209 protein-coding genes and 3 pseudogenes (1 of these 212 running past the window's edge) are annotated in these 228,386 nt (G+C 72.3%); 96 read left to right on the plus strand and 116 right to left on the minus strand.

Annotated elements, in window-relative coordinates:
• Together MB828_RS31615 and MB828_RS31620 are read right to left on the minus strand one after the other, a co-directional pair.
• A partial coding sequence (locus MB828_RS31615) for an alpha-1,4-glucan--maltose-1-phosphate maltosyltransferase (protein ID WP_301651167.1) occupies positions 1-1,682 on the minus strand: 1,682 nt, incomplete at its 3' end.
• A gap of 103 nt (positions 1,683-1,785) precedes the next feature.
• Positions 1,786-2,079: a DUF5133 domain-containing protein gene (locus MB828_RS31620; protein WP_046732541.1), complete on the minus strand. Its 294-nt coding sequence runs from the start codon at positions 2,077-2,079 to the stop codon at positions 1,786-1,788.
• 317 nt (positions 2,080-2,396) lie between these two features.
• Between MB828_RS31620 and MB828_RS31625 the strand changes: the two genes are divergently transcribed.
• Together MB828_RS31625 and glgX are read left to right on the plus strand one after the other, a co-directional pair.
• Positions 2,397-2,900, plus strand: a complete 504-nt coding sequence (locus MB828_RS31625; RefSeq protein WP_133023978.1) for a pep a2 — start codon at positions 2,397-2,399, stop codon at positions 2,898-2,900.
• 23 nt (positions 2,901-2,923) lie between these two features.
• A complete protein-coding gene (gene glgX / locus MB828_RS31630; protein ID WP_301651377.1) occupies positions 2,924-5,215 on the plus strand; it encodes a glycogen debranching protein GlgX in 2,292 nt (763 codons plus the stop codon).
• 6 nt (positions 5,216-5,221) lie between these two features.
• Here the strand turns inward: glgX and MB828_RS31635 are convergent, their stop codons facing one another.
• On the minus strand, positions 5,222-6,037 hold the full coding sequence (locus tag MB828_RS31635) for a VOC family protein (protein WP_165941499.1): 816 nt from the start codon (positions 6,035-6,037) through the stop codon (positions 5,222-5,224).
• 130 nt (positions 6,038-6,167) lie between these two features.
• Here MB828_RS31635 and MB828_RS31640 point away from each other — a divergent pair, with 130 nt between their 5' ends.
• A complete protein-coding gene (locus tag MB828_RS31640; protein WP_301651168.1) occupies positions 6,168-6,485 on the plus strand; it encodes an ANTAR domain-containing protein in 318 nt (105 codons plus the stop codon).
• Between the two features lie 7 nt (positions 6,486-6,492).
• Here MB828_RS31640 and MB828_RS31645 read toward each other — a convergent pair whose 3' ends face one another.
• A complete protein-coding gene (locus MB828_RS31645; RefSeq protein WP_301651169.1) occupies positions 6,493-7,284 on the minus strand; it encodes an RNA polymerase sigma factor SigF in 792 nt (263 codons plus the stop codon).
• A 282-nt stretch (positions 7,285-7,566) separates the two neighbouring features.
• Here MB828_RS31645 and MB828_RS31650 point away from each other — a divergent pair, with 282 nt between their 5' ends.
• From MB828_RS31650 to MB828_RS31665, 4 genes are all read left to right on the plus strand, one after another.
• The gene (locus tag MB828_RS31650) at positions 7,567-8,031 is read left to right on the plus strand and encodes a MarR family winged helix-turn-helix transcriptional regulator (RefSeq protein WP_430381454.1); all 465 of its coding nucleotides are present in this window, start codon (positions 7,567-7,569) and stop codon (positions 8,029-8,031) included.
• Positions 8,028-8,855, plus strand: coding sequence for an ABC transporter ATP-binding protein (locus MB828_RS31655; protein WP_301651170.1), 828 nt, complete (start codon positions 8,028-8,030; stop codon positions 8,853-8,855). The genes MB828_RS31650 and MB828_RS31655 overlap by 4 nt, the downstream gene beginning before the upstream one ends.
• A complete protein-coding gene (locus MB828_RS31660) occupies positions 8,815-9,669 on the plus strand; it encodes an ABC transporter permease (protein WP_133023982.1) in 855 nt (284 codons plus the stop codon). The genes MB828_RS31655 and MB828_RS31660 overlap by 41 nt, the downstream gene beginning before the upstream one ends.
• A gap of 194 nt (positions 9,670-9,863) precedes the next feature.
• A complete protein-coding gene (locus MB828_RS31665; protein ID WP_301651171.1) occupies positions 9,864-10,391 on the plus strand; it encodes a hypothetical protein in 528 nt (175 codons plus the stop codon).
• A gap of 26 nt (positions 10,392-10,417) precedes the next feature.
• Here the strand turns inward: MB828_RS31665 and hemC are convergent, their stop codons facing one another.
• From hemC to MB828_RS31685, 4 genes and pseudogenes are all read right to left on the minus strand, one after another.
• The gene (gene hemC, locus MB828_RS31670; RefSeq protein ID WP_301651172.1) at positions 10,418-11,353 is read right to left on the minus strand and encodes a hydroxymethylbilane synthase; all 936 of its coding nucleotides are present in this window, start codon (positions 11,351-11,353) and stop codon (positions 10,418-10,420) included.
• A gap of 161 nt (positions 11,354-11,514) precedes the next feature.
• Positions 11,515-12,471, minus strand: coding sequence for an ATP-dependent DNA ligase (locus tag MB828_RS31675; protein ID WP_301651379.1), 957 nt, complete (start codon positions 12,469-12,471; stop codon positions 11,515-11,517).
• A 239-nt stretch (positions 12,472-12,710) separates the two neighbouring features.
• Positions 12,711-13,088: pseudogene (locus MB828_RS31680) on the minus strand (LuxR C-terminal-related transcriptional regulator); the annotation flags it as partial.
• A 42-nt stretch (positions 13,089-13,130) separates the two neighbouring features.
• The gene (locus MB828_RS31685) at positions 13,131-14,603 is read right to left on the minus strand and encodes an MFS transporter (protein WP_301651174.1); all 1,473 of its coding nucleotides are present in this window, start codon (positions 14,601-14,603) and stop codon (positions 13,131-13,133) included.
• A gap of 214 nt (positions 14,604-14,817) precedes the next feature.
• On the opposite strand from MB828_RS31685, the gene MB828_RS31690 reads away from it, so the two are divergent.
• Positions 14,818-15,495, plus strand: coding sequence for a TetR/AcrR family transcriptional regulator (locus MB828_RS31690; RefSeq protein ID WP_301651175.1), 678 nt, complete (start codon positions 14,818-14,820; stop codon positions 15,493-15,495).
• On the opposite strand, the gene MB828_RS31695 is transcribed toward MB828_RS31690, so the two are convergent.
• Together MB828_RS31695 and MB828_RS31700 are read right to left on the minus strand one after the other, a co-directional pair.
• Positions 15,479-16,519 carry a zinc-dependent alcohol dehydrogenase gene (locus MB828_RS31695; protein ID WP_301651176.1) on the minus strand — a complete coding sequence of 347 codons (1,041 nt, stop codon included), beginning with the start codon at positions 16,517-16,519 and terminating at the stop codon, positions 15,479-15,481. The two genes, MB828_RS31690 and MB828_RS31695, sit on opposite strands and share 17 nt — an antisense overlap.
• Before the next feature lie 218 nt (positions 16,520-16,737).
• Positions 16,738-17,544 (minus strand): EamA family transporter, encoded by an 807-nt coding sequence (locus tag MB828_RS31700; RefSeq protein WP_301651380.1) that lies wholly within the window; start codon positions 17,542-17,544, stop codon positions 16,738-16,740.
• A 146-nt stretch (positions 17,545-17,690) separates the two neighbouring features.
• Between MB828_RS31700 and MB828_RS31705 the strand changes: the two genes are divergently transcribed.
• From MB828_RS31705 to MB828_RS31735, 7 genes are all read left to right on the plus strand, one after another.
• A complete protein-coding gene (locus tag MB828_RS31705) occupies positions 17,691-18,548 on the plus strand; it encodes a LysR family transcriptional regulator (protein ID WP_301651177.1) in 858 nt (285 codons plus the stop codon).
• 115 nt (positions 18,549-18,663) lie between these two features.
• Positions 18,664-19,314 (plus strand): GntR family transcriptional regulator, encoded by a 651-nt coding sequence (locus MB828_RS31710; RefSeq protein ID WP_301651178.1) that lies wholly within the window; start codon positions 18,664-18,666, stop codon positions 19,312-19,314.
• 51 nt (positions 19,315-19,365) lie between these two features.
• Positions 19,366-20,121: a PIG-L deacetylase family protein gene (locus MB828_RS31715; protein WP_133023991.1), complete on the plus strand. Its 756-nt coding sequence runs from the start codon at positions 19,366-19,368 to the stop codon at positions 20,119-20,121.
• The gene (locus tag MB828_RS31720) at positions 20,118-20,822 is read left to right on the plus strand and encodes a 4-carboxy-4-hydroxy-2-oxoadipate aldolase/oxaloacetate decarboxylase (RefSeq protein WP_133023992.1); all 705 of its coding nucleotides are present in this window, start codon (positions 20,118-20,120) and stop codon (positions 20,820-20,822) included. Before MB828_RS31715 ends, MB828_RS31720 begins: the two co-directional genes overlap by 4 nt.
• Entirely contained in the window at positions 20,819-21,937 is a 1,119-nt protein-coding gene (locus MB828_RS31725) for a 4-oxalomesaconate tautomerase (protein WP_301651179.1), read from the plus strand. Before MB828_RS31720 ends, MB828_RS31725 begins: the two co-directional genes overlap by 4 nt.
• Entirely contained in the window at positions 21,918-22,868 is a 951-nt protein-coding gene (locus MB828_RS31730) for a VOC family protein (protein WP_301651180.1), read from the plus strand. The genes MB828_RS31725 and MB828_RS31730 overlap by 20 nt, the downstream gene beginning before the upstream one ends.
• A 206-nt stretch (positions 22,869-23,074) precedes the next feature.
• Positions 23,075-24,400 (plus strand): MFS transporter, encoded by a 1,326-nt coding sequence (locus MB828_RS31735; RefSeq protein ID WP_133023994.1) that lies wholly within the window; start codon positions 23,075-23,077, stop codon positions 24,398-24,400.
• 58 nt (positions 24,401-24,458) lie between these two features.
• Here the strand turns inward: MB828_RS31735 and MB828_RS31740 are convergent, their stop codons facing one another.
• Together MB828_RS31740 and MB828_RS31745 are read right to left on the minus strand one after the other, a co-directional pair.
• Entirely contained in the window at positions 24,459-25,229 is a 771-nt protein-coding gene (locus MB828_RS31740; RefSeq protein WP_301651181.1) for a helix-turn-helix domain-containing protein, read from the minus strand.
• A gap of 211 nt (positions 25,230-25,440) precedes the next feature.
• The gene (locus MB828_RS31745; protein WP_133023996.1) at positions 25,441-25,860 is read right to left on the minus strand and encodes an SH3 domain-containing protein; all 420 of its coding nucleotides are present in this window, start codon (positions 25,858-25,860) and stop codon (positions 25,441-25,443) included.
• A gap of 226 nt (positions 25,861-26,086) precedes the next feature.
• Between MB828_RS31745 and MB828_RS31750 the strand changes: the two genes are divergently transcribed.
• The 3 genes from MB828_RS31750 (at position 26,087) to MB828_RS31760 (ending at position 27,613) form a co-directional block, all read left to right on the plus strand.
• Complete coding sequence (locus MB828_RS31750) at positions 26,087-26,587, plus strand: MarR family winged helix-turn-helix transcriptional regulator (RefSeq protein ID WP_301651182.1); 501 nt, start codon at positions 26,087-26,089, stop codon at positions 26,585-26,587.
• A gap of 177 nt (positions 26,588-26,764) precedes the next feature.
• Positions 26,765-27,142, plus strand: a complete 378-nt coding sequence (locus MB828_RS31755) for a DoxX family protein (protein ID WP_133023998.1) — start codon at positions 26,765-26,767, stop codon at positions 27,140-27,142.
• Positions 27,143-27,613: a peroxiredoxin gene (locus MB828_RS31760; RefSeq protein ID WP_301651183.1), complete on the plus strand. Its 471-nt coding sequence runs from the start codon at positions 27,143-27,145 to the stop codon at positions 27,611-27,613. It abuts the gene before it with no gap.
• A gap of 6 nt (positions 27,614-27,619) precedes the next feature.
• Here MB828_RS31760 and MB828_RS31765 read toward each other — a convergent pair whose 3' ends face one another.
• Both MB828_RS31765 and MB828_RS31770 read right to left on the minus strand, forming a co-directional pair.
• Positions 27,620-28,054, minus strand: coding sequence for a cupin domain-containing protein (locus tag MB828_RS31765; protein WP_301651184.1), 435 nt, complete (start codon positions 28,052-28,054; stop codon positions 27,620-27,622).
• A gap of 135 nt (positions 28,055-28,189) precedes the next feature.
• Entirely contained in the window at positions 28,190-29,065 is an 876-nt protein-coding gene (locus MB828_RS31770) for an oxidoreductase (RefSeq protein ID WP_301651185.1), read from the minus strand.
• A gap of 162 nt (positions 29,066-29,227) precedes the next feature.
• On the opposite strand from MB828_RS31770, the gene MB828_RS31775 reads away from it, so the two are divergent.
• Positions 29,228-30,100 (plus strand): helix-turn-helix domain-containing protein, encoded by an 873-nt coding sequence (locus MB828_RS31775; RefSeq protein WP_301651186.1) that lies wholly within the window; start codon positions 29,228-29,230, stop codon positions 30,098-30,100.
• 4 nt (positions 30,101-30,104) lie between these two features.
• Here the strand turns inward: MB828_RS31775 and MB828_RS31780 are convergent, their stop codons facing one another.
• A complete protein-coding gene (locus tag MB828_RS31780) occupies positions 30,105-30,932 on the minus strand; it encodes an aldo/keto reductase (RefSeq protein ID WP_301651187.1) in 828 nt (275 codons plus the stop codon).
• A 100-nt stretch (positions 30,933-31,032) separates the two neighbouring features.
• Between MB828_RS31780 and MB828_RS31785 the strand changes: the two genes are divergently transcribed.
• On the plus strand, positions 31,033-32,097 hold the full coding sequence (locus MB828_RS31785; protein ID WP_301651381.1) for a LacI family DNA-binding transcriptional regulator: 1,065 nt from the start codon (positions 31,033-31,035) through the stop codon (positions 32,095-32,097).
• Here the strand turns inward: MB828_RS31785 and MB828_RS31790 are convergent.
• The 4 genes from MB828_RS31790 to MB828_RS31805 all read right to left on the minus strand — a co-directional run bounded on the left by MB828_RS31790 (position 32,060) and on the right by MB828_RS31805 (position 36,693).
• On the minus strand, positions 32,060-33,424 hold the full coding sequence (locus MB828_RS31790; RefSeq protein ID WP_301651188.1) for a glycoside hydrolase family 32 protein: 1,365 nt from the start codon (positions 33,422-33,424) through the stop codon (positions 32,060-32,062). The genes MB828_RS31785 and MB828_RS31790 overlap by 38 nt on opposite strands.
• A complete protein-coding gene (locus MB828_RS31795; protein ID WP_301651382.1) occupies positions 33,421-34,233 on the minus strand; it encodes a carbohydrate ABC transporter permease in 813 nt (270 codons plus the stop codon). The genes MB828_RS31790 and MB828_RS31795 overlap by 4 nt, the downstream gene beginning before the upstream one ends.
• Before the next feature lie 100 nt (positions 34,234-34,333).
• The gene (locus MB828_RS31800) at positions 34,334-35,287 is read right to left on the minus strand and encodes a carbohydrate ABC transporter permease (protein ID WP_301651189.1); all 954 of its coding nucleotides are present in this window, start codon (positions 35,285-35,287) and stop codon (positions 34,334-34,336) included.
• The gene (locus MB828_RS31805; protein ID WP_301651190.1) at positions 35,284-36,693 is read right to left on the minus strand and encodes an extracellular solute-binding protein; all 1,410 of its coding nucleotides are present in this window, start codon (positions 36,691-36,693) and stop codon (positions 35,284-35,286) included. Before MB828_RS31805 ends, MB828_RS31800 begins: the two co-directional genes overlap by 4 nt.
• Before the next feature lie 177 nt (positions 36,694-36,870).
• Between MB828_RS31805 and MB828_RS31810 the strand changes: the two are divergent.
• Positions 36,871-38,418: pseudogene (locus MB828_RS31810) on the plus strand (glycoside hydrolase family 32 protein).
• Here MB828_RS31810 and MB828_RS31815 read toward each other — a convergent pair.
• Entirely contained in the window at positions 38,408-39,385 is a 978-nt protein-coding gene (locus MB828_RS31815; protein ID WP_301651191.1) for an aminoglycoside phosphotransferase family protein, read from the minus strand. The pseudogene MB828_RS31810 and the gene MB828_RS31815 sit on opposite strands and share 11 nt — an antisense overlap.
• A gap of 133 nt (positions 39,386-39,518) precedes the next feature.
• On the opposite strand from MB828_RS31815, the gene MB828_RS31820 reads away from it, so the two are divergent.
• The gene (locus tag MB828_RS31820) at positions 39,519-40,484 is read left to right on the plus strand and encodes a TauD/TfdA dioxygenase family protein (RefSeq protein ID WP_133024010.1); all 966 of its coding nucleotides are present in this window, start codon (positions 39,519-39,521) and stop codon (positions 40,482-40,484) included.
• 1 nt (position 40,485) lies between these two features.
• On the opposite strand, the gene MB828_RS31825 is transcribed toward MB828_RS31820, so the two are convergent.
• The 4 genes from MB828_RS31825 to MB828_RS31840 all read right to left on the minus strand — a co-directional run bounded on the left by MB828_RS31825 (position 40,486) and on the right by MB828_RS31840 (position 45,353).
• A complete protein-coding gene (locus tag MB828_RS31825) occupies positions 40,486-41,529 on the minus strand; it encodes an LLM class flavin-dependent oxidoreductase (RefSeq protein WP_301651192.1) in 1,044 nt (347 codons plus the stop codon).
• A gap of 66 nt (positions 41,530-41,595) precedes the next feature.
• Positions 41,596-43,098: a metallophosphoesterase family protein gene (locus tag MB828_RS31830; RefSeq protein ID WP_301651193.1), complete on the minus strand. Its 1,503-nt coding sequence runs from the start codon at positions 43,096-43,098 to the stop codon at positions 41,596-41,598.
• Between the two features lie 64 nt (positions 43,099-43,162).
• On the minus strand, positions 43,163-44,080 hold the full coding sequence (locus MB828_RS31835; protein ID WP_301651194.1) for an MHYT domain-containing protein: 918 nt from the start codon (positions 44,078-44,080) through the stop codon (positions 43,163-43,165).
• A gap of 622 nt (positions 44,081-44,702) precedes the next feature.
• Positions 44,703-45,353, minus strand: a complete 651-nt coding sequence (locus MB828_RS31840; protein WP_301651195.1) for an NADPH-dependent F420 reductase — start codon at positions 45,351-45,353, stop codon at positions 44,703-44,705.
• A gap of 196 nt (positions 45,354-45,549) precedes the next feature.
• Here MB828_RS31840 and MB828_RS31845 point away from each other — a divergent pair, with 196 nt between their 5' ends.
• On the plus strand, positions 45,550-45,993 hold the full coding sequence (locus MB828_RS31845; RefSeq protein WP_301651196.1) for a GNAT family N-acetyltransferase: 444 nt from the start codon (positions 45,550-45,552) through the stop codon (positions 45,991-45,993).
• A 257-nt stretch (positions 45,994-46,250) separates the two neighbouring features.
• On the plus strand, positions 46,251-48,650 hold the full coding sequence (locus MB828_RS31850; RefSeq protein WP_301651197.1) for a M4 family metallopeptidase: 2,400 nt from the start codon (positions 46,251-46,253) through the stop codon (positions 48,648-48,650).
• A 67-nt stretch (positions 48,651-48,717) separates the two neighbouring features.
• On the opposite strand, the gene MB828_RS31855 is transcribed toward MB828_RS31850, so the two are convergent.
• The 3 genes from MB828_RS31855 to MB828_RS31865 form a co-directional block, all read right to left on the minus strand.
• Complete coding sequence (locus MB828_RS31855; protein ID WP_430381461.1) at positions 48,718-49,884, minus strand: glycoside hydrolase family 64 protein; 1,167 nt, start codon at positions 49,882-49,884, stop codon at positions 48,718-48,720.
• Positions 49,885-50,079: 195 nt separating this feature from the next.
• Entirely contained in the window at positions 50,080-50,835 is a 756-nt protein-coding gene (locus MB828_RS31860; protein WP_301651198.1) for a dienelactone hydrolase family protein, read from the minus strand.
• A 115-nt stretch (positions 50,836-50,950) separates the two neighbouring features.
• Complete coding sequence (locus MB828_RS31865; protein WP_046728929.1) at positions 50,951-51,571, minus strand: L-threonylcarbamoyladenylate synthase; 621 nt, start codon at positions 51,569-51,571, stop codon at positions 50,951-50,953.
• Positions 51,572-52,005: 434 nt separating this feature from the next.
• Here MB828_RS31865 and MB828_RS31870 point away from each other — a divergent pair, with 434 nt between their 5' ends.
• A complete protein-coding gene (locus MB828_RS31870) occupies positions 52,006-53,499 on the plus strand; it encodes a helix-turn-helix domain-containing protein (RefSeq protein WP_301651199.1) in 1,494 nt (497 codons plus the stop codon).
• Positions 53,500-53,662: 163 nt separating this feature from the next.
• Here MB828_RS31870 and MB828_RS31875 read toward each other — a convergent pair whose 3' ends face one another.
• From MB828_RS31875 to MB828_RS31910, 8 genes are all read right to left on the minus strand, one after another.
• Positions 53,663-54,895 carry a cytochrome P450 family protein gene (locus MB828_RS31875; RefSeq protein ID WP_301651200.1) on the minus strand — a complete coding sequence of 411 codons (1,233 nt, stop codon included), beginning with the start codon at positions 54,893-54,895 and terminating at the stop codon, positions 53,663-53,665.
• Entirely contained in the window at positions 54,892-56,118 is a 1,227-nt protein-coding gene (locus tag MB828_RS31880) for a cytochrome P450 (protein WP_133024021.1), read from the minus strand. The genes MB828_RS31875 and MB828_RS31880 overlap by 4 nt, the downstream gene beginning before the upstream one ends.
• Positions 56,115-56,738: a GTP-binding protein gene (locus tag MB828_RS31885; protein ID WP_301651201.1), complete on the minus strand. Its 624-nt coding sequence runs from the start codon at positions 56,736-56,738 to the stop codon at positions 56,115-56,117. The genes MB828_RS31880 and MB828_RS31885 overlap by 4 nt, the downstream gene beginning before the upstream one ends.
• Positions 56,710-57,072, minus strand: coding sequence for a DUF742 domain-containing protein (locus MB828_RS31890; protein WP_301651202.1), 363 nt, complete (start codon positions 57,070-57,072; stop codon positions 56,710-56,712). Before MB828_RS31890 ends, MB828_RS31885 begins: the two co-directional genes overlap by 29 nt.
• Positions 57,069-57,491, minus strand: coding sequence for a roadblock/LC7 domain-containing protein (locus MB828_RS31895; protein WP_046728923.1), 423 nt, complete (start codon positions 57,489-57,491; stop codon positions 57,069-57,071). Before MB828_RS31895 ends, MB828_RS31890 begins: the two co-directional genes overlap by 4 nt.
• Complete coding sequence (locus tag MB828_RS31900) at positions 57,488-59,095, minus strand: ATP-binding protein (protein ID WP_301651203.1); 1,608 nt, start codon at positions 59,093-59,095, stop codon at positions 57,488-57,490. The genes MB828_RS31895 and MB828_RS31900 overlap by 4 nt, the downstream gene beginning before the upstream one ends.
• 218 nt (positions 59,096-59,313) lie before the next feature.
• Positions 59,314-60,630 (minus strand): serine hydrolase domain-containing protein, encoded by a 1,317-nt coding sequence (locus tag MB828_RS31905; RefSeq protein WP_301651204.1) that lies wholly within the window; start codon positions 60,628-60,630, stop codon positions 59,314-59,316.
• Between the two features lie 108 nt (positions 60,631-60,738).
• Positions 60,739-61,206 (minus strand): hypothetical protein, encoded by a 468-nt coding sequence (locus MB828_RS31910; RefSeq protein ID WP_133024025.1) that lies wholly within the window; start codon positions 61,204-61,206, stop codon positions 60,739-60,741.
• 287 nt (positions 61,207-61,493) lie between these two features.
• On the opposite strand from MB828_RS31910, the gene MB828_RS31915 reads away from it, so the two are divergent.
• Together MB828_RS31915 and MB828_RS31920 are read left to right on the plus strand one after the other, a co-directional pair.
• Positions 61,494-62,843, plus strand: coding sequence for a transaminase (locus MB828_RS31915; RefSeq protein WP_301651205.1), 1,350 nt, complete (start codon positions 61,494-61,496; stop codon positions 62,841-62,843).
• 56 nt (positions 62,844-62,899) lie between these two features.
• Positions 62,900-63,340 (plus strand): Lrp/AsnC family transcriptional regulator, encoded by a 441-nt coding sequence (locus tag MB828_RS31920; RefSeq protein ID WP_046728919.1) that lies wholly within the window; start codon positions 62,900-62,902, stop codon positions 63,338-63,340.
• Positions 63,341-63,343: 3 nt separating this feature from the next.
• Here the strand turns inward: MB828_RS31920 and MB828_RS31925 are convergent, their stop codons facing one another.
• Entirely contained in the window at positions 63,344-64,441 is a 1,098-nt protein-coding gene (locus MB828_RS31925) for a PP2C family protein-serine/threonine phosphatase (RefSeq protein WP_301651206.1), read from the minus strand.
• Positions 64,442-64,675: 234 nt separating this feature from the next.
• Here MB828_RS31925 and MB828_RS31930 point away from each other — a divergent pair, with 234 nt between their 5' ends.
• Complete coding sequence (locus MB828_RS31930) at positions 64,676-65,578, plus strand: GNAT family N-acetyltransferase (protein ID WP_301651207.1); 903 nt, start codon at positions 64,676-64,678, stop codon at positions 65,576-65,578.
• Positions 65,579-65,638: 60 nt separating this feature from the next.
• Here the strand turns inward: MB828_RS31930 and MB828_RS31935 are convergent, their stop codons facing one another.
• The 5 genes from MB828_RS31935 to MB828_RS31955 form a co-directional block, all read right to left on the minus strand.
• On the minus strand, positions 65,639-66,526 hold the full coding sequence (locus tag MB828_RS31935; protein WP_133024029.1) for a Gfo/Idh/MocA family protein: 888 nt from the start codon (positions 66,524-66,526) through the stop codon (positions 65,639-65,641).
• 47 nt (positions 66,527-66,573) lie between these two features.
• The gene (tgmB, locus tag MB828_RS31940; RefSeq protein WP_301651208.1) at positions 66,574-67,557 is read right to left on the minus strand and encodes an ATP-grasp ribosomal peptide maturase; all 984 of its coding nucleotides are present in this window, start codon (positions 67,555-67,557) and stop codon (positions 66,574-66,576) included.
• 15 nt (positions 67,558-67,572) lie between these two features.
• Positions 67,573-67,764: a putative ATP-grasp-modified RiPP gene (gene tgmA, locus MB828_RS31945; RefSeq protein ID WP_133024031.1), complete on the minus strand. Its 192-nt coding sequence runs from the start codon at positions 67,762-67,764 to the stop codon at positions 67,573-67,575.
• Between the two features lie 165 nt (positions 67,765-67,929).
• Positions 67,930-68,796, minus strand: a complete 867-nt coding sequence (locus MB828_RS31950) for a fructosamine kinase family protein (protein WP_301651209.1) — start codon at positions 68,794-68,796, stop codon at positions 67,930-67,932.
• A 22-nt stretch (positions 68,797-68,818) separates the two neighbouring features.
• Positions 68,819-69,286: a hypothetical protein gene (locus MB828_RS31955; protein WP_301651210.1), complete on the minus strand. Its 468-nt coding sequence runs from the start codon at positions 69,284-69,286 to the stop codon at positions 68,819-68,821.
• A gap of 247 nt (positions 69,287-69,533) precedes the next feature.
• Here MB828_RS31955 and MB828_RS31960 point away from each other — a divergent pair, with 247 nt between their 5' ends.
• The 4 genes from MB828_RS31960 (at position 69,534) to MB828_RS31975 (ending at position 73,850) form a co-directional block, all read left to right on the plus strand.
• Entirely contained in the window at positions 69,534-70,922 is a 1,389-nt protein-coding gene (locus MB828_RS31960; RefSeq protein ID WP_301651211.1) for a glycoside hydrolase family 43 protein, read from the plus strand.
• Between the two features lie 234 nt (positions 70,923-71,156).
• Positions 71,157-71,576, plus strand: a complete 420-nt coding sequence (locus tag MB828_RS31965; protein ID WP_046728911.1) for a hypothetical protein — start codon at positions 71,157-71,159, stop codon at positions 71,574-71,576.
• A 111-nt stretch (positions 71,577-71,687) separates the two neighbouring features.
• Positions 71,688-72,392, plus strand: coding sequence for a class F sortase (locus MB828_RS31970; protein WP_301651212.1), 705 nt, complete (start codon positions 71,688-71,690; stop codon positions 72,390-72,392).
• 102 nt (positions 72,393-72,494) lie between these two features.
• The gene (locus MB828_RS31975) at positions 72,495-73,850 is read left to right on the plus strand and encodes a cytochrome P450 (RefSeq protein WP_301651213.1); all 1,356 of its coding nucleotides are present in this window, start codon (positions 72,495-72,497) and stop codon (positions 73,848-73,850) included.
• Between the two features lie 9 nt (positions 73,851-73,859).
• Here MB828_RS31975 and MB828_RS31980 read toward each other — a convergent pair whose 3' ends face one another.
• From MB828_RS31980 to MB828_RS31995, 4 genes are all read right to left on the minus strand, one after another.
• Complete coding sequence (locus MB828_RS31980) at positions 73,860-74,867, minus strand: LacI family DNA-binding transcriptional regulator (protein ID WP_301651214.1); 1,008 nt, start codon at positions 74,865-74,867, stop codon at positions 73,860-73,862.
• 2 nt (positions 74,868-74,869) lie between these two features.
• Complete coding sequence (locus tag MB828_RS31985; RefSeq protein WP_301651215.1) at positions 74,870-76,171, minus strand: glycoside hydrolase family 27 protein; 1,302 nt, start codon at positions 76,169-76,171, stop codon at positions 74,870-74,872.
• A 17-nt stretch (positions 76,172-76,188) separates the two neighbouring features.
• A complete protein-coding gene (locus MB828_RS31990) occupies positions 76,189-77,712 on the minus strand; it encodes an alpha-N-arabinofuranosidase (RefSeq protein ID WP_301651216.1) in 1,524 nt (507 codons plus the stop codon).
• A gap of 159 nt (positions 77,713-77,871) precedes the next feature.
• Complete coding sequence (locus MB828_RS31995; RefSeq protein ID WP_301651217.1) at positions 77,872-79,317, minus strand: glyceraldehyde-3-phosphate dehydrogenase; 1,446 nt, start codon at positions 79,315-79,317, stop codon at positions 77,872-77,874.
• A gap of 176 nt (positions 79,318-79,493) precedes the next feature.
• Here MB828_RS31995 and MB828_RS32000 point away from each other — a divergent pair, with 176 nt between their 5' ends.
• Positions 79,494-80,687: a hypothetical protein gene (locus MB828_RS32000; protein WP_301651218.1), complete on the plus strand. Its 1,194-nt coding sequence runs from the start codon at positions 79,494-79,496 to the stop codon at positions 80,685-80,687.
• Between the two features lie 28 nt (positions 80,688-80,715).
• Here MB828_RS32000 and MB828_RS32005 read toward each other — a convergent pair whose 3' ends face one another.
• On the minus strand, positions 80,716-80,934 hold the full coding sequence (locus MB828_RS32005; protein WP_301651219.1) for a LysR substrate-binding domain-containing protein: 219 nt from the start codon (positions 80,932-80,934) through the stop codon (positions 80,716-80,718).
• A 163-nt stretch (positions 80,935-81,097) separates the two neighbouring features.
• On the minus strand, positions 81,098-81,412 hold the full coding sequence (locus tag MB828_RS32010) for a hypothetical protein (RefSeq protein ID WP_301651220.1): 315 nt from the start codon (positions 81,410-81,412) through the stop codon (positions 81,098-81,100).
• A gap of 445 nt (positions 81,413-81,857) precedes the next feature.
• On the opposite strand from MB828_RS32010, the gene MB828_RS32015 reads away from it, so the two are divergent.
• The 5 genes from MB828_RS32015 to MB828_RS32035 are packed head-to-tail and all read left to right on the plus strand — an operon-like array spanning position 81,858 to position 87,298.
• On the plus strand, positions 81,858-83,168 hold the full coding sequence (locus tag MB828_RS32015; RefSeq protein WP_301651221.1) for an exo-beta-N-acetylmuramidase NamZ family protein: 1,311 nt from the start codon (positions 81,858-81,860) through the stop codon (positions 83,166-83,168).
• Positions 83,169-83,197: 29 nt separating this feature from the next.
• Positions 83,198-84,181 carry a GNAT family N-acetyltransferase gene (locus MB828_RS32020; protein WP_301651222.1) on the plus strand — a complete coding sequence of 328 codons (984 nt, stop codon included), beginning with the start codon at positions 83,198-83,200 and terminating at the stop codon, positions 84,179-84,181.
• Positions 84,178-85,479: an ABC transporter substrate-binding protein gene (locus MB828_RS32025; protein WP_301651223.1), complete on the plus strand. Its 1,302-nt coding sequence runs from the start codon at positions 84,178-84,180 to the stop codon at positions 85,477-85,479. The genes MB828_RS32020 and MB828_RS32025 overlap by 4 nt, the downstream gene beginning before the upstream one ends.
• Positions 85,473-86,432, plus strand: coding sequence for a carbohydrate ABC transporter permease (locus tag MB828_RS32030; protein WP_301651224.1), 960 nt, complete (start codon positions 85,473-85,475; stop codon positions 86,430-86,432). The genes MB828_RS32025 and MB828_RS32030 overlap by 7 nt, the downstream gene beginning before the upstream one ends.
• Complete coding sequence (locus MB828_RS32035; RefSeq protein ID WP_301651225.1) at positions 86,429-87,298, plus strand: carbohydrate ABC transporter permease; 870 nt, start codon at positions 86,429-86,431, stop codon at positions 87,296-87,298. Before MB828_RS32030 ends, MB828_RS32035 begins: the two co-directional genes overlap by 4 nt.
• Before the next feature lie 70 nt (positions 87,299-87,368).
• Here the strand turns inward: MB828_RS32035 and MB828_RS32040 are convergent, their stop codons facing one another.
• Complete coding sequence (locus tag MB828_RS32040) at positions 87,369-87,980, minus strand: GOLPH3/VPS74 family protein (RefSeq protein ID WP_133024047.1); 612 nt, start codon at positions 87,978-87,980, stop codon at positions 87,369-87,371.
• 250 nt (positions 87,981-88,230) lie between these two features.
• On the opposite strand from MB828_RS32040, the gene MB828_RS32045 reads away from it, so the two are divergent.
• Positions 88,231-89,094 carry a PaaX family transcriptional regulator gene (locus MB828_RS32045; RefSeq protein ID WP_301651226.1) on the plus strand — a complete coding sequence of 288 codons (864 nt, stop codon included), beginning with the start codon at positions 88,231-88,233 and terminating at the stop codon, positions 89,092-89,094.
• A 42-nt stretch (positions 89,095-89,136) separates the two neighbouring features.
• On the opposite strand, the gene MB828_RS32050 is transcribed toward MB828_RS32045, so the two are convergent.
• The gene (locus MB828_RS32050) at positions 89,137-89,550 is read right to left on the minus strand and encodes a RidA family protein (RefSeq protein ID WP_046728898.1); all 414 of its coding nucleotides are present in this window, start codon (positions 89,548-89,550) and stop codon (positions 89,137-89,139) included.
• A 137-nt stretch (positions 89,551-89,687) separates the two neighbouring features.
• Here MB828_RS32050 and MB828_RS32055 point away from each other — a divergent pair, with 137 nt between their 5' ends.
• The 4 genes from MB828_RS32055 to MB828_RS32070 are packed head-to-tail and all read left to right on the plus strand — an operon-like array spanning position 89,688 to position 95,197.
• Positions 89,688-90,197: a cupin domain-containing protein gene (locus MB828_RS32055; protein WP_301651227.1), complete on the plus strand. Its 510-nt coding sequence runs from the start codon at positions 89,688-89,690 to the stop codon at positions 90,195-90,197.
• Positions 90,194-91,102, plus strand: a complete 909-nt coding sequence (locus MB828_RS32060) for an acyl-CoA thioesterase (RefSeq protein ID WP_301651228.1) — start codon at positions 90,194-90,196, stop codon at positions 91,100-91,102. Before MB828_RS32055 ends, MB828_RS32060 begins: the two co-directional genes overlap by 4 nt.
• 46 nt (positions 91,103-91,148) lie before the next feature.
• Positions 91,149-92,801 (plus strand): AMP-binding protein, encoded by a 1,653-nt coding sequence (locus tag MB828_RS32065; RefSeq protein WP_301651229.1) that lies wholly within the window; start codon positions 91,149-91,151, stop codon positions 92,799-92,801.
• An 11-nt stretch (positions 92,802-92,812) separates the two neighbouring features.
• On the plus strand, positions 92,813-95,197 hold the full coding sequence (locus MB828_RS32070; protein ID WP_301651230.1) for a bifunctional salicylyl-CoA 5-hydroxylase/oxidoreductase: 2,385 nt from the start codon (positions 92,813-92,815) through the stop codon (positions 95,195-95,197).
• Here the strand turns inward: MB828_RS32070 and MB828_RS32075 are convergent.
• From MB828_RS32075 to MB828_RS32085, 3 genes are all read right to left on the minus strand, one after another.
• Positions 95,180-96,502, minus strand: coding sequence for a DUF3500 domain-containing protein (locus MB828_RS32075; protein WP_301651231.1), 1,323 nt, complete (start codon positions 96,500-96,502; stop codon positions 95,180-95,182). The genes MB828_RS32070 and MB828_RS32075 overlap by 18 nt on opposite strands.
• Positions 96,503-96,649: 147 nt before the next feature.
• Positions 96,650-98,140, minus strand: a complete 1,491-nt coding sequence (locus tag MB828_RS32080) for a sensor histidine kinase (protein ID WP_301651232.1) — start codon at positions 98,138-98,140, stop codon at positions 96,650-96,652.
• Positions 98,137-98,859, minus strand: coding sequence for a response regulator transcription factor (locus tag MB828_RS32085; protein WP_301651233.1), 723 nt, complete (start codon positions 98,857-98,859; stop codon positions 98,137-98,139). The genes MB828_RS32080 and MB828_RS32085 overlap by 4 nt, the downstream gene beginning before the upstream one ends.
• A 360-nt stretch (positions 98,860-99,219) precedes the next feature.
• On the opposite strand from MB828_RS32085, the gene MB828_RS32090 reads away from it, so the two are divergent.
• Positions 99,220-99,726, plus strand: coding sequence for a transglycosylase SLT domain-containing protein (locus MB828_RS32090; protein ID WP_301651234.1), 507 nt, complete (start codon positions 99,220-99,222; stop codon positions 99,724-99,726).
• 28 nt (positions 99,727-99,754) lie between these two features.
• Here MB828_RS32090 and MB828_RS32095 read toward each other — a convergent pair whose 3' ends face one another.
• The gene (locus tag MB828_RS32095; RefSeq protein WP_207920654.1) at positions 99,755-101,206 is read right to left on the minus strand and encodes a purine-cytosine permease family protein; all 1,452 of its coding nucleotides are present in this window, start codon (positions 101,204-101,206) and stop codon (positions 99,755-99,757) included.
• Between the two features lie 231 nt (positions 101,207-101,437).
• On the opposite strand from MB828_RS32095, the gene MB828_RS32100 reads away from it, so the two are divergent.
• Both MB828_RS32100 and MB828_RS32105 read left to right on the plus strand, forming a co-directional pair.
• A complete protein-coding gene (locus tag MB828_RS32100) occupies positions 101,438-102,253 on the plus strand; it encodes a serine hydrolase (RefSeq protein ID WP_301651235.1) in 816 nt (271 codons plus the stop codon).
• 194 nt (positions 102,254-102,447) lie between these two features.
• Positions 102,448-103,629 carry an AI-2E family transporter gene (locus MB828_RS32105; RefSeq protein WP_430381455.1) on the plus strand — a complete coding sequence of 394 codons (1,182 nt, stop codon included), beginning with the start codon at positions 102,448-102,450 and terminating at the stop codon, positions 103,627-103,629.
• A gap of 33 nt (positions 103,630-103,662) precedes the next feature.
• On the opposite strand, the gene MB828_RS32110 is transcribed toward MB828_RS32105, so the two are convergent.
• Positions 103,663-105,981 carry a nitrate- and nitrite sensing domain-containing protein gene (locus MB828_RS32110; RefSeq protein ID WP_301651237.1) on the minus strand — a complete coding sequence of 773 codons (2,319 nt, stop codon included), beginning with the start codon at positions 105,979-105,981 and terminating at the stop codon, positions 103,663-103,665.
• Between the two features lie 414 nt (positions 105,982-106,395).
• Between MB828_RS32110 and MB828_RS32115 the strand changes: the two genes are divergently transcribed.
• Positions 106,396-107,580: a type III polyketide synthase gene (locus MB828_RS32115; protein ID WP_301651238.1), complete on the plus strand. Its 1,185-nt coding sequence runs from the start codon at positions 106,396-106,398 to the stop codon at positions 107,578-107,580.
• A 33-nt stretch (positions 107,581-107,613) separates the two neighbouring features.
• On the opposite strand, the gene MB828_RS32120 is transcribed toward MB828_RS32115, so the two are convergent.
• The 3 genes from MB828_RS32120 to MB828_RS32130 form a co-directional block, all read right to left on the minus strand.
• Positions 107,614-109,752 carry an ATP-binding SpoIIE family protein phosphatase gene (locus MB828_RS32120; RefSeq protein WP_301651239.1) on the minus strand — a complete coding sequence of 713 codons (2,139 nt, stop codon included), beginning with the start codon at positions 109,750-109,752 and terminating at the stop codon, positions 107,614-107,616.
• Between the two features lie 209 nt (positions 109,753-109,961).
• Complete coding sequence (locus MB828_RS32125; RefSeq protein WP_133024062.1) at positions 109,962-110,876, minus strand: YceI family protein; 915 nt, start codon at positions 110,874-110,876, stop codon at positions 109,962-109,964.
• 5 nt (positions 110,877-110,881) lie between these two features.
• Positions 110,882-112,651, minus strand: coding sequence for an FAD-dependent oxidoreductase (locus MB828_RS32130; RefSeq protein WP_301651240.1), 1,770 nt, complete (start codon positions 112,649-112,651; stop codon positions 110,882-110,884).
• A gap of 167 nt (positions 112,652-112,818) precedes the next feature.
• On the opposite strand from MB828_RS32130, the gene MB828_RS32135 reads away from it, so the two are divergent.
• Positions 112,819-114,537, plus strand: a complete 1,719-nt coding sequence (locus tag MB828_RS32135) for a helix-turn-helix domain-containing protein (RefSeq protein WP_301651241.1) — start codon at positions 112,819-112,821, stop codon at positions 114,535-114,537.
• Positions 114,538-114,616: 79 nt separating this feature from the next.
• Here MB828_RS32135 and MB828_RS32140 read toward each other — a convergent pair whose 3' ends face one another.
• Complete coding sequence (locus tag MB828_RS32140; RefSeq protein WP_301651242.1) at positions 114,617-115,954, minus strand: jacalin-like lectin; 1,338 nt, start codon at positions 115,952-115,954, stop codon at positions 114,617-114,619.
• A gap of 497 nt (positions 115,955-116,451) precedes the next feature.
• Between MB828_RS32140 and MB828_RS32145 the strand changes: the two genes are divergently transcribed.
• Complete coding sequence (locus tag MB828_RS32145) at positions 116,452-117,105, plus strand: lamin tail domain-containing protein (protein ID WP_301651243.1); 654 nt, start codon at positions 116,452-116,454, stop codon at positions 117,103-117,105.
• A gap of 89 nt (positions 117,106-117,194) precedes the next feature.
• Here the strand turns inward: MB828_RS32145 and MB828_RS32150 are convergent, their stop codons facing one another.
• Positions 117,195-118,145: a ScbA/BarX family gamma-butyrolactone biosynthesis protein gene (locus MB828_RS32150; protein ID WP_133024066.1), complete on the minus strand. Its 951-nt coding sequence runs from the start codon at positions 118,143-118,145 to the stop codon at positions 117,195-117,197.
• Positions 118,146-118,526: 381 nt separating this feature from the next.
• Here MB828_RS32150 and MB828_RS32155 point away from each other — a divergent pair, with 381 nt between their 5' ends.
• From MB828_RS32155 to MB828_RS32175, 5 genes are all read left to right on the plus strand, one after another.
• Positions 118,527-119,249, plus strand: a complete 723-nt coding sequence (locus tag MB828_RS32155; protein ID WP_301651244.1) for an HAD family phosphatase — start codon at positions 118,527-118,529, stop codon at positions 119,247-119,249.
• Positions 119,246-120,019: an SDR family NAD(P)-dependent oxidoreductase gene (locus MB828_RS32160; protein WP_301651245.1), complete on the plus strand. Its 774-nt coding sequence runs from the start codon at positions 119,246-119,248 to the stop codon at positions 120,017-120,019. Before MB828_RS32155 ends, MB828_RS32160 begins: the two co-directional genes overlap by 4 nt.
• A 141-nt stretch (positions 120,020-120,160) precedes the next feature.
• On the plus strand, positions 120,161-120,826 hold the full coding sequence (locus tag MB828_RS32165; protein WP_133024069.1) for a ScbR family autoregulator-binding transcription factor: 666 nt from the start codon (positions 120,161-120,163) through the stop codon (positions 120,824-120,826).
• A 211-nt stretch (positions 120,827-121,037) separates the two neighbouring features.
• Complete coding sequence (locus MB828_RS32170) at positions 121,038-121,646, plus strand: ScbR family autoregulator-binding transcription factor (protein ID WP_301651246.1); 609 nt, start codon at positions 121,038-121,040, stop codon at positions 121,644-121,646.
• 102 nt (positions 121,647-121,748) lie between these two features.
• Positions 121,749-121,901 (plus strand): hypothetical protein, encoded by a 153-nt coding sequence (locus MB828_RS32175; RefSeq protein ID WP_301651247.1) that lies wholly within the window; start codon positions 121,749-121,751, stop codon positions 121,899-121,901.
• 7 nt (positions 121,902-121,908) lie between these two features.
• Here MB828_RS32175 and MB828_RS32180 read toward each other — a convergent pair whose 3' ends face one another.
• Entirely contained in the window at positions 121,909-123,180 is a 1,272-nt protein-coding gene (locus MB828_RS32180) for an FAD-dependent oxidoreductase (RefSeq protein WP_301651248.1), read from the minus strand.
• Between the two features lie 577 nt (positions 123,181-123,757).
• Here MB828_RS32180 and MB828_RS32185 point away from each other — a divergent pair.
• Positions 123,758-124,624: an AfsR/SARP family transcriptional regulator gene (locus MB828_RS32185; protein WP_301651249.1), complete on the plus strand. Its 867-nt coding sequence runs from the start codon at positions 123,758-123,760 to the stop codon at positions 124,622-124,624.
• A gap of 22 nt (positions 124,625-124,646) precedes the next feature.
• Here MB828_RS32185 and MB828_RS32190 read toward each other — a convergent pair whose 3' ends face one another.
• Positions 124,647-126,527 (minus strand): glycoside hydrolase family 5 protein, encoded by a 1,881-nt coding sequence (locus MB828_RS32190; RefSeq protein WP_430381456.1) that lies wholly within the window; start codon positions 126,525-126,527, stop codon positions 124,647-124,649.
• Between the two features lie 68 nt (positions 126,528-126,595).
• A complete protein-coding gene (locus tag MB828_RS32195) occupies positions 126,596-127,345 on the minus strand; it encodes an alpha/beta fold hydrolase (RefSeq protein ID WP_301651250.1) in 750 nt (249 codons plus the stop codon).
• A 134-nt stretch (positions 127,346-127,479) separates the two neighbouring features.
• Between MB828_RS32195 and MB828_RS32200 the strand changes: the two genes are divergently transcribed.
• The gene (locus tag MB828_RS32200) at positions 127,480-128,169 is read left to right on the plus strand and encodes a DUF6215 domain-containing protein (protein WP_301651251.1); all 690 of its coding nucleotides are present in this window, start codon (positions 127,480-127,482) and stop codon (positions 128,167-128,169) included.
• Between the two features lie 44 nt (positions 128,170-128,213).
• On the opposite strand, the gene MB828_RS32205 is transcribed toward MB828_RS32200, so the two are convergent.
• The 8 genes from MB828_RS32205 to MB828_RS32240 all read right to left on the minus strand — a co-directional run bounded on the left by MB828_RS32205 (position 128,214) and on the right by MB828_RS32240 (position 137,214).
• On the minus strand, positions 128,214-128,795 hold the full coding sequence (locus MB828_RS32205; RefSeq protein ID WP_301651252.1) for a hypothetical protein: 582 nt from the start codon (positions 128,793-128,795) through the stop codon (positions 128,214-128,216).
• A gap of 433 nt (positions 128,796-129,228) precedes the next feature.
• Complete coding sequence (locus tag MB828_RS32210) at positions 129,229-131,262, minus strand: NAD(+) synthase (protein WP_301651253.1); 2,034 nt, start codon at positions 131,260-131,262, stop codon at positions 129,229-129,231.
• A 116-nt stretch (positions 131,263-131,378) separates the two neighbouring features.
• A complete protein-coding gene (locus tag MB828_RS32215; protein ID WP_301651254.1) occupies positions 131,379-132,215 on the minus strand; it encodes a PaaX family transcriptional regulator in 837 nt (278 codons plus the stop codon).
• Positions 132,216-132,225: 10 nt separating this feature from the next.
• Positions 132,226-133,656 (minus strand): alpha/beta hydrolase family protein, encoded by a 1,431-nt coding sequence (locus MB828_RS32220; protein ID WP_301651255.1) that lies wholly within the window; start codon positions 133,654-133,656, stop codon positions 132,226-132,228.
• Positions 133,657-133,802: 146 nt separating this feature from the next.
• Entirely contained in the window at positions 133,803-134,360 is a 558-nt protein-coding gene (locus MB828_RS32225; protein WP_301651256.1) for a CGNR zinc finger domain-containing protein, read from the minus strand.
• 110 nt (positions 134,361-134,470) lie between these two features.
• Positions 134,471-135,463: a phospholipase D-like domain-containing protein gene (locus MB828_RS32230; RefSeq protein ID WP_301651257.1), complete on the minus strand. Its 993-nt coding sequence runs from the start codon at positions 135,461-135,463 to the stop codon at positions 134,471-134,473.
• Positions 135,464-136,296: 833 nt separating this feature from the next.
• The gene (locus MB828_RS32235) at positions 136,297-136,707 is read right to left on the minus strand and encodes an ester cyclase (protein WP_301651258.1); all 411 of its coding nucleotides are present in this window, start codon (positions 136,705-136,707) and stop codon (positions 136,297-136,299) included.
• A gap of 102 nt (positions 136,708-136,809) precedes the next feature.
• Complete coding sequence (locus tag MB828_RS32240; RefSeq protein WP_301651259.1) at positions 136,810-137,214, minus strand: nuclear transport factor 2 family protein; 405 nt, start codon at positions 137,212-137,214, stop codon at positions 136,810-136,812.
• Positions 137,215-137,380: 166 nt separating this feature from the next.
• Here MB828_RS32240 and MB828_RS32245 point away from each other — a divergent pair, with 166 nt between their 5' ends.
• Both MB828_RS32245 and MB828_RS32250 read left to right on the plus strand, forming a co-directional pair.
• Complete coding sequence (locus tag MB828_RS32245; protein WP_301651260.1) at positions 137,381-139,765, plus strand: excinuclease ABC subunit UvrA; 2,385 nt, start codon at positions 137,381-137,383, stop codon at positions 139,763-139,765.
• A gap of 130 nt (positions 139,766-139,895) precedes the next feature.
• Positions 139,896-140,309: a DUF6069 family protein gene (locus MB828_RS32250; RefSeq protein WP_301651261.1), complete on the plus strand. Its 414-nt coding sequence runs from the start codon at positions 139,896-139,898 to the stop codon at positions 140,307-140,309.
• Between the two features lie 26 nt (positions 140,310-140,335).
• Here the strand turns inward: MB828_RS32250 and MB828_RS32255 are convergent, their stop codons facing one another.
• The 8 genes from MB828_RS32255 to MB828_RS32290 all read right to left on the minus strand — a co-directional run bounded on the left by MB828_RS32255 (position 140,336) and on the right by MB828_RS32290 (position 147,908).
• The gene (locus MB828_RS32255) at positions 140,336-140,962 is read right to left on the minus strand and encodes a 3-oxoacid CoA-transferase subunit B (protein WP_301651262.1); all 627 of its coding nucleotides are present in this window, start codon (positions 140,960-140,962) and stop codon (positions 140,336-140,338) included.
• Positions 140,959-141,714 (minus strand): CoA transferase subunit A, encoded by a 756-nt coding sequence (locus MB828_RS32260; protein WP_301651263.1) that lies wholly within the window; start codon positions 141,712-141,714, stop codon positions 140,959-140,961. The genes MB828_RS32255 and MB828_RS32260 overlap by 4 nt, the downstream gene beginning before the upstream one ends.
• 50 nt (positions 141,715-141,764) lie before the next feature.
• On the minus strand, positions 141,765-142,736 hold the full coding sequence (locus MB828_RS32265) for a fumarylacetoacetate hydrolase family protein (protein ID WP_301651264.1): 972 nt from the start codon (positions 142,734-142,736) through the stop codon (positions 141,765-141,767).
• 37 nt (positions 142,737-142,773) lie between these two features.
• The gene (locus MB828_RS32270) at positions 142,774-143,712 is read right to left on the minus strand and encodes a VOC family protein (protein ID WP_301651265.1); all 939 of its coding nucleotides are present in this window, start codon (positions 143,710-143,712) and stop codon (positions 142,774-142,776) included.
• A gap of 13 nt (positions 143,713-143,725) precedes the next feature.
• Positions 143,726-144,733, minus strand: a complete 1,008-nt coding sequence (locus MB828_RS32275) for an amidohydrolase family protein (RefSeq protein WP_301651266.1) — start codon at positions 144,731-144,733, stop codon at positions 143,726-143,728.
• A complete protein-coding gene (locus tag MB828_RS32280; protein WP_301651267.1) occupies positions 144,730-145,881 on the minus strand; it encodes an FAD-dependent oxidoreductase in 1,152 nt (383 codons plus the stop codon). The genes MB828_RS32275 and MB828_RS32280 overlap by 4 nt, the downstream gene beginning before the upstream one ends.
• Positions 145,882-145,974: 93 nt before the next feature.
• A complete protein-coding gene (locus MB828_RS32285; RefSeq protein ID WP_301651268.1) occupies positions 145,975-146,931 on the minus strand; it encodes a cyclase family protein in 957 nt (318 codons plus the stop codon).
• Positions 146,928-147,908: a fumarylacetoacetate hydrolase family protein gene (locus tag MB828_RS32290; RefSeq protein ID WP_301651269.1), complete on the minus strand. Its 981-nt coding sequence runs from the start codon at positions 147,906-147,908 to the stop codon at positions 146,928-146,930. The genes MB828_RS32285 and MB828_RS32290 overlap by 4 nt, the downstream gene beginning before the upstream one ends.
• A 138-nt stretch (positions 147,909-148,046) precedes the next feature.
• On the opposite strand from MB828_RS32290, the gene MB828_RS32295 reads away from it, so the two are divergent.
• Positions 148,047-148,967 carry a LysR family transcriptional regulator gene (locus MB828_RS32295; RefSeq protein WP_301651270.1) on the plus strand — a complete coding sequence of 307 codons (921 nt, stop codon included), beginning with the start codon at positions 148,047-148,049 and terminating at the stop codon, positions 148,965-148,967.
• On the opposite strand, the gene MB828_RS32300 is transcribed toward MB828_RS32295, so the two are convergent.
• On the minus strand, positions 148,951-150,231 hold the full coding sequence (locus MB828_RS32300; RefSeq protein ID WP_301651271.1) for an MFS transporter: 1,281 nt from the start codon (positions 150,229-150,231) through the stop codon (positions 148,951-148,953). The genes MB828_RS32295 and MB828_RS32300 overlap by 17 nt on opposite strands.
• Positions 150,232-150,494: 263 nt before the next feature.
• Between MB828_RS32300 and MB828_RS32305 the strand changes: the two genes are divergently transcribed.
• On the plus strand, positions 150,495-151,001 hold the full coding sequence (locus MB828_RS32305; protein WP_301651272.1) for a MarR family winged helix-turn-helix transcriptional regulator: 507 nt from the start codon (positions 150,495-150,497) through the stop codon (positions 150,999-151,001).
• A gap of 67 nt (positions 151,002-151,068) precedes the next feature.
• Here MB828_RS32305 and MB828_RS32310 read toward each other — a convergent pair whose 3' ends face one another.
• From MB828_RS32310 to MB828_RS32350, 9 genes and pseudogenes are all read right to left on the minus strand, one after another.
• On the minus strand, positions 151,069-151,500 hold the full coding sequence (locus tag MB828_RS32310; protein WP_301651384.1) for a universal stress protein: 432 nt from the start codon (positions 151,498-151,500) through the stop codon (positions 151,069-151,071).
• Positions 151,501-151,715: 215 nt separating this feature from the next.
• Positions 151,716-152,573: a DMT family transporter gene (locus MB828_RS32315; protein WP_301651273.1), complete on the minus strand. Its 858-nt coding sequence runs from the start codon at positions 152,571-152,573 to the stop codon at positions 151,716-151,718.
• Positions 152,574-152,618: 45 nt separating this feature from the next.
• Positions 152,619-153,536, minus strand: a complete 918-nt coding sequence (locus MB828_RS32320) for an NADP-dependent oxidoreductase (RefSeq protein ID WP_301651274.1) — start codon at positions 153,534-153,536, stop codon at positions 152,619-152,621.
• A 92-nt stretch (positions 153,537-153,628) separates the two neighbouring features.
• A complete protein-coding gene (locus MB828_RS32325) occupies positions 153,629-155,056 on the minus strand; it encodes an alkaline phosphatase family protein (protein ID WP_301651275.1) in 1,428 nt (475 codons plus the stop codon).
• A 122-nt stretch (positions 155,057-155,178) separates the two neighbouring features.
• Entirely contained in the window at positions 155,179-156,534 is a 1,356-nt protein-coding gene (locus MB828_RS32330) for an RICIN domain-containing protein (protein WP_430381462.1), read from the minus strand.
• 196 nt (positions 156,535-156,730) lie between these two features.
• Positions 156,731-157,699, minus strand: coding sequence for a PfkB family carbohydrate kinase (locus MB828_RS32335; protein ID WP_301651277.1), 969 nt, complete (start codon positions 157,697-157,699; stop codon positions 156,731-156,733).
• Positions 157,662-159,170: pseudogene (locus tag MB828_RS32340) on the minus strand (purine-cytosine permease family protein); the annotation flags it as partial. The pseudogene MB828_RS32340 and the gene MB828_RS32335, both read right to left, overlap by 38 nt.
• A 318-nt stretch (positions 159,171-159,488) precedes the next feature.
• Positions 159,489-160,481, minus strand: a complete 993-nt coding sequence (locus tag MB828_RS32345; RefSeq protein WP_301651278.1) for an ADP-ribosylglycohydrolase family protein — start codon at positions 160,479-160,481, stop codon at positions 159,489-159,491.
• Complete coding sequence (locus tag MB828_RS32350; RefSeq protein WP_133024102.1) at positions 160,478-161,197, minus strand: GntR family transcriptional regulator; 720 nt, start codon at positions 161,195-161,197, stop codon at positions 160,478-160,480. The genes MB828_RS32345 and MB828_RS32350 overlap by 4 nt, the downstream gene beginning before the upstream one ends.
• 144 nt (positions 161,198-161,341) lie before the next feature.
• On the opposite strand from MB828_RS32350, the gene MB828_RS32355 reads away from it, so the two are divergent.
• Complete coding sequence (locus tag MB828_RS32355; RefSeq protein ID WP_301651279.1) at positions 161,342-161,548, plus strand: DUF2180 family protein; 207 nt, start codon at positions 161,342-161,344, stop codon at positions 161,546-161,548.
• 79 nt (positions 161,549-161,627) lie between these two features.
• Positions 161,628-162,050: a Fur family transcriptional regulator gene (locus tag MB828_RS32360; protein WP_133024104.1), complete on the plus strand. Its 423-nt coding sequence runs from the start codon at positions 161,628-161,630 to the stop codon at positions 162,048-162,050.
• A gap of 36 nt (positions 162,051-162,086) precedes the next feature.
• Here MB828_RS32360 and MB828_RS32365 read toward each other — a convergent pair whose 3' ends face one another.
• The 11 genes from MB828_RS32365 to MB828_RS32415 form a co-directional block, all read right to left on the minus strand.
• The gene (locus tag MB828_RS32365; protein WP_301651280.1) at positions 162,087-163,604 is read right to left on the minus strand and encodes a catalase; all 1,518 of its coding nucleotides are present in this window, start codon (positions 163,602-163,604) and stop codon (positions 162,087-162,089) included.
• A gap of 230 nt (positions 163,605-163,834) precedes the next feature.
• Positions 163,835-164,389, minus strand: coding sequence for an NADPH-dependent FMN reductase (gene ssuE, locus MB828_RS32370; protein WP_301651281.1), 555 nt, complete (start codon positions 164,387-164,389; stop codon positions 163,835-163,837).
• Between the two features lie 83 nt (positions 164,390-164,472).
• On the minus strand, positions 164,473-165,309 hold the full coding sequence (locus tag MB828_RS32375; protein WP_301651282.1) for an alpha/beta hydrolase: 837 nt from the start codon (positions 165,307-165,309) through the stop codon (positions 164,473-164,475).
• 30 nt (positions 165,310-165,339) lie between these two features.
• A complete protein-coding gene (locus MB828_RS32380) occupies positions 165,340-166,683 on the minus strand; it encodes an LLM class flavin-dependent oxidoreductase (protein WP_301651283.1) in 1,344 nt (447 codons plus the stop codon).
• A gap of 84 nt (positions 166,684-166,767) precedes the next feature.
• Positions 166,768-167,619, minus strand: coding sequence for an ABC transporter ATP-binding protein (locus MB828_RS32385; protein ID WP_301651284.1), 852 nt, complete (start codon positions 167,617-167,619; stop codon positions 166,768-166,770).
• On the minus strand, positions 167,616-168,530 hold the full coding sequence (locus tag MB828_RS32390; RefSeq protein ID WP_301651285.1) for an ABC transporter ATP-binding protein: 915 nt from the start codon (positions 168,528-168,530) through the stop codon (positions 167,616-167,618). The genes MB828_RS32385 and MB828_RS32390 overlap by 4 nt, the downstream gene beginning before the upstream one ends.
• Complete coding sequence (locus tag MB828_RS32395) at positions 168,527-169,417, minus strand: ABC transporter permease (RefSeq protein WP_301651286.1); 891 nt, start codon at positions 169,415-169,417, stop codon at positions 168,527-168,529. The genes MB828_RS32390 and MB828_RS32395 overlap by 4 nt, the downstream gene beginning before the upstream one ends.
• 3 nt (positions 169,418-169,420) lie before the next feature.
• Positions 169,421-170,449 carry an ABC transporter permease gene (locus MB828_RS32400; RefSeq protein WP_301651287.1) on the minus strand — a complete coding sequence of 343 codons (1,029 nt, stop codon included), beginning with the start codon at positions 170,447-170,449 and terminating at the stop codon, positions 169,421-169,423.
• Positions 170,450-170,483: 34 nt separating this feature from the next.
• Complete coding sequence (locus MB828_RS32405) at positions 170,484-172,040, minus strand: ABC transporter substrate-binding protein (protein WP_301651288.1); 1,557 nt, start codon at positions 172,038-172,040, stop codon at positions 170,484-170,486.
• Positions 172,041-172,503: 463 nt separating this feature from the next.
• Entirely contained in the window at positions 172,504-173,421 is a 918-nt protein-coding gene (locus MB828_RS32410) for a DsbA family oxidoreductase (RefSeq protein WP_301651289.1), read from the minus strand.
• Positions 173,418-173,852: an RrF2 family transcriptional regulator gene (locus MB828_RS32415; protein WP_301651290.1), complete on the minus strand. Its 435-nt coding sequence runs from the start codon at positions 173,850-173,852 to the stop codon at positions 173,418-173,420. Before MB828_RS32415 ends, MB828_RS32410 begins: the two co-directional genes overlap by 4 nt.
• 138 nt (positions 173,853-173,990) lie before the next feature.
• Between MB828_RS32415 and MB828_RS32420 the strand changes: the two genes are divergently transcribed.
• Positions 173,991-174,497, plus strand: coding sequence for a cupin domain-containing protein (locus tag MB828_RS32420; RefSeq protein WP_301651291.1), 507 nt, complete (start codon positions 173,991-173,993; stop codon positions 174,495-174,497).
• Positions 174,498-174,522: 25 nt separating this feature from the next.
• Here the strand turns inward: MB828_RS32420 and MB828_RS32425 are convergent, their stop codons facing one another.
• Positions 174,523-175,980 carry an amidase gene (locus MB828_RS32425; RefSeq protein WP_301651292.1) on the minus strand — a complete coding sequence of 486 codons (1,458 nt, stop codon included), beginning with the start codon at positions 175,978-175,980 and terminating at the stop codon, positions 174,523-174,525.
• A gap of 215 nt (positions 175,981-176,195) precedes the next feature.
• Positions 176,196-176,786 carry a TetR/AcrR family transcriptional regulator gene (locus tag MB828_RS32430; RefSeq protein ID WP_301651293.1) on the minus strand — a complete coding sequence of 197 codons (591 nt, stop codon included), beginning with the start codon at positions 176,784-176,786 and terminating at the stop codon, positions 176,196-176,198.
• A 155-nt stretch (positions 176,787-176,941) separates the two neighbouring features.
• Here MB828_RS32430 and MB828_RS32435 point away from each other — a divergent pair, with 155 nt between their 5' ends.
• The 14 genes from MB828_RS32435 to MB828_RS32500 all read left to right on the plus strand — a co-directional run bounded on the left by MB828_RS32435 (position 176,942) and on the right by MB828_RS32500 (position 192,014).
• The gene (locus MB828_RS32435) at positions 176,942-178,630 is read left to right on the plus strand and encodes a CocE/NonD family hydrolase (RefSeq protein ID WP_301651294.1); all 1,689 of its coding nucleotides are present in this window, start codon (positions 176,942-176,944) and stop codon (positions 178,628-178,630) included.
• Positions 178,631-178,695: 65 nt separating this feature from the next.
• Positions 178,696-180,354 carry an ABC transporter substrate-binding protein gene (locus MB828_RS32440; RefSeq protein WP_301651295.1) on the plus strand — a complete coding sequence of 553 codons (1,659 nt, stop codon included), beginning with the start codon at positions 178,696-178,698 and terminating at the stop codon, positions 180,352-180,354.
• Entirely contained in the window at positions 180,351-181,301 is a 951-nt protein-coding gene (locus tag MB828_RS32445) for an ABC transporter permease (RefSeq protein WP_301651296.1), read from the plus strand. The genes MB828_RS32440 and MB828_RS32445 overlap by 4 nt, the downstream gene beginning before the upstream one ends.
• A complete protein-coding gene (locus MB828_RS32450; protein ID WP_301651297.1) occupies positions 181,298-182,173 on the plus strand; it encodes an ABC transporter permease in 876 nt (291 codons plus the stop codon). The genes MB828_RS32445 and MB828_RS32450 overlap by 4 nt, the downstream gene beginning before the upstream one ends.
• Entirely contained in the window at positions 182,170-183,177 is a 1,008-nt protein-coding gene (locus tag MB828_RS32455; protein WP_301651298.1) for an ABC transporter ATP-binding protein, read from the plus strand. Before MB828_RS32450 ends, MB828_RS32455 begins: the two co-directional genes overlap by 4 nt.
• Complete coding sequence (locus tag MB828_RS32460) at positions 183,170-183,988, plus strand: ABC transporter ATP-binding protein (protein ID WP_301651299.1); 819 nt, start codon at positions 183,170-183,172, stop codon at positions 183,986-183,988. Before MB828_RS32455 ends, MB828_RS32460 begins: the two co-directional genes overlap by 8 nt.
• Positions 183,985-184,443, plus strand: a complete 459-nt coding sequence (locus tag MB828_RS32465) for a DUF3237 domain-containing protein (protein ID WP_301651300.1) — start codon at positions 183,985-183,987, stop codon at positions 184,441-184,443. The genes MB828_RS32460 and MB828_RS32465 overlap by 4 nt, the downstream gene beginning before the upstream one ends.
• Before the next feature lie 463 nt (positions 184,444-184,906).
• A complete protein-coding gene (locus MB828_RS32470; RefSeq protein ID WP_301651301.1) occupies positions 184,907-186,130 on the plus strand; it encodes an MFS transporter in 1,224 nt (407 codons plus the stop codon).
• A 199-nt stretch (positions 186,131-186,329) separates the two neighbouring features.
• A complete protein-coding gene (locus MB828_RS32475) occupies positions 186,330-187,058 on the plus strand; it encodes a DUF1684 domain-containing protein (RefSeq protein ID WP_301651302.1) in 729 nt (242 codons plus the stop codon).
• Between the two features lie 49 nt (positions 187,059-187,107).
• The gene (locus MB828_RS32480) at positions 187,108-188,622 is read left to right on the plus strand and encodes an ABC transporter substrate-binding protein (protein ID WP_301651303.1); all 1,515 of its coding nucleotides are present in this window, start codon (positions 187,108-187,110) and stop codon (positions 188,620-188,622) included.
• A complete protein-coding gene (locus MB828_RS32485; RefSeq protein WP_301651304.1) occupies positions 188,622-189,587 on the plus strand; it encodes an ABC transporter permease in 966 nt (321 codons plus the stop codon). The genes MB828_RS32480 and MB828_RS32485 overlap by 1 nt, the downstream gene beginning before the upstream one ends.
• Positions 189,584-190,456, plus strand: coding sequence for an ABC transporter permease (locus MB828_RS32490; RefSeq protein ID WP_301651305.1), 873 nt, complete (start codon positions 189,584-189,586; stop codon positions 190,454-190,456). Before MB828_RS32485 ends, MB828_RS32490 begins: the two co-directional genes overlap by 4 nt.
• Entirely contained in the window at positions 190,453-191,253 is an 801-nt protein-coding gene (locus MB828_RS32495) for an ATP-binding cassette domain-containing protein (protein ID WP_301651306.1), read from the plus strand. Before MB828_RS32490 ends, MB828_RS32495 begins: the two co-directional genes overlap by 4 nt.
• Positions 191,250-192,014 carry an ABC transporter ATP-binding protein gene (locus tag MB828_RS32500; protein ID WP_133024122.1) on the plus strand — a complete coding sequence of 255 codons (765 nt, stop codon included), beginning with the start codon at positions 191,250-191,252 and terminating at the stop codon, positions 192,012-192,014. Before MB828_RS32495 ends, MB828_RS32500 begins: the two co-directional genes overlap by 4 nt.
• A gap of 1 nt (position 192,015) precedes the next feature.
• On the opposite strand, the gene MB828_RS32505 is transcribed toward MB828_RS32500, so the two are convergent.
• Positions 192,016-192,930 (minus strand): SDR family oxidoreductase, encoded by a 915-nt coding sequence (locus MB828_RS32505; protein WP_301651307.1) that lies wholly within the window; start codon positions 192,928-192,930, stop codon positions 192,016-192,018.
• 85 nt (positions 192,931-193,015) lie between these two features.
• Between MB828_RS32505 and MB828_RS32510 the strand changes: the two genes are divergently transcribed.
• Positions 193,016-193,579: a TetR/AcrR family transcriptional regulator gene (locus MB828_RS32510; RefSeq protein WP_301651308.1), complete on the plus strand. Its 564-nt coding sequence runs from the start codon at positions 193,016-193,018 to the stop codon at positions 193,577-193,579.
• 61 nt (positions 193,580-193,640) lie between these two features.
• Here the strand turns inward: MB828_RS32510 and MB828_RS32515 are convergent, their stop codons facing one another.
• The 3 genes from MB828_RS32515 to MB828_RS32525 form a co-directional block, all read right to left on the minus strand.
• On the minus strand, positions 193,641-195,362 hold the full coding sequence (locus MB828_RS32515; RefSeq protein WP_301651309.1) for an MFS transporter: 1,722 nt from the start codon (positions 195,360-195,362) through the stop codon (positions 193,641-193,643).
• Between the two features lie 138 nt (positions 195,363-195,500).
• A complete protein-coding gene (locus tag MB828_RS32520) occupies positions 195,501-196,001 on the minus strand; it encodes a MarR family winged helix-turn-helix transcriptional regulator (RefSeq protein WP_430381457.1) in 501 nt (166 codons plus the stop codon).
• Between the two features lie 62 nt (positions 196,002-196,063).
• Positions 196,064-196,348 carry a hypothetical protein gene (locus MB828_RS32525; protein ID WP_343236221.1) on the minus strand — a complete coding sequence of 95 codons (285 nt, stop codon included), beginning with the start codon at positions 196,346-196,348 and terminating at the stop codon, positions 196,064-196,066.
• Between MB828_RS32525 and MB828_RS32530 the strand changes: the two genes are divergently transcribed.
• Positions 196,230-196,892 carry an amidohydrolase family protein gene (locus MB828_RS32530; RefSeq protein ID WP_301651310.1) on the plus strand — a complete coding sequence of 221 codons (663 nt, stop codon included), beginning with the start codon at positions 196,230-196,232 and terminating at the stop codon, positions 196,890-196,892. The two genes, MB828_RS32525 and MB828_RS32530, sit on opposite strands and share 119 nt — an antisense overlap.
• A 171-nt stretch (positions 196,893-197,063) precedes the next feature.
• Here the strand turns inward: MB828_RS32530 and MB828_RS32535 are convergent, their stop codons facing one another.
• On the minus strand, positions 197,064-198,260 hold the full coding sequence (locus tag MB828_RS32535; protein ID WP_301651311.1) for an MFS transporter: 1,197 nt from the start codon (positions 198,258-198,260) through the stop codon (positions 197,064-197,066).
• Positions 198,261-198,386: 126 nt separating this feature from the next.
• Between MB828_RS32535 and MB828_RS32540 the strand changes: the two genes are divergently transcribed.
• Both MB828_RS32540 and MB828_RS32545 read left to right on the plus strand, forming a co-directional pair.
• Positions 198,387-198,968: a TetR/AcrR family transcriptional regulator gene (locus MB828_RS32540; RefSeq protein WP_133024129.1), complete on the plus strand. Its 582-nt coding sequence runs from the start codon at positions 198,387-198,389 to the stop codon at positions 198,966-198,968.
• A gap of 138 nt (positions 198,969-199,106) precedes the next feature.
• Positions 199,107-201,164, plus strand: a complete 2,058-nt coding sequence (locus tag MB828_RS32545) for a CASTOR/POLLUX-related putative ion channel (protein WP_301651312.1) — start codon at positions 199,107-199,109, stop codon at positions 201,162-201,164.
• A gap of 235 nt (positions 201,165-201,399) precedes the next feature.
• On the opposite strand, the gene MB828_RS32550 is transcribed toward MB828_RS32545, so the two are convergent.
• On the minus strand, positions 201,400-201,918 hold the full coding sequence (locus tag MB828_RS32550) for an adenylate kinase (protein WP_301651313.1): 519 nt from the start codon (positions 201,916-201,918) through the stop codon (positions 201,400-201,402).
• 21 nt (positions 201,919-201,939) lie between these two features.
• Positions 201,940-204,960 (minus strand): glycosyl hydrolase, encoded by a 3,021-nt coding sequence (locus MB828_RS32555; protein WP_301651314.1) that lies wholly within the window; start codon positions 204,958-204,960, stop codon positions 201,940-201,942.
• A gap of 343 nt (positions 204,961-205,303) precedes the next feature.
• On the opposite strand from MB828_RS32555, the gene MB828_RS32560 reads away from it, so the two are divergent.
• Together MB828_RS32560 and MB828_RS32565 are read left to right on the plus strand one after the other, a co-directional pair.
• Entirely contained in the window at positions 205,304-205,699 is a 396-nt protein-coding gene (locus MB828_RS32560; RefSeq protein ID WP_301651315.1) for a hypothetical protein, read from the plus strand.
• A 157-nt stretch (positions 205,700-205,856) separates the two neighbouring features.
• Entirely contained in the window at positions 205,857-207,284 is a 1,428-nt protein-coding gene (locus tag MB828_RS32565; RefSeq protein WP_301651316.1) for an MFS transporter, read from the plus strand.
• Between the two features lie 7 nt (positions 207,285-207,291).
• Here the strand turns inward: MB828_RS32565 and MB828_RS32570 are convergent, their stop codons facing one another.
• The gene (locus MB828_RS32570) at positions 207,292-209,064 is read right to left on the minus strand and encodes an ABC transporter ATP-binding protein (protein ID WP_301651317.1); all 1,773 of its coding nucleotides are present in this window, start codon (positions 209,062-209,064) and stop codon (positions 207,292-207,294) included.
• 196 nt (positions 209,065-209,260) lie between these two features.
• Here MB828_RS32570 and MB828_RS32575 point away from each other — a divergent pair, with 196 nt between their 5' ends.
• Both MB828_RS32575 and MB828_RS32580 read left to right on the plus strand, forming a co-directional pair.
• Positions 209,261-209,524: a DUF2630 family protein gene (locus tag MB828_RS32575; protein WP_301651318.1), complete on the plus strand. Its 264-nt coding sequence runs from the start codon at positions 209,261-209,263 to the stop codon at positions 209,522-209,524.
• A gap of 61 nt (positions 209,525-209,585) precedes the next feature.
• Positions 209,586-210,527, plus strand: a complete 942-nt coding sequence (locus MB828_RS32580) for an amidohydrolase family protein (protein WP_133024136.1) — start codon at positions 209,586-209,588, stop codon at positions 210,525-210,527.
• Positions 210,528-210,548: 21 nt separating this feature from the next.
• Here MB828_RS32580 and MB828_RS32585 read toward each other — a convergent pair whose 3' ends face one another.
• Genes MB828_RS32585 through MB828_RS32595 form a run of 3 tightly spaced genes read right to left on the minus strand, consistent with a single transcriptional unit; the run spans position 210,549 to position 212,438 of the window.
• Positions 210,549-211,070, minus strand: coding sequence for a hypothetical protein (locus MB828_RS32585; RefSeq protein ID WP_301651319.1), 522 nt, complete (start codon positions 211,068-211,070; stop codon positions 210,549-210,551).
• Positions 211,071-211,108: 38 nt separating this feature from the next.
• Positions 211,109-211,774 (minus strand): nitroreductase, encoded by a 666-nt coding sequence (locus MB828_RS32590; RefSeq protein ID WP_301651320.1) that lies wholly within the window; start codon positions 211,772-211,774, stop codon positions 211,109-211,111.
• A gap of 34 nt (positions 211,775-211,808) precedes the next feature.
• On the minus strand, positions 211,809-212,438 hold the full coding sequence (locus MB828_RS32595; RefSeq protein WP_301651321.1) for a TetR/AcrR family transcriptional regulator: 630 nt from the start codon (positions 212,436-212,438) through the stop codon (positions 211,809-211,811).
• Positions 212,439-212,520: 82 nt separating this feature from the next.
• Between MB828_RS32595 and MB828_RS32600 the strand changes: the two genes are divergently transcribed.
• From MB828_RS32600 to MB828_RS32615, 4 genes are read left to right on the plus strand one after another with little or no spacing between them, the layout of a single operon-like run.
• Entirely contained in the window at positions 212,521-213,318 is a 798-nt protein-coding gene (locus MB828_RS32600; RefSeq protein WP_301651322.1) for a sugar phosphate isomerase/epimerase family protein, read from the plus strand.
• Complete coding sequence (locus tag MB828_RS32605) at positions 213,318-214,436, plus strand: Gfo/Idh/MocA family protein (protein ID WP_301651323.1); 1,119 nt, start codon at positions 213,318-213,320, stop codon at positions 214,434-214,436. Before MB828_RS32600 ends, MB828_RS32605 begins: the two co-directional genes overlap by 1 nt.
• Positions 214,433-215,701 (plus strand): Gfo/Idh/MocA family protein, encoded by a 1,269-nt coding sequence (locus tag MB828_RS32610; RefSeq protein WP_301651324.1) that lies wholly within the window; start codon positions 214,433-214,435, stop codon positions 215,699-215,701. The genes MB828_RS32605 and MB828_RS32610 overlap by 4 nt, the downstream gene beginning before the upstream one ends.
• Entirely contained in the window at positions 215,698-216,720 is a 1,023-nt protein-coding gene (locus tag MB828_RS32615; RefSeq protein WP_301651325.1) for a sugar phosphate isomerase/epimerase family protein, read from the plus strand. Before MB828_RS32610 ends, MB828_RS32615 begins: the two co-directional genes overlap by 4 nt.
• Positions 216,721-216,745: 25 nt before the next feature.
• On the opposite strand, the gene MB828_RS32620 is transcribed toward MB828_RS32615, so the two are convergent.
• Positions 216,746-218,353, minus strand: coding sequence for a cation acetate symporter (locus MB828_RS32620; protein ID WP_301651326.1), 1,608 nt, complete (start codon positions 218,351-218,353; stop codon positions 216,746-216,748).
• Positions 218,350-218,769 (minus strand): DUF485 domain-containing protein, encoded by a 420-nt coding sequence (locus MB828_RS32625; RefSeq protein WP_133024144.1) that lies wholly within the window; start codon positions 218,767-218,769, stop codon positions 218,350-218,352. The genes MB828_RS32620 and MB828_RS32625 overlap by 4 nt, the downstream gene beginning before the upstream one ends.
• A 554-nt stretch (positions 218,770-219,323) precedes the next feature.
• Between MB828_RS32625 and MB828_RS32630 the strand changes: the two genes are divergently transcribed.
• Together MB828_RS32630 and MB828_RS32635 are read left to right on the plus strand one after the other, a co-directional pair.
• Entirely contained in the window at positions 219,324-220,265 is a 942-nt protein-coding gene (locus MB828_RS32630; protein WP_133024595.1) for a L,D-transpeptidase, read from the plus strand.
• Between the two features lie 268 nt (positions 220,266-220,533).
• Complete coding sequence (locus MB828_RS32635) at positions 220,534-221,781, plus strand: glycoside hydrolase family 3 N-terminal domain-containing protein (protein ID WP_301651327.1); 1,248 nt, start codon at positions 220,534-220,536, stop codon at positions 221,779-221,781.
• Positions 221,782-221,819: 38 nt separating this feature from the next.
• Here the strand turns inward: MB828_RS32635 and MB828_RS32640 are convergent, their stop codons facing one another.
• The gene (locus MB828_RS32640; protein ID WP_165941503.1) at positions 221,820-221,993 is read right to left on the minus strand and encodes a hypothetical protein; all 174 of its coding nucleotides are present in this window, start codon (positions 221,991-221,993) and stop codon (positions 221,820-221,822) included.
• 162 nt (positions 221,994-222,155) lie between these two features.
• On the opposite strand from MB828_RS32640, the gene MB828_RS32645 reads away from it, so the two are divergent.
• Positions 222,156-222,977 carry an oxygenase MpaB family protein gene (locus MB828_RS32645; RefSeq protein WP_301651387.1) on the plus strand — a complete coding sequence of 274 codons (822 nt, stop codon included), beginning with the start codon at positions 222,156-222,158 and terminating at the stop codon, positions 222,975-222,977.
• 61 nt (positions 222,978-223,038) lie between these two features.
• Here the strand turns inward: MB828_RS32645 and MB828_RS32650 are convergent, their stop codons facing one another.
• On the minus strand, positions 223,039-223,812 hold the full coding sequence (locus tag MB828_RS32650) for a beta-glucanase (protein WP_301651328.1): 774 nt from the start codon (positions 223,810-223,812) through the stop codon (positions 223,039-223,041).
• 322 nt (positions 223,813-224,134) lie between these two features.
• Here MB828_RS32650 and MB828_RS32655 point away from each other — a divergent pair, with 322 nt between their 5' ends.
• The 4 genes from MB828_RS32655 to MB828_RS32670 form a co-directional block, all read left to right on the plus strand.
• The gene (locus MB828_RS32655) at positions 224,135-226,771 is read left to right on the plus strand and encodes a WD40/YVTN/BNR-like repeat-containing protein (protein WP_301651329.1); all 2,637 of its coding nucleotides are present in this window, start codon (positions 224,135-224,137) and stop codon (positions 226,769-226,771) included.
• A gap of 25 nt (positions 226,772-226,796) precedes the next feature.
• Positions 226,797-227,453: a hypothetical protein gene (locus MB828_RS32660; protein WP_301651330.1), complete on the plus strand. Its 657-nt coding sequence runs from the start codon at positions 226,797-226,799 to the stop codon at positions 227,451-227,453.
• A 151-nt stretch (positions 227,454-227,604) separates the two neighbouring features.
• Positions 227,605-227,811 carry a hypothetical protein gene (locus MB828_RS32665; protein ID WP_301651331.1) on the plus strand — a complete coding sequence of 69 codons (207 nt, stop codon included), beginning with the start codon at positions 227,605-227,607 and terminating at the stop codon, positions 227,809-227,811.
• A gap of 91 nt (positions 227,812-227,902) precedes the next feature.
• Positions 227,903-228,386, plus strand: partial view of a DUF1203 domain-containing protein gene (locus MB828_RS32670; protein ID WP_301651332.1) — the 5' portion only. The gene runs 20 nt beyond the window's last position; 484 of the gene's 504 nt are visible here — the first part of the coding sequence; the start codon lies at positions 227,903-227,905; the stop codon falls past the right edge of the window.

Below are 228,386 nucleotides of genomic sequence, written 5' to 3' on the forward strand. Positions count from 1 at the left end.
CGCTCTTCAGATCTAAGCGCGGGGTGGGCGCGCCGGGCGGTGTTGAGGCGGGTGATGAGGGGGGCGATGCCGTCGGTGTCGGCGCGGTCCCAGTCGCGGGGTTTGAGCTGGTACTTCTCGGAGTCGAGGTATTCCTCGCTGCCCTCTTTGAGGGGGGTGTTCTCGCAGAGTTCGTAGCCGCTGTAGATGCCCCAGGTGGGGGAGAGGGTGGCGGCGAGCACGGCGCGGACCTCGAAGGCGGGGCGGTGGCCGTGCTGGAGGTAGGCGTGCAGGATGTCGGGGGTGTTGGCGAAGAAGTTGGGCCGCATGTAGGCGGCGCTCTCGGTCGCCAGTTCGGTGGCGTACTCGGTGAGTTCCTCTTTGGTGGTGCGCCAGGTGAAGTACGTGTAGGACTGCTGGAAGCCGATCTGGGCGAGGGTGCGCATCATCGCGGGGCGGGTGAAGGCCTCGGCGAGGAAGAGGACGTCGGGGTCGGCCGCGTTGATCTCGGCGATGACCCGTTCCCAGAACACGACGGGTTTGGTGTGCGGGTTGTCGACGCGGAAGATCCGTACCCCGCAGTCCATCCAGTGCCGCAGCACCCGCACGGTCTCGGTGATGAGGCCGTCCATGTCGGCGTCGAAGGCGATCGGGTAGATGTCCTGGTACTTCTTCGGCGGGTTCTCGGCGTAGGCGATGGTGCCGTCGGGGCGGTGGTGGAACCACTCGGGGTGTTTCTCCACCCAGGGGTGGTCCGGGGAGCACTGCAACGCGAAGTCCAGGGCGATCTCCAGGCCGTGGCGGGCGGCCTCGGCCACGAACCACCGGAAGTCCTCCAGCGTCCCGAGGTCCGGGTGGACGGCGTCGTGGCCGCCCTCGGACGAGCCGATCGCCCACGGCACCCCCACGTCCTGCGGATCCGCACTCAGCGTGTTGTTGCGGCCCTTGCGGAAGGTGGTGCCGATCGGGTGGATCGGGGGCAGGTAGACGACGTCGAAGCCCATCGCGGCGATCGCGGGCAGCCGGCGCGCGGCGGTGCGGAAGGTGCCGTGCGGCCGCTCGGGCGTGCCCTCCGAGCGCGGGAAGAACTCGTACCAGGAGCCGTACAGGGCGCGTTCACGCTCGACCAGCAGCGGCAACGGCTCCGAAGCGGTCACCAGCTCCCGCAGCGGGAACCGCTCGAGGATCTCGTCCACCTCGGGCGCCAGCGCGTTCGCCAGCCGGTTGTGCAGCGGGAGCGAGTCGTCGCCCAGGGCCCGGGCCGCCGCCAGGACCCGCTCGCGCTCCGGCCCCTCGGGGACCTGGGCGGCCGCGCGCTCGTAGAGCTCCGCGCCCTCCTCCAGGACCAGACCGGTGTCGATGCCCGCCGGGATCTTCACCCGGGCGTGCTGCCGCCAGGTGCGGAGCGGGGCGCTCCAGGCCTCCACGTGGTACGTCCAGCGGCCCGTCGCGTCCGGGGTGACCTCGGCGCCCCAGCGGTCGGTGCCGGGAACCAGTTCGCGCATCGGCGTCCAGGGGCCGCGGCGGCCCTCGGGATCGCACAGCACCACATTGGCGCCGACCGCGTCATGGCCCTCCCGGAACACCGTGGCGGTGACCGGGAAGGTCTCGCCGAGAACCGCCTTCGCCGGACGTCCGCCGCACTCCAGGGCCGGCCGGACGTCACGCACCGGAACACGGCCGATGGTCTCGCTCGCCTTCATGGGTCTCACCTCCGCCGTGCGCGGGAGCCGGGCCTGGGGCCCGGCTCCGCGATCCGTAGTGCGCCGGAGGACAGGTGTCCTCCCGCGGGGTCCGTCCGTGCGGTCACTGCCTCGCGGAACGCCGGTCCGACGGCGGCCCGCGCCGGACCCGCCCGGTCAGCTGGGTCCGCCCGCCCTGTTCCCGCACGTAGGTGACGAGGCTGGTGCGCAGATAGCGCTCGGCCGCGTCCACCGCCTCCCGGGCGCAGCGCTTGCCCATCAGCACGCACAGCGTGTAGCCCGAGTCCTCGAAGGTGGACCGCACCTCACGGTCCTGCGGCGAGGCGAGCATCACTCGCTCCCACGCCCGGTAGCGCCGCAGCTGCCGGGCCACCTCGGCCTTCGCGGGTAGCAGCATGGCCGTGTCTTTCCTTCCGACGCTCTCGAATGGGCACGTGTCCCCGACGATCGGGGGAGCGTCCGGGCACGGAGAGGCACGGAGCCGTTACGGCGAATCGAGGCTTTCACTCATGGTGCACGCATGATGACGCACCGTCTTGTTGGATCTTCAACCACTCCTCACCCGCCCCGTGCGCTCCTCGTGTTGCACGAATGGCGTAGCGGCCGCAATGTGGTGGGTGACTCAGAAGCGATCAGTGCTCACGCTGTGCGTCCGGAACCGATTTCCGGACGGGGAGGGGGACGTGAGCCGCGCCGGTGAGGAGCGAAGCGACAATGAAGACCGCAGTGCCCTGCTACTACCACCTCGACGTCGAGGTCAGCCAGGAACGGGTGGGACAGGTCGGCCGCATCCTGGCCGCCCATCTCCGCTACTGGGACCTCGACAACCTCGTGGAGCCCGTCCGCCGCGGTGTCGAACTGCTGCTGACCGCCATCGACCAGCACGCGACGGACAAGCACACGTCCATCGAGATGTGGTGGAACGGGCAGCACCTCATCACCGCCATCGGTGACGACGACCGTGACCTGCGCCCCGACCAGGACCTGCGGTCGTGTCTGGCGCACCTCGCCGCCACCAGCGACGGCTGGGGCTGCTGCGCCTCGGAGACCGGCAGCAAGATCATCTGGTTCTCGCAGCGCGCCCGGTCCGGCGAGCGGGTGCCGCTGGTCCCGACCGCGCCGGCGCCCAGTCTGCGCCGCACCCTCCGTGTCCCCCGCCGGCAGCCGGTCGCCCAGTTGGCCGAACCCGCCGGCGGCGTCCTGGAGGGCGCCCGGTGACGGCGAGCAAGTCCCGGAAAGGGGTGCCCGTGTGGAGCGGGCACCCCTACCCGTTGGGCGCCTCCTTCGACGGCCAGGGGACCAACTTCGCCCTGTTCAGCGAGGTCGCCGAGCGGGTCGAGCTGGTCCTCGTGAACGACGCCGGCACCCGTACCCCGGTCCCGATGACCGAGGTCGACGGCTTCGTCTGGCACGCCTGTCTGCCCGGGGTCGGCCCCGGCCAGCGCTACGGCTACCGGGTGACCGGGCCCTGGGACCCGGGCGTCGGCCACCGCTGCAACCCGGCGAAGCTGCTCCTGGACCCGTACGCCAGGGCGGTCGACGGCCAGATCGACAACCACGCGTCCCTGTACGAGCGCACGCCCGGTGGGCCGTCCCCGGCCGACAGCGCCGGGCACTCCATGCTCGGGGTGGTCACCGATCCCTACTTCGACTGGGGCGACGACCGTCCGCCGCGGCGGACGTACTCCGACTCGGTGATCTACGAGGCCCATGTCCGTGGCCTCACCGCCACCCATCCGGAGGTGCCCGAACGGCTCAGGGGCACCTACGCCGGTCTGGCGCACCCGGCGGTCATCGAGCACCTGACCTCGCTCGGCGTCACCGCGGTCGAGCTGATGCCGGTCCACCAGTTCGTGCAGGACGGCGTCCTCCAGGACCGGGGCCTGTCCAACTACTGGGGTTACAACACCATCGGCTTCTTCGCCCCGCACAACGCCTACGCCGCGTTCGGCAGTCGGGGCCAGCAGGTCAACGAGTTCAAGGCGATGGTGAAGGCGCTGCACGCGGCCGGCCTCGAAGTGATCCTCGACGTGGTCTACAACCACACCGCCGAGGGCAACGAGATGGGCCCCACGCTGTCCTTCCGGGGCATCGACAACGCCTCCTACTACCGGCTGGTCGACGGCGACTGGGCGCACTACTACGACACCACCGGCACCGGGAACAGCCTGCTGATGCGGCACCCCTACGTCCTCCAGCTGATCATGGACTCGCTGCGGTACTGGGTGACCGAGATGCACGTGGACGGCTTCCGGTTCGACCTCGCGGCCACCCTGGCACGCCAGTTCCACGAGGTGGACCGGCTCTCGGCGTTCTTCGACCTGATCCAGCAGGACCCGGTGATCAGCAGGGTCAAGCTCATCGCCGAACCCTGGGACGTGGGGGAGGGCGGCTACCAGGTCGGCAACTTCCCGCCGCTGTGGTCCGAGTGGAACGGCCGCTACCGGGACGCCGTACGGGACTTCTGGCGGGCCGAACCCGGTTCGCTCGGCGAGTTCGCCTCCCGGCTCACCGGCTCCTCCGACCTGTACCAGCACAGCAGGCGCAGGCCGCGGGCGAGCGTCAACTTCGTCACCGCGCACGACGGTTTCACCCTGCGCGACCTGGTGTCGTACAACGACAAGCACAACCAGGCCAACGGCGAGGGCAACCGGGACGGCGAGAGCCACAACCGGTCCTGGAACTGCGGAGCCGAGGGCGAGACCGCCGACCCCGCCGTCCTCGAACTGCGGGCCCGCCAGCAGCGCAACCTCCTCGCCACCCTGCTGCTCTCGCAGGGCATCCCGATGATCGGTCACGGCGACGAACTCGGCCGTACCCAGCGCGGCAACAACAACGCCTACTGCCAGGACAACGAGGTCTCCTGGATCGACTGGGACCTGACCGAGGAACAGCGCACCCTCACCGACTTCACCCGGTACGTCATCGCCCTGCGCGCCGCCCACCCGGTACTGCGCCGCCGCCGCTTCTTCCGGGGCGAGACCGCCGTGCACCCCGGGCAGCCGCTGCCGGACCTGGTGTGGCTGCTGCCCGACGCCCGCGAGATGACCGACCGGGACTGGCAGCGCCCCGACGCGCACACGCTCGGGGTCTTCCTCAACGGCGACGCCATCGCCGAACGCGACCCCTACGGGCGGCGTCTGGTCGACGACTCGTTCCTGCTGCTTCTCAACGGCCACTGGGAACCGGCCGACTTCCGGCTGCCCGACGAGTCCTTCGGTGAGCGCTGGACGACCCTCATCGACACCGCCGATCCCGAGGGCATCCCCGACGAACGCGAACGCAAGGCCGGTACCAGGCTGCGCGTCGAGGCCCGCAGCCTGGTCCTGCTGTCCCGGCCCTCCCGCGCCAAGGACGGCAAGGGCGGCAAGGGCAGCGGGGACAGGAGGAGGACCAGCGGGACCAGCGGGACCGACAGAAACGGCAGGACCAGCAGGAACGGCAGAAGCGGCAGGACCAGCAGAAGCGGCAGGAACGGCGAAGGCGGCCCGGACGTGCCGGGTGGCCGGGGTGGCCGGAACCGCGGGGGCTGAGGGGCGTCAGGGGAGCAGCGGGCGGACCGTCACGGTGAACTGCGCCCCGTCCGGGTCACGCAGGACCGCCTCGGTGTCCAGCTCCCGCAGGACGCTGCCGCCGTGCTTCTCGGCCGCCCGCGCGCACTCGCCGACGTCCGCGACCGCGAAGTGCACCTGCCAGTGCGGCCGCACCGAAGGATCGGGCGCCGCCTCCACCGCCCCCGAGTCGATACGGGCCACCGCGTCACCCCGGCTGCGCAGCACCACCTCGCCGGCCTCGTACTCCACCTCGCAGCAGCCCGGCCGGTCGGAGGCCCAGCCGAGGACCTCGCCGTAGAAGATCGCCGAGTCGAACGCGTTACGGGTGTGCAAGCGGATGAAGGTGGGGGCGGCCCGCCGCCAGGTCTCCCAGTTGGAGACCAGCTCCCCCTCCCAGATACCGAACACGGCGCCGTCCCGGTCGGCGATCAGCGCGGCCCGGCCCGGCGGGAAGGACAGCGGACCGACCGCCGGCGTGCCGCCGCGCTCCCGGGCCCGGGCCACCGCCTCGTCCGCGTCGGGCACGGCGAAGTACGGCGTCCAGGCCACCGCCATCTGCCACATCGCGGCGACCGCGGCGATGCCCGCCACCGGCACCCCGTCCGCCAGGGCGATCCGGAAGTGGTCGCCGAGCCGGACGCTGCGCCATCGCCAGCCGAGCACGGCGCCGTAGAAGTCCTCCGTGGTCTGGAGGTCACGGCTGGTCAGGCTCACCCAGCAGGGAGCGCCGAACACCGAGTGCGTGGAGAGGACGTCCCGCTTCGTGTGCGCCGGGCCGGGGGCAGACATGTCGTGGTTCATGGCACTCGCGTCCTGGGGTCGGGACCGGCCGGGAGAAACCGGTCTGACACCAGTCTCCAACCGGAAGCGGGAGGAATGCCTGCTGAGTACCCCACTGGCGCTCGGCCAGTCGGATGACGACGATGGGTGGGTGGGCGAGAGCGAGACGGAGCGGATCCTGCACCTCCAGGAGGAGGTCGACCAGCTGAAGGAAGCGGTCGCCTCCCACGCCGTGGTGGACCAGGCCATCGGGATGGTGGTCGCGCTCGGCCGGGTCACGCCCGACGAGGGCTGGGCGGTGCTCAAGGAGGTCTCCCAGCACACCAACATCAAGCTGCGCAACGTCGCGGACCTGATCCTCGTCTGGGGCCGCTCGGGTGACATACCCCCCGAGGTCCGCGCGGAGCTGGCCGACGCCCTGGAACGGTACGGCCCGACCCAGATCCCCGGCGCACCGCCCGCCGGGTGAACCGGTCTCAGGCGCCCTCGGCCAGCAGCTCCTCGCGCAGCCGGTCGAAGCAGGCGGTGAGCAGGCGGGACACGTGCATCTGCGAGATGCCCAGCTGCTCCGCGATGTTGCTCTGCGTCATCCCGCGGAAGTACCGCAGATAGAGGATGAGCCGGTCGCGCTCGGGCAGGCCCTGGAGGCAGGGTTCCGCCGCGGTGCGCTCGTCGACCAGGTCGTAGCCGGGATCCGGGCAGCCCAGGGTGTCGCCGAGGACGTAGCCGTCGCCGCCGGGCACCTCGGCGTCGAGTGACAGCGCGGAGAAGCACTCCAGCGCCTCCATGCCGGCCCGCACCTCGCTCTCGGTGAGCTGGGCCCGCTCGGCGATCTCGGCGACGGTGGGTGTACGGCCCGCGGTGGTCTGCCCCAGTTCCTTGAGGGCGACCCGGACCCGGTTGCGCAGTTCCTGGACCCGGCGGGGCACGTGCAGGCTCCACATGTGGTCGCGGAAGTGCCGCTTGATCTCCCCGGTGATCGTGGGCACCGCGTACGCCTCGAAGGCCCGGCCGCGCTCCGGGTCGTAGTGGTCGACGGCCTTCACCAGTCCCAGCGCGGCGACCTGGTAGAGGTCCTCCAGGGCCTCCCCGCGGCCGCGGAACCGCACCGCGATCCGCTCGGCCATGGGCAGCCAGAGCTCCACCAGTTCGTCCCGCAGCGCCCGGCGCCGCGGTCCCTCGGGCAGTTCGGCGAGCCGCGCGAAATCCGCGGCGGTGTCGGGTGAGTCGTCATGCGGATGAGGCTTGGCGAGGCTGGTGGTACGCATCGCGCGCACCTCCCTCAGCGAGGTGCCAGTGTGGATCGTGGGAGGACCGCGCTCGGACCCTGGGGAGGCACGGGGCGGCCGGCGGAAACCGGCTCCCACGCACGTGCCTCCGATCCGAAGCACTGATCTGCGGATGCCCTGAATGGGGCAAAATAAAACAGATACTCCAAAAAGGTTAGATTGATCTCATCGGACCGGGTTCGCGGTGGTGGCTCCCGGCGCCGACGGGGCTTGACCGTTCCTTGGGAGGAGATACCTCTGTAGCAGAGGTAATCTTCGAACGTGGAATCCCTGGTATCCGAATCCCTTCCGGAAGAGCTGGCCGACGCGCTCGTCGGCATCCAGCGGCTGATCCGCCGCCGGCTGCGCCGCGGGCTCGCGCTGCCCCGGCTGCGGGGTGCCGAGGTGGAACTGCTGCGGCTGGTCGAGTCCCGGCCCGGCATCGGCATCTCGGACGCGGCCAAGGAGCTGTACCTGGCGAGCAACTCGGTGTCGACGCTGGTCAATCAGCTGGTCAAGGCCGGCTACCTGGTACGGGAGACCGACCCGGCCGACCGGCGGGCCGCCCGGCTGCGGCTGACCGAGGCCGCCACGCAGCGCCTCAAGGACTGGCGGCGGCGCCGCGCGGAACTCGTCGCCGGCCATGTCTCCCGGCTCGACGAGACCGACCAGCACCTGCTCGAAGCCGCGCTACCCGCACTGCGCAGACTCGCCGTCGCCCTGCACGAGGAGGCCGAGGAATCATGACGCCGGACACCCCCGCGGTCGCCTGCACCAGGCTGGCCTACTCGTTCGGGGACACCAAGGCTGTGGACGGGCTCGACCTGACCGTCGGCGAGGGCGAGGTCTTCGGACTGCTGGGCCCCAACGGCGCCGGCAAGACCACCGCCATCCGCTGCATCACCACACTGCTCCCCGTCCCCGCCGGGATGGTCAGCGTCTTCGGCCACGACACCGGCCGGGAGCGGATGGCCGTACGCCGACTGCTCGGCTACGTCCCGCAGCAGCTGTCCGCCGACAGCGGGCTCACCGGACGCGAGAACGTCGCCCTGTTCGCCCGCGTCTTCGACGTACCCCGGCGCGAACGTGCCGAACGGGTCGCCGAGGCGCTGGCGGCCGTCGACCTCGCCGACGCCGCCGACCGGCTCGCCGGCACCTACTCCGGCGGTATGGTCCGCCGCCTCGAACTGGCCCAGGCCCTGGTCAGCGCGCCGAGGCTGCTGATCCTGGACGAGCCCACCATCGGCCTCGACCCGATCGCCCGCACCGGCGTCTGGGACCAGATCAACGCCGTACGCGCCGCCACCGGCATGACCGTCCTGGTCACCACGCACTACATGGACGAGGCCGACCAGCACTGCGGCCGCGTCGGCCTGATGCACCGCGGCCGGATCCGCGCCCTCGGCACCCCCGCCGAACTGCGGCAGGGCCTCGCCGAACGCCGGGGCACCGACACCCTGCCCACCCTCGAAGACGTCTTCCGCGACGTGGCCGGCAGCGGCCTCGACGACCAGTCAGGAGGTTTCCGCGATGTCCGAAGCACCCGCCGCACCGCGAAGCGCGTCGGCTGAGCGCACGGCAGCGGCGTCCCTGCTGCTCACCCCGCCCCAGCCGCGCTCCGGCTGGCGGCTGCTGCCCGCCCGGGTCGTCGCCATGTGCGCCGTCGAGCTCCAGAAGCTGCGCCACGACCGCACCGAGCTCTACACCCGGGCGATCCAGCCGGCCCTCTGGCTGCTGATCTTCGGCCAGACCTTCACCCGGATCCGGGCGATACCCACCGGCGGCATCCCCTACATCGACTATCTGGCGCCCGGCATCATCGCCCAGTCCGCGATGTTCATCGCCATCTTCTACGGCATCCAGATCATCTGGGAACGCGACGCGGGCATCCTCAACAAGCTGCTCGTCACCCCGACCCCGCGCTCGGCGCTGATCACCGGCAAGGCCTTCGCGGCCGGGGTGAAGTCCCTGATCCAGGCCGTCGTGGTGATCGTCATCGCCGCGATCCTCGGGGTCTCGCTCACCTGGAACCCGCTGAAGCTGCTCGGGGTCGGGCTGGCCGTCGTCCTCGCCTCCGCGTTCTTCTCCTGCCTGTCGATGAGCATCGCCGGCATCGTCCTCAGCCGCGACCGTCTGATGGGCATCGGGCAGGCCATCACCATGCCCCTGTTCTTCGGGTCCAACGCCCTCTACCCGGTGGCGATCATGCCGGGCTGGCTCCAGGTGGTCAGCAGGATCAACCCGCTCAGCTACCAGGTCGACGCCCTGCGCGGGCTGCTGCTCGGCACACCCGCGCATCTCGGCCTGGACTTCGGGGTGCTGGCGGTGGCCGCCGCCCTCGGTGTCACCGCGGCCTCCTCGCTGCTCGGCCGCCTGGCCCGCTGATCTTGTGGCGGTCGGGACGCCGACGTGATGTGCGGCACGCGCCCGGCTCCCGCCCCGGACACCCGGGGCGGGATATCCGCTGCGCAACGCTTGATCAGCGATCAAAGCGGGCGAACCCCCTGGCCACAGCGCATTCTGCGCATTTGACAGTGCGCTGAGTGCACAGATAGACAGCGTGGGTCGAGAGGGGCACTGTGTACGAGCCGAACGTGGTCGGGGACTGGCACGAGTACGACGAGCATGCCGGTCTGCGGGTCCGCGTCCACCGCCTGGAGGCGGCCGAGCCGCCGCGCGGCCGGGACGACGCCGCGGCCGGGCTGACGTACTTCAGTGCTCGCGTCACCATCGAGAACCGCGGCTCCGGCCACTTCAGCGTCCAGCTGGAGGACGGTCAGATCGACGTCCGGGTGGGGACCGACGGGGAGGGCGCGTTCATCGACTGGCGCAACTCCCAGTTCATCGAGGGCTTCGACGTGTACCCGCTGCGCCGCGCCACCGCCGTCCTCTACGCGGCCGCGCCCGAGAGCGCGCTGACCCAGGTGGACATCCAGATCCAGCTGCGCGTCGACGAGGAGTGGACCGAACGCCGGCTGTGGGCGGGCGGCATCGGAGTGCTGGAGTCGACCGCCGCCACGCCCTGCCAGGCCGCCGGCCCCGGCAGCCTGGCCCACCAGGTCAGCACCTTCCTCAAGGACCAGACAGAACCCGGCTCCTCCGCCTGACCTGCGTCGGTTCCGCCTCTCTGGCGTCAGTGCGGGATGCCGTCGATGAGTTCGCGGGCGCCCTGGCGCAGCAGGGCGACGGCGACCGAGGTGCCGAGGGTCGCCGGGTCGAGGCGGCCGGCCCACTCGTGGGCGTTCAGCCGGGTCTTGCCGTCAGGGGTGAACACACAGGCGCGCAGCGACAGTTCACCGGCATGGTCGACGCGGGCGTAGCCGGCGATCGGGCTGTTGCAGTGGCCCTGGAGCACATGCAGGAACATCCGCTCGGCGGTGGCCTCCCGGTGGGTGGCCGGATCACCGAGGTCGCTCACCACGTCGATCAGGTCGCTGTCGCCCTCACGGCACTGGAGGGCGAGGATGCCCGCGCCGATGGGCGGCATCATCGTCTCCAGGTCCAGCACCTCGGTCACCACGTCGGTACGGCCGATCCGCTCCAGGCCCGCCGCCGCGAGCAGCAGCGCGTCGGCCTCGCCCGCGGCGAGCTTCTCCAGCCGCCGGTTGGCGTTGCCCCGGAACGGCACGCACTCCAGATGCGGGTGGGTGGCCGCCAGTTGGGCCACCCGGCGGACCGAGGAGGTGCCGATCCGGGTGCCCGGCGGCAGCTGGTCCAGCGTCAGCCCGCCCGGGTGGACCAGGGCGTCGCGGATGTCGTCCCGCTTCAGGAACGCGGCGAACACCGTCCCGGCGGGCAGCGGGCGGTCCGCCGGCACGTCCTTCACGCAGTGCACGGCGAGGTCGGCCGTGCCGGCCAGCAGCGCGGCCTCCACCTCCTTGGTGAACGCGCCCTTCCCCTCCACCTGGGAGAGATCGCCGAGCCACTTGTCACCGGTTGTCTTCACCGGTACGACCTCGGTGCGCACCCCTGGATGCAGTACGGCCAACTCGGCCCGCACGCGGGCGACCTGAGCGAGCGCCATCGGCGAGTCGCGGGAGACGATGCGGATCAACTCGGGCACGGACATGGGGACACGATAGACCCAGGAGCCCCCGGCGGATTCCGACATCCTGTCGGCCGCCGGCCCGGCGGCACGGGCCCTGCGGCCGTCGCCGCGCAGTGCCAGGGTAGGCCGTTCGGTAGGTCCCGGCAGGGTCAGGGCAGGCCGTTCGGTAGGTCCCGGCAGGGTCAGGGCAGGTCGTTCGGCAGGTCCGCCGCCGATTCCTCCGGGGTGAGGTCCGGGCGCAGCCGCAGCCAGGACGGCTGGCGCAGCAGCCCGGCCCGGGTGCGGGTGCTGTAGCTGACCTCGCCGACCAGACGGGGCAGCACCCAGCGGGCGTCGCGGACCGGGGGCACCGGGTCGAAGGGGCAGGTGTCCGTCGCGGCGGCCCGCAGCAGCCCGGCCAGTTCGGCGCGTTCCTGGCCGCTCCAGCCGGTGCCGACCCCGCCGACGTACCGCAGCCGTCCGTCGGCGGACCGCTGGCCCACCAGCACCGCGCCCGGCAGTCCGGTCAGCCGCCCCTTGCCCGGCAGCCAGCCGCCGACCAGCACGTCCTCGGCGCGCATGTTCCGGATCTTGATCCAGGCCCGGGACCGCGCCCCCGGCTCGTACACCGAGTCCAGCCGCTTGCACACCACGCCCTCGAGTCCGTGCTCCCGGGTGGCCCGCAACGCCTCGGCGCCGTGCCCGACCACGGCACCCGGCGTCGACCAGTACGGCCCCTCCAGGGCCAGGGCCTCCAGCCGGGCCCGCCGGTCCGCGTACCGGACGGTGAGCAGCGGCTGCTCCAGGTGGAGTACGTCGAACAGGACCAGGTGGACCGGGACCCGGGCCGCCATCCGGGCCGCCCGGGCCGGGGCGTGGGCGAGGCCCATCCGGCTCTGCAGCAGCTGGAAGTCCGCGCGCCCGTGGTCGTCCAGGGCCAGCACCTCACCGTCCAGGACCGCCGGGAGCCGGCCCAGCACCCCGCCGAGGGGCTGGAGTTCGGGGTAGGCGGCGGTGATGTCCTCGCCGGAGCGGGCCCGCAGCAGCAGGGTGCCGTCACCGGGCAGGTAGACGACCGCGCGCTGGCCGTCCTGCTTGGTCTCGTACGCCCACCGGGCGTCCTGCGCGGCGGGCGGCAGCCTGCCGGGAGTGGCGAGCATCGGCGGGATCAGCGGCAGTGCGGTCACGCAGAAGGTGTGGACCGGCCACGCACGCCGCACGCGCCGCGCCGCACCGGTTCCCCCGAACAGGCCTCGGCCACCCGATTCCGCCGACGGGACCGCACCGGCCCGACGCCCCCTCGGTTCCGGAGGCGGGGGCCGCACCGGTCCCGAAGCCCGCCCGGTTCCGGAGGCGGGGGTCTCACCGGTCCCGAAGCCCGCCCGGTTGCGGCGCGCGGTCAGCGGTGGCGCAGGTAGGCCAGGACCGCCGGCACGCGGCGGTGCCCGCTGTCGCTCGGCGGCAGGCCCAGCTTCAGGAAGACGTTGCCGATGTGCTTGCTGACCGAGCGTTCGGTGATGACGAGCGTGCGGCCGATGGTGGTGTTGGCGTGTCCCTCGGCCATCAGCTTCAGCACCTCGCGTTCCCGCGGGGTCAGCGAGTCCAGCGGGGAGTCCCTGCGGTGCGTCATCAGTTCCGTCACCACCTCCGGGTCCAGTGCGGTCCCGCCGGCCGCGACCCGCTCCAGCGCGTCGAGGAACTCGTCCACCCGGCCCACCCGGTCCTTCAGCAGGTAGCCCACCCCGCTAGCCCCGCCGCCCAGCAACTCGGCGGCGTACCGGGTGGTCGAGGGAGCCCGGGGGACGCCGCACGGCGCCGCTCAGCCCACCGGCTCGGCCGAGGGCTCGGCCGGTGCCGGGTCGGGCTGGGCGTCCGCCGGGCGGCGGCCGGGCAGGAAGGCGGCGAGGACGAAGGCCAGGACGGCCGCGCCCGCGCCGATCGCCATGACCACCTTGAAGCCGTTCTCGGACGGGAGGGTGTGGCCGCCCAGGCTGATGGTCAGCTGGGCCAGGATCACCCCGGCCACCGCGCTGGCCACCGAGGTGCCGATGGACCGCATCAGCGTGTTGAGGCTGTTCGCGGCGGCCGTCTCCGACGCCGGGACCGCCCCCATGATCAGCGCGGGCATCGCGCCGTAGGCGAAGCCGACACCGGCGCCGATGATGCAGGAGACCAGGATCAGGTGCCAGACCTCGGACATCAGGACGATGTTCAGGCCGTAACCGGCGGCGACGATCACCGCGCCGGTCATGAGGGTGATCTTCGGTCCCCGGGCCTTGGTGATGGCGGCCGAGACCGGGGCGAAGGCCATCATCACCAGACCCTGCGGGGCCATCACCAGACCGACCGTCATCATGGACCTGCCGAGGCCGTAGCCCGTCTGGGTGGGCAGCTGGAGCAGCTGCGGCAGCACCAGGGACATCGCGAACATCGAGAAGCCGAACGCGATCGACGCGAGGTTGGTGAACAGCACCTGGCGGCGGACGGTGGTGCGCAGGTCCACCAGCGGCTGCGCGGAGCGCAGTTCGAAGAAGCCCCAGGCGACGAGCACGACCACCGCGAGCGCGAACAGGCCGAGCGTGGTGCCGCTCGCCCACCCCCAGTCGGCGCCCTTGGACACCGCGAGCAGCAGCGAGACCAGTCCGACCGCGAGGCCGACGGCGCCGACCGCGTCGAAGCGGCCGCCCGAGCGCACCCTGGACTCCGGCACCAGCAGCATGACCAGCGCGAAGGCGACGACGCCGAGGGCGGCCGAGGTCCAGAACAGCATGTGCCAGTCGTAGTGGTCGGCGATGAAGGCCGCCGTCGGCAGGCCCAGCGCACCGCCGACCCCCAGGGAGGCGCTCATCAGCGCCGTCGAACCGGCGAGGCGCTCCGGCGGCAGTTCGTCGCGCATGATGCTGATGCCGAGCGGCACCACGGCGGCCGCGAGGCCCTGGAGGGTACGGCCGACGATCATCGGGACCAGCGTGTCGCTCAGCGCGCACACCACCGAGCCGGCCACCAGCAGCACCAGGCTGACCAGCAGCATCAGCCGCTTGCCGAACATGTCACCGATCCGGCCGGCCACCGGCGTCGCCACGGCGGCGGCCAGCAGGGTCGCCGTCACCGCCCAGGCGGCGTCGGACGCGGAGGCGTTCAGGTAGTTCGGCAGCTCGGGGACGATCGGGATGACCAGGGTCTGCATCAGCGAGACGGTGATGCCGGCCAGGGCCAGCACCGCCACCACCGCGTTCGGGTTCGGTCGTGCCGGTCTCGTGGACGCGGCGGACCGGACAGGGGCTTCGGACATGGGAGAAGACCTCCGTAGGCATGCGGGACGGGAAGCGACCGGAACGCAATTTAAGTCAGTCGCTTGACTTACTTTACTGGCAGGGCCCGGCCGCATCCGGCGGCGTCGCCGCGTAGGCTTTTTCGGCTGGACCCCGCCGCCCCGAGCGGGGCCCCGGTGCGGCGCGCGGGACCTGCCGGACCGGGTGGTGCGCGGTCCCGGAGCGGTGGTGGACATGGCGGGCAGGACGGCGCGGGCCGAGCAGGCGGGCGCCACGCGCGAGGTCATCCTCGGCACGGCGGAGCGCCTGTTCGCCGAGCGGGGCGTGTACGCGGTGTCCAACCGGCAGGTCAGCGAGGCCGCAGGGCAGGGCAACAACGCCGCCGTCGGCTACCACTTCGGCACCAAGGCCGACCTGGTCCGCGCGATCGCCGCCCGGCACTTCGACCGGATCGAGGAGACCCGGGTCCGGCTGCTGGCCGGCGTCGGCGACTCCGACGACGTCCGTGACTGGGTGGACTGCCTGGTCCGCCCGGTCACCGAACACCTCGCGAGCCTGGGCAGCCCCACCTGGTACGCGCGCTTCTGCGCCCAGGTGGCGACCGACCCGGCCCTGTACGACATCATGATCGAGGAGTCCCTGGCCTCGCCCTCGCTGCGCGAGGCCGTGGCCGGGCTGAACCGGCGTCTGCCGGAGTTGCCCGCCGAGGTCCGCGCCGAACGCGGCCAGATGGCGCGGACGCTGATCCTGCACACCTGCGCCGAACGGGAACGCGCCCTCGCCGAGGGGACCGCCACCCCGCGCGCCACCTGGAGCGACGCGGCCACCGGACTCACCGACGCGCTGCTCGGACTGTGGCGGGCGCCGGTCACCGCCCCGGCGCCGCGGCCGCCCGCTACGCATCGAAGGTGACGACGACCTTCTCGGCCGCGCCGGGGGTGCGGGCCAGCTCGAAGGCGCGTTCCACCTCGGTGAACGGGACCCGGTGGCTGATCATACGCCCGAACCGCTCGTGATGCCGGATCAGTTCGGGGGTGACCTCGAAGATCTCGGTGGGGTAGCCCTGCGAGGCGATCAGCGTCAGCTCGCTGCGCAGCATGCCGCCGAGGTCCACCTCACCCTTCTTCTGCACGGCGACCATCACCAGCCTGGCGTGCCACCTGGCGTTGGCCACCACCGTGTCGAAGACGGCGGGAGCGCCGGCCGCGTCGAGGTAGATGCCGGTCCCCGGCCGGGGCTGGCCCAGCGCGTTGGCGCTCTGCCCGTGCAGTTCGGTGAGCCGGGCGGTGACGTCCTCCCGGGCGGAGTCGACCACCGCGTCCGCGCCCACTGCCAGCGCCTTCTCCAGCCGGGAGGGGATGACGTCGGCGACGACCACGTGCCGCACCCCCCGCAGCTTCAGCCAGATCACGGCGCCCAGGCCGATCGGCCCCGCGCCGAAGACCACCACCTGGTCGTCGGGCCCCGCCCCGGAGCGGCTGACCGCGTGCCGGGAGACCGCCATCGGCTCGTTGAGGGCGGCGACCTCGAAGGGCACGGTGTCCGGGAAGACCGCGACGCTCCGGCCGGCCTCGGCGTTCTCGATCAGCAGGTACTCGCTGAGCGCGCCGTACCTCCCGCCGCAGCCGATGATCCCGGTGGGCGCGTCCTGCGGGTTCACCACCACCCGGTCGCCGACCTTCAGCCCCGTGACCTCGGCGCCGGCCTCGACGATCTCGCCGGCCGGCTCGTGGCCCAGCGCGACCGGGACCAGCTCGCCGCCCAGATGCGCGCGGGCGGGCATGCCGCCCAGGTTCAGGAAGGTGACGTCGGTGCCGCAGACGCCGCCCGCGCGGATCCGCAGCAGCACGTCCTTCGGACCGGGCACGGGACGCTCCACGTCCACGACCTCGATCCTGCCGACGCCACCGGTCTGTACGGACTTCATCGTGGCCATGGGGTGACTCTCGCTTTCTGGGGGTGCCTGGAAGGCGTCGGAAGGTCCGCCCGACGAGGCGCCCTCGGGCCGGCCGGGCCCGTCGGGGCGGCCCCGCTCGCGCGACCCCGATTACTTGAGTTAGGCAAGCACATGTAGCTTACTTGAGTCAAGCAATCGAATCGGACGCCGGCCGGCCAGTGGAGGGGGAGTCGGCGGAGGGCCGGTTCCCCTTCCTCCTAACGGGGCGCCAGACTCACCGCGTTGGCCGCGACCACCGCCCCGATCGCCGCCCACTCCGGGGCGCCCAGGGTCTGGCCCAGGACCAACCGGCCCACCAGCGCCGCCAGGACCGGGTTGACGCTCATGAACAGGCCGAAGGTCTGGGGCGGGACGCTCCGCAGGGTGAGCAGGTCGGCCAGGTACGGGACCGCCGACGAAAGGACGCCCGCCGCGACCGCGCACAGGACCGCCCCGGCCGTCGGCGGGTGCCGCAGCGCCACCACGATCCCGATCGGCAGGAACGTCAGCGCGGACACGCACGCGGCCGCGGCCGCGCCCTGGGCCCCGGGCACACGCTGCCCGACCAGCCGGTTCAGCAGGATGTACGACGCCCAGCAGCACGCGGCCACCAGACCCAGCGCCAGCCCCGCGTAGTCCGTCGACGGCCGCGGACGCATCAGCACCACCACTCCGGCCGCGGCCAGCACCGCGCACCCCGCGTCCAGCCGGCGGCGGGAGCCGGCCAGCGCGACGGTGAGCGGGCCCAGGAACTCCAGGGTGACCGCGAGACCCAGGCCGATCCGGTCGATCGCGGTGTACAGGCTCAGGTTCATGGTGCCGAAGACCGCCGCGAGCAGTAGCACCGGCCACCACTGCCGCCAGGTGAAGGCGCGCAGGCCAGGGCGGCCGACGGCGACCAGGACCAGGGCGGCGACGTACTGCCGTACCGCCACCACACCGAGCGGGCCGAGGACCGGGAACGCGAGGGAGCCGATCGCCGCACCGGTCTGGTTGGACAGGCCGCTGCCGAACATGGTCGCCACCCCCTTGAGCCGGGCGGGAGCGGGTTCGGCAGGTACCGGGGAGGGCGCGATCGCCGGGTGTTCGAGAGCTCGTCGCATGCGGAGAGGGTGATCCTGGCTCTCGTATGCACAAAATGCATGCGCTTCGCTATCTATACGATGAGCGTATGGATGGGGTGGAGCTACGTCAGCTGCGCTGTCTCGTCGCCATCGTCGACGAGGGCACCTTCACCGACGCGGCGATCGTCCTCGGGGTGTCCCAGGCGGCCGTCTCCCGCACCCTGGCCGGGCTCGAACGGACCCTCGGGGTGAGGCTGCTGCGGCGCACCTCGCGGGAGGTCACGCCGACGGCGACCGGGCTGCGGGTGGTGGAGCGGGCCCGGCGGGTGCTGGCGGACGTCGCCGGGCTGGTCGAGGAGGCCGCCGCGGGGCCGGCCCGGCTGCGGATCGGTTACGCCTGGTCGGCGGTGGGGCGGCACACCGTCGCCTTCCAGCGGGGATGGCACGCGGCGCACCCCTCGACCGACCTGCATCTGATCCAGGTCAACTCGCCGTCCGCGGGACTCGGCGAAGGGGCCTGCGATCTGGCCGTGGTGCGGCGGCCGTTGGAGGACCGGCGGTTCGACACGGCCATCGTGGGCCTGGAGCGGCGGCTGTGCGCGACGGCCGCCGACGATCCGCTGGCCCGGCGCCGGTCCGTACGGCTCGCGGATCTCACCGGGCGGACCGTCCTGACCGACCGGCGCACCGGCACCACCACGCCCGAACTGTGGCCGCCGGAGATCCGCCCGGCCGTCGAGGAGACCCACTCCGTCGACGACTGGCTGACCGAGATCGCCGCCGGCCGTGGCGTCGGGGTGACCGCGGAGTCCACCGCGCACCAGTACCCGCGGCCCGGTATCGCCTACCGGCCGGTGCGGGACGCCGAACCGGTGGCCGTCCGGCTGGCCTGGTGGCGGGACGATCCGCACCCGGCCCAGCAGGCCGTGCTCGAACTGCTCAGCGAGCTGTACCGCACCGGCTGAGCGTGCGGTCCGGCCATGCTCGGCCGAGCAGTCCCGGCAATACGGCAGACAAAATTGTTGACAATCTTGTTTGGCTAGATTTACGTTCGACAGGCACTCACTCAGGGAGGGCACGATGCCGAAAGAAGCCCGTCCGACCAGCGGAGAGCAGGCCAAGCAGCATGCGCTCACGCTGCTGCGGCAGGCGATCCTGCACGGCGAGATGGCTCCGGCCCAGCGGCTGGTGGAGAACGAGCTCGCCGAGGAGTTCGGTGTGACACGGGCCAGCATCCGTGCGGCTCTGATCGATCTGGAGGCCCAGGGACTGGTGGAGCGGATCCGCAACCGCGGCTCGCGGGTGCGGGTGGTGACCGTGCAGGAGGCGGTCGCGATCACCGAGTGCCGCATGGTCCTGGAAGGACTGTGCGCGGCGAAGGCGGCCGTCGCGGCCAGCGACGAGCAGCTCACCGAGCTCGCCGACCTCGGGGCGGCCATGACCAAGGCCGTCGCCGACGGCGAACCGGTCACCTACTCCGAGCTCAACCAGGAGCTGCATGCCCGGATCCGGGTGATCTCCGGCCAGGGGACCGCCGTGGAACTGCTGGAGCGGCTCAACGCCCAACTGGTGCGGCACCGCTTCCAGCTGGCACTGCGCCCGGGGCGTCCGCAGCACTCCCTGAACGAGCACCTGGCGATGATCGAGGCGATCAGGGCCAGGGACCCGCAGGCGGCCGAGGCGGCCGTCCGCGCCCACCTCACGAGCGTGATCGAAGCACTGCGCGACTGAGCACGCCCGGGCGGGGTGGGCGCACACCTGTCCACCAAGGAGATTTCTGCAATGACGCATGCCGACGCGCCTGCCACCAACCCACCGCGGTCCACCCTGGTGGTCACCGCGCACGCCGGGGACTTCGTGTGGCGGGCGGGCGGAGCCATCGCCCTGGCCGCGTCCCGGGGCGAGAAGGTCACCATCGCGTGTCTGACCTTCGGCGAACGAGGTGAGTCCGCCAAGGCGTGGCGCGAGGGCAGGAACGTCGAGGAGATCAAGGCGATACGCCGGGAGGAGGCCGAGCGGGCCGCCGCCGCGCTCGGCGCCGAGGTCCGCTTCTTCGACGCCGGCGACTACCCGCTGGTCGCCTCCGCCGAGCTCACGGACCGGCTGGTCGCCGTCTACCGCGAGACCCAGCCCGACGTCGTGCTCACGCACCCCGTCGACGACCCCTACAACGGCGACCACCCGGCCGCCAACCGCATGGCCCTGGAGGCCCGGATCCTCGCCCAGGCCATCGGCTACCCGGGCGAGGGCGACATCATCGGCGCCCCGCCGGTCTTCTACTTCGAGCCGCACCAGCCGGAGATGAGCGGCTTCCGGCCCGAGGTCCTGCTGGACATCACCGAGGTCTGGGACACCAAGCGCAAGGCGATGGAGTGCCTCGGCGCCCAGCAGCACCTGTGGGCCTACTACACCGACCTCGCGGTCCGCCGGGGCGTCCAGCTGAAGCGGAACGCGGGACCCAACCTGGGCCTGGCGCACGACACCATGGCCGAGGCCTTCATGCGCCCCTTCCCGCAGATCGCGAAGGAGCTGGCGTGAGCGGCGTGATCGTCACCGACCCGCCGAAGGCGGAGCTGAAGGACGTCGACGCGCTGGCCGGCTTCGGGGTGGCCACCGTGAGCGAGGCGATGGGGCGGACCGGGCTGCTCGGTCCGGAGATCCGGCCCGTCCAGCAGGGCGTGCGGGTGGCCGGCACGGCCGTCACCGTGCTCGGCTGGCCCGGCGACAACCTCATGATCCACGCGGCGGTCGAGCAGTGCGGCGAGGGCGACATCCTGGTCGTCACCACCACCTCGCCCTGCACGGACGGCCTGTTCGGCGAGCTGTTCGCGACCGCGCTGAAGCAGCGCGGGGTGCGCGGGGTGGTCCTCAACACCGGCATCCGCGACACCCAGGAGCTGCGCGAGATGGGCTTCGCCGCCTGGTCCCGGGCGGTCTCCGCGCAGGGCACGGTCAAGGCCACCGGTGGCTCGGTCAACGTGCCGGTCGCCATCGACGGCCAGGTGGTCCGCCCGGGCGACGTGATCCTCGCGGACGACGACGGGGTGGTGGTCGTACCCAGGGAGCGCGCCCGCGAGACCGTCGAGAAGTCCGCGGCCCGCGAGGCCAAGGAGGCCGCGACCCGCGCCGCCTTCCTCGACGGTGAACTCGGCCTGGACCGCTACGGACTGCGGGAGACGCTCCGGCGGCTCGGCGTGGAGTACCGCACGTACGAGGAGTACGAGGAGCAGGCGAAGTGACCGGCTCCGAAGAGGTGCGCTGCATGCTGATGCGCGGCGGCACCTCCAAGGGCGCGTACTTCCTGGCCGGCGACCTGCCCGCCGCTCCCGCCGCGCGCGACGAGCTGCTGCTGCGGGTCATGGGCAGCCCCGACCCGCGCCAGATCGACGGCCTGGGCGGGGCGCACCCCCTCACCAGCAAGGTGGCGGTGGTCTCGGCGTCGGCGGATCCCGAGGCGGACGTCGACTACCTCTTCCTGCAAGTGGCGGTCGACCGGCCGGAGGTGTCCGACCGTCAGAACTGCGGGAACATCCTCGCCGGCGTCGGCCCGTTCGCCGTGGAGCGGGGGCTCGTGGCCGCCGGTGACGGCGAGACGTCCGTGCGCATCCGCATGCTCAACACGGGGGAATCGGCGGTCGCCACCTTCCCGACCCCGGGCGGGCGCGTCGACTACACCGGGCACGCCGAGATCTCCGGCGTCCCGGGCACGGCCGCCCCGGTGGTGATCGAGTTCCCGCCCGGCCGGAAACCGCTGCTGCCCACCGGCAACGTCCGCGACACCGTCGCCGGTACGACGGTGACCTGCGTCGACAACGGCATGCCGACCGTGCTCGTCGCGGCGAGCGCCCTCGGTGTCACCGGGTACGAGGCGCCCAAGGACCTGGAGGAGAACCTCGCCCTGGCCGACCGGCTCCGCGAGCTCCGGCTGGCGGCGGGCAGGCTGATGGGCCTCGGCGACGTCGAGACCGCGACCGTGCCCAAGCTCAGCCTGCTCGCCCCGCCCCGCTCCGGGGGCGCGGTCGCCACCCGGACCTTCATCCCGGTGCGCTGCCACACCTCGATCGGTGTCCTCGGCGCCGCCGGCGTGGCCGCGGGCCTGCGGCTGCCCGGCGGGGTGGGGGAGGGGATCGCCCGGCTCCCGGACCACGGGGACCGCGTCCGCATCGAACACCCCACCGGTTTCCTGGAGATCGACGCCGGAGTCGACCCCGGAGCCGACGGCAGCCCGCCGGCCGTCCGCCGCACCGCGGTCGTCCGCACCGCCCGCAAGATCTTCGACGGCACCGTCTTCCCCCGTGCCGCCGCCGTTCCCGCACAACCCCAAGGAGGCAACGATGGCCCCGCCCCTCGGTGACATCGCCCATGTCGGCCACGCCCAGCTCTTCACCCCGGACCTGGACGCCAGCGTCGCCTTCTTCACCGACTACCTCGGACTGACCGTCAACGGCCGCCACGGCGACACCGTCTACCTGCGCACCTTCGACGACTACGAGCACCACAGCCTGGTGCTCACCGCCCGCGAGCAGCCCGGCCTCGGCCGGCTCGCCCTGCGCACCTCCAGCGAGGAGGCGCTGTACCGGCGGGTCAGGGCGGTCGAGGAAGCGGGCGGCACCGGCCACTGGACCGAGGACGAACCCGGACTCGGCAAGCTCTACGTCACCACCGACCCGGACGGCCACGAGCACGCCCTCTACTGGGAGAGCGAGCACTACCGGGCCCCCGACGAGCTCAGGCCGGCGCTGAAGAACCAGCCGCAGGCCAAGCCCAACCGGGGGGTCGGCGTCCGCCGCCTCGACCACGTGAACTTCCTGGCCGCCGACGTGCTCGCCAACGCCGAGTTCCAGGAACGGGTGCTGGGCGCCCGGCCGACCGAGCAGATCCGCCTCGACACGGGGCGGATCGGCGCCCGCTGGCTGACCTTCACCGACAAGTCGTACGACGTCGTCTACACGTCCGACTGGACCGGCTCGACCGGACGCCTGCACCACATCGCGTTCGCCACCGACACCCGCGAGGACGTGCTGCGCGCGGCCGATCTCGCCATCGACAGCGGGGTGTTCATCGAGACCGGCCCGCACAAGCACGCCATCCAGCAGACGTTCTTCCTGTACGTCTACGAGCCCGGCGGCAACCGCATCGAGCTGTGCAACCCGCTGACCCGGCTGGTGCTGGCCCCCGACTGGCCGCTGATCACCTGGACCGAGGCCGAGCGGGCCAAGGGGCAGGCCTGGGGCCTGAAGACGATCGAGTCCTTCCACACGCACGGGACACCGCCGGTCGCCTGATCCGCCACCGGTCGGCCAGGGGGGTGCCCGGCGCACGGCTGTGCGCGGGGCACCCTCTTTCGCTTCCCTGAGATTGTTAACAAAAACGTTGACAGTAGTTACCAGGGTCCTTAACGTCTAGCGCACCACGGGTCAGCCGCACGAGCCGCGCGGCCCGCTCACTGATCCCCTCCAGGGAACGCCTCCTGGACGAGAGGAAAACAACGATGTCCTCCTCACCCGCCCCCTCCGCCCGCGGCGGCAGACTGGCTCTGCTGGTGGTCGGCCTGTGCTGGCTGGCCGTGCTCTTCGACGGCCTCGACATGTTCATCTACGGCTCGGTGCTGCCCCACCTGCTGGAGACGAAGACCTTCGGCCTCACCGCGGACCAGGCGGGCGACCTCGGCTCCTACGCCACCTTCGGCATGCTGGTCGGCGCCCTGACCGCGGGCACGGTCGCGGACCGGATCGGCCGCAAGCAGCTGATGACCGGCTGCGTCACGCTGTTCTCGCTGGCCTCCGGCATCTGCGCGGTCTCGGGCAGCGTCGCGGTCTTCGGCCTCGGCCGCACCCTGGCCGGCGTCGGCCTCGGCGGGCTGCTGCCGACCGCGATCAGCATGGTCTCCGACTACGCCAGGGGCGGCCGGGTGGCGATCACCATCGGCCTGCTGATGACCGCCCACCACGCCGGGGGCATCCTCTCCGCGTACGTGGCCAAGTGGCTGATCGACCCGTTCGGCTGGCGGTCCGCGTTCTGGGTGTGCGTGCTCCCGCTGCTCTTCGTCCCCGTCCTGATCCGGTTCCTGCCCGAGTCGCTGAGCTTCCTGGTCGCCAAGGGCCGCACCGCGGAGGCCGCCGCCCTGGCCGAGCGCTACCAGGCCGAACTGCCCGCCGCCGCGGCCAAGAAGACCGCCGCCGACCGCTGGGACGCGTTGCTCGGCCTGTTCCGCGGCGGGGAGTGGCTCCAGACCCTGCTCTACTGGCTGGCCTCCTTCGGCGGTCTGCTGCTGGTCTACGGTGTCGCCACCTGGCTGCCCACCCTGATGCGCACCGAGGGCTACGCACTCGCCAACGCCCTCACCTTCGTCGTCGTGTTCAACCTCGGCGGCATCGTGGGCATGCTGCTGGCCGGCCGCGCCGCCGACCGCTTCGGCGCCCCGCGCATCGCCGCGGTCTGGTTCGCCCTCACCGCCGTCGGCGTCTACCTGCTCAGCGTCCACCTGCCGATGGGCGTGACCACCCTGGTCGTCTTCCTCACCGGCGTCTTCCTCAACAGCGCCCAGACGATGATCTACGCGACCGTCTCCATCCGCTCCACCCCGGACAACCGCGCCACCGCCGTCGGCTGGACCTCCGGCATGGGCCGCTTCGGCGCCGTCTTCGGCCCGTGGCTCGGCGGCCAGTTGCTCGCGGCGGGCAACGGCGACTGGGGCTTCACCGCCTTCGCGCTGGCCGGTGTCTCCTCGATGGTGTTCATCGGCATCGCCGCCCTGCGCTCGGCGCGGCGGCCGCAGGCCCGCGAGGGCCGGGAGGAACTGCTCGCCGCCCACTGACGGCACGTCCGGGCGGTCCGGCGCCGCGCTCCTTCCACGGGCGCGGCGCCGCTTTCCTTCACTCCTCCAGATCGGGCTGGGCCTCCAGCCCGGTGCACGCCAGCTTCCCCCCGACGTCGGCGCAGGCCTCCACACCACGGGGCGTCGGCACCGCGAGCATCGGACTGGTGTAGCCGACGGAGTCCTCGGCGGGATAACTCGCGGACAGCACGTCCTGCCCGGCCCTGACCGACACCTCCCGGGCGTGCGGGGTGTGCAGCCGCACCTCGGACCAGGCCGTGCCGCAGGCGGGGGACCAGCGCAGCCGGACGTCGTAGGCGGCGTCGGCGACGGCGCTCTTGGTCTGCGCGTCCCGGGCGCACGCCGAGGCGTTCGGCAACTCGCCCTGACAGGACCGGCCGTGGCACCTCGGCGCCGCGGACACGGGTTGCGCGTCCGGTGTGCCGCGCCGGTACGACACGGTCACAGCGGTGGCCGTGACCCCGGCCACGGCGAGCAGTGCGAGCGCGGTCAGCGGCAACCGCCACCACCGCCTGGCCCGTGGCTGCCGCGCGGCCGGCTCGACCGCCGGCTCCTGCGCGGCGGCAGCGGCCTCGTACAGCGCCAGTACGGCGGCCGGATCGGCGCCCGCGAGCCGGGCCAGGGCCTCGACGGCCGGGCGCGGCGGCCGCTTCGCGCCGGAGAGGTAGCGGTGCCAGGCCGACTTGCTGTACGGGGTGCGGGCGGCCAGCGCCGCCAGGCTCAGCCCCGTGCGCTCCTTGAGCTCGCGCAGCCGCGCCGCGGGCGAATCGTCCGGTGGGGTGGTGGGCGCTCCTTCGGGGTGCCGCATGGTGCGTGCCTCGACTTCATTACGCTATGGGCGTTTCGCCCCTGTTGTCGGGATGGCTTCCCATGGGGACCGGGCCCGCAATCGGCGGACAGGTGTGAAGACGGTGAAACGGGGGGCGCGTCGAAGGCCTGTTCGCGAACCCGGGGGTTCCCGAACAGGCCTCGACAGTCAGGGAGTACGGCGGGAGCGGGGCGTCAGTGCCGCGGGGATGTCAGCACCAGGGGACGGCGTGCCCGACCCGGACGTAGCGGGCGGCGACGTACCCCTCGCGGTGCGGGAGCCGGTACCAGGTGTGGTTGCCGCGCACCGAGCCGCCGTACGCCTTGCAGGTCACCGGGACGAGCCGGTTGCTGTGCCGGTGGCCGACGACGCGGTAGCGGGTGCCCGGGCCGGAGCGGACGTTGAGGCGGACGTGGTGCGTGGTGACCCGGCCGACGCTGCGGTACCCGTAGTGCCGGTGGTGAGGGCGGGCCACCGGGGCGGGCAGGGTGGTGTAGTTGTAGTACTGCACGATTCCCTGGGGCGCGGGGATCGGGGTGGCGGCGCTCGCGGTGGCGGCTCCGGCCGTGGGCAGGAACGCGAACACCGCGACGGTGGCCAGCAGGCCGTTCTTCAGGATCCGACGGGACATGGAAACCTCCGTGCTGTCGTGCTCGTGACCACGAAGCGTGATCACGATGGGGAGGATTGCCGTGACCGGCGGGCGCCATGTCGTCCCCGCGTGCCCGGGGACGCGCGGGACGTTCCCGGGGACGGGAGACGCGGGGCGCGGGCGGGGTGGAACGGTGCGCGGACCCGGGCGGCGAGGCGCGCGGCTCCTTACTTGAGTTACGCAACTACATGGTAAACTGACCGATATGCCCACGGAACCGCTGTCCAGCGTCCCCGCCGCGACCCCGGAGGTCGTGGAGATCGAGCGTGCCCTGACGCGCATCACCTATCTGAGCACCCGCGCTCGCCAGCACGAGCGGCTGATGGCCCTCGCGGGCGTCCCGCTGGACCGGGCCGCGGTGGCACTGCTGCGCCAGGTCGCCGACTCCGAGCCGCTGCGCCCGGGGGAGCTCGCGCAGCGGCTCGGAGTCGAGGCGTCGCACGTGACCCGTACGGTGCAGCAGCTCCAGCGGTCGGGCCACGTCACCCGCGTCCCGGACCCCGACGACCGCCGGGCCCAGCGGATCGAGCTCACCGACGCCGGCCGGGAGGCCGTCGACCGGGTCCGGGACGCCGGCGCCCGTGGCATGCAGCTGGCCCTCGGTGAGTGGCGGCCCGAGGAGCTGCGACAGCTGGCCGCGCTCTTCCATCGCATGGTCGACGACTTCCTGTCGTACGCGGTCGAGGACGAGCCCGCTGAGGGCTGACGCCCCGGCCCCGCAAGGCACTTGAATCTCCACCCGGCACGTCCGACCCGTTGACATCCGAACGGTCGGCAGCACGCTGGACAAGCAGGACGCCACCTACTACCCGGAACAGGGCCCGGCACGGACCGGGACCGTACCGCCGGGTAATATCCGGCGCAGGTCGTCAGAGGAGGCTGCGTGTCCCGGTCCGAACGTTCACCCCTGTTGCTGGCGGGGCTGCTGGCCGCCGCCGGTGTCGCCCACTTCGCCGTGCCGAAGCAGTTCGACGCCACCATCCCCAAGGCCCTGCCGGGGTCGCCGCGGACCTGGACGTACGGGAGCGGCGCGGTGGAGCTGGCGCTGGCCGCGGGGATCGCGCTGCCCCGCACCCGCGCGGCGGCGGCCCGGGCGGCCGCCGCCTTCTTCGTCGGCGTGTTCCCCGCCAACGTGCAGATGGCCGTCGACTGGCAGAAGCGGCCCCAGCCGTACCGGACCGCGGCCCTCGCCCGGCTGCCGCTCCAGGTCCCCCTGGTGCTGTGGGCGCGCGGTGTCGCACGCAACGAGGAGGGCCGCTAGATGGCCGGAACCATCGAGGTCGGAACCACGGTCGAGGACTTCGCGCTGCCGGACGAGACCGGCACGGTCCGGACCCTCACGGAGCTGCTGGCCGACGGGCCGGTCGTGCTCTTCTTCTACCCGGCCGCCCTGTCGGCGGGCTGCACCGCGGAGGCCTGCCACTTCCGGGACCTCGCGGGCGAGTTCGCGGCCGCCGGCGCCCGGCCCGTCGGGATCAGCGGGGACACCGTGGAGCGCCAGCAGGAGTTCTCCGGCAAGCACACCCTCAACATGCCGCTGCTCTCCGACGCCGACGGCACGGTCCGGGAGCTGTTCGGCGTCAAGCGCGGCTTCTCGCTCGCCCCGACCCGGCGGGCCACCTTCGTCATCGCCCAGGACCGCACCGTCCTGGAGGTCGTCCGCAGCGAACTGCGCATGAACACGCACGCCGACCGGGCCCTCGCCGCGCTCCGCGCCCACGCGGGGGAGTGACCCGGGTCATTCGAAGTCGCAGCCCGGGTTGGGCACCGACTCCGCGTACGGCGACCCGTGCGGCAGCACGTACAGGACGTCCAGGACGAGGTCGGTGTCGCCCAGGTTGGCACCCAGGTGCACGTCACCGGCCCCGCCCGGCTCGTACACCGTGCCGCCCCGCCGGTACACCCCGTCCTCCGCGCAGTCCGAGTGGAAATGGCTGAGGGTGCCCTTCTGGACGTACCCGTAGACCGGTCCGTCGTGGTAGTGCCAGCCGGTGGTCTGGCCGGGCGGGACGGTGATCTCCCGCAGGACGTAGTCCGTGTCGCCGATGGTGGTCTCGCTGATCACCCGGCCGGTGACCCCGGGCCCGGCCGGGGTGGCATGGGCGGTGCCGCACGTCAGCAGGGTGCCGGCGGCCACCGCACCGGCCAGGGCGGTACGGAGCGCGATACGCATGTGGGGAGCCTCCTGAACCGAGGGAAGATCGAGACCCTCGTGAACTTAGGCCCCCAGGGGCCCTGTCGGGGCCGGAACGACGTCATCCGCATCCCTGCGGAGCCGCGCCCGCCGCGACAGGGGCGCCGTCGGCCGTCAGCCCGCGGCCCGCTGACCGATCCCGTCGAGTTCGACGACGGCGTCCTCGGGCAGCACCAGGGAGGCGGCGGCGATGTTCTCCCGCAGGTGCTCGGGGGAGGAGGTGCCCGGGATCAGCGCGATGTTCGGGGAGCGCTGCAGCAGCCAGGCCAGTGCCACCTGCTGCGCCGAGGTACCGAGCCGGTCCGCGACCTTGCTGAGCGTCTCGGACTGGAGCGGGCTGAAACCGCCCAGCGGGAAGTACGGCACGAAGGCGATGTTCTCGGCCGCGGTCCGCGCGACCAGCGCGTCGTCCTGCCGGTTGGCCAGGTTGTACATGTTCTGCACGGTGACCACGGGCGCGATCGCCCGGGCCTCGGCCAGCTGACCGGCCGAGACCGTGCTCAGCCCCAGGTGCCGGATCAGACCCGCCTCGCGCAGCTCCGCCAGCGCGCCGAACTGCTCGGCGACCGGGTCCTCGTTCGGGGTGTCCAGGTCCCCCAGGCGCAGGTTGACCACGTCCAGGGCCTCCACCCCGAGGTTGCGCAGGTTGTCGTACACCTGCGCCTTCAGGTCCTCGGGGTGCCGCATCATCACCCAGCTGCCGTCGGCGGCCCGCCGGGCGCCGACCTTGGTGACGATCCGCAGCTCCGCAGGGTAGGGGTGCAGGGCCTCCTTGATGATCTCGTTGACGACCACCGGGCCGTAGAAGTCGGCGGTGTCGATGTGCGTGATGCCCGCGGCGACCGCGGCGCGCAGCACCGCGACGGCCCGCGAACGGTCCTTCGGCGGGCCGAAGACGTGCGGGCCGGCCAGCTGCATGGCGCCGTAGCCGACGCGGGTGAGGGTCAGGCCGTCCGCCGGGGTCAGGGTTCCGGCGAGCTGTGCGGTCATGGTGTCGTGCCTCTCGGAAAGCGTTGGGGGCCACCGGCGGGACCGGTGTTCCCTCTCCTCACCGACCACCCTGCGGCGACCGCCTCCGCCGTGGCTAAGCCCCGGTGTTCCTGGGAGTGCCAGGGCCAGGCACCGCGCGGGGCCGGACCGTAGGGTGGGGGCGTGGACGGTTCGAACGCGCTCGGTGAGTTCCTGCGGGCCCGCCGCGCCCTGGTCCGGCCCGAGGACGTGGGGCTGCCCGGCGGCGGCCTGCGTCGCGTACCGGGGCTGCGCCGCGAGGAGGTCGCGATGCTCGCCGGCATCAGCTCCGACTACTACCTGCGGCTGGAGCAGGGCCGCGACCGCAACCCCTCCGTGCAGGTGCTCGAAGCGCTCGCCCGGGTGCTGGCCCTCGACCCCGACGCCACCGCCCACCTGGTGTCCCTGGCCCAGGACCGGCCCGCCGGCGTACGGGACCCGCGGACCCGCGCCCCGCACCGGACCGAACAGGTGCCGGCCAGCATCCTGCAGCTCATCGACGGCTGGACCCGCAACCCCGCCTACGTGCAGAACCGCTACCGGGACTGCCTCGCCGCCAACACGCTGTGCACGGCGCTGTCCCCGAACTACCGGCCCGGTGTCAACCTGCTGCGGGCCGTCTTCCTCGACCCCGCGGAACGGGCACTGCGCAGGGACTGGGACGACCTCACCCGGGAGGGCGTGGCCACCCTGCGCGCCTACGCCGGAGGCGACGCCGACGACCCGCGCCTGCGCGACCTGGTCGGCGACCTCTCGCTGCGCAGCGAGCGCTTCCGCACCCTCTGGGCCCGGCACGAGGTGCGGCCGCTGCGCGGCCGGGTCAGCCGGCTGACCCACCCGCTCGTCGGCGACCTGGAACTGCACTCGGACAAACTCGTCATGGACGGCACCGACGGGCTCGCTCTCGTCGTCTTCCACGCCGAACCCGGCAGCCGCGACGCCGAACTCATCGACATCCTCGGGAGCCTCACCGCGACCGGGGCCGGCCGGGAGGCGCGGGAGCCCATGGAGGAGTAGCGGATCAGAACTCCTCGTGTCCGTCAGGGTCACCGCCCAGCCGCTGGTGGACGCGTTCCGAGACGGCCGTCATCTGGGTGTCCCGCAGCTGGAAGCCGAACACGTCCAGGTTCGTCCGCTGCCGGCCGGCGTCCGCCGACTTCGGGATGGCGACGGCACCGAGCTGGACGTGCCAGCGCAGGATCACCTGCGCGGGCGTCACCCCGAGCGCCTGCGCCACGCCGACGATCGCGGGGTCGCTCAGCAGCCGCCCGTCCTGACCGAGCGGGCTCCAGCTCTCGGTGACGATGCCCTTCTCCGCGTGGAACGCCCGCAGTTCCTCCTGCGGGAACAGCGGATGCAGCTCCACCTGGTTCACCGACGGCAGCACCCCGGTCTCCTTCTCCAGCCGGCCGAGATGCTCCTCGGTGAAGTTGGAGACGCCGATCGAGCGCACCAGACCCTCCTCGCGCAGCCTGACCATCGCCCGCCACGAGTCGACGTACCTGCCGACCCGGGGGTTGGGCCAGTGGATCAGGTACAGGTCCACGTACTCCAGACCCAGCCGCCGCCGCGACTCCTCGAACGAGGCGAGGGTCTCCTCGTACCCGTGGTCGCGCCCCGGCAGCTTCGTCGTGACCAGCACCTCCTCGCGGGGCACACCGCTGCTCGCGACACCCCGGCCGACGCCGGCCTCGTTGCGGTAGTTCACCGCCGTGTCCACGAGCCGGTAACCCGTCTCGAGCGCGTCCCGGACGGCCCGCTCCGCCTGCGCGTCGTCCATCGGCCAGGTGCCCAGGCCGACCGCGGGGATCGTCGTGCCGTCGTTGAGCGTGTACTCCGGAATACTCATCGCGATGGGCCCTTCTCTCGACTGTGTCCACTTCCCACCCTCACGGATAGGGTGAGCGGTGATCAAGCGGGGCGGGCACGACGAGCGGACAGCGGGCGGCATGGGCGGCGGCGAGGGCAGGATCGGCGGCGGCGGTGGACGGCCCACGTCGAAGGACGTGGCCCGGCGCGCCGGCGTCTCGCACACGGCCGTCTCCTTCGTCTTCAACGGCCGCGCCGAGGGCAACCTGTCACCCGCCACCCAGGAACGCATCCGGGCGGCCGCCGTCGAACTCGGCTACCGGCCCGACCCCGTCGCCCGTGGCCTGCGCCGGCGCCGCACGGCCGTGATCGGACTGGTCACCGACGAGATCGCGTCCTCGCCCTTCGCCGGACGGCTGCTGCGCGGTGCCATGGACACCGCCTGGAACCACGACCACCTCGTCCTCACCATCGACACCGGCGGCGACCCGGCCAAGGAGGACGCGGCCGTCGCCGAACTCCTCGACCGGCGCGTCGACGGCATCATCTACGCGGCGATGTCGCTGCGCCGGGTGCGCGTCCCCGAGGGCCTGCACCGGACCCATTCCGTGCTCGCCAACTGCCTGCCCGAGGACGACTCGCTGCCTGCCGTCGTCCCGGCCGAGCGGGCCGGCGGCCGTACGGCGGCCCGGCTGCTCCTGGCGGCCGGGCACCGCAGGGTCGCGATGGTCGGCGGCCAGGGCGACATCGCCTCCGTCGAACGGCTGCGCGGCTTCCGGGACGCCCTGCGTGCCGAGGACGTACCGCTCCCGAAGGAGTGGGTCGTACGCACCGGAGGCGAGATCGCGGCCGGCTACGAGGGCGCCGCCCGGCTTCTCGACGGCGTCGCCCCGCACCACCGCCCGACCGGCCTCTTCTGCTACAACGACCGGGTCGCGGCGGGGGTCCTGCACGCGGCGGCCCGGCTCGGCATCGCCGTACCCGAGGAGCTGTCGGTGATCGGCTACGACGACCAGGAACACATGGCCGCGTTCCTCACCCCGCCGCTCACCTCGGTCGGCCTGCCGCACCGGGCGATGGGCGAGGCGGCGACCCGGCTGCTGCTCGACACCATCGACACCGGCCGCACCCCGCCCGCCACCGTCCGGCGCATCGCCTGCCCGGTGGTCAGCCGGTCGTCGGTGGGACGAGCTCCCACCCCATGACCTCGCCGGCCCCTTCGATCGTCAACTCCCGCACGTCACCGGGGCGTTGATACACCCGCTCGGTGACCGTCGCCCGGTCCGCCACGAACAGTTCGAGCAGCGAGCCGTCGACGAGGACCCGGACGGTGAGCCGTGCGTCCGGGGTGGTGGCGACGGTGACGGGCGCGGCGCCCTCCCGGCCGGCGCGCGGCCAGCCGGTGCGGTCCAGGGTGACGGTCCCGTGCCGGGGATCCAGCCGGATCGTCAGCCGGCCGCCGGCCGACCGGAGCAGGGTCACCGTCGTCCGGTCGTGCGCGGTGACCTCCAGGTCGTACGAGACCGGGAGCGGCCCCACGCCGAACGGGGCGGGCGCCCGCAGGAGTTCCAGTTCAGGGGCGGGGGTGACGCGCAGGCCGCCGTCGGGACGCGTGCCGACGACCCGGGGCGCGGTGAGCACACCCGCCCAGTCCCCGGGGGCGTCCCGGGCCTCCCACGACCAGCCCCACAGCAGGGCACGGCCGTCCTCCTGGAGCACGGCGGGTGCGTAGAAGTCCCGGCCGTGGTCGAGCCGCCCGCCGGTACGGGGCTCGAAACGCAGCCCCGCCTCGGCGTCCGGGACGAGACGGCCCGTCAGGTAGCCGGTGGAGCACGGGTCGCCGTCCCACAGGGAGACCACCAGGACGTGATCACCGTCGCCGGTCCGGAACAGCTGCGGGCACTCCCAGCCCACCGCCTTGTCGCCGAAGGCGTCCGCCGCGACCGGGTCGCCGCCGTCCAGCAGGACCCCGGTGAACCGCCAGTCGGTGAGGTCGTCGCAGTCGTACACGAGGACGGACGCGGTGCCGTCGGCGAGACCGGCGCCGACGAGGGCGTGGCGGCGGCCGGCGTGCCGGAAGACGAAGGGGTCGCGGAACATCACCACGTCGAGTCCCTCGGGCGGCGCGGAGACGACCGGGGCCGGCTCCGGGCGCCACCGGACGAGCAAGGGGTCGGCGGCCCGCGCCAGGCAGATCGTGCCGAGGCCGGTGTGGTCGTGGCCGACCCCGGTGTAGACGGCGGTCGGGGTGCCGTCGTCGTCGACCACGCACCCCGACCAGCAGCCGGCCTCGTCCGGGCCGCCCGGGGTCGGGGTGAGAGCGATCGGGTGGTGCTCCCAGCGGGCCAGGTCGGGGCTGGAGGCGTGGCCCCAGTGGACGTTCGCGTGCACGGGCGCGGCGGGGTTGTACTGGTAGAAGAGGTGGTAGCGGCCCTGCCAACGGAACGGCCCGTTGGGGTCGTTGAGCCAGTTGGCGGGCGGGCGGACCCGGAACCGCGGGGCGTTCGGGTCCTGGGGAGCGGCGGGGCTCAACGGTTGACTCCTGCGGAGGTGATGCCCTCGCGGAGAGGGCGCTGGCCGACGAGGAACACGGCGACGGCGGGGAGCATCGACAGCACGACACCGGCGAGGACGACCGAGACGGAGCCGGTGCCCAGGTTGCCCTGGAGGGAGACCAGGCCCAGCGGCAGCGTGTAGTTCTGGCCGGAGGTCTCGAGGATGAGCGGGCGGAAGAACTCGTTCCAGTGGTAGTTGAAGGCCAGCACGCCGACGATCGCCAGCCCCGGTGTGGCCAGCGGGGCGTACACGGACCGGAAGATCCGCCAGGGGCCCGCGCCGTCCAGCATGGCCGCCTCGCCGAGGTCCTTCGGCATGCCGAGGAAGTACTGCCGCATCAGGAAGGTGCCGAACGCGGTCGGGAACGCCGGGACGATCAGGCCGAGGAGGGTGTCGGTCAGTCCCATCGACTTCAGCACCAGGAACACCGGCACGATCGTGACCTGGAGCGGAACCATCATGGTCGCCAGCACCAGCCCGAACAGCGGTCGCCTGAAACGGAATTCGAGGCGGGCGAACGCGTATCCCGCGAGCCCGGCCGTGACCATCTGGCCGGCCGCGACCAGGGCGGTCACCAGGGTGGAGTTGAGAGCGAGCAGCCAGACGTCGATCTGGTCGAAGACGCCCCGGTAGGCGGCCGTGCTCGGGTGGGCCGGGATGATCCGCGGCGGCAGGTCGAAGGACTCGGCGGGGGTGCGCAGGGAGGTCGAGACGGTCCAGATGACCGGACCGAGCGTCAGCAGCGCGCACACCGTCAGTCCGGCGATCCGCGCCCAGGGCGTCAGCCGGTACCGGACGCTGCCGAGGGCAGGGGCCGCTTGGCTCGGGGTCGCTTGGCTCGTGGTGACTTGGCTGGTGGTGGCTTGGCTCAAGGGTCTCACCGGCTCACTGGTAGTGGACGAAACGCCGGCTGAGCCGGAACTGGACGGCGGTCACCGCCATGATCAGCACGAACAGCAGCACACCCACCGCGGACGCCTCGCCGAAGCGGAGCTGCTCGAAGGCCCGCTCGTAGATCACCATCACGACGGTGCGGGTGGAGTCGCCGGGGCCGCCGTCGGTCAGGACGTACGGCTGCTCGAAGACCTGGAGCGCGTTGATGATGCCGACCACCGAGGCGACCAGCAGGGTCGGCGACAGCAGCGGCAGCGTGATCGCGAGGTGCTTGCGCGGGCCGCTCGCGCCGTCCAGGGCGGCGGCCTCGTGGATCTCCTTCGGGATGTTGTTCAGACCCCCGACGAACAGCAGGAACGAGAAGCCGAACTGCTGCCACACATAGACGATGATCACCGTGGCCATCGCCCCGTGCTCCGAGGTCAGCCAGGGCACCGGCGCGACACCGACCAGCCCGATCAGCCAGTTGACCACGCCGAAGTCCTGGTTGAAGAGGTACTTCATCACCACCGAGATCGACGCGGCGGACAGCACCAGCGGGAAGAAGAACGCCGACCGGAAGACCGAGCGCAGCCAGCCGGGCATCCGGCCGTTCAGCGTGAGGGCCAGCGACAGCGCGATCACCAGTTGCAGGGCGACCGCGAGCACCATGAAGACGAGGGTGTTCCGGAACGAGACCAGGACGGTCGAATCGCTCGCGATCTCCCGGTAGTTGGCGCCACCGGCGAAACTCGGCGGATCTATCACGTTCCAGTCGAAGAAACTCAAGCCGATCGACCCGATGATCGGTACGACCGTGAAGACGACGATCCCGACGATCGTGGGCGTCAGGAAGAGCGCGGCCAGCAACCGCGTGCCGCGCTCCCGGGCCGGCGGCCGCACGGACACCGCGGGCGGAGCGGGCACGGAACGGGCCGGCCCGGCGGTGATCTGGGTGTTCGTCATAGGTCACGCTCCATGGCCTGCTCCAGGTCGCCCTGCATCCGGCGCAGCGCCGGCGCCACCGAGCGCGGACTCGCCAGCGCCGTCCCGGTGTACTTGAGCAGCACGTCGGTCACCTCGGCGACCTGCGGCGGAGCCGGGATCGGTCCGGTGTCGGGGAACTTGTCGAGGGTGTCGTAGAAGACCTGCCAGCGCGTCGGGCCGGTCTCCCGGTAGCGGCCGGCGGTGAGCATCGAACGCCGGGCCGGAGTCGTCTGGTTGGCAGCGAACAGCTCGGTCATCACGTCCTTGCGGGCCGCGTACTTGATGAACTCCCAGGCCGCGTCCTGTTTCTTCGAGGTCCGCAGCATCGCGTAGCCCGCCGCGCCGAACTGCATGCGCTGGGTACGCCAGCGCGGGAAGTACTGGACGTCGTAGGCGTCCGCCTTCATCCCGGCCAGATGCAGACCGCCCGCCCAGAAGCCGCCCGCCGGCGTCACCCCGACCCGGCCGGTGGAGAAGACCCCGACCAGGTTGGTGCCGTTGCCGCCCTCGGGCCGGGTGCACAGGTCCTCCTGGATGAGCGAGGCGAGGTAGTCGTACGCCTCCTCGACCCGGGCGGAGGTGGCCTGCGGGGTGGTCCAGCGGAAACCACCGCCCCGGCCCGCCCGGTCGGCCGCCGGGTAGAAGGTGTCCCACAGCCAGCTCCCGCCGGGCGCCCTGGACTCGGCGAGGAGACTGGCGCCGTTGTTGAACAGCCAGGGCACCACCCCGCCCCACAGCCGGTTGGTCCAGAAGTACGGGGTGAAGTGGGAGTCGCTCGACCGTTTCATCTCGCGCAGCAGCGCGGTGAAGTCGTCGCGGGTCCAGTCGGCCGGCGGGAAGCCCGCGCCGGCCCGCTTCAGCACCTGCTTGTTGAGGTACATGTCGGCCGCGTTGAACTCGACCGGCAGCTGGTGCAGGCTCCCCTCGTACATCATCGACTCCACCAGCGAGGGATGGACGTCGGCGAAGTACTCGCGCAGCTCGGCCGCGTCGCGCTTCACCCAGCGGTCCAGCGGCACCCCGAGGCGCCCGGCGAACAACTGCACGCCCTCGGTGGCGACATAGACCAGGTCGGGCGCGGTGCCCGCCGCGATCTGGGTGAGGATCTTCGCGAAGAAGTCCGACCAGTCCACGGCCTGCACGGCGTTCACCCGCAGCGGGACGTCGGGGTGCAGCCTCCGGAAGCCCGTGCTCAACGCGTGCACGGCGGCCGGGTCGAAGGCGGAACCGAGGGTGGCGACGACGAGTGAACCGTCGTCCCGGCCGGGTATGTCGGCCCCGGTGAGCCGGTCCCAGCTCGCGGCGGTACCGGCCAGCGCGGCGGCCCCCGCGCCGTAGGCGCCGTACCGCAGCAGGGCGCGGCGGGAGAGGTGCGAGTCGGTCATCCACATGCCTAACTCGTTTTAGGAAAGGTTCGATGCCCAGATGATGTGAAGGCGCCACAGGCCTGTCAAGGGTCGCGAAAGCTTGACCTTTAACGAGTTAGGTCTACAGTCCTGGATTCAGCCGGCCGGCTTCTGAGCCGCAGGGACGGCCGGTTGACACGAGAGGGACGATGCGTGATGCCAGGGCTGTCCAGAAGAGCACTGTTCGCCGGATCGGCCGCGGGGGCGACCGCCGCACTGCTGCCCACCACACCGGCCGCAGCCAGGACCAGGACCAAAGCCGTTCGCGGCTGCGCGAGTTACCGTGCCGCCTACCACTTCACGGTCCCCGACCAGTGGAAGAACGACCCCCAGCGCCCGGTCTGGATCGACGGCGAGTACCACTACTACTACCTCTACAACGCCGACTACCTGGACGGCGTCGTGGGCACCGCCTGGCGCCTCGCCACCAGCACCGACCTGGTCTCCTTCACCGACCGCGGGATCGCCGTGCCGAAGGACACCACCGTCAACGGCGACGTCTGGTCGGGCTCAGCCGTCGTCGACACCGGCGACACGGCGGGTTTCGGGGCGGGCGCGGTCATCGTGATCGTCACCATGTCACCCGGCGGCGGCACCGACCACCAGGAGCAGTTCCTCTACTCCTCCACCGACGGCGGCCGTACCTTCACCAACCACGGCACCGACCCGGTCCTGCCCAACCCGGGTGTCGCCGACTTCCGCGACCCCAAGGTCATCCGGGACCAGGTGCGCGACCGCTGGGTGATGGCCCTCGCCGAGCGGAACAAGGTCGGCTTCTACCACTCGGCGGACCTCAGGTCCTGGACGTACGCGGGCGGTTTCGTCAAGGACGGCATCGGCACCCTGGAGTGCCCCGACCTGTTCGAGATCACCGCCGACGACGGCACCGTCAAGTGGGTGCTGGGGGTGAGCGCGGACGGCACCGGCTCCGGACTGCCCAACACCTACGCCTACTGGACCGGTTCCTTCGACGGCAGCGCGTTCACCGCCGACGCCGCCGACCCGCAGTGGCTCGACCACGGCTGGGACTGGTACGCGGCCGTCACCTTCGAGAAGCGGGACCGCGCCGGCACCCTCGACGGCTCCGCACGCTACGCGGTGGGCTGGCTCAACGACTGGGCCTACCCGAACACCACCCCCACCATCGACTGAGACGGCTTCAACGGCACCGACTCCGTCGTCCGCGAGGTCACCCTGAAACATGCCTCCGACGGCTACCACCTCGCCTCCCAGCCCGTCGCCGCGCTCGACGCCCATGTCTCCCGCACGGTCGACCTCGGTGACCTGACCGTCGACGGCACCCTCCTCCTCGACTACACGGGCACGTCGTACGAGCTGACCACCGAGATCACCTGGTCCCAACTCACCGGCGCGGGCGCTCAGTTGCGCAGGTCGCCGGACGGCGGGCGGCACATCGACGCCGGGGTCTACGGCGACTACGCGTTCCTCAACCGGCGCAACACCGTGAACCCCGACACCAGCGGCGCCCGGCAGGAGAGCCACACCCCGTTCGACCTCGCCACGGGCTCGGTGAAACTGCGCATCCTCGTCGACCGCACCTCCGTGGAGATGTTCGTCGGTGACGGCCGCTACACACACTCCAGCGAGGTGTTCCCGTATCTCGTCGACGACCGGCTGGCGCTGTTCACCATCGGCGGTCCCGCGGTGTTCCGGAACACCGTCATCAGGGAGTTCACGGTGTGACGGCCGCGATCAGCCGGGACACCGCCGCGAGGTCCGGCACGTCGGCCAGCCGGGCGGCGACCTCACCGCTCCCGAACTCGCGCTGATCCGGGGGCAGTTCGGGGTCCACGGCGGCCTCGGCCTGGACGTGGACGTAGTTCAGGGCGGTCGCGAAGAGCAGGGCGAAGGACTCCGGGCCGCGGACGGTGGCGGGACCGCCCGCCCGCCGGTAGGCCCGGGTCAGGCGCCGGGCGGCGGCCGGGTCCGCCCGGTTGCCGCCCGACCACACGTACAGGGCCTGCGCGAACTCCCGTTCGGCGGAGACGGGTCCGGCGTTGTCCCAGTCGAGCAGCACGGGTCCGGCGGGGCCGGCCAGGACGTTCTGGGGCTGCAGATCGAGGTGCGAGATCACCCGGTCGCCCGCGTCGGACGGGCTCACCCACCGGGCCAGTTCCACGGCGGACGTGCCGATGAACCTGCCCAGCGCGTCCGCCCAGGGCAGCCCGGCCTCGGTCACCCTCGCGTGCAGGTCCCACCAGTCGGCCTCCGCGGGGCACCGCTCGTACCACTCGTGGGGTGCCTCCGTCGCGCCGGCGCCCGCCCGGTGCAGCAGGCCCATCGTCCGGCCGAACCAGTCCAGGACCACCGGGTCCCTGGGGTCCGCCCGGGTGCCCTCGATCCAGTCGTACAGCTTCACGTGGGCCACGCCGTCGGCAACCGGGACCCGGGTGACGTGGGCGCCCCGGCGGTCGGCGAACAGGCGCGGCGAGTCGATGCCCAGGCGTTCGGCGGCGAGCCGTAACCCGGCCTCCCGCGCCACGCTGTCCTCGTCGCAGCCGAAGAGCAGCTGCTTCGCGGCCCAGGCGGCACCGGCCGCGTTCGTGAGCTTCCAGATCCGGCCCAGCGCGCCCCGGGTGACGGGGGTCAGGGTCCAGGGGCCCGGTCCGAGCCCGTAGCGCTCGGCGATGAGGTCGGCCGTGTCATGCATGAGTCACTCCTCCGGTGCGGATCCGCTGCACTGCGATCATCACGCCGCCGACGCGTTCCGCAACGTCTTTTGCGGAGTGCGCCGGGCTGTCACGATCTTGGGGGAAGCGGTACCTACGACCATCGGAGCAGGCATGACGACGGACCAGGGCACGGCGGAGCGCACCGCGGGGGTCGGGGTGAACCCCGTCGCGGGGCACATCGGCGCCGAGATCACCGGGGTAGACCTCACCCAGGACCTCGACGACGCGGTGGTCGCGGTGATCCGGGAGGCCGTGCTCCGCTGGAAGGTCGTCTTCTTCCGCGACCAGCGGCTGGACCACGCGGGCCATGTCGCCTTCGCACGGCGCTTCGGCGAACCCGTCGTCCTGGGACGGCGCGGCAGCGCCTCACCCGCGGACTTCCCGGAAGTGGAGACCACCGCCGACCGGCTGGAGCTGGGCGGCCGCTTCGGGATGGAACACGAGGAGTGGCTCCAGCGGCGTCGGCACACCCTGCTGCGCGGCTGGCACTGCGACCACGGCGCCCGCATCGACCCGCCGGCGGCGACCGTCCTGCGCGCCGAGACCGTCCCGCCGTACGGCGGCGACACCACCTGGTCCAACCTCGCCGCCGCCTACGCCGGCCTCTCCGCACCCGTGCGCGCCTTCGCCGACGGACTGCGCGCCGAACACCGCCTCGGCGTCGGCTACCAGCCCCGCCCCGGCGACGACGCCTACCTCCGGCACCTGCTGGACCGCCAGGTGGCCTCGGTGCACCCGCTGGTGCGCGTCCACCCGGAGACCGGCGAGCGGGTGCTCTACGTCAACGGCTACTACGTCGAGCAGATCGTCGGCGTCTCCCGCCCGGAGAGCGCCGCGCTCCTCGAGATGCTCCTCGAACAGGCCGTACGACCGGAGTACACCGTCCGCTTCCGCTGGGAGCCGGGCAGCGTCGCCTTCTGGGACAACCGCGCGACCATCCACCTCGCGCCCAGCGACAACGCCCACCTCGGATTCCCCCGCGTCATGCACCGGGTGATGCTGCACGGCGAGGTACCGGTCGGCGTGGACGGCGAACCGTCGCAGCCGGTCACCGGCACGCAGCCGCGCCGCTGGTGAGTCAGACGGCGGCCGCGGGACGCCAGCCGAGCGCCGGGCCCAGGTGGGTCGCGATGTCGGTGAGGATCTGGACGTAGTCCTCGTGCTCGAAGGTGAACGGCAGCGCGAAGGCCACCTCGTCCACCTCGCGGAAACCGGCGTGCGCGTGCAGTCGCGCGGCGATCTCGGCCGACGTGCCGACCAGGTCCGGCGCGAACAGCAGCCGCGCCGGACCCTGCGGGGCCGTGGTGCGGGGCAGCCGCTTGGCCGCGTACGCCTCGTACCGGGCGCGCTGCTGGGGCGTCGCGGAATCGGTGGGGATCACCACCAGGCCCTGGGAGACCCGGGCCGCCTCGCCGTCGGGGTGGTGGCCGCGGAACTCGGCGATCTGCGAGCGCTGGATCTCCGCGAAGTCGTACGGTCCTTCGGCGCCGTCCGGCCCCTCGGCCTTGACCACACTGCTGGTCAGGAAGTTCATCCCGTTCTCGCCCGCCCAGCGCGCCGAGCCGAGGCTGCCGCCGCCGTACCAGAGGCGACGTCCGAGACCGGCGGAGTGCGGCTGGACCACGTCCGAGAAGACCTCGAAGCCCTCCACCCCGCTGAAGTCGGTGGCCGGCTCGCCGCGCACGAAGTCCAGCAGCCGCCGCACCCGCTCGTAGCCGAAGTCCTCGCTGTCCGCCGTGTCCGGGTAGAGAGCCTCCCTGACCTGCTCGTAGTGCATGGGCGGGCCCACGCTCACACCGGGGTTGAGCCGGCCGCCGGACAGCAGGTCGACGGTCGCCAGGTCCTCGGCGAGCCGCAGCGGGTTCTCCCAGCCCAGCGGGATCACCGCGGTGCCGAGCTCGATACGGCTGGTGCGCTGCGAGGCCGCCGCGAGGACGGCGACGGGCGACGAGATGCCGTACTGGAGGTGGCGGTGGCGCACCCACGCGCTGTCGAAGCCCAGCCGCTCGCCCAGCTCGATGATCTCCAGTGTGGACTCGTGCCCCTTGGCCGGATCCGCGCCGTCGAACAGGCCGATGGTGAGGAAGCCCAGTCTGCGCAGCGGGCGGGGGGTGGACGGCACGGGTCCTCCAACGGTCGTACGTCAGTTCTGCCCCGATTCTGGCACCAGAACATTGCGGGCGTGTGATCAGGCGAGCGGGATGACGATCTCGTCCTCGACCGGCGGGTCCAGTTCCTGCGGGCGGTTGCCGGTGGCGGCGAAGCAGCGCAGCCGCACCGCCTCCGGAGTGACGTCCAGACGCAGGAAGCACTTGAAGAACGGCGGGCTGTAGCTGACCGAGCCCGGCGAGAACAACTGGGTGTAGATCTTCTTCACCGGCAGCCGGAACCGGGAGCCCCGGTCCGGCCGGCTGCCGGTGCCGAGCAGGGTCGCCACCAGCCGGGCGCGGCGGGTGACCGGGGTGTCCGCGCTGGGGGTGCGGCCGGGCCGGATGCCCAGCCGCTCGGTGATCACGGCCGTGGCCTCCGCCGCGGTGAGGGTGAGGAGGCGGGGGAGCCGCAGCCGGCGGCCGTAGAGCCGGCTGTAGAAGGCGAGCGAGTCGCCGCGCAGCGGGTAGCAGCGGAAGTCGTCCTCGGTGACGTTCGCGACCGAGACCCTGGGAATGGTGTGGGTGGCGTGCATGAAGGCACCGCCGCCGCCCGCGACCACGTACTGGATGGTGCGGCCGCCCACGTCGACGGGGTAGCGCTGGTAGTTGTGGATGTCGCCGCCGATCGCCGCGACGTAGTGGTGCGCCGGGTCGCGGACGACGTCGTCCACGGTGCCGCCGCCCTCGACCGGGCACGGGTGGTGTTCGCCGTCCACGTACAGCGGGGAGCCGGTGACCAGGATCTTCGGGCGCGGTCCCCGGGACACCTCGCGCAGCCAGGCGCCCTGTTCGGCGTCGATGGTGCCCAGCAGGCCGGTGTCGATGCCGACGATCCGGACCGGTCCGGCGTCGATCGCCCAGTAGGGGCCCGGCTGTACGGCCCTCTGTTCCGGTGCCGACCGCAACTTCCGCGCCTGCGCCAGCAGTTCCTCGTCCGCCGGGCGCGGCCGGTGCCACAGCAGGGTGCGCCACCAGGCCCGGGTGAGCGGACGCGGCTTCGGTTCGGCGGCCAGGGGCGGGGCGTCGTCGCAGAAGACGCGCATGAACGCGCCGAGGTCCTCGTACCAGTCGTGGTTGCCCGGTATCGCGTAGATCGGCGCCGGGTAGTCCTGGTACGGGCGGAAGAACTTCGGGCCGTAGTCGTCGGTGGCGCCGACCGGGTAGATCACGTCGCTCGTGATCACCGCGAAGTCGGTGCCCTGACTCACCTTCAGGAAGCCCGGCACCACGGCGTACTGGGAGTCGTCGCCCTCACCCGGATCGCCGATCACCATGAACGAGAAGCGCTCGCCCTCGTGCTGCCTGATCACCTTGTCGGCGGGTGCCCCGGCGGCCTCCCGCTCGGCCACCCAGCGGCCGCGGGTACGGCCGGTCGGGTCGCCGAACCAGGAGGCCAGCACGCCGTTGCGGGCGGCCCACATGGTCCCGGGGTCGAACCAGAACAGCTTTTCGACATGGTCCGGCATCAGCCGGCGGTAGGCACCCCGCTCGGCCGCGCCCCAGCCGGCGCCTTCTGCGGTATCGCGTGAGGAGTCAGACACTCCGGAACCGTAGCAACGATCAACGAAGTGCCGAGGTGCGGGGGTTGACGCGGCGCGGGCCGGGTCACCACCGCTCGGGGTGCGAGGGGGTGCCGTGGGGCGCCGGGGTGCCCGGTGCGGGGCGGGTCGGGCGGCCGTCCCGGTTCCTGGGGGTGCGGCCGCCGCGCGGGCCCGGCGGCCGGGAGCGGGGCGCCCGGACCGGCGGGGCGGCGTCCTGCTTCGCGGGCTCCCGGCTCCAGTCGCCCTCGCCGAGCACCAGCAGCGGGTCGAACATCACCACCACCCCCGCCAGCAGCAGGAACACCACCGGGCCCAGCAGCATGGGCAGCAGCAGCGAGGTCGACGACGTGCTCGGCCAGGCGGTGACGGAGGCCGGATGCACCTCGACGCTCACCGCGGCCATCGCGGTGAAGTGCATGCCGGACACCGCGAGGCCCATCACCAGGCTGGCGCCCAGGCTCGCCGTGAAGCCGCGGACGGACACGGCCGCCCAGAGCGCCGCGGTGGCCGCCGCGATCGCGATCAGCACCGAGAGGGCTACCGTGACCCCGTCATAGTGAACCGCTCCGTCGAGGCGGAGCGCGGACATGCCCAGGTAGTGCATGGCGGCCACGCCGAGCCCGGTGACGACGCCCGCGGCCCAGAGGGTCCCGGCGGTCGCGCCGCGGTAGCCGACCGCGAAGACGCCGATGCCGACCACCACGATCGCCACCGCGAGGCTGAGCAGGGTGAGGCCGGCGTCGTAGTGGATCGTGGTCTCCCGGACGTGGAAGCCGATCATCGCGATGAAGTGCATCGTCCAGATGCCGCAGCCGATGGAGGCCGCCCCGAGGGCGAGCCAGCCGGGGCGCCACGACTGCCCGTGGTGGTAGAGCGACCTGACGATGCAGCGCAGCCCGAGGGCTCCGCCCAGGCAGGCCATCAGATAGGCCGCCACCGGAGTGACCGCGCCGTAGTGGAACCCGTCGATGGTGCCGTGCATATGTGCAACTCCCCCCAGAGTCACGGCCATTGTGGGGCAAGGTACTACGCGCCGGGGGCGTGCGCCGGGAGGTTCGCCAGGACGCCGGCCACACCTCGGGTGTCACCGCCCGACACGCCGGCCACAACAACGACTTCCGGCCACGCCGAGGGGGTCGATGGGGCCGAAGGGGTCGATGGGGGCGATGGGGGCGGTGGGGCCGACGGGGTCGGTGGGGCCGACGGGGTCGAGGGGGCCGATGGGGTTGATGGCGCCGATGGGGCCGGCAAGCCGATGGGGTAGATGGGCCGGCGGGGCGGACGGGGCCGACGGGGTAGATGGACCGACGGGGCGGACGAGGCCGATGGGGTAGATGGGCCGACGGGGCCGATGGGGGTGACGGGCCGACGGGGTTGATGGGGCGACCGGCCGACGGGCCGAGGGGGCGACTGGCCGAGAGGCCGAGGGGGCGACGGGGCGACGGGCCGAGGGGGCGACTGGCCGAGAGGCCGAGGGGGCGACGGGGCGACGGGCCGAGGGGGCGACTGGCCGAGGGGTTGATGGGGCGACGGGCCGAGGGGCCGAGGGGGCGACGGGCCGGCGAGGTCGGCGGAGGGAAGCGGTGGGAGTGGGTGGGGGTGGGTCAGGGGGCGACGATCTTGAGTGCGCTCATCCAGTCGTGCCCCTCGGGGCGCGTCTGCAGAGCCATGTGCAGCAGCTGGATGCCCTCCAGCTCACGGGCGTGCCGCAGACCGCCGACGATCACCGGGTTGAGCCCGCCGGAGGCGGCCAGTTCGGCGACCTGGTTCCGGGCCGCCTCGTTGTCGCCCGCGATGAACACGTCCAGGGGCAGCCCGCCGACCTCGCCGGCGACCAGCGCGCCCGCGAAGGTGGTGTTGAAGGCCTTCACCACATGGGTGCCCGGCGCCGCGGCCTTCGCGAGCTGCTGCGCGGCGGAGCTGTCCGCGGGCACCGTGAGCGAGTCGAAGGTGGCGAAGTCCACGGGGTTGGAGATGTCGACGACGGTCTTCCCGACGAGCCGGTCCGCGTACTCGGTCACGACCTGCCGGGCCGCGTCGAACGGCACGGCCAGCACCACCACGTCCGCGGACCCGACCGCGTCCGGCACGGCGGGTTCGACATTCGCCCCCGCCACCCGCTCGGCCAGGGCTTTCGCGAGGACGTCGGCCTTGGCGGGATCCGTGCCGATCAGCCGGACGGTGTGCCCGCCGGCCAGTGCCCGGGTGGCGATACCGCCCGCCATGTTGCCCGTGCCGACGATGTAGACCCGCATGGCAAGCCCCTTCCAGTGGGGGGGTGGGAGCCGTCGAGGACCGGCCGGCGCGAGGCCGCCGCACTCCGACCGAACCAGAATAAAACGCCCAGCTCACCACAGCTCGGGCTGGCGGTGCGAAGGGCCGCACGCGGCCCCTCTTCCTGCCCCCGCCCCGGCCGGCCGTGCGTCGGACGTGCTGGATAGCGTGGGGATCATGGGGAAGTGGGAGATGCGGCCGGCGTCGTCGGCGGACGTCGAGGCGGTGGCCGAACTGCGCGCCGTCGTGCTGCGTGCCGATCTGGAGCGGCTCGGGCGGTACGACCCGCGGCGGGTGCGGCAGCGGCTGCGGGACGGGTTCGACGCGGACCGCACGCGGGTGATCGAGGTCGACGGCGCCTTCGCCGGCTGTGTGGCGCTGCGGCCCGACGGGGACGCGCTCTGGCTGGAGCACTTCTACCTGGCTCCCGCGCTCCAGGGGGCCGGGATCGGCTCGGGCGTGCTGCGTGAACTGCTGGCGGAGTGCGACCGCGACGGTTCCCGGGTCCGGCTGAACGTCCTGCGGGGCAGCGCGGCCAGGCGGCTCTACGAGCGGCACGGCTTCACCGTCGAGTCCGAGGACCCGGTGGACGTCTTCATGGTGCGCCTGCCGTCCGCGTGAGCGCGGGGCCGCGTGAACCACCCCCCGACGCATAGGGAAAACCCTCGAATGACCTCGACGCGGCTGACATGTGCGGGTCAAAACTGGAATCCTCGCTGAACACACGCTTCCCCCAGGGCGTGTCCACGGATCCCGGACCACGCATCCCGGTCCCCGGATCCCGGTTTCCCGCACAGCTCAGCTCGTCCCGGACAGCACACCCGTCTGCCCGGTCCCTCACCGGCCGCGACCCGGCGGCCGAAGCAGGAGGAGTTCGAGTGAGACGTCTTCCCCACAGACGCGCCACGGTCGGGGCCGCCCTGGTCTCCACCGCGGCCTTCCTCGCCGTCGGCATCCAGTCGGTCCCGGCGAACGCCCAGCCCGCCACCCCCCACCCCAGCCCCCTGCGCACCGGCGGCCTGGAAGCCAAGCTCACCCCCACCCAGCACACCGCGCTCCTCAAGAGCGCCCGGCAGGGGACCGCGGCGACCGCCCGCACCATCGGCCTCGGCGCCAAGGAGAAACTGGTCGTCAAGGACGTCGTCAAGGACAACGACGGCACGCTGCACACCCGTTACGAGCGCACCTACGACGGCCTGCCCGTCCTCGGCGGCGACCTGGTCGTGCACACCCCGCCCGCCTCGCTCGCGGCCGGCACGGTGAGCACCACCTTCAACAACAAGCACACCATCAAGGTCGCCTCGGTCAGCCCGACCGTCACCAAGGCGGCCGCCGCGACCAAGGCGCTCACGGCCGCCAAGGCCCTCGACGCCACCAAGGCCACCACCGACAGTGCCCGCAAGGTGATCTGGGCCGGCACCGGCACCCCGAAACTCGCCTGGGAGACCGTGGTCGGCGGGTTCCAGGACGACGGCACGCCGAGCCAGCTGCACGTCATCACGGACGCGACGACCGGCAAGGAGCTGTACCGCTACCAGGCAATCAAGTCCGGTACCGGCAACACCCAGTACAGCGGCACGGTGTCCCTGTCGACCACGCTGTCCGGTTCGACGTACCAGCTGTACGACACCACGCGCGGCGGCCACAAGACGTACACCCTGAACAACGGCACGTCGGGCACCGGCACGCTGATGACCGACTCCGACGACGTCTGGGGCACCGGATCCGGCTCCAACACCCAGACCGCCGGCGCCGACGCGGCCTACGGAGCCCAGGAGACCTGGGACTTCTACAAGAACACCTTCGGCCGCAGCGGCATTAAGAACGACGGTGTCGCCGCCTACTCGCGCGTCCACTACAGCACGGCGTACGTCAACGCCTTCTGGGACGACGACTGCTTCTGCATGACCTACGGCGACGGCACCAGCAGCACCCACGCCCTGACCTCGCTGGACGTGGCCGGCCACGAGATGAGCCACGGCGTCACCTCCAACACCGCCGGCCTCAACTACACCGGCGAGTCCGGTGGGTTGAACGAGGCGACCTCCGACATCTTCGGCACCGGCGTGGAGTTCTACGCCAACAACTCCACCGACGTCGGCGACTACCTCATCGGCGAGAAGATCGACATCAACGGCGACGGCACGCCGCTGCGTTACATGGACAAGCCGAGCAAGGACGGCTCGTCGGCGGACAGCTGGTACTCCGGGGTCGGCAACCTCGACGTGCACTACTCGTCGGGCCCGGCGAACCACATGTTCTACCTGCTCTCGGAGGGCAGCGGCACCAAGACCATCAACGGCGTCACCTACACCAGCACCACCTCCGACGGCGTCGCCGTGGCCGGCATCGGGCGGGCCGCGGCCCTGCAGATCTGGTACAAGGCGCTGACGTCGTACATGACGTCGAGCACCAGCTACTCGGGTGCCCGCACCGCCGCCCTGAACGCGGCCGCCGCCCTGTACGGCACCAGCTCCACCCAGTACGCCGGGGTCGGCAACGCGTTCGCCGGCATCAACGTCGGCAGCCACATCACCGTGCCCACCTCGGGCGTCACGGTCACCAACCCGGGCAGCCAGTCCTCCACCGTGGGCACCGCGGTGAGCCTGCAGATCTCGGCGAGCAGCACCAACAGCGGCTCGCTGACCTACGCGGCGACCGGACTGCCGACCGGCCTGTCCATCTCCAGCTCGACCGGCGCCATCACCGGCACGCCCACCACGGCGGGCACCTACAGCACCACCGTCACGGTGACCGACTCCACCGGCGCCACCGGTACGGCGTCCTTCACCTGGACGGTCAGCTCGTCCGGCGGCGGCTCCTGCACCTCCTCGCAGCTGCTCGGCAACAACGGGTTCGAGTCGGGCAGCACCACCTGGACCGCCTCCAGCGGCGTCATCACCAACTCCAGCAGCGAGTCGGCGCACGGCGGCTCCTACTACGCCTGGCTCGACGGCTACGGCTCCACCCACACCGACACGCTCTCCCAGTCGGTGACCATCCCGTCCGGCTGCACCAACACCACGTTCACCTTCTACCTGCACATCGACACCGCCGAGACCACCACCAGCACCCAGTACGACAAGCTGACGGTCACCGCCGGTTCGACCACCCTGGCCACGTACTCCAACCTGAACGCGGCCTCCGGGTACCTGCAGAAGTCCTTCAGCCTCGGGTCCTACGCGGGCTCGACCATCACCCTGAAGTTCAGCGGTGTCGAGGACTCCTCGCTCCAGACCAGCTTCGTCGTCGACGACACCGCCGTCACGACCGGCTGACGCACCCCAGCCGAGCGGCCCGCGACCGGACTCCGGTCGCGGGCCGTTCCGTTGCGCCCCTGTCAGCTCAGCTCAGCGGGTCCAGGGTGAGGTACGCCTGCTGCGGGTTGCCGTCGTTGACCAGCGACTCCTGGTTGCCCACGTCGTCGAAGGCGAAGGCGTACGCCTTGCCGTCGGCCATCTGCGCGTGGATCTTGCGCGCGTAGTGGTTGGTGACGGTGTCGAGGTAGAAGTCCGCCGGGTTGGTGTCCGGCTGGCTGGAACTCGTCAGCAGGGTCGAGCGGTTGAAGCCCGCGCACAGGGTGCGGGAGATAGGTCCGCGCACCTGGTCGTTGGGTGCGTCGAGCAGGTTGTGGCAGCCGAAGACGCTGCCGGCGTCCGGCTTCTGGAAGCTCGTCACCACCGCGCCCGAGGAGTTGGTGAAGTTCATGACGTTGCCCGCCACCCGGCCGTAGTACTTGGTGTTCGGCTGGTCGGCGAACGGGGTGACGGTCAGGGTCGACGAGGCGTACTTCGACCAGACCCGGTTGACGTAGTCGTCCATCACGGTCGACGGGAGTGCCCCGGTCTCCACGCCGTACAGCGGGGAGAGCGCCCGCAGCACGGTGCCGTCGGAGCGGGTCTGGACCAGGTTGGCCCAGCCGCCCGGCTGTCCGCGCAGGGCGTTGAAGAACCCGTTGTAGCCGCCCGACTTGAGGTGCCCGGTGGAGGCCGTGCTGCCGTCGGAGCGCTGCACCCCGACCGCGTACGGCACCGAGAACATGTCCACCTGGGTGCTGTTGATCCACAGACCAGAGTCGTTCAGCGTGTACTCGGACCAGTTGAAGAGGATGTTGCGGTTGGGGTCGGTCGGGTTCTGCACGGCGGGCTGCACCAGTCCGCCGGTGGTCAGCCGGAAGTCGAGTTTCTGGCCGTAGGAGAAGTAGATCCGGCCGGAGAACTTGGGGATCCGGATCGTCTTGGACTGACCCGCCGCCGGGCCCGTGATCGAGGCGTCCGGAGCGGGGGTCGGCGGGTTGCCGCCGGCCGGCCAGGCGTGGAAGGTGCCGTTCGCGTCGGCGTAGCCCTGCTTCCCGGAGGAGAGCTGGGTGCCGAGGTCGTAGACGTACACCTGGTCGCCGCGGCCCGAATTGTTGGTGATCTTCAGCGGGATCGTGTCCGGTACCGCCGCGTCGGCCTGGTGCGGGGTGCCCAGGGTGAGCGCCCCGCCGAGCAGCGCCGCCGTGGCCGCCAGGGGCAGCGTCCGGCGTGCGAGTCCTGTGCGCACTCTCCACCTCCGTGTGGGGTCGGGGTTGGTACGGAAATTGGTCCGGACCAATTCTGAGAGCGCTCTCAGGGTGGGCGGTGAGGTGGGTACATGTCAATGCGCGGGACGAAAGTCGGGGCCCCCGCCGGTCGGCGAGGGCCCCGTGACGCGGACGCGATCGGATCAGAAGGTGCGCTTCAGCAGACCGAGCAGCGCGTCCCAGTGCCGCTCGGACGCCTCGGCTGAGTAGGCAGGGGTGTCGGCCTGGGTGTAGCCGTGCGCCGCGCCCCGGTAGATCTCGCAGGTGTTGCGGACCCCGGCGGCGTCGAGCGCCTCCTGGAAGGTCCGGATCTGCTCCTCGGTCATCGACTGGTCCTGGTCCGCGAAGCCGAAGTACAGCTCGGCGGTGACCCGGTCGGCCAGCAGGTGCGGGCTGTCCGCGTCGTCGCTGACCATCCGGCCGCCGTGGAAGCCGCCCACGGCCGCGACCCGGTCGGGGAACGCGGCCGCGGTCCGCATCGCGAGCCGGGTGCCCATGCAGTAACCGGTGATCGCCACCGGCCCGTCGGCGACCAGCGGGCTCCCGGCCAGCCAGTCGAGGTAGGCGGCCGAGTCCCGGTCGACGAGGTCCGGGGTCAGCGACGTCATGATCGGCATGATCCGCTGCCAGATCGTCGGGTCCACGGAGGGGTCGATGAACTCGGGGAGGTCGATGACCGGGGTCCGGCCGTGGCGGTAGAAGACGTTGGGGACCAGCACCGTGTAGCCCTCGCCGGCGAGCCGGTCCGCCATCGACTTCAGGTGCGGGCGGATCCCGAAGGCGTCCTGGTAGAAGAGCACACCCGGGTGGGGGAGTCCGTCGGCCGGGTGGGCCAGGTAGGCGTCGGCGACACCGTCCGCGGTGGTGATGTCCACGTCGGTTCCCTGTACGGCGGTCATGGCGCAAGTGCCTCTCTGTGGAGTCGGCGTCGGGGTGCGGGACACCCGGCGCGGCATGTCGTGATCATCGTGGCACGCGAAGGCGCGGGGACCGTTCCGGGGGAGCCGGAAGTGGTCACTCGAAGCGCGAGGTGTCCCCGGCGCCCCGGCGGACGATCTCCGCCTCCCCGCCGGAGAAGTCGATGACCGTGGTCGGCTCGGTGCCGCACTCCCCGGAGTCGACCACCGCGTCCACCGAGTGGTCGAGCCGGTCCTTGATCTCCCAGCCCTGGGTCAGCGGCTCCGCCTCGTCCGGCAGCAGCAGGGTGCTGGAGAGCAGGGGCTCACCGAGTTCCGCCAGCAGGGCCTGGGTGACCACGTGGTCCGGGATACGGACGCCGACGGTCTTCTTCTTCGGGTGCAGCAGTTTGCGCGGCACCTCGCGGGTCGCCGGGAGGATGAAGGTGTAGCTGCCGGGGGTGGACGCCTTCACGGCCCGGAACACGTCGTTGTCCACCCGCACGAACTGGCCGAGCTGGGCGAAGTCGCGGCACATCAGCGTGAAGTGGTGCCGGTCGTCCAAGTGCCTGATGGTGCGGATCCGGTCGATGCCGTCGCGGCTGCCGAGCTGGCAGCCCAGCGCGTAGCAGGAGTCGGTCGGGTATGCGATGAGCGAGCCCGACCGCACCGAGTCGGCGATCTGGGAGATGCTGCGCGGCTGCGGGTTGTCGGGGTGCACGTCGAAGTACTTCGCCATCCGCCGAGCTTATGCCGTCCGGCACGGCCCGGCCGCGCAGGCCCCGCCCAGGCGCAGGCGGACGGCCGACGAGGGCCGCGGCAGCGGCACCGGCATCGACGGGCGTACCACCGGTCCGGCGCCCGGAGCAGCACCCGGCCCAGCGTCCGGGCCGGCGCTCAGATCGGCGCCCGTACCGGCGTTCGTGCGGTCGGCCGCATGGGTCGAAAAGTTTTTTGGAATCGGTGCGCATGCTCCGTGTCGTCCGGGGCACACGACCATTCAGCCGCCCGGGGCCCTCCCCCCGGCTCCGGGTGAGGCGTCCTTCGCCGGCGGCCCTTCCCCCGAGGGCCGCCGGCGAAGTCGTGTCCGATGGCCGGCGGCCGGGACCCGGCCGGCTCATCGGGTAACGTCCCTGGACCGAGACGGACGCGACGGACGAGGAGCAGGGCGAGATGGCAGGCCGAGCTGACCAGGGCCCCCACCACCCGACACCCGACGGCGACGGCTGGGCCGCGCGGCTCCTCGACCACCTGCGCCCCGGCGGCCGCGACCCGCGCCGGGTCGTCGCCTGGCTGGCCCAGGCCGTGGAGGCGGCCGTCTGTCTCCAGGACGCCGACGGCACCCTGATCGCCGGCACCCGGATCCCCCTCGACGACACCCTGGTGGCCGACGTGGCGGCCGGCCGGATCTCGTCCGCCGCCGTCCAGGCCCCCGGTCCGCGCCCGGCGGCCGCCGGACTGCTCGCCGTGGCCCGCGCCGCGCCCTTCGACCGGCGCGCCGCCGAGATCGTCACCCACACCGCCGGTGTCGTCGAACTCCTGCTGCGCGAACGCGAACTGACGACCGCCGCCCGCCGGCTCCGGCGGGCCGCCGCCGACCTGCGCCTGGCCATCCTGCAACTGCTGATGGTGCAGGACACCGTCTCCGCCCGCCGCGTGGCCGCCGGGCTCTGGCCCGGCCTCCTCGACACCGACAGCGCCTGCGTGTACATCGTCGAGGGGCACCCGGCGGAACGCGACGGCCTCGCCGACGACTGCGTCGACGTGACCCACGGCCAGGCCCTCGTCGTACGCTGCCCGGCCATGGACGGCCATGTCATCGTCCTCAGCCCGGCCACGGCCACCGGCGAGCGGCTGCGCACCCTCGTCGACGGCCGGCCCGACACCTTCCTCGGCGGCAGCGTCCGGCAGAGCCTCGCCCAGACCGCCACCGCCTACGGCCAGGCGATCAGCGCCCTCGCCGTCGCCCGCTTCCGGCCCGAGCAGGCCGCCGTCTACGCCGAACGCACGCACCCGGCACGGCTGATGGAGCCGGCCGCGCTGCACGCCTGGTCCACCGCCGTGCTGCGGCCCCTCGACCGGCTGCCGCACCACACCCGCGCGGAACTCCTCGCCACCACCCGCCTCGGCCTGGAGTTCACCGCGGTCAGCGCGGCCAAGGTGCTCGGCGTCAGCCGCAACACGGTCCGCGCCCGCATGGACCGCGTGGAGAGCCTGCTCGGCGCAGACTTCTCCGACCTCGCCGTGCGCGCCACCGCCCACCTGGCCCTCAACACGGAGGCCGCCCGCACGGAAGACCTCGTCGGCGGGGTGTCGCAGCCGTCCGCGGTCCGCCTCGGCGACCTGCTGGCCGGCCCCGCGCTGCGGACCTGGGCGCGGGACCTCCTGGACCGGCTGGTCCGCGACGGCCGGGACCTGCGCGGCACCCTGCGTGCCTGGATCGCCGCCGGCGGGAACGCCGAACGGGCCGCCCAGGAGATGGGGATGCACGCGCAGACGGTCCGCGAACACGTCCGGGCCGCCGAACCCGTCCTGGAGCGCCAGCTGCTGGCCGGCGGCACCGACCTCTACGAGGTCGTCCTCGCCCATCTCGCCCTCGGTGACCTCGCCGTTCCCGTGCTGCTCCGGGCGAATCAGGGTCAACCGGACTCACCTGTGCACAGGTGAGCCCTCGGCCTGTCCGAACGGGCATCGGCGCGGTACCCAACGGCCGGATCCGCACGTAAGTTCACGGTGCGCGCGGGGGCACGACCGGAACGGGGGACCGGTCGCCGCCCCTGCGCCCCTCCCACCGCCCGCCGCGGGCCACGGACCGCCGCCTCGCCGACGGTCAGGGTCCCAGTCGGACGGGGATCTCCTGCCAGCCGAAGGCGATGAAGGACGGTACCTGGCGCAGTTCCTTCTCGCCGACCGCCAGCCGCAGTCCCGGGAAGCGGTCGAACAGGGCGGGCAGCGCGGCCAGCGCCTCCGCCCGGGCCAGCGGCGCGCCGATGCAGCGGTGCACGCCGATCCCGAAGGACAGATGGTCGTCGGCGCCCCGCGCGGCGTCGAACACGGCGGCGTCCGGACCGTAGCGGGCCGGGTCCAGGTTCGCCGCCGCGTACGTCGTGATGATCGCGTCCCCGGCCGGCACGGTCACGTCCCCGATCTTCAGGTCGCTCACCGCGAACCGCAGCGGCAGCGAGGCGATCGACGGATGCACCCGCAGCGTCTCGTCGATCACCGCATCCCAGCCGATCGTCCCGGAGCGCACCCCGGCCAGCTGCACGGGCTGCGTCAGCAGCGCCACGACCGCGTTGCCGATCAGGTTGACCGTGGTCTCGAAACCGGCGCCGATCACCAGCAGCAGTGTGTACAGGAGTTCGTCGTCGGCGAGCCGGTCGCCGTCCTCGTCGCGGACCCGGATCAGCTCCGTGGTCATGTCGTCGCCCGGGTGGCCGGCCTTGTACGCGATGAGCGCGCCGAGGACCGTGCCGATCCGCTCCTGCACGAAGGCGGCGTGCTCCGGACTCGGGTCGGAGGTGTCCATGATGGCCGCGATCAGCTCGCCGGTGTCGTCCCGCAACTCGTCGGGCACGCCGAAGAGTTCGCAGATCATCCGCATCGGCAGCGGGTGCGCGAGACCGGCCCTCAGGTCCACCACCGAGCCGTCGGCGCCCGCCGCCGCGACCGCGTCCAGCAGTTCCGCGGTGATCGCGGCGACGCGCGGCAGCATCGCCTCGGTGCGACGGCGGGTGAAGCTCGGCGCCACCAGCTTGCGCAGCCGGGTGTGGTCCGGACCGTAGGTGGAGAGCATGTTGACCACGCCGACCCAGCCCAGGATCCAGCCCCAGGAGGGGTGTTCGGCGATCTCCGGCCACAACCGCCAGTGCTTGCGCGGGTCCTTGCTGACCCGGGGATCGAGGATGAGCTCCTTGAGCACGTCGTGGCCGGTCGGCGCCCACGCGGGGATGCCGCCGGGCAGTTCGACGGGCACGACGGGGCCGAGGGCGCGTAACCGCGCGCTCTCCGCCGCGATGTCGGAGCCGAACGGGTCGAGGGCGATGCGGTCGGTGACGGTCACGGCGTCTCTCCAGGCTGGTCGGGGGAGCGGGGGCTGAACCGGACGGGCAGGGACGTCAGGGAGCGGTGGAACGGGCCGGGCCGCCAGCTGAGCCGCTCGCGGGGCAGGACCGGGTCGAGGTCGGGCAGCCACAGGGTGAGCCGTTCGATCGCCTCGGTCGCGATGAGCAGCGCGTGGTGCCGCACCGGGCAGGCGTGCGGGCCCGCGCCCCACGACAGGTGCGAGGCGTCCCCGGCGCGCCGCCCGGAGGTGACCTCCCGCTCGGCGAACAGCCCCATGGCACCGAAGGACACCACCACCGGGACCGCCGGCCTGACCCACGCCCCGTGGAAGGAGACCGGCCGACGGGCGTAGTAGACGCCGTAGTTGGCCAGCGGTGTCTCGTGGTGCAGCACCTCCACCACCGCGTCCATGACCGGGCGGGCGCCACTGGTGAGCGTCGAGTAGTAGACCGGGTTGCCGAGGATCCGGGAGAGCGCGTTGGAGACCAGGTTGGTGGTCGGCTCGTAACCGGCGCCCAGGGTGAGGAACACCTGCCAGGTGACCTCCTCCGGGGTCAGCCGGGCGGGATGGTCGAGGAGCATGCTCGGCAGGTCCTCGCCGCGCTCCTCGACCTTGGCGGCGATCAGCCGCAGTACGTAGTCGGCGAACTCGGCCTCGCCCTCGGCGGCCTGCGCACCGCCCTCCATCATCTTCAGGAGGCCGTCGTTGAGCCGGTCGCCCTGGCTGTCCGGCAACCCGAACAGGTTGTTGAACACCAGAGCCATCAGCGGCCGGGTGAAGTCGGTGACGAGGTCCGCCTCGCCCCGCGGCGCGAAACGGTCCACCAGCAGCCGTACCGCCCGGTGCACCAGCGAGCGCAGGTCGTGCGGCTCGATCAGGTCGAACACGTCGATGAGGGTGGTGCGGTAGCGCAGGTGCGCGTCGGCGTCGGAGAACAGCGCGTTGGGCCGCCAGCGCATCATGCCGAGCAGCGGGGAGTCCTCGGGAACCGTCCCCTCCCAGTCCCGCGGGTCGTGCGAGAACGTCTCGACGTCCCGCAGCACGTCCAGGGCGGCACGGCGCTCGGTGACGACATACGCGGGCGTGCCCGGCGCGAGTTCGGCCCAGCCGACCGGGCCCTGCGCGCGCAGGGCCGCGTAGTAGCCGTGCGGGTTGCGGGCGAAGCCGTCCTCCCACAGGCGTACCGGCCCGGTCATGGTGAAGGAGTGCTGCGCGGTCATCGGGCCTCCGCGGGCCGGTCGTCGATCAGGTGCTGGACGAGGGCGAGCAGCGCGTCCACCGAGGAGTCCGCGTCCCGGGCGTCGCAGGTCACCATCGGGGTGTCCGGCGCCAGGTCCAGCGCGGCGCGCAGCTGCTCGTCCGTGTAGTGGTCCGGCGCGTCCGGGAAGGTGTTGAAGGCGACCGCGTAGGGCAGCCCCGCCTCCTCGATCAGGCCCAGCACGTCGAACGAGGCGTCGATCCGGCGGCTGTCCACCAGGACCAGGGCGCCGAGCGCCCCGTAGGAGATGTCCTCCCACAGCGTCCGGAACCGGTCCTGCCCGGGCGTCCCGAACAGGTACAGCACGACCCCGCCGGACAGGCTGATCCGCCCGAAGTCGATGGCGACGGTCGTGGTCTCCTTCTCCCGCACCCCGTAGAGGTCGTCGACGTGCGCCGAGGCCTCGGTGAGGTGTTCCTCGGTGTGCAGCGGGCGGATCTCCGACACCGCGTCGATCAGGGTCGTCTTGCCGACCCCGAACGGGCCGGTGACCAGGATCTTGACCAGGTCGCGTGCGGAGTCGGGAAGATGGGGGCCGCCCGTGCGGGGCAGCTCACCGGTGCTTGAGGGCGCGGAGGCCATCGGCGACTCTCTTCAGCAGGTCGGGGTCGAACCGTTCGGCGGGCGGGATCGGCGGGCGGGCCCGGACCAGGTCGCGGTCCACCAGGTCGGCGGCCAGCACCCGGACGGCTGAGAACGGCAGCCGCAGCAGCGCCGCCGCCTCCACCACCGTCAGCGCGCCGCCGGACAGCAGTTCCAGGAGCGCGAGTTCGGCGGCGGGCAGACCGGCGGGCAGCGGCGCCCCGTCGCGGGTGAGCACCGTCAGCCGTTCCAGATGCGGACGGCTGGGCCGGGCCACCCCGCCGGTGGACAGATACGCGGGGACCAGGGGACGGCCGCCACGGCGGCCGGTCATGCCGGTGCGCCGCCGTCGGAGCCTCTGGGCGCGGCCGCCATCGTCTTCTCGCCCAGCCGGGCGACCTGTGAGTGCACCCGGTGCGCCAGCAGGTCCAGCCGCACCTCCGGGTCGCCGTAGGCGGCCACACAGGTGCCGTGGTCGGTCGGCACGATCAGCACGTAGCCGTGGTCCGACTCGATGACCACCTGTCGCACCTCGGCCCGGTCCCGGTCCGCGAAGGTGGCGGCCGCCGCCCGGCAGGCGCCCTGCACGGTGCTGGTGATCGCCGCCACCCGCTCGGCGGTCGCCCGGGACAGGCCGTCGGTGTAGCCGGTCGCCAGACCGTCCCGGGTGAGCAGGACGGCGGCCAGTACATGCGGTACCTGCAGGACGGGTTCCAGCACCCATGCCGTGTCGCCCGCGTCGCGGCTGGTCATCTGGCCGCTCCTCCTTCGTCGTCGGTCCGGTGGGGGTCGGGCGTGCTCGCCCGCTTGGGGGTGCGCGCCGCCGCGGTGCCGTACTGGAGGGCGGCGAGCGCGGCGGCCGCCTCCTCGGGCCGGCGCGCGGCCGGCTGCGACGGGGGTGTGCCGGGTTCGGGGGCACGGGTACGACGGCGCCGCTGCGGCAGGCCGGCCGGGGTGACCGGCTCCTGGCGACCGGGTGCCGGAGCGCCGGCCCGCGCGTGCTCGGCGCCGCCGGGGCCGGATCCGCCGGGATCGGCCGCCGCGTCCACGGCGTCCCCGGCTGGCGCGGCTGGCGCGGCGGGAGCGTCAGGTGCGGGCGGCTCGGTGGGCGCGGCCTCACTCGCCCCGGTTTCGTCGACGGCCGTCCCGTGTACGGCCGTCCCGTGTACGGCCGTATCGCGCAGGGCCGTTGCGCGCACCGCGGTGCCCTGCCCGGCCGTCTCGCGGGCGTCGGTTTCGCGGACCGGCTGTTCCCGGCCCGCAACGCGCTCCCGTGCCGCGTGTTCCCGGGTCGAGCGGGGCGCGCTGGCCGACGGCGGGCGTTCGCCCGGGTCGATCCGGGCCAGCAGATGGCTGTCCACCCGCAGCACCGCCCGTACCCCGCCGTAGGGCGACGGGGAGGTGACGTCGACATGCAGGTCGAACTGGCGGGTCAGCTGGCCGACCGCGGCCAGGCCCATGCGCGGCGGATCGCCGAGATCGGTCAGCAGGACCGGGTCGCTGCCCGCCACCAGCCGCTGGGCGCGGGCCCGTTCGTCCTGCGTCATCCCGAGGCCCGCGTCGTCGACGGTGACGCACACCCCGTGGTGGACGTGCTCCAGGTTGACCACGACGTCGGTGTCCGGCGCCGAATGACGCAGCGCGTTGTCGAGGAGCTCGGCGACGATGATGGCGACCGGTTCGACCGCGTGCGACACCAGGGCGGTGCCCGGCTCCAGGTGGTTGTGCACCTGCACCCGGTGGTAGCCGGCGAGCCGGGCCTGGCCGCCGGTCACCGCGTCCACCACGTGGGACCCCTCGCGGGCCAGCCCCACCCAGGCCCCGCACACCACGGCGGCCACCTGTGCCCGCCGCAGCGACTGCTCGTTCTCGTGGTCGAGTGCGAACAGGGTCTGCGCCAACTCCGGTTCGTCGTAGCGCTGTTGCAGGCCGCGCAGGGCGTCCTGGAGGCGGTACAGGGCGGCCTGGATCTCCCGGGTGGCGCCGCGCAGCCCGGCCTGCGCGGCGGCGTCGATCCGGACCCGCTGCGCGGTCAGCTCCTCGCGCAGCGCGGTGAGCACGCATTCCAGGGCGATCCCGGTGGGGGTTCCGGGCGTGTGCTGGCGGGCCGGTCCCGGCACCCTGAGATGTGGATGGGCGAGCTGGGCCGCCGCCGCGGGCATCCGGCGGGCCGCGAGATGCTCGATCTCGGTGATGAACGCGCCCTCCGCGCCGTCCAGTTGGGCGCGCAACTCCACCACCTCGGCCCGCAGCGCCGCGTTCCGGCGCCGGGTGCGCACCAGGCTGCCGCCGAGGGCGAGCGCGCAAAGCGTTCCGGCGGCGAGACCACCGGCCACCAGTTCCGGTAATTGGATCATGGAGTCGGTTTCCTGGGGGAGTAGGGCAGCAGTGGGCAGGGGGAGCCCAGGGCTCCTCCCATGTGGCACTCGCAGCACAGTACACACCGTCATTGACCGGCCGCGCACGGTGAATCGTTACATCGCTTCGAATCCGCTCGATGGCTGTTCGCTTCTGTGTCAAGTGTCGGAAATGCCGTCCGTGGCAGGGGAGTTGGGGTCCGGATCGCTCCGTGTCGTCACCGGGTGGCGGAGGCCGGTACCGGCAGGTCGAAGACGTGGCCCGGGGAGACGGTCCGGGTGATCGCCCGGCCGAACAGCGTGCTGGGCTCGATGTCGCCGTGGTAGCTGATGTCGGTGTTCAGCAGCACCACCACCGTCGTCCGCGTCGACGGCAGATACACCGTCAGGGCCTCGTAGCCCGGCAGCGAGCCGTTGTGCCCGATCCAGCCCCGCACGTCGAAGATGCCGAGGCCGTACCCGGCGCCGGTGATCCCGGTCGGGGGAGTGGTCAGCCGCTGCTTCTGGGTGGCGGGGGCGACCATGGTGCTGCCGTCGGGGAAGACCCCGGTGGCCGCGGTGGGCGCCCAGGTGTGCAGGTCGTCCAGGGTCGAGATCATCGCGCCGGCCGCCCAGCCCCACGACGGGTTCCAGTCGGCCGTCTCCGCGACCTTCCCGTCCGCCGTCTGGTCGGTGTAGCCCTGGGCGTGCGGGGTGGGGAACTCGTTCCCGGTCGGGAACAGCGTCTGCTTCATGCCCGCAGGGGCGAGGACGTGCCGCGCGAGGTACGCGCCCAGTCGCTGCCCGCTCTCCTTCTCGACGAGCAGGCCGAGCAGGATCAGGTTGGTGTTGGAGTAGTAGAACTTCCGCCCCGGCTCGAACATCACCGGGTGCTTGAAGGAGTAGGCCAGCAACTGCTGCGGGGTGAAGGGGCGTTGCGGGTCGGACGTCAGTGCCTTGAAGAAGGCGTCGTCCTCGGAGTAGTTGTACAGTCCGCTGCGCATCCCCGCCAGGTCGCGCACGGTGATCCGGTCGCCGTTCGGTACGCCGTCGAGGTACGTGCCGATGGGTTCGTCCAGGCCCACCTTGCCCTGGTCGACCAGTTGCAGCACCGCCGTGACGGTGAACATCTTGGTCTCGCTGCCGATCCGCATGTAGAGGTCGGGCGACATCCGCTGCCCGGTCGCCTTGTTCGCGACCCCGAACGAGCGAACGTAGTCGGGCTGTCCGGGCGTCCAGACGCCGACGGTCACGCCGGGCACGTCGGCCTCGCGCATGACCTTCCGCACGGCCGCGTCGAGTTCGGCGGCCACGGCCGGGGTCATCGAGCGGACGTCCCGGCTGCCGGACGGTGACGGCGGGGGCGGGGCGGTCCGCGGGGCCGAGGAGGACGGGGAGGCCGAGGGCGCGGTGAACGAGGCCGGCTCGGCGAACGCGGCCGGCGGGGCGAACGCGGCCGGCGCGGCGGCGGGCGCGGTGGCGAGCGGCCCCGTCAGCGTGCCCAGGACGACGGCGACCGCGGCGCCCGCGCGCAGCAGGGCGGGTGGACAGGACATGGGCTGACTCCAAGCACGTGAGAGGGACCGTGCGGTGGGGTCGGACGTCAGAACCCTGAGATCACAGGATACGAGCGGGCACCCGAAGGTGCCCGTCGGCCGGCCGCGCTACTCCTGACCCGCCGGCCGCAGCACCGCCAGCGTGCCGTTGGCCTCGCGCAGCGCCAGCTCCAGCAGGCCCGGCGTGTGCAGGGCGCCGCTTCCGTCGGGCGGCACCAGCCACTCCAGGCAGCCCCCGGGCCGGTACGGCGGCGGCACGGCGACCCACGCCCCCTTGGTCGCGTAGCGCAGCCCGGCGCCGATCCAGCCGCCGGACGGGTCGGGCGGCAGGAAGAAACCGACCCGGCGCGCGTCGGTGTCCACCAGGGTCGGTCCGGGGATGGGCAGCGACGGCCGCCACAGCAGATCCAGCGTCAGCAGACCGAGCCGGTCCGGCACGCTCAGCACATCCCAGAAACGGCCGGCCTCCAGGAGCGAGACGCCTTCGCCGTGGTCCCATTCCCACTTGCACGCCCGGGGGTCCGCCGAGGCGGCCGCGAGCCATTCCACGCCCTGCATCCACATCCTGTTCGCCATTCACTGCTCCGGCACTTGGTACATCGGTACGCCAACCCGGCATATGCATGCTGGTAGATATTTCTATGTGGCGGAAGGGGTGGCGAACCCTGGCGTTTGAGGGCTGATGTGCGAACACCGGTCATGTGTGCTGTCCGCGACGGAGGGGCGGAGCGTGTCGCGCGTGTGAGCGACGCTCGATTCGATCGTCGTCGCACACGAATCGATCGTCTTATATTGAATTCACCCCCGTATCAGTCGTAGGTTCCCGTCGTTCCGTCACCGCCGCTCCCGACCTGGGGGACCTCATGGACCGCACCCGACTGCTCGCCCTCCTGGCCCGGGAGAGCGCCGAGGCCGAGCGCCAGAATCCCCGCTCCCGGGCGGCATATGCCAATGCCGGCCATCTCTTCGGCCGGGTCCCGATGACGTGGATGAACAAGACCGCCGGGGCCTTCCCGCGCTACCTGGCGACCGCGCGCGGTGCCCGGGTCACCGACGTCGACGGGCACTCGTACATCGACTTCTGCCTCGGCGACACCGGGGCGATGGCCGGGCACTCGCCGGCCGTGGTGACCGAGGCGGTGCAGCGCCGGTTCGGCGAGCTGGGCGGCGCCACCGCGATGCTGCCGACGGAGGACGCGGAGTGGGTCGGCGCCGAGCTGACCCGCCGCTTCGGGCTGGCCCGCTGGAGCTTCTCGCTCACCGCGACCGACGCCAACCGGTGGGCGATCCGGCTCGCCCGGGCCGTCACCGGCCGCCCGAAGATCCTCTTCAACAGCTACAGCTACCACGGCAGCGTCGACGAGTCCCTCATCGTGGTCGGCCCCGACGGCACGGGAGCGCCCCGCCCCGGAAACGTCGGCGCGCCCTGTGACGTCACCCTGACCAGCCGGGTCGCCGAGTTCAACGACCTGGACCAGCTGGAGCGCGAACTCGCCCACGGCGACGTGGCCGCCGTCCTCATGGAACCCGCGCTCACCAACATCGGCATCGTGCTGCCGGAACCCGGCTACCTGGCGGGCGTGCGCGCCCTCACCCGGCGGTACGGCACCCTGCTGATCAACGACGAGACGCACACCTTCTCGGCGGGCCCCGGCGGCTGCACCGCCGCCTGGGACCTGGAGCCGGACCTGCTGACCATCGGCAAGGCCATCGGCGGCGGCATCCCGGCCGGCGCCTACGGCCTCTCCGACGACCTCGCCGAGCGCCTGCTGGCCCGCGCCGACCTGGACCTGGTGGACATGGGCGGGGTCGGCGGCACCCTCGCGGGCAACGCCCTGTCGGTCGCCGCGACCCGGGCCACCCTGGAGCACGTCCTCACCGACGAGGCGTTCGACCGCATGGCCACGCTCTCCGAACGCTTCGAGACCGGGGTCCGCTCGGCCGTCCGGACCCACGCCCTGCCCTGGTCGGTCAGCCGCCTCGGCGCCCGCACCGAGTACCGGTTCGCCGACCCGGCCCCGCGCACCGGCACCGAGTCCGCGGCCGCCGCCGACCCCGAGCTGGAGGACTTCCTCCACCTCTACCTCGCCAACCGGGGCATCCTGCTCACCCCGTTCCACAACATGGCCCTGATGTGCCCCGACACCACCGAGCAGGACGTCGACACCCACACCGAGGTGTTCGGGGCCGCCCTGCGCGAACTGCTCGGCTGACCGCCGGCCGGACCGCAGCCGGCCGAACCAGAGAGGAAGAGGGCGCCGACGTGCACATGGACGACATCGACCGGGCCATCCTGCGCGAGCTGCAGACCGACGGCCGGATCGCCTACGCCGACCTCGGGCCCCGGGTCGGTCTCTCCGCCTCCGCGGCCCGGCAGCGGCTCCAGCGGCTGCTGGACTCACGGGCCGTGCAGGTCGTCGGTGTCACCGACCCGATGGCCATGGGCGGCCAGGCGATGGCCCTGCTCGGCATCGGCACGGACGGCGACCCGCGCGCCGTCGCGGACGCGCTCGCCGCCCACCCGGAAGTGGTCTACTCCGTCTTCACCTCGGGCGGCTTCGACCTGTTCGCCGAAGTGGTCACGCCGGGACCGAAGGACCTGCTGGACTTCGTCAACGACGTGGTCCGCCCGATCGAGGGCGTACGCGAGGTCCAGCCCTTCCCGTACTTCGGCATCCACACCCACCGGTTCCTGTGGGACGTCGGCTGAGCCTCAGCCGATGCCGGGCGTCAGGACGAGCATGGTGGCGTCGTCCCGCACCTCGCAGCGCCCGGACAGGTCGGCCCACACCGCCTCGGTGAGTCCGGCCGCGTCCGTGCCGGTGAAGGTCGCCAGCCGCTCCGGGAGCGGGTAGAAGCGCCCCGCCGGGTCACGCGCCTCCCAGACCCCGTCCGAGGCGACGAACAGCCGGTCGCCCCGGCCCAGCTCGACCGTGACCTCCTTCGGCGTCTCCGCCTGCGCCAGCCCGAGCCCCAGCGGCGCGGCCGGCGCCACGCCCAGCTCCCGGGCCCGGCCGTCGCGCAGCAGCACCGGCGCCGGATGGCCGCAGGCCACGATCCGCACGGTCCGCAGATCGGCCGAGAACTCCAGCAACAGGGCGGTGGCGAACAGTTCCGCGTTCGGCACGCCGGCCGAGTCCACCCGCATCCTGCGGTCCATCCGGGCCGCCACCGCCTCCAGGTCCGGCTGGTCCAGCACCGCCTCCCGGAACGCCCCGAGCAGCGCGACCACGGTGGACACGGCGGCCAGCCCGTGGCCCCGTACGTCCCCCATGACCGCCCGCACGCCGTACGGCCCGTCGCGCACGTCGAAGAAGTCCCCGCCGACCAGCGTGCCGTGCTGGGCGGCCCGGTACAGCCCCGCGCAGCCCACCGCGCCGACCCGGTCGGGCAGCGGCGGCAGCACGGCCCGCTGCACCGCCTCGCCCACCGCCCGCTCGGTGACCAGCTGGGCATCCCGGTGACTGCGTACGTACGACACGAACACACTCAGGACGGCCACGAACGTGAGCGTGAGCAGGTCGGTGTTGCCGGGGCGGTTCAGATGGGTGGCGGGCACGTTGAGCAGCACCACCACCAAGGCGCTGAGCACGGCGGTCGCCAGCGGCCCGTAGGACAGGACGGCCAGCGGCGGGATGGCGCCGAGCAGGAAACCGAAGTCATGGCCGTGCGAGGTGAGCAGGGTCGCCACCGTGACCCCCACGAGCAGCGCGACGGGCAGCACCCGCACCCAGCGCGGCGGTGGCGCACCCTGCAGCCAGCCACGACCGTCCCGGTAGCCACGCGGCGACCAGCCGCGCACCGATGTCACATCCCCAAGCTACGCCCGTGCCCCGGCACCGGCCCCGCCGGGCGGTGCGGAAAACCCGTGGACGCGGCCCGCCCCGGTTCCCTACCGTGTGGGCACACGCCCGAGACCGGACGGAAGGAGGCGAGTGCCGTGATCACCACACCCAGCCAGCGCTCCCTCCCCGTATTCCGGGCGTGACAGCTCCGAGCTGACCCGGGAGCGCGCCCCGCAGCACGCGACATCCCGGAGGAATCCGTGACCGATCCGGTCATCCGCACGCTCGACGACACCACCGCTCACCTCTTCGACGACCTGCCCGACCCGCTGCGCCTGCGCGAGCGGAACCAGCACACCCGTTACCGTCCCGACTGGAAGCGCGTCGCCCTGCGCGACGGCCGGGTGGTGGCCCGGGCCGCCTGGTGGGGCGGGCCCGAGGACGCCGAACCGCTCGTCGTCAACTGGTTCGACGTGGCCGAGGGGGAGGAGGAGGCCGGCGCCGAGCTGCTGAGCAGTGCGCCCTGGCGGACGGCGGAACTGGAGCTCGACCTGCCCACCGGCTGGCGTGACTCCGCCGAACTGCGCACGGCCGCCGAGACCCGCTTCACCGCCGCCCGCAAGGCCGGGTACGAACTGCTGGTGGAGCGCTACAACTACCGCTGGACCCCCGAGTGCGGGCTGCCCGAGCGGCCCGGCCGGCTCCGCTTCGCCGCCGAGCCCGACGACGGCGTGTTCTTCGACGCCCTGCGCCGCATCCACTCCGTCACCCTGGACGCCCACGCCCGCCGTGCCATCGGGCAAGGGGGAGTGGACCGGGCGGCGCAGGAGGAGATGGACTTCTTCCACTGGATGCCCTCGCCACGCGAGTGGTGGCAGGTCGCCCGTACCCCCGACGGCGAGCCGGTGGGCATCCACATCCCCGGCCGCAACCCGGGCGGGCCCTGCGTCGGGTTCATCGGTGTCCTGCCCGAGCGACGCGGCCACGGCTACGCCTACGACCTGCTCGTGGAGTGCACCCGCTTCCTGGCCGGACAGGGCGCCGAGTTCATCGCCGCCGCCACCGACCAGGGCAACTTCCCGATGGCCGCGCACTTCGCGAGGGCGGGCTACCCGGTGGTCCGGGAGCGGCTGAACTTCTGGGCGGAGCCCGCCGCCGGGTGACCCGCCGAGGGGGCGGTGACCGGCGGCGGACGGCGGAACCCCGTCCGCGGACCGGGACCGCTAGCCGATGTCCTTGCCGAGGACGGTCTCCGCCTCGGTGAGGATCTCGGTGACCCGCAGTCCGAACGCGGCGTCGCACGGGTGCGCGCGGCCCGTGCGGGCGGCGGTGAGCAGGGCGTCGGCGGCCCGGGTCAGGGCCGGGACCGCTCCCTCCGCACTCCTCGGCAGCAGCGTCACCCCCGCCTCGCCGCGCAGCTCCACGTCCGCCCCGGCGGCCGCCGGGGGCGCGGTGAGGCTCAGCGTCACCGTGCTGGACGCCCCGGTGGCGTGGTCGAGGACGAGATGGACGGTGTCGGCGGGGCCATGCACGGCGGCCGCCACCCGCCGTACGTCGCCCAGCACCGGCAGCAGCACCGACAGGGCGTGCGGACCCACGTCCCACAGCGCCCCCTTCTCCCGGCGCCACGGGGAGTCGGCGAACGGGCTGTCGCCGGTGAACACCGAGCCCAGCCACTGTGCCCGGGCCGTGAACCAGCCGGCTGTGGCGGCCTGTTCGCCGATCCACCGCTCCGGCTCCTGCTGGAAGCGGGTGGTGAAGAACACCACCGAGGCGACCCGCGCCCGCTCGGCCGCCGCCACCACCGCCTGCCCCTCGGCGACCCCGATCGCGAGGGGCTTGTCCAGCAGCAGGTGGCACCCCGCCCGCGCGGCCCGTACCGCCAGGTCCGCCTGTACGACCGGCGGCAGCGCCACCGCCACCGCGTCGACGTCGGCGAACAGCGCGTCCACGTCGTCGTACGCCCGGACGCCGTGCTCCTCCGCCAGCTCCGCCGCCGCCTCCGGACGACGGCCCCACACCCCGGCGAAGTCCAGCGACCCGTGCCCCGCCAGTGCGGGGGCGTAGGCCGCCCGCGCCCAGGGCCCGGTCCCCAGCAGTCCGATGCGCATGTTCCGTTCCTCTCTCCGTGCTCCGCTCCACACCGCCGCCCAGCCGGTCAGGGCATCCTGCTCCGCCCGCCGTCGGCATGGGGACGGCACCGCCCGGTGCCGTCCGCCAGCCACCCGGCGATGCTCTCGGCGATGGGCTGCCCGGTGTCCATCTCGACGAACCCGAACTGACCCGACTGGTTGCACTCGAGGAACCACCAGATGCCGTCGGCGTCCTCCGCGAAGTCGAAGGCACCGTAGGCCAGCTCGGCGTCCTTCATATACGTGTGAACGGCCTCGGCGACTCGCACCGGCACCTCGGTCTCCTGCCAGGGGGCGACGGACGGGGCGAACCGGACGTCCACGTCGTCGGGATGGGCGTCCGGATGCACCGGCTTGCGGGCCGCCAGCAGCCGCTCGCCGACCACCGTCAGCCGGATGTCGGCCCGCTTGGCGACCCGCCGCTGGAGCAGCGTCGGACCGAACGCCACCGCCGCGAAGTCGGCGTCCGGCGCCACCCGGCTGGTCGGCACCGCCCGCGGCGGCTCCTGCGGATGCGCCCCCGACACCGGCTTCACCACCAGGTCCGGGAACCGGGCCGCGAACTCCCGGGCCGCCTGCGGGAACGTCGTGATCAGCGTCGCGGGCACGGCGAGCCCGCTGCGCTGCGCCAGCCGCAGCTGCCACGGCTTGTGACGCGCCCGGCGGGCCGCGTCCGGATGGTTCATCCAGCGCGCGTCGGTCCCGCGCAGCATGCCGTACAGCGCCTGCGAGGACTCCTCGGACAGCCAGGCCGACGGCTGGGCGGCCCGGGCGGCCGCCACCCCGGGCCTGCGCACCCAGATCGAGCGCAGGCCGTCCATGCTCACCAGACGTCCGTTCACGGACAGGTGGCCGCGGCTGACGCCCTGGACATACTCGCCCGACAGGGCCACACCGCTGGTCAGATCGGCAGGGTCGAGGCGGACGACGGGCACGGCGGCCTCGTGCAGCCGGAGGACCACCATGTCCGCCGTCACGTCCTCGTCACTGGTCAGGATGAGCACGGTCATCGTCGGGTTCCGCGTTCAGTCGTCGAAGTGCGTCTTGGAGCCCGCGGTGGAGGTCGTGGTCCCCAGGGCTCTCAGCGTTGCGTGATCGGTGGCTGCGATCCGGCCATCGAGGAGAACGTTCAACTGCAGTCCGGAGTCATACGCGTACGGAGTGGTGACGTCCAACTGCACTGCGGGGCGTGCGTAGTTGAGCGCGAACGGTTGCATGGTCTCTCCCTGTTTCGTTCTTCCATGCACTTATACGATTCGAACGCGTGGTTGGTTTCCTTACTCTGCGTAATCTCAGCGCCAATTAAGGGCTTGTTAAGGAAACAGCGGCCTGTCGCCGCGCCAAGTGGCCGATTTCACATGCTCGTCCGGCACGTGACAGGGTCAAATGCCCGCGATTCTCCGGGATGTCGTGAGCGCCTGTTCGGCGTAGCTCCGTCCGAAGAGCGCTGCATGTACCAGCAGCGGGAACAGCTGGTGCAGTCCGACGCGCTCCGCCCAGCCGGCGGCCGGCGGCGCCGTGTCCTGGTACGCCTCCAGGATCCGGTCCAGGTGCGGGCAGCCGAAGAGGCGGAGCATCGCGAGGTCGGTCTCGCGGTGTCCGCCGTGCGCGGCGGGGTCGATGACCCGGACCCGGCCGTCGGCGCCCCACAGCACGTTGCCGTTCCACAGGTCGCCGTGCAGCCGGGCGGGGGGCTCGGCCGGTCCCGCGAGTTCCGGCAGCCGCTCGCAGACCCGTTCGACCACCCGGGCCTCGCCGGGCCGCAGGGCGCCGCGGTCGACCGCCGCGCGAAGGTAGGGCAGCACCCGGTGCTCGGCGTACCAGTGCGGCCAGTCGGTGCCGGGCTCGTTGCGCATCGGCGCGCGGCCGATCCAGGCGTCGCGCGGGCCGTCCGGCGGGGCCGCTCCGAAGGCCGGGGCTCCGCCGGCGTGCAGGGCGGCCAGCTCGCGGCCGAACCGCGTGGCCGCCTCGGTGCTCGGCGGGCCCGTGGCGACCAGCTCGGTCACCAGCCACCGCTCGTCGTGGCCCAGCACCTCGGGAACCGGGACCGCCCGGGCGGCGGCGAGCCAGCGCAACCCGGCCGCCTCGGCCCGCACCGCGCCGGAGCCTTCGCCGCGCTTGACCGCGACGGCGCCGCCGTCGGCCAGCGCGACCTCCGTCAGGCCGCCGGACAGGGCGTGCTCGGCCGAGGGCCGCCGCCCGGTGAGCCGGGCGGCCGCCGCACCCGGACTCTCGCCGCCGTCGACCACGGCCCCAGAGTACGGGCCGGGGTCAGGAGCCCCAGGTGCCCTGGTCGACGGCGCAGTTCCAGCCCGTGCCGTGCAGCGCGAACTTCACCTTGTAGGTGTGGGTGTTCAGCAGATGGGTCTGCACGCGCACCCCGAGGCTGGTCTTCTTCTTCAGCGTCGCCGTGTACACGGACACCGTCTTCGACGTCCGGTGGGTGACCTTGCCGCCGGTGGCCCTGGCGGTGCCGAAGCGGATGTTCTTGACGTCCGTCACGGTGAACGTGACCTTCGTGAAGCTCTTGGTGGCGCTCTTGTTCTTGACGGCGAAGTACAGGCCACCCTCGGTCACCCAGTTGTCCGAGTTCACGTAGAAGCGGCTCGGATAGACGATGTCGACGGGGCAGCCGGCGCTCCGCGGCGCCTCGGTCCGCGCGGACGCGCCCGCGGCGACGCCGAGTTGAGCGGCTGTGACGACGCCGACGGCGGTCAGGACTCCGGCAGATGTACGCATACGGTTCACTACGGTTATTCCTCCCCCTGCGGTACTGATCGGACCATAGCGAAGAGTCCCGCTTTCCTCACCCGAAAGCAGATGGTTTTCCACCGTCAGAGTGGCCGCCCGGCTGACGAGGTGTCATCGACCGAGTAACTCCCGTGTTACGCAAGCATTGACGCGCCCCACGTGCCCCTCTAGTTTCTGATCGGTTTTCCGAACCATGTCCGAAATCCCGGACACTCCCCCCTCGTCTGGAGCGCACATGAACGGCACCCCCCTGTCGCGCCGTCATTTCCTCGGCATGGCCGCGACCGTCCCCCTCACCGCCACCGGCGCCCTCGCGCTCGGCGCCGGCAGCGCCCAGGCCGCCACCAACTCGGCCTACGTGATGTGCTATTTCACCGAGTCCCCGGACATGCTGGCCGCCAACTACGGCCTGCACCTGGCCGTCAGCACCGACGGCCTCCAGTGGACCCCGCTCAACCAGAACGACCCCGTGGCCACCCCCACCGCGGGCTCCCTCGGCCTGCGCGACCCGTTCATCCTGCGCAAGCAGGACGGCACCTTCGTGGTCCTCGCCACCGACCTCAACGGCACCGACTGGACCTACGTCAGCCAGTACATCCATGTCTGGGACTCCACCGACCTGCGCACCTTCACCGGCTACCGGCGGGTGAAGCTGCACGACATGGACACCCACGCCTGGGCGCCGGAGGCGTTCTGGGACGCCGGGCGCGGCCAGTACGGCATCATCTACTCCGCCGTGAACTCCAGCGGCCACAACGTCATCATGATCAACTACACCGGTGACTTCGTCACCGCCGGCGACCCGCAGGTCTTCTTCGACCCGGGCTACGACGTCATCGACGGCGACCTGGCCGTCGGCGTGAACGGCGTCAACTACCTCTACTTCAAGAAGAACTCGACCCTCGTCGGCGCCCGCTCCAGCTCACTCGACCCGGGCAGCTTCACCGAGTTCAGCACGGCCGTCTCGCACAACGGCACCGAGGCGCCCGAGCTGGTCAAGTCCCTCACGTCGAGCTCGACCTGGTACCTCTGGGGCGACACCTGGTCGCCGAACGGCGTGTTCTACGCCTGGGGGACCAGCGACCTCTCGGCCGGCACCTGGACGGCCCTCGACCAGAAGACCTACACCCAGCCGCTCAACTCCAAGCACTGCGGCATCCAGCCCATCACCGCCACCGAGTACGGCAATCTGGTCACCAAGTGGGGCACGCCGTCCTGGAACCGGCTGAAGTCCTACAACTACCCGGCCCGGTACGTCCGGCACAGCAACTTCGTCGGACGCATCGACGAGTACGCCTTCGACCCGTACACCGACGGCATGTGGAAGCTGGTCCCCGGCCTCGCCGACAGCGGCGGGGTGTCCTTCCAGTCGGTCAACTACCCGACCCGCTACCTGCGCCACTACGACTACCAGCTGCAACTGGACGTGAACGACAGCACGACGGCGTTCGCCCAGGACGCCACGTTCTACCGGACGGCCGGCCTCGCCGACTCCTCCTGGTCGTCGTTCCGGTCCTACAACTACCCGACCCGGTACATCCGCCACTCGAACTACGTCCTGCGCATCGACCCCGTCTCGACCAGCACCGAGAAGGCCGACGCCACCTTCTCCGTGGGCTACTGACACGGCGGTGGGCCCCCAGGGCGGCGACACGCCGACGACGGGCCCACCGCCGCCCGAATGGCGGTGCGCGCCCGCGACGGATTGACCCAGCCGGGCGGAGTTGGGCGTGTCGTCACCCCGGATGGGCGGTCCGGATGGTGCGAGGCGCGGGGCTGACTGACGGTGGTTCATGTCGGAGCCGGGTCATATCGCTGATGGAGTGTCGGCGCCCGGCCACGGCGGAAGGACAAAGAGATGCGTTCTGCCCGCATGATCATCGCGACGACGGCAGCCACCGCCGCCCTGGCGTTCGCCGCTCCCGCAGCCCAGGCCGCGGGTTCGGGGGACCGTGACGACGGGGGCCGTGACGACTCCTCCTACAGCAGCAGCGACAGCAAGTTCGACCCGGAGACGTACAAGGGCAAGGGCGACGACGAACAGGGGGGCAAAGGCGACAAGGAAGACAGCGGGGGCAAGGGAGACAGGGGGAAGGACGAAGGCGGCGGCTCGTGGGGTGACGACGAGGGGAGTGACCGCCCGCACGGCGGTATGCACACCGGCGGCGGTGCCCTCGCCTCGCCCGGTGTCACGGCCGGCGGGCTGGCCGTCCTCGGTGTAGCGGCCTCCGGTGCCTACGCCCTGCGACGCAGGAGGGTCGCCGGGCCCGTGTCCTGATGGGCATACGAATACGGGGCCGCGGCCGCCGCCGGCGCTCCACACGCCGACGGCACCGCGGGTCCCGTCTCCGGCCCCTCCCGCTGCCGTGCTCCAGAAAGGTGATCCGCGATGGCAGCCGGCTCCTCCTCCCCGAACCCCGAGAACGCCGGGAATCCCGACGTCCGCGACGACCGCGACGGCCCGGGCGCTCCGGACGAAGCCCGGCGCGGCGGACTGCTGCCCGTGTGGGGCGTGGCCGTGGTGCTGCTGGTCGTGGCGCTGGTCGGCGGACACGGCAAGGCCTCCGACGCCAGCGGCGGGGCGCCCGCCGACCACACCGGTACCGTTCCCTCGGCCGATCCGCAGCGGACCGGCGAGGCGCTGCCCCGGTCCGTACCGACCCGCCTGCTCATCCCGAAGATCTCCGTCGACGCCCCCTTCACCGCCCTCACCATCAGCCCCTCGGGTCAGCTCGAACCGCCGCCCGCCGACAACACCAACCTGGTCGGCTGGTACTCCAAGGGCGCCGCGCCCGGCGAGGCGGGCACCTCGATCATCGCGGGCCACGTCGACACCAAGGTCTCGGCGGCCGTGTTCGTCCGGCTGGACGAACTGGAGCGCGGCGACCGCTTCTCGGTGGACCGGGCCGACGGCATCAGGGCGGACTTCGTGGTCGATGACGCGCAGACCTTCCCGAAGGACGACTTCCCCAGCGACCGCGTCTACGCGGACACCCGTCGCCCGGAGGTCCGGCTGATCACCTGCGCCGGCGACTACGACCACGACGTCAAGGACTACACGGAGAATCTGGTCGTCTTCGGCCACCTCGTCTGATATCGAACGCCTGATCGCGTGTCGGACGGCACAGATTGAGCCACGGCCCGGGGTGGGCAGCCATAAGCGAGGTCATGATCGCCGTGAAGGGACATGAGTCTCATGACGCTTGTGGCGCCTCCCCCCATACCCAGGGCGGCGGGTTCGCTCCCGTTGCTGGGTCACGCCGTACAACTCGGCCGGGACAACCTGGCCTTCATCGCCGGACTCCGCGAGAACTACGGCCCGCTGGTCGAGATCACCCTCCAGCCGGGCACCCGCACCATCGTCGTACAGGACCCGGAACTCATCCGCACCATGCTCACCGACCTGGGCCCGAGCCTCGACAAGGGCCGGTTCTTCGAGAAGATGGGCCAGCTCATGGGCGACTCGGTGGTCACCGTCGCCGGACAGGAGCACGTCCGGAAACGCCGGCAGCTCCAGCCCGCTTTCGGCCGCGCCGAGATCGCCCGCTACGTCGACCTCATGCGCGGCGAGGCCGATTCCGCGGTCGACGGGTGGACGCCCGGTGAGGACCTGGACGTCCGTGAGGCAATGGTGAAACTGTCGCTCGACATGCTGGTGAAGACGGTGTTCTCGGGCAGCATCAACGCGGAAACGTTTGTGCAGCTGCGTCGTGACCTCTCCGTCGTCATGAACGGGGTGGGCGTGCGCATCATGCTGCCCGACTGGTTCGAGCGCCTTCCCATCCCCTTCAACCGCCGTTTCGACCGCGCCCGTGACGACGCGCGCGCCACCATCAACGGGGCCATCGCCGCACTCCAGGCGGCCGGCCACGGCACCGGAGACATGCTCTCCCTGCTGATGGCCGCCACCGACGAGTCGACCGGACTGCCGCTGACCGAGGACCAGATCTGCTCGGAGATCCTCACCCTGGCCGTGGCCGGAACCGAGACCACGGCGTCCGTCCTGTCCTGGGTCCTCTACGAGGTCGCCCGCGACCCCGGGATCGAGTCCCGGATCCTCGCCGAACTCGCCGAGGTGCTGGGCGAGCGCCCGGTGTCCTTCGCGGACGTCACCCGGCTGCCCTACCTGGACCGCGTGATCAAGGAGGCGCTGCGCCTGCACCACACCGGCTGGCTGGTCACCCGCCGCACGGTCACCGAGACCCGGCTGGGGGACTGGACCCTGCCGCCCGGCACCGAACTCGCCTACTGCCAGCACGCCCTGCACCGCGACCCCGCCTTCTTCCCCGACCCCCTCACCTTCGACCCGGACCGCTGGCTGGACTCTGAACAAACGTTTCCTCAGGGGGCCTACCTGCCGTTCGGCGCCGGCAAGCACAAATGCATCGGCGACCGTTTCGCGGTGACCGAGCTGATCACCGCCCTCGCGACCATGCTCCGCCGGGTGCGGTTCGAACTCGCGCCCGGCCGGACCGTCCGGCCGGTGGCCCGGGCGACGGTCCGGCCGCGCACCCTCGTGATGAAGGTGCGGCCGCGGGCGCAGGACGGCTGACGAGCCGCGTCAGCCGCCCGTCGACTCCCGCACCACCAGCCGGAACGGGCCGACGAACTCCTCCCGTTCCGGCCCGGGGCCGGCCCGGTCGATGCGGGCCGCCAGCAGGGCGACCGCGCGTTCGGCCATCAGGTCGTGGTCCGGGTCGACGGTGGACAGGGACGGCACGAGGTACGCGCTCTCGTCGACGTTGTCGAAGCCGATCACTTTGACCTGCTCCGGCACCCGGATCCCGGCGTCGGCGAGCGCGCGCAGCACGCCCATGGCCACCGTGTCCGTCACACAGAACACCCCGTCGAAGCCGAGGCCGCCCGCCACCGTCCCGCGCACCTGACGGGCCGCCTCCCGCATGGTGAGCGACTCCGCCGTCACCACCAGTTCCGGGTCCGCGGCCAGTCCCGCGGCCGTCAGCGCCCGCAGGTAGCCGGCGTGGCGCAGGCTCGACACGTCGACCTCGCCGTCCAGCCGCCCGCACACGAGGGCGACGCGCCGGCAGCCCCGTTCGAGCAGATGGCGCGTCGCCGCTTCCGAGGCGGCCTCGTTCGGCATGGCGACGTGGTCGACGGGCCCGCCGAAGATCCGCTCGCCGAGGATCACCACCGGATGGTCGACCTCCAGGGCCTCGACATCGGCCTGTCCCATCCCGACCGTGCACAGGATGAGGCCGTCGTAGAGCCGGTTGCGGGACAGGGACAGGGCGGCGAGTTCGTCCTCGCGGCGCGCGCCGGTCTGTTCGACGCTCACCCGCAGGCCGTGCCGGCCGGCCGCCGCGATGATGGCGGCGGCCAGCCGGCCGTAGTAGGGGCGGTTGACCTCGGGGACGGCGAGGCCGATGGTCCCGGTACGGCCCTTGCGCAGGTTGCGGGCGGCGACGTTGACCCGGTAGTCGAGCCGGGTCATCGCCGCCAGGACGCGGTCCCGGGTGGCCGGGCGCACGTTGGGGTGGCCGTTGATCACGTTGGAGACGGTCATCGCCGAGACGCCGGCCGCCTTCGCCACGTCCTGGATCGTCGCCACGCTCACTCCCGCCTGCCGTCCTCGGCAAGACGATAGAGGGCGGCTCCGTGCGCGGGCAGCTCGGCGACCAGGTACCGGCCGTCGTGAGCGGTGTCGGTACGGGTCCACAGCTCGCGGACGCGGTCGTGCGGGCCGGCTCCGACCGAGCCCAGGGGCACTTCGAGGCGGCGCGCCTCGTCCGCCAGGGAGAACACCGCCGCGTACCGGGTGTGCCCGTCGGTGTCCCGGGCCGTCCACAGCACCAGGTCCCGCTCCCGCAGCACCTCCCGGTTGCCGGTGCTGTGCCACAGGACGTCGAGCGCCTCGTCGTTGGTGAGCAGTTCGATCGTCTCGGGCGGGCTGGTGGGCAGGTCGCCGCCCATCATCAGCGGGGAGCGGGAGATCAGCCAGAGGGTGAGCAGGCTGATCTGCTCGGGGCGTGTGAGCAGGGACTGGCGGTCCGCGCCGCGTTCCGCGCGGATGCCGATGTGCCCGAGCGGCAGCATGTCCGCGTCCGCCCAGCCGCCGTCGCCCTGCCAGGGCGCCCAGCGCGCCATTCGGGCGAACTGCGCCTCGACGTCCTCCCAGCGGTCCCACAGGTCGTCGCAGACCCGCCACATGGTGGCGTGCTCGCGCAGCTGGTCCAGCCGGGCCACCGACATGTCCGTGCCGGGGGACAGGCTCAGCTCGATCGGGCGTCCGCTGCGTTCGACGGCCCGCGCGTAGGCGGCGATCTCCCGTTCGTGGTACGGGAAGAGCATGTCGTCGGCCTTGACGAAGTCGACGCCCCACGCGGCGAACTGGGCGAGCTGGGAGTCGTAGTAGGCCTGGGCGCCGGGGTGGCCGTGGTCCAGGCCGAAGTTGTCGGAGTTCCAGGGGCACACCGAGTCGGTGTCGGCCACGTCGGCGGCGGTGAACTCCGTGCCCAGCACCGGGAGTTTCGCCTCGACCGCCCGGCGTGGGACGCCCCGCATGATGTGCACCCCGAACCGCAGGCCCATGGCGTGCACCCGGGCGGCCAGCGGTTCGAAGCCGGCCCCGTCCGCGGCGGAGGGGAACCGGTTCGGCGCGGGGAGCTGACGGCCGTACGCGTCGAGGACGAGCGGTGCGTCCGGGTTGTAGCCGTGGGCGCGGGCGGTCGGTTCGTACCACTGGATGTCCACGACCACGGTGTCCCAGCCGTACGGGAGCAGGTGGTCGCGCATGAACGCGGCGTTGGCGAGGACCTCTTCCTCGGTGACGGTGGTGCCGTAGCAGTCCCAGCTGTTCCAGCCCATCGGCGGGCGCAGCCGGCGGGCGGGCAGCGGACGTGCGGGTCGGGTCATGTGCGCACTCCTCGAGGTCAGCGCTGGTTCAGGGGGGCCCGGACGGTGACGAACGAGTGGGGCGGGAGGGTGAGCCGCAGGCCCTCCGGGGTCACGGAGAGCCCGTCGAACGGCCGCGGGGCGACCGTGGCCGGCGCCTGCGGGGTGTTGTGGGCCTGGAGCCTGTCCGCCGTGAGGATGCGGGCGGTCGCTTCACCGAGGGCGCCGCCGCGCAGGTCGAGGGTGACGTCGGCGGGCTCCTCGGCGTCGAGGTTGCTCACCGAGATCAGGACCGTGCCGTCCTTGACGCTCGCGGAGGCCGACAGGGTGTCGAGTTCGGCGTCGCCGACGCGGCGCCGGGCGCCCTCGGCGCGCAGGTGCACCGGGAGCGAAGTGGCGTCCTGGTGGCCCTTGTTCATCTCGAAGACGTGGTAGGTCGGGGTCAGGACCAGGCTGTCGCCCTCGGTGAGCAGCATGGCCTGGAGCACGTTGACCGTCTGCGCGATGTTGGCCATGTGCAGCCGGGCCGCGTGCTTGTGGAAGATGTCGAAGTGGGCGCCCGCCACCAGCGCGTCGCGCAGGGTGTTCTGCTGGAACAGGAAGCCGGGGTTGGTGCCGGGTTCGACGTCCCACCAGGTGCCCCACTCGTCCAGGACGAGGCCGACCGTGCGGTGCGGGTCGTAGACGTCCATGACCGTGGAGTGGCCGGTGAGGATGCGGTCGATCCGGCGGGCCGACACCATCGTGCGGTAGTAGTCCTCGGTGGCGAACTCCGTGGCACTGCCCTTGGCCTCCCAGGGGCCCGCGAGGGTGTAGTAGTGGACGGACAGGCCCTGGAAGAAGTTCTTCGGCGTGGCCTCGCAGCCGAAGCAGCTGATCTGCTGCATCAGGGTCTCGGTCCACTTGTAGTCGGCGTCGGAGGCGCCCGAGGCGATGCGGTAGAGCTTGTTGTCGCCGTGGTCGCGGCAGTAGGTGGCGTACTGGCGGGCCAGGTCGGCGGAGTACTCGGCGCGCATGTTGCCGCCGCAGCCCCACGTCTCGTTGCCGATGCCCCAGTACTTCACCCGCCAGGGCTCCTCGCGCCCGTTGTCCTTGCGCAGCCGGACCATGGGGCTGTCGCCGTCCCGGGTGAGGTACTCCACCCACTCGCTCATCTCGCGGACCGTGCCGGAGCCGACGTTGCCGCTGATGTAGGGCTCGGCGCCGAGGAGTTCGCAGAGGGCCATGAACTCGTGGGTGCCGAAGTGGTTGTTCTCCTCGATGTCGCCCCAGTGCGTGTTGACCATCCGGGGGCGCTGCTCGCGGGGGCCGATGCCGTCCCGCCAGTGGTACTCGTCGGCGAAACAGCCCCCGGGCCAGCGGAGGTTGGGGATGTCGAGGGCGCGCAGCGCTTCGACGACGTCGAGCCGGATGCCGCCCTCGTGGGGGATCGGGGAGTCCTCGCCGACCCAGAAGCCGCCGTAGACGCACCGGCCCAGGTGCTCGGCGAAGTGGCCGTAGAGGTGACGGCTGATCGTCGGGCCCTCGATGTCGAGGTTGATGATCACGGTGGCTGTGGGCACGGGGGCACTCCTGACCGGCTCGTGTTGTTCGATATATGGAACGATGTCCGCAAGATCGGTTGTATCGATAAAAAGCTGCCATCGGGCCGTGGGCGCGTCAAGAGCGCGGACGGCCCGGCCCCCGTGTCGCGGGGCCGGGCCGGAGGAGGCGGGGGAGCGTCAGACCGCCGTCGCCGGGTACGTCGGGTACTCGACGCCGGACACGTGCTGGACGACCCGGACCACCTGGCAGGAGTAGCCGAACTCGTTGTCGTACCAGAGGTAGAGGATCGCGTTGTCGCCCTCCACCTTCAGGGCGCCGGCGTCGACGATGGACGCGTGGCGCGAGCCGATGAAGTCGCTGGAGACCGCGTCGGGGGCGGTGATGAAGTCGATCTGGCGCTTGAGCGGCGAGGTCAGCGACACCTCGCGGAGGTAGTCGAGTACCTCCGCGCGGGACGCCTCGCGGGCCAGCTGGAGGTTGAGGATCGCGATCGACACGTCCGGCACCGGGACCCGGATCGAGCTGCCGGTGATGCGTGCCTTGAGGTCGGGCAGCGCCTTCGCGACGGCGGAGGCGGCACCCGTCTCGGTGATCACCATGTTGAGCGGCGCGGACCGGCCGCGGCGCTCCGACTTGTGGTAGTTGTCCAGCAGGTTCTGGTCGTTGGTGAACGAGTGGACGGTCTCCACATGGCCGCGCAGCACTCCGTACTCGTCGGCCATCGCCTTCAGCGGGGGCACGATCGCGTTGGTGGTGCAGGACGCGCAGGACAGGATCTGCTCGTCCGGCTTCACGGTGTCGTGGTTGACGCCGTGCACGATGTTCGGGACGTCGCCCTTGCCGGGCGCGGTCAGTACGACCTTCTCGATGCCCGGACGCAGGTGGTTCGACAGGCCCTCGCGGTCCCGCCACTTGCCCGTGTTGTCGATGAGGATGGCGTCCCGGATGCCGTACTCCGTGTAGTCCACGGCGGACGGGTCGTCGGCGTAGATCACCTTGATCTCGTTGCCGTTGGCGAGGATCGTGCTGTTCTCCTCGTCCACGGTGATCGTGCCCTGGAACTGGCCGTGGATGGAGTCCCGGCGCAGCAGCGAGGCGCGCTTGACGATGTCCTCGCCGCCGGCGCCGCGCACCACGATGGCCCGCAGCCGCAGGCCGTTGCCGGAGCCGGACTTCTCGATGAGCAGCCGGGCGACCAGACGGCCGATGCGGCCGAAGCCGTACAGGACGACATCGCGGGGCTCGCGCCGCTCGATCTTGTTGGCGCCGGTGGCGCCGGCGACCGCCTCCGCGGTGAACTCCGCCACCGTCAGGCCGCGGTCGTCACCCTTGTAGGTGGCCGCGAGCATGCCGATGTCGATCTGGGAGGGGCCGAGGTCGAGCGTGGTGAGCGCCTGGAGGAAGGGCATCGTCTCGGTGACCGAGAGCTCGGCGCCGTCGATCTGGCGGGCGAAGCGGTGGGTCTTGAGGATGCTGACCACCGACTTGTTCACCAGGGAGCGGCTGTGGAGGAGGACCGTCACGTCCCGCTCCCGGTGCAGCTTCCCGATGAGCGGGATCATCGACTCCGCGATCTCCTCGCGGTTCTTCCAGTTGGTGAACGAGTCGTCGTTGACAGTCACAGACCTGAATCTCTCGATCGAGCTGGGTGGCGCTCATATGGTAAACAGACCGATGAATGATCGATCAAGGGGGTCCGGGTGTGACGCGGGTCGCCCGGGTCTGAACGGGTGCGGAAGACCGTGAGAAACCTCCGTGTCGCGTTGCGCCGTCGCGCACCCGTGCCGATGGTCGGAGCGTGAGCACGTCCTCCGTCCCACGGCCCGGCCCCGTCACGCAGCCGGGCCCCGCCCGCCCCGCACCCCCGCGCCGGACCCTGTCCGGGCTGGGGCCCGCCCTCGCGCTCTTCGTGGCCGTCCGGCTCGCCGGAGTCGCCGCCGTCGCCCTGGCCGGTCACGCCACGGGACGCCCCCTGTTCCGGAATCTCGCGCACGCCTGGGACGCCCGCTGGTACCAGCACATCGCGGTCCACGGCTACGGCGACCTGATCGAGATCACGCGCAGGGGAGCCGTGCAGACCGACTGGGCGTTCTTCCCGTTGTACCCCGGGCTCATCCGCGCCCTGGTCACGGTCGTGCCGGTCACCCCCGGCAAGGCCGCCCTGCTCGTCGCCGGGACCGCGGCCGTCGTGGCGGCGTGGGGCGTCCACCGCGTCGGCGACCTCCTGTACGGCCGGGGCGTCGCCACCGCCCTCGTCGTCCTGTGGGCCGTACTGCCCCAGTCGGTCGAACTGACCATCGCCTATACCGAGTCACTCTTCTGCGCGCTCGCGGCCTGGTCCCTGTACTGCGTCCTCAAGGGCCGCTGGCTGTGGGCCGGCTCGCTGGCCGCGCTGGCGGGGCTGTCCCGGCCCACCGGCTTCGCGGTCGCGGCGGCCGTCATCGCCGCCGGCGCGCACGAGGCGGTACGGCGACGAGGACACGTCCCCTGGCGGCTGTGGGCCGGGTGTCTGACGGCCCCGCTCGGCTGGCTCGGCTACGTCCTGTGGGTGGGGCACCGGACCGGCGACCTGCTGCACGGCTACTTCGAGGTGCAGCAGGCGTGGAACTCCCGGTTCGACTTCGGGGAGGGGGCCTGGAAGTTCGTGAAGAGCCTGCTGCTGCACGGCGGCGCCTTCGTCTACGCCGCGGCCCTGGTGATCGTGGCGTCCGGCGTCCTGCTGTTCTGCCTGCTCTGCCTGGACCGGGCACCGCTGCCCCTGGTGGTCTTCGCGGGGGTGCTGGTCCTGGTGGTCGTGGGCGGCTCGGGCTCGTTCTCCTCCAAACCGCGCTTCCTGCTGCCCGCGTTCCCCCTGCTGATCCCGCTCGCCCGCGCCCTGGTCAGGAGCCGGCGTCCGCGGCCGGCCCAGGCCGTCGCCGTCGTCGGCGCGCTCACCGCCGTGTCGCTGCTCTTCGGTGCCTACGTGATGACGGTGGCCCGCGCACCCCTGTGAGGGCCGCGGCCCGCGCGGTGAGCGGCCGTCACCGCCCTGAAGCCCAGGTGGCGCGCAGTTCGTCGGCCACGTCGGGGACCCGGGTGAGGGCCAGCCGGGAGACGAGGGCGACCCCGATGCCGGTGCCGACCAGCGCCCGGGCGAGGTCGCAGGACGCGGTCTGGAAGCGGATCCGCGGCGTGAACCCGGCCTTCGCCGCGGCCCGGTCCAGCTGTTCGCGGGCCGCGTGCCCGGCCAGGACGGTCACCCAGGACTCGTCCCGCAGATGGTCCAGGCGCAGCGGGGCTGCCGGTGTCGCGACCCGCGGTGCGGCGCGCGCTGAACATCGTCACCGGTGTGGTGCTGTGCGGTCTGGGCGTCGGGGTGGCCGGGGGAGTGTGACCCCGCCGGCCACCGTGACGGCGCCGCCGCTAGCGGGGGTTGAAGATCACGCTGGCGAAGTGGACGCTGCCCGACGCCGAGTGGCCGGGGGCGAGCCGGTGCGAGGCGCCCTTGCACTTCGGCTTGGCGTAGACGACGAGCGCCTTCTTGGTGGCGTTCTGCGGGCCACGCGCCTCCTGCGCCATGCCGAGGCACTTGCGGTCCGGCGGGTTCTGGATGGCGTACGCCTTGCCCTTCGGCCCCACCCAGACGAAGGTCCCGTGGGCGGCGGCCGCCGGGCCCATGGTGAGGACGCTGAGGGCGAGCCCGCCGAGGGCGACGGCGAGCGGACGACAGAGGCGCATCGTGATGTCCTTCGTGAGCGGTGACAACGGAAAAGCGCTGCCATCACACACCGTCACCGCGTCCGGACGGCCGGGCGACACGGCGACGTCCCACGTGCGGGCGACTCTTGTCGGCGTGTCGGGACGCCTGTTGCCGCCCGGCCGGCGGTTCACACCAGCGCCACGACCACGGCGACCGCGACGGTGAGTGCCGACAGGCCGACCATCGCGGTCCGCCAGGTGAAGCGGGGGGTGTCACAGAGGCGCATGTCTGCTTCAACGTCCCTGGCCCGCGGGGGAGTCGGCACCGGCAGGTGCGTCACACCATCGGGGCAATCGGTGTCAGGAGGAGACCCTGCCCCTCGGGCCCCCGGACTCGTCGGCGATTCATTGCGCGGATTACGGGACGTAAGGGTAAATTCCCGACCACTGCTGAAGCGGGGCGTCAACGGCGGACGGGGCAAGGATGAACACGCACGACCGCGGCGCGGTGACGACCGGGATCGCCCGACTGCACGCGGCGCCCGCGCTGGCCGGGTCCGGCCGGTTCGGGCTGGTCACCAACCACACCGGAGTCCTGCCGGATCTCCGGCCCGCCGCGCCCGCGCTGCTCGCCGCCGGGGTGCCGCTGGTCGCCCTGTTCGGCCCGGAACACGGCCTGTACGGAACCGGTCAGGCAGGCGAGAGCGAGACCGTCCGGTGGGACCCCGACACCGGGCTGCCGGTGTACGACACCTACGGGCGCGCCGGGGAACGGCTCGACAAGCTGCTGATCGACAGCGGTGTGGACACCCTCGTGTACGACCTCCAGGACATCGGGGCCAGGTACTACACCTACGTGTGGACCATGTTCGACCTGATGGCCGCGGCGGCCCGTACGGGCGTCCGGTTCGTCGTCGCCGACCGGCCGAACCCGCTCGGCGGGCTCGTCAGCGAGGGCCCACTGCTCGAACCCGGCTGGTCCAGCTTCGTCGGGCGCGCCCCGGTGCCCGTCCGGCACGGTCTCACCTGCGGTGAACTCGCCCGGCATCTCAACGCGGCGGCGGTGCCCGAAGCCGCGGGCGGCGCGGTCGACTTGACGGTGATCGAGGCCCTGGGCTGGCGGCGCGCCATGACCGCGGAGACCACCGGTACGGCCTGGGTGGCGCCCTCTCCCAACATCCCGACGCCGACCACCGCTCTCGTCTATCCCGGTACCTGCCTCTTCGAGGGGACGAACCTCTCGGAGGGCCGGGGCACCACACAGCCCTTCGAGATCGTCGGTGCCCCGTACCTGGACCGGCGGTTCGCGCCCGCCCTCGCCGAACTCGCCCTGCCCGGCGTGCACTTCCGTGACCTGCGGTTCGTACCGGCCTCCCGTGGGCACGCCGGACGGCAACTGCGCGGGGTCCAGCTGCACGTCACCGACCGCGAGACGTTCATGCCGGTACGCACCGCCGTCGCGATGCTCGCCACCCTCCGGCGGCTGTACCCGGACGACTTCGGCTGGCGCCCGGCGGACGCCGGGGAGCCCGGTGCCGGCGAACTTGATGCCGACGACCGCGAAACCGACGAACTTGACGCCGGCGGTCCCGGTGCCGGCGGGCCCGGTGCCGACGAACTTGACGCCGGCGGGCCCGGCGCCGGTGAGAGCGGCCGCCGTCGCTTCATCGATCTGCTGTGGGGGTCCGACCGGTTGCGGCGTGCCGTCGACGCGGGCGACGACCCGCTGCCGCTGTGCGCGCCGCCCGCCCCGCCCGCCCGGTGGGCCGGTGACGACGTGCTGCTCTACCCCTGAGACCCCCGCTCCGGAAGGACAACCCGTCGATGACCGACCGCACGACGACGACATCCCGCGCCGGGATCCGCGGCTTCCGGTCGGGCGACGGCCCGCGGCTGGTGGCGGCGTGGGCCCGGAGCGCGCCCGCCGACCCCGTCACCCCGGACCGCTTCCGCTCCCTGGTGCTGCTCGACCCCAACTTCGATCCGGAAGGTCTGCGGGTCGCCGTCGACGGTGACCGTGTCGTCGGCGCCGCCTACGCGGTGCGCCGGCTGACCCCGATGGCCGGCACCGACCTGGAGCCGGAGCAGGGCTGGATCCCGTTCTTCTTCGTCGCCCCGGACCACCGCCGCCGGGGTCTCGGCCGGCGGCTGCTGACCGAGGCCCTGGACTGGCTGGCCGGTCACGGCCGTACCCGGGTGGACTTCTCCTCGTACACCCCGAACTACGTCTTCCCCGGTCTCGACGCCGAGGCCTACCCGGAGGCGGCCGGGCTGCTCGGCTCGCTGGGCTTTCGCACGCTGTACGAGGCGGCCGCGATGGACCGCGCCCTGGTCGGCTACCGCATGCCGGACGACGTCGTGCGACGCGTGCGCGAACTGACCGCGCGCGGGCACCGGTTCGCCACCCCCACCGACGACGACCTGGTGGACCTCCTCGCCCTCGCCGGCAGCCGCTTCGGACCGGACTGGGCCTGCACCATCCGGGCGTGCCTGACGGCCGGCACCCCGCTCGACCGGATCGTCACCGCCCGGGACCCCGGCGGCCGCATGGTCGGCTGGGCGATGCACGGCGCGTTCGACGCGGTGGACGAGCGGTTCGGCCCCATCGGGGTGCTGGAGGAGATGCGCGGCACCGGACTCGGCGAAGTCCTCCTGCACCTGGTCCTGGAACGGATGCGGGCCCGCCGGGCGCACTCCGCGTGGTTCCTGTGGACCGGCGCGCAGTCCCCGGCCGGCCACCTCTACCGCAAGACCGGTTTCACCACGACCCGGGTGTTCCAGGTGATGCGCCGGGAAGCCGCCCGGTGACCCGGACACCGGGCCGCCGCCACGTCGCGCTCGCACTGCCCGCGGCGCTGCTCGCCGCCGGTTGCGCCGCACCCTCCCGGGGCACCGGACGGCCCGGCGACCCGATCGTCCTCACCCTGCTCTCGCACTACGCGAGCGGCGCGCTCAAGGAGGCGCTGCGCGGACCGGTCGACGAGTGGAACGCCACCCACGACCGGGTCAAGGTGGCCACGAAGGCCGTGGAGTTCACCGACCTGCTGACCACGGTCATGGTCCGGCAGGCCGCGGGCCAGGGCGCCGACCTCCTGCACCCGTACTGCCTGTGGAACGGCCAGCTCGTCCGGGCCGGCGTGCTGCGGCCCGCGCCCGCCCCGCACGCCGCCGAGATCAGACGCGGTTACGGGGCCGCCGCGGTCGGCTCGGCCTCGGTGGACGGCACGGTCTACGGCTACCCCACCGAGCTGCAGACGTACGCCCTCTACTACAACAAACGGCTGCTGCGCGAGGCCGGCGTCGGCGGACCGCCGCGTACCTGGCGGGAGCTGGAGGACGCGGCCTACCGCACCGCCCGGCGGGACCGGTACGGCAACACGCTGGTCCAGGGGTTCGGGCTGTCGGCCTTCGACGACTCCACCACCGTCGGGCAGACCCTCGCGCTGCTCAGCACCGCCGGCGGACGGTTCGTCTCGCCGGACGGCAGGCGGACCGAGCTCGACTCGGCGGCCGGCCGGGCCGTGCTCGACCTGGAGCACCGCCTCGTCGCCAGGGGCGCCAGCGACCCCGGCGTCAACGTCTACAGCGCGTTCGCGTCCGGGCAGGTGGCCATGGTGATCAGCGCCGGCTGGTGGACGGCCGACCTGAAGTCCCTGATGGGCAGGGCCTACCGCGATGTCGGGGTGGTCCCCGTGCCGCTCCCCGAGGCGGGCGGCGAACGGGCCACCCTCGCCACCGGGTTCATGCTGGGCGTCAACACGGCGGCCCGGCACCCGCGCGAGGCCTGGGAGTTCCTGCGCTGGCTCAACACCGAGAAGGTGCGCGGCACGACCCGGATGAGCGCCCTCCAGGTGTCGGTCGGCTCCCTGACCGGCCGCGCCGACGACATGCGGACCCTGCTCGGGGCGGGCACCGACCCCAACCTGCGGCCGTTCCTGGACGCGCTCGGGTACGCGGTGCCGGAGCCGAACGTGCCGGGCGCGCAACAGGCCAAGTCGCTGCTGCGCAAGAACATCGAGGCGCTGTGGACCGGCCGGCAGTCGGTCGACGAGGCGCTGCGCACCACCCGCCGCCAGGTCGACCAGGAGGTGGCCCGGTCATGGTGAACGCCACCCTGACACCGGAGACGACCCGGCGGGCGGCACCCGGCGCGCCCGCCGCCGGCACTCACGGCCGGGACCGTCGCGGCCGTCGGCAGGCCGTCGTCGCCTACCTGTTCCTGGCACCGGCGCTGCTGTTCTTCGCCGTCTTCCTGGTCCTTCCCCTGGGCTTCGCGGTGCTGCTTTCGACGTCCCGGTGGGCCGGGTTCGACCTCGGCGACATCCAGCCGGTGGGACTCGACAACTTCGCCGCCCTGTTCGCGGACGGCTCCACGTTCCTGACGCCGGTCCTCACCAACACGCTGCTGTTCGCGCTCGGCACCGTGGTCCTCGCGCTCGCCGGCTCCGTGCTCGTCGCCACCTGCATCGACAACCTGCGGTTCCAGGGGCTGTGGCGCACCCTGTACTTCCTGCCGATCGTCACGACCGTGGTCGCCGTCGGCAACGTCTGGAAGTACATGTACGAGCCGGGCGGTCTGGTCAACGGCGTCCTCAACGCGCTCGGATGCGGCTCTGTGGCGTTCCTCCAGGACCCGGACACCGCACTGCCCTCGGTCGTCGTCGTGCAGGCCTGGGCCTCGGTCGGTTCGGCGATCCTCGTCCTGACCGCGGGACTGAAGTCCATCCCCGAGACGTACTACGAGGCCGCCGCCCTCGACGGCGCCGGCCCCGGCACCGTCTTCTTCAGGATCACGCTGCCCCTGCTGCGGCCCTCCCTGCTGTTCGTGTGCGTCACCCAGTTCCTCACCGGCCTCCAGTCGTTCGCGCTGATCATCGTGATGACCAAGGGCGGACCGGGCGACGCGACCGAGGTGGCGGCGCTGGAGATGTACCGGCAGGCCTTCTCCTACGGCGACTGGGGCACCGCGAGCGCCGCCGCCTTCGTGCTGTTCGCCGTCGTCCTCACGGTCACGCTGGCGCAGCTGTGGTTCTTCCGGCGCAGAGGAGAGGACGTATGAACCGCCGCCGTCTCCCGTGGCTGTCGTACCTGCTGGTGGTCACCGGGGCGGTGCTGACGGTGGTGCCGTTCGCCGACATGGTGATGACGTCCTTCAAGGGGCCGGCCGAGGCGGGCACGCTGCCCTACCGGTTCCTGCCCAGGGCGTTCGACCTGTCCAACTACCGGGCGGCCGTCCACCAGCTCGATCTGCCGGTGCTCTTCCGCAACAGCGTCGTGGCCACGGCCCTGGTCACCGGCTCGGTGCTGCTCACGTCCTCGCTGGCCGGCTACGCGCTCGCCAAACTCCGCTTTCCCGGCCGGGACCTCGTCTTCCGCCTGGTGCTGTCGACGATGATGTTCCCGCCGTTCCTCTTCTTCATCCCGCACTTCCTGATCCTGGTGCACTGGCCGCTGGCGGGCGGCAACGACCTGCTGGGGCGCGGCGGCGCGGGACTCACCGTCAGCATCGTGGCGCTCGCCATGCCGTTCCTGGTCAGCAGCTTCGGGATCTTCCTGACCCGGCAGTTCATGATCTCGATCCCGGACGAGGTCCTGGAGGCCGCCCGCATCGACGGAGCGGGCGAGTTCACCGTGTGGTGGCGGATCGTCGTCCCGCAGACCAGGCCGGTGCTGCTCACGCTCGGCCTGCTGACCTTCGTCGACGCCTGGAACGAGTACATCTGGGCGCTGCTCGTCTCCACCGCCGACCCGGACGTGATGACCCTGCCCGTCGGCATCCAGCTCCTCCAGGACTACGTCGACCCGACCCGCACGATGCCCATCGTGATGGCCGGTCTCGTCCTGAGCACCCTGCCGATCCTGACCCTCTTCCTGCTGCTCCAGAAGCACTACATCAGGGGCGTGATGCTCAGCGGCCTCAAGTGAAGGGGTCCCGGGACCGGCGGGAGGCCGGGATACCCGGCCTCCCGCGCGGACCGCGTCCGGGCGGCGACCGTCACAGGCCCCGCCAGACGTTGTCGAAGGCCGCGTCCTCGATCTCGCGCCGCTGACGCACGGCGGCGAGCTCCGTCACCGCGTCGTTCACGGCGGCCACCACCGTCACCGTCGCGTCGGGGGCCACCCCCGCCAGGTCCTTGGCCGCCTCGTCCCGGACCCCCACGGCGGCCGCGAGGGCGGCCAGCACGGGCTCGCCCGAGGTCCAGCGCTCGTGCGCCCCGGCCCGCTCGGGAGAGTCGGACGGCTCGGTCCGCCCGGTCGGCAGCGGCAGCCAGCGCCGCCTCGGCTGCCGGGCCACCACCGTGCCGTCCGCCTCCAGGGCGTCCAGATAGGCGGCGCCCAGGCCACGCCCCCGGCGCCACAGCCAGTCCTCCACCGACTCGTACGGAGCCTCCCGCTTCAGCGCCGCCGCCGCCTCGTCCAGGAGCCGGTCTCCCGTCTCGCCCTGCGGAGCGGGCACCACGAGGTCGCCGTCGAGCGTGACCGCCCCGGCGTCGATGAGATCGGCCAGTTCGGCTCCCGCCAGTGCCAGCGAGAGGTCGCCCTGTTCGACGGGCCGGGCGGCCGCGTCGTACACGGTGACGAGGAACAGGTCCCGGGGTGTGGTCATGTCGGGCTCCCCAACTGTGACGGCAGAGACAACGCAGGCACCAGAAGTACCAGAGACTTCGGTGACAACCGTGGCACGGCCGGATTCGATGCCCGATCGGCCGTCCCGTGGTGCTCCGTCCTCCGGCCGTACCGCCGCCGGTGGCGTCCCGCACGGGCGCGATAGGCTGCTGCGCGATCAGAAGGCCCCGAAGGGCCCGGAAGGGTTCCGGAGGGTACGCGTCGGGTGACGACGACCGGAGGTGGGGAGCATGACAGCGGAAGCCGGTTCCCCGTCGCCCGCCGCCGTCGGCACCGGCGGGCGGGACAGCCGGCTGGGTCCGTTGATCATCAGCCTCTTCGCGCTGTACGCGCGCCGTGAGCACAACTGGCTCTCCGTCGCCTCCGTCATACGCCTCATGGCCGACCTCGGCGTGGAGGGACAGGCCGTGCGCTCCGCCGTCTCCCGGCTGAAGCGACGGGGGGTGCTGCACGGCGAGCGGCACGACGGCGCCGCCGGGTACGCCCTCTCCGAGGGCACCCTGGAGGTGCTCGAGGAGGGCGACGTCCGGATCTTCGAACGGCACCGGGCCGCGGCCGGCGACGGCTGGCTCGTCGTCGTGTTCTCGGTGCCCGAGTCCGAACGCGACAAGCGGCACGCCCTGCGCACCGCCCTCACCCGGCTGGGCTTCGGCACCGCGGCCCCCGGGGTGTGGGTGGCCCCGGGGATCCTCGCCGACGAGACCCGCCGCACCCTGCAACGCCTCGAACTGACGCCGTACGTGGACATCTTCACCGGCGACCACTTCGCCTTCGGCGACCTGGCGGCGAAGGTCCGCGAGTGGTGGGACCTCGACGAACTCACCGCGCTCTACGCGGACTTCCTGGACCGTTACCGCCAGGTCAGTGAGCGGGCCGCGACCGGCGGGATCCCGCCGCGGGAGGCGTTCGGGATCTACCTGCCGATGCTCACCGAATGGCGCAGGCTCCCGTACCGCGACCCCGGGCTGCCCCTGACCCTGCTGCCGCCGGGCTGGAAGGGCGAGACCGCCGGCGCGCTCTTCGAGGAACTCGACAAGACGCTCAGCGAGCCCGCCCGCGAGCACGCCCTGGCGGTCATCCGCACCACCCCGTAGGCGCCGAGCCCTCGCGCACACCCCGCCGGCCCCGGCCGGGTGCTACGGCCTGATCAGGCGTTCCTCCGGGATCACGGCGACGCCCAGGATCTCGATCATCGCCTCCGGCTGCCAGAGCGCGGTGCAGCCGATGCCCGCCATCGCCGGATACACCGGCCCCGCGAGCTCCCGCCACACCCTGCCGATCTCCTTGCCGTGCGCCTGGTAGTCGGGGATGTCGGTGAGGTAGATCGTCACGCTCACCAGGTCCCGCGGTTCACCGCCCGCCGCCCGCAGTGTGGCGAGCACATTGCCGAACGCCTGGCGGAACTGCTCCACGATGCCGCCCGGAACGATCTTCATATCGGCGTCGAGAGCGGTCTGGCCGCCCAGATGCAGCGTGTTCCCCGCGAGCGTGCCATGCGAGTAGCCGCTCGGGGCGGGCAGTTCGGGCGGGTTCACGGCGACGGGAGTCATGAGGCCTCCGTTCGGTGGTGTCCGGCGCCTGCCGTACGGCCAGGCGTATTGACAATAAATGACGACCGTGAAAAATACGAGATAGAGCACGGTCCTGTTCCGGACCCCCGCAAGCCCACGGAAACGGAGCCGATTCCATGGAGCCCGCCCCGCGGCGGCAGCCGCATCCCGAGCACAGCAGTGAGTACCGCGTCGAGGGCGACAACACGATGTACCGCCTGCCCAGCGGCATCGTCGCCCCCGTGGTGACACGGGCCGGTCTGGAGGACGTGAACACCGCCGACTCGGGCGGCGCCGTCCGCGTGTCGGGCGTCAGCGCCCAGCACACCCCGGCGCGCCGCCTCTGGTACGGCAAGGTCAGCAACGAACCCGGGTACCGCTCGGTCACCCACCACCACGGCGAGGCCGAGACCGGCGGCTACGTCCTGTCCGGCCGGGCCCGGATCTACTTCGGCGAGAAGTTCGAGGACTACGTCGACATGGAGGAGGGCGACTGGGTCTTCGTCCCGCCCTTCATGCCGCACGTCGAGTGCAACCTCTCCCGCACCGAACCGCTGGTGTGGATGACCACCCGGACCCCGGACAACATCGTGGTGAACCTGCCCGACGTGGCCGACACCGACCTGCGCGACTGGCTGAACCGGTGAGCGCCGCGCCGGCCGCCCCGACCTCCGAGATCGTCACAGCGGCCCTCACCCTGAAGCCCGCACCGGCCGAGCACTTCGACCTCGCCTTCACCGCCACCACCCAGCCCTGCCCCTGGCCCAAGGCCTACGGCGGCGACCTCGTCGCCCAGGCCGCGGCCGCGGCGATGCGGTCGGTGCCCGACGGCAAGTCCCTGCACTCGATGCACAGTTACTTCCTGCGCCCCGCGGACATCGGTGCCGAGGTCCGCTACGAGGTGGAGGTGCTGCGCGACGGCCGCGGTTACAGCACCCGCCAGGTACGCGGCTACCAGAACGGCAAGGTGCTCTACGTCTGCCTCGCCAACTTCGCGGCGGGGGAGCCCGGTTCGTCGTTCCACGCCGAGTTCGCCGAGGACGTCCCCGAACCCGAGGACCTCCCCAGCTCGGCCGAGTACCTCGCCGACCGTACCGGCGGCACCATGACCGCCGAGTCCAAGGCCTACTGGCGCGGCGGCCGCGGTTTCGACATGCGCCACGTCCCCGGCCCCGTCTACCTCACCGTCGAGGGCGAACGCCTGCCCCACCAGGCCGTCTGGGTCCGGCCGTTCGACGCGCTGCGCCCTGTCGACGGACTCACCGACGCCCAGCGGGACCTCGCCGCCCTCGCCTACGTCTGCGACTACACCATCCTCGAACCCGTCCTGCGAGTCCTCGACCTGGCCTGGGCGGACCCCGGCCTGGTCACCGCCAGCCTCGACCACGCGATGTGGTTCCACCGGCCCGGTCCGGTCGGCGACTGGCTCCTCTACCTCCAGGAAGCGGTGGCCGCCGACGCGGGCCGCGGACTGGGCACGGGTCGCTTCTTCACCCGCGACCACCGCCACCTGGCCACCGTGGTCCAGGAGGGCATGATCCGCCCCGCCTGAGCCGTCCGCCGTACGCCACCGGCGGGCTCCCGGAAGGAACCTCACGTTGGCTCTTCCGCTCTCTCCCACCTCGCACGTGGACACCTTCGCCCGGGACCACCTCCCGCCCGCCGAACAGTGGCCCGTCATCGAGTTCACCACACCCGAACTGACCTACCCGGCCCGCCTCAACGCCGCGGCCGAACTGATCGACGCGGCCGTCGGACGGCACGGCCCCGACCGGCCCGCCCTGCGCACCCCGGCCGGGGAGCTGTGGACCTACGGCGACCTGCGCACCCGCGCCAACCAGGTCGCCCGGGTCCTCACCGAGGACCTGGACCTGGTCCCCGGACAGCGTGTCCTGCTGCGCGCACCCAACAACCCCTGGGCGGTGGCCTGCTGGCTCGGGGTCCTCAAGGCCGGCGGGGTCGTGGTGACCACCATGGCGGCACTGCGCGCCCGCGAGATCGTCCCGATCGCCGAACGGACCCAGCCGTCCGTCGCCCTGGTCGACCACCGCTTCACCGAGGACGTCCACACGGTCCGCGACACCGCGCTGCCCGGCCTGCGCGTGGTCGCGTACGGCGGCACCGGCGCCGACGACCTGCTCGCCCGGTGCGCGGCCAAACCGGGTGAGTTCACCGCCGTCGACACCGCCGCCGACGACGTGGCCCTGCTCGGCCCCACCTCCGGGAGCACCGGCGTCCCGAAGATCACCATGCACTTCCACCGGGACGTCCTGTCCATAGACAACACCTTCGGCCGCCACATCCTGCGGCTGCGGCCGGACGACGTGGTCGCCTGCACCGCGCCGTTCGCCTTCACCTTCGGGCTCGGCATGCTGGTCGTCTTCCCGCTGCGAGCCGGTGCCTGCGCCCTGCTCACGGAGACGGCGACCCCCGCCCAACTCGCCGGCCTCGTCGAGAAACACGGCGTCACCGTCCTCGCCACCGCCCCCACCGCCTACAAGGCGATCACCCGCGACGGCGGGGAACGGCAACTGGCGGGCCTGCGCGCCGGCGTGTCGGCCGGTGAGCACATACCGCTCACCACCTGGGAGGAGCTCCGGGAGCGCATCGGCCTGAAGGTCATCGACGGCATCGGCGCGACCGAGCTGCTGCACATCTTCATCTCCGCCGCCGGCGACGACATCAGGCCGGGCGCCACCGGCCGCCCCGTCCCCGGGTACCGCGCGACCATCCTCGGCTTCGACGGCGAGGAACTCGGCCCCGGCGAGCCCGGACGGCTCGGCGTCATCGGCCCGGTCGGCTGCCGCTACCTCGACGACAAGCGCCAGCACGACTACGTCGTGGGCGGCTGGAACGTCACCGGTGACATCTTCCACCGCGACGAGGACGGCTACTTCTACTACCACGCCCGCAGCGACAACATGATCGTGTCGTCCGGGTACAACATCGGCGGCCCCGAGGTCGAGGCGGCCATCGACACCCACCCCGACGTCGTCGAGTCGGCCGTCGTGGCCCGCCCCGACCCCGAACGCGGCTCGGTCGTCTGCGCCTTCGTCGTGCTGCGCGAAGGCGTCACCGGGGACCCGGCGAAGGCCAGGGAGATCCAGGACCACGTCAAGCGGGTCCTGGCGCCCTACAAGTACCCGCGGGACGTCCGCTTCCACGACGTCCTGCCGCGCAACACCAGCGGAAAGCTCCAGCGGTTCGCGCTCCGCAAGATCATCGAAGCAGAGCAGGCCGCTGAGCGGTGAGAGGAACTCCCTTGAAGATCGCGATCATCGGCGGTGGCCCGGGAGGTCTCTACCTCGCGGCCCTGATGAAGCAACTGGACCCCGCCCACGAGATCACCGTGTGGGAACGCAACGCCCCCGACGACACGTTCGGCTTCGGCGTGGTCTTCTCCGACGAGACGCTCGGCGGCATCGAGAACGCCGACACCGTCTTCTCCGAGGCGATGTCCCGCCGCTTCGCCCGCTGGACGGACATCGACATCCACTACCGGGGTGAGACCCACACCGTCGGCGGCCAGGGCTTCGCCGCCATGAGCCGCAAGGAACTGCTGCACCTCCTCCAGGAGCGCTGCCGTGAACTCGGTGTCGACCTGCGCTTCTCCACCCTCGCCCCCGCCGTCGCCGGACTGCGGGCGTCGTACGACCTGGTCGTGGGCGCCGACGGCGTCAACTCCGGCGTCCGCACCGCCCACGAGGACGTCTTCCGTCCCCGGCTGGACCGCAGGCACAGCAAGTACATGTGGCTGGGCACGGACCGGGTCTTCGAGGCCTTCCAGTTCTTCGTCAAGGAGACGGAGTGGGGGGTCGTGCAGGTCCACGGCTACCCCTACTCGGACAGTGGCTCGACGTTCATCGTGGAGATGCACGAGGACGTCTGGCGCCGGGCGGGCTTCGACGCCACCGAGGACGTGGTGTTCGCGCCGGGCGTGTCCGACGAGCGGGCCGTGGCCCGGATCCGCGAGCTGTTCGCCGAGGAGCTGGGCGGCCACGAGGTGTTCGCGAACAACTCGAAGTGGCTGAACTTCACCACGGTCCGCAACCGGCACTGGCACCACGGCAACCTCGTCCTCATCGGCGACGCCGCCCACACCGCCCACTTCTCCATCGGCTCCGGCACCAAGCTGGCCATGGAGGACGCCCTCGCCCTCGCCGCCTGCTTGCATGAACACCCGGACGCGGAGAGTGCGTTGACGGCCTACGAGGCCGAGCGCCGCCCCGTGGTGGAGTCCACCCAGCGGGCCGCACAGGCCTCGCTGGAGTGGTTCGAGAACATCGGCATGTACGCCCGCCAGGAACCAGCCCAGTTCTGCTTCAACCTCCTCACCCGCTCGCGCCGTATCACCTACGACAACCTGCGCACCCGGGACCAGGAGTTCGCCGACGTCGTCGACCAGGCCTTCGCGCAGGCGCAGGGGCTGGACACCCAAGCTCCCGCGATGTTCCAGCCGTTCCGCATCGGGCAGCTGGAGCTGAAGAACCGGGTCATCGTCTCCCCGATGGACATGTACTCCGCCGTCGACGGCGTCCCCGGCGACTTCCACCTCGTCCACCTCGGCTCCAAGGCCATGGGCGGGGCGGGGCTGGTGATGACGGAGATGGTGTGCGTCTCGCCCGAGGGCCGCATCACCCCCGGCTGCACCGGCCTGTGGAACGACGAGCAGCGCGACTCCTGGCGGCGCGTCGTCTCCTACGTCCACACCCACAGCACCGCCCGCATCGGCCTCCAGCTCGGCCACTCCGGCCGCAAGGGCTCCACCCGCCTGATGTGGGAGGGCATCGACGAACCCCTTCCCGACGGCAACTGGGAGACCGTCGGCCCGTCCCAACTGCCGTACGGACCCGGCCTGCCGGTACCCCGCGAGCTCACCCGCGCCGACCTGGACCGGATCACCGCCGAGTTCGTGGCGGCGGCCCGCCGAGGCGCCGAGGCCGGTTTCGACCTCCTCGAACTCCACTGCGCGCACGGCTACCTGCTGTCCTCGTTCCTGTCCCCGATCGCCAACCACCGCACGGACGAGTACGGCGGTTCCCTGGAGAACCGGCTGCGCTACCCGCTGGAGGTCTTCGACGCCGTCCGCGCCGCCTGGCCCGCCGAACGCCCCGTGATCGTGCGGATCTCCGCCACCGACTGGGCCCCCGACGGCAACACCGAGCACGACGCCGTCGAGATCGCCCGCGCCTTCATCGCCCACGGCGCCGCCGCCATCGACGTCTCCACCGGCCAGGTCACCAAGGAGGAGCAGCCCGCCTACGGCCGCTCCTACCAGACCCCGTTCGCGGACCGGATCCGCCACGAGGTGGCCGCCGCCAGCGGTACCGCCGTCATCGCGGTGGGCGCCATCGCCTCGTACGACGACGTCAACTCCATCCTGCTGGCCGGACGCGCCGACCTGTGCGCGGTGGGCCGTACCCACCTCTACGACCCGCACTGGACCCTGCACGCGGCCGCCGACCAGGAGTACCGCGGTCCGGCCGCCGAGTGGCCGGTGCAGTTCCGGGCCGGCCGCCGCAAGCCGCCCACCTCACGGACCGACGCCGTGCGCCCCCGCCTGTCGCTGCTCCGGGCGGACCAGGCGGGGGAGAGCGTCCACCTGCGGTGGAAGCCGGCGGGGGAGGGGCTACCTGTGGTGCGGTGACGTCAGGTAGTGCTGGCGGAGCAGTTCCTTGCCGTAGTCGTTGCCGTTGGGCGTGCGGATGATCGAGTGGACGTGCATCTGCGTCGGGACGCCCTCCGCGCCGCCGTACGCGCCGCGCAGCGGACCGGGTGCCTGGCAGTCGACCTCGACCCAGACCACGGGGCTGTGCACGCGGACGTAGAACGCGTCGTCGGCGCCCGTGCCGCCGGCCCAGGTCACGTACGTGTCGTCGAGATGCGCCCGGACCTCGGCCATCCGCACCCTCGCCGCATCGGCCCTGGCCCGGTCGACGAACGCCTCGACGATCCCGAGCAGCTTCTGCCTCTGGACGCGGGTGAGGGCGTCGCCGCGAAGACCCTCGTACGCCTGGACCGCGTTGTCGGAGAAGGCGCCCGCCTTCATCGACTCGCTGGTCTTGGTGGCGGAGACGATCGCGACCGACTGCTGGTCCGCGGAGAGGGAGTTGACGAAGGCGAGGCTCGCCAGCACCTCCTCGTGGCAGACGGTGACCGTCTCGCCGTCGATCTCCATGGAGGTCGGCTCCGAACCCCAGAAGCAGGGGCTCATGACGACCTGGTCACCGAGGACGAAGTAGTTGATCACGCAGTGGTGGCCGTCGAACTGGAAGCCCCAGGGCTCGGTCGCGGACGGGGTGCCCATGAGGGTCCAGTAGTAGGCGTCCTCGTTGAAGGACTTCGTGTTGCCGATCGCCTCGCCGGCCGCCTGGTTGATCCGGCGGATCTTCTCCGTGGTCTCCAGGCCGTCCGCGCTGAGCGCGGCCTTGAGCAGGGCCGTGCCCAGGTCCTTCTGGGTGTCGCTCAGGTCCGCGAGCGACACGCCCTGCCGGCTGTAGGAGTCGACGTTGCTCCACAGCCGCCACTCGGTGGAGTGGACCGTGAACTGGGTCGCGGACTTCTGGGTGTCGGTCAGACCGGCCAGGAACGCGTTCGCCGCGGTGATGACGGGCGCGGTGTCGACCTTGGTGGAGTGGATGGTGAACAGGTCGTCGATCCGCCTGCCGTCCGTCGTCAGGCCGAAGAACTCCTCCGTCAGCGACTGGTCGCCCGGTCCGCCGGCGCCCCCGCCCGGTCCGCCGCTCGGCGCGGCACTGGGGGAGGGGCTCGCCGACGCGTCGGCCGTACCGGTGCTGTCGTCGGCGAGCGCCGTCCAGGCCCCGGCGCTGCCCATCGTCGCCAGGGCGGTCGCCCCGGACGCGAAGAACACCTTGCGCATGAAGGTGCGGCGGCTCGCCTCGGTCCGCTCCGGTACGCGCACCGGGCCGTCACCGGTGTCGATCTCGGGCATGCGGCTCCCTTCGTCGTGGGCGCGTCCCTCGTGGACGGCCACCGGACGACCAGCGTGCTGCGCCCACCTGAGGCTGGGCTGAAGCGCGTTGCCCGATCCCCCCGAATAGCCGCCGATGACCTGCGGTTATGTGGGGACGCTGTGGATTCAGGAAAGCCTCAGGGTGAGGTGGGCGGCGGAGGGAGCCAGCGGCAGGGTGACGGTGAACTCGGTGCCGCCGGGCGCGCCGGTCACCTCGACGCGGCCGCCGTGGGCCTGGGTGATCGCGGCGGCGATGGCCAGGCCGAGACCCGCCCCGCCCGCCGTGCCGGGCGTACGGGAGCGGGAGGCGTCACCCCTGGTGAAGCGTTCGAACACGGTCGGCAGCAGGTCGGGCGGGATGCCGGGGCCGTCGTCGTGCACGCGGATCACGCAGTGTGCGTCCGCCGTCTCCACGGTGACGGTGACGCGGGTGCCGGTGGGGGTGTGGGTGCGCGCGTTGGCCAGCAGGTTCGCCACCACCTGGTGCAGCCGGGCGGTGTCGCCGAGCACGGTCGCGGGCGCGTCGAGGCGCAGCACCAGCTGCCAGTGGTGGCCGGACCCGGCGGCCCGCGCGTCCCACACCGCGTCCCCGACCAGGGTGGCCAGGTTCACCTCCGCCGACTCCAGGGGGCGGCCCTCCTCCAGACGGGCGAGCAGCAGCAGGTCCTCGACCAGTCCGGTCATGCGCGCCGACTGGGCGGACACCCGGCGCCAGGCCAGGTCCGGTTCGATCTTGTGGGCGTCCACGCCCATCAGCATCAGCTCGGCGTACCCGGCGATCGAGGCGAGCGGGGTGCGCAGCTCGTGGCTGGCGTCGGCCAGGAAGCGCCGCATCTGCTCCTCGGCGCGCTGGCGTGCGCACAGGGACCACTCGACATGGTCGATCAGCCGGTTGAGCGCGACCCCGACCTGGCCCACCTCGGTGCGCGGATCGGTGTCCGGCGCCGGGACCCGGGTGAGCCCGGTGACCTCGCCCCGGTCGAGCGGTGCCCGGGAGACCTCGACGGCGGTGGTGGCGACCCGCCGCAGGGGCCGCAGCTGGCGCCGGACCGCCATCGCGGACACGGAACCAGCGAGCACCAGCCCGATCCCGGCGATGCCGGCCTCGACCCCGACCAGGGAGTCGATCATCTGCTGCACGCTGCCCACGGGCAGCCCGGCCAGCATGGTGGTGCCGCCCTCGGTGACGGCCGTCAGCCGGTAGGCGCCCAGACCGGGGATCGTACGGGTGCGCAGGGTGCCGTCGGCGGGGATGCCGGCCAGGGCGGCCCGCTGGGCGGCGGTGAGGGTGCGCGGGCCGTCGTCGGTCACCACCTCGGCGGTGGATATCCGGTTCCCGTCCATGAGGGCGGCCAGGGTGCCGGTGTGCTGGCCGCGCTCGTTGAGGAAGCCGAGGCTCGCGCCGGGAGGACCGTGCTCCCGGCCGCCCTGGCTGTGCTCGGCGGCATCGGTCACCCGCTGGTCCAGGTCTCTGATCAGGTAGGACCGCTGGACGAGGACGGTGGCCACGGCCATCGCCGTGCACACGGCGGCCAGGGTCAGGGAGTGCACGAGGACCATACGGGCCCGCAGTGAGCGCCCGCGGAGCGCGGCCAGGGCCCGGCGCGGGGACCTCATGCCTCGTCGTCCGCCGGCCTGATGACGTAGCCGGCGCCGCGCACGGTGTGGATCATCGGCCGGCGCTCCTTGTCGATCTTCGCGCGCAGGCCGTAGACGTACACCTCGACCAGGTTCCCGCCGCCGTCGAAGGAGCTGTTCCACACGTGGTCGAGGATCTGCGTCTTGCTGAGCACCTGGCGGGGGTGGCTCATCAGGAACCGCAGCAGGTCGAACTCCTTCGCGGTGAGCGAGATGGCCGTGTCGCCGCGGCGCACCTCGCGGGTCCGTTCGCCGAGGACCAGGTCGCCGAGGACCCGCACCCCGTCCTCGGCGTCCTCGCCGGCCCCGGAACGGCGCAGCAGTCCGCGCAGCCGGAGCATCACCTCCTCCACGGAGAAGGGCTTGGTCACGTAGTCGTCGGCGCCGGAGGAGAGCCCGTCGAGCCGGTGCTCCACGGCGTCCCGGGCGGTCAGCATGAGCACGGGCAGCCTGGTGTTCTCGTACCGCAGCCGGCGCAGCACCTGGATCCCGTCCAGGTCCGGGAGCATGCCGTCCAGCACGACCGCGTGGGGGCCGCACCTGCGGGCGGCGCGCAGCGCGCCGTACCCGTTCGGCGCCACGTACGGCCGCCAGCCCGCCGCTGTGACGGCGACGGAGAGCAGCTCGGTCAACTCGGGTTCGTCGTCGACGATCAGCACCCGGATCGCGCCCGGTGCCGCTGGGGGGGTGTCAGACATGAGCGGATGCTCTCGCGAGGGGCTGTACGGGAGCTGTGGACGGCTCAGGAGCGTGACGCCACCCATAGGGGCCAGATCACATCCTATGCGCCGTCGTAGGAACGGATGCCACTGAACAGCCCACAAGCATCATATAGCGGACATTTCGCCTCATTCATACGAAGCGGCGTAGTACGTCACATCATTGCGTCCCGCCGCGGGCGCCGCTAACCATTGCTCTCGTCGCCGGGACGAGGCGGCGGACCGAGCGGATCCCCGCCGGGTCCGTCCACTCCCGCCGGCAGCCCGGGGCCCCGCCCCCACGCCGCCGCTCACGCGGCCGGCGCCGACGCCGTCCCCCACCGGAAGAGTTTCCCTCACATGATCCTGACCAACCGCACCCGCATCGCCCGTCTCGGCCTCGCCGGCCTCGCCACCACCGGTGCCGCGGCCGCCGCGCTCACCCTGGTGCCGGCGAACGCGCAGGCCGCCGAGCTGACGCAGGCGCACACCGCCACCGTGGCCTCGGCCTCCGGTGACAGCAGCACCGCACAGCAGTCCGGCAAGGCCAACAACCTGGACGGCTGGATCAAGCAGTCGCTGCAGATCATGAAGGCCAAGGGCATCCCCGGCAGCTACGAGGGCCTCAAGCGCAACATCATGCGCGAGTCCGGTGGCAACCCCGCCGCCCAGAACAACTGGGACGTCAACGCCCAGCAGGGCACCCCCTCCAAGGGCCTGCTCCAGGTCATCGACCCCACCTTCAAGGCCTACCACGTCGCCGGTACCGCGCAGAACGTCACCGACCCGGTGGCCAACATCACCGCGGCCGCCAACTACGCCGCCCACCGCTACGGCTCGATCGACAACGTCAACTCCGCGTACTGACGGCCGCGCGGCCGGTCCGGCGGACGCCCTACGGCTCGCGGTGCTCGTGCGCCGCCTGCTCCAGGGCCGCGGCCTCCGCCTCGGCGATGCGGGTCTCCTCCTCGACGTCGATGGAGCGGGTCAGCACCCAGTACAGGACCGCCGACACCGGCAACCCGATGAACAGGGAGATGTCGGCGCCGTCCAGGGCCTTGGCGGCCGGGCCCACGTAGAGCGTGCCGACGGAGAAGAACGGGATCATCACGGCGAACCCCACCAGGTAGGAGATGATCCCCTGCCAGCCCCAGCGGCCGTAGATGCCGTTCGGTTTGAAGATCTCGGCGATCGCGTAGTGCCCGCGGCGCACCACGTAGTAGTCCATCAGGTTCACCGAGGTCCACGGGATGAACAGATACAGCACCAGCAACAGGAAGTTGTTGAAGTTCGTCAGGAAGTTCGCGGTCGCCGCCAGCGCCCCGATCAGCGAGAGCACCGCCGTCACGATCAGCGTGACCAGCCGCACGCTCAGGGTCGGCCGGATCCGTCTGAAGGAGTCCAGGGCGCTGATGAGGGTGAGCGAACCGCCGTACATGTTCAACGCGGTGACCGAGATCAGGCCCAGCGCGGCGAACAGCAGCACGATCGCGCCGAAGCCGTCGAAGACCTTGTCGCCGGCGGCGTTGATCGAGGAGATCGTGTCGAAGCCGTCACCCGCCCAGGCCGCCAGCAGCGTGCCGAGCACCATCAGCCAGATGCCGCCGAGCGCCGAACCGAAGTACGTCCAGTAGAACGTCTTGCGGACGGTCACGTCCGGCGGCAGGTAGCGCGAGTAGTCCGAGACGTAGATGGCCCAGCTGATCTGGTACCCGGCGACCACGCCGAACTGGGCGAGGAACGGGGTGGCCTTGAAGGCGCCGAGGTCGAAGGAGCCCGCCGGATAGTGCAGGGTGACCAGCACACCGACGGTGAAGATCCCGAAGATGACCAGGAAGGCGTACGTCAGGACCTGCTCGGCCCTGTGGATGATGTCGTAGCCCACCAGCGCGACGACCAGGGCGATCACCGTGACGACGGCCACCCACAACTTCACCCCGCCGTGGATCGTGGCGTGCAGGGACTCGCCCGCCAGGATGGTGTTGAACACGTTGAAGCCCGCGTACTGCACATACGCGAACAGCCACACCAGCAGCGCGCCGACGTAGCCGAACTGCGGCCGCGACTGGATCATCTGCGGCAGGCCCAGCTGCGGCCCCTGCGCGGAGTGGAACGCCATGAAGAACGTGCCGATCAGGGTGCCCGCGACGATCGCCAGCAGCGACCAGATCAGGTTGCCGCCCTCGGTGATGCTGATCAGGCCCACGGCCAGGGTGGCGATCTGCGCGTTGGACATGAACCACAACGGGCCCAGGTGCCACAGCTTGCCGTGCCGCTCGTCCAGCGGCACGTAGTCGATGGACCGGACCTCCAGGCCGCCCACCCGCGGTTCCGCCGATGTGCTCATGGCACCTCCCAGGGCTGGTCCGCCACTCTGGTCACATTCTTCCCCCGTACGGGCCCGGATGAGGCATCCGGAATTCCTGTCCCGTACACCGGCACGGCCGGCACGGGTCCGCTCCTGTTGTCCTGCTCACAAACCGGCCGCGGCGTGGCGGCCGTCATGTCGCTCGCCGGGCATTTTGTCTACGTTCGCAGTCCTGTGCCCCTGCGACCCGAACTGCGAAGGCGCCCCGCGATGCTCAACCGAACCCTGTCCGTCCTGGCCACGGTGGTGACCCTGCTCGCCGGAGCCGCGCCGGCGGCCATGGCGGCCGGCAGTGGCACCGGCACCGGCACGACGACCGCCGACTTCCGCACCGCCGTGGGGGCGCGGGGCGAGTCACGGGTCACGGCCGCCGTCCTCGACCTCGACGGCACCGGACGGGACCCGGCCGTCTACGGCGACGACACGCCGTACGACACGGCCAGCATCGTCAAGGTCGACATCCTCGCGGCGCTGCTGCTGCACGCGCGCGACCACCGGCGCGACCTCACCGCGCGGGAGAGCGCCCAGGCGGACGTGATGATCCGCGACAGCGACAACACCGCGGCCGGCGCCCTGTGGCGGGCCATCGGCCAGGCGCCCGGTCTGGAGTCGGCGAACAGGCGGCTCGGTCTGACGTCGACCACGGGCGGCCCGGACGGCAGGTGGGGGCTCACCCGGACCACGGCGAGCGACCAGATACGACTGCTGCGCGCGATCTTCGCCACCGACGGCACGGCGCTCGACGCGCCGTCCCGGAACCGGATCCGCACCCTGATGACCCAGATCGCCGCCGACCAGTCCTGGGGTGTCTCGGCCGCCGCCGACTCCGGGTGGGCCCTGAAGAACGGCTGGCTGATGCGCACCGCCACCGGCCTGTGGGACATCAACAGCGTCGGACGCGTCACGGCCGGCGGACACCACTACCTCGTCGCGGTCCTCTCCGACGGCAACGCGTCGATGCCGGACGGCGTACAACTGGTCGAACGAGCGGCCCGCACAGCCGTCACCACAACAGCGCCCCACTGACCCACACGACCCCGGCCGCCCCCCCCGCCGACGCGCTCGGCCCTGCGTCGACCCGCGAAGACTCACAGCGGACAGGGGCGCTCCGTGTGCCCACCCGCTGTGGCCCGGTGCTGACCCCCTTGGCCCAGTGCATGCCGCTTGGTGTCCGAATTGCGCCTAACGTGCAGTGAAGGCGGAGGTCGGCAGCGGGAGGCGTGGTGGCGGGTGCGGGCGGACCGGCGGCCGGGCGGGGCCGGACACGCCGGGCGCGCGGCGCGGCGGCCGGCAACCGGCCGGTACGCGCGGTGTGGATCCCGAAGCGGGCCCGCGACCCGCGCGCCTCCGCCTCCGTGAGCGCGGTCGTCGTCCCCGCCCTGCGGATCGCCGGCGCCTACGCCTGGCGGCTCATCGTGGTCGGCATCGTCGTCTACGGCGTCTTCATGATCCTCGGCCGTTTCCAGCTGATCGCCGTGGCCCTGTTCCTGGCCCTGGTGGTGACCTCGGTCCTGCGTCCGCTCGCCGACCTGATCGGCCGGTGGCTCCCCAGGCCGCTGTCGGTGGCCGTGAGCATGGTCGGCAGCATCTTCCTGTTCTGCGGACTGCTGGCCCTGGTCGGCAACGCGGTCGCGCAGGAGTCGGCGACGCTCACCGACGAGTTCCGCGGCGGCATCCACCGGATCGAGGTCTGGCTCCAGCACCCGCCCTTCCGGCTCGGCCCGGGCGCCCTGTCCCGTCTCCAGCAGCAGATCGTGGACTACGTCCAGGCCCACCGCTCCAACCTGGTCAGCAGGGCGCTCAGCGGCTTCGGCACGCTCGTCGAACTGGTCACCGGGGCCGCGCTCGCCCTGTTCGCCTCGGTCTTCTTCATCCACTCCGGTGAACGGCTGTGGGCCTGGACCAGCCGCGAACTGCTGCCCGCCGGCGCCCGGCCCGCCTGGGAGCGGGCGGGACGCGCGGCCTGGCTGACGTTCGCCGGATACACCCGCGGCATCATCATCGTGGCCGCCACCAACGCCGTACTCGTCGGCGTCGCCCTGCTCGTGCTGCGGGTGCCGCTCGCGCTGCCGCTCACCCTGCTGGAGTTCTTCGCCGCGTTCGTCCCGCTGGTGGGCTCACCGGTCGCGCTGGGCGTGGCCACCGTGGTCGCGCTGGCCGGGCGCGGACCCTTCACGGCCGCCGCCGTCCTGGTCCTCATCGTCGTCATCGGGCAGCTGGAGGGACACGTGCTGCACCCGCTGGTGATGAGCTGGGCGGTACGTCTGCACCCCCTGGTCGTCGCCGTGTCCGTCATCGCCGGCAGCATCGTGGCGGGGGTGATCGGTGCCGTGGTGGCCGTGCCGTTCATCTCGGTGATCTGGGCGGTGGTGCGGGCCCTGCGGCCCGCACCACCCCCCTGACCGGCCTCCGGGCACGGGTCGTGCTCCCGGGACTCAGCCGTCCTTGGCGGGCCGGCGGCCACGCTTCGGGGCACGGCGGGGGAGACCGGAGGGCGCGGACGGTCCGGACGGACCGGCCGGGCCGGACGACGCCGGGACGTCGGAGCCGCCGCCCGCCGCGTGGGCCCTCGGCGGACCGTCGGGTCCGGCCGGGCCGGCGAAGCCGGCCGGTGCGGTGGCGGGACCGGTGACCACTATGCCGTCGTCCCACGCCTCGTGCGCCTCGAACGGGTCGGCGGGCCCCCGCGCCAGCAGGGCGTCGAGTCCGGACCCGGCGCGTGGCTCGAAGGCCGCCAGGGTCAGCGTGTCGGAGTCGGACTCGGCGCCGCTGCGCCAGGTGACGGTGCCGGGGAGCATGACCAGCGAGGTGGTGCCGGACTCCCCGGCGGCCGGGCGCAGCTGCACCCGGATGCCGTGCCGGTCGGCCAGTCTGCCCACCACGAAGAGCCCCATGTGCTGGTAGACGCCCGCGTCGGCGGTCGGCGGATTCGCCAGTTTGTGGTTGATCTGCGCGAAGTCCTCGGGCATCAGGCCGATGCCCTTGTCATGGATCTCGACCATGATCCGGGCGTCCGGCAGCCGGGTCGCGGTGACCCGGACCGTGGAGCGCGGCGACGAGAACGCGGTGGCGTTCTCCAGCAGTTCGGCGAGCAGGTGCACCAGGTCGGTGACGGCACGCCCGTGGATCTGGGCCTCCGGGACGCCCGCCAGCTCGATCCGTTCGTACTGCTCCACCTCGGAGGCGGCCGCCCGGATCACGTCGACCAGGGGGAGCGGGTGGTCCCACTGCTGGGTGGGCCGCTCGCCCCCGAGGACCAGGAGGTTCTCGCCGTTGCGGCGTACCCGGGTGGCCAGGTGGTCCAGCCGGAACAGGTTCGCCAGCTGGTCGGGGTCGGCCTCGCGCTCCTCCAGGTCGGTGATCATGGCGAGCTGGCGTTCGATCAGCGACTGGTTGCGGCGCGACAGGTTGGTGAAGATCGTGTTGACGTTGCCGCGCAGCAGGGCCTGCTCGGCGGCGAGCCGGACCGCCTCCCGGTGCACGTGGTCGAAGGCCCGGGCCACCTCGCCGATCTCGTCGGTGGTGGTGATCGGGATCGGCGTCACCTTGGTGTCCACCTGGCCGGGCACGGCCTGGGAGAGCTGGGTGATCACCGCCGGCAGCCGCTGCTCGGCGATCTCGATCGCCGAGGCGCTGAGCCGTCGCATCCCGCGGCTCATGGAACGGGCCACCCACGCGGCGAGCAGGAAGGCCGCGAGCACGGCGCTGAGCGCGAGCGTGCCGTTGACGATCGCGTCCCTGCGGGCGCTGTCGGCGATGCCGCGGGCGTCGGCGAGCGCCGTGGCGGCGAGATGGACCTCGACTCCGCGGTAGGCGTCGAAGACCAGCGCGTGCGCGGCGAAGAACGACTCGGGGGTGATGCCCTCGGCGGCGAGTTCATCCGTCGGCTTCCCGCTGCCGATCTCGCTGATCATCCTGGCCCGGCCGGGCGGGGGCACGAACGCCTCGCCCGCCGCCTTGGCCTGCTCGGCCGCCTTCGCCGTCTGCGCGGCCCCCGTCTGCTGCGCCTCGGTCAGCGCGGCACGGAGCCGGGTCATGTCCCCGGCGGTGCCGGCGCCCGCGTACTCCTGCAGCGCCACCTGCTCCAGGTAGGCGTAGGAGCTGAACGAGCTGAGCTGGTTCTGGAGTTCGCCCTCGGCCAGGTCCGCACGGTCCTCGACCAGCAGGTGCGTGCCGATGGAGCGCACCAGCGACTCGGCGGCCTGGGTCAGCGCGAGGGCGTACAGGGAGCGGCCGAAACTCGCCTGGTTGCTGCTGCCGAAGCCGAGTTCGTTCGAGATCTCCATCAGCGGGTGCTGGACGGCGTGGTAGCTCTCCTCCGTCTGCACCCCCGACATCCTGGCCGTGAACGCGGCCGCCCGCACGGTCGCGAGCTGCTTCTCGCCCGCGCGCACCAACGCGATGCGCCGGTTCAGGCCGGCCGTTCCGGGCGCGCGCCCCACCGCCCGGTCGAAGGCCTGCGCGTCGGCGTCGGTGACCTTGCGCGCCGCGAGCACCGCCGGAGCGTTGCGCCTGCCCTCCAGGAGCGGGATCACCGACACGTCCCGTTCGTTGATCGCGTCACTGGCGTAGGTGTTCGCCGCCTGTACCAACTCCGCCACGCGCACCGCGTCCTGGGCGTCCCGCAGGGTGTCGACCGAGGTCTTCACCCGGATGCCGCCGAGGCCGAGGGCGACGAGCACGGGGATGAGCAGGATGGCCTGGAGGCGTCTCGCGACGCGCCAATTGCCGGTCAGGGGTCTGAGCTTGGACAAGATCGTCCCATTTCACAACAGGGAGGGTGCGCAGGGCCGTTGACGGCCCGACGTTATGTGGCCAATTTCTAACACCCCGCGATCGGCTTCGACTGCACTTTGAGTGAAGCGGTTTCTCCGAAGTGGTACAAAGCTCAATTAAAACCATCGGTGGTCAACGCACGTACCACGGCCGCGTGGCCGCCGCGCGGGCGTGGCCGCTCGGTCAGCGCTTGCCTGGTGTGTTCCATGGTGCCGAGCGCCCGTCCGTCAACACCGCGACGCCGGGGCCCGCATGACTTCTTTTGCAATATGTCCGGAAAGGCGGCGAATGTGAACTCCGTTGTGATGGCTGCTCCTTGACCTGCTCTCCCGAATCAGGCAGATTTCAGACACCCGACGTCATTCACGGGTTGTCTGAGAAAGATGCGTGCTATGGGCGCCTACTTGTGTCCCCCGGCCGTGGTGCACGGCGAACACGTCGTGCGGACCGATCAGATAGTGGACGAGGTGCGGCACCGGCACCCGCGCGCGCCGTGGGCGTCCCGGATCGACGGCATCGCCGAGAGCACGGGCATCGCCGGGCGTGGCTGGATGCTGCCGCTGGCGGCGGCCGCCGCACCCGGTCGCGGGCCGGGCCTGCGAACTCCGGCTGCCGGACCGGCGCGTGAGGCACTGGCCGACGGCGGGTTCACCGACGCCGAGGTGGACCGCGCGATCGCCGCGCTGGAGGCGGTGCCGGCGCCGCAGACCGTCCAGGAGCGCACCGCGCCTGCCTGGGCCGCCGTACAGGCGTACGGGGAGCGCGCGGCACGCGAGGCCCTCCGCGGCGCCGGCCTGGACGCCGCCGACGTCGACTCCGTGATCACCAGCAACTCCACCACCCCGGCCCTGCCGGGGCTGGACCTCTCCCTGTTCAACCGCCTTCCGCTGCGTCGTGACGTGCTGCTGCTGCCGGCCACCCAGTGGGCCTGCATAGCTGGCACCCGGTCACTGGCACTGGCGGCCGACCTGGTCGCCGCGGACCCCGACCGGGTGGTGCTGGTCGTGATATCGGAGGCGCTGAGCACCACCTACCAGCCCGCCGACGACACGCTCGAATCGCTCATCGTCCGGCTGCTGTTCGCCGACACCGCCGTCGCCGTCGTGGTCACCGGGCGCCCCCGGACGGAGTCCGCGCTGCGCCTCGACGCGGTCTGGCACCACACCCTGCCCGGCACCACGGACCTGCACCGGCTGGACACCCGGGACGACGGCACGCACTTCGTGATGGACCGCCGGGGGCCGCGTGCCGTGCAGGAGACGGTGGCCGGGATGTGGCAGTGGCTGCGCGAGCGCCACCGGGACGACGCCCGGCCCTGGCACCCCGACCTGCTGCTCGCCCATCCCGGCGGCACCCGGGTGCTGGAGTACATGGAGGAGACGATGCCCGACGGGTGGCCCACGGGGCTGCTGGCCTACAGCCGGGACAGCTACACCACGGGCAACCGCGGCGGCGCCGCCGTGCTCGACATCCTGCGACGGGCGTACGACGCCGGCCAGAAGGCCGGGAGCCGCACGGTGCTCTACGCGGCCGCGCCCGGGCTCACCGCCACGGCCGTGGAGGGCGAGTGGCTGTAGCCGTCACGCGGGTGGGGAGGGGCGCGGGTGGCGTCATGTCTCCAGCTCGGCCCAGACGGCCTTGCCGGTCTCGGTCCAGCGCACCCCCCAGCGGGCGGTGAGCTTGTGGACCACGTGCAGCCCCCGCCCGCCGTCGTCGAGCGGGCCGCCGTGCCGCGGCCGGGGCCGGCCGTTGCCGGTGTCGCCGACCTCGCACGTCAGGCGGCCTCCTGACCTCACCAGCCGTACCGAGACCGGGCCGGCGCCGAACCGGACGGCGTTGGCGACCAGTTCGCCGAGTACGAGCAACGCGCTGTCCCGGGCCTGTTCGGTCACGTGCCACCGCCGCAGCAGGGATCCGGCCAGGGCACGGGCGCGGGCGGCGGAGTCGGCGCGGGCGGGCAGGTGCCAGGTGGCCGCGTCCCGGCCGCGCCGGCCGGTCAGCCGGGCGAGCAGCAGGGTCACGTCGTCGCGCAGCTGCCCTTGCGGAGCCAGGCCCGCCACCACGCGACGCGCGGCCTGTTGCAGGTCGTCCCAGGGGTGCACGTCACGCACCAGGTCGGTCAGCCGGCCGATGCCGTCGTCGATCGAGGCCGCCGGATCCTCCACCAGGCCGTCGGTGTAGAGGACGAGGAGCGAGCCGGGCGGCACGGCGAACTCGTGCACGTCGAACTGCTCCCGCACCACGAACTCCGCTCCCAGGGCCGGGTGCGGCTGCCCCGCGACCGTCTTGGCGGACCCGTCGGGACGCACGAGGACGGGGGGCAGATGGCCGGCGTTGGAGATCGCCACCCGGTGGTCGACCGGGTCGTAGACCGCGATGCAGCACGTGGAGCCCAGCGCGCTGTACCCGGCGGCCAGGCCGGCGTCCGTGTCGTCCAGCAGGGTGACCGTCTCGTCCAGGCGCTCCAGCACCTCCCCGGGGCCCAGCCCCGCCGACAGCAGCGCGCGGGCCTCCATGCTCAGCTGGCCCATGGCCGCCGCGGCCCCCAGGCCGTGCCCGACCACGTCCCCCACCACCAGCGCGGTACGGTCACCCGGCAGCGGAAAGCTGTTCACCCAGTCACCGCCGACGCCCGCGCTGTCGGGAGTGGTGGGCTGGTAGACGCTGGCGACCTCGATGGTGTCGCTGCCGGTCCGCGGCAGCAGCCGCCGCTGCAGTGCCAGCACCTGGGCGTGTTCCCGCTGGTGCTGCCGGGCCAGGTCCACGTGCCGGGCGGTCTTGGCCACGAGTTCCTGGAGGTCCAGCAGCTCGCCGTCGCGGAAGAGCCGGTCCGGCCGCCGCCACACCTCCGTCACCCCCAGCACGATGGGCCCCGGGGCGCCTTCCGGTCCCTCCACGACCAGCGGGATGCAGGCGACGCTCACCGGCCGGTCGCCCGGCACCAGGGCGCGCACCAGCCGCGGATCGCCGAGCGCCCGCTCGATGGCCTCCCGGTCCTGGAGGACGACGGCCCGCGGAACGTCGTCCCGCATGACCGCGCCGGCCAGCAGCCGGCTCGCCTCCCGGGGCAGGTTGTCACCGGGGGTCAGATATCCCTCGGGCCAGGCCCGGTCCGGCACCAGGGCCGCGCGCCGCAGCCGGATGCGCTCCTGCGCCTGCTCCGTGACCGCCTCGCCCGTCCACACCGCGTAGTCGAGGTCGACGGCCGCCACGTCCCCCCACGCCAGCAGTGACTGGGCGAGGGACTGCGCGGTCTCCCCGACGTCCAGCGAGGTCCCGATCGCGGCGGCGGAGGCGTACAGGTGGAGCCGCTTGGCCATCGCGATCAGGGAGACCGTCAGACCCACCTGCGGCGGCGCGGCCGGCAGGATGCTCATCGAGACCACCAGTTCCGTCCCGTCGTCCCGCCGCAGGCGCTGCACCCGGGCGACGTGCGCCTGTCGTGTGGCGAGCACCCTCCGCAACCGCTGGGTGACCGTCGGGACGTCCGAGGGCGGCAGCAGCTCGGCGAAGGCGTCCCCCGGTCGGGTGTTCACTCCCGCGAAGGGGGCCGCGTCCAGATTGCAGCCGGTGATCCTCAGCTCCGGGTCGAGGTTGACCACCCCGAGGATCTGCTCCCGGTCGTCGCTCTCCCCGTCGGCGCCCGGGGGCCGGGCCGTCGGCAGCCCGGCCCTCGGGATGTAGCCCGCCAGAGCGCCGCTGACCATGTCGAACGGCGAACCGGTGGAGGACGAGGAAGTGGGATCCATGCAGCTCACGCAGCTCGCTGACTCCGGCGCGCGCCGGACGGTGTGCCCGAGTCCGCGCGGCCGGGCCCCGAGATCCCGCACCGCACATCTCATGGGTAGCACAGATATGCTGCCCACCGAAGGGGCAGAAGGCGGCAGAAGATCACAAAGTATTGTTCACCTGTGCAAACCTCTTGTTCCTGGGTGGGTGGCGCCGCGCGGTGTCCGTGTCACTCCGGGGGAGTGGGGGTGTCCGGCGAGCGGTACATCGCCTGGACGTCCAGCTCCAGCTGCACCGTCGGGCCCACCACCGCGATGCCCCGGGCCAGCATCGACCGCCAGTTCAGGGTGTAGTCCTCCCGGTGCAGCTCGGCCGTGGCGAGCGCGGCACAGCGCAGCTCCTCGCCGTACCCGCCGTTGACTGTGCCCAGATAGGTGGTGTCGAGCGAGACCGAGCGGCTCACGCCGTGCATCGTCAGGCTGCCGAGCAGGGTCCACTTGCTGCCGCCCCGGTAGGCGAAGCGCGTACTGCTGAACTCGATGTACGGATACCGCTCGACGTCCAGGAAGTCACCGGAACGCAGGTGGTTGTCGCGGGTGGTGTTCCCGGTGTTGATGCTCGACGCGTGGATACGGACCCGGACCGTCGACTGGCTCATGTCCGGGGCCACGTTGATCGCCCCGTCGAAACGCTCGAAACGACCGTGCACATGGGCCATGCCGACGTGCTTGGCGATGAACCGGATCGCGGTGTGCGGCGGATCGAAGACCCAGCCGCCGGTCGGGGGGAGCGGCAGCTGCCGGGCCGGCGTGAGCCGGATGTGCGCGGGCACCGGACCCGCGTCGGCGGCCACCTCGACGGTCTCCCGGTGCGGCTCCAGCCCCTCGGCGGAGACCAGCATGCTGTAACGGCCGGGCGGAAGGACGGCCATGAAGCAGCCGAAGGGGTCCGTGATGCCCCGCGCGGCCACCTGGTGGCTGTCCAGCGCGGTGACCGTGACGTCGGCGCCGCCCAGCGGCTGGTCGACCGGGTCCAGGACGGTGCGGGCCACTCCGCCCGCGCCCGGCGGTACGGGCAGGGTCAGTCCCGCGGTACGGGCCGGGGCGTCCTTGGACCACCGGCGCCTGAGCAGCCCGAGGGCCATGCTGTTCACCTTTCGTGTCGCGTGGGTCGTGGGGCGGCGGCGCGGCCGAGGATCTGCCGGAGCGCGGCGCCCAGCAGCTCGGCCGCGTTCCCGGCGGCGGCCGGGTGCCGGAAGGCGACGTAGCCGTCGGGCCGTACCAGCAGGGCACCCGAGTCGGAGACCTCGCTGAGCCGGGCCCAGTCGCCGTACGGGTCCTCGTACTGCTGCCCGGGGCCGATGACGACGGTGGCGATGTCGAGGTCCTGGGCCTCGGCCGCGCGCAGCCAGCCCTCGCCGCCGATCCCCGTCAGCAGGGTGAAGCGGCCCCTGCCGACGGTGTCCAGGGTGGACACCGTGCGCGTCCCCGACGTGAGCCAGGCGTGCGGGAGCTTGGCTCCGGGGCGGGAACTGGGCTGGTGGTAGAGCTCCGGGTCGCGGGCGAAACCAGGGTCGGGAGTGCCGTCGGGGACGATCGCCCCGGAGTCGTAACGCTGGTTGAGGTCGACACCGTGGGCGTTGAACTCGTAGACCTTGTGGGCGATCGCGTCCCGCAGCCGGGCCCGCTGCCGCTCGGCCGTCGCGGTTGGCTCCTTGCGGGCCGCGATGTTGGCCCAGAGCTGTTCGGGGGTCCCCGGGGCGAGACCGTCGAGCGCCTCGAAGACGGGCGCGGTCTCGCCGATCGACTTGTTGGCGCGGGTGACGATCTGTCTGCCGACGGGCGCGCGTTCGGCGGTGTAGCTGTCCAGCAGACTCGGGTCGGCGGTGCCGTCGAGGACCAGCTTCAGCTTCCAGGCCAGGTTGTAGGAGTCCTGGATGGACGTGTTCGACCCGAGTCCGTTGGACGGCGGATGCCGGTGCACGGCGTCGCCGGCGCAGAAGACCCGGCCGTTGGAGTAGGTCTCGGCGTACATCTCGTTCACCGTCCACGCCGAGGACGACCTGACGGTGACCGGTATCTCGTCGTCGCCGATCAGCCGGCGGACGACGGACTCCGCGTACTCGGTGGTCAGGTCGGGGGCGCCCGCCGTGACGTCGTACCCCCACACGATCAGCCACTCGGTCCACGGGCGGACGCACCGCACCAGGCCCGCGCCGATGCCGCCGACGGTCGCGCCGGGGGCCAGTACCCAGTACAGGGTGGACGGGCGGTGCGCGGTGTACCTGCTCAGGTCGGCGTCGAAGACGATGTTGACGCTGCCCGCGACCCCCATCTGACCGCCCATCGGGAGCCCGGCGTCCCGCGCCACCTGCGACCGGCCGCCGTCAGCGCCGATCAGGTACCGGGCGCGGATCGTGTACTCGTCGCCGCGCACCCGGTCCGCCACGGTGACGGTCACCCCGTCGGCGTCCTGCGTGAACGACTTGTAGACGGTGCTGTAGCGGAGGACGGTGCCCCGGCTCGTCGCCGCGTCCACCAGCACCGGCTCCATCAGGTGCTGCGGTATGTCACACATCGAGGTGGGGCTGGCCAGCTCGTGCGCGGCCTGCACCAGCGGCTCGTTCCCCCAGGACCGGACCCGCCCCAGCTCCTCGCCGGCCAGGCTGGTGCAGAAGGTGGTGTTCCCCATGAGGTGCTGCGGAGTGGCCCGGGCGAGCGCCTCCCGCTCCACCCCGAGGTCACGCAGCACCTCCATCGTGCGCTGGTTGGTGATGTGGGCGCGCGGGGTGTCGGCGAGACTCCCGTAGCGGGTGACGACCATGTTCGGTACGCCGTAGGTGCTCAGGGCCAGGGCCGCGGAGGCGCCGGCCGGGCCGCTGCCCACGATCAGGACGTCGGTGACGACATCGGTGTGCACGGGGAACGCTCCGGTGGGGGTAAGGACGGAAACCGACCGAGCAAGATCATGAAACGCTCCCGGCCGTCACGGGTGTCTCAATGCGAGACACCCGGGGTACTACGGAACCCGCCGGGGGCACACCGGTCGTTGCCTCTTCAACCGTCCCCGGTACGGTGAAGGGCGCCATGACCACCGCAGAGCAGCACCCCACGGCCGACCGGCAGCCGCCCGTCCGCCCCGCCCTCGGTCAACTGCGCCGGGCCCGCGCCCGCTTCCTCGCCGGACGCCCGCTGCCGCAGGACATACCGGACGAGGTCGCCGCGGCCTGGCGCCGGGCCCGTTTCCACGGCGTACGACACGACTGCGCGGCCCACCCCGCCGCCCCGGCCCCCCAACCGCCGGACCCCCCGCTCCTGGAGGCCGCCCGGCCCGTGCTGGCACGGCTCGGCCCGCCGCTCGACCGGCAACGCGCCAGCCTGGTCCTCACCGACGCCCGGTTGCGGGTGCTGTGGGCGGCCGGGCACGCCCCGTTCGACACCCGCTGCACGGACCTCTCCGAACAGCGCGTGGGCCCCAACAGCGCCGCCCTGGCCCTGCGCACCGGCCGCCGCGCCGAGGTGCACGGACCCGAGCACTTCCTCGACGTCTGGCAGGAGGTCTCCGCGGTGAGCGTGCCGCTGCGAGCCCCTGGTGAGGGCAGGCCGGTCGGCACGGTCACCGTGGCGTCGGCCCTGTGCGCCGGCCGCGCACCGCACCCGCAGGCCGGCCTCGCCGAGGCGGCGGCCGCGGCGGTGGAGGCCGAACTGCGCGCCCACGCCCGGCCGCCGGAGCACGTCCTGCTCGACGCCTACCTCACGGCATGCGACGGACCGGACCGGCCGGTGGTGGCCTTCAGCGGCCACAGCCGGCTGGTGAGCGAGGCGGCGGGACGGCTGCTGTCCACACGGGACCTCGACGACCTGGAACGCGCGGTCCGCACGGCGCTGCGCCAGGACGGTTCCGGCCTCCGGCTCCCGTACGGCGCCGACGTCGAACCCGTCCGGCACCTCGGCGAGACCGTCGGCGCCGTCGCCGTCCTAGAACCGGACCCCGGCCGTGCGACCGCCGCCACCGCCGGACCACCGCCCACCACGCTGGCCGGTCACTCGCTGCCGTGGCGGCACGCCACCCGACGCGCCGCCGAACTGGCCGCCGCACGGGCCCCGTTGCTGCTCGTCGGTGAACGGGGCACCGGAAAGACCTCGCTGGCCCGCGCGTTGCTCGACGACCCCGACCCGCTCGTCGTCGACGCGGCCGAGGGGGAAGTGGGCCAGGTGCTGCCGGGCCGGCCCCGGGACGGCCTGGTGCTGCGCCACGCCGAACGGCTGGCCCAGCCGGACGTGGCCGCGATCGTCGCCCTCCTCGAAGCCCGGCCCGCCACACCCCTGTTGGTCACCTACACCCCGGGAGCGCCGCCCGGTCCCTGCCTCCAACGGCTCCTCGACACCCTGGCCGCCCGCTCGGTCACCCTGCCCGCGCTGCGGGAACGGCCGGAGGACATCGGTGAGTTGCTCACCGCCGTGAGCCCGCCACCGGCGCCCGGCCAACCCCCGCTCACCTGGACCCTCGACGCCCGGCGCGCCATCGAGGGGTACCCGTGGCCCGGTAACGTCACCGAACTCGCCCACGTTGTACGGTCGTTGGCGCAGCGTCGCCGGGTGACGGGGCCGGTACGCCGGTCCGAACTGCCCGATCCCGTGCGTGACGGGCCCGCGGGGCGCCGGCTGAGCCCCATGGAGCGGGCCGAACGCACCGCCATCCTGGAGGCCCTGCGCCGCCACGGCGGGAACAAGGCCCGCACGGCGGCGGCCCTCGGCATCGGCCGCGCAACGCTCTACCGGAAGCTGCGCACGTACGGCTCCTGACCCCGACCGCCCGCGGGCCGGCCGGTGAACCGCTCGTGCGGGTTCACCGGCCGGCCGGGGTCGGCGCTCGCCGCTGCGGTCAGCGCTTGGTGTAGATGAAGCCGACCTTGTCGAGCTCGTCGCCGGCGCGGCCGTGGAAGCCGGCGATCTGCCAGCCCGACGGCGCGGTCCGGGTCACGCAGTCCGAGGTCGTCGTACCGCCCGCGAGGGTGTTGCCCAGGTTCGTGGTGAACTTGGCGTAGAAGATCCGGGTGTGGCTGTCCTTGACGCCCTCGCACAGGTACGCCGAGGTCACGTACTCGCCGCTGCCCAGGGTGAGGGAGGACGCGGTGCCGCCGGTTCCGCCGTGGGTGAGCGTGGTGCCGTCGGCGAGGGTGACGCCGACCTGGTCGACACGGGAGCCGGCGCGCAGCGAGACGCTGGTGGCCCGGGCGCCGGCGGCGACCTTGTCGATGTCCTGGTAGTAGTCGCCGTGCGGACCGCCGAACTGGTCGCTCAGCTGGAAGTTCGCGTTCTGCGACCAGGAGAAGCCGACGGTGACCGGGTCGTGGTCGGAGAGCATCAGGCCGTCGCTCGTCAGGAACTTCGCGTGCTCGTTGTTGTACGAGGTCGCGGTCAGGTTCACCAGCTTGCTGCCGCGATAGAGGACCTTGTCCACGACTTCGCAGGTGTTCGGCACGGTCGCCGCGGTGTCGTCGCAGACCAGCGCGTCGCTGCCCTTGGCCGGCGCGCTGCCGCCGCGGATCAGCTGCACCCAGGCGTCGGTGAGCCCGTTGTTCGAGGCGAACTCCGCGATCGTGTCGGCGGAGCGGGTGTAGCGGGTGTTGGTGTCACCCATGACCACGACGGCGTTGCCGGCCGAGTGGGTGCCGATGAAGGAGGTCAGCTGGCTGAGGTTGTCGGCCCGGGACGCCTCGTCGCCGTCGTTCGTGCCCGCGTTGGTGTGCAGGTTGTAGAAGTCGACGTAGACACCCTCGGCGAGCCGCTCGCGCATGAAGGTGAAGCCCTTGGGCGTGAGGCAGTCGCCGGAGTCGATCTGGCAGGAGTTCCAGCCGACGCGCTCGAAGTCGTCGCCGTCCCAGGCGTAGTCCGAGACCGTGTTGAGGCCGCTGCCGATGCCCGCGCCGCCGCTGGTCGCGGTGCGGTAGGGGTGGGTGTCGGTGGCGTAGAGGTAGGCGTGGTAGTTGAAGTCCTCCTGGACGTTGACGATGTCGTACGGCGCGATCCGCTTGCCGATCTCGGTGGTGCTGGTGTCACGCGGCGTGGGCGCGCTCGACAGGCCTTCGGGCAGCCCGGCGACGTTGTACGTGAGGACGCTGAACGTGCCCGAGCCGGCCGCCGCGGCCGGACTGGCCGTCGCCGTGAGCCCGCCGAGGGCGGCGACCGCGGCCGCCAGACAGGCAACGAGTCTGCGCATGGGGGTGTCTCCTACGGGGAGGGGTGCGCTGAGAGGTTGTGAGCATGCCAAAAATGGCAAGCCAAAACGTAGCGGTAAACGCTTTCTCCGCACCCCTTCGGTGACCTATGAATCGGCGAACTCCAGGTGACGCCGAGAAGATCGACTTCGGTATGCCGGGAGAGATGTCTGTTACTCACTTTCGGGTGACGTGCCCTTGGATGTCCTGATGCGTTCTGATGCATGAAGGGAGGTAGTGGCCCTTGTTTGCGGGCTTTTGACACTCGATGAGGCGTCAATTCCGTACATTCACCCTTTAAATGTACGTTGCATCTGAGAGTCATGACAAAGTGTTGGATCTGTAATGGGTCAGGTGTGTGTCCCACATCTCACGTGGTCGGGTTGCAGGGTGTGAGTGCGCGGCCGACCGGTCGCCACCCGCACAACGCACCCCGCGTGGCCCGCGGTCCGCCGTCGGCTGCGGCCGGGGTGTGCTCGAACCCTGCAAGGGGGACTCAGTGTCCGCTTCCGTTTCCGTGACCGCCCGCCGTCTCGGCGCCGCGACCGCCGTCGCGGCCGCCCTGGTGGGAGCGCTTGCCCTGCCGGCCGCGGCTTCCGCCCCGCATCGCGGCCCGGTCTTCATCAGCGCTGTTCAGCACGAGGTCCAGGGCCGTGAGGTCCACTCCAACCGGGCCCTGAACCGGGAGTGGGTGGATGTCACCAACACCGCCCGCCGGGACGTCAACCTGAGCGGCTGGACGCTGTCCGACGCGTCGGGCCGCACCTACACCTTCCACCACTACCGGCTGGCCGGCCGTGCCACGGTCCGTGTCCACACCGGGGTCGGCCGGGACACCGACCAGGACCTGTACCAGGACCGGCGTGACTCCGTGTGGAACCGCTACGCCGACACCGTGACCCTGCGCGACGACCACCGGGACCTGGTCGACGCCGTCTCCTGGGGCCACCGGCACCGTGACGGCGATAGGCGCCGCGGCGACGGGCGTGGCGGCGACCACCGCGGTGACCACCGTGGCGACGGGCGTGGCGGCGACCGCCGTGGGGACGAGCGTGGCGGCGACCACCGCGGTGACCACCGTGGCGACGACCACCGCGGTGACGAGCGTGGTGGCAGCCACCGTGGCGACGAGGGCCGGCACATCCGCGGCTGACGCCTGACGGCGGCCCGCGCCTCCCTGACGGGACGCGCGGGCCGCCGCGTCGCCGTCACCCCCCGGGCGTTGACCGCGTCCGGCGGACCCTAGACGACGGGCCCGCTCACGGTGGACGAGAAGACGGTCTCGCCGTCCTGCCGGCCGACGACCGTCACGGTGGCCGTACCGTCGTCGCCGGGCGTCACACCCGTCACGTCGACCCAGCAGGGGCTGTCGAGTTCGACGTAACGGTTGAACTCCGTGGCCGTGCTCGCCGGTATCAGCGTGCGCGGCGCCAGCCGCGCACAGGCCGCCTGCCGGGCCCCTTCCAGCAGCACCATGCCGGGCAGATGGTCGCCGCCGTGGTCGAACAGGATGGGGTGACCGAGGTCGGGAGTGAGCAGCCAGCGGTCCGGGGTGCTCGTGGGCGTGAGCACCACGTCGGCGGGCGAGGTGCGGCCGACGGCGGCCGGTTCCATCGGTTCTGAGGCCGCCACCGTCCGATCCGAAGTCCCGTCCCCTTCCGGCCGGTTGGCGCGCAGCCGGGCGTAGACGGCCGGGCTGACGACGGAGTAAAGCCCGTCCCCGCGGGCCACCGGCCGGCCGTCCCTGCGCAGTGCGAACCCGATGCCCATCCGGCGCGCGGACGACCTGCCGCGCGGCGCGGGGTCCGGGCAGGTCACCTCGAGCTCGAAGTCCGTGGGCCGGGCCCCGATCCGCAGTTGCTCCAGGTCCGTGTGACAGCTGAGCGACCACAGCACGAAGTGATGGCCGAGCGGTACCCCGTGTTCCGCGTGCGTCACGAACATGCCGGCCTGCCGAAACGTCTCTGCCGCCTGGAGGGGATCGTGACTCGCGCCGTCGGTGCTGTTGAAGAACGTGTGGGCGCGCGGCCACTGTCCGGTGAGGGAGAACCGCACCCCGTCGTCCTGGGCGGTACAGCCGGTGAGGAACACCTCGGCCAGGGACGCCCGGTGGACGTACTCCTTGGGAACCGTGGTGGTCAGCCGGGGCAGTGCGGGCAGACCGACTCCGATCTCGCTGGCGGACAGACTCATCGATGACCCCCCGTCGGATAGCTCTTCGTTGGCTTGAAGCTCTGTTCGACGCCTATAAGATACGGACCTACCGGTTTTCTCGGGTCGGCCACCAGGTAAAGGATTCACCAAGCGTGGTTCGACTCGATCCATGCATGACTCCGCTCCGTAGTGGTTTGGCCAAGTATTTTCGCGCTCAATCATCCAGAAGGCACGGCGAAAAACGGACTAACTGGCAGATGTCGTCGGCTGGTTCCCCGTGAGTGGCGCGCGCGGCCGCCCCGGAAAAACCTGTCCACCGGTCTCTTTTGGCCACGCGGCGGGGAGTTGGCCGTCACCCGCGACCCCGCGGTCTCGACAACGCCTGCATGATGGGCGGACGGTCAGCGGGAGGGAGACCCCATGGAACCACTGCGCACCCTGCGCCTCGCCGCCGTCAACATCGACGGCGTCCTGCTCAACGACAGCTTCAGCCCCGTCCTGCACCGGCTCGTCCTCAAGTACGGCGGTGCGTACACCCGGGAGCTGGAGCAGCGGCTCTTCTCGCAGTCCCGGCTCGCGGCCGCCCGTGTCCTGCTGGCGGAGACCGGCGCCGCCGTGAGCGAGCAGGAGGCCATCGCCGACTACTTCGCCGAGCGCGAGGACCACCTGCGCGTCCACCCGGTCCACATCCTCGACGGCGCCGAGGAGCTCCTGCACCGGCTGCGCGCCCTGGGCCTGGACGTCATCTGCTACGGCGGCCTCGACGAGGACCACTTCCGCCGCCATCTCGGCGCCTGGGAACCGCTGTTCACCGCCCCGCACTACATCTGCACCGACGACTTCCGCCCCGGCATCCGGGAGATCACCCGGGACCACTTCGGACTGGACTTCCACGAGGTCCTCTTCATCGACGACGTGGCCCGCTTCGCCGCCCACGCCAGAGAGCTGGACGTGCCCTTCATCGGTCACCCCAGCACCTTCGAACACGGCTTCCAGCGCGAGCTGATGCGCGAGCTCGGTGTCCGGCACCTGGTCGGCGGCCTCGCCGAGATCGACGAACCGCGCCTGCGCACCCTCGACCGCGAGGCCGCCCTCGGCACCGTCTGGCAGGACGCCGGCTCGCTCACCGAGGTGGCCCGGTGACCGCGCCGCAGGACACGGAACTCGCCGGCCGGGTCGCCCTGATCACCGGCGCGAGCAGCGGTATCGGCGCCGCCGCGGCCCGGGTGTTCGCCCGGCTGGGCGCCACCGTCGTCGTCACCGCCCGCCGCGAGGACAAGCTCCGTGAACTCGCCGGCACACTGCGCGCCGAGGGTGCCGAGGCGAGCCACCGCACCCTGGACGTGCGCGACGGCGAGGACGTGCGCCGCGCCGTCGAGTTCGTCGTCGAGCGGTACGGCCGTCTCGACGCGGCCTTCAACAACGCCGGCGTGGCCCTGCCCAAGACCCCGATGCACCTCATCGACGACGCCGACTACGAACGGGTCACCGAGACCAACGTGCGGGGGGTGTGGAACTGCCTGCGCCACGAGATCACCGCCATGCTGGAGAGCGGTGGCGGCGCGATCGTCAACACCAGCAGCGTGGGCGGCCTGGTCGCCTCCTCGACGGCGGCCCCCTACATCGCCTCCAAGCACGCGGTGATCGGACTGACCAAGGCCGCCGCCGTCGAGTACGCTCCGCATCACATCCGCGTCAACGCCATCGCCCCGGGGCTGACCCGCTCCGAGATGATCGACGACTGGTTCGCCAAGTCGCCCGAGAACGAGGCCCGCGCCTACCGCTCCGCACCGCAGGCGCGCGCCGCCGACCCGGTCGAGGTGGCCGAGGCCGCGGCCTGGCTGTGCAGTGACCGGGCGAGCTTCGTCACGGGTGCCACACTTACCGTGGACGGCGGGCGCACCGCCTGGTGAACTGCCCGAAGGATCCCGCTTCGGCGCGGCGGCACCGGCGTGGGACCGGCCGGGAATCGGCCCTCTGCGGCCGAAATACCGACCCCCGTTTGGGGTAAGGTACGTCACGTCCGGTTTTGTTTTGACCGAGGAGGGGTCCCCATGGCGCGTCAGGAGCGTGCGATTCGGACCCGACGCGCTGTTGTCGAGGCCGCCGCCGCGGTCTTCGCCGAGCGTGGGTACACGGCGGCGACCATCGCCGAGATCCTCGACCGGGCCGGAGTCACCAAGGGTGCCCTCTACTTCCACTTCGACTCCAAGGAAGCCCTCGCGCGGGGTGTGATCAGTGCCCAGATCAGTGACGACTACTGGGTGCCGCGCGAGCTGAAGCTCCAGGAGTGGGTGGACATCGGCATGACGCTGGCCTACCGGATCCCCAAGGAGGTCATCCTGCTCGCCGGCATACGGCTGTCCGCCGATCTCCAGGGGCGTTCGCTGTTCGGCAGTGCCTGGCCCGCCTGGACCGAGGTCGTGACCGAGAAGCTCGTGGAGGCCAAGCAGCGCGGTGAGGTGCTGCCGCACGTCGATCCCCAGGAGACCGCGGAGTGCTTCCTCGGTGCCTGGATCGGCACCCAGTTCATGTCCGAGGTGGTCTCCGACTGGACGGATCTCAACGACCGGATCTCCGTCCTCTACAACCATGTACTGCCGGCCATAGCCACTCCCGCGGCCTTGATCAGGCTGGACACCGCGCCCGACCGGGGCGCCCGGGTGGTCGAGGAAGTCGAGCGCCGGCGGCAGGAATCGCTGGTGCCCACCGAGGCCTGACCCGCCTCGGACCAAACCGTCGACCCGGTTTGCACGCAGGGCGAACAACGCTTCCGCAGGCATACGGGCTGTGGGGATGCCTGCCGGGCTCCGAAGGCCGGCAAACCTACGAAATGTGCTGTTTGCTAGGGTTTTCGAATCGCAATGTTGCAGGCCCAGGGGGAATCGGACCGTCCAATTCCGCATTCGCCCGGATCAACAGGGGGACGCGATGGTCAAGCAACTCCGGGCGGCCAGAACCCGCCAGGCCCTCGTTCTCGCAGCAGCGGAGATCTTCTCCGAGGACGGTTACGCCCTGTCCTCGCTGCCCGCGATAAGCCGACGGGCGGGAGTGAGCGCCGGAGCGCTGCACTTCCACTTCGCCAGCAAGGACGCCCTCGCCATCGAGGTGGAGAGCGAGGCCCGCCGTTCCGTCGAGCGACTGGTGGCCGACCGGCGGCAGTCCGCCGCCTCCGCGCTGCACCTGGTGGTGACGGTCACCCGGGAACTGCTGGTCGCGGTCGCCACCGACGTCGTCGTCCGCGCGGGCTTCCGGCTGAGCGTCGATCCCTCGCGCAAGAGCGCCCCGGGCTTCGGCTGCTGGTGGCGCGCCTGGGTCTGCGAACAGTTGCTGCGAGCACAGCGCGAGGGCGAACTGGCCGAGGGGGTGTCCCCGGACCGGGTCGCCGCGGTGATAGTCGCCGCGACCGTCGGCTTCGGGCTGATCGGCGCCGGCGACCTGATCTCGTCCCAGCACGTCGAACAGTTCTGGTCGCTGGTGCTTCCCCAGCTCGCCTCTCCGACGCACGAGTTCGCGGGCGCCGCGCGGTCCGATTCCTGACCCGGGTCCGGGAGTCCCGCCCGCCGACCGATGCCGGGTGTGACAAACCGTCCGCGCCGTTTCTGACTCGGGTTCCGGGATGGCAGGCACACGCGGCAGGCCGTGCCGACGGCCCCCGCGGACGACACCGCGCCCGACCTCACGGCATCGGGGGCCGCCACGCCCGACCTCGCGCCCGCAGGCGCCGTCACGCCCGGCGACGCGCGTGACGCCACGGCCCCCGACGCGACGGATCCCGTCGATCAGCTCGGCTGACGGCCCGTCAGGTGGATGCCAGGTGCCGTGCGATGCGGACGGCCGCGAACTCGGTCCCCGCCACGAACCGCATCATCGGCCCGAACATCGGGGCCGCGAGCGAGCCCGTGAAGTACAGACCGGGCACCGACGACTCGAACGTCCCCCGCAGCGCGGGCGCCCGTGACCCCGGCACGCACGCCACGGCACGCCGTACCGTGGGGGACAGGTAGGGCAGCGCGGCCAGGTCCAGCCGGTAACCCGTGGCGGCCAGCACATGGTCGACGGCGAGGGTCTCGCGCCGGCCCCTGGGGCCGGCGACCTCCAGGTGCACCTCCGGCCCGCGGACCACGGCGGCGGTGACCCGCCGCGAGGTGTGCACCGGTACGACGCCCGTCACCCGGTCCCGCAGCCACCAGCCGCCCGACGGGCCGAGCGCCCGCCGGAACAGCAGCAGCCGGGCCGGCGCGGGCAGCCACCGCACCCCGCCCGGCGCGGCGCACACCGCGGCGAGGACCCAGCCCGTGCCCAGCGGGGAGGCCGGCCTGGCCAGCCGCTGCGTCCAGGGCCGGGCCAGGTCCGGGGGCATGCCCCACAGCACCGTCCGCTCGCGCACCAGGACCTGCGTCTCAGCACCGGCCTCGTGCAGCAGCGCCGCGCTCTCCAGTGCCGACTGGCCACCGCCGACCACCGTGACCCGCCGCCCCGCGTACCCGGACAGGTCGGTGTGGTGACTGGTGTGCGACACGACCGTGCCCGGGCCGGGTCCCTCAGGTGCGAGGTGCCGCAACTCCGCCGGGACATGGGCCAGTCCGTTCAGCCCGGTCGCCACCACCACCCCGGCCGCCGCCGTCTCCTGGCCGTCGTCCGCCCGGACCAGGAAGCCGGCTCCTGAGGCGGCCCGCTCGACCGCCGTCACCCGGGCGGGCTCGACCTCGCCGACGTACCGCTTCTGGAACCACTGTCCGTACCGTACGAAGACATCGCACGGGATCGGGGTCAGCTCGGTCAGCTCCGGCTCGCCGTGCACGCGCCGGAAGTCCGCCAGCCGGCCGCCGGGCTCCGGCGCCGACAGGTCGGTGGCGTCCGGCGTCGATTTCAGGAACATCCCGGTCGCCATGGCGTGCCGCCAACTGCCCATCACCTCACCGAAGATCCGGACCGGCACCCCGGCCGCCCGCAGGTGGGCGGCCACCGAAAGGCCGTACGGACCGGCGCCGATCACCACGACCGGTGGGCGCCCGCGCCCGGTCAACGCCTGCTCCTGGGCAGGGCGTTGCCCCGGAAGCGACTGCGTCATGCATTCCTCCGCTGGTCTGTTCGCCGCCTTCCCCAAGACGACGCGACACTGCGGGATGGCACGTCCGGCGTGAAACGGCCGTGCTCGTCCCCCCTCCGCGGGTGAGTCTGTCCCACCGGCACACGGCTGGAAACGATATCGGCGCACGTTGGACAAAACTTGGTCGAATCATACGACAAGTGACGTCGGGGGTGTCATCGGTGTGCGCCGGGTGGATGTCCGCGGTCACCGATCCGACAGGACCGGTCAGTACCCGTGATCGCGTGCCCGGGACGGGTCGGCTGACCTGGAAGACCGTCAAGTAACAGACCAGATGGTTTGATTCGGTTGGTCTTCTGGCCCGCGCTCTCCAGGCCGGGGAGCCGGGTCCGAGCGCTCTCGGCGGTGTCGCACTTACCCGTCGGTCAGTCAACTTGCGGCGCTGTGCAGGCCTTTCTCCGTGCAAGGGAGCGGCCGAGGGGGTGCGGCCGTTCTCCGACGGGTTCACTGGAGGTCGTCCGGCCGTAGGTCGGTTGACAGACCGGTCGTGCTGTTTTCTACTGGCGGGGTGTCAGGTGAGAGCAACAGGGAGACGCGTGTGGACATCGGCTTGCTGGGTGCGCTGGACGTGACGGTGAACGGGGTCTCCATCGCCCCGACCGCGCCGAAGCCGCGCCAGGTGCTGGCCCTGCTCGCCCTGCGCGCCGACCAGGTGGTGCCCGTCGCGACCCTCGTCGAAGAGCTCTGGGCGGGCACCCCGCCGCGCACCGCCCGCACCACGCTCCAGACCTATGTGCTCCAGCTCAGGGAGCTCATCGCGGCGGCACTGCACCGGCCCGCCGGACCGGGCAGCCCCGGCACGCGGTCCGCGAAGGACGTCCTGACCACGCTGCCCGGCGGTTATCTCCTCGCCACCGGGGGCGGCCGCAGCGACATCCGCGAGTTCGAGCGGCTCCGCGAACTGGGCTGTCGCGCCATGGACGAGGAGCACCACGCGGACGCCTCCCGCACCCTGAGTCAGGCATTGGACCTGTGGAGCGGTCCGCCCTTCGCCGACGTGTCCACCGGAGCCCATCTGGCCATGGAGGCGCGCCGGCTGGAGGAGAGCCGGCTGTGCGCGCTGGACCGGCGGATCGAGGCCGATCTGCGGCTCGGCCGGCACCGGGAGCTGCTCGCCGAACTCACCGTCCTGACCGCCCGCTACCGCTCCCACGAGAACCTGCACGCGCAGTTCATGCTGGCCCTCTACCGCTCCGGTCGCCGCGGCGAGGCCCTGGAGGTCTACCGGCAGTTGCGCACCCTGCTCGTCAGGGAACTCGGGCTCGAACCGTCGGCACGCCTGCGCCGCCTCCAGCAGTCCATCCTCCAGGCCGCCGCCGACGCCCCCGGCCCCCCGCCGCACCACGACGACCTGACACGGGCCGGTGCGCCGGCCGGGCGCGGGCCGATGGCCGACTTCGGCTGAGGAACGGGAGTCCTTTGGCCGGCTACAACGTTGCGCACAGCACGGCGGCGGGTCCCTGCGCGCTTCCCACCCGGGTGGTGAAGGCGACGCCCGCGATGTACTCGCCGGCGTCGCACTGTCCCTTGTAGGCGCCGGACGCGAAGTCGTCGCCCGCCCCGTCGGCGGGCCGGCTGTCGGACCGGTCGAACCACACCGTCCGGCCGCCCGTGCCGAGCGCGGCGCGGGCCGGCACGCACAGCGCCGCCGACACCCGCTCCCCGCGACGGCTGTAGCCGACGACGAACCGGCCCGCCGGGCACTGGAACTTGGTGTAGCCGGACGCCCAGTCGCCGCCCGCCGGGACGTACCGCTCGTCCGTGACGACCGTCCGGTCGCCGTCCGCCGCCCGCAGATCACCGGCCCGCGCGTCGGTGCACAGGCCGCGCCCGCCGGAGTGCGCCAGACCGATCAGCCGCAGCCCGTCCGGGCAGACCGCCTTGTAGGCGCCCGAGTCCCAGTCGCCGCCCGCGCGCACCCGCAGGGACTCGACCTGGTCGCCGTGGTCGGTGGACAGCATCCGCCAGGTCGTCCCCGGTTCGACGTACCCCGTGCGGCCGGCGGAGTTCATGAGGCGGGACCAGGCCGTGGCCCGCCAGTCCCCGCCGTCGAGGATGCCGGAACGGTGCCCGGCGGTGTCGTAGCGCAGCAGCGCCCAGTCGTCGTGGCCCTCCCAGCCGACCAGCGGCCAGTAGGCGAAGTCGGTGTCGTGGTCGGCGAAGTAGTCGGTGATGTTGCCGAACCAGGCGCGGGCCGCCGTACCCGTCTCGTTCGCGCCGACGCCGAACTCGCTGACCCACACGGGGGCGGTGTAGTGCCTGCCCTCGGTGGTGACGAAGAACGCCTCGTCGGCGAGGGCCTGGTACAGCTCGTCTCGGGTCAGGTCCTGGTAACGGGGGTCGCTGGTCTCCCCGATGCCGGTGGCGCCGCTGTGCCGAGGGCCGGTGTAGCCGTAGAAGTGGGCCGAGTAGACGAGTTTGTGGGCGTCGACGAGGGTGTTCGACAGGGTGCGGACGGGGGTGAGGACGGGGCGGCCGTGCGGGAACCCGTCGACCGGCAGGCCGGTCCAGTTGATGCCCTCGACGACGATGAGGAGGTTCGGGTTCGCCTCGGTGAGGATGCGGTCGCCGGCGAGCTGGGCCGCCGCGTACCAGTCGTGGCCGTCTCCCAGGCCCCAGTTGGGGTCGTCCAGCACGTCCCGGCGTACCTCGTTGTAGAGGTCGGCGCCCACGACCCGGGAGTTGCCGGCGTACCGGCGGGCCATGAAGACCCAGTCGTCGGCCCACTGCTGAGTGGACTGGCCGCTGTTCCAGCGCTCGTTGCCGTCGACGCCGCAGCACCAACGCGAGGTGTTGGTGTGGTTGTTGAGGATGACGGCGAAGCCCGCGCCGGTGAGCGCGGCGACGACCGCGTCGTAGATCTCCAGGGGTGTCCTGCCGCGCAGCCGGGGATTGGCCGTGACGGCGGCGTCCGGCACGGCGGTCGTCGTGTGGATCATCTCGTTCGAGAACGGCAGCCGCACGCTGTTGATGCCCAGCGCCGCGAAGTCCGCGAGGAGCTGGGTCAGGGGTACGCGGTCCAGGCCGAGGGGGATGCCGTACGAGTCCTGGCCGGCGTGGTGGTTCGCCGGGTCGGTGACGCTGCCGCTGCCGGTCCAGGAACCCTGTGCGCCGTCCCAGTTGGCCGCCTTGAGCCGGAAGCGGTTCCCGTCGGCGTCCACGATCCAGCGGCCCCGGGTGGAGAGCGGCCCCCGCCAGGTGTCGGCCGCGGCGGCCGGCCGTGCCAGGGCGGTGGGCAACAGGGTCAGCACCAGGAGCACTGCTGTCAGGTACGTGACAATCTTGAGCGAGTGCCTGATCGGCATCATCAGTCCTCTGCGTGGAACCGGTGGGGGGTGTCGCGCGGCACGGCTGCGGCACCCTACCAGGGCGGGTCTCAGCGCAGAAGCGGTCCGTCCGCCGCGCAGGCCTCCGCCGTCCAGCCGTCCAGATCACGTTCGGGACGCAGCAACCGCCTGATGGCGGCGGCGGACGCGCGGTGCCAGTCCCGGCTGCGCCGGAGCATCGCGTGATCGCACCCCCGGAGCAGCACCATCCCGGCCTCGGCCCCCGCCTCACGGGCGTGCCGTACGTACGCGGCCGACTCACCGGGCTCGGTGGTGTGGTCCCGGTCCCCGTGGAGTACGAGGATCCGCGTGCCGTCGAGGTCGTCCACCGGGTCGTCGGGCGGACACCAGGGCGCCAGCGCCAGCACGCCGCGCACCCCGGGATCGGCGGCGGCGCGGAGCGCGGCACGCCCGCCCATGGAGTGCCCGACCAGCACCACCGGCACGTCTCCGGCCAGTCCGCGCAGTTCGTCGAGGGCCCGCAGGGTGTCGTGCAGCGGGTCGGCCGCGTCGTTCCAGCCCCGGTAGCGGTAGCGCACCTGGCCCACCAGCACGTCACGCGGCGAGGAGACGGAGGCCGCGACACCCGTGAAGGGCCGCATCCGCAGGGCGGCCGGCTGCCAGGGGCGCGCCGGACCGAGCCCGTGCTCCTGCCCGCCGTGCAGGACGAGTACCGCCGCGCGGGCCCGCTCCCGCGGCGCGCGACGCACCACCAGGGCGCTCCCGTACGCCTCGACGACCCGTCCGTCGGCCACCGTGTCCACCTCTGCTTCCTCCGGGATGAAGCGTGCTGCCGCCATCGAACAACGTGCAGCCGCCATCAAACACCCCCGGAGGAGGCCACGGCCACCGAGGGGCTGTGCTCCGTGTGCCCACGCCGTGAACGTCCGTTAGGCTCCACGCGCACAGGGGACGCACAGCGGGGGTGGGGGACATGAGCGAAGGTTTCGGCGAGCCCGAAAAGCACGGCAGACCGGTGGTGCAGGCACTCGCGGCGGTGGCCCTGCTGGCGGTCGTGATGGGCGCGCTGTGGGCGCAGAAGCAGTTCGTCCACCAGAAGGACACCAGCAGCGAACCGGCCACCTGCACCACCTCGCACGACCGGCTGCCCGCCCGGTACGTCTCCGGCGCCCGGCTGTGCGCGCTGCTGAACCGCCCGGACCTGCCGGCGCTGCTGGGTACGCCCCGTGAACGGATCGAGACCGCCGACGGCAACGGCGACTGGATCACCCTCTCCGGCGGCACGAAGATTCCCTCGCCGGACGCGACGGTGACCCTGAAGACGTACTCCGTGAAGCTGTCGGCGGCCTATGACGACATGCGTGTCGGGGAGACGGGCGACCTGCTCGCCGGCACCAGGCGGACGACGGTGCTGGGGCATCCGGCCGTCGTCTACTCCAGCCCGACCTTCTCCATCGGGTTCGACCTCGCCGGCGGCAAGGCCACCTCGGGTCCCGGCGGCACGGCGCGCTGCGTACTGGTCTCGCGGCACGCCGAGGACGACGGTAAGGGGGCCTTCGAGATCGCGCTCTGGCGCCAGGACGACGTACTGCCCGACGACACAGCCCTCCTCCGGGTCGCGGAGCGGGTCCTGCGGACCGCACCGGGCTGGGACGAGGGCTGAAGCCGCGGCGGCCGGTCCGGCCGCGGTGGCGGTGTGTCAGGCGCTCACGGAGCCACGGTCGTCGTGGCGGCGGCGGTGTCCGTGGTGGGCAGTGCCGGGAGTGCGGGTACGGCAGTGCCGAGGAGCCCGGTGACCGCGTCGAGGAGGGGGGCGAGCAGCCCGGTGACGGCGCTCACCACTCCGCCGAGGTCGAGCGAGGTCACCGCGCTCAGCAGCTTGGCGACGGCGGCCTCGATGGCGTTCACCAGGTCCGACACCGGGTCGGCCGCCCGGGTACCGGCGCGGTGCGCCGAGTCCCGGGCGCCGGTGGCCCTGAGGTGTTCCTTGACGGTGTCGCTCCACTTCCGGACCGCCTGCGCGTAGGCGGCGGCTCCGGCCGGGTCGAGCCTGGCGCCGGGCACCGTGGTGAGGAACGGGCCGACGAGTCGGGGGTCGTGCGTCGCTTCGAGCCGGTCCAGGAGCGTGGCGAGGTCGGCGCCGGACGCCGGAACCCGCTGTGCGGCACCGCGTCCCGGCGCGTCTCGGCCGGCGTCGGCGGCGGCAGCGGTGGCGGCGGCCGGGCCGAGGACCAGAGCGGCACAGACCAGGGGCGAGATGAGGAAGCCACGGGAGACCAGGGTGCGCATGGGGTTCCTTTCGAGACTGCTGTCCTTGTCCCCACCGTGGAAAGCGACACAGGTCACCGCAACCGCTCCTGCGGTCGCGCGTGGTGTTCGTCGCCCTGCGGCGAAGGCCTTGACCAGCCCGTTTGCACCATCGGTCGGCTCCGGCCGGATGTTCACCCGTCAGAGTGCGTCCCAGCGCCGCCGGGAGCCGCACCCGACCCGCTTCCCGGCACGCGAAAAGTCCCGCCCCCGACGGATCAGGGGCGGGACTCTTCGATCGGAGCGCCGGGCAGGCCTTGCACCTGCATTTCCCCGCAGGAAGCGGGGCGTCTTTCCTTGGACCACCAACGCAGCGCGCTTCACTCGGATTTGAGTGCCTCGCCCAAGATCGAGCCTACCCCGGCAGGGGGACGCACGCCAAATCGCGCGGACGTTCCCCCGCCGTGGCCACGGATCACTGCTCCGGTACCCGCTCCAGGTCGTGCAGCCAGGCCCGCGCCGAACTGTCGGACGGGGCACGCCAGTCGCCGCGCGGGGAGAGGGAGCCGCCCGCCGAGACCTTCGGGCCGTTCGGCATCGCCGAGCGCTTGAACTGGGCGAAGGCGAAGAAGCGACGGCAGAAGTAGTCGAGCCAGTGCCGGATCTCCGCCAGGTCGTACGCCTTCCGCTCGGAGTCCGGGAAGCCCGGCGGCCAGGCACCCGCGGCCCGGTCGTGCCAGGCGTGCCAGGCCAGGAAGGCGATCTTCGACGGCCGGAAGCCGTGCCGCAGCACCTGGTACAGGGTGAAGTCGTGCAGCGCGTACGGACCGATCTTCGACTCGGTGGACTGCAGTTCCTCGCCCGGCACCAGCTCCGGGCTGATCTCCGTGTCCAGGATCGCGGTCAGGGTCCGGCCGGTCTCCGGGTCGAACTGCTCGCTGCTGATCACCCACCGGATCAGATGCTGGATCAGCGTCTTCGGCACCCCGGAGTTTACGTTGTAGTGGCTCATCTGGTCGCCGACGCCGTACGTCGACCAGCCGAGCGCCAGCTCCGACAGGTCACCGGTACCGAGGACGATGCCGCCACGCTGGTTCGCGAGCCGGAACAGGTAGTCGGTGCGCAGCCCGGCCTGCACGTTCTCGAACGTGACGTCGTACACCGGCTCACCGGCGGCGAACGGGTGGCCCATCTCCTCGAGCATCAGCCGCGCGGTCGGTGTGATGTCCAGCTCGGCCGCGGTCACGCCGAGCGAGTTCATCAGCCGGTGCGCGTTGCCCTTGGTGTGCTCGCCGGTGGCGAAGCCGGGCAGCGTGAACGCCAGGATGTCGCTGCGCGGGCGGCCGGCACGGTCCATGGCGCGGGCGGCGACGATCAGGGCGTGCGTGGAGTCGAGCCCGCCGGAGACACCGATGACGATCTTCGGGCCGCCGATCGCGGCCAGCCGCTGCTGGAGCGCCGCGACCTGGATGTTGTACGCCTCGTAGCAGTCCAGGGCGAGCCGTTCGGGGTCGGCCGGCACGAACGGGAAGCGCTCCACCCGGCGGCGCAGGCCCAGGTCGGCCGTGGGCGGGTCGAGGCGGAAGGAGACGGTCCGGAAGTCGCCGGTGCGCGCCGCGTGGGTACGGCGGTTGTCGTCGAAGGAACCCATCCGGGCCCGCTCCTGCCGCAGCAGGTCCAGGTCCACGTCGGCCACCGCGTACTGGTCGTCGAGCGGGAACCGGTCCGTCTCCGCCAGCAGCTGACCGTTCTCGTAGATCATGGTCTGCCCGTCCCAGGACAGGTCCGTGGACGACTCGCCGAGTCCGGCCGCCGCGTAGACGTACGCGGCCAGGCAGCGCTGCGACGCCGAGCGGCACAGCAGCTTCCGGTCCTCGGCGCGGCCGACCGTGATCGGGCTGCCCGACAGGTTGACCAGGACGTTCGCCCCGGCCAGCGCCGCCTCCGCGCTCGGCGGCACCGGTACCCACATGTCCTCGCAGACCTCGGCGTGCACCACGAGACCGGGCACGTCGGCCGCTTCGAACAGCAGGTCCACCCCGAACGGCACGCTCTCGCCCCCGACCCGGATCGTGCCGCCCCGCTCGTCGTCGCCCGCGGCGAGCTGCCGACGCTCGTAGAACTCCCGGTAGTTCGGCGGGTAGGACTTGGGCGCGACCCCGAGGATCCGGCCGCGGTGCACGACCACCGCGCAGTTGTAGATCCGGTTGCGGTGGCGCAGCGGCGCGCCGACGACGAGGACCGGCAGCAGTTCGGCGGAACCGGCGGTCACCGTCGCGAGGGCCTCCTCGACCTCGTCGAGCACCGCGTCCTGGAGCAGCAGGTCCTCGATCGAGTAGCCGGTCAGACCCAGTTCCGGGAAGACCGCCACCGCGACGCCGTCCTCGGCGCAGCGGCGGGCCTGGCGCAGGACGGCCTCGGCGTTGGCGCGCGGGTCGGCGATGACGGTGTGGCCCGTGCAGGCTGCCACGCGCGCGAAACCGTGCTCATAGATCGACCAGAAGTTCAACGGGGCTTCCTCGGGAGAGACGGACGGAGAGCGATGCCGGACACGGGTACCCGCTCCGGCGGCTTTCCCGCTCCCAGCAGCATAGATCGCTTGCCGATCCGTGCTGGTCCGGAGGGTCACAGGGGGGTGGTGTCCAGCAGGTCCGCGGCCATCCGGCGGGCCGGCGCCTCGGTCTCGGCCGCGATCCGGTGGAACGTCGCCTCCGCCGCGTGGGCCGGCCAGTCGGCGGGCAGATGCCGGGCCGGCAGCCGCGGATCGGTGCGGATGACGTCCAGCCACTCGCTGACCAGCCGCAGCCGGGTGACGACGGCGTCGCCGTCGGCACCGGGCCGCCACGCCTCCCAGCGGGCGCGGAAGTCCGCGTAGCGGGCGGCGATCGACTCCAGGTCCCAGGTGTCGCGGATCATCACGTCGATGTCCGTCGCCTCGTCGGCCAGCGCGTGGAAGATCTTCACATGCGCGGAGAGCCCGAGTTCGGCGACCACGGCGGAGACGTCGACCCGGCCGGGCGCGATCCACAGTCCGCTGTAGAGCGGCCCGAAACCCGACCAGCCGAGCTGCGAACGCAGATCGTGCCGCTGGCGCTGCCAGGACTCCGGCAGCGAGAAGCCGAGCAGCGTCCAGGACCCGTCCCAGTCGTCGTTGACGGCGCCCGTCTCCCAGATGCGACGGCGGCCGTCGTGCAGGATCTGCGCGGCGAGCGGCGTCAGCCCGAAGTACATCCTGCGCCCCTGCCGTTGGCGCCGCAGCAGGTTCCTGTTGACCATCCGGGTGAGCGTGGAGCGGACGGCCTGCTCGCCGACGCCCGCCCGCCCCAGGACCGTGATGATGCTGCCCGAGTAGACGCCCAGCGGGCCCAGTTCCAGTACGTGGTTGCCGAAGAAGGTGAGCAGGAGCGACTGCGGGCGGGGCTGCGGGGAGTCCGGGGACTCCGGTGCGATCTCGGCGTTCACGTGCGCAAGATTACGGCCACCCGGCGGACGTACGACGGCCCGCGTCCCCTGGGCTCCGCTGCCGGTCGCGCGGGTGGGCCAGGTCGTACGGACGGGGGTAGGGGCCAGGCTCGTACGGTGTGTAGCGCGCCGCCGAGGCGGGGTCGGCGGCGCGGGCGCGGGCGTTGAGGGAGGCCGGATCGGCGCCCCGCCAGTGGCCCGAGGCGATGCGGTCCTCCAGGGTGTGCAGCGCGGCCACCTGTTCGCCGGGGCTGAACGTGCAGTGGCCGGCGTTGTCGACGTAGCCCTGCCGGAGCAGGGCGGCGGAGCCGGCGGCCGTGACGGCACGCCGGTGGGCGCTCTCGGCCTGCACCGGGATCAGCGGGTCGCCGGTGGTGTGGATGTCCAGCTGCGGTCTCCGGAGCCGGCCGGTGAACACGCTGGTGCGGTCCATCCAGTCGACGGCCTTCCGGTCGGCGACGACGCGCGGCGCCCTGCCGAGGTCCCCGAGGTCCGTCCGCAGAGACCGTCCCGCTGTGCCGTAGAGCTCCGAAACCTCCTTGGAATTCGGCGACTTGCGCAGCATGGCCGGGTAGTCGACGCCGGTGTTCCAGGACATGTTGCCGCCCGCCCGGAGCTCCGCCTCCTGCCGCCAGACGAAGGCCGGGAGGCCGATCAGACCGACGACGGCCCGGTACTGGCCGGCCTGCCGCGCGTCCCAGTCGGCCGGCGCGGGCCGGGGGACGGCGTCGTCGTTCCAGCCGGGGACGTCGTACAGGGCCGCGGCCAGCGCGATCCGGGCCCGGCCGGTGGCGGTGGTCTGCGCCCTCTCGACCAGTTCGGTCATGGCTGCGGCCTGGGCTGCCGCGTCGGCGGTGTCGCGCAGCCCGGTGAGCCGGATGCCCGAGCCGGTTCCGCCGAGCAGGGTGCGCAGCGCGAAGGCGGTGTCCAGCATGCTGTTCCAGGTGGCGACCCCGCCCTGCACCAGACCGCACATCGACAGCGACCCGGAGATGCGGTCCGGATGACGTTCGGCGATCGTGGTGGTCACCAGGCCGCCGTAGGAGGTGCCCCACGCGAGGGTGCGCCGGGCCGCGCCGAAGCGGCCGGTGAAGGCGTCGAGGGTGGCGAGCTGGTCGGGCACCGCGTCGGTGACCGCCCAGCCGTTGGTGGCGTACGAGGAGCCGGTCAGCGCGTAACCCTGCTTCATCAGCAGCGACTTGGTGGCGTCGTCCGGTGCGTCCCGTGCCGGGTTGGGAAGGCCGGCCGCGGTGTAGCCGTGGCTGTACAGCAGGACGGTGCCGTTCCAGCTGTCCGGCATGTCGATGACGTAGGCCGCGCCGGACGGCAACGTGCCCTCGACGCGGACCGCTTCGGCGGCCCGGGCGGCGGGGGTCAGGGAAGCGGCGAGCAGCAGGGCCGCGAGGGCGGTGAGCGTACGAAGGCGGGTGCGGTGCGGCACGAACTCGGACTCCTTGCGCCAGGTGGGGGGACTGACGCCGCGAAGTTAGGCGGGGCCTTGATGTGCGTCAAGAATGCGCACAATGTCAGGCGTGTCGGCCGTGCCCGCCATGGGGCACGGTGTCGGCGGGGCACCTGCCGGGCCGGTCACCCGGCGTCCCGCAGCTGCTTCTTCCGGGCGCGGTAGGCCGCTGCCTTGATCTTGTTGCCGCAGGACTCCATGCCGCACCACTGGCGCCGCATGCCCCGCGAGCGGTCCAGGTAGACGCGAGTGCACTCCGGGTTGCCGCACTCCTTGAGCAGCGGCGCGTCGGGTCCGCTCAGCAGTTCCACGGCCAGCCGTGCCACGCTCGACAGCGCGGCCTCGGGTGTCGCGACGGTCCACCGGCCGTCCGCGGTGAGCTGGGGCGTGGCCGCGGGCTTCCGGGCCGCGCTGTTGACCAGCGCCAGCGCCCCGGCGTCGTACGGGGCGCCGAGCCGGCGGGCGGTGAACAGGCGGTACAGGGCCTCGCGTACGGCGACGGCCCGTTCGACGTCGGTGTCCTGGCTGGGGGACACGGCGTCGACCAGGCCGGACCCGAGGTACCAGGCGTCCAGCCGCTCGGGCGACACGAACATCTCGAATCCGGCGGTGCGGCGTGCGCGGAGGGTCGCGGCGAAGTCGAGGGCCGGGTGGCCGCACACGAAGACGTGCTCCAGATTCACGTCACCATGCTGACGGGTGACGGCCCACGCCCGCAAGCTCCGCCACGGGCGGGCCGGGCGCGGCTTCCGCCGGCCTCCGCCCCGGCCCGCCCCTCCTCACCCCCGGTGCGCTACGCGGCGGTGCCGCCCGAGTAGTCGCTGTCGAACGTGGTCTCGATGGTCGTGGCCACCGACTGCGCGACCCCCGTGCCCGTGAGGATGATGCCCAACTCACGGTTGTTCGAGAGCGAGTTGCTGCTGATGTTCATGGAGCCGGCCTCCACCTCCTGGGTGGAGAGGCCGTAGTCGGCGACCATGGCCTTGGCGTGGATGTAGAAGCCGTCGGGGTCGGAGTAGCCGACCACCGTGCCGCCGGCGTCCTCGATCTCGGAGACCTCGCTGGAGTAGTCGTCCGGGGTCTCCAGGACCACCCGCACCTTCACGCCCGCCTCGGCTCTGGCGACGATCGCGTCGACCACCGTGCTGTCGCTGAACTCCAGTTCCTCGACGTCGAGCGTCTTGGTGGCGGCGTTGATCACGGACAGCAGGCGGCTGCGCGAGTCGGTGGGGGACCAGAGCAGGTGGTCGCCGTCGGTGGGGGTGACCGAGGTGCCGGCGTAGTCGGCGTTGAAGACCTTCTCGATCGCGGCGACGTCCCTGGTGTCGTCGGTGAAGACGCCGTAGTCGCGGCCCGTGGCGTAGTACTGCGAGGTCAGATTGCCGGTCAGGACCAGCGACTTGGTGGCGTCCACCGTGATCGTCTTCTGGTGCGTGTAGACGAACCCGGCGGGTGACCAGACCACGCCCACACCCGCGTTGGTGAGGGAGGTGTAGGCGGAGTTGTTGGCGCTCTTGTGCTGACGGTCGAGCACGACCCGCACGGTGACGCCCTTGTTCTCCAGGGCTATGAGGTCGTTGACGGCCGTGGTGTCCTCCAGCTCGTACATCGTCATGTCGAGCGAGCTGGTGGCCGAGTTGATGAAGTCGTAGATCGTGGGCTCGCTGCTGCTGAGCGAGAAGGCGAAGGCGGTGTAGCTCGCGGCGTTCGCGGGGACCGCGGTGGCTACGACGACCGCACCGGCCGCCACGGCGACACCGGCGCGGCCGAGAAGCTTCGACAGCATGCGTGACTCCTAGTCGATGGACGCTCACGTGGGGGGTGGGTGAGCGTGCGCATGACACCACGCGCGTAGACTGCCGAGGAAGACAGGCCGGGTGAACTCACAGTTACCGGCGGCCCGGCCGGCCCGACAAAGCGGACTCCGGGCAGGTGGCGGCCGGTTCATGGGCGTCCCGCGAGAACGCAAAATCTTCGTAGCCGCGCGAGCGGGCCGAACTGCCGGGCACCGACGCGCGGCAACGGGGCCCCGGCCGGCCTGCCGCGTGCCCCGGGGCGTGGGTGCCTGCCGGTGGCGGTCGTCCTGCGGGCGTGCGAGGCCCGGGCGCCGGGGTCAGGCGGATCCCGGCCGCCTGCTCAGGCCGTCGACGAGAGATCAGGTGCCCCTGCTGCGCGGGCACGAGGTGCCGGCGGTGACGCCATACACCGACGGCGTCACCACGGCGGAGCTACGCGGCAGCCACCTGGGCGCCGGTGAGGCGACGGGAACTGGGTGATCTTCGGCAGCTCTCCGGGTACGGCCCGGACCGCCCGACGCCCGGGACCGCGGACGAGGTCCGCGCTGCGCTGCCCGCCGGCCAGGGTGGGGATCTGGGCGTACAGGATGCGGTCGACCTCGGCTGGAAGTCGGCCGCCGGCCGGCCTGCTGGACAAGCGGCCCCCGGTCGCGGCGCCGGTGCCGCAGCACATCCGGGCGCAACCTCGTGACAGAACCGCTACCTATCGGGCTGATGACCGGCCTCGACACCCGGCACCTCGGTGTCGGCCCACGGGCGATCGACCTGGACCCGACCGCCGAGTCGGACGCGGCCGACCGCTCTCGTCGGCGGTCACGCCCCCCTACGTCAGGCCCAGTTGGCGCAGCATGCCCAGTTCGTCGCTGCTGCCCCAGCGCTCGACGAGCTTGCCGTCACCGTCGAAGCGGCTGATCTGCATGCCCCGGTAGCGCACCATGCGGCCGGTCGGCGGCCGCCCCATCAGCGGCCCCAGATGCGTCCCGCTGATCTGGTAGGCGAAGGCGAGTTCGTCGTCGGTCGCCAGCAGGTGCTCCACTTCGACCCGCAGGTCGGGGAAGGCCACGCGAAGGTCGTTGAACATGGCTTTGTACCCGTCGGGTCCCGGGCCCTGTCCCGGCGCGGGGTCGTGATCGACGGAATCGGGTGCGACGATCTCGTCCAGCGCGTCGAGGTTCCCGGTGATGACGGCCTCACCGAAAGCCGTCTGTGCGGCGATGTTCGCTTGCTGCGCCATGGGCACTCCCGGGCGTGCGCGGGGCGCCGGCCCGTATGTCGGCTGGGAGGCCCGCACCTACGCCGTACCCCGACCGTACATCGGTCGTCGGTGCCCGGCAGGTCAGGCCTCCTCGACGGTCCGCCCCGGCATCGGCTCCGCGAGCGCGGCCCGCCACGCGGGCGCGCCGAACGGCCCGGCGAAGTACTGCGTCTCGTGCGCCACCTGTCCGTCGGCGAACTCCATGACGCTCACCGAGTACGACGGCACACCGTCGTAGGTGATGACGCACTCACTCACCCACAACCGCGCGTGGCCGGTGATTCGCAGCACGGTGAAGTGCCGGTCGGCCGGGTGTCCGCCGCGCTGCGCGGCGATCGTCTCCCGGCCCCGGAAGCGCTCGCCCGACTGCGGATAGTCCAGGATCGCGTCGGCGGCGTAGACGGCGTGCTCGGCCGCGACGTCCCCGCGCTCCGACGCCCGCCAGTGCTCCTCGATCGCGGCCCTGATCCGGGACTCGGCATCCATGGCACCGCCCTTCCCTGGGACTGCCAGCCTAGCCAGCTCCGGGCGGCCGGGCGCATCGCGCGCGACCGCCGGTCGATCAGTAATGGAGAAGCACCGCCCTTCCCGTCCGGCTAGCGTGGCGGCCAGCGACGCCGGCACCGCGCAGTGGATGGAGACGGATTTGAGCATGGCCAGAACGACCGGGACGCAGACGTCCACGCCGCACGTGGCCGACACACATGGACTGATCCGTGTGCACGGTGCCCGCGAGAACAACCTCAAGGACGTCAGCATCGAGATCCCCAAGCGCCGGCTGACGGTCTTCACCGGCGTCTCCGGCTCGGGCAAGAGCTCGCTCGTGTTCGACACCATCGCCGCCGAGTCCCAGCGGCTGATCAACGAGACCTACCCCGCCTTCGTCCAGGGCTTCATGCCGAACCTGGCCCGCCCCGAGGTGGACGTCCTCGACGGGCTGACCACCGCGATCATCGTCGACCAGCAGCGGATGGGCGGCGACCCGCGCTCCACCGTGGGCACCGCCACCGACGCCAACGCGCTGCTGCGCATCCTCTTCAGCAGGCTCGGCGAGCCGCACATCGGCTCGCCCAAGGCGTTCTCCTTCAACATCGCCTCGATCAGCGGTGCCGGAGCCGTCACCGTCGAACGCGGCGGGCAGAAGGTGAAGGAGCGCCGCAGCTTCAGCATCACCGGCGGCATGTGCCCGCGCTGCGAGGGCCGGGGTGCCGTCACCGACCTCGATCTGGGCCAGCTCTTCGACGAGAAGCTGTCCCTCAACGAGGGTGCGATCACTGTCCCCGGCTACAAGGGCGGCGGCTGGAACTCCCGTCTCTACGCCGAGTCCGGCTTCTTCGACCCGGACAAGCCGATCAGCAGGTTCACCAAGAGGGAACTCCAGGACTTCCTGTACCGCGAGCCGACCCGGATGAAGATCGCGGGCATCAACATGACCTACGAAGGTCTGGTCCCGCGCATCCAGAAGTCGATGCTCGCCAAGGACAAGGAGTCGATGCAGCCGCACATCCGCGAGTTCGTGGAACGGGCGGTCACCTTCGCCACCTGCCCCGCATGCGACGGCACCCGCCTCAGCGAGGGCGCCCGCTCCTCGAAGATCGACGGGATCAGCATCGCCGACGCCTGCGCGATGCAGATCAGCGACCTGGCCGCCTGGGTCAAGGGCCTCGACGAGCCGTCGGTGGCACCGCTCCTCAGCACGCTCCAGCACACCCTGGAGTCGTTCGTGGAGATCGGCCTCGGCTATCTCTCGCTGGACCGCCCGGCGGGCACCCTGTCCGGCGGTGAGGCCCAGCGCACCAAGATGATCCGCCACCTCGGCTCCTCGCTGACCGACGTCACCTACGTCTTCGACGAGCCCACCACGGGCCTGCACCCCCACGACATCCAGCGGATGAACGGCCTGCTGCTGCGGCTGCGCGACAAGGGCAACACGGTGCTCGTCGTGGAGCACAAGCCGGAGGTCATCGCGATCGCCGACCACGTGGTCGACCTCGGCCCCGGTGCCGGCGCGGGCGGCGGCACCGTCTGCTTCGAGGGCACCGTCGAAGGGCTGCGCAAGGGCGGCACCATCACCGGACGTCACTTCGACGACCGTGCCGCACTCAAGGAGACGGTCCGCAGGCCCACCGGGGCCCTGGAGATCCGTGGTGCCGCCACCCACAACCTCCAGGGTGTCGACGTCGACATCCCGCTCGGGGTGCTGGCCGTGGTCACCGGTGTCGCCGGTTCCGGCAAGAGCTCCCTGGTGCACGGGTCGATCCCGGCCGGCGCCGGGGTGATCTCGGTCGACCAGGGCGCCATCCGCGGCTCCCGGCGCAGCAACCCGGCGACGTACACAGGACTGCTGGAGCCGATCCGCAAGGCCTTCGCCAAGGAGAACGGCGTCAAGCCCGCCCTGTTCAGCTCCAATTCCGAGGGCGCCTGCCCGACCTGCAACGGCGCCGGCGTCGTCTACACCGACCTGGCGATGATGGCCGGGGTCGCCACCACCTGCGAGGAGTGCGACGGCAAGCGGTTCGAGGCGTCGGTGCTCGAGTACCGCCTCGGCGGCCGTGACATCAGCGAGGTGCTGGCGATGCCGGTGACCGAGGCCGAGGAGTTCTTCGGCTCGGGCGAGGCGCACCTCCCGGCCGCCCACCGCATCCTGCGGCGGCTCACGGACGTGGGTCTCGGCTACCTCACCATCGGCCAGCCGCTCACCACCCTGTCCGGCGGTGAGCGGCAGCGCCTCAAGCTGGCCACGCACATGGCCGACAAGGGCGGCGTCTACGTCCTGGACGAGCCGACCGCGGGCCTGCACCTCGCCGATGTCGAGCAACTCCTCGGTCTGCTCGACCGGTTGGTGGACTCCGGCAAGTCCGTCATCGTCGTCGAGCACCACCAGGCGGTCATGGCCCACGCCGACTGGATCATCGACCTCGGCCCGGGGGCCGGTCACGACGGCGGCCGGATCGTCTTCGAGGGGACCCCGGCGGACCTCGTCGCCGCCCGCGCCACCCTCACCGCCCAACACCTCGCGCAGTACGTCGGCGCCTGACCTCCATCTGACGAGTACCGAAGTCGGTAGGAGACCGACAGGATCGAGAACTTGAAATGTCAAACGGACGGGAACGACACTGGAGGTGCTGTTTGAGTCTTCAAACGCATCCCCCTACCTGGAGTCCGTCGTGTCCGTCACCTCTGAGACAGTCGCCGTCCGCCGTGGTCCGCTCGTCGTCGTGGGAGGTGTCCTGGCCGCGGTGGTGGCGGCCTCCGTCGCCGACACGGTGATCTCCCTGATCGCGCTCGCCGCCGGCGCGCCGGACGACTTCCAGCCCCTGAAGGCCGGGTCGTACATCTTCCTGACGGCGGTCGGGACCGTGCTGGGCGCCCTGGGCTGGGCCGTCGTACGCAAGGTGGCCAGGGATCCGGGGGCGCTGACACGCCGGCTGGTGCCGGCCGTCGTGGTGGTGTCGTTCGTCCCCGACTTCCTGCTCTACGGCAGTGGCGGCGCCATCGGCGTCGCCGCGCTGCTCCTGATGCACGTGGCCGTCGCGGTGGTCGCGGTGTTCGCCTACCGCAAGGTGATGCCGCTCTCGTAGCGCCGGCCGTGCGCGGTGTACGACGGTCAGAGCAGCGGCGCGTCCGTGCGGTCCGCGATCTGCCGCGGCGTCACCCCCGGCGCGCACTCCACGAGTGCCAGCCCCTCGGGCGTGACGTCGAGGACGCCGAGGTCGGTGATGATCCGGTGGACGCAGCGCTCGCCGGTCAGCGGCAGCGTGCACTCCTTGCGGATCTTCGGCGTGCCGTCCTTGGCGGTGTGTTCCATCAGCACGATCACCCGGCGGGCGCCGTGGACGAGGTCCATGGCGCCGCCCATGCCCTTGACCGTCTTGCCGGGGACCATCCAGTTGGCCAGGTCGCCGGCGGCCGACACCTGCATGGCACCGAGCACGGCCGTGTCGACATGGCCGCCGCGGATCATGCCGAACGACTGGGCGGAGTCGAAGAACGAGGCGCCGGGCAGCACGGTCACGGTCTCCTTGCCGGCGTTGACGAGGTCCGGGTCGACCTCGTGCTCGTACGGGTAGGGGCCGGTGCCCAGGATGCCGTTCTCCGAGTGCAGGACCACATGGACGCCCGGCGGGAGGTGACCGGGGACGAGGGTGGGCAGCCCGATGCCCAGGTTGACGTACGAGCCGTCGGCGAGTTCGGCGGCGGCGCGGGCGGCCATCCGGTCGCGGGTCCAGCTCATGCGCGTACGGTCCTCCTCTCGATGCCCTTGGCGTCCGCCTGGCCGGCGGTCAGCCGCACCACCCGCTGCACGTAGATGCCCGGGAGATGCACCTCCTCCGGTGCCAGCTCGCCCGGTTCCACCAGTTCCTCGACCTCGGCGACCGTGACCCGGCCGGCCGTCGCGGCCAGTGGGTTGAAGTTGGCCGCCGCCCTGCGGAACACGAGGTTGCCGTGCCGGTCGCCGCGCCAGGCCCGTACCAGGGCGAAGTCGGTGGTGATGGCGTGCTCCAGCACGTGCCGGCGGCCCTGGAAGGTGCGGATCTCCTTCGCCGGCGAGGCGAGCGCGACCGTACCGTCCGGGGCGTACCGCCAGGGCAGCCCGCCGTCGGCGACCTGGGTGCCGACGCCCGCCGGGGTGTAGAAGGCGGGGATGCCCGCGCCGCCCGCCCGCAGCCGCTCGGCCAGCGTGCCCTGCGGCACCAGCTCCACCTCCAGCTCGCCCGACAGGTACTGCCGGGCGAACTCCTTGTTCTCACCGACGTAGGAGCCGGTGACCCGGGCGATGCGGCCCGCGCCCAGCAGCACACCGAGCCCCTGCCCGTCGACGCCGCAGTTGTTGGAGACGACCCGCAGCCCGCTCGCGCCCTGGTCGTACAGGGCCCGGATCAGGACGGCCGGGATGCCGCTGAGACCGAAGCCGCCGACGGCCAGCGACGCGCCGTCGGGGATGTCGGCGACCGCTGCCGCGGCGCCCGGACAGACCTTGTCCATGAGGGCCTTTCTGATGCCGTGTGTGCTGTGTGCTGTGCACGGAGCGCCGGTCACGGACGCCGACGGTCCCGCCGCCGGGCCGCCGGCACCGGCACCACCGCCGCCCCGGCCACCACCGTGTTGGAGACGCTGCCGATGCCCTCGACGGTGAGCGTGACCGTGTCACCCGGCGTCAGCGGCGGCGGGTCCTGCGTGCCGCGCACGCCCCACAGCTCGGCCAGGCAGCCACCGTTGCCGCAGGTGCCCGAGCCCAGCACGTCACCGGGGCGCACCCAGGTGCCGCGCGAGGCGTAGGCGACCATCTCCTCGAAGGTCCAGCTCATGTTGGACAGCAGGTCCTCACCGACCACCTCGCCGTTCACCGAGGCGGTCAGCGCGAGCCGCAGGAACCCGTCCGCGTCCCGGTACTCGTCCAGTTCGTCGGCCGTGACCAGGTACGGGCCCAGCGTGGTGGCGGTGTCCTTGCCCTTGCAGGGTCCGAGGTTCACCTTCATCTCGGCGGACTGCAGGTCGCGGGCGGACCAGTCGTTGAAGACGGTGTAGCCGACGATGTGGTCACGGGCCTGTTCGGGGGTGAGGTCCCGGCCCGCACGGCCGATCACGGCGGCGACCTCCAGCTCGAAGTCGAGCACCCGCGCACCCGGCGGCACCGGGATGTCGTCGTAGGGGCCGTACACCGCATAGGGGTTGGTGAAGTAGAAGGTCGGTGCCGCGTACCACTGATCCGGTACGCCCGCGCTGCCGTCGACGGAGCGTCGTACGCCCTCGACATGCTCCTCGAAGGTGACGAAGTCCCGCACCGTGGGCGGCTGGAGCGGTGGCAGCAGCCGCACCTCGGAGACGTTCGGACCGGGCGGGACGTCGAGTGCGGCCGCGCCCGCCGCCAGCAGGCCGGGCAGTCCGCCGCCCCCGGCGAGCAGCCCGGCCAGCGAGTCGACGCCGGGCAGCGGAAACAGCGTGCCGTCCTCGTCGACGACGGCCACCTGGCGTCGGGTGCGGTACTCGTACGTGGCGAAACGCATGGCAGGTCCTGTCGTCGGGGGTGCGGATCGGGGGCGGTCAGACCGGCGGGGCCACGAAGACACCGCGGTCGACGTCGTTGAACGACTCCTTGGCGACCAGTTCGTTCATCGGGTTCGCCGTGCCCCACTGGTCGGTGACCTCGGGCTTGGAGAAGTCGTAGACGCTCGGGTGCCAGGTGTCCTCGTCGAGGAGCTCCAACTCGGTCGTGTACTCGACGGTGTTGCCGTGCGGGTCCAGGAAGTACGTGAACGTGTTGTCGCCCGCCATGTGCCGGCCCGGCCCCCACACCTTCTTGAAACCGGCCCGGATGACCCGGCCGGAGCCGCGCATGTACTCGTCGATGCCGCGCATCTCGAACGAGACGTGGTGCAGGGAGGTGTGCGGGCCCTTGGCGAGGGCCATCGAATGGTGCTGGCTGGAGATCCGCATGAAGTGCATGACCTCGCCCATGTGCGGCGAACTCAGTGTGTCCGAGAGCCGGAAGCCGAGATGCTCCTCGTACCAGGCGCGGGTCCGGTCCAGGTCGGGCGAGTTGAGCACCACGTGCGACAGCTTCACCGGGATCGACTCCTTCTCCTCGATCTTCCGGTGCCGCCGTACCTCGACGTCCGCGGAGACCTCGATAGTGCGGCCGTCCACGTCGAAGAACCGGAAGCCGTAACCGCCGCCGGGCGTGTCGACCTTGCCGGGCCGCGAGATCAACCGCACACCGCCCGCGAGGAGTTGTTCGGCCAGGGTGTCGACGTCCGCGGCGGAGGCGGCGCCGTACGACACCAGGTCGAGGCGCTTCTCCTCGGCCCGGCGCAGCCGGACCACGTACTGCTCCGGTGAGCCCTCGGCGGCCAGGAACGAGATGCCCGAGTCCTCGGCGACCTTGGTCAGGCCCCAGACACCGGCGTAGAAGTCCAGCTGCTTGTCGTAGTCGGGCACGGCGAGGTCGACGTGCCGGAGGTGGGTGAGCAGACGGTTGCCCATGGGGGGTTCCTCCTCAGATCAGGTTCAGCAGGGCGGCGGCGGTACCGCCGCGGACGGCATGGAAGTCGGGGTCCGGCAGGCCGGCCGCCCCCAGGGCGCCCAGCGGGTCCTCGGTGCCCATGTCGAAGGGGAAGTCGGAGCCGAGCAGCACCCGGTCCGCGCCCGCGACCCGGACCAGCTCCCGCAGCACGTGCGGGTCGTGGACCAGGGAGTCGAAGTACAGCTGCCTCAGGTAGCTGCTCGGCTCCCGCGCGCAGTCACGGGCGTCGGGGCGGGCCCGCCAGGCGTGGTCGGAGCGGCCCAGGTGGGTCGGCAGGTAGCCGCCGCCGTGCGCCGCGATCAGCTTCAGGCCCGGATGGCGGTCCAGGACACCCGAGAAGATCAGGTGCGAGAGCGCCACGGCGTTCTCGGCGGGCTGGCCGACGGTGTTGGACAGGTACCACCGGTCGAGCCGCTCGTCGAGCGTGCAGCCGAACGGGTGCAGGAAGACCAGCGCCCCCGTCTCCTCGACCCGGGTCCACAGGGGCTCGTAGGCCGGGTCCGACAGCTCACGGCCGGGCGCGTGCGAGGAGATCTCCACACCCCGCAGCCCCTGCGCCAGTGCGTGGTCGAGCAACTCCGGCGCCAGTTCGGGGTGCTGGAGCGGGACCAGCCCGAGCCCGTACAGCCGGTCGGGGGCCTTCGCGCAGTGCCCGGCGGTGCCCTCGTTCCCCAACCGGCAGACGTAGGCGGCCAGTTGTGCGTCAGCCCAGTAGTGGTAGTGCGACGGTGAGGGGCTGACCAGTTGCACGTCCACGCCCTGCGCGTCCATCGCGGCCAGCCGCACGGCGACATCGGTCAGCCGCGGCACCCGCTGTCCGACCATGGGCCCGTTCACGGCGAGCGCGGCCGGCCCGTTGCGGCGGGCGTCCAGGGCACGGGCCTCGGCCAGCCCCGGCTGCCCGGCCACGGCCTCCTCCACGTCGGGGAGCAGGAGATGGGCGTGGATGTCGACCGTGGGTGCCGACGGGGACTCGGTCACGGCAGTTCCCTGAGGGCGGTGAGGGTACGGGCCATGAGCCCGGGTACGTCCGCGTCCCGCCGGCCCTCCAGCATCCAGTCGGTGAGCTGGCAGGAGGCGTCGACGACCAGCCGCACCCGGGGATGCCGGCGGGCGTGGTAGCCGGTGAGCGCCCGGTCGAGGGACCCGGGGTCCCAGTCGTCCAGGCCGGTCAGCAGTTCGGCCAGGACCAGGACGTCCTCCAGGGACATCGCGGCACCCTGGGCGAAGGTGGGCGGACAGGCGTGGGCGGCGTCACCGACGAGCACGATCCGGCCGCGGTGCCAGGGCCCCTCCACCAAATGCCGGTCGAACCACGTGTAGTTGACGACCGAGGGATCGGTGAACGCTTCCCGCAGCTCCTGCCACGCGCCGCCGTAGCCCTCGCTGAGCGCTCGCATCTCGTCGGCGTAGGAGGCGGGGTCGAGGGTGGCGCGGTCCCGGGCCGGTTCGACGAGGTAGGTGTAGACCGTGTCCTCGCTGGTCGGGCAGTAACCGGCTATGAAGCAGCGGCCGCCGTAGATCATCTCGGTGCGGTCCACGCCGGCCGGGCGGGGCGCCGGGGCACGCCAGATGCCCATGCCGACGGGCTCGGGTGCGTCGGTGACGCCGATCATGCGGCGGGTGGCGGAGTTCAGGCCGTCGGCGCCCACCACCAGGTCGTAACGGCGGCCGGTGCCGTCCGAGAAGGTGACGTCCACGCCGTGCTCGTCCTGCTCGAAGGCGGTGGCGGTGGTGCCGAGCCGGACGTCGGCGCCCGAGGCCCGCACCCGGGCGATCAGGTGCTGCTGGAGACGGGGCCGCTGCATGCCGATGTGGGAGGGCAACCCGTCGCCGCCGGTGCGGAGTTCCTCGTGTGCGTGGATCACGGTGCCGTCGGGGGCGAGGACGGCGACACCGTTGGCGGCGAACCCGTCCTTCTCGATGTCCTCCAGGACACCGACCTCGCGCAGCACGCGCAGCGCGTTGCCCTGCAGGGTGATGCCGGAACCGGCCGAGGCCTTCCAGTCGGGGCTCGCCTCGACGAGATCGACGGGGATCCCGGCCCGGCGCAGCAGCACCGTCAGGGCGCTGCCGGAGGTGCCTCCGCCGACGACGAGGACGGTGGGGATGGTGGGGCGGTCAGCCATGTCGGGGGATACCTCCCGGGGTTGGGCCGCGCGACTTCGGGCGGCGGGGATGCGGCTCGGGCGCCCGTGGGCGGGCGGAGACCGGGTGCGGGGTTACTTGACCGCGAGGGGGTTGACCGGCGATCCGACCGCCCCGGTGATGGGCAGGGGCGCGGCGGTCAGCCAGAACTCGTGGACGCCGTCGGCCGCGCAGTCGGCGGCGAGGGCGTCGAGGTCCCACATCTCACCGATGAGCAGGCCCATGTTGGGGATGGCGACCTGGTGCAGGGGCTGGAAGGCGTTCTCGAACTCGTTCGGCCGCACCTCGAACCCCCAGGTGTCGGTGGCGATCGCGGCGATCTCGGTGCCGTGCAGCCATCCGGCGGTCGTGAACGACAGCCCGGGCGCGGGCCCGCCCGCGTACTCGCCCCAGCCCTCCCGCCGGGCCCGGGCCAGCCGCCCGGTCCTCACGAGGACGATGTCCCCGCGGCCCACGGTCACCCGGTGCGCCTCGGCGGTCGCCGTCAGATGCTCCGTGGTGATGGCGAAGCCGTCGGGCAGCTCCCCGTCGGTGCCGACCACCCGGCCCACGTCGAGCAGCACTCCGCGCCCCGCGACGTGCGGCGCCATGTGCTCGATACCGGTGACGAGGTCGCCGTCGGAGGTGACGGTGCGGGCCGCGTCCCGTCCGTTCCAGGCCTTGCCGTGGTCGAAGATGTGCCCGAGCCCGTCCCACTGGGTGGAGCACTGGAGCGGCATCGCGATCACGTCGTCGGCGCCGCCGATGCCGTGCGGGAAGCCCTGGTTGCCGAGGGCCGCGTCGGTACCGGTGTCCAGCATGGTGTGCACCGGGTTGGTCCGCCGGCGCCAGCCCTTCTGCGGGCCGTCCATGTCGAAGGCCTGCGACAGCGAGAAGCTGACGCCCCGCCTCACCAGCGCGGCACCTTCGCGCCGCTTGGCCTCGTCGAGGAAGTTCAGGGTGCCGAGCACGTCGTCCTCGCCCCAACGCCCCCAGTTCGAGTAGGCCTTCGCGGCCTCGGCGATCGCGCCCTCGGGGTCCCGCCGGTTCACGACGTCTCCCGCACACAACGGGTGCGCTGGGTGCCGAGCCCGGTGATGGACCCCTCCATGACGTCGCCGTCCCGCAGCAGCCGCCCCCAGTGGATGCCGTTCCCGGCCGGGCTGCCGGTCAGCACCAGGTCCCCGGGCAGCAGTCGGGCCGTCTGCGAGATGTACGACACCAGGCGGGCCACCCCGAAGAGCATGTCCTTCGTCGACTCGTCCTGCATGGTGTCGCCGTTCAGCTTCAGTGTCACCCGTAGATCCCCGGGGTCGGCGACCGACCCGGCCGGTACCAGCCAGGGCCCCAGCGGTGTGAACCCGGGCGCGTTCTTGCAGCGCAGCCAGTCGGTGCCGATGGCCTTCATGTCCCGCCGGAAGACGGTGGCCCGGTCGGTGAGGTCGTTGGCGATCGTGTACCCGGCGACGTGCTCCAGGGCCTGCGCGACGGACACCCGGTACGCGGGCCTGCTGATGACGGCCGCCAACTCCAGCTCCCAGTCGGGCTGTTCGGCCCACTCGGGGAGCACGACGTCGTCGTACGGCCCGGCGATCGTGCTCGGCAGTCCGATGAACACGTACGGCAGGTCCTCGGCCGCCCGCCGGTCCATCACCGCTGCGATCTCCGCCCGTGCCTCCTCGACCGTACGCGGGTCGTCGGGGGAGCGGTGGGCGACCTCCAGGTCGATCACGTGCTGCCGGTAGTTGGCACCGGACTGGAAGATCTGCCGGGGCTCGATCGGCGCGTGCACCCGCAGCTCCGCCAGCGGCCGCCAGTCCAGGGTCACGTCGTCCGCCAGGGCGTACAGCACGGGGAGTGCCTCCTCCCAGCGTTCGACCACGGCGCGCAGGCCGGCCGGTGTCCAGTCCAGCGCTCTGCTCAGGTCGAGCACGTGTTCCCGGGCCAGCAGACCGGGGAACGGCTCCCGGTCCGGGGCGGAGAACGTGCCGAGCGCGAACGGGCCGGCAGGTTGCGCGAGTGTTGCCATCAGATTTCCTCCCGCTGGGTTGCGGTCTACTGTGTCCCTGATCGGCGGATCACGGAAATAGATCCTGTGGATGCGCCGAATCAATGCCGTGGATGGTTCCAGGGCGTGGTGGCTCTCGACGTGGCTAGGCGGTATCCGGTGAACCTGTCCCGACTCGACCTCAACCTGGTCGTCGCCCTGCGGGCGCTGCTGGAGGAACGCAACGTCACGCGGGCCGGCGAGCGGATCGGGCTGAGCCAGCCCGCCATGAGCGCGGCCCTGGCCAGACTGCGCCGCCACTTCGACGACGAACTGCTCGCCCGCAGCGGCAACACCTACGAACTGACCCCGCTCGGCGCCTCCCTGCGCGACCGCAGCGCCACCGCCTGCGATCTGCTGGACCGGGTCTTCTCCAGCCAGCCCGACTTCGACCCGGCGGCCGAGACCCGTGAGTTCACGCTGCTCGCCTCCGACTACGGCGCGGCCGTCTTCGGCGCCCCGCTGGCCCGCGCCCTGCACCACGAGGCGCCCGGCATCCGGCTGACCTTCCGGCACACCCCGCCGAACGTCGAGGAGAACCCGGCCACCACCCTGAGCACCATCGACGGCCTGCTGCTCCCGCACGGCATCATCGACGGCTTCCCGGCCGTCGACCTCCACCAGGACCGCTGGCTGTGCATGGTCGCCGAGGACCACCCCGAGGTCGGTGCCGCCCTCACCCTCGACCATCTGGCCGAACTGCCGTGGGCGGTCTACCAGCGCCCGTACGACGCGCCCGCCGCCCGTCAGCTCAGCATGCTCGGCATCAGCCCACGGGTGGAGGTGTCGGTGCAGACCTTCCAGCTGCTGCCCTACATGGTGGAGGGCACCCGCAGGGTGGCGATGATCCAGGAACGCCTGGCCCGCAAGGTGGTCCGCTCGGCCGCGGTACGCGTCCTGCCCTGCCCCTTCGAGGCGGTCCCGGTCCAGGAGGCGATGTGGTGGCATCCGCTCCACGCCCAGGACGCCGCCCACATCTGGCTCCGCGAGAAGGCGGCGGAGGTGGGCGCCACACTGACGTCGGTCAAAGCGCCCCGTTAGAGGCGCTGGGGGTACCCCCGGCCGAAGGCTGGGGGAGGAACTGCGCCGCGAACAAACCGGCCGCCACCAGCGCACAGGCCAATCCCAGCAACCCCACGGCACCGGCGAGCGAGCCGACCCCCGCCTCCCCTCCCAACAGCACCAGCGGACACACGAACTCGCCCCCGAAGAACGCCGCCGTCCACAGCCCCGTCCCCCGACCCCGGTCCTCGAACGCCAGCCGCGACATCGCGCCGGTGAGCAACGCGGGCAACAGCATCCCCGTACCCACACAGTTCACGACCGCCCCGGCGACCAGCAGCGGAGCGCTCCCCGCGAGGAACATCAGCCCGAACCCGGCCGCGCAGACGGCGAGCACGGCGGGCAGCATCCGGTCGGGGGCGCGTCGCAGCCGGGCGAAGGTGACGGCACCGCCCACCGTGGCCGCACTCGCCACGGCGGTGGCCAGTCCGATGACGGCGGAGCTCGTCACCCCGAGGTCGTCGAGCAGGTACGACATCTCGACCGGAACCGTGTAGAAGACCATCGCGCCGAAGAAGGTCAGGGCACAGATCCCGCCCAACTGCCGCCAGGGGAAGCCCCGTCGGCCCACGGCGGCGCCGCGCCCGGCGACCGGGCCCGGCAGCGCCGCGCCCGTCACCGCCGGCCCCGGCAGCGCGGCGGCCATCAGCGGCGCGAGGACGAGACTCACGGCGTACACCCAGAACGGCACCCGCCAGCCGGCCGATCCCGCCGCACCGCCCAGCACGAAGAACACGGTGGCCGACGCGGACGCGCACATGGTCTGCAGGGCGAGGTACCGCACCCGCCGCCGCCCGGTGTAGTAGTCGCCGATCAGCGTGGTGCAGCAGGTCATGATCGCGGCTTCGGCGACCCCGACCAGCGCTCGGCTGGCGATGATCGCGCCGAGCGAGCTGAGCCACAGCGGGGCGGTCCCGAACACGGCGTACAGCAGCGTCGCCACGACCAGCAGGCGCTTGCGGCCCAGCCGGTCCACGATCACCCCGGCGAACGGCGCGAGCAGCGCCAGCGCGAGCGCCGGCACGGTCAGCGCCAGCGGCACGAGCGCCTCGGCCCCCGGTACGGACGCGAAGTGGTCCTGCATCCTGGGCAGTACGGGGGCGATCAGCACCGCACCCAGGATGGGCAGGCAACTGCCCGCCATCAGCAGGGTCACCCGCAGCAGGTGCGCGGGCCCCGACACGGCGACGGGCGAGGGAGCGTCGTCCACCGCGGCGGGGGACGGGGGCACGGATCCGGGCATGGCGACTCCAGGGACGGTGGACGAACGGAGCGGGCATGCCGACGGAGGCACCATGGGGGGCGCACGGCATGCGAGGGAGACCCCGCGCACCGGCGACTGGTCCGGACAGCGACGTGCGGGGTACGGACGACTATGGGGTGTGCCGAAGTACGCTCGCCATCCCCGGGGCGATCCGAATCGCGTATCCGGCTCATCCACACCATGGATGAGCAGGCCCCGCAGAAAGGTTTGAACATTCAAACGATGATCGTTAGGGTACGCGCATGACGACGACGCCACGCTGGCTGAATCCCGAGGAACGACGGGCGTGGCTCGCCTACGTCCAGTTCTCCACGCACCTGTCCGACCACCTGAACCGCCAGCTGCGGCGCGACGCCGGAATGACCCACGCCGACTACACCCTGCTCGCGCACCTCTCCTCGGTCAAGGACCACAGCCTGACCATGTCCGAGCTGGCCGAACGCCTCAAGATCACCCGCAGCCGCCTCACCCACGCCGTGAACCGGCTCCAGGAGGCCGGCTACGTCGACCGCCGCGAGGACCCCGCCAACCGCCGCAACCAGTACGCCGTCCTGACCCCGGCCGGTGTGAGCCTCCTGGAGCGCGAGGCCCCCGGCCATGTCGAGGCGGTCCGCCGCGCGGTCTTCGACGCCCTCACCCCCGAGCAGGTGACCCAGTTCGCCGAGATCGGCGAGGCGATCAACGCGGCTCTCCAGCGCATGGACGCGGACAGCGACCGGCAGGAGGCGCTGCCCTGGCGGCGGCGGTAGCGCACGCCGACGGGCCCGCCGCGGACATGACGTCCGCGGCGGGCCCGTGCGCGATGGACCGTGCCGGTCAGGCCTTGGCGTCGCCCTCCGGGGCGAGCAGGACCGCCGTGCCGGTGTGGTGCGCGACGGCGTCGCTGACCCGCGGGTCGAACAGCGCCTCGACGGCGCCGCGGTGGTGGGGGCTCAGCACGATGAGATCGGCGCCGAACTCCTCGGCCGTCTCCGAGATGGCCTGCGCCACCTGCGTCGTGAGCCCCCGGGCGAGGGTCCCCTCGGCCTTGACGCCCTGCTCGCGCAGGGCCGCCAGCGCCTCGTCCAGGACGGCCTTCGCCTCGGTGTCGTCCTCCAGGGCGACGACCGCGGACACGGAGACGGCGGACGTGATGACGTGCACGACGCGGACCTCGGCGTTCGTCAGCTGCGCCAGTTCACCGGCCAGCCGTACGGCGGAGTGGCGGGCGGGGCTGGGATCGACGGCGACCAGGATGCGCTGAAACACGGACACTCTTGTTCCCCTTCCGGGGGAGCGGAAGGGCCACTCGGTGATCAGGGACGCCGGATCACGGCGTGTCGGGTCGGCGCGTCCGGCGCCGAACGAGTGCTTCCACCCCACCGGACGATCATCTCACCACCCCGGCGGGTCACGGACGGCGGGTTCGTGTAACAGCCACTGAACTGCCGGAGACCGCACGGTGCCGGCCCCGGCGGGCCGGGTCACCGCACGGCGTCCATGAGCCGCGGTACGACCCGGGTCAGCCGGATCACGCCCCACAGGATCAGACCGGCCCCGAACGCCTCCGCCAGCAGCCACCAGCCCGTCCGCACCGACTCACCGAACAGGAGGACGCCCAGCGCCAGGCTCACCGCCGCGTCGCCGATCGTCAGGGCCGGCTGGGAGGCGACGAGCGGACCGGCCTGCAGCGCGTTCTCCAGGAGCAGCAGCGCGCCGATGCCGGCGAGCGCGCAGCCGTACGTCTGCCAGGTGGTGAGGAAGGCGGGCAGGCCCGCGTCGGCGAGGCGGCCGGTGGCCGACTTCATGAGCGCTGCGGCCAGCGCGTTGCCGATCGCGGCCCCGGTGGCGAGGGCCGCCGCGCGGAACAACGGCGACGAGGAGGACCGGACGAGCAGCACGGCCACGGTGATGGCGCCCAGAGTGAGCACGAGGACCGGGATCCAGCGCGTCATCGGGGCCTGCTGCCGGCCGCCGTGCGGAGCGGCCGAGGCCAGGAGCACGGCGAGACCGGCCACCACCACCGCGATCGCCCACCAGCCGGCCGGGTTCGGCCGGCGGTGCAGCAACGGAACGGCGATCAGCAGGGCGAACGGCAGCTCCAGCATGAACAGCGGCTGCACCAGCGCCATCGGGCCGTTGACCAGTGCCAGCGCCTGGAAGACGGCGGCTCCGGTGACCCCGGCGATCCCGATGGCCCAGGCGGGCCGCCGTACCAGCGCGAGCAGCAGGCGCAGGCCGGAGCGGCCCGGCACAGTGGCGGCGGCCTTGCGCTGGAAGGCCGTGCCCGTCGCATTGCTGACGGCACCCAGGACGGCGAAGAGCAGAGCGAGCACCATCATGGTTCCAGCATGCCCCGCGCTCCCCGGCCACTGCCCTCCGGCGCCCTACGGCAGCAGGACGATCTTGCCTCGGGCGTGCCGGCCCTCGAGATCACGGAACGCGTCCCGCACCTGATCCAGCGGATAGGTGCGGGCGATCGCCAGCTCCAGCTGCCCGCGTGCGGCGAGCCGGGCGAGCTCACCGAGGACGACCGCGCACGCCGCCGAGCCCTCGCCGTAGGTCCGCGCGCCGACCTCGCCCGCCGCGGACCAGTCACGGATGGTGTTGATCCGGTCGGGCCGCACACCGAGTTCCACGGCCATGGCCACGTAGCCGTCACCGAAGGTGTCGATGAACGCGTCGACCTTCCCGCCCGCGGCCTCCCGGACCCGCTCGGCCGCGCCCGCGCCGTAGGCGACCGGGACGATGCCGTGACCCGTCAGCCAGGCGTGGTCGCGCTCGCCCGCCAGCCCGATGACGGTGGCACCGCGCCGCCGCGCGAGCTGGACGGCCAGCGACCCGACCCCGCCGGCCGCGCCGGACACCACGACCGTGTCGCCCGGCCCCGGGTCCACCGCGAACACGGTGGCGTAGGCGGTGGTGCCGGCCACGTACAGGGACCCGGCCACCTCCCAGGGCAGCTCCCGCGGACGGGACACCAGGTTCACGTCCTCGACCACGACGAACTCCGCGTGGCTGGCCCGGTTGTGCGTGAAGCCCAGTACCTCGTCGCCGACCGCGAAACCACGCACCTCGGGACCGGTCTCGGCCACGACACCGGCCAGGTCGCTGCCCTGCCCGGAGGGGAACGTGGCCGGCCACCGCCCGTGCCGGGCACCCTCGCGGATCATCACCTCACCGGGCTGGATACCCGCGGCCCGCACCTCCACCAGCACCTGCCCGGGCCCGGCCACCGGCCGTGGCACCTCCTCGACCCGCAACACCTCGACCCCGCCGTACCCGTGGAACCGGACCGCCCTCATCGCACCGTCACCGTGCCTCCCCGTGTCGATGTCATGGGTACACGGTGACGGTGCCGGGCGTGGCCCGGGGGCGTCTTCGCCCACGGCGTAGATCAGGTGTGCGGGCGGTGACCCTCTTCCTGACGCGGGCAGGTCTGGTCGGCCTGGGGGAGGGTGGGCCTGGGGAGGGTGGCCACCTCTTCCTGCGCCCTCGCCAGCTGCTCGGCGGTGTCGTGGGGCAGGCGCGGCGGGCGCGGGCGGGCGTCACGGAACCGGAAGGCGGTGGTGAGGTCGCCGAACGTGGCGCGGCGCCACTGGCTGACGTTGGGTTCCTCGACACCGGTGAGGCGTTCGAGGAACCGCAGGGCGGAGGTGTGGTCGAAGGCCTCGGAGGCGACCCAGCCGCCCACGGTCCAGGGGGACACGATGATCGCGGGGACCCGGAACCCGCCGCCGATCGGCAGGCCCTGGATGAACTCGTCGGGTGTGCCGGCGGGCGGGGTGGGCGGCGGCACATGGTCGAACAGGCCGTCGTTCTCGTCGTAGTTGAGGATGAACGCGGTCTTGCGCCACACCTTCGGGTTGGCGGCGATCGCCTCGATCTTGGCGGCGACGAAGGCGGCCCCGGCGGCGGGCAGGTAGTCCGGGTGCTCCGACTGGTGGCTGGTCGGCATGATCCAGCTGACCGTCGGCAGGCGGTCGTTGCGGGCGTCGTCCTCGAAGGCGCCCTCGGGCCGCGGGCGGACCCCGCGCTCGTACAGGTCGCTGCCGGGCGGGGCGTCCCTGAACGTGGCGAACTGCTCCAGCACGTTGCAGCTGTAGTCGTCCTCCTGCCGGTAGACCTGCCAGCTGACGCCGGCGGTCCCCAGCCGCTCGGCATAGGTGGTCCACCGGTACGGCGTGCGCGCGACGTTGCCGGTGATGGGGCCGCCCCGGGTGCCGCCCGGATCGATGCTCCCGGTCATCCACATCAGCCGGTTGGGCCAGGTGGGCCCCAGGACGGAGCAGAAGTAGTGGTCGCAGACGGTGAACGTCTCCGCGAGGGCGAACTGGAAGGGGATGTCCTCGCGGGTGTAATAGCCCATCACATAAGGGCCGTTGGCGCCGTCGGCCGTGCGGTGGGCCGGCAGCCACCGGTCCATCCTGCCGTTGTTCCAGGCCTGGTGCTGCACGGACCAGGCGTGGCTGGTGGAGGGGATCGCCTGGGCGCTCGACCGGTGGGTGTCGAGGTGGAACGGCAGCAGGTAGCCCCTCGGGTTGCCGGCGTCGGGCTGGTGGAAGACGGAGCGCCCGTCATCCAGCGTCAGCGCGTGCGGGTCGGCGAAGCCGCGGACACCCGCGAGCGTGCCGAAGTAGTGGTCGAAAGACCGGTTCTCCTGCATCAGCATGACGACGTGTTCGATGTCGTGCAGGGAGCCGCCGCGCGGGGGTCCGGCGGCGACCGCCTTCCGGACGCTGGGCGGGAGCAGGGAGAGGGCCGCGGCGCCGCCGAGCACGCCGGCGGCGGAACCGAGGAGTCTGCGGCGGGTCGACTCGGCCATGGTGGCCCCTTTCCGGGGGTCGCCGGGGGAGAGAACCTCTGCGGAGGCGGCGGCCCGCCCGTGCGGACGGGCCGCCGTTCACTGTGGTTCCCGGACGGCCCCGAGGGCTCCGCCGGGTGCGGTCACTGGCCCGGCGCGAGTATGTAGGTGTTGAGGGTGCCCACGGTGGTGAGCGGGGTGGGGGAGCCGGTGTCGTAGCGGTCCACGGCCAGGTAGTTGGGCTTCTTGCGGGCGGCGGGCGTGCAGAAGCTCTGGGCGCGGTTGAGGAGTTTGCCGTTGTCCGTGGCGGCGGTGGAGGCGATCGGGTAGTCCCGGAAGTGGTTCATCACGAACAGCGGGTGGAAGGCGGACGAGTCGGTCGTGAGCGGTCTGCCGGTGCCCCAGCGGCTGTAGCAGGACCAGTCGGAGTCACCGATTCCGCCGCCCATGGACCAGTAGTTCTCCACGGTCCATTCGCGCTGGTACATGACGCCGAAGGTGTCACGCGTCGCCCAGCCGTTCGCGGTGTCACTTGCCCGGGTGCGGTCACTGAAGATCAGGAGCTGCTTGCCCCGGGCGGCGAGATCGGCCATCGTGGGCCAGCCCTTGGCGGCCACCCCCTCCTGGTCCGGCCGGTACAGCACGTCGGAGAGGCCGCTGACGGACGCGAGGGACGACTTCAGCACGTCGGAGGAGGCGTAGTCCTCCAGGAAGACCGTGGCGAACTGGCCGGGCCGGGCCTTCAGGAAGTCCACGATGCGCTGGAGGTCGGTGGCGAGCGGTACGGGGCCGCTGACGCCGTCGCAGCTGTTGTGACAGAGGACGGCCTGGCCGGAGACCGTGTAGTCGTCGAGCATGAAACCGCGTACACCGTCGCTCAGTTGCCGGCTGATGCCGTAGTTCTGGTTGGGGAACAGACTGACGGGGAACGAGGCGAAGTTCCCGTCGGAGCCGTTGGCGAAGGCGTTGTGCGCGGTCAGGAAGGTGACCTGGTCGAGGGTGCGGGTGTCGGCGGAGGGTATCGCCGTGGTCGCGTAGGAGACCGGCGTGAGGTACCAGCGGGCGAGGTCGCCCGCCGGGCCGAGCTGTACGGCGCCGGTGTCCACGGCGGAACCGGTGAGGTACTGGGAGGTGCCGGGGACCGTGACGGAGTAGGTGCCGTCGGCACCGGCGGTGACGGTCCAGGTGGTGCCGTCGGCGCCGCAGGCGGCGGTCACCGCGGCGGTGCCGCCGCGCCCCAGGCAGGTGCCGGACTCGTCGGCGTTCCGCAGCTGGTAGCCGCCGTCGACCGCGACCGGCGTCCACTGCTGATGGTCCTCGTTCCCCTTGGGGTTGTGGGCGACGACGGTGCCGCCGCTGTCGGCCGCGTCGAGGCCGGTGACGTAGTTCTGGAGGTAGACCGAGGAGGCCGGCACCGCCGCCGACGCGGTGCCCGGCAGCAGGACGGGCGCCGACAGGGCGAGCACGGTGGAACAGCACAGGACGCGCAGGGGGCGCAGACGCACGGGAATTCCCTTCACTCTGGCAGGGCACGGAGTGCCATCGCTGTCAGAGGCATGAGATACCCGTTGGTAGGTGTGTCGCGCCAGTCGTTCGGGCTGAATTCCCGTTCCGCCAGGGATATGTGACGACCCGTCACCTGAGTGGGTCAAGGGCGGGGCGCGCGGGGCGGTCACGGACGGCCCCGCGGCCGGCTCAGCCGTTCCCGGTGCCCGAGAGCCGCTCGGCCAGCGGGTCACCGGCCAGGAAGGCGGCGAGCTCCGTCCTGCCGGGTGCCGTGGCCGGCCCGCGACGGGTCACGGCGCAGGCCGCCGCCGCGTTGGCGCCCCGGGCGGCCGTCAGCGGGTCGAACCCCTGCCCGAGCAGGGCGAGGAACGCACCGACATGGGCGTCCCCCGCACCGTTGCTGTCCACCGCCGTGACCGGGAACCCCGGTACGTGCACGGGCGGCCTGCCGGGCGCGGCGAGCCAGCAGCCGTCCTTGTCGGCCCGGACGAGCACACCCGCACCGGGGGCCAGGAGCCGTACCAGGGCCGCCGCCGCGCCACGGGGATCCTCGTGGCCGGTCATGAGGCGGGCCTCGCGGGCGTTGGCGCTGAGCCAGTCGGTACGGGCGAGGACGGGCGCGAGCACGCTCTCGGGGATGTCGGCGACCAGCGGCCCCGGATCGAGGCAGAGGGTGGCGCCGGCGGGCAGCGCGGCGGTGAGTCCGGAGAGCAGCGGGCCGTTGCCGGGCAGGACGAGGCCGTACCCGGAGAGCTGGACGAGGTCCCCGGGACGCAGTCGCGCCGCGATCGCGGCCACGTCCGCCGGGGCGAGCGTGGCCTCCGCCCCGAAGCTGGTCACGAAGGTGCGTTCACCACCGGCGTCGACCAGGGCCACCGTGAATCCGGTGTCCAGGTCCGTGCGGGCGGGCAGCAGGGTCCCGATGTCCTCGGCGGCCAGCGCCGCGCGGACGAGGTCGCCGTGGGGTCCGGTGCCGTGCAGGCCGGCGTAGACGGCCTCGGTGCCCAGCCGGCGGGCCGCCACCAGGGTGTTGAAGCCGCCGCCCGCGGTCGTCTCGGTACGGGTGCCGAGGACGTCGCCGCCCCGCTCGGGCAGCGCGGGGACCTCGATCACCAGATCGGCGAGCACGTTCCCGGCGAGCACCACCCGGCCGGTCATCGGCCGGCTCCCTGGAGACGGGCGGCGGCGGGTCCGGCGCCGTCCCTGCCGCCGTGTCACCGCGGCCGAACAGGGCGTACACCGCGGCGCCGACCGCCATCGCGACGGCCCAGCCGAGGCCGTTGACACCGAGCCAGGTGTCGGCGAGCGGACCGGCGAACCAGACGTCGCTCGCGCTGGTGGCGGCCTTGGTGAAGAGCAGCCCGGCCACGATGGCGAGCGCCCAGCCGGCGACCGCGGGCAGCCGCAGCCCGCCCGTGTACCAGTAGGCGCTGGTGCGGGTGGTGTCCATGAGGGCGCCGGGGTCGTAGACGCGGCCGCGCAGCGAGTCCACGGCGACCACCCCGATCCACGCGGAGACGGGAACGGCCAGCAGGGTCAGGAAGGTCGAGAACGGCCCGTAGAAGTCGTCGGCGATCAGCATGAAGTAGACGCCGCCCGCGAACATCACCACGACGTCCAGGGCGACGGCGTACGCGCGCGGCACCCGCAGGCCGAGGGTGATCATCGTCAGTCCCGCGGAGTACGTGGAGAGGTGGTTCGACATCAGCAGCCCGCCGAACGCCGCGACGAGGTAGGGGACCGCCATCCAGGTCGGCAGCATCGCGTTGATCGCCGCGACCGGGTCGGAGGCGGTGGCCAGCGTCCGGTCGCCGGCCGAGAGCAGCGAGCCGAGCGAGATCAGCAGGACGAGCGGGATGCCCGCGCCGAACGCCGAGGCCAGCACGAGCCGCCGGCCCGGGATCGTACGGGGCAGGTAACGGGCGTAGTCCGCACCCGCGTTGGCCCAGCCGATGCCCGTGCCGGAAGCGATGAAGCCCACCCCGGCGACCACCGCGCTGACCGGCCCGGCCGGTGCGTCGAGCACGTCGGACCAGTCGACGGTCGAGATCAGGAAGCCCATGACGACCAGGTTCAGCAGCCCGAACACGACCGTGGCCCACTTGTTGATCCACATGATGGTGGCGTGCCCGAGGCCGCTGATCAGCAGCGTGCAGGCGATGAAGACCAGCAGGCAGACGAGGGTGAGCACGGTGTTGCGCCGGATGCCGAACGCCGTGTCGAGCAGGGCGAGGAGCGCGTACGCCGCGGTGGTCGTGGAGATGGTCTCCCAGCCGACCCGGCTCAGCCAGGTGATCAGCGTCGGACCCGCGTTGCCGCGCTGGCCGAAGACCGCGCGGGACAGGGTGAGCGCGGGGGCGCCGCCCTTCTTGCCCGCCAGGCTGAGGGCGCCCACCAGTGCGAAGGACCCGAAGGAGCCGAGCACGGCGACGAGCACCGACTGCCAGATGTCCAGGCCGCGGAAGGCCACCAGGGTGGCGCCGAGCGGCAGTCCGAGGATGCTGATGTTCGCGGCGAACCAGGTCCAGAACATCTGGCCGGCGTGGCCGTGGCGTTCACCGTCGGGGACCGGTTCGATCCCCCGGGTCTCGATGGCACCGACGCGATCGTTCGTCTTCGAAACGGCCATGACGGGACCTCCTTGCAGGGTGCGTGAGGGTGGGCCGGGGCAGGGCGACGGGCGGGGAGCCCCGCCCCGCCCCGGTTGACGGGTGGCACAGCGGTGAGTCTGGTGACGGGTGGTGCACCGCTGGGCAGGGGAGCTTCGCGGGTTCTGCGGTGGGGCGGGGGCCAGGTGGCTTGTGCGGTGGGCCGGGTGCCGGGCGCCGGGTGCCGGGTGCCGGCCGCCGGGCGCCGGGTGGCTTGGGCGGTGGGGCGGGTGCCGAATTGGTTCTGCGGTGGGGGTGGCGGCCGGGAGGCTCGTGCGGTGGGGTGGCGGTCTGGTGGGTCAGCGGTGGGTGAGGAGGCGGGTCGTCAGCGGCTCCAGGTCGAGGGCGTTGACGGTCCGCAGGGTGCGGACGGCGTCGGCGGGCAGCGCGCGGAGCCCGGCGACCGAGCCCGCGACGGCGCCGGCGATCGCGCCGATGGTGTCGCTGTCACCGCCGAGGTTGGCGGCGAGCAGCGCGGCCCGCCAGGGATCGCCGTCCGCCAGGGCGAGCACCGCGAACGCGGCCGGCACCGACTCCTGGCTCGCCACGCTGGTGCCGACCAGCGACACGACCCGGTCCAGCGCCTCCGCCTCCGGGAGGCCGCGCACCAGTTCCCGGGCCCATTCGATGCGGGCGGCGATGTCGGCCCCGGCGACCCAGTGCCCGCGCCGCCCCCCGGCACGGGCCGCGGTCACCGCGGCGGTGACGGCCGCGTCGAGCGAGCCGCCGTCGACTCCCGTGCTGACCGCGGCAGCCACCGCGGCCGCCCCGGCGATGCCGACGGTCGTGTCATGGGTGACCTGGCAGGACTCCACGACCCGGTCGACGAAGGTGTCGAGCGGATCGGCGGCGAAGGCGATCCCCACCGGGGTGACCCGCATCGCGGCGCCGTTCGTGGTGCCGTTGCGGCCCGCCTCGCGCGGGGGGACACCGCGGGCCACCGCGTCCAGCGCGGCCTTGGTGGACGGGCCGAGCAGGTCGAAGGACCCCTTGGCCTTCATCTCCTTCTCCCAGTCGAGGAGTTCGTGGGCCAGGCGCAGCGGGTCGATCCGGCCGTCGCCCTCGTCGATGAGCCGGGCGACGATGACGGCCTGCTCGGTGTCGTCGGTGACCGACCCGGCGGGCATGCCGGCGCTGACCGGGTTGTCGGGGCGGGCCGGTTCGAAGCCGGTGAGGGTGCCGTAGACCCGGACGACGTCCTGCCGGGACATCACCTGCGTGGGCATGCCGAGGGCGTCGCCCAGGGCGAGTCCGTAGAAGGCGCCCAGGGCGCGGTCGAGCCGGCCGGTCACGAGCGGCCTCCGTTGCCCGAGCGGACGTGCAGTTCGAAGCGGGCGGGGTCGAGCAGGCTCCCCACCTGCTCGATCACCGAGCCGTCGGCGGCCCGGTACACCTGGTCCAGCCGGAGGAAGGACTCGCCGGGGGAGCGGTGCAGCACGGCGGCCTCGTCCGCGGTGAGCCCGCGTACCGAGACGACGCCTTCGCCGGCGTCGGTGACCCGGCCCGCCGCGATCAGCGTCCGGCTGAGCGAGCCGCCGTCGAGCCCGCGCTCCGGCAGCCCGGCGAGGGAACCGGTGACCGGAACCCTGCTGCGCTCCAGCGACACGCCCTGCCCGTCGGGCAGCCGCCTGACCCGGTCCAGGGCGATGAACGCGGCCGGCGCGAGGCCGAGCCGGGCGGCCAGTTCCGGGTCCTCGACCTCCTCGAAGCGGAGGATCTCGGTGGTCAGTTCGGTGCCCTGCTCGGCCAGGGCCCTGGTCCAGCCCAGACGGTTGTCGAGCGGCGCCCCGTCGAAGGTGACGAAGGAGCCGATGCCCGCGTGGGTGGCGATGAGGCCCTCTTCGCCGAGGACCTGGAGGGCCTGCCGCAATGTGGTGCGGCTGACGCCGAACCGTTCCCTCAGCGCGTGCTCCCCGGGGAGCCGGCTGCCGTCGGCATGGACCCCGGCCCTGATCTCGTCGGCGAGGACGCGGGCGATGCGATGGTGTTTGTGTACCTGTCCAGGCATGTCTAGACAGTAGGTGAACAAGTGCGCCCGGTCCAGGGGTCGGCCTAGAGTTGACTCTGTCAAAACTAGCGGGTTATGTTCGAGTCACCGAAAGCCGCAAACCCCACCTCGCCAGACAGGTGGGCCATCTCATCGGGAAGCACCATGCACTGTTACGACTGCGCCCAAGAGGGGCGGAACGAGAACACCGGGATCGGCGCCTGCACGCGCTGCGGACTGTTCACCTGCGCCGATCACTCACGGATCGTGCACACCACCGTCCAGCGCCCGATCGGGGTCATCCCGATGACGAGCGCCCGCCCCGCCCGGCGCCTGGTCTGCGGCTCCTGCCGTACGGCGGACGCCGCCTAGGCGGACCCCCGCTCCAGAACTGACCGAGTCAACTCTCGGCGGTATCGTGGGCGCGGTGGCATGAAGGAGAGAAACGGCCATGGACCAGCTCGCGGGCGACCTGCTCAAGCGCAAGGGACTGCGCAGTACGGCCCAGCGCAGGGCCGTACTGACCGCGCTCCAGGGCCATCCGCACTCCACGGCGGCGGATCTCGAGGCCCGCGTCGGCGCGGCCGGCGGCCTCTCCAGGCAGGGTCTGTACAACGTGCTGGACGACCTCACCAAGGCCGAACTGGTGCGCTGCATCGAACCCGCCGGCTCGCCCACCCGCTACGAACTGCGCGTCGGCGACAACCACCACCACCTCGTCTGCCGCCGCTGCGGCCGGATCGAGGACGTCGACTGCGGCGTGGGCGCGGCACCCTGTCTGACCCCCGGAACCGACAAGGGGTTCGCGGTCGACGAGGCCGAGATCACCTGGTGGGGCCTGTGCGCGGGATGCCAGGAGGGCGCCCCCGCCTGAACCGGCCGGCGGGGGCGCGCACACGTCTCGCGATCGTCAGGCCTTGTCCTGCATGCTGCGCCGCGCGGGACTGCCCTGTTCGGCCGCCTTCGGGTCGCGTTCGTCGGCCTTGGCCCGCACGCCCTGCTCGATACGGTCGCCGACGGTCTTGTCGATGTTCTTCCAGTAGGAGAACGCCCGTTGCAGCACGGGCTCCGTCACGCCGTTGAGGAGATGCCCCACGACGTTGTCGACCAGACGGTCACGGGCTGCGTCGTCCAGCACCTCGCGCACCATCGTGCCGGGCTGTCCCCAGTCGTCGTCCTCGGGGTGGCTGACGTAGGCCGCCCGGACGATCTCGCCGTCGGCCTCCCAGCTCGGCGGGGTGTACCGGGCCGAGTCCGCCGCCGGGCCGCCCTTGGAGTTGGGGGCGTACACCGGATCGGTGGTCTTCCGGTACGCCATCGCCCCGTCCTTGGAGTAGGAGTGGACGTCGGCGATCGGGGCGTTCACCGGAAGCTGCTGGTAGTTGCCGCCGATCCGGTAGCGGTGCGCGTCCGCGTACGAGAACAGCCGGGCGAGCAGCATCCGGTCCGGGCTCGGCCCGATGCCGGGCACGAGGTTGTTCGGCTGGAAGGCGGCCTGCTCGATCTCGGCGTGGTTGTCGGTCGGGTTGCGGTCGAGGGTCATCCGGCCGACCGGGATGAGCGGGTAGTCGCCGTGCGGCCACACCTTGGTGAGGTCGAACGGGTTGAAGCGGTAGCCCGCCGCCTCCGCGTACGGCATGACCTGCACGTACAGGGTCCAGCTCGGGAAGTCGCCGTCCCGGATGTGCTCGAACAGGTCCCTCGTGTGGTAGTCCGTGTCGACCGCGGCCATCTGGTCGCCCTCGTGCTGGGTGAAGAACTCGATGCCCTGGTCGGTCTTGAAGTGGTACTTCACCCAGAACCGCTCGCCGGCCGCGTTGATCCACATGTACGTGTGGGAGGTGTAGCCGTTCATGTGGCGCCAGGAGCGCGGGATGCCCCGGTCGCCCATCAGCCAGGTGACCTGGTGGGCGGACTCCGGTGAGAGGGTCCAGAAGTCCCACTGCATGTCGTGGTCGCGCAGGTTGTTGTCCGCGCGGCGCTTCTGGGACCGGATGAAGTGCTGGAACTTCATCGGGTCCTTGACGAAGAACACCGGCGTGTTGTTGCCGACCATGTCGTAGTTGCCCTCGCTGGTGTAGAACTTCACCGCGAAGCCGCGCGGGTCGCGCCAGGTGTCCGGGCTGCCGCGCTCACCGGCCACGGTCGAGAAGCGCACCACCAGGTCGGTGCGGGTGCCCGGCTGGAACAGCGCCGCCCTCGTGTAGGCGCTGACGTCATGGGTCACCTCGAAACGGCCGAAGGCGCCGCTGCCCTTGGCGTGCGGTTGGCGCTCGGGGATCCGCTCCCGGTTGAACTGCGCCATCTGCTCGATCAGGTAGGCGTCCTGGAGCAGGATCGGTCCTCCGGGCCCCAGCGTCAGCGAGTGCTCGTCGCTCTCCGCGGGAGCGCCGGAGTCGGTGGTGGTGAAGGGCGGTTTCTCGGTCATGAATCTGCCTTTCTCCGCACGCGCGCTGGGCAGTGCTCGGGTCGCTCGGGTCCGGGGCCTCGGGGCCCCGACGGACCGGGTGACCGCGGGCGCCCGCGGCAAACGCGCGCGGGCCCGACGGCCGGGAACGGACGCGGGTCACCGGGGGACGCGTCCGCCCATGCCCTCCAGCCTGCGGCCGCCCGGCCGGGGCTGCCACTCAGGGAGGTGCCCGGCCGGCGGGGCCCGGCTCAGGCGGTGGCGGCGAGGGTGCCGACCCGTCCGCCGAGGACCGCCGAGAACTGGTCCGTGACCTGCTCCAGCGCCCCGGCCGCGGCGGGCGCCACCACCGGTACGCCGTCCTCACGGGCGATGTCCCGGTCAAGGGTGAACCAGCCCGGCACGATGTGCGCGGCGCCCATGGACGTGAGGACGGGCCGCAGGGCGTAGTCGATCGCCAGCACGTGGGCCGTGCTGCCCCCGGTCGCCAGCGGCAGCACGGTCTTGCCGCTCAGCGCGTACTGCGGAAGCACGTCGAGCAGGGATTTGAGCAGACCCGAGTAGGCGGCCTTGTAGACCGGAGTACCGACGACCACGCCGTCCGCCCGGGCGAACAGGTCGGCGACGGCGGTGATCGCCGGGTGCCGGAGGTCGGCACCGAGCAATGCCTCGGCGGGCAGGCTGCGCACGTCCAGCGGGGTCACCTCGTGGCCCTGGCGCCGGAGCCGGTCGTCCAGGTGGCGCAGCAGCCTGGTGGTGCGGGACGTCGGGGAGGGACTTCCGGAGACGGACAGGACGGCAGCCATGCGAGGACCTTCCGGGAACGTGAAGCGAAGGGACGAAGGATGCGGGGGGATGAACGAAGACGGGGGAAGCGGCGGGCCCGTCGTCACCAGGCGCTGGACCGCACACTGATCAGGGGGCGCAGCTCGTTGCGCAGCGCCTCCAGGAACGAGACCACCTCGGCCGCCACCGACCGGTGCTGGAGGTCGTTGAGCACGTCGTGATGCGCGCCGTGGACGACCGAGAAACGGGCCAGCGGCAGCGACTTGGCCAGCCGCTCCAGTGCGTCCTGGTCGGCCAGCGGATCGGCGTCACCGGCGAGCAGGAGAACCGGCAGCGCGGTGTCCGCCTCGTGCCCCGCGTTCAGCAGCGCCTCGGGCAGCGGCTCGTCGAGCGAACCCCGCCGCACCCCCGGATCGTCGGTCAGCGTGCCGCGGTGCGCGGGGCAGGAGGTCCGTACGTCCAGCTCGGCGTCCCAGCTGCCGCCCGCCGCCGCGGGCCGGTCCGGAAGCCCGGCCAGGACCAGGGCATCGGCCCGTACCGGCTCCTGGGCGCCGGCCCGGCCGAGCACCGCGAGCACGGCGGCGGCACCCGAGTCGGCGCCGACGACGATCACGGGTCGTACGACGCCGTCCTCGCCGGCGGTGCCCTCGATCGCGTCGGCGAGGCGGGCCGCCGTACCGGTGGCGACGGCGTCCCGGGTCCCGGGGCCGGCCGGCGGCGCGTCGACGACCCGCACCCGGTAGGCGTCGGCCGCCAGTCGCCTGCCGAACCGGGCGTAGGTGGCACGGGTCTCGCCGCGTCCGGGCACCACGACGACGGTGCCGCGCACGCGCAGCTGCTCGGGCCCGAAGTGGTCGGTGTACGCGGTGTCCTGCGACCCGGTTTCCGGGTTGTCGCTGTCCGGGTTGTCGTGGTCCGGGTGGTCGGTGTCCTGGGTCATGTCACTCTCCTGCGGTGGGTACGGGCGGCCTCAGCCGGTCACGATGGGGCGCGCGAGGCTGTGGCGGTTGGCGGGGACCGGCAGCCCGAGGTTGCCGCGCAGGGTGTCGGCCGCGTACTCGGTACGGAACAGGCCGCGCTTCTGCAGCAGCGGGACCACCCCGTCGACGAACAGCGCCAGTTCCTCCTCGGTGCGGAAGGCCAGGTTGATGCCGTCGAAGGTGCCGGCGTCGAACCAGCGCTCGATCGTGTCGGCCACCGTCCGCGGGTCGCCGACGAACGGTGACTGCCGGAACTCGCTCACCAGGTTCGCCACTTGACGTAGTGTCAGGTTTTCGTCGCGGGCCCGCTCGATCAGCTTCGCCGCTCCGGTGCGGCCGCCCTTCTCGGCGAGGTGGGCCACGTCCGGGAACGGGCCGTCCAGGTCGTGCGCGCTGAAGTCGTAGGCGCCGAAGGAGCGGCCGAGCAGTGCCAGGTTCCGGTCGAAGTCGTTGTCCTCCTCGAAGATCTCCCGCTCCCGGCGCCGCGCCGCCTCGTCGGTCGCCGCGACCACCGGGCCGCCATGGATGAAGATCTTGATGTGGTCGGGGTCGCGGCCGTAGGCGGCGGTGCGCTTCTTGATGTCGGCGTAGTAGTCCCGGGCCTGCTCCAGGGTGCCGCCGGGCGCGTAGATGCCCTCGGCGACCCGGGCGGCGAGGTCGCGGCCCTCCTCCGACACCCCGGCCTGGAAGATCACCGGCTGGCCCTGCGCGGAACGGGACAGGTTCAGCGGCCCGGCGACCCTGAAGTGCTCGCCCTCGTGGTTGAGTTCGTGCAGCCTGGTCGGGTCGAGGAAGACGTTCCGCTCGACGTCGGCGGGGAAGGCGTCGTCCTCGTAGGAGTCCCAGAGCCCCCGGGCGACCTGCACGAACTCCAGGGCGCGGCCGTAGCGCGTGGTGTAGTCGAGGTGTTCGTCCAGGCCGAAGTTGCGGGAGGTGCCGGTGTCGAAGCTGGTCACCACGTTCCAGCCGGCCCGGCCGCGGCTGATGTGGTCCAGCGACGCGAAGCGGCGGGCCAGGTTGAACGGCGAGTTGTACGTCGAACTCGCGGTGCCGACCAGGCCGATGTGCCGGGTGTGGGTGGCCACCGCCGACAACAGGGTCAGCGGCTCCAGGCGGTTCAGGTAGTGCGCCGGGTAGGTGGCGTTGATGAACTGGCTGTCGACGATGAACAAGGCGTCGAACAGGGCGTGTTCGGCGGTCTGGGCGAGCCGGATGTAGTAGTCGATGTCGATGCTCGCGTTCTTCGCGACCCGGGGGTCCTTCCACAGGCCGTGCTGGCCGGGACCGCCGACGCCGTAGGGGTGGAGCGCGAGATGGATGGTGCGGGAGGACATGGCTGTTCCTGTCTGTAGGCAGGGGGGCGGGGGAGCGAGGGCTCGGGCGGAACGTCTCGGGCGGGATGTCTCGGGCGGAAGGACTCAGGCGTGCAACAGGGCACGCAGCGCCTCGCGTTCGGCCCGGTCGGCCGGCGCGCCGTGCAGCGTGGGCGCGGAGCCGACCAGCAGCCGTGTGTACGGGTGCCGCGGCGCGTTGATCACCTCGCGGGCGGTGCCGAGTTCGACCAGCTCGCCCCGGTACAGCACCGCGATGCGGTCGGCGACCCCGGCGACGGAGCCCAGGTCGTGCGAGATGAACACCAACGCCGTTCCCTCGGCTCGGAGTTCCTTGAGGATCTCCAGGATCTGCACCCGGTTGGCCGAGTCCAGCGCGCTGACCGGCTCGTCCAGGATGACCAGCCGCGGTTCGGTGACCAGGGCCCGGGCCACCGCGACCCGTTGCCGCTGGCCGCCGGAGAGTTCGCCCGGTAGCCGGTCGAGCAGGTCCTCGGTGAGCCGGACGCGGGGCAGGAAGGCCCGGATCCGGGTGGCGGCCTCTTCGCGTGAGCCGCCCCGGATCAGCAGGGGTTCGGCGAGGGACGCCTCGACGGTGAGGTCGGGGTCGAGGCTGCGCAGCGGGTCCTGGAAGACGTACTGCACCACGCCCCGGCGGCGCAGCGCGCGCCACTGGCGGCTGCCGTACGACGTGACGTCCTCGCCGTCCACGACGACCGACCCGGCCGTGGCGCGGACCAGGCCGAGCGCGGCCCTGGCGAGGGTGGACTTGCCGGAGCCGGTCTCGCCGATGACGCCGACCGTCTCGCCCGGCGCGACGCTCAGGGACACCCCGTGCAGGGCGCGGTGGCGCCGGCGGCGCGGCCCGTAGCCGACCTCCAGATCCCGGATGTCCAGGACCGGTCCGGCGGCCGCCGAGGCGGTGGGTCCGGTGCTCACGTGTCCTCCTCGGGGGTGCGGAACCTGTCCAGGCCGTACTGCTCGTGCTCGGCGATCAGCAGCCGGGTGTACTCGTGCCGGGGGTGGTGCAGCACCTCCCGGGTCGGGCCGTGCTCGACGACCTCGCCCTGCCGCAGCACGAGCACCTCGTCGCACAGCTGGGCGACGACGGCCAGGTCGTGGGAGACCACCACCAGGGCCAGCCCGGTCCGTTCGCGCAGATCGGCCAGCAGGTCGAGGATCTCGGCCTGGACGGTGACGTCGAGCGCGGTGGTGGCCTCGTCGGCGATCAGGATCCGGGGGCCGGCGGCGATCGCGGCGGCGATCAGCACGCGTTGCAGCATGCCGCCGGAGAGTTCGTGCGGGTACTGGCCGTAGACCAGCTCCGGGTCCCTCAGGTGCAGGTCGCGCAGCAGCTCCACGGCCTGCCGGCGCGCCTCGCGCCGCCGGACGCCCTTCTTGACCCGGACGACCTCGGCGACCTGGGCGCCCACCGTGATCGAGGGGTTGAGGTAGGAGGCCGGGTCCTGGAAGACGGCGCTGATCGTGGCGCCCCGCAGGGCGGTCCACTGGGCGGGGGTGAGCCCGGTGATGTCGCGGCCCTCGATCTCGACCGTGCCGCCGGTCACCTCGAAGTGGGCGGGCAGGATGCCCAGCGCGGCCCGGCAGGTGAGGGTCTTTCCGCTGCCCGACTCGCCGACGATCCCCACCGCCCGGCCGGGCGTGAGGGTGAAGCTCACCCCGTGCACGATCTCCCGTCCGGCGGCCCGGTCCCCGATCCGCACGTCACGGACGGCGAGCACGGGCGCCGGTGCGGCGGCCGGGTCCCGGGGACGCGACCGTTCGGCCTTGTCGTTCCTGGCCGTCCCGCCCGTCTCGGCGAGCAGCGTCCGTGACGACGGGTCGTTCATGACACACCTCCGGCGGGAGCGGGGCCGGCCTGGTCGAGGCGGTTGCGGCGGGCCCGGCGGTTGTTGAGGAGTGCCCGGCCCGCTTCGCCGGAGACGTCCCGGACGGCGTCGGCGAGCACGTTGCAGGCCCACACGGTGACCACGATCAGCAGCGCCGGGGTGAACGGCGCCCACGGCTGCTGGCCGAGGTAGCCGAGGTCGGAGGCGAGCAGCCCGCCCCAGGTGGGCGCCGGCGGCTGCACACCGATGCCGAGGAACGTCAGGCTCGACACGATCACGAAGCCGACGCCGACGGTCTGGGCGAGGGCCACCGCGATGGGCGGCAGCACCTTGACCCACAGGTGCCTGCGGACCACCCAGCCCACCGAGGCGCCCGAGATCAGCGCGGCCTCGACGTACTGCGAGCGGGCCACGGCCAGCGTGGCGGCCCGCGACACCCGGTAGAACAGCGGTGACACCAGCACCCCGGTCACCAGCATCGCCTGGGTGATGCCGTTGCCGAGCAGGGCCACCACGGCGACCGCGAACAGCAGGAACGGCAGCGCGACCAGGGTGTCGGTGAGCCGCAGCGTGATCCACTCGAAGGCCCGGCCGAGCTGCACGGACAGGATGCCCGGCAGCACCCCGACCACCAGCGCGGTCAGTGCCACCTCCAGCGAACCGAGCACGCTGACCCGGGAGCCGTCCAGGAGCCGGCTGAACACGTCCCGCCCCAGGTAGTCGGTGCCCAGCCAGTGCGCTCCGGACGCCGCGGCCAGCGTGTCGTCGCTGGTCGCCAGCGGGTTCTGCGGGGCGATCAGCGGACCGAGGACGGCGAGCAGCGCGATCACGGTGAGGACGGCCACGGCGATCCTGCCGGACGGCAGGGCGAGGACACGGCGCACCACGGGTCACACCCCCCTCTGCGACGCGGGCGTGACCCGCGCCAGCACGAGATTGACGAGCAGGTTGAACAGCACGACCAGGACGATCGAGACGACGAGGACGCCCTGGACGGCCGGTACGTCACCGGCCTGCGCCGAGTCGTTGGCGAACCGCCCGAAGCCCTGGAGCCCGAAGATCCACTCCGTGACGACCGACGCGCCCACCAGGGCCGGGAACTTCAGCCCCAGGGTGGCGAGCGCGGGCCCGAGACCGTTGCGCAGCACGTGCCGGAAGAAGATCCGGCGCGGACTCAGCCCCCGTACCAGCGCGCCCGTCACGTAGTTCTCGCGGTAGGCCGCGATCAGGCTGGTCCGCAACTGCCGGGCCACGTCGGCGATCACGTCGAAGCTCAGCGCGATCGCCGGGAGTGTGATGTGGGCCAGCCACGGTCCGGCGCCCTGCGCGGCCGGGACGTAGCCGGCCGACGGGAAGAGCCCGAGCCCGACCGCGAAGACCGCGACGAGCACGATCCCGACGACGAAGGCCGGCATCACGGAGATCAGCGTGACCAGCCCGGTGACGGTCCGGTCCACCCATGTCGTACGGCGCAGGGCCGCCACCGTGCCGAGGGCGAAGCCCACCACCACGCCGATCACCAGGGCGAAGGTCGCCACCGACAGGCTCACCCCGAGACCGAGTCCGATCAGGGTGGAGATGTCGGCGCCGTTGGTCCAGCTGGTGCCGAGCTGTCCGTGCAGCACGCCCTCGAACCAGTGGCCGTACTGCACGAGGAACGGCCGGTCGAGGCCCCACTGCGCCTCGACGCGGGCGATCGCCTCGGGTGTCGCGTCCTCGCCCAGCTGGATCCGTGCCGGGCTGAGCCCGCTGAGCGAGCGCAGCGCGAACGTCACGAACGTCGCGACCAGGAAGACCGGCACGAAGATCCCGGTCGACCGGGCGAGGGTGGCCAGGATGCGGCCGAGTGTGTGCCGCGTCCTGGCCGCGGCGGCCCTGCGACCCGCACCGGTCGCCGCCGGTGCCTGAGTCGTCGTCATGGGGTGCCCCCTCTCGGGTACGGACGGCGGGTGGTCAGTTGCCGCCGATGGTGACGCCGGTCCAGTCGATGTGCGCCGGGTTCTTCGGCAGCGCGGAGACGGACCTGCTCTTGGCGATCAGGTTGGGCTGCGAGTACGTGAAGACCAGCGCCTTGCTCGCGAGGCCGGCCCGGGTCGCCGCCTGGAGGACCTCGGCGTAGTCGGGGGAGTCCAGCGGGGTCCTCCGGACCTTGGCGACGGCCGCCTCGAACCCCGCCGGCTCGTACGGCGAGCTGAGGTTGAGCGGGCCGTTGGGACCGAAGTGCGCGGTGAGCGTCTGGAGAGCGGAGTCCCGGCCCGTCGTCCCGTACAGCGAGAACGTCAGGTTCTTCGCGAAGAACGGGGTCGCCCAGTTCTTGTCGATCTTGATGGTGACGGTGATGCCGACCTTCGCCAGCTGCGACTGGACGATCTCCGCCTGCGGGTCCTCGGCCGGGATGACCAGGTTCAGCTTGATGTCCCCGGACTTGTGACCGGCTTCGGCGAGCAGCTTCCTGGACTTCGCCGGGTCGTAGGGATAGGTGTCGGCCGACTTGGGATCGTAGGCCACATAACCCTTCGGGAACGGCTGGTCGGTCGTCTCGCCGTAGCCGAACGTCAGCTTGTCGACGAACTCCTGACGGTTGATCGCGTAGCGGACCGCGTCCACGACCCTGTCGTCGTCGAAGGGCGCCTTGTTGACGTTGAGACTGATGTTGGAGGCGTTGAAGCCGGGCTGCACGAACACGTCGAGGCCGGCCTTCTTCGCGGCCTTCGCCTGGCTGGGGGCGATGTCGGCGAAGTTGTAGACGCCGGTCTGGAGGCCCGAGACCACCGTGGAGGCGTCGGGGGCGGAGGTCAGCTCGACGTTGTCGATGTGGATGTTCTTGGCGTCCCAGTAGTCCGGGTTCTTCTTCAGGACCGCCTTGGTGCCCGGGACGATCTGGGTGACGGTGAACGGGCCCGCGCCGACCGGGTTCCGGTCCAGCTCGTCCGGCGACTTCGCCGCCTTGGGGCTGGCGATCTGCAGCACGCGCTCACCGAACAGCTGAGGGATCTGGTAGTCGACCTGGGTGAGGTGCACGACCGCGTCGAGCCCCTTGGCGTCCACCGACCTGACGGAGGTGAGGTCGCCGAACAGCGCGGAGTTCTTCTGGCTCTTGGCCCGTTCGACGGCGGCCTTCACGGCGGCGGCGTTCACCGGCTCGCCGTCGCTGAACTTGAGGCCCGGGCGCAGATGGAAGGTGATCTCGTCGCCCTTGGCGTTGTACTGCCAGCTCTTCGCCAGGTCGGGCACGGCATCGCCCTTCTCGTCGGTCTTCGTCAACGACGCGTAGACCAGGGCGAGTTCACGGAACTGGGCGCCGCTGCCGCCGACCACCGGGTCCCAGTGGGCGGGGAAGTAGGAGGAGGCCCACTTGAGTGTGGCGCTGCCGCCCGCGGCGGCGGAGTCGCCGCCGCAGGCGCTGAGGGCCGGGGCGAGCAGGGTGGTGAGGACGGTGCCCAGGGCGGCGGCGCGCAGCCGGGGGCGGAAGGCGGGTCCGAGGTGCTGGGGCGTGGGACGTCCGGGCATCTGAGTTCTTTCTTCGAGGGCGTGGCCGGGCGGGGCGACGGGCTCGGGACATGGGGAGGCGTACCGGGGCACCGGTCGGCGGCGGTGCCGGACCGGGACGCGGCCGTGCGGCGGCGATCCGCACCGGGGCAGGCCGGGCTCAGGGCGTGAGCGGTCGGCGGATGCGTGGGCGAAGGCCGAAACGCGTGCGGAGGAAGGGCGGCGGAACGCCGGGAGCACGGCGGGGAACGGCGGGCGCCGGCCGGCGAAGGCCGGTCAGGTCAGACGCCCGTGGACCGTGGACGGCGGACGGTCAACGACAGAGGGCGCTACAGGTGCGCCGCAGGTCCACGTAGCGGCACACCACACCGGGGTGCGTCGTAAGCATGCTGCACATCCTGCGGCCGGTGCTCGGCGGCTGTCAATGGACACCAAAAGGTGTCTCATTCGGCGGGACGGCCTCCGACCGCAGCTCAGAGGCGCGTCAGCGGGCGGCGCCCGGACCGGACCGGGTCACCGGATGGGTCACGGCCTCCTCGGGGTGCAGCCACAGCGGGCCGCCCGCGGTGTCGATCCGGACCGCCGTCCCGGGCGACTGCCCGCCGTCCGTCAGGAGCGTCAACTCCGGTTCCGTCAGGGAACGATGGCGGGTCAGCGCCGTCTCGGCAGACGGCCGCGCGGAGTGCTCCAACAGCCCGGCCCCGAGGGCGTCGAGCGCCGCCGCGTACTCCTCGTACGGCCGCCAGCCCGGCACCGCGCGCACGCCGGCGGCGGAGCGCACGAGCAGCGTCGGCAGCGCGTACCGGTGCCCGCCGTCAGGTGTCTCCTTGGCCCCGCCCGGGTGCGGCGAGGCGGCGCGCACGGACAGCACCGCACGGACCGGACGCCGCGCCTCGGCCCGGTCCTCGGCCACCTTGTGCAGCACGTCGTCCGACGCCGCGTCACGCGCCAGCCGGTCCACGTCGAGGCCCGGCACGCCCTGGACGACGCCGAGCGCGAGCGCGGCCGAGTCCGCGGGCTCACCGAGGACGAAGACGCTCTCCCGCAGCCGCCGCAGCACCCGTTCGGCCACCTCCGGCCCCTGTGCCTCGGCGGCCTTGGCGACCAGTGAGGCGGGCCAGGAACTCGCCGCCACCCGGCTCAGCCGGTACGGCCGGGGCGCCCTGGTGTGCCCGCTGATGTCCTCGACGTAGCGCGTGTACCAGGCGGTCTCGGCGGCCGGGTCCGGGGCCGGGTCGTCGTCGTGGTCGAAGAGGATGCAGTACACGCGGCGCCACCTGACCCGGCCGCCGAGCGCCTCCCGCAGCCCGCGGAAGACGGGCTCCGAACCCCAGGCCCACGGACACAACGGATCGGTGTACTCGACGACTTCGACCGGCGTGTGGTCCGGGCTCGCCGTCACGCGGCGCCCGTCCGGGCCGGCCGCGCCGCCGTGTGCCCGGGCAGCAGCGAGGTCAGTGTGGTGGCGCCCAGCACGGCCGCGGCGTCCGCCTCGATCCGGCGCCACACGGAGGGCAGCCCGGCGGCGGGTCCCGGATAGTCCAGGCCGGTCAGCGTCTCGCCCCGCAGGGTGATCAGCTCGCCGTCCACGGCGCGGGCGACCTCCAGGAGCGTGATGTCGTCGGCGGGCCGGCCGAGCCAGTAGCCGCCCTCGCAGCCGCGCTGGCTGCGCACCAGGCCTGCCTTGCGCAACTCGCCCACCACGGACTTCAGGAAGCGGAACGGGATCTGCTGCGAGGAGGCGATGGCCTCGCACGTCAGGGGGCGGCCGGGTTCGCGGGCCAGTTCCAGCAGGGCCCGGGTGGCGTAGTCCGCCTTCGCGGAGATATGCATACGCACATGATGCCCGAAGGAGGCGCGCCAGCCGGTGTCCGCATCCCTCTCGTTTCCGTGTTGCGGGAACATTGCCGCAGGTGAACCACAATGGACACCTCTTGACATCCTTTTTGGGACGCCCTTAGCGTCCGACCCATGAGCGAGCCGCCCACGACACCCGGCGAAGGCTTCCACCCCCACCTCGGCGACACCGTCGACCCCGCGGGAACCAGCCTGCGCACGCGCCTGCACCACATCCGAGCCGACGCCCTGGACGGGGACACCGCCCAGAGCGGTGGCATGCGCCGGTTCGCCGCCGTCAGCGGGCGGACGGTGGGCTCGGAGAAGCTGTGGATGGGCCAGACCCATGTCGCCCCGGCCACCTCCTCCTCCGACCACCACCACGGGGCGTCGGAGACCGCGATCTACGTGGTCAGCGGCCACCCCGAGTTCGTCTTCGTCGACGATTCGGGCCCCAAGTCCGAGGAGGTCCGGCTGCGCACCGAGCCCGGCGACTACATCTTCGTACCGCCGTTCGTGCCGCACCGCGAGGAGAACCCCGACCCCGCCGAGGAGGCGGTGGTCGTCATCGCCCGCAGCACCCAGGAGGCGATCGTCGTCAACCTGCCGCGGCTGTACGCGCTGGGGAGCGGGGAAGGCTGACCGGCGCCCGGCCGCGCCCGACGGCTCAGGCCCAGAGCGGCGGCAGCGCGGCCCGGTCCTCGACGGCCTGTGCGGCGTCGAGCACCAGGTCCTCCTCGAACCGGCCCCCGACCAGCTGCACGCCGTAGGGCAGTCCGTCCTCCAGGTGGGCCGGCACGCTCACCGCGGGGAAACCGAGCACCGGGATCGACGTCATCGGCCACATCGCCGGATGCAGCTCCACGGCCCGCTTCGGGTCGGTGATGTCGGCGTCCTGTTCGAAGGCCGGCTCCGCGCACACCGGGGTGAGCAACAGCCGGTCACCGCCCAGGAGTTCCTGGAGCCTGGTGACGAGGGTGGCGCGCCGGGCCCAGCCGTTGATGTACGCGGGCAGGTCGGGACGCTCCCCCCAGAGCGCGGCGGCCGCCGCGAAGTGGCCGCGCAGGGCGGTGTTGATGTCGGCGCCGCCGATCGCCTCGACCATGGGCAGGATGAGCCGTACGTCCTCCGTGAGCAGCAGCGCCCACAGCCGTGCCGCCTCCGCGAGCAGCGGCATGCCGTCGAGTTCCTCGACCTCGTACCCGGCGTCCGCGAGGTGCGCCGCCGCCCGGTCCAGGGCGCGGTCGACGGCGGGGTGGTTGGCGACGGTGCCGATCCCGCGCACCAGGCCGACCCGGACCGGACCGGCCGGCCGGGGCCGGCCCGGAACCGCCGGGACACCGGCCGGGTCCCGCAGGTCCGGGGTGGTCATGACGCCCAGGGCGAGCCGGGCGTCGGCCACGGTCCGCGCCAACGGTCCCTGTACCGCGCACAGTTGGACGGTGGGCGGGAAATCCAGCTGTACCGGGCCCGCGGGCGTGTCGGCGTAGGCGGGCGGGGCCCAGTCCGACACCCGGCCGACGGTGGGCCGGACCCCGACCACCCCGCAGCAGGCGGCGGGGAACCGGATGGACCCGCCGATGTCGTTCCCCTGGGCCAGCGGGACCATGCCCGCCGCCAGGCCGCTCGCGGCTCCGCCGCTGGAGCCGCCGGGGGTGCGGCCGGCGTCCCAGGGGTTGAGGGTGCGGCCGTGCAAATCGTTGGTGGAGAACCAGCGGAACGAGAAGGCGGGGGAGTTGCTGCGGCCGAGCGGAGTCGCGCCGGCCTCGCGCAACGCCGTCACACAGGCCGCGTCGCCCTCGGCCGGCCGGTGCGCCAGGGCGGGCACGCCGTTGCTGGTGGCGTAGCCCCGCTGATCCGTGTTGATCTTGATGGAGACGGGCACGCCGTGCAGCGGGCCCGGCGTGCCGCCCGCGGCCAGCCGGTCGTCGGCCTGCCGGGCCTGCGCCAGCGCCTCCTCGGGGCGCACCTCGACCAGGGCGTTGAGCCGCGGGTTGACCGCATCGATGCGCGCCAGGCACGAGGTCACCGCCTCGACGGCGGACAGGTCGCGGTCGCGGATCGCCCGGGCCAGCTCGGTCGCGGAGAACTGCCACGGCTCGGTGGGGCGGGTGGTGTTGGGCATGGGAGTGCACCTTCACGGGCGGGCCGTGCCGCCGGGCGGCACGGGAGCTGGTGGGGGTGGGAGGGGCCGTCGCGCCGGACGTGGAAGGCGGGCCGGGACGCGTTGTACAACGGCGTTTTATCTCCGGGTCAGCCTGAGGTCGGGCCGTCCCGGCTGTCAAGCCCTCCCGGCGCGGGTGGTCCGGTGATACTCCGCGGGGGCCCGTGTCCCTCGTGCTACCGGTCGGCCCTCGGTGCGCCGCGCAGCAACGCGGTCACGGCCAGGACGGTGCGGACCGCGCGCTCCTCGGGCCACTCGCCGGGATCCTCCAGCGTGGTGAGCCAGTAGCCCCGCATCAGCAGGTGCATGACGTCCGCGGCCAGCGCGGTGTCGGGCAGGCCCGCCTCGGCCGCCAGTGCCTGGAAGTCGTCGCGGTAGCGGCGCGAGGTGACGCGGCGGATCTCCTCGATCCCCGGGTCCGCGGCGGGCCCCTCGCTGGCGATCTCCATCAGCAGCCGGCGCAGCACCTCGTCGTCGGGTTCGGTGGTGCACATCCACTTCAGCGCGGCTTCCAGGCGCGCCTCGCCGGTGAACCCCTCCAGGGCGTCGGCCATGTCGGCGCCCCAGCTCTCCTCGGCCCGGCGCAGCGCGTTGAGCATCAGGGCGGCGCGGTTGGGCACGTAGTTGGTGACCATCGCCGTCGAGCCGCCGAGCTGGGCGGCGACGGCCCGGATGGTGACCGAGCGGACGCCCCGCTCCCGGGCGACCTGGATGGTGGCGGCGGCGATCTCGTCGAGCCGCTTCGCCTCGTCTACCTCGATCGGCATGTCGCTGACCTTAACGCAGAGGGTTGACCCCGTTTACATGGAGCTGCAATGTTGTCATACAACGACGTTACATGACGACGTTGTATCTCCGTCTCCGGCGCCACCACCCCTCCGGGGGACACCTCTGCCCGGAGCCCCCCTTCGGGAGGACATCCATGAGCCTTCGCTTCGCACGGACCGGTCCCGCCCCCGTCCCCGAACACGCCCTGACGCACTCGGTGCGCATGCGCGACGGGACGTACCTGGCCACCGACGTCTACCTGCCCGACGGGCCGGCGGACCGGGCGCTGCCCGCGGTCCTGGTCCGGCTGCCGTACGACAAGAACAGCCGCTACGTCTTCCTCGACAGGCTGGCGCCGCTGTTCAACGACCGCGGCTACGCCCTGGTCGTCCAGGACGTGCGCGGCAAGTTCCGCTCCGGCGGCCGCACGCTGCCGTTCCTGCGCGAGCCGGACGACGGCTACGACACCATCGAGTGGATCACCCACCAGCCCTGGTCGGACGGGATCGTCGGCATGTTCGGCGACTCCTACTACGGCTTCACACAATGGGCCGCGGTCGCCGCGCAGCACCCCGCCCTGCGCGCGATCGTCCCGCGCGTCACCACCGTCGACTTCAACGCGATGTCCGGCCTGGACCCGGTGACCGCCGAGGACGGCGTCGGCCGTCCGGTGTGGGTGGAGGGCACCGAGTACTACGCCCACCACTGGATCGACAACGACGTGTACGACTACGAGCCGGACCGGCGCGTCCGCCCGGCCCTCGACCAGATCGAGCAGGCGTTCACGGCGATCGGCGCCCGCTCGGCCTGGTTCGACCTGCTGGCCCCGCGCCACACGGACATCCTGCACGCCCTCGGCCGCCACCCCTTCGACGCCCGGCCGGTCCCCGTGCTGCACTGCGTCGGCTGGTACGACAACATCGGCGTCCCGCACATGAAGGACTACCTGGAACTCGCCTCCCGGCCCGGCTGGGACGCCGTCCAGTACCTGTGGGCCGGCGCCATCGACCACGAGAACTACGGCCTGGACCTCGCGCCGGTGACCGAGGAGACCGACCACGCCACCAGCGAGACGGCACTGCGGCGGATGCTCCCCTCGTACGCCGGCCCCGCCCTCGACTTCTTCGACGTCTTCCTCAAGGGCGTCCGCCCGGTCTCCGCACTGCGGAAGGTGACCTGGGAACTGGGGCACGCCGACTGGCGGACCACGTCCAGCTGGCCGCCACCGGACAGCCGTGAGCGGACCTTCTTCCTCGCCGACCCGGCCCCCGCGACCGGACCGCGCCCCGGTGGCACCCTCACCGCCGAGCCCCAGCACACCGAGGACACCGTCCAGTGGCGGTACGACCCCGACGACCTGGTCCCGTCCCTGGTCCCGGACTCCTTCGCCTACCTGCGTCAGCACCCCGACATCGGTCACCTGGCCGACCGCGAGGACGTGCTCGTCTTCACCGGCCCGGCCCTCACCGCACCTCTGGACCTCGCCGGACCCGTCACGCTGGACCTTCGACTGGCGGGCACCACCGAGGTGTTCGACGTGTACGCGAAGGTGCTGGACCTCGCCCCCGACGGCACGGCACGGCTGGTCGTCCGCGGACAGGTCTCGGTCCACGGCCGCGACAGCGCCCGCGAGGTCCGGATCGAGTGCGGCCACACCGGCTACCGGCTGCGCCCGGGGCACCGCCTCGGCCTGTTGCTCACCAGCAGCGACTACCCCATGTACCTGCCCTGCCCCGGTGACGGCACCAACCCGTGGACGGCCCACGCCGCGAAGCCGGGCATCCAGACGCTGCGCACCGGCGGCGCCCGTCCCTCCCGCCTGACGGTCACGGCCCTCAGCTGAACCACCGTGCGCCCGGCCGCACTTCGAGGCCCAGGCCGCCCCCCTTTTTCTCCAGGAGCCCACCCATGCACGTGCCCAGAACCCCGCTCGCCCTGACCGTCCTGGCCACCGTCCTCACGCTCACCACCGCGTGCAGCCCGGACAGCGGCGGCTCCCCGAGCGGCGCCAAGTCCCTGAAACTGACCAGCATGACGCCGACGGCGTCCGGCACCCTCGACGACGTCACCTGGAACCTGCCCCTGGGGGAGCCGACCACCCTCGACCCGGCCAAGGTCGGCGACTACTCGCCGAACACCGTCGAGGCCAACCTCTGCGACCCGCTGCTGCGGCTGAGGAGCGACTACTCCATCGGCCCCGGACTCGCCACCGCCTGGCACCGCCCGGACGACCGCACCCTCGTCCTCGACCTGCGTGACGACGTGAAGTTCTGGGACGGCACACCGATGACCGCGCAGGACGTCGTCTACAGCCTGCGACGACAGGGCCTCGCCGCCACCCAGAGCGTCAACACCCAGGTCCTCGCCAGTGTCGCGTCGATCCGCGCCACCGGTGCCCACCAGGTGACGGTCCGCTTCAAGACCCCGGACGAGCTGTTCCTCAAGTACCTCGCGGGCGGCTTCGGCGCGGTCAGCGAGGCGTCGTACACCAAGCAGGCCGGCACCTCCTACGGCACCGCCCGTGGCGGCCTGATGTGCACCGGCCCCTTCAGGCTGACCAGTTGGAAGGCCGGCGAGTCCATCACCGCCGAACGCAACACCGCCTACTGGGACACCGCACTGCGCCCCAAGGCCAAGCGGCTCACCTTCACGTTCGTCACCGACGCCGGCACCCTCACCAGCGCCCTGCTGTCCGGGCAGATCGACGGCAGCTACGAGATCCCCTCCACCGTCGCCAAGGCCCTCGGCTCGTCCGGCACGGGCACCCTCTACTACGGCCCTTCCGCGCAGACCGTGTTCGTCGCGCCCACCGGCCCCTCCTCACCCCTCGCCGACCCCCGGATCACCCGGGCCCTCTCCCTCGTCCTCGACCGGGACGCCTTGGTGCGCAACGTCTTCGACGGCGCCGCCCGCAAGGAGAAGACCTTCATCCCCTCCTTCGTCTGGAAGAACGGCGCCGCCGCCGACGTCTACGCCAAGGGGTACGACGCCCTGCCCGCGGTACCGGCACAGGACATCGCCAAGGCGAAGAACCTGGTCAAGGCCGCCGCCCCGAAGCGGACCACCGTCACCGTGGCCATCGGCGCCGGCGACCAGCAGTCCCTGCAGACCCTGACCTTCCTCCAGGCCGGCGCCGCGAAGATCGGCCTGAAGATCGTCATCAGGCAGCTGCAACCCACCCAGATGTCCGGCCTGTTCTACGACTCCTCCCTGCGCAAGGGACTCGACGCCACCATGGCCCTGGGCTACGTCGAACTGCCCGACCCGCTGTCGTACGCCGAGCTGTTCACCCTGCCCGCCTCCCCGATGAACTGGATCCGCTACGACAACCCCAAGGTGACGGCCCTGCTGGCGAAGGCCCGGGCCACCCTGGACGCCGACGCGTCCGCGGCCCTGTTCACCGAGGCCCAGGCCCTGTACACCGAGGACCTGCCGATCGTGCCGATCGCCGTCCCCTACGAGCGGATGTTCCTCAACAAGCGGCTGAGCGGGGCGCCCGCCTCCTTCGCCTACATCAACATGCCCTGGGCGGCCTACCTCGGCGGCACCGGCGAGGACGCCTCGTGATCGGGCGGTTCGTCGCCCGGCGCGCCGCGATGCTGGTGGTGACCGCGTTCGTCGCCAGCATCGCCGTCTACGGCGCCCTGTTCATCGCCCCCGGCGACCCGGCCACCCTGCTGATCGGCGGCGGCAAACCGCCGAGCCCCCGCCTCCTCGCCGAGATCCACCGCCAGTACCACCTCGACGACCCCTTCTTCCAGGGGTACTGGCGCTGGCTCACCGGCCTCCTGCACGGCGACGCGGGCCAGTCCCTCACCTACAAGGACTCCGTCACCGGGCTGATCACCGAACGGATCGGCAACACCGCGTTCCTCGTGGCGTACGCGGCGGTGCTCATCGTCGTCCCCGGCATCGGCCTCGGCACCTTCGCGGCGCTGCGCGGCGGCGTCGGCGACACCCTGGTGACCGTCGTGACGACCGCGCTGATGGCCGTCCCCACCTTCGTGATGTCGGTCCTGCTGATCTGGTGGCTGTCCGTCCGGTGGGGCTGGCTCCCGGCCTACGGAGCCGGCACCGGGTTCACCGGCCGCCTCGAACACCTCACCCTGCCGGCCGTCGCCCTGGCCACCGCCTGGGTCGCCTACGTCGCCCAGGTGACCCGGCAGGCGGTGCGCACCGAACTCGCCTCCGAACACGTGGAGACGGCGCGTTCCCGTGGCGTCCCCGAGCGGTTCGTGGTGCGCAAGCACGTGCTGCGCAACGCCGCCGGACCGCTGCTGTCCGTCTCCGGGGTCGCCGTCGCCGGCCTGATCGCCGGCTGCGCCATCGTCGAGCAGGCCTTCGGGATCAACGGCGTCGGTGCCCTGCTCGTCCAGAGCGCCGCCAAACAGGACCTCGCCGTGGTGCAGGCCCTCGCCCTGATCACCGTCGTCGTCTTCGTCACCGTCAACACCCTCGTCGACGTGGCCGCCGCGGCCCTCGACTCCCGGGTCTCCCTGAAGGACTCCGCATGAGTGCCCAGCAGATCGCCGCGTCCGCCCGGGCCGCCGTCCGCGGTACCCGGCCGGCCAGGCTCGCGCGGGGCCAGGGCGTGCTCGTGGTCGCGGGCGCCGTCGTCGCGCTGGCCGTCGTGGCCGCCGTGTTCGCCCCGCTGCTCGCCCCGTACGACCCCGACGCGGTCGACCCCACGGCCGTCTTCCGGTCCGCCTCCGCGGCGCACTGGCTCGGCACCGACGACACCGGACGGGACATCCTCTCCCGGATCCTGTACGGCGCCCGGCCCAGCCTGCTGGCCCCCGCCGTCGTCACGGTGACCGCGGGGGTGGCGGGCACCGCGCTCGCGGTCACCGCCGCCTGGTTCGGCGGCTGGACCGACCGGGCCGTCTCGGCCTTCCTGGACGTGCTCTTCGGATTTCCCGGCCTGGTGCTGGCGGTGGTGGCCGCGGCCGTCTTCGGCGCCGGGCTGCGCGTCGCCGTCCTCACCCTGTCCCTCGCCTACCTCCCCTACATCGGACGCGTCGTGCGCACCGCGGCCCTGCGCGAACGCTCCCTGCCCTACGTGGCGGCGCTGCGCATGCTCGGCATCCCGGGGTGGCGGATCTGCCTGCGCCATCTGACACCCAATCTGCTGCCCCTGGTCCTCGCCCAGGTGGCGACCTCCTTCGGGTACGCCCTGCTGGACGTCGCCGCGTTCTCCTTCATCGGCCTCGGCGCCCAGCCGCCCACCGCGGAATGGGGACTGATGGTCGCGAACGGCTCCAGCGGCATCCTCGCCGGCCGCGCCGAACAGTCCCTGTACGCGGGCGCGGTGGTCGTCGTCTTCGTGATTGCCTGCAACCTGCTGGGCGGCGCCCTGTCCCGACGGCTCCTGGGAGAGGACCGATGACCCCGCCCCTGCTGTCCGTGGAGAACCTGTCCGTCACCCTGCCCGTCCGGGGCACGCACCGCACGGTCATCCACCGCGTCGACCTCACCGTGCCCGCCGGTGCCGCCGTCGGCCTGGTGGGGGAGTCCGGGTCGGGCAAGTCCATGACCGCCCGCGCGATCCTGCGGCTGCTGCCGCGCGGCGCCGACGTCACCGGCGAGGTCCGCCTGGACGGCCGGGACATCACCCGGGCCGGGGCCGCCGAACTGCGCCGGCTGCGCAGCCGGGACGTCGCGATGGTCTTCCAGGACCCGCGCGCCCACATCAACCCCGTCCGCACCATCGGTGACTTCCTCACCGAAGCCCTGGTCACCGCCCGCGGTGTCCACCCCAGGGCGGCCGAGGCCACGGTCACCGCCCTGCTGCGCGAGGTCGGCATCCCCGACGCGGCCCGCCGGATGCGCCGACGCCCACCGGAACTCTCCGGCGGACTGCTGCAACGCGTCATGATCGCCGCCGCGCTGGCGGGCGAGCCCCGGCTGCTGCTCGCCGACGAGCCCACCACCGCCCTCGACGTCACCACCCAGTCCGAGGTGATGGCGATCATCGCGGAGGCACGGGCCGAACGCGGCCTCGCCATGCTGTTCATCACCCACGACCTGCCGCTCGCCGCGGCCGTCTGCGACCGGGTCGCGGTGATGTACGCGGGCACGGTGGCCGAGGAACTGCCCGCGGCCCACCTGTACGGCGAGGCCCGGCACCCCTACACCCGGGCCCTGCTGGCCTCCCGCCCCGACCCGGCCGACACCGCCCAGAGCCTCCGGGCGGTCCCAGGCCGGCCGCTGTCGGCCTTCGAGGCACCGCCCGGCTGCCCGTTCGCCGCCCGCTGCGCGCACACCCAGGAGGTCTGCCGCACCGAGCGTCCCGCGCCCCGGTGGGCCGAGGACAGCCTGGTCGCCTGCCACTTCCCCGAGACCCCTGGCGCCGTGGTCCGCTCGGGCGACAGGAGTGACACCCATGACTGACGCACCTCCCGGGCCCGTCCTGCGGGTGAGCGGGCTGCACAAGGCCTTCGGCGACCTCACGGCCGTCGACGGTGTCGACCTCGACCTCGCGCCCGGCGCCGCGCTGGCCGTCGTCGGAGAGTCCGGCTCCGGCAAGACCACCACCGCGCGGATCATCGCCGGACTGGAGGAGCCCACCTCCGGCACCGTCCTCGTCGGGAGCCGCGACCGCCCCGGCCGCAGGGCGCGCCACGCCGAACGGATCCGTTTCGCGCGTGAGGTGCAGATGGTCTTCCAGGACCCCTACTCCTCCCTCGACCGCCGGCAGCAGGTGGGCGCGGGACTGGCCGAGGTCCTGGCCCTCCACACCGGCCTGCGCGGTACGGCACTGGAGGGGCGGGTCGCCGAACTGCTAGGCCAGGTCGGCCTCGACGAACGGCACGCCGGGGTGCTGCCCCGCGCGCTGTCGGGCGGACAGCGGCAGCGGGTGGCCATCGCCCGGGCCCTCGCCGTCCAGCCCCGGGTGCTCATCCTCGACGAGGCGGTGGCCGCGCTCGACGTCTCCGTGCAGGCACAGATCCTCACCCTGCTCGCCGACATCCGCCGGCGCACCGAGGTGGCCTACCTGTTCATCACCCACGACCTGGGTGTGGTCCGCCATGTGTGCGACGACGTGCTGGTGATGCACCGGGGCCGGGTCGTCGAACGAGGCCCGGCCACCGCCGTCCTGACCGAGCCCGGACACCCCTACACCCGCCGCCTGCTGGACTCCGTACCGCGCCAGGGCTGGAAGCCCGTCCGCCGGACCTCCCAGAACGGAACCACCCCATGACCGTCACCCCCTCCCTCTCCTACGCGTTCGAGATCCGCGCCGAGGTCGCGCCCGCCCTGCACATCGGGCACGGCGACGGCGAGCGGACCGAGTTCACGCCCATCACCGGCGGCACCGTCCGGGGCCCCCGGCTGAACGGCACCGTGCTGGCCGGCGGCGGTGACTGGTCCAGCACCCGGGGCACGGTCTGCGAACTGGAGGCCCGTTATCTGCTGCGCGCCGACGACGGAGCCGTCGTCGACATCGTCAACCGCGGCTACTACCACGAGGGCTGCGACACGTCGGACCTGTACGACGGGGACGTCAGGCTCGCCGAGGCCGGGAGTTACTTCCGGACCGCGCCGGTCTTCCGCACCGACGCGCCCGCGCACCTGTGGCTCGCCCGGACGGTCTTCGTCGGACTCGCCAGGGAGGAGGACGGGCACATCGTCATCCGCTGCTACACGGTCGACTGATCACCGACAGGCAGCCTGAACCGGCCTCCGGCGGCGCCGCCTCGCGGCGTCCGCCGGAGGCGTGATCTTCAAGATGGCCGTCTACGGCGACCAGTTCCCGGCCGAACCGGTCCGCCGGCGTCTTCACGCGCTGTACGGCCTGCCCGCACCGCACGGCGACCCGCTTCCGGCGGCCCCCCCCCCGCGCGGACCGGATGCGCGCGGCCCGGACCGCGTCCGCGCCACTCGCAAACTGACGGGCGCGCCGGCTCGTGGCCCCGTTCGGAGTGACGCAGCTCACCTGGCCGCGGGCGGCGATCCAGGAATGCGTACTCGTGTCATCTCGCTGCAACGTTCTTGGGGTCTGCTGGGCAACGGTGCCCGGCGCGGCCGGCCGCGGAAGGCCGGAACACCTCCGTCCGCCGCGTCCCCGTCCCCGGTTCCCGCCCCCCGACCGCTCTTTCGAAAGGTCTCCCCGCTCACCATGCCTCTGGCTCTGCTGGCCCTTGCCGTCGTCACGTTCGGCATCGGCACCACCGAGTTCGCCACCATGGGGCTGCTGCCCCAGATCGCGGACGGCGTCGGGGTGTCCGTGCCGGGCGCCGGCAACCTCGTCTCCGCCTATGCCCTCGGTGTCGTGGTCGGCGCTCCCGTGCTGACCGGCATCGGCGCCCGGGTGCCCCACAAGCGGCTGCTGCTCCTGCTCACCGGGCTGTTCGTGGTCGGCAACACGGCGTCGGCGCTCGCTCCGAACTTCGGCCTCCTGTTCGCCGCCCGCTTCCTCGCGGGACTGCCGCACGGCGCGCTGTTCGGCGTGGGCGCGGTCGTCGCCTCCTCCCTGGTGGCTCCAGAGCGGGCGGCCCGCGCCGTCTCCCAGGTCTTCCTCGGCCTCACCATCGCCAACATCGTCGGCGTCCCCGCGGGCACCGCCCTCGGGCAGCACCTGGGGTGGCGGTACGCCTACTGCGCGGTCGCCGTCATCGGTCTGGTGGCGCTGGCGGCGCTCGCCCTCCTCGTCCCGCACCAGCCGCGCGGCCCGCAGGCGGGCATCCGGCAGGAACTGCGCGCGATGGGCAACCGGCAGGTCTTCATCGGACTGGCCACCGCCGTCGTGGGTTTCGGCGGCTTCTTCGCCGTCTACAGCTACCTCGTGCCCATGCTGACGCACCTGACGGGCATCTCCGACGCCTCGACCACCGTCGTCCTCGCCCTCTACGGCGTCGGCATGACCGTCGGCACCCTGCTCGCGGGCCCCCTCACCGACCGTGCCCTGCGCCCGACGCTGTACGCCGGGATCACCCTGCTGGCGGCCGGTCTGGTGACGTTCTACTTCACCGTGCACAGCACGGTCCCGGCCCTGATCACGGTCACCTTCATCGGTGCGATGGGCGCGCTCATCACCACGCCCGTCCAGATGCTGCTGATGATCAACGCGAAGGAGGCCCCGACCATGGCGGCGGCCTCCAACCACTCCGCCTTCAACCTGGCCAACGCGGCCGGTGCGTGGCTCGGCGGCCTGGTCATCTCGGCGGGCTGGGGCTGGGCCGCCCCCAACCTGGTCGGCGCCGCCCTCGCCATGGCGGGCCTGGCGCTGGCCGTCACCGGCGGCGTCCTCGACCGGGGCGGCCGCGCCTCGAAGGTGGTCACGGCCCAGGCCGCCGCGGCGGCACCGGTGTCCGAGGGCGTGGCCGAGCGCCGTCAGGGCTGAGCCCTTCGCCGTTCCCGAGCGGGGCCCGCGTGGCCCCGCCTCACGTCGTCCGGTAGCCGTCGCTCATCTCGTCCAGCAGCCGTCTCAGACACCGAGACGGCTGTTTGACATTAGGCGATCTTATGGTGGATAAAGTACATGCTTTGGCCATGCAATGACATTCCGTGGCGATCCTCCCTGCTAGCCGAATGAGTACGCCGTGTCCCACTCCTCCGCCTCCCCGGCCCCCGTCGACCCCCGGCAGGAGTGGGAGGCCTGGTGTGCGGGGCGCCTGCGCGCGCTGACCGCGCCGACCGGCAACCTCGCCCTCGTGGAGACCCGCTGGCTGCCGGCCGGCGAGCCCGCCGACGCCGAGGCCGCCCGCGCCGGGCAGCCCGCCACCGTGGCGGTCACCACGCTGAGCCGCACCGATCTCGTCACCGGCGAACCCGAGCACGGCCTGCGCTTCTGGGACGCGGACGCGCCCGCCATCCGCCACTTCGAGGGTGTCGACACCTTCCCGTACGACCCCGCCTGGGTCCTGGAGGCCGCCTACACGCCGGTGCCGGGCGCCCGCCGGATCGCCTTCGAGCACATCCGGGACAACGGCGGCAGCCGCGACCTGGTCGTCCCCGGCGACATCACGCTCACCGTCGACGGCCGCGCGTACACCCTCAGCGCCTTCGACGACGACGGCACCCTGCTGCTCGTCTTCGGTGACCCCACCAACGGGGACACCACCTACGGCGCCGGCCGCTTCCTGTTCGTCGAGCGCACCGCCGACGAGGGCCGGGTCGTCCTCGACTTCAACCGGGCCTTCGTGCCGCCCTGCGGATTCTCCGATCAGTACAACTGTCCGATGCCGCCGCGGCAGAACCGCTTCCACCTGGCCGTCGAGGCCGGCGAGAAGCGCCCCGTCTTCCGCGACGGCTTCCTCGCGCAGCACTGATCGCCCGCAGCCCCCTCCCCGTACCGCAGCACGAAAGCACCCACACGCCATGAGACTGAACAAGCCCGCCCTGTACGCCGCCGCGACCACCGCCACCCTCGCGCTCGTCCTCACCGCCTGCGGGGGTTCCGCGGCCGGCGGCTCCGGCGGCACCTGGGACAAGAACGCCACCGTCAACATCGGCTCCCTGTACGAGCCGCAGAACCTCGACAACACCGCGGGCGGCGGCCAGGGCGTCACCGAGGCCCTCAACGGCAACGTCTACGAAGGCCTCTTCCGCCTCACCGACGACGGCAAGGTCGACAAGCTCCTCGCGAAGGACTACACGACCAGCGCCGACGGCCTCACCTACACCTTCACCCTGCGCAGCGGCGTGAAGTTCCACAGCGGCAGGGAACTCACCAGCGCCGACGTCAAGTACAGCCTCGAGAAGGTGCTCGCCGACGACTCGCAGTCGGCCCGCAAGAGCAACCTGGAGGTCGTCAAGGACATCGCCACCCCCGACGCGCACACCGTCAAGGTCACCCTGTCGCAGCGCTCGATCTCCTTCGTCTACAACCTCTCCTACGTCTGGATCATCAACTCCCAGGCGAAGAACCTCAAGACGAGCGAGGACGGCACCGGCCCCTACACGCTCGGCAAGTGGACGCGCGGCTCGGCGCTCAGCCTGAACCGGTTCGCCGGCTACTGGGGCGACGCGGCCGCCAACAAGCAGGTCGTCTTCCACTACTTCAAGGACGCGACCGCCCCCAACAACGCCCTGCTGACCAACGCCGTCGACGTGGTCACCAGCGAGCAGTCGCCGGACGCCCTCGACCAGTTCAAGAGCAACCAGAGCTACAAGGTCAACGACGGCAACTCCACCACCAAGCTGCTGCTGGCCTTCAACGACAAGGCCAAGCCCTTCACCGACGTCAAGGTGCGCCAGGCCGTCTCCGCCGCCATCGACGACAAGAAGCTCCTGGAGTCCGTCTGGGGCGGCTACGGCAAGCTCATCGGCTCGATGGTGCCGCCCACCGACCCCTGGTACGAGGACCTCACCAAGGTCAACGCCCACGACGTCACCAAGGCCAAGAAGCTGCTCGCCGAGGCCGGTTACGCCAAGGGCTTCTCCTTCACCCTCGACACCCCCAACTACGACCCGCACCCCACGGCCGCGACCTTCATCAAGGCGCAGCTCGCCAAGGTGGGCATCACCGTCAGGATCAACACGATCACGCCCGACGAGTGGTACACCAAGGTCTACAAGAACCACGACTTCACGGCGACGCTCCAGGAGCACGTCAACGACCGCGACCTGGTCTGGTACGGCAACCCCGACTTCTACTGGGGCTACGACAACAAGCAGGTCACCAAGTGGGTCGCGGAGGCCGAGGAGGCCACCACGACCGCGCGCCAGACCGAACTGCTGAAGAAGGTCAACCGGCAGACCGCCGAGGACGCGGCCAGCGACTGGCTCTACCTCTACCCGCAGATCGTGGTCGCGAGCACCAAGCTCTCCGGCTACCCGCTCAACGGCCTGAACTCCCAGTTCTACGCCTACGACATCAAGAAGAAGGACTGATGGGGCGCTACCTCCTCAGACGCCTCGCCTTCCTGCTGGTGTCGCTGGTGCTGGCGAGCGTGGTGCTCTTCGTCCTGCTGCGCCTGCTGCCCGGCGACCCGGCCAACGCGCTCACCTCGGTGGGCGCGAGCCCGGAGCAGATCGCCGCGGCCCGCCACTCGATCGGCTCCGACCGGCCGCTGCCCGAGCAGTTCACGCACTGGCTCGGGCAGTTGGCACGCGGCGACCTCGGCACCTCCTTCGTCAGCTCGCTGCCGGTCGGCCCCGAGGTGACCGCCCGCCTCGACGTCACCGTCCCGCTGACGCTGGCCGCGTTCGTACTGGCCGTCCTCGTCGCCGTCCCCGTCGGTTTCGTCGCCGCCCACAAGCGGCACACCTGGTACGGCGCCCTGCTCAGCGGGATCTCCCAACTGGGCATGGCGGTGCCGGTGTTCTGGCTCGGCATGATCCTCATCGCGGTGTTCGCGCTGAACGCCGGCTGGCTGCCGTCCGGCGGCTTCCCGCAGGACGGCTGGGCCGCGCCCGCCGACGCCGTGCGCTCCCTCGTACTGCCGGTGGTCACCATCGCCCTGGTCATGAGCGCCTCCCTGATCCGCTACGTCCGCTCGGCGACCCTCGACGTCCTCGGCAGCGACCACCTGCGCACCGCCCGCGCCCTCGGCGCCTCCTTCCCGGCCGCCATGTGGCGGCACGGGCTGCGCAACGCCTCCGTCCCGGTGATCTCCGTCCTCGGCATCGAACTCGCCTCGACCCTGCTCGGCGCGGTCGTGGTGGAGTCCGTGTACGCGCTGCCCGGCCTCGGCTCGCTGCTCGCCACCGGCATCGCCCAGCACGACTACCCGGTGATCCAGGGCGTCCTGTTCGTCTCCACCCTCGCGGTGCTGCTGATCGGGTTCGCCGCCGACCTCGTCCAGCGGATCATCGACCCGCGACTGCGCGGCCGGCTGTCGGGAGGAACCCGATGACCACGACCGACGTCCTGGACGAGGCCCCGGCCACCACGACCGCCCGCGGTGGCCGCCGCCGCTCGGCGACCCTGCTCGCCGGGTGCACCCTCACCGGCCTGATCGCGCTGCTCGCGCTCGTCTCACTGGTCTGGTTGCCCTACGCCACCGACGACACCTCCGGCGGCCGGCTCGCCGGTCCCGGCGGCGGACATCTCCTCGGCACCGACAAACTGGGCCGGGACCTGTTCACCCAGCTGATGACGGGCTCGCGGATCGCCGTCGCGGCCGGCCTCGGCTCGGTGCTGACCGCCGCGCTGATCGGCGTCACCCTCGGCGTGCTCGCCGCGTTCGCGCAGGGATGGCTCGACGACACCCTCGCCGCGTTCCTCGATATCCTGATCGCCTTCCCGACGCTGCTGCTGGCGATGCTCGTGGTCGCCGCCCGCTCGGCGACCCTCGGCTCCGCCGTGCTCGCCATCGGCCTGGCCCAGAGCGCGGTCGTCGCCCGGCTGGTGCGGATCCTGGTCAAACGGGTCCTCGCGCAGGACTACATCACGGCCGCCCGCACCTCGGGCACCTCCTGGCCGCGCACCGTCGCCGGGCACGTGCTGCCCAACATCTGGCCCACCCTCGTGGTCAACCTCGCCCTCCAGTTCGGCCTCGCCGTGCTGGCCGAGGCCGGGCTCTCCTACCTGGGCCTCGGCGCGCCGCCGCCCAACGCCTCCTGGGGGCGCATGCTCCAGGAGGCCCAGGCCACCTTCACCACCGCCCCGGCCGGCGCGCTCGCCCCCGGCGTCCTGCTGGTCCTGCTCGTCGTCGGCGTCAACCTGATCGCCGACGGACTGCGCGACACCCTCGACCCGGCGACCCGGCAGAGGCGGTCATGACCCTCCTCGACGTACACGGCCTGACCGTGCGCACCGCCGACGGCCGTACCCTGGTCGACGGCCTCTCCTTCCGGCTCGACGCGGGCGAACGCCTCGGCCTGATCGGCGAGTCCGGCTCCGGCAAGTCCCTGACCACCCTCGCCCTGCTGGGCCTGCTGCCCGACGGGATGCGCGCCGAGGGCAGCGTGGAGCTGGCCGGCACCCAGGTCGTCGGCGCTACGGAGAAGCAGCTCACGGCGGTCCGCGGCCGCCGGGCGGCCGTGGTCTTCCAGGAACCGCTGACCGCCCTCGACCCGCTGATGCGGGTGGGACGTCAGATCGCCGAGCCGCTGGCCCGCCGCACCGGCCTCAAGGGACGGCAGCTGCGGGCCGCCGTCGGGGACGCCCTCGACCGGGTGCGGCTGCCCGAACCCGGGCGGATCGCCCGCGCCTTCCCGCACGAGATCTCCGGCGGCCAGCGCCAGCGCGTCGCCCTCGCCATGGCCCTCGCCTGCGAACCCGACCTGCTCATCGCCGACGAGCCCACCACCGCCCTCGACGTGTCCGTGCAGGCCGAGGTGCTCGACCTGCTCGACACCCTGGTACGCGAGCGCGCGATGGCCGTGCTGTTCGTGAGCCACGACCTCGCCGTCGTCGCCAAGGTCGCCGACCGCGCCCTCGTCCTGAAGGACGGCCGGGCCGTCGAGGAGGGCCCCGTCCTGGACGTGATCGGCGCGCCCACGGCCGAGTACACCAGGACGCTCGTCGCCGGCGCCCGCAAGCTGGAGGCCGCCCTGGACCTGAGGAGCGCCCGATGACCCCCGTACTGGAACTCGACGACGTGGCCGTCCGCTACCGGGGCGCCACCGCAGACGTCGTCCAGGGCGTGTCCCTGGCCGTCGAACCGGGGCAGTCGCTGGCGCTGGTCGGCGAGTCCGGCGCCGGGAAGACGACGCTGCTGCGGCTCCTGCTGGGGCTGGCCCGCCCCACCGGCGGCACGGTCCGCTTCGACGGCGCGCCCCTCGCCCCGCGCGACCGGGAGCAGCTGCGCCGGTTCCGGCGCGGCGTGCAGTGCGTCTTCCAGGACCCGTACTCCTCCCTGGACCCGCGCCGCCGGGTGGCCGCCATCGTCGCCGAACCGCTGCGCTCCCTCGGCCTGGACAGCCGTACGACCGCCGCGCCGAAGGTGGCCGCCGCCCTGGAACGGGTCGGGCTGCCCGCCGACGCCGCCGCCCGCTACCCGCACGAGTTCTCCGGCGGCCAGCGCCAGCGCATCGCCATCGCCCGCGCCATCGTGTGCGACCCGCGCGTCCTGCTCGCGGACGAACCCGTGAGCGCGCTCGACCTCACGACCCGGGTGAAGGTCGTCGACCTGCTGGCGGAGCTGAAGCAGGAGCGCGACCTCACGCTCGTCATGGTCAGCCACGACCTGTCCGTGGTCGCCTCGCTGTGCGAGCGCACCGCGGTGCTCGAGCGTGGCCGGCTGGTCGAACAGGGCCCCACCGAACGGGTGCTGGGCGCGCCGGAACACCCCTACACCCGGCGGCTGATCGACAGCGTGCCCCGGCTGCCCCGCTGAGTCAGGCGGCCGGGCCGAAGTAGTGGCCCTTGTCCAGGTCCTCCAGCAGGCCCGGGTGCGACGGCCGCCAGTCCAGCAGCTCCCGGGTGACCGTGCTGGAGGCCGGGCTGTCCAGGCCGATGAAGCCGCCGAGCCAGGTGAAGTGCCCGGCCGCGTCGGCCGGCGGCACCGAGACCACCGGCACGCCCAGCTGCCGGCCGATCACCTCGGCGACGTCACGGATCGCGACGCCCTCCTCGCCCGCTCCGTGCAGCACCGAACCCGCGGGTGCCTTCTCCACGGCCAGCCGGAACAGCCGTCCGACGTCCAGCCGGTGCGCGGCGGGCCAGCGGTTGGCGCCGTCGCCGACGTAGCCGGAGACGCCCCGCTCCCGGGCGATGCCGACCAGCGCCGCCATGAACCCGTTGTCCCCCTCGCCGTGGCAGGTCGGAGCGAGGCGCACCACGGCGGAACGCACCCCGCGGCCGGCCAGCTCCAGTGTCGCCAGGGCGGTGGCCTGCCGTACCGAGGTCGGTGAGCCGTCGACGGCGGGCACGTCCCGCTCGGTGACCACCCGGCCGGGCGCGAGGCCGAGCAGACCGGAGGCGATCACGAGGGGCCGGTCGGAACCGGCCAGCACCTCGCCGAACGCGTCCACGACACGGCGGTCCGCCTCGGCGGCCCCGCGGAAGTCGCCGCTGAAGGCGATGTCGTGCTTGAAGGCGAGGTGGACGACGCCGTCCGAGGCGGCGGCCGCCGTGCGCAGCACGTCCAGGTCGTCGACGGTGCCGCGGACGACCTCCGCGCCGGCACCGGTGAGCGCGGCGGCGGAGGCGTCCGAGCGGGCCAGCCCGGTCACCTGGTGCCCGGCGTCGAGCAGTTCGGGTACGACGGCGGAGCCGAGCCAGCCGGACGCACCGGTCACGAAAACACGCATGGGGAGACCCCTGACTGTTGATGACAGTGACTGACATCGAAGGTAGCACCTGATGTCAGTTACTGCCATCACGTAGGATTCCGCCATGGGCAGATGGGAGCCGAACGCGCGTCAGCGCCTGGCGGAAGCGGCGTTGCGGCTCTTCGGCGAGCAGGGGTACGAGCAGACGACCGTGGCGCAGATCGCGCGGCAGGCGGGCCTCACCGAACGCACCTTCTTCCGGCACTACGCCGACAAACGCGAGGTGCTCTTCGCGGGCTCCCCGCTCCAGGAGCTGTTCGTGACCGCCGTGACGGAGGCCGCGCCGGACACGGCACTGCTCGACGTGGTCGGCGCCGGACTCGACGCGGCTTCGGACATGTTCAAGGGCCGCCACGAGTACGCCCTGCGCCGGCAGGCCGTGGTGGACGCCCACCAGGAACTCCAGGAGCGCGAACTGATCAAGCTCGCCGCGCTGGCGACGGCCCTCGCCGGCGCCCTCCGTGACCGCGGGGTGCCGGAACCCACCGCGACCCTGACCGCGGAGACTGGGGTGGCCGTCTTCAAGGTCGGTTTCGAACGGTGGATCAGGGCGGCGGAGGAGACCGACATGGCTCCGCTCATGCGCGGCCTGCTGGACGAACTCGGCAGGGTGGCCGCGGGATCCTGACCGCCGCCGGGGCGGGCCGCCCCGCGTCCGTGCGGGGCCGGGCCCGGACCGGGGCGTCGGATCAGGCTCGGCTGTCGCGCAGGCGGACGAGTGCGGACTCGGTCAGCCTGACGGGTGCGTCGGCCGGGTCGACCAGGACCACCGTGCAGGACGCGGCACGGGCGAGCGCCGTGGTGAGACTGCCGTCGGCGAACTGGGCGAGCGGACCGCGCGGTGAACGTCCGACGGCGACGGCCCGGGCGTGCGCCTCGGCGGCATGACGGGCCAGTACCCGTCCGGCGGCGGCATGGTCGCCGACGCTGTCCAGGACCTGACCGGTGGCGGCGAACCCCTGCGCGGCGAGCCGGTCCAGATGGGCGGTCACGGCGGCCCTGGCCTCGGTGGCGCTCTCGGTGTCCGCCGCCTGCTCCTCCACGACGGCGGTCCGCTGGACGTGGACGACCTCGAGCGGACTGCCGGTGTCCCGGGCGAGCCGCGCGGCCGCGTCGACGATGGCGGCGGCCCGCTCGTGGTTCCCGACGGCCACCACGACCGGTCCCGCACCCGGCGCGAGCCGCCGGCCGACGGGCGTGAGGGTCGGGGCGACCGGCTCGCCGCCGCTGAGGCGGGACTCCGCCTCCCGCAGCAGCCGGTGCCCGCTCGCCAGCACGGGTATCGCGAGCAGGAAGGTGCCCGCGCCCAGGTAGAACGGCACGCTGAGGTCGGTGGCGTCGGCGAGCTTCCCGGCCACGTAAGGGGCCAGGCCGCCGCCGATGAACCGCAGGAAGCCGTACGCGGAGGAGGCGACGGGACGCTCCACCGGCGAGACCACCATCACCGCCTGCGTGGTGAGGGTGTTGTTGATGCCGATGAAGACACCGCTCACGATCACGGCGACGATGACCACCGTGGGCGTGTCGACCCCGGCGGCGATCACGGCCATCACCGCGCCGAGGCCGACGAGGTTGGCGTACAGCACGGGGGCGGTGCCGAAACGGGCCTGGAGGCGCGGTGCGAAGAACACGCTGAACGCGGCCACCAGCAGGCCCCATCCGGTGAAGACGAGACCCAGCTGATGGGCGTTCAGCTCCATCGGATAGGGCGCGTAGCCGAGCATGGTGAAGAAGCCCCAGTTGTACAGCAGGGCCATGATCCCCATGGTCAGCAGGCCGCGGTGGCGCAGCGCCGCGATCGGTGCCAGCGGCGAGGTGCGGCGCTCCGGCCTGGGCAGCGCGGGCACGAACGCCAGGGTGGCGACGAGGGCGACGGCCATCAGGACGGCGACGCCGAAGAACGGACCCCGCCAGCTGATGGCCCCCAACTCGCCGCCCAGCAGGGGGCCGACGGCTATGCCGAGGCCCAGGGCGGTCTCGTAGAGGATGATCGCGCCGGCGAAGCCGCCGCTCGCCGAGGCGACGATGACGGCCAGGGAGGTGGCGATGAACAGGGCGTTGCCCAGCCCCCACCCGGCCCGGAAACCGACGATGCCGTTGATCGAGCCCGAGGTGCCGGCGAGCGCCGCGAACACCACGATGACCGCGAGACCGGTGACGAGGGTGCGCTTGGCGCCGATCCGGCTGGAGACCCAGCCGACGATCAGCATGGCGACCGCCGTGACGATCAGGTAGCTGCTGAACAGCAGCGAGACCTGGCTGGGCGAGGCGTGCAGGCTCGTGGCCAGCGCGGGCAGGATCGGGTCCACGAGGCCGATGCCCATGAAGGAGATCACGCAGGCGAACGCCACGGCCCACACGGCCTTCGGCTGGCTGAACGGGCTCGCGGCCCTCTGGTGCGGTGTACTCATCGACGGTCCTCTCTCCGGATGCGGACGGACGGGACGGATGGCATGAGCGGGACGGCCGGCGTGGGTGGGGCGGACGGTGTGGGTGGGGCGGACGGGGCTACGCGGGGGAGCGGTCCCGGTACGGGGCCCGGTGGCGGCTCAGGCGCGGGTCCGGCGTTCCTCGATCGCGCGGGCGAGGGCGGGCAGGGCGACCCGTACTGCCTGCTGTTCGGGCTCGGTCAGTTCCTCGATCAGTTCCCGCAGCGCGTCCGCGCGTTCGGCGCGCCGCTGCCGGAAGACGTCGAGGCCGGTCGCGGTGATCTCCACGAGGACGCCGCGGCCGTCCGTGCTGTCGGCGGTGCGCGCCACCAGTCCCGCCCGTTCCAGCCGGCCCACCAGCTGGGTCGTCCCGGGCTGCGAGACGCCCTCGGCGCGGGCCAGGTCGGTCAGCCGCAGCGGGCCCTCCCGGCCCAGCCGGGCCAGCGCCGAGGAGGCCGCGGTGCTCAGGCCGCCGGCGGTGGCGCTGCGCCGTACATGCCGTACCAACTGCTCGACGGCGATCATCAGTTGTTCCGGCGTCCCGCTGGCGGGTGCCTCGCCGTCCGGTCCGCCGTCGGCCTGCCGTTCTTCCACCCGGTCGTCCATAACGGCATTATGCATCTAGATGTACTGTGAAACAAAGAGGGCGGGAGCTTCTCGAAGCGGGGCGCTCGCGGTGGCCGTCACAGGTCCACGCGGACTCCCGACCCCCGTGCCAGCGCCGCGTCGTACGCCACCCGGACCGCCGCGACGTCCAGGGCCGCGTGCCCGGTGGACTTGAAGACGGTGAGCGCCCGGGTGTCACCGCCCCGGCCCGGCCGGTCGCCGGCGAGGACGGAGCCGAGGAGGGTGACGTGCCGTCCGGGGGCCAGGTCCTGGAGTTCGTGGGCGCCGGCCGGCGGCGGCTCGGTGGCCGCGCCGGTCCACTCGGTGAACAGGGTGGCGTCCCGGACCGAGCCGCTGACCAGCTACAAGACCAAACCGCCCGTGGACCACGCCTGTTTCGCCGCGGGCGACGAGCCGCACCTGGCCGCCCTGTTCGCCGAGATGCGCCGCCGCGGTACGGTCCTGGACGCCACCGCCTCCATGTGGACCAGCGACGAACTCCGCGGCGACACCGCCGAGTCCGCCGAACGGGCCGCCCGCAACGCCGAGCTGGCCGCCGCCGTCACCGGCCAGGCGTACCGGGCCGGGGTGGACGTGTGCACGGGCACCGACCACGAGACCGACCCCGGCGACCCCTTCCCCGCCCTGTACGGCGAACTCGCCTTCCTCGTCGAGCGGTGCGGTGTCCCCGCCGCCGACGTGCTGCGCTCGGCCACCCTCGTCGGCGCCCGGGCCGCCGGCACCGAGGCGGACATGGGCAGCGTCGAGGCCGGGAAACTCGCCGACTTCGCGGTCCTGGACGAGAACCCCCTCCAGGACATCGGCAACCTGCGCAGCATCACCCTCACCGTCAGACGCGGACGCCCTCACGCCCGCGCCGAGTTCGACAAGGACGCCCGGCGATGAGAGGAGCGCGAAAGGTCTTCGGCCGGAACGTCCTCGACTACGCCGACCGGGTCTGGAGGGACTGACGGGCCGCGCCGGAGCGGGCCCCGGGCGCCCGCCGGTCCCAGGCGCCCGCCGGTCCCAGGCGCCTGCCGGTCTCAGGCGCCTGCCGGTCTCGGATGGCCGCCGTTCTCAGGTGCCCGCCGGTTCCGGGTCGCGGGCCTCCCGTCGCGTGCGCGCGGCCGGTGTGGCGAAGGCGGCCGCCAGCACCAGCACGAGCACCGGGATCAGCGCGTGCCGCAGCCCGAAGTGCTCACCGAGGTAGCCGAGCGAGGGCGGGCCCACCAGGAAGGCGACATAGCCGACGGTCGCGGCGAGCGCGACACGGGCGGCGGTGTCGGTGCCGGAGTCACCCGCCGCGGAGAGCGCGACGGGAAACCCGAGCGACGCCCCGAGACCCCACAGCACTGCGGCGGCCGCCGCGACCGCCTGGTTGTCGACGAAGATCACCAGGGCCAGTCCGGCGGCCCCGACGAGCGCGCTCCCGCACAGCGCCGCCGCCCGCCCGAACCGGTCGACGAACCGCCCGCCCACGAAGCGGCCCACGGTCATCGCGGCGGCGAACACCGCGTACACGGCCGAGCCCAGCGCGGCGTCGAAACCGTGCCCGTCCACCATGACCAGCGGCAGCCAGTCGTTCGCGGTGCCCTCGGCCAGGGCGAGCGCGAGGATGACACAGCCGATGAGCAGCAGCGCGGGATCCTTCCACACCGCGGGGCGCGCCGCGCCCGGTTCCCGGCGGCCGCCGGAAGACTGCCGGCCCACCTCGGCCGGGACCCGCCGGATGACCACGGCGAGCGCCCCGAGCACCACCGCGGCGACGACGAGCAGATGGACGAGGACCGGGAAGCCGACGGCTGTCAGACACATCCCGGCGACCGCGCCCAGCACCGTGCCCAGGCTGAAGAAGCCGTGCATCGCGGGCAGCGTGGACCGGCCGAGCAGCCGCTCCACCTCGGCGCCCTCGACGTTGAGGGCGACCTCGCCGCCGCCCATGCCGAGGCCGAACAGTGCGAGGCCCAGCGCGACGGTGATCCCCGAACCGGCGGCGGCCCCGGCCCCGACCACCACGGCACCGGCGGCCACGGCCGACGTGCCGGCGAGGATCACGAGCCGGGCGCCCCAGCGGGCCACGACCGTGCCCGAGCACAGGATGCCGATCATCGAGCCGACCGAGAGCCCGAACAGGATCAGGCCCATCTGCGCGGTCGAGGCGCCGAGCAGGTCGCGCACGTCCGGGGTGCGGGTGACCCAGGAGGAGATGGTCAGTCCTGGCGCGAAGAACAGGACGAAGACGGCGGTGCGGCGCCGGGCGGGATCAAGGGACATGGGCGGTGGCTCCAGCTGGATCGTACTCAAGTCTGTACGAACGTACACACTCGTCTGTGCACCGTACACACTCGTCTGTACGTCTGTACACACTCCGGGGGAGGCAACCCATGGCACATTGAGGGCGTGAGCGGTACACGACGAGAGATCCCGAACGATCCCGGACGCAAGGAGCGGATTCTCGATGCGGCCCTGGACGTGATCTCCGAGTGCGGTGTGCACAGCACCACCCACCGGAAGATCGCGGCGCGGGCGGACGTCCCGCTGGGCTCGCTCACCTACTACTTCGACGGCATGGCCGACCTGCTCGCCCAGGCCTTCGCCCGGCTGTCGGACACCATGTCCCGGCTCTACCGGCAGACGCTGCAGTCCGCCGGCTCCCCCGCCGAGGCGGAGGCCGCCGTCGTCGAGCTGATCTGCGGTCCGGCCTACGCGACGGAACGCGACATGACCCTCATCTTCGAGATGTACGCCTACGCCAACCACAACGAGGCGGTCTCGGTCACGACCCGCACCTGGCTCGAACGCAGCAGGGACAGTCTCGCCCTGCACTTCTCACCCGGCGTGTCCCGCGCCCTCGACGCGCTGATCGAGGGCTGGCCGATGCACCGCGCCTTCGCCGACGCCCCCCTGGACCGACGCCTGGTCACCGAGACCGTCCACGCCATCGTCACGGCCGGACCCCGCCTCTCCACGGACCGCGCCTGAACCCGTGACCGGGTCCCCGGCGCGCGGGCTGCCCGAAAGGATGAACGTCCCGGTCGGACGGCGTGTCGCGGTCCGCGCGCCTGGCACCCTGCAACGCGCCGGGGCATATGCGGAGAGCGCGGAGACCAGGGGGCGGATGTGGCACGAGGGCATGAGCGGACCCCGTTACGGCACCGGGCGCGGTACCTGTTCGACAGGACGCTCGCCCGCAGCACGGGCACTCTGCTCGGCTGGCTCGCCGTGTGCTGCCTGGCGGTCGTCGTGCCCGTCAGCACGCTGCTGGTGTGGACGGACCCGGCCGCCCCGCGCTCCTTCTCCGGCCGGCTCACCCAGGTGTGGCGCACCAGCGCGGAGACGCTGCGGCTCGGCGCGGTGGCCGGCACCCCGGCGCGGATGCTGCTGTCCGTCCTGCTCGGCCTCATCGCCCTGCTGTGCGTGTCGACGGTCGTCGGAGTCGTCACCACCGGCCTCGGCGACCGGCTCGCCGAACTCCGGCGCGGCCGCTCGCGGGTCCTGGAACGCGATCACGACGTGGTGCTCGGCTGGACCGACCAGATCTTCACCGTGGTCGCCGAACTGACCGAAGGACGCGCCGGAGCCGGCGGATCCGCGGGCGGCCGGTCCGGCGGCGGCCGGCACGTCGTCACCGTGCTCGCCGACCGTGACCCCGCGCACATGGAGGCCGCGCTCACGGCCGCCCTGGGCGGCACCGACCGTGTCCGTCTCGTCTGCCGCACCGGCGTGCCCACCGATCCCGACGCGCTGGCCCTGGTCACCCCGGGCGCGGCCAGGGCGGTGGTGGTGCTGCCCGCCGACGAGCCCGACGGCGATCTCACCGTCGTACGCACCCTGTTGGCGCTGCGCGCCCTGCCCGGTGCCGACGACGGGCCGGGCGCCCCACGCGTGATCGCCGCCGTGCACGACGGCCGGTACCTGCCCGCCGCACGGCTCGCCGCCGGACCGCGCGGCACCGTCCTGGAGACCGACCGGACCGCGGCACGGCTCCTCGTCCAGGCGGCGCGGCGCCCCGGGATGCCGGCTGCGCTGCGCGACCTGCTCGACTTCTCCGGAGCCGAGTTCCACGTGACCGACGTCCCGGAGGCGGTGGGACTCTCCTTCGAGGAGGTGGCCCTGCGCCTGGACACGTCCTGCGTCGTCGGCGTCCTGCGCCCGGACGGCCGTCCGCTGCTCACCCCCGCGCCGCACACCGTGCTGGGGCCGGGCGACCGGCTGGTCACCGTCGCCCACGACGACCGGACCACCCCCCTCACGGACCGCTGGGCGCGCGTCGACACCGCGGCCCTGGCCCCGCCCGCGCCCCTCCCCGAGCCGCCCGCACGGCTGCTGCTGCTCGGCTGGAACCGCCGGGCCCCGCTGATCGTGGACGCCCTGCGCAGGACCGCGCGGCCCGGCTCGGTCCTCGACGTGATCACCGACACGGCGCCCGACCCCGCGGGCCACGGCTCGCCCCGGTCACCCGGCCCGCCCCATGACGCACGGCTCACCGTCACCCACCACGTCCGCGACCTGGCCGCTCCCGAGGCCCTGAACGACCTCGACCTCGCCGCCTACGACAGTGTCATCGCCCTGGGCGCGGACCGTACGGACCAGGGGACGGGCTCCGAACGGTCCGACGAGCGGACCCTGCTGGCCCTGCTGACCCTGCGCTCCTGGGAGGAACTGACCGGCCGGGTGCTGCCCGTGGTGGCCGAGCTGCGCGACCACCGGGGCCGTACCGTCGCTCCGCTCGGTCCCGCCTCCCACGCCGTCGTCCGGGGTGAACTCACCGCCCTGCTGATGGCGCAGATCGCGCAGAACCCCGAACTCGCCGCCGTCTTCGAGGAGATCTTCGCCGTCCGCGGCGGGGCACTGGCCCTGCGGCCGGCCGCCCACTACGTACTGCCCGGCCACGAGGCCGCGTTCGCCACGGTCGTCGCGGCGGCGCTGGAGCGCGGCGAGTGTGCGATCGGCTACCACGCCCACGACCCGCGGGCGGCCCGCCCGTACGACGGCGTCCTGCTCTGCCCCGGCAAGGCGGAACGGCGCGTGTGGCGAACCGAGGACCGGATCCTCGTGCTGACGGCGGGCCCCGGCCACGAAGCCGACCTCCTGCCAGCCCAGAGACCCGGCCAGATCCCCGGAAGCACTGCCGGTCCGCAGATCCGCGGTGAGGGCCGTGGTGAACGGCCGGCATGAGGAGCCGTCATGAGGGGGCCGGCATGAGGGAGTGATCGGATGCGGTAGTATTGATCACGAGCTGGTCGCCGTGAAGTCCCGGCGCCCGGTGTCGCGTTGGTGGTCCAAGGAAAGACGCCCCGCTTCCTGCGGGGAGATGCAGGTGCAAGGCCTGCCCGGCGCTCCGCGAAAGGGCCCGTCCGCAACCGGACGGGCCCTTTGCGTTGCCGACGTGGGCGGTCCGCCGCGGTCGCTCTCAGAGCGCCGCCAGCCACGCCGCGGTCTCCGCCGGCCGGCTGAAGCGGTGGGTGTCCAGCGGCGCGAAGCGCGGGTCCCGGGTGCGCCGCGCGATCTCCTCGCGACGGCCCGCGTGCTGGGCCCAGGACCACCACACCGGGTGCTCCCGGCTCAGCCATCCACCCCAGGTCTCCCTGTTGCCGCCGAACAGCACCTCCCGCCGGGCGGAGCGCCGCAGGGACCGGCGCACCACCCGGGGCATGACGACGTGCCGGGGATAGTCCAGCCACACCACCGCGTCGGCCCGCGCCCACAGCAGATCGCGGACCTCCGGATAGCCGAGCGAGTCCACGATCCAGCGTGGCCGGGCGCTGAACCGCGACACCTCCTCGGCGAAGGAGCCGTTGACCGCCCAGCCGGGGCCGTCGAAGTACAGTGCGTCCAGCTCGTGGTACGGCAGGCCCAGCCGGCCGCTCAGGGCCCGCGCGAGCGCCGACTTGCCCGCGCCGGTCACACCCACCACCAGGATCCGTTCCACGAGCGATCACCCTATCCGGGGTCAGGCCACCGCCCGCTGGACGTAGGGGACCAGCCGGACCGGGCCGAGCAGACCGTACGCCTGGCGTGCCGCCGCCCCGAACACGGCCGGGTTGCTGACCCGCAGCCGGTTGAACAGGGGGGTGGCGACCTCCACCTCGACCGTGTTGGCGCCGGGGCGGAGCGAACCGCCCAGGTCCACCTCGGGGTTGAGGCGGTCCACGGGGTCGAGTCGGGTGCCGTTCACGGTGACCCGGCAGGTGTCGGCGACACTGCCGAGCCGCAGTACGGCACCCGTCGACGCGCTCCAGGTCTCCGGCAGGGTCACGGTCGTCCGGTAGCGGCCGATGCCGCCGACGTCGGCCAGTTCCGGGATCTGCGACCAGGGCAGCAGCGCGTCGAGGGCGAGGGTGTGGCCCACGACTTCGGTGCTGGTGGCGTCGGCGCCGGGCCGCCAGTCGTCGACGGTGAGGGTCCACCGGTCGAGGGTGACGGGCGCGGGCACCTCGGGGATCCTCGTGGTCACCGTGCGGCCGTTCGACAGGGTGGTGGCGTACGTGCCGGCCGTCGCCGCGCGCACGGCGAGCGAACCCTCCGCGAAGAGCACGCTGTCCGCCTCGGACGACACCGCGTGCGGACGTGCTCCGGTACGGTCCCCGAAGGCGGCGGGCCGTGCCAGCGCGACGATGAGCGTCTCACCGGGCTGGAGCGCCACCCGGAACGTGAACGCGTCGCCGTCCTGGCTGTACCGGGCGAGCCGCGTGATCCGTCCGCTCCAGGGATCCAGCAGGTAGGGGACCGTACCGGCGCCCGAGCGCCGGGTGCAGCGCACGGTCACGTCGTGGTCGACGGCGGCCACCGGCGGCTTGACGGTCTCGGCGTGCTTGCCGTCGCAGAAGTAGTAGAAGTCGGCGTCGTCGGTCGCCCGGTGTGCGTTGAGGAGGGTCGAGGACGCACCGTAGGCGACGTCGGGTGTCACGCCGAGGTCCGCGAACGCCGCGCCGACCAGGGTCTTGTCGGTGACCTGGCGGACGTTCGGCAGCGCCAGCAACTGGGCGGTGAGGGCGCGCAGTTCGGCGGTCTCGCCGGTGTCGGGGAGACCCGGGGTGAGGGCCTGGTCGAAGGCGCCGAACAGTACGGTGGGCAGCCCGGCGCGGGCGAACGCGAGCAGCCTGCGGGCGTCGGCCACGGCCAGCGTCGGGGTGGAACCGTAGAAGAAGTCGCCTTCGAGGAACAGCGCCTTGTAGGCGGGCCCGTCGGGCGCGAGCCGGCCCCCGGACACCGTGGCCGAGGGCAGGTCCAGGAGCGGCCCGCTGAGGAACTGGTGGGTCCAGCCCAGCGGGACACCGGTCGAGGTCAGCCAGGACGCGCCGATGCCGGTCGCGGTGTAGCCGGTCTGCCGGAAGACGGCGACGTCGGCGCGGACGGTGCCGGACTGGAGGACCTGGTGCACCCGGCCGAGATACCCGGCGATGTCCGGGACGTGCCGCCAGGTGGGCTGTCGCGGTCCCCACGACTCGCCGTACCCGACCGCACCGTTGTAGGGGCTGAACGCGGCGAAACCGGGCCAGGCGACGCCCGGCGCGGTCGCGTAGGAGAAGCCGTGGAGCACGGTCTGGTTGACGCCCGCCGCGTACGCGCCGCCCATGGTGCGCAGGAACTTGTCCCAGGTCGTGTTGTACGCGCCGCCCGCGTAGGCGCCCGCCTCGCAGGACAGGACGCGGTGTCCCGCCATGTCACGGCCGCCGGCCAGGCAGCGGTAGTCGTCCAGGTTCTTGAAGCCGAGCGACTCGCCCTCCGGGACGTCGAGGACGGCCGCCGACGCGATGGCGTCGGTCTGGAGGCCGTACGGCTGTGAGCGGAGCTTCATGCCGTGCCCGTGCGCCCAGTCCCGCAGCGCCTTGAGATGGTGCTCGTTGAACAGGTTCGACACGGTCTCCCAGAAGTCGTGCCGGATCTCCTGGGTCAGCCGTGCCTCGAAGGCGAAGATCTGGTTGCCGTTGTCGAGGACGACGGCCGGCAGGTACGGCAGCAGGTCGCGCCCGGTGTGCGCGCGGAACGCGTCCGGGAGCGCGGGCGTCCACTGCAGCCCCTTCGTCTCCAGTTCGACGGAGTCCTCGAAGAAGGTGCCGCCCGCCGCCCGGAGCAGGCCGCGCAGGGTCGTGTCGAGGATCTCGCGGTCCCAGTAGCGGGTGACGGCCGCGGTGCCCGCCGCGCTGAAGTGGTCCACGACGTACGCGGCGGGGGAGGAGTGCGGTCCCGCCTCGGGCTGCTGGCCCGAACCCCGCTGCCAGTAGGAGAGGATCACCCAGGTCGCCGTGTCCGGCGGGGTCCACGCCAGCTTCCCCTCGGACACCTGGGCCGTGAGATCGGTGACGCTGTCGGCGTCGAGGCCGGTCGCCTTGCCGCTGGAGTAGGCGGTGTTGACGCGGGCGGCCTGTACCGCGAACAGCTTCTGGACCGTCACCGAGGAGGGGGCCGCGTAGACCGGGGCGGGCACCGGTCCGTCGTAGCCGGTGCCGCCCGTCAACGTGACCTTGCCGTAAGCGAGTTCCTTGACCGCAGCGTCGTCGTCCGGGGTGACGCCCGGGACGGCGACCGGCCAGCTCGGGCCGAGGGTGAGGTCGACGGTCAGTCCGCGCCGGGCCGCCTGGCGCAGCGCGGCCTTCACGCCGTCGCGCCAGGCGGCGCCTCCCCAGCCGTGGTGGGCGGTGTCCAGCACGGAGGTGTCGGTGATGCTGTGGTGCACGGCCGCGATCTCGGCGCCGCCGAAGCCGGCGTCGGCCATCTGGTCGATCTCCCGGACGATCTCGGCCGGGTCCACCAGTCCGTCCGGCCACCACCAGCGGAATCTCGGCCGGACGGCTCTCGCCGGTCCGCTGAACCAGTCCGCGGCGGACGCGGCTCCGGCGGCGACGGCACCGCCGGGGGCGGCGACGGCGCCCGCCGCCGGTCCGAGAGCGGCGAGCGCACCGGCAGACAGCCCGGCCGCGAGCACCGACCGACGGGTCACGCCGCCGCGCCGAGAGGAGGATTCGAGCATGGTTCAACCCCACGTGGTCCAAGGGTGGTCACGGACGAGCCATGGTGTGAATCGTTTCAATCACCATGGGCGCGGGAACCGTAATCCGGACCCTGAGGTGAGGTCAATAGTCACGACAACGATTCAATCGGGCGCCATGACTCGCGAGTTGCCCCGCGCGCCCTCTCCTGTACCTCCTGGTCCGCGCCCGCGGGTCCGGCCAGGCCGCTGCGGTCCGCGACGTTTCGGCCTGCTTCGAAAAGCTGGCGGCCCCTGCGGGCGGTACCTAGGTTCTTGCCCACCAGACCGACCGCCGGCGGGACGGGCCTCGTCACCGCGGCGACGAACAGGGGGAGACGAACCCATGCCCACGCGAACGATACGAAGCGGACTCCTCGCCGTACTGGCGACGGCCGGACTGCTCGCCGGCGCCTCCGAGGCGGCGGCCTACCAGCCGGAACCGGCGGCCCCGGCGGCAGCGGGTCAGGCTGCCTCGCTGGTCTACCTGAACACGGTGGTCGACCAGTGGAGCCACTGGACCCCCGACTGGCACAACGAGTCGCACGCCGGCACGTTGTACGCGGGCCAGAGCTACTTCTTCTGCTACACGTACGGCCTCACCTACTCGGGCAACGGCCACACGAGCTCGGTGTGGCTCCGCACGGACGACGACCTGGGCAACCGGAACGTGTATGTGAGCGACGTGAACCTCGACCCGTACGGCTTCAGGTACGACGTCAACCTGCTGCCCCACTGCTAGCCCGCTCGTCTCACATGGTGGTATCCGATTTCCGATAACCAAGACGGCTTGAGATCGTTTACATGGCTCGTACATGTAACGCCGTCCTGTCGCGAGGGGGGTGCGCGCTCCGTGCGGGTCCCACGACCGATCTGCACCTCGCGCGAAAGACCCAGCGATGCCCGCACCAGCCACCGGCCCCACCCCCCAGGCACCCGTCAATCCGCGGTCCCGGGTCCTGATGGCCAGCCTCATCGGCACCACCATCGAGTTCTACGACTTCTACATCTACGCGACCGCCGCGGTCCTGGTCTTCCCCTCCCTCTTCTTCCCGGCGGGCGACCCGACCACCGCCCTGCTGTCGTCGTTCGCGGTCTTCGGCGCCGCCATGGTGGCCCGCCCGGTCGGGGCCGTCTTCTTCGGCCACCTCGGAGACCGGCTCGGCCGCAAGAAGACGCTGGTGGCCTCGCTGCTGACGATGGGCGTCGCCACCTTCCTCATCGGGGTGCTGCCCACCTACGCGCAGGCAGGCTGGACCGCCACCGCGCTGCTCGTCGTCGCGCGGCTCGCCCAGGGCTTCGCGCTCGGCGGCGAGTGGAGCGGCGCGGCGCTGGTCGCCACCGAGAACGCCCCCACCGGCAAGCGCGCCCTGTACGGCACCTTCCCGCAGCTCGGCGCGCCGCTCGGCTTCATCGTCGGCAACGGCCTGTTCCTCGTGATGGGCGCCCTGCTGCCGTCCACGGCCGGATCCGACCCCACCCAGCCCTCCCAGGCCTTCACCGACTGGGGCTGGCGCATCCCGTTCCTGTTCTCCGCCGTGATGGTCGCCATCGGCCTGTGGGTGCGCTCCCGGCTCGTGGAGTCGACCGTGTTCGCCAGGACGCGTGAGGCCGGGAAGGTGCGGAAACTGCCGCTGGCGACCGTGGTCCGGGGCCACTGGAAGCAGCTGATCCTCGGCACCTTCATCATGCTGGCGACCTACGTGCTGTTCTACCTGATGACCACGTTCTCGCTGAGCTACGGCCGCACCGCCAAGGACGCGGCCGTGCCCGGACTGGGCTACGGCTACACGACGTTCGTCCTGATGATGATCTTCGGTGTGCTGTTCTTCGCCGTGTTCACCCTCGTCTCCGGCCCGCTCGCCGACCGGTACGGCCGGCGCACCACCCTGATCTGGATCACGGCCGCGATCGTGGTGTTCGGGCTGCTCTGGGTGCCGCTGATAGGCCTGGGCACGCCCGGCGTCGTGCTGTGGCTGGTGTTCGGCTTCACCCTGATGGGCATGACCTTCGGGCCGATGGGCGCGCTGCTGCCCGAACTCTTCCCGACGAGCGTGCGCTACACCGGGTCCGGCGTCTCGTACAACGTCAGCTCGATCCTCGGTGCCGCCGTCGCCCCGTTCATCGCGGTCGCCCTCTGGAAGGCCGGCGACGGCTCGCCCTGGCTGGTCGGCGTCTACCTCTCCGCGATGGCCGTCCTGACCCTGGTCGCGCTGCTCCTCTCCAAGGAGACCAAGAACGTCTCCCTGGACGACGACCCCGACCTCGCCCCTGCCGCCGACCCCGCACCCGCCGGCGGTCCGGCGCAGGCCACGGCCCGGCACTGACCTCCCGTCAGGCCGCCTGGCCGCCGTGCAGCGCCGTGTAGGCGCCACCCCGGCGCAGCAGTTCCTCGTGCGTGCCGATCTCGCGGATCCGGCCCTCGTCCATCACCACGATGCGGTCCGCACCCCGCACGGTGGACAGCCGGTGGGCCACCACGAACGTCGTACGGCCGTGCAGCAGGCGGGCCAGCGCCTGCTGCACGAGCGCCTCGGAGCGGGTGTCGAGCGCCGAGGTGGCCTCGTCCAGCACCAGCACGCGCGGGTCCCGGATCAACGCCCGCGCGATGGCGAGGCGTTGCCGCTGGCCACCGGAGAGCCGGGCACCGCGCTCGCCGACCACGGTGTCCAGGCCGTGCGGCAACTGGTCCACGAACTCCAGGGCGTTGGCGTCCCGCAGAGCCGTCCGCACCGCCTCCTCGTCGGCCTCGTCCTCCATGCCGTAGGCGACGTTCTCCCGGACCGTGCCGTCGAAGAGGATCGACTCCTGCGGCACGACCGACACGAACCGCCGGTAGGTGCGCAGGTCGAGACCGCTCATGTCGGTGCCGTCCAGGAGCAGCCGCCCTGAGGTGGGACGGATGAACCCGATCACGAGGTTGAGCACGGTGGACTTGCCGGCCCCCGAGGCGCCCACCAGGGCGACCGTCTCGCCGGGGACCACGTCGAGGCTGAACTCCGCCACGGCCGGGCGTCCGCCGTCCTCGTAGCCGAAGCCGACCCGCTCGAAGGTGACCGCGCCACGGACGGCGGTGACCTGCTCCCGGCCCTCGTTGTCCTCCAGTTCGGGCGCCTGGAGCACCTCGCCCACCGAACGCACCGACTCCAGGCCCTTGGTGATGACCGGCGCCAGACTCGTCAGCGTCGTCGTGGAGTTGGTGAGCGTGGTCAGGAACGCACTGAGCATGACGACGTCGCCGGGCGTGACACCCCACACGCCGTAGTACGACACCAGCGCGGCGGCGGCCAGCACCGCGACGCCGATCACGTTCAGGACCACCCAGGCCAGCGAGCCGAAGCGGCCGTTGACCAGGTCCAGGCGCATCCCCGAGGTGAGCAGCCGGCTCAGGGTGCCGTCCATCCGGCGCAGCGCCTTGCCCTCCAGGCCGTGGGCGCGGGTGACCGGGATGAGCCGCGTCATCTCGGTCACCCGTGAGGACAGCGTCTCCACCTCGTGCCGGAAATGCTCGTTGTGGGTCCGCAGCCGCGCCCGCAGCCGGGCCACGAGGAGGGTCGCCGCGGGCACCACCACGAGGAAGACCGGCAGGAACTCCGGCGTGCGGACACCGATGATGACCAGGCCGCCGGCCAGCACCGTCAGGGCGCCCAGCCCCTGCTCGGCGGTCTGCTGGACCATCTGCTCGACCGTCTCGACGTCCCGTACGACCTTGGCCTGGAGCACGCCCGCGCTGACCCGGGAGTGGTAGCCGATGGACAGCTGCTGCATCCGCGTGCACAACGCCGAACGCAGCGTGGTGCCCATCCGGCGGACGCTGCCGTACAGGAGCCGTACGTACAGCACGTGCAGTGGGTAGTTGACCAGCAGGATCGCCATGATGACGGCGACGGACGTCCACAGCCGGGAGACCGGTCCGTGCTGGACGACCGTGTCCACGACGGACGCGGTGATCAGCGGCAGCAGCCAGATGGGACTGTGTTTGACGGTGAACACACCGACCGCGGCCGCCAGCTTGCGGCGGTCCGCGCGCAGCAGGTAGGCGAGGGTCCGGACGGGGTGTTCGCCCCGGTAGCGGTGGTCGAGCGGCCGTTCCGACGTCGACGCCATCGGTGGTCATCCTCCTGTGTTCCTGACTGCCCGGACGTGCCCTGCCCCTGCCCTGACCTGTAGCAACCGCTTTCTGCCGGTCCGCGGGCCACCGTACACCGTGCCGAGGCCGTCGGCCGATGCGTTTGTGGCCCGGGTGAGAGAAGGTAGGGAGGGGAGACGGGGGATTCGCCGTGTCGTCCGGAGAGGGGCAGCCATGTCAGGTTCAGAGGCCGAGGCCGAGCGGAAGATCCTCGGCCACATCACGGAAATGATCAACCAGGAGAAGGACCTGCGGGAACGGCTGGCGCGACAGGAGATCGACGAGCCGACCGAGCATGCCCGCCTGGCCGGCCTGGAGGCCGAACTGGACCAGTGCTGGGACCTGCTGCGGCAGCGCCGGGCCAGGGCCGACGCGGGGCAGGACCCCGGCGGGGCGAACGTCCGTCCGGCGTCCGAGGTGGAAGGCTACCTGTCCTGAGGACCGCGCCCGGCCGACAGGGGCTGGACCCGGGGCGCCCCCGGCGCCGATCGTGGGTGGCATGAACGATCACCCATCGGCACCGGCCGGCGCCGCCCGGCACACACCCGTGAGCGACGGCGCCTCGGCGGAGGAGTCGGCCGAGGTCCGCCGCTTCCGGGAGCGGCTCGGTCTCCCGGGACTGGTAGACGTCCACACGCACTTCATGCCCGAGCGGGTCCTGCACAAGGTCTGGAACTACTTCGACACCAACGGGCCGCTGATCGGCGGTCTCCGATGGCCGATCACCTACCGCAGGGCGGAGGCGGAACGGGCGGCCATTCTCCGGGAGTTCGGCGTCCGTGCCTTCACCTCGATGCTCTACCCGCACAAGCCCGGCATGGCCGCCTGGCTGAACGCGTGGGCGGCCGACTTCGCCCGCCGCACCCCAGACTGCCTGCACACCGCGACGCTGTTCCCCGAGCCCGGCGTCGAGACCTACGTCCGCGAGGCCGTCGAGGCGGGCGCCCGGGTGTTCAAGGCGCACGTCCAGGTGGGGGCGTACGACCCGGCCGACGAACTCCTCGACAAGACCTGGGGGTTGCTGGCCGACACCGGGACTCCCGTGGTCGTCCACTGCGGCTCGGGACCCGTTCCGGGCAGGCACACCGGACCCGGGCCGATCGCCCGGGTGCTGGCCCGGCACCCGCGGCTCCGGCTGATCGTCGCCCACCTCGGGATGCCCGAGTACGAGGAGTTCCTCGGCCTCGCCGAGCGGTACGAGCAGGTGCGGCTGGACACGACGATGGCGTTCACCGACTTCACCGAGGGGTTCATGCCGTTCCCGCGCCGGGCCCTGCCGAGGATCGCCGCGCTGGGCGACCGTGTCCTGCTCGGCACCGACTTCCCCAACATCCCCTATCCGTACGTGCACCAGCTGCACGCCCTGGAACGCCTCGACCTGGGGCCGGACTGGCTGCGCGCGGTGTGCCACGACAACGCGGCCCGGCTGTTCGGAATATGACCGGGCGCCGGCCGGTGGCGGTCAGGCCCGCGGAGGGGCGGGCGCGGCGACGACGATGACGCCCGCCTCCTGCTTCTCGAACAGGGCGACCAGTTCCATCAGGCCGGCCGGCCCGCCGGTGTGGTCGATCAGCACGACGGGCTGCTGGAAGCCGTCCCGCTCGGCGGGCACGAAGTCGGTGACGGCCGCACGGCTCACCAGCACGACCCGGTCGTCGTCGAAGGGGTCGCGGGGGAGTCCGTCGAGATGCGCCCGCAGATCGTCCCGGTAGGACGTCAGATCCTCGGCGAGGACGTCACGGTGGGCCAGCAGGGAGACCCGGAGCCGGTCGCCCGTCCGCTCGTAGCGGGCCGAGAGGTCCTCGGGCAGCAGGTGGAACACCCCCTCCTCGCCCTCGTGCCCCCGGTTCAGCAGGACGCAGACCATGCGCTCGGCCGGGTCGGCGGACGTGCGGTCGAGGTCCAGGACCACCTCTCGGGTGTCCGGGTCCAGCGAGGGGATCGAGCCGATCCAGATGCGGGCGGAGCCGTCCATGACGGGCATTCAAACACACCCCCACGGCCGGGCTCACGGGCCCGCGATCACGATCCGACGAAGGTCACCGTCTCCGCCAGACGGGCCCGCCCGGTGCGTACTCGGGGCGCCCCTTCCTGCTCGTACCCCACCGAGACCCCGCAGAGCAGCACCGGTCCGTCCCCGGCGCCGACCAGCCGGCCGACCGTCCTGCGGTACGTCGTCCACATCACCTGCGGGCAGCTGTGCAGCCCCTCCGCCCGCAGCAGCAGCATCACCGTCTGCAGGTACATCCCGGCGTCCGCCCACTGACCGGGGCCCAACGTCCGGTCGAGGTAGCAGAACAGCACGACCGGCGCCCCGAAGGCCCCCGCGTTCAGCGCGGCGATCCTCGCGGGCCGGTCCGGGTCGTCGCGGTCGATGCCCAGCGCCGCGTACCGCTGCGCGGCCGCGGCGGCGAACCGCTCGTGAAAGGGCGCGGTCAGCTCGGCCGGGTACATCGGGAACTCCCGTTCGTCGCCCGGGTCGCCCGCCAGCGCTCTCGCCGTCGCCCGCCGCTTCAGCTCGGCCAGCGGCTCCCCGGACACCACGTACACCTGCCAGGGCTGGAGGTTCCCGCTCGACGGCGCCCGCGTCGCCGCGGCCAGCACCCGTTCGAGAACGTCACGCGGCACCGGCCGGTCACTGAACGCCCGTACGGCCCGGCGGCTGTCCACCGCCTCGTACACATCCACGCCGCCCCGACCTTTCGCAGAACCTCGATGGAAACTAGGGAAGTTCGACGCTGATGAAGCAGCGCAGCATCGCGCGCAGGTGTTCCGGCATGTCGATCTCGTCCGGGCTGAGCAGCCACTGGACCTGGAGGCCGTCGAGGAACGCCACCAGGTCGGCCGCCAGCCGCGACGCGTCCACGTGCGACCGCAGCAGCCCGCGCCGCGCCAGGTCGTCGACGGCCGACTGCATCTCGCGACGGGTCCGTTCGTAGCGCGCGACGAAGTACGGACGCGCCGGGTGGTCCGCCGCGGTCGCCTCGCTGGACAGCACCGCGAACAGGCTCACGATGAGGGGGTTGGCCTGGTTGTGCGCGACGAGCCGGATCATGGCGGCGAAGTACGCGACGCCGTCCTGGCTGAGCGCGCCCGACTCGAGGAAGTGCTCGCCGTCCTGGCGGTCGCGCGCGTCCAGGACCGCCTCGAGGAGCGACTCCTTGGTCGGGAAGTGATGCAGCAGTCCCGCACGTGAGACTCCGCAGGCGGCGGCGAGCTGGACCATGCTCGCGTTGCGGTAGCCCACCTGTCCGAACGCGGCGAACGCGGCCTCGATGATCTGGGCACGCCGGCGCTCCCCCTTGGGGTAGTTCCGGGGAGCCGCCGCGTCCCGCGTTGTTTCCCTTGCCATGAACGAGATGCTAACGACCTATAGAAACCAGCAGCCCTGTCGGTATTCTGTTCCCGGCCGTCCGCCACGAGAGGAGTTCCCCTTGTCGACACCACAGTTGTCGGTGCAGCTCTACTCCGTACGCCAAGCCCTGGAGGCCGACGAAGACGCCGTCCTCGGCCGCCTGGCCGCCCTGGGACTGACCACCGTCGAGGCCTTCGGCTTCGTGCACCGCGCGGACGAACTCGCCGACGCGCTCGCCCGGCACGGCCTGGCCGCGAAGACCGGACACGCCGGTTTCCTCTCGCCCGACGGCGTGTCCGCGACCGACCTCGACGACACGTTCCGGGCCGCCCGGCGCCTGGGAGTGGAGATCCTCTTCGACCCGTTCGTGCCCGCGGCCCGGTGGGCCGACGAGAAGGAGATCGCCCGCACCGCGGCGCTCCTGAACGAGGCCGCCGAGCGGGCCGCCGGGCACGGACTGCGGGTCGGCTACCACAACCACTCCCAGGAGTTCGTGCACACCGTCGCGGGAGTCAACGCCTTCGACCACTTCGCAGGTCTGCTCGCCCCGGAAGTCGCCCTGGAGATCGACCTGTTCTGGGCCGCGGCCGGCGGCAACGACGTCGTCGCCCTCCTCGGCCGCCTGGGCTCCCGGGTCCGTGCCCTGCACGTGAAGGACGGACCCGTCATCGACGACCCGTTCACCTCGGGAGCCCCCTTCGACCCCGCCGACACCGGCCAGGTCGCCGCGGGCCAGGGGCAGATCCCGCTGGCCGCCGCGCTGGCCGCGGCCCCGCACGCCGAGTACGCCGTGCTGGAGTTCGACCACTACGACGGTGACGTCTTCGAGGGCATCGCCACCGGTGTCTCCTACCTGAACGGGAAGGGCATCGCCTGATGACGGCACACCACCCGGTCGGCGTCGGTGTCATAGGCGCCGGCAACATCAGCGACCAGTACCTGGCCAACCTCACCCGCTTCCCCGACCTGCGCGTGACCGTCGTGGGCGACCTCGACACCGCTCGCGCCGAGACCCAGGCCCGCAAGTACGGCGTCGAACAGTGGGGCACCGCCGCGGACGTCCTCGCCCACCCGGACACCGAGATCGTCGTCAACCTGACCGTTCCCGCCGTGCACGCCGAGGTCAGCTCGGCGGTCCTGGCCGCGGGCAAGCACGTCTGGTCGGAGAAACCCCTCGCCGTCGAGCGGGCCGACGCACGTGCCGTCCTCGACCAGGCGGCCGCGGCCGGCCTGCGGGTCGGAGTCGCCCCCGACACGATCCTCGGCCCCGGCCTCCAGACCGCCCTGCGGGCGATCGCCCGCGGCGACATCGGCACCCCGCTGTCCGCGCAGACCGTCATGCAGTACGCGGGCCCCGACCTGTGGCACCCGAACCCCGAGTTCCTGTTCGCCAGGGGCGCCGGTCCCCTCTTCGACATGGGGCCCTACTACCTCACCACCCTGATCTGCCTGTTCGGGTCGGTCTCCCGGGTGGCCGCGCTCGGTTCGACCGCCCGCACGGTCCGTACGGTGCGCAGCGGCGAGCGGGCCGGCACCGAGTTCACCGTGGCCGTGCCCACGCACGTCTCCGCGCTCACGCAGTTCGAGGGCGGCGGTGTCGGGCAGAGCGTGTTCAGCTTCGACTCCCCGCTCACCCGCACCGGGTTCGTCGAGATCACCGGCAGCGAGGGCACGCTCGTCCTGCCCGACCCCAACACCTTCGCGGGCGACGTACGGATCACGCGGGTGCCAGAGCGGGGCCGGGACGCGGAGTGGGAGACCCTCACGCCCGTCGGTACCGAGGCGGGCCGCGGCCTCGGCGTCCTCGACATGGCACGGGCCGTCCGCGGCGGACATTCCCACATCGCCAGCGGAGCCCTGGGCCACCACGTCCTCGACGTCATGATCTCCATCGACGAAGCCGTCACCTCCGGCGAGACCGTCCATGTCACCAGCGCCGCCCCCGAGATACCGCTCGTCCCCGAGGACCGGGACCCCTACGGAGCCACCCTGTGACCGAGCCGCCGCACCCCGACTCCCCGATCGCCGGTCCACCGCGAGCCGACCCGCCGGGGACCGGTCTGCCGCACGCCGACCCGTCGCAGGCCGGCCTGCCCCCCGCCGGTGCGCCGCGGGAGGAGCTGCCACCCGCCGGTCTGCCGCACGTGGTTCCCTCGCAGGCCGGGCCGGTGCGTGCCGGGTTCATCGGCGGCGGGTTCATGGCGGCCGTGCACACCCGCGCGAGCCGGGCCGCCGGCGGCCGTCAGGTCGCCCTCGCGAGCTCGACGGCCGCACGCGGCGAGCAGGCCGCCCGGCAACTCGGCGCCGAACGGGCCGAACCCGACGCCCGCGGCCTCACCGCGGCCGGTGACCTCGACATCGTCCACGTGTGCAGTCCCAACAGCCTGCACCACGAACACACCCTGGCGGCCCTGGCCGCCGGCGCCCACGTCATCTGCGAGAAACCCCTGGCGACCACGGCCGCGGACGCCGGGGAACTGGTCCGCGCCGCCCGTGCCGCCGACCGGATCGGCGCGGTCCCCTTCGTCTACCGCTACCACCCGATGGCACGTCAGGCCCGCGCCCTCGTGGCGGACGGACGGATCGGCACCGTCCTCACGCTGGACGCCGCCTACCTCCAGGACTGGCTCCTGGACCCCGGAGACACCAACTGGCGCGCCGACCCGGGGGCCGGCGGTGCGCCCCGGGCCTTCGCCGACATCGGCTCCCACCTGTGCGACCTGGTCGAGTTCGTCTCCGGACAGCGCATCCACCGCCTCGCCGCCCGCACCCGGACCGTCTTCGGCCGACGCGGCGACACCGAGGTCACCAACGAGGACACCGCCGCGCTCCTCGTCGAACTCGGCGACGGGGCGCTCGGCACCCTGCTCGTCAGCCAGCTGGCCCCCGGCCGCAAGAACAGCCTCACCCTCGAACTCCACGGCACCCGCCGGAGCGTGCGCTTCGAACAGGAACGCCCCGAGGAACTGTGGGTCGGCGGCCGCGAGGGCTCCCAGCTCCTCCTGCGCGACCCCGCCACCGCCGCGCCCGACTCCGCCCGCCTGTCGGTCCTGCCGCCCGGACACGCGCTGGGCTACCAGGACGCGTTCACCGCGTTCGTCACCGACGTATACCGTGCCGTCCGGGGCGAGACCCCCGAGGGGATGCCGACGTTCGCCGACGGCCTGCGCGCCGCCCGGCTCACCGAGGCCGTGCTCGCCTCCGCCGCCCGGCAAGGCACCTGGATCGAGACCCCGCCCGAGACGGAGGACCCCGTATGACCGCGGCCACCGAAGCCACCCACCCCGTCACCCTGTTCACCGGCCAGTGGGCCGACCTGCCCTTCGAGGAGGTCGCCCGGCTCGCCGCCGGGTGGGGCTACGACGGCCTGGAGATCGCCGCCTCGGGAGACCACCTCGACCTGAAGCGCGCCGACGAGGACGACGCCTACGTGGCCTCCCGTCTGGAGATCCTCGACCGGCACGGCCTCCAGGTGCACGCCATCTCCAACCACCTGGCCGGCCAGGCGGTCTGCGACGCCCCCATCGACTTCCGCCACCAGGCGATCCTGCGCCCGTACGTCTGGGGCGACGGCGACGCCGAAGGGGTCCGGCAGCGCGCCGCCGAGGACATGAAGCGCGCCGCCCGGGTGGCCCGCAAACTCGGCGTGGACACGGTGGTCGGCTTCACCGGCTCCTCCATCTGGCCCTACGTCGCGATGTTCCCGCCGGTCCCCGCCGCCGTCATCGACGCCGGGTACGAGGACTTCGCCGCCCGCTGGAACCCGGTCCTCGACGTGTTCGACGACCAGGGCGTGCGCTTCGCCCACGAGGTCCACCCCGGCGAGATCGCCTACGACTACTGGACCAGCGTCCGCGCCCTGGAGGCGATCGGCCACCGCGAGGCCTTCGGCTTCAACTGGGACCCCAGCCACATGATGTGGCAGAACATCGACCCGGTCGGGTTCATCACCGACTTCAAGGACCGCATCTACCACGTCGACTGCAAGGACACCCGGCTGCGGCCGCGCAACGGCCGCGCCGGTGTCCTCGGTTCGCACCAGCCGTGGGGCGACCCGCGCCGCGGCTGGGACTTCGTCTCCACCGGGCACGGCGACGTCCCCTGGGAGGACGCCTTCCGTGCCCTGGAGTCCATCGGCTACACCGGCCCGGTCTCGATCGAGTGGGAGGACGCCGGCATGGACCGCCTGCACGGCGCCGCCGAGGCGGTGACCTTCGTCCGCTCGCTGCTGTGGCCCACCCCGAAGGCCTCCTTCGACGCCGCGTTCAGCAACCAGTGACCGCCCCGCCGGACGCCCCCACGCCCTAGGGCCGTGGGGGCGTGCCGGTGAGGAGGTGGTGTTCGTGCGCCTCGTAGCGGCTGCGTTCGCGCTCGGTGGCCCGCCGGCCGGACAGCACGGTGGTCAGCCAGCCGGCCAGGAAGCCCGCCGGTACGGAGGCCAGGGCGGGCGTGTTGTAGGGGAACCAGGCGAAGTCGGCGTCGGGGAAGGCGGACAGCGGTGTCCCCGAGACCAGGGTGGTGCCGGGGGTCAGGGCCAGGACGCTCAGGGAACCCACGACGAGCGTGGCGAGGAGCGCCTTGCGGGTGTAGCGGCGCCAGAAGAGGCTGTAGAGGAGCGCGGGGGCGATGGCCGACGCCCCCAGGGTGAAGGAGACGGTCGCCAGGGGCTGGAGACTGCGGTGCTGGGCGAGGGCGGCCAGCAGGACCGTGGGCACACCGACGGCCAGGGCGCAGAACCGGGCGAGGCCGAGTTCCCTGGACGGTGCCAGGGGCTTCGCGCGGGACGCGGTCAGGTCGTGGGCGAGGGTGTTGGCGCAGGCCAGCGTCATGCTCGCGACCGAGGCGAGCAGGGTGAGGAAGACGGCGGTGGTGACGGTGGCGAAGAGCAGGCTCTCCGGCCGCGACAGCGTCGTACCGAACGCGGCGCGGGCGCCCAGGAGATAGGCGGTCGTGCCGTGCGCGTCGGCGGCGGCGATGCGCTCATGGCCGACCAGCGCGGTCGCACCGGTGCAGATCAGCGTGAGCATCAGGATGAACAGGGTCACCGAGGAGACCGCCCAGGACATCGCCCGGCGCACCTGGCGCGGGGTGCCCGCGGTGTACATCCGCATGGTGACGTGCGGCAGGCAGGCGCCGCCCAGCACGACCGCGCACTGGGTGCTGGCCATGTCGAGTGCGGGATGCGGACTGCTGGAGTACTGCAGACCCCACGTCAGATAGGCGGGCCCCGCCCCGCTGTGCCGGGCCGCCGCGTGGAACAGCGCCTGGGGCTGCCAGTCGAACATGCGCAGCAGCAGGAAGCTCACCACCAGCCCGGAGCCCAGCAGCGCCACGGTCTTGAAGATCTGGACCAGCGCGGTGCCGGGCATCCCGCCCAGCGCCGCGTAACTGATCATGAGGACCCCGGCCCCGGCGACGCACCCCTCCTTCATGGCGGGGTCGTCGAACCCGAGGACGTACGCCAGGAGTTCACCGACCCCGGCGAGCTGCACGACCATCATCGGCACCAGCGCGGCGAGCGTGACCAGACAGGCCGTCACGCGTACGGAACGCGCCGGATGACGGTGGGCCAGCGCGTCGCCCATGGTGTAGCGGCCGGTGTTGTGCAGGGGCTCGGCGAGCAGGAACATCAGCAACAGCAGGGAGAGCAGGGCGCTGAGGGCCAGCACGATCCCGTCGTAGCCGCACAGGGCGATGATCCCGCCGATGGTGAGGACGGTCGCGGCGGAGATGTAGTCACCGGCGACGGCGAGCCCGTTGCGCAGCGGCGAGAGGGTCCGGTAGCCGGTGTAGAACTCGGCGAGGTCGTCCGCCTCCGGGCCGGTGAGCACACACAGCAGCAGGGTCAGGGCGACGACCGAGCAGAACGCGACGAGGGACCAGGACTGGGCCGGACCGCTGAAGCCGGTCACAGCGCCTGCTCCCGGTCCGGCACCGCGACCCGCGCCTGCCGGCGGGCCCGGCGCGCGAGGGGATCCACGAACCGGCGCGCGGCGGCCTCGTGGACGAGCACCGCCAGCCAGGTCACGGGTATCTGGGCCAGGGCCAGGACCAGCCCGGTCGGCAGGCCGCCGGGGCCCGGCCGGGCCATCAGGGCCGGGGCCTTCACGGTCAGGGTGAGGAAGGCGACGAAGTAGCCGAGCGCGGTGATGGCCGCCACCCGCCGGTGCCACCGGTACGCCCGCCGCAGCAGCCGCAGTGTGCGGTGCGCCCCGGGACGCGGACGGGGCACCAGGGTGCCGGCCGGCTCCTGGCCGTCCGACCAGCTGGGCAGCGGACGGTCGTACGAGGACTGGGCCGCGGGTAACTCGGGGAAGTCGGGGGACATGTCGGCACCTCCTGCGATGGCCCGGGCCCGGCTGCGACGGACCGCGTGCGGGGAAGAGCGGTTCGGGCGACCGGACGCCGTGCGACGGCCGCGTGGGGAGAAGGCGGTGGCGCCGGTCGTCCGGGACGGCATCTCGCGCGTCGACGTGGGTGATCAGGCGCCATGGTCCCCGGCGTGGGCGCCGACCGCCAGAGGTACGACCAGGGTCGCCACAGGCGATCCACAGCACGCGGACCTGACCGTGGGATCTCCACCGAGGAGGTGATGAAGCATTATGGGAGCGCGGGGTGGCGCGGATTGTGCGAAAAGTGCGCCGTCGCACACCTCGGGAGCCCCAGGCATCCGTCGACGTTCCGGGGGCGCGTACGGATTCTTGATCCATGCTTTACGCGCCGCACGGAACCGGCGACCCGTGCCGGCGGGTCCCACAGGAAGTGGGGGTCTTCGGGACCAGTGGGGGTTCCCGGGACCGCGGAGCGAAATGAGCGAGAACAGTGAGGCAGGGCGTGGGACGGCGCAGGGGCGGCATAGGAATCGCACTCGGTACGGTCGCGATGCTGGTGGGCGTGAGCGCCTGCGGCGGGGGCAGTGACAACGCGAGCGGTCAGGACGCGAAGGCGTCGGGCAAGCCGAGTGCGAGCGCGAGTACGTCACCCTCGCCCACGAAGCCGGCGGGGCCGCCGATGCTGCTGGAGACGATCACCCCGCAGACCGGCACCACGGTCGGCGTGGCCATGCCGATCTCGGTGATCTTCACGAACCCGGTGGCGGAGAAGGCACGGGCCACCGTCGAGAAGCACATGAAGGTCAGCGCCTCGCAGTCGGTGGAGGGCGCCTGGCACTGGATGGGCGACAAGCGCGCCGACTGGCGGCCGAAGACCTACTGGCCGTCGGGCACGAAGGTGCGGATCGACGCCGACATGACGGGCGTCAGCAATGGCAACGGCCGCTACGGCGTGCACAGTTACACGCACACCTTCACGATCGGCGACGACGTCCGCGCCGACGTCTCGGTGACCGGCCACACCATGAAGGTGACCCGCAACGGCCAGACGCTGCGCACCCTGTCGATCAACGCGGGCAGCGCCGAGTACCCCACGTGGGACGGCACGATGGCCGTCATCGACAAGCAGGAGAAGGTCCACATGACCTCCTGCAGCGTCGGCATCAGCTGCGACAAGGGCAGCCCCAACTACTACGACCTCACGCTGCCCTGGGACGTCCACCTGACCCAGTCCGGCACGTACGTGCACTACTCGACCGGCGACCCCTACCCGGGCAGCGGCAGCGCGCGCGGCTCGCACGGCTGCGTCCACCTGTCCATGGCGGACGCCAAGTGGTTCTACGGCCAGATCAAGCAGGGCGACCCCGTCACGATCACCGGCTCCCCCCGCGGCAAGGCCCCCGCCGACAACGGCTACGCCGACTTCAACGTCGACTGGTCCCAGTGGCTGGCGGGCAGCGCCTCCGGATCGGGCACGACGGCCACGCTGTGAACCACCACCGCGGAGACGCGACCGCCCAGTACCCCCACTGACACACCGGGAGCACACCGGGAGCACACCGGGGGCGCGCCTGCCGGGCCCCCGCCACAGCGCGCGGACGCCAACCGCGGCGCGCTCCGGCGGGCCCCCGCCACAGCGCGCAGACGCCACCCGTTCGGCGTAGCGTGTGGGGGCGTGGCGGAGTGCCGGCGAGCAGTGCCTCGGATCGGTGCCCGTCCGCCGTGCCCGTGTCCTGCACCCCGGGAGTCAGGAGCGCACCATGGTTACACCTGTCCGTCGGCGCGCGGGCGGCCGCTCCGCGGTCCGGCGTACCGCCGTCGGCCTCGCCACCACCCTGCTCGCCACCTGTGCGTGCACCGGGCCGGCCGCGGGGGAGGACGCCCACCGCGCGCCCGAGGCACGCCCCGGCACCCCGGCGGGGCGGGCGGCGCCCCAGAAGACGGCGACGGCCGCCACCACCTGCGTCGACAAGGTCTACGCGGGGATGACCACGGCCCAGCGCGTCGGCCAGCTCCTCATGGGCGGGGTCGCCGCGAACGCCCCCAGCGCCACGGACCTGCGCACACTGCGCACCTACCACGTGGGGTCGGTCATGCTGACCGGGCGCAGCTCCGCCGGAACCACGGCCACCAGGAAGATCGTCGACAACATCCGCAAGCAGGCGGACACGGTCGGCGGCCGGCAGGTCGGAATGATCGTCTCCACCGACCAGGAGGGCGGACAGGTCCAGGTTCTCAACGGTCCCGGCTTCTCGGTCATCCCCGCCGCCCTGACCCAGGGCACCTGGAGCACGACCACCCTGCGCAGCCGCGCCACCACCTGGGCCAAGCAGCTCAAGGCGGCGGGTCTCGATCTCGACCTCGCGCCGGTCGCCGACGTGGTGCCCGCCAGCCTGGGTACCCGCAACGCCCCCATCGGCCGCTACCACCGTGAGTTCGGGTACACCCCCGCCGTCGTGACCTCGCACAGCGGTGCCTTCGCCGCCGGCTTCTCGGCGGCCGGTGTCATGACGACCTTCAAGCACTTCCCGGGGCTGGGCCAGGTCATCGGTAACACCGACACCACGGCGAACGTCGTCGACTCGGTCACCACCACCTCCAGCGCGAGCCTCACGCCGTTCCGCAGCGGCATCGCGGCCGGCGCGCCCTTCGTCATGGTCTCCTCGGCGAAGTACACCAAGATCGATTCGGCGCACCTGGCCGTGTTCTCCCCGACCGTGATCGACAAGCTCCTGCGCACCCAGTTCGGGTTCAAGGGAGTCGTCATCTCCGACGACATCGGGCAGGCGGTCGCGGTACGCGCCTACACCCCGGCACAGCGGGCGGTCGGTTTCCTGTCCGCGGGCGGCGACATGATCCTCACGGTCAAACCGTCCACCGTGCCGGCGATGGCGCAGGCGGTGCAGTCCCGGATGGCGACGGACGCCGCCTTCAGTGCCAAGGTGGCCGCCTCCGTGCACCGCGTCCTGACGGCCAAGGCGAACGCCGGCCGGCTCAGCTGCGGCTGAGCCCGCCGGCGGGATCCGCAACGGGACCTGCGTCCTTGTCAGCGTCGGCCGCGGTACCTCCACCCCGCGCCGACGCCCGCCACGTGCAGAGCCAGGGCGGTCAGTCCCAGCAGCATCAGGTTCGTGGACGTGAACACATCGTTGGTGCCGATGTTCCCCGCATTGATCAGGAAGGCGATGAAGAACAGCGCCGCCCCCACCAGGCCGAGCATGATTCAGTCTCCTCTCAGCAGCATGCATCCCGTCTGCCCCCACATCCCCTTCACAAGCCGGGCACCGTCGGACGGGGGTGACAGGCCCGGCGGCCGGTGAAAACATGCAGGGGTAGGAAGGTGGCAGCCGTGGTGCCGGATGTCCGTGCGTCGCTGGGTGCGATGCTCTTCCGCCGGGTGGCGGGCCCCGACGGACCGGCGGTCCGCGCCCGCATCCACGACACACCGGGCCCGCGCTGGTTCGCCCCCGGGCGTCCGATCCGCGTTGTCCACGGCGACGCCTCGATGTTCGTCGGCGGACTCGGCGCCCTCCTGCTCCAGTCCCTGCACCCCCTGGCCATGGCCGCCGTCGCCGCGCACTCCGGATACCGCGGTGACCCCTGGGGCCGGCTGCAACGCACCAGCGCCTTCCTGGCGGTGACGACCTACGGCGTGGCGGACGACGCGCAGGCCGCCGTCGACCAGGTGCGGGACATCCACGAGCAGGTGCGCGGGACCACCCCGGAGGGGGAGCCGTACCACGCGGCCGACCCCCGGCTGCTGGGCTGGGTGCACGCCGCCGAGACGGAGTGCTTCCTGCGCGCCCACGAGCGCTACGGCTCCGGCCCGCTGGACCCGGCCGGGTACGACGCCTACGTCGCCGACACCGCGCGGGTGGCCGAGGCGCTCGGCGTGCCGGACCCGCCCCGCGACCGGCGTGCCCTGTCCGGCCGGCTGGCCGCCTACCGGCCCGAGCTCAGGGCCACCCCCGAGGCGCGCGCGGCGGCCCGCTTCCTGCTCCTGGAGCCCCCGCTGCCGCTGCCCTTCCGCCCCCTGTACGGCGTCCTGGCCGCCAACGCCCTGACGCTGCTGCCCTCCTGGGCCCGGACCCTGCTGCGGCTGCCGCGTCTCGGGGTCGTCGAGGACGTCACGGTCCGCCCGGCCGGCCACCTGCTCACCCGCACCATCCGCTGGGCCATGAGCCCGCCGCCCGGCACGGGTTGACGGCGCGAAGCCCACTGCCCGGCACGGGTTGACGGCGCGAAGCCCACCGGCGCCCCGGAGTTCAGACAGGGTCCGCCTCGCCCACCGCCTCGCCCACCGCGTCGCCCACCGCTTCTCCCACCGTCTCGCCCATCGCTTCTCCCACCGCGTCGGCCTCCACGTGCGGCTCCGTCGCATGCGACAGCCCGGGACGGCGTACCACCAGGTTCGACACCCGGAAGGACAGCTCGTCGACCGCCGGATCCGGCCGCGGGTGGTAACGGCCCGCGCACACCGAGAGGTTGACGATCAGGTAGGCGTGCCAGCCGGAGCCGACCCCGCGCCCGTCGGCGAAGACCTGGGTGCCGTCGAGCGTCCAGACGACGCTGCGGCGGCCGAAGGTCACGCCGAGGGCGACCGTCGCACCGGGGCGTACCGACGGGTGGTGGAGGTAGGTGTGCCCGTCGCGCACGTGGTTGGTGAGCTCCAGCAGGTCGGGGTTGTCGGGGTGGTACTCGAACACGTCGACCTCGTTGCCGCCGTCTCGCCAGGTCCAGATCGCCGGCCAGGCACCTGCCCCGGTGGGCAGGCAGACCTCGGCCCGGAGCTGGTCCCCGGTGCGGACCTGGAAGCCCTCGGCGCTGCCCTCGGTGGTGAGCAGCCCGCTCTTCCACCAGCCGTCCGCTCTGCGGGTGGCCCGGAACGTGCCGGAGCGGGAGTAGGCGGGGTCCGCGGTCAGCCAGTCGAGTTTGTTGTCGCCGGGGTTGGTCGGGCCGCCGTCGGGATAGGCCCAGGAACGTCCCGCGACCCACTGGCGTTCGGAGGTGAAATCGGCCGTGAAGACGACATCGCTCACTTGTTGCTCCCTCGGTGGCCGACGGTGGCCGACGGCGGCGTCGAAATGCCGGATTGCTTCCCGGATGCGTGGTCGGCCATGCGGTGCTGGGAGGAGCGGCAGCGCGTGGGACGCGAGTGGGTGACGGGCATGCCGCAGGCGCCCCACGGGGGCCGGCGCCCCACGACGGCCGGTGCCGGACTGCCGGGTGCGACTGACTCTGCGCCGCACCTGCCCGTTATGACAGGTTCGAGTCAAGGGCAGTCCAAATGGCTTACGCCTCAGCTCTCTTGTGATCGGGTCTCCCACGAAGGCTGAATCAAGGCCCTTTCGGGAGGATCCGGTGTCAGCACCAACCCGCAAGAGACGATGGCTCACGATCTGTGCCATCACCGCGTCCGCCGCACTCGTCGCGACACCCGTCGGCGCCGCGTCCGGCAGGAACACGTCCCCGTTCGGGGCACGCACCCTCGCTCGACTCGCCTCCGAACGCGACCGGTCGGTGGGCGCGGTCGACCCCAAGGTGAAGGCGGAGGACGACGATGACGGCAACGAGGCCGACGAGATAGCGGAGGGCGCGGACCAGTACGCCGAGGCCCGCACCTCGCCCGGCGTCGTCGCACCCGGCGCGTACGGCGCCGCCTGGACGAGTCTCACCGACCTGCCCGCCACCGGCGGCAGTTGGCGCAACATCACCGACCTGCCGTACAACTCCGACGACTCCCGCTACCGGGACATCGACTCCAACTCCAGCGGCGGCTCCGGCAATGTCACCGGCCGGATGGCCGCGATCGCCGCGGACGACGACGGCTACGTGTACGCGGGCAGCGCGGGCGGCGGTGTATGGCGCTCCCGACGGGGCGGCGGGCACTGGAAGCCCATCAGCGACAAGCTCTCCTCGCAGTCCACCGGCGCCCTCGCGCTCGACGGGTCGGGGCGGCTGTGGCTGGGCACCGGCGAGGCCACCACCAACGCGGACGCCTACCTCGGCAGCGGCGTCTACGTCCTGTCCGACCCGCACCACGGCACCTTCTCGTCCCGCAGCAGGGTCGGCGGCGACGAACTCGAGTCCACCACCGTCCACGAACTCCGGTTCGGCGGCGGCAAGGTGTGGGCGGCCACCAGCGAGGGCGTGTGGAGCCACTCCACGAAGACCCTCAAGGGCGCCTGGAAACTGGAGTTCGCACCCAACCCCGACTACCTGCCGGGCGGTTCGAAGGCGCACGACGACGCCGCCGCGTACAAGAACATCGCCAACGACATCGCGATCGACCCCAAGGACCCCAGCAAGGTGATCCTGGCGGTCGGCTGGCGGAGCGGTGACGACTACAACGGCTTCTACACCAAGGTCAACGGCGCCTGGACGCGCATCAGCAGCGGCTTCGGCGACCTGCCGACCGACCCGGACGACGTCGGCAACGTCACCTTCGCCCGCTCCGCCGACGGCTCCCGCTACTACGCCGTCGACCAGTCGCCCGAGCAGCTGAACACCAACCCCGACAGCGGCCTGGAAGGCATCTACAGCGCCGCCTCGCCCTTCGGACCCTGGACGAAGATCGCCGACTACAAGCAACTGGCCGCGGACGGCTCGGCGTTGACCTCCAGCGGCTACATGCCGGGCGTCCAGGCCTGGTACAACCAGTTCCTCACCGTCGACCCGAGCGACCCGAAGCACGTCTACGCGGGCCTGGAGGAGGTCTACGAGACCAAGGACGGCGGCGCCACCTGGTCCACCGTCGGCCCGTACTGGAACTTCGGCTTCTCCTGCTGGTCCATCGACCCCTCCGAGCAGACCGGCACCTGCAACCAGACCACCCACTCCGACCAGCACGGCGTCGCCATCGGCCGCTACCACGGCAAGAGCTTCGTCTACGTCGGCAACGACGGCGGCGTCTACAAGCGCCCGGTCAACGGCTCCCAGGACGCCTCCGGCCACGCCACCGACTGGACCTCCCTCAACGACGGCACCATCGACACCCTCCAGTACTACTCGGTGGGCATCGGCAAGGACCTGGCCCACGGCGGGGTCTCCGTCACCGGCGGCCTCCAGGACAACGGCCAGTCGATCCTGCGCAGCAACGACACGGTCATGGGCTCCAACTTCGGCGGCGACGGCGGCGACACCCTCACCGACCCGGCCAACGGCTGCAACCTGGCCGAGGAATACGTCTACCTCGCCATCCAGGTGACCCAGAACTGCGCGGTCAACGACGGCAGCTGGACCAGCGACCCCACCAAGGCCACGTCGTACAACGTCGCCCCGGCCGACAACGCCACCGGCGAGGCCCGGTTCATCGCCCCGCTCGCGACCGACGCGAAGGACAGCGACACCTGGATCGCCGGCGGCCGGCACGTCTGGGTGCAGACCCACGGCTACGCCATCCGCAGCGGCAGCGAGTGGAAGAGCGTGTACGACCTCGGCGCCGGCCGCACCGCCACCGCCGTCGCCGCCTCGGGCGGCAAGGTCTACGCGGCCTGGTGCGGCCCCTGCAACAACCAGGGCTTCGCGCGCGGCATCTCCGTCGGCAACGCGGACGGCACCGGCTGGCACGACGTCACCCTGCCGGTAGCCGGGACCGTGCCGAACCGCTACCTCAGCGGCTTCGCCGTCGACCCGAAGAACGCCGACCACGTCTACCTCGCCGTCAACGGCTTCTCCCGGCACTGGACCGAGGGCCCCGGCGCGGGCGTCGGCCACGTCTTCGAGTCCACCGACGGCGGCACCACCTGGAAGGACATCTCGGCGAACCTGCCCGACGTACCGACCAACTCCGCCGTGGTCACCCCGAACGGCGGCCTCGCCGTCGCCACCGACCTCGGCGTCGTCTACCGCGCTCCGGGCCGCACCCGGTGGGAGCGCGTCGGCTCGCTCCCGGCGGTCGCCGTGCTCCAGCTGAAGCTCGGCCCCGACGGCAGCACGCTGTACGCGGCCACCCACGGCCGGGGCATCTACACCGTCAAGGTGCGTGACTGCCGCTGACGCACACCCCGCGGTGAGGTGAGGGGTGACCCTGGTCCGCCGGGGTCACCCCTCCCGCGGGTACGGGGTGACGGTCACCTCCAGCGTGAACGCGACCCGCGCCGCACCCGCCACGTCCGGTGTCTTCGCCCGCGCCGTGACGCGGGCGCTGCCGCCCCGGGTGCCAGCGGACCGCAGTGAGGCGTGGGCCGTGCCGTCCGCGTCCACCCGCCAGCCGGACACCAGGACGAGGCCCGGCGCGGAACTCGCCACTCCCGTCCAGCGCCCGTCGTCCGTCCGCGGCCGCAGGACCAGCGAGATCACGGTTCCCGGCCGGACACACAACTGCCGCCGGACCGCGTCTCCAGGCGCCACGGAGACCTCCACCCGCCCCGCGGCACAGCCGCCGGCGGAAGGAACCGCCGACCGCGAGGGCGAGGCCGGGGCGGGATTCGCCGACGAGGCACCGGCCGAGGGCGGCGCGGTCGTGGCACCGGCCGAGGGCGACGCGGACGCGGAACCTGCCGAGGGCGGCGCGGACGTGGACGCCGGAGTGCCGGCCGGTGACCCCGCCGAGGGGTCGCTCGACGGCCCGCCCGCCGCCCCGCCACCGCCCGACGTGCCACACGCGGCCAGCACCAGCACCGCGGCGATCGCGTACCCGCCGGCCCACCACCGCATCCCCGCACCTCCCTGCTCCTGACGTGTGCCTACCAGCATGCGCCACGCCCCGGCCCGGGCAAGTCCCGGCGGACGCCGGAAACCGACGGCAGCGGAGACCCGGCCCCCGGCGTGCTTCGAGCTTCCCCGCTGCGGGGGCGTGTCCCACGGCGGAGACGGTCGTTCCTCAGGACATGAAGAGGATCATCACCGCCACCGCGCTCGCTCTGACGGGCCTCGCCGTCGCCGCCCCGGCCCACGCGGACGGAACCGCCCCCGTGCCCTCCCGTGACCTGGCCACCAAGGTGGCCGGAGCGCTGCCCAAGGCCGCCGTCGCGGGCCTGGACGCGGCCGCCAAGTCCATGGCCGCCGGCCTCAAGGACGCACCCCACGCCAAGTAGCCCTGGCCGTGACACCGGTCCGGGGCCGGCACGCAGGACGACGTCCGGTTCCCGCCAGCGCCCCGGACCGCCCCGCGCCAGGCTGAACGGCATGACCACCACTTTCCACGCCGAGCCCATCGCCCCGACGGCCCTCGGGGAACTCCGGATCCGCGACGACGCCGGGAGCCCGCCGCACCCGTTCACGGACGAGGAAGGCGACGCACCACTGAGGTGCTGTCTGCGCTCCAGCACCGTGGGCGAGCGGATCGCCCTCGTCTCGTACGCCCCGCTGCGCCGCTGGGCCGCGCGGACGGCCGCCGACCCGGGAGCCTACGACGAACAGGGGCCCGTCTTCATCCACGCCGAGGAGTGCGGCGGCCCGGCCGGCGACGACCCCGGCTATCCCTGGGCCCGTCCCGGCGCCCTGCGCGTCCTGCGCCGCTACGACAGCCGCGGACACATCACGGGCGGGCGCATGCTGGACCTGCCCGGCGACGCCGACGCGGCCCTCGAACACGCCCTGGCGGAAGCCTTCGCCGACCCCACGACCGCCCAAGTGCACGTGCGCGCCGTCGAGTACGGCTGCTACCACT

Origin of the sequence: Streptomyces arenae (assembly GCF_022343545.1) — a bacterium.
Classification (GTDB): domain Bacteria; phylum Actinomycetota; class Actinomycetes; order Streptomycetales; family Streptomycetaceae; genus Streptomyces; species Streptomyces humi.

Bases quoted from the DNA above. Each gene is read 5' to 3' on its own strand.
- MB828_RS31620 (WP_046732541.1), bottom strand. From the start codon at position 2,079: ATGCTGCTACCCGCGAAGGCCGAGGTGGCCCGGCAGCTGCGGCGCTAC.
- MB828_RS31625 (WP_133023978.1), top strand. From the start codon at position 2,397: ATGAAGACCGCAGTGCCCTGCTACTACCACCTCGACGTCGAGGTCAGC.
- MB828_RS31635 (WP_165941499.1), bottom strand. From the start codon at position 6,037: ATGAACCACGACATGTCTGCCCCCGGCCCGGCGCACACGAAGCGGGAC.
- MB828_RS31645 (WP_301651169.1), bottom strand. From the start codon at position 7,284: ATGCGTACCACCAGCCTCGCCAAGCCTCATCCGCATGACGACTCACCC.
- MB828_RS31655 (WP_301651170.1), top strand. From the start codon at position 8,028: ATGACGCCGGACACCCCCGCGGTCGCCTGCACCAGGCTGGCCTACTCG.
- MB828_RS31660 (WP_133023982.1), top strand. From the start codon at position 8,815: ATGTCCGAAGCACCCGCCGCACCGCGAAGCGCGTCGGCTGAGCGCACG.
- hemC (WP_301651172.1), bottom strand. From the start codon at position 11,353: ATGTCCGTGCCCGAGTTGATCCGCATCGTCTCCCGCGACTCGCCGATG.
- MB828_RS31675 (WP_301651379.1), bottom strand. From the start codon at position 12,471: ATGCTCGCCACTCCCGGCAGGCTGCCGCCCGCCGCGCAGGACGCCCGG.
- MB828_RS31685 (WP_301651174.1), bottom strand. From the start codon at position 14,603: ATGTCCGAAGCCCCTGTCCGGTCCGCCGCGTCCACGAGACCGGCACGA.
- MB828_RS31690 (WP_301651175.1), top strand. From the start codon at position 14,818: ATGGCGGGCAGGACGGCGCGGGCCGAGCAGGCGGGCGCCACGCGCGAG.
- MB828_RS31695 (WP_301651176.1), bottom strand. From the start codon at position 16,519: ATGGCCACGATGAAGTCCGTACAGACCGGTGGCGTCGGCAGGATCGAG.
- MB828_RS31705 (WP_301651177.1), top strand. From the start codon at position 17,691: ATGGATGGGGTGGAGCTACGTCAGCTGCGCTGTCTCGTCGCCATCGTC.
- MB828_RS31710 (WP_301651178.1), top strand. From the start codon at position 18,664: ATGCCGAAAGAAGCCCGTCCGACCAGCGGAGAGCAGGCCAAGCAGCAT.
- MB828_RS31715 (WP_133023991.1), top strand. From the start codon at position 19,366: ATGACGCATGCCGACGCGCCTGCCACCAACCCACCGCGGTCCACCCTG.
- MB828_RS31730 (WP_301651180.1), top strand. From the start codon at position 21,918: ATGGCCCCGCCCCTCGGTGACATCGCCCATGTCGGCCACGCCCAGCTC.
- MB828_RS31735 (WP_133023994.1), top strand. From the start codon at position 23,075: ATGTCCTCCTCACCCGCCCCCTCCGCCCGCGGCGGCAGACTGGCTCTG.
- MB828_RS31740 (WP_301651181.1), bottom strand. From the start codon at position 25,229: ATGCGGCACCCCGAAGGAGCGCCCACCACCCCACCGGACGATTCGCCC.
- MB828_RS31745 (WP_133023996.1), bottom strand. From the start codon at position 25,860: ATGTCCCGTCGGATCCTGAAGAACGGCCTGCTGGCCACCGTCGCGGTG.
- MB828_RS31750 (WP_301651182.1), top strand. From the start codon at position 26,087: ATGCCCACGGAACCGCTGTCCAGCGTCCCCGCCGCGACCCCGGAGGTC.
- MB828_RS31760 (WP_301651183.1), top strand. From the start codon at position 27,143: ATGGCCGGAACCATCGAGGTCGGAACCACGGTCGAGGACTTCGCGCTG.
- MB828_RS31765 (WP_301651184.1), bottom strand. From the start codon at position 28,054: ATGCGTATCGCGCTCCGTACCGCCCTGGCCGGTGCGGTGGCCGCCGGC.
- MB828_RS31770 (WP_301651185.1), bottom strand. From the start codon at position 29,065: ATGACCGCACAGCTCGCCGGAACCCTGACCCCGGCGGACGGCCTGACC.
- MB828_RS31780 (WP_301651187.1), bottom strand. From the start codon at position 30,932: ATGAGTATTCCGGAGTACACGCTCAACGACGGCACGACGATCCCCGCG.
- MB828_RS31785 (WP_301651381.1), top strand. From the start codon at position 31,033: ATGGGCGGCGGCGAGGGCAGGATCGGCGGCGGCGGTGGACGGCCCACG.
- MB828_RS31800 (WP_301651189.1), bottom strand. From the start codon at position 35,287: ATGACGAACACCCAGATCACCGCCGGGCCGGCCCGTTCCGTGCCCGCT.
- MB828_RS31805 (WP_301651190.1), bottom strand. From the start codon at position 36,693: ATGACCGACTCGCACCTCTCCCGCCGCGCCCTGCTGCGGTACGGCGCC.
- MB828_RS31815 (WP_301651191.1), bottom strand. From the start codon at position 39,385: ATGCATGACACGGCCGACCTCATCGCCGAGCGCTACGGGCTCGGACCG.
- MB828_RS31820 (WP_133024010.1), top strand. From the start codon at position 39,519: ATGACGACGGACCAGGGCACGGCGGAGCGCACCGCGGGGGTCGGGGTG.
- MB828_RS31835 (WP_301651194.1), bottom strand. From the start codon at position 44,080: ATGCACGGCACCATCGACGGGTTCCACTACGGCGCGGTCACTCCGGTG.
- MB828_RS31840 (WP_301651195.1), bottom strand. From the start codon at position 45,353: ATGCGGGTCTACATCGTCGGCACGGGCAACATGGCGGGCGGTATCGCC.
- MB828_RS31845 (WP_301651196.1), top strand. From the start codon at position 45,550: ATGGGGAAGTGGGAGATGCGGCCGGCGTCGTCGGCGGACGTCGAGGCG.
- MB828_RS31860 (WP_301651198.1), bottom strand. From the start codon at position 50,835: ATGACCGCCGTACAGGGAACCGACGTGGACATCACCACCGCGGACGGT.
- MB828_RS31865 (WP_046728929.1), bottom strand. From the start codon at position 51,571: ATGGCGAAGTACTTCGACGTGCACCCCGACAACCCGCAGCCGCGCAGC.
- MB828_RS31870 (WP_301651199.1), top strand. From the start codon at position 52,006: ATGGCAGGCCGAGCTGACCAGGGCCCCCACCACCCGACACCCGACGGC.
- MB828_RS31880 (WP_133024021.1), bottom strand. From the start codon at position 56,118: ATGACCGCGCAGCACTCCTTCACCATGACCGGGCCGGTACGCCTGTGG.
- MB828_RS31885 (WP_301651201.1), bottom strand. From the start codon at position 56,738: ATGGCCTCCGCGCCCTCAAGCACCGGTGAGCTGCCCCGCACGGGCGGC.
- MB828_RS31890 (WP_301651202.1), bottom strand. From the start codon at position 57,072: ATGACCGGCCGCCGTGGCGGCCGTCCCCTGGTCCCCGCGTATCTGTCC.
- MB828_RS31895 (WP_046728923.1), bottom strand. From the start codon at position 57,491: ATGACCAGCCGCGACGCGGGCGACACGGCATGGGTGCTGGAACCCGTC.
- MB828_RS31900 (WP_301651203.1), bottom strand. From the start codon at position 59,095: ATGATCCAATTACCGGAACTGGTGGCCGGTGGTCTCGCCGCCGGAACG.
- MB828_RS31905 (WP_301651204.1), bottom strand. From the start codon at position 60,630: ATGTCCTGTCCACCCGCCCTGCTGCGCGCGGGCGCCGCGGTCGCCGTC.
- MB828_RS31910 (WP_133024025.1), bottom strand. From the start codon at position 61,206: ATGGCGAACAGGATGTGGATGCAGGGCGTGGAATGGCTCGCGGCCGCC.
- MB828_RS31915 (WP_301651205.1), top strand. From the start codon at position 61,494: ATGGACCGCACCCGACTGCTCGCCCTCCTGGCCCGGGAGAGCGCCGAG.
- MB828_RS31920 (WP_046728919.1), top strand. From the start codon at position 62,900: ATGGACGACATCGACCGGGCCATCCTGCGCGAGCTGCAGACCGACGGC.
- MB828_RS31935 (WP_133024029.1), bottom strand. From the start codon at position 66,526: ATGCGCATCGGACTGCTGGGGACCGGGCCCTGGGCGCGGGCGGCCTAC.
- tgmB (WP_301651208.1), bottom strand. From the start codon at position 67,557: ATGACCGTGCTCATCCTGACCAGTGACGAGGACGTGACGGCGGACATG.
- tgmA (WP_133024031.1), bottom strand. From the start codon at position 67,764: ATGCAACCGTTCGCGCTCAACTACGCACGCCCCGCAGTGCAGTTGGAC.
- MB828_RS31955 (WP_301651210.1), bottom strand. From the start codon at position 69,286: ATGCGTACATCTGCCGGAGTCCTGACCGCCGTCGGCGTCGTCACAGCC.
- MB828_RS31960 (WP_301651211.1), top strand. From the start codon at position 69,534: ATGAACGGCACCCCCCTGTCGCGCCGTCATTTCCTCGGCATGGCCGCG.
- MB828_RS31965 (WP_046728911.1), top strand. From the start codon at position 71,157: ATGCGTTCTGCCCGCATGATCATCGCGACGACGGCAGCCACCGCCGCC.
- MB828_RS31970 (WP_301651212.1), top strand. From the start codon at position 71,688: ATGGCAGCCGGCTCCTCCTCCCCGAACCCCGAGAACGCCGGGAATCCC.
- MB828_RS31975 (WP_301651213.1), top strand. From the start codon at position 72,495: ATGACGCTTGTGGCGCCTCCCCCCATACCCAGGGCGGCGGGTTCGCTC.
- MB828_RS31985 (WP_301651215.1), bottom strand. From the start codon at position 76,171: ATGACCCGACCCGCACGTCCGCTGCCCGCCCGCCGGCTGCGCCCGCCG.
- MB828_RS32010 (WP_301651220.1), bottom strand. From the start codon at position 81,412: ATGCGCCTCTGTCGTCCGCTCGCCGTCGCCCTCGGCGGGCTCGCCCTC.
- MB828_RS32015 (WP_301651221.1), top strand. From the start codon at position 81,858: ATGAACACGCACGACCGCGGCGCGGTGACGACCGGGATCGCCCGACTG.
- MB828_RS32020 (WP_301651222.1), top strand. From the start codon at position 83,198: ATGACCGACCGCACGACGACGACATCCCGCGCCGGGATCCGCGGCTTC.
- MB828_RS32030 (WP_301651224.1), top strand. From the start codon at position 85,473: ATGGTGAACGCCACCCTGACACCGGAGACGACCCGGCGGGCGGCACCC.
- MB828_RS32035 (WP_301651225.1), top strand. From the start codon at position 86,429: ATGAACCGCCGCCGTCTCCCGTGGCTGTCGTACCTGCTGGTGGTCACC.
- MB828_RS32040 (WP_133024047.1), bottom strand. From the start codon at position 87,980: ATGACCACACCCCGGGACCTGTTCCTCGTCACCGTGTACGACGCGGCC.
- MB828_RS32045 (WP_301651226.1), top strand. From the start codon at position 88,231: ATGACAGCGGAAGCCGGTTCCCCGTCGCCCGCCGCCGTCGGCACCGGC.
- MB828_RS32050 (WP_046728898.1), bottom strand. From the start codon at position 89,550: ATGACTCCCGTCGCCGTGAACCCGCCCGAACTGCCCGCCCCGAGCGGC.
- MB828_RS32055 (WP_301651227.1), top strand. From the start codon at position 89,688: ATGGAGCCCGCCCCGCGGCGGCAGCCGCATCCCGAGCACAGCAGTGAG.
- MB828_RS32075 (WP_301651231.1), bottom strand. From the start codon at position 96,502: ATGCCCGAGATCGACACCGGTGACGGCCCGGTGCGCGTACCGGAGCGG.
- MB828_RS32080 (WP_301651232.1), bottom strand. From the start codon at position 98,140: ATGAGGTCCCCGCGCCGGGCCCTGGCCGCGCTCCGCGGGCGCTCACTG.
- MB828_RS32085 (WP_301651233.1), bottom strand. From the start codon at position 98,859: ATGTCTGACACCCCCCCAGCGGCACCGGGCGCGATCCGGGTGCTGATC.
- MB828_RS32090 (WP_301651234.1), top strand. From the start codon at position 99,220: ATGATCCTGACCAACCGCACCCGCATCGCCCGTCTCGGCCTCGCCGGC.
- MB828_RS32095 (WP_207920654.1), bottom strand. From the start codon at position 101,206: ATGAGCACATCGGCGGAACCGCGGGTGGGCGGCCTGGAGGTCCGGTCC.
- MB828_RS32100 (WP_301651235.1), top strand. From the start codon at position 101,438: ATGCTCAACCGAACCCTGTCCGTCCTGGCCACGGTGGTGACCCTGCTC.
- MB828_RS32115 (WP_301651238.1), top strand. From the start codon at position 106,396: ATGGGCGCCTACTTGTGTCCCCCGGCCGTGGTGCACGGCGAACACGTC.
- MB828_RS32120 (WP_301651239.1), bottom strand. From the start codon at position 109,752: ATGGATCCCACTTCCTCGTCCTCCACCGGTTCGCCGTTCGACATGGTC.
- MB828_RS32125 (WP_133024062.1), bottom strand. From the start codon at position 110,876: ATGGCCCTCGGGCTGCTCAGGCGCCGGTGGTCCAAGGACGCCCCGGCC.
- MB828_RS32135 (WP_301651241.1), top strand. From the start codon at position 112,819: ATGACCACCGCAGAGCAGCACCCCACGGCCGACCGGCAGCCGCCCGTC.
- MB828_RS32140 (WP_301651242.1), bottom strand. From the start codon at position 115,954: ATGCGCAGACTCGTTGCCTGTCTGGCGGCCGCGGTCGCCGCCCTCGGC.
- MB828_RS32150 (WP_133024066.1), bottom strand. From the start codon at position 118,145: ATGAGTCTGTCCGCCAGCGAGATCGGAGTCGGTCTGCCCGCACTGCCC.
- MB828_RS32155 (WP_301651244.1), top strand. From the start codon at position 118,527: ATGGAACCACTGCGCACCCTGCGCCTCGCCGCCGTCAACATCGACGGC.
- MB828_RS32165 (WP_133024069.1), top strand. From the start codon at position 120,161: ATGGCGCGTCAGGAGCGTGCGATTCGGACCCGACGCGCTGTTGTCGAG.
- MB828_RS32170 (WP_301651246.1), top strand. From the start codon at position 121,038: ATGGTCAAGCAACTCCGGGCGGCCAGAACCCGCCAGGCCCTCGTTCTC.
- MB828_RS32180 (WP_301651248.1), bottom strand. From the start codon at position 123,180: ATGACGCAGTCGCTTCCGGGGCAACGCCCTGCCCAGGAGCAGGCGTTG.
- MB828_RS32190 (WP_430381456.1), bottom strand. From the start codon at position 126,527: ATGATGCCGATCAGGCACTCGCTCAAGATTGTCACGTACCTGACAGCA.
- MB828_RS32195 (WP_301651250.1), bottom strand. From the start codon at position 127,345: ATGGCGGCAGCACGCTTCATCCCGGAGGAAGCAGAGGTGGACACGGTG.
- MB828_RS32200 (WP_301651251.1), top strand. From the start codon at position 127,480: ATGAGCGAAGGTTTCGGCGAGCCCGAAAAGCACGGCAGACCGGTGGTG.
- MB828_RS32205 (WP_301651252.1), bottom strand. From the start codon at position 128,795: ATGCGCACCCTGGTCTCCCGTGGCTTCCTCATCTCGCCCCTGGTCTGT.
- MB828_RS32230 (WP_301651257.1), bottom strand. From the start codon at position 135,463: ATGCTGTCGAAGCTTCTCGGCCGCGCCGGTGTCGCCGTGGCGGCCGGT.
- MB828_RS32235 (WP_301651258.1), bottom strand. From the start codon at position 136,707: ATGGCGCAGCAAGCGAACATCGCCGCACAGACGGCTTTCGGTGAGGCC.
- MB828_RS32240 (WP_301651259.1), bottom strand. From the start codon at position 137,214: ATGGATGCCGAGTCCCGGATCAGGGCCGCGATCGAGGAGCACTGGCGG.
- MB828_RS32245 (WP_301651260.1), top strand. From the start codon at position 137,381: ATGGCCAGAACGACCGGGACGCAGACGTCCACGCCGCACGTGGCCGAC.
- MB828_RS32255 (WP_301651262.1), bottom strand. From the start codon at position 140,962: ATGAGCTGGACCCGCGACCGGATGGCCGCCCGCGCCGCCGCCGAACTC.
- MB828_RS32260 (WP_301651263.1), bottom strand. From the start codon at position 141,714: ATGGACAAGGTCTGTCCGGGCGCCGCGGCAGCGGTCGCCGACATCCCC.
- MB828_RS32265 (WP_301651264.1), bottom strand. From the start codon at position 142,736: ATGCGTTTCGCCACGTACGAGTACCGCACCCGACGCCAGGTGGCCGTC.
- MB828_RS32270 (WP_301651265.1), bottom strand. From the start codon at position 143,712: ATGGGCAACCGTCTGCTCACCCACCTCCGGCACGTCGACCTCGCCGTG.
- MB828_RS32280 (WP_301651267.1), bottom strand. From the start codon at position 145,881: ATGGCTGACCGCCCCACCATCCCCACCGTCCTCGTCGTCGGCGGAGGC.
- MB828_RS32290 (WP_301651269.1), bottom strand. From the start codon at position 147,908: ATGGCAACACTCGCGCAACCTGCCGGCCCGTTCGCGCTCGGCACGTTC.
- MB828_RS32300 (WP_301651271.1), bottom strand. From the start codon at position 150,231: ATGCCCGGATCCGTGCCCCCGTCCCCCGCCGCGGTGGACGACGCTCCC.
- MB828_RS32305 (WP_301651272.1), top strand. From the start codon at position 150,495: ATGACGACGACGCCACGCTGGCTGAATCCCGAGGAACGACGGGCGTGG.
- MB828_RS32315 (WP_301651273.1), bottom strand. From the start codon at position 152,573: ATGATGGTGCTCGCTCTGCTCTTCGCCGTCCTGGGTGCCGTCAGCAAT.
- MB828_RS32320 (WP_301651274.1), bottom strand. From the start codon at position 153,536: ATGAGGGCGGTCCGGTTCCACGGGTACGGCGGGGTCGAGGTGTTGCGG.
- MB828_RS32325 (WP_301651275.1), bottom strand. From the start codon at position 155,056: ATGGCCGAGTCGACCCGCCGCAGACTCCTCGGTTCCGCCGCCGGCGTG.
- MB828_RS32335 (WP_301651277.1), bottom strand. From the start codon at position 157,699: ATGACCGGCCGGGTGGTGCTCGCCGGGAACGTGCTCGCCGATCTGGTG.
- MB828_RS32350 (WP_133024102.1), bottom strand. From the start codon at position 161,197: ATGCCTGGACAGGTACACAAACACCATCGCATCGCCCGCGTCCTCGCC.
- MB828_RS32355 (WP_301651279.1), top strand. From the start codon at position 161,342: ATGCACTGTTACGACTGCGCCCAAGAGGGGCGGAACGAGAACACCGGG.
- MB828_RS32360 (WP_133024104.1), top strand. From the start codon at position 161,628: ATGGACCAGCTCGCGGGCGACCTGCTCAAGCGCAAGGGACTGCGCAGT.
- MB828_RS32365 (WP_301651280.1), bottom strand. From the start codon at position 163,604: ATGACCGAGAAACCGCCCTTCACCACCACCGACTCCGGCGCTCCCGCG.
- ssuE (WP_301651281.1), bottom strand. From the start codon at position 164,389: ATGGCTGCCGTCCTGTCCGTCTCCGGAAGTCCCTCCCCGACGTCCCGC.
- MB828_RS32375 (WP_301651282.1), bottom strand. From the start codon at position 165,309: ATGACCCAGGACACCGACCACCCGGACCACGACAACCCGGACAGCGAC.
- MB828_RS32380 (WP_301651283.1), bottom strand. From the start codon at position 166,683: ATGTCCTCCCGCACCATCCATCTCGCGCTCCACCCCTACGGCGTCGGC.
- MB828_RS32390 (WP_301651285.1), bottom strand. From the start codon at position 168,530: ATGAACGACCCGTCGTCACGGACGCTGCTCGCCGAGACGGGCGGGACG.
- MB828_RS32400 (WP_301651287.1), bottom strand. From the start codon at position 170,449: ATGACGACGACTCAGGCACCGGCGGCGACCGGTGCGGGTCGCAGGGCC.
- MB828_RS32405 (WP_301651288.1), bottom strand. From the start codon at position 172,040: ATGCCCGGACGTCCCACGCCCCAGCACCTCGGACCCGCCTTCCGCCCC.
- MB828_RS32415 (WP_301651290.1), bottom strand. From the start codon at position 173,852: ATGCATATCTCCGCGAAGGCGGACTACGCCACCCGGGCCCTGCTGGAA.
- MB828_RS32420 (WP_301651291.1), top strand. From the start codon at position 173,991: ATGAGCGAGCCGCCCACGACACCCGGCGAAGGCTTCCACCCCCACCTC.
- MB828_RS32425 (WP_301651292.1), bottom strand. From the start codon at position 175,980: ATGCCCAACACCACCCGCCCCACCGAGCCGTGGCAGTTCTCCGCGACC.
- MB828_RS32430 (WP_301651293.1), bottom strand. From the start codon at position 176,786: ATGCCGATCGAGGTAGACGAGGCGAAGCGGCTCGACGAGATCGCCGCC.
- MB828_RS32435 (WP_301651294.1), top strand. From the start codon at position 176,942: ATGAGCCTTCGCTTCGCACGGACCGGTCCCGCCCCCGTCCCCGAACAC.
- MB828_RS32440 (WP_301651295.1), top strand. From the start codon at position 178,696: ATGCACGTGCCCAGAACCCCGCTCGCCCTGACCGTCCTGGCCACCGTC.
- MB828_RS32450 (WP_301651297.1), top strand. From the start codon at position 181,298: ATGAGTGCCCAGCAGATCGCCGCGTCCGCCCGGGCCGCCGTCCGCGGT.
- MB828_RS32455 (WP_301651298.1), top strand. From the start codon at position 182,170: ATGACCCCGCCCCTGCTGTCCGTGGAGAACCTGTCCGTCACCCTGCCC.
- MB828_RS32460 (WP_301651299.1), top strand. From the start codon at position 183,170: ATGACTGACGCACCTCCCGGGCCCGTCCTGCGGGTGAGCGGGCTGCAC.
- MB828_RS32465 (WP_301651300.1), top strand. From the start codon at position 183,985: ATGACCGTCACCCCCTCCCTCTCCTACGCGTTCGAGATCCGCGCCGAG.
- MB828_RS32470 (WP_301651301.1), top strand. From the start codon at position 184,907: ATGCCTCTGGCTCTGCTGGCCCTTGCCGTCGTCACGTTCGGCATCGGC.
- MB828_RS32480 (WP_301651303.1), top strand. From the start codon at position 187,108: ATGAGACTGAACAAGCCCGCCCTGTACGCCGCCGCGACCACCGCCACC.
- MB828_RS32485 (WP_301651304.1), top strand. From the start codon at position 188,622: ATGGGGCGCTACCTCCTCAGACGCCTCGCCTTCCTGCTGGTGTCGCTG.
- MB828_RS32490 (WP_301651305.1), top strand. From the start codon at position 189,584: ATGACCACGACCGACGTCCTGGACGAGGCCCCGGCCACCACGACCGCC.
- MB828_RS32495 (WP_301651306.1), top strand. From the start codon at position 190,453: ATGACCCTCCTCGACGTACACGGCCTGACCGTGCGCACCGCCGACGGC.
- MB828_RS32500 (WP_133024122.1), top strand. From the start codon at position 191,250: ATGACCCCCGTACTGGAACTCGACGACGTGGCCGTCCGCTACCGGGGC.
- MB828_RS32505 (WP_301651307.1), bottom strand. From the start codon at position 192,930: ATGCGTGTTTTCGTGACCGGTGCGTCCGGCTGGCTCGGCTCCGCCGTC.
- MB828_RS32510 (WP_301651308.1), top strand. From the start codon at position 193,016: ATGGGCAGATGGGAGCCGAACGCGCGTCAGCGCCTGGCGGAAGCGGCG.
- MB828_RS32515 (WP_301651309.1), bottom strand. From the start codon at position 195,362: ATGAGTACACCGCACCAGAGGGCCGCGAGCCCGTTCAGCCAGCCGAAG.
- MB828_RS32520 (WP_430381457.1), bottom strand. From the start codon at position 196,001: ATGCATAATGCCGTTATGGACGACCGGGTGGAAGAACGGCAGGCCGAC.
- MB828_RS32535 (WP_301651311.1), bottom strand. From the start codon at position 198,260: ATGTCCCTTGATCCCGCCCGGCGCCGCACCGCCGTCTTCGTCCTGTTC.
- MB828_RS32555 (WP_301651314.1), bottom strand. From the start codon at position 204,960: ATGCTCGAATCCTCCTCTCGGCGCGGCGGCGTGACCCGTCGGTCGGTG.
- MB828_RS32560 (WP_301651315.1), top strand. From the start codon at position 205,304: ATGCCCACGCGAACGATACGAAGCGGACTCCTCGCCGTACTGGCGACG.
- MB828_RS32565 (WP_301651316.1), top strand. From the start codon at position 205,857: ATGCCCGCACCAGCCACCGGCCCCACCCCCCAGGCACCCGTCAATCCG.
- MB828_RS32570 (WP_301651317.1), bottom strand. From the start codon at position 209,064: ATGGCGTCGACGTCGGAACGGCCGCTCGACCACCGCTACCGGGGCGAA.
- MB828_RS32575 (WP_301651318.1), top strand. From the start codon at position 209,261: ATGTCAGGTTCAGAGGCCGAGGCCGAGCGGAAGATCCTCGGCCACATC.
- MB828_RS32580 (WP_133024136.1), top strand. From the start codon at position 209,586: ATGAACGATCACCCATCGGCACCGGCCGGCGCCGCCCGGCACACACCC.
- MB828_RS32585 (WP_301651319.1), bottom strand. From the start codon at position 211,070: ATGCCCGTCATGGACGGCTCCGCCCGCATCTGGATCGGCTCGATCCCC.
- MB828_RS32595 (WP_301651321.1), bottom strand. From the start codon at position 212,438: ATGGCAAGGGAAACAACGCGGGACGCGGCGGCTCCCCGGAACTACCCC.
- MB828_RS32605 (WP_301651323.1), top strand. From the start codon at position 213,318: ATGACGGCACACCACCCGGTCGGCGTCGGTGTCATAGGCGCCGGCAAC.
- MB828_RS32615 (WP_301651325.1), top strand. From the start codon at position 215,698: ATGACCGCGGCCACCGAAGCCACCCACCCCGTCACCCTGTTCACCGGC.
- MB828_RS32625 (WP_133024144.1), bottom strand. From the start codon at position 218,769: ATGTCCCCCGACTTCCCCGAGTTACCCGCGGCCCAGTCCTCGTACGAC.
- MB828_RS32630 (WP_133024595.1), top strand. From the start codon at position 219,324: ATGCTGGTGGGCGTGAGCGCCTGCGGCGGGGGCAGTGACAACGCGAGC.
- MB828_RS32635 (WP_301651327.1), top strand. From the start codon at position 220,534: ATGGTTACACCTGTCCGTCGGCGCGCGGGCGGCCGCTCCGCGGTCCGG.
- MB828_RS32640 (WP_165941503.1), bottom strand. From the start codon at position 221,993: ATGCTCGGCCTGGTGGGGGCGGCGCTGTTCTTCATCGCCTTCCTGATC.
- MB828_RS32645 (WP_301651387.1), top strand. From the start codon at position 222,156: ATGCTCTTCCGCCGGGTGGCGGGCCCCGACGGACCGGCGGTCCGCGCC.
- MB828_RS32665 (WP_301651331.1), top strand. From the start codon at position 227,605: ATGAAGAGGATCATCACCGCCACCGCGCTCGCTCTGACGGGCCTCGCC.